Source organism: Ochrobactrum sp. A-1 (assembly GCF_022488005.1).
Taxonomy (GTDB): Bacteria; Pseudomonadota; Alphaproteobacteria; order Rhizobiales; family Rhizobiaceae; genus Brucella.
In genome coordinates this window covers 517,216-747,901 of record NZ_JAKVQC010000007.1, presented here as the reverse complement: position 1 = coordinate 747,901, position 230,686 = coordinate 517,216, and the positions used below count along the sequence as shown (strand labels likewise).

Genomic DNA, 230,686 nt, shown 5'->3' with positions numbered 1-230,686 from the left:
TGCGGTGGCAGATGATGGAATCAAATCACCAGTGCTGCTTCTTTCCTATGGTTAATCAATTGCTGCACGGAAATTAACCCTGATTTTACAGTCGCTACCAATGAGTAAACTCTCAACGAAGAATTTAAGGCGTCGTTAACCGGCTTCACGCGATAAGGGATGCAACACTGAGTGATGATCGAGCTGCCGTTTCCGGTGCTCCACTGCGAATTGCTTTTGTGTCCTTTGTCTCTGAGATTCTGATAGCGCCGGTTCGTCCGGCGCTTTTTTTTATGCTTGAGAAAAGGCATGAAAAAACCTCCCGCGAGGGGAGGTTCGTTAGCTTCTTGAAAGTGAAATCAGTCGGCCAGAACGCGGGTTGGCGGGAAGGCGACCTCGACGACCGTGCCGTGGCCAGGCGTAGAATCGATCGCAAACTGCGCCCGGTTGGCTTCCACCATGGCTTTTGTCAAAGGCAGGCCTAGCCCGGTGCCTTCGCTGCGCCAGTCTTTTGCACTTTCTGCCTTGCGACGCTCCAGTGCATGGACCTGCCGGAATGGCTTCAGCGCCTGCTCGACCTCGGATTTGGTCATGCCGATGCCGGTATCGCGCACTCGCATCACGACATCGCCGTTCATTTCATAGCTTGTTGATACGATCACTTGGCCGCCCGGCGCGGTGAAACGCACTGCGTTGGACAGAAGGTTCAGTGCCACCTGCTTGATCGAACGCGTATCGGCAACGATGTCGGGCAGGTTAGACTGGAAGCTCGAACGGATGATGACGCGTTCGCGATTGGCCTGCGGCTGCATCAGCGCGATGGCTTCGGCAATGGCATCATTGAGCGAGACCGCTTCAAACTGCATGTCGAGAGCGCCCGCTTCGATCTTCGAAATGTCGAGCAGGTCATTGACGAGCGCCAGCACGTGATTGCCGGAACGATTGATGTCGCGCAGGTAATCCCGATAGCGATCATTGCCGATGGGGCCGAATTTCTCGTCGGCCATCAGCTCGGAGAAGCCGATGATCGCATTGAGCGGTGTGCGGATTTCGTGGCTTATACGAGCCAGAAACTCGGTCTTCTGGCTCGAAGCGCGTTCGGCTTCCTTGCGTGCGTTGGTCAGTTCTTCCTCGGTGCGCTTCCACTGCGTGATGTCGCGCAGAACAGCACAGTACCCACCTGCATGCGGCAGTTTGCCGATGGTCATGAACAGAGGAATGAACCCGCCCTTGGCTTCACGGCCAATGACTTCGCGCCCATCATTGAGGACACTCAGAACGCCGTTGCCGGAAAGACCATGCAGATAGTCCATCGCGGCGCGCTGGCTTTCGATGGCAAACAGCATCGAGAAGAATTTGCCTTCCGTCTCGTCGCGTTCATAGCCGAAGAGCGCCGAGGCCGAATGGTTCATGGAGCGGATGCGGCCTTCAGGATCAATAAGGACAACACCATCGGTCGCCGTGTCGAGAATGGTCTTCAGTTCCTCGACATGATCCGCAAGCGCCTGCTTCTCGTCATCGGTATTGATGGCGACTGGCGCTTGAGCCGGGGCGGCAACGGCCTCAACAGACGCTGGTGTTGCAGCTACCGGCATCAGGCTCAACATAAGTGCGCGGCCATCGCGCCAGGAAATGGCATTGAGATGCGCATCGACAGGCTCTTCGCTGCCATTGGCACGGCGCAGCACCATGCCCTGTCGTGTTTCGCCATCGTCGCTTTCGCTGTTGAACAGCACGTCGACACCACCTGCATCGCGGATATCATCAAGCGATTCATAGCCGGTGAGATCAAGCAAAGCCTGATTGACGTAGTGAATCTTATCGCCGGAATGAATGATCACCGGCACAGGAAGATTGGCCAGCAGAGCGGTTTCATCTGCGGAGGCCGGAAGCGAGACTTCTTCGGCGGCCATTTCGCTGATGAACGGTGCTTTCGCGTCAGTCTTTTCGACCGGCTGAAGGCTGTCAGAAACGGTGTCTTCCGATGGGGCAGTCGTTTCGGTTTCGGCGCGTGAATTGGCAAGACCCTGCTTGCGCAGACGGTCGGCAATTTCGCGGAATGCGTTGCGTTCGGTCTTGGTCAGCCCGCCTTCGGGGCGCTCTTCGCGCTCCTGTTCCTTCAGCATCTTCGCCTGATCCGCAGCCACTTTCTCCTGTGCGCAGGCATTCAGCAGGCTGATGACCTTGTCGGATTCGCGACGTCCCGGTGTCGGCGCGATGTCCAGTGGCGGCTTGGGCAACGTTGCAACGGGGCTGTCGTCATTGGCGACTTCTTCGGAGAGCGCCAGAACGTCGTCGTCGATAGATATTGCCGTTTCGACCGGCTCGTTGACAGGCTTGCGCGTCTGCGGAATGCCACCCGCAAGCACCAGTCCGATTTCTTCCGGGTCCTTCTCGGCCTCTGCCGGGCGCACCACACCAAAGCCACGGAAACCGGTAAACTTCCGATCACGAGAATAGACGGGCAGGGCGGCAAGCTCGACCGGCACGCGCAAGTCCGTGCCCTCTACCGGCCACATCAACCGTTTTCCCGACCATGTGTCGCGCTTGTCGAGCAGGGCCGCAATGCTGCCATCCGGGTCGAATCCGAAGACATTTGCAACATCAGCAAAGCGCCGTCCAACGACGTCGGCCGCATTCGGCCCGATTGTTCCGGAAAGGTCCGGCGATACTTCGCTGAATACGCCATCCGGTCCTACTTTCCAGATGAAGCGGGCTGGCGGAGCATCCTTATCGAACACAAAGCTGCGGGGCTTCGGCTGATCGGCAGAAGCATCTTCAGTGTTTGCGCTCGCTACAGGCTCTGGAAGCATTTCTTCCAGTATCTCTTCGGCTTCCCCCTGCAGAGCGACAGGTGCTTCCAGCGTCTCGACGGGAGCATCGCCGATAATGCAGAGAAGATGCATGGGCGGCGTGTCGGTCAGTCGCGCAATCGCTCCCGGCACGGAATGTTTTCCAGCACGGATGCGGCGTTTGACGATACGGTCGGTCGCGTCTGCGGCTTCGATGACCAGATCTTCCAGCGTAGTGGAGGAAATGTCGAGCGCAGCAAAACGCGGGCTTGCGGCAATCACCCGGCTGTTCGCATCGATCAGTGCGATATGCGTGCTGTCGTCGCTGAGACCGGAAATGACGGCTTCAGCCTTGGCGTCCTTGCCATCGGCAGTCAGCAGCAGCCCGGACACGCCGTCGGGCAGTGTAATGTGCGAAACGCTGAAACGGGTAAGGTCGGAACGCAATCCGCCACCAAGACGAACGGAAACGGTTCGGGTTTCACCGTCGGCATTGCTGTTCGATGAGGCGATCTGCCGGCGTGTGGCTATGGGCAGATCGAGGCCGCCGCCGATCATGTCTTCCACGCGATCGAAGCCGAAAAGCTTCGCGCCGGGGCCATTGACCCAAAGCACTGCCGAAAGGTCGTGCGTCAGCACGAGCTGCACATCGCCCTTTGCAAAGCCTTCGCGGATAGAATCCAGCGCGGCAATATCGATGAAGGGGTATGATCCTGACATACCTGTCCTTACCTGTTCTTTCGACCGCCCGCAGTGCTTGTTAACACCCTGTTAATAAGCCTCTTGTGGGCGCGGGTCCACATTGCCATTGGGTATGGGCTGCATTTTCTGTTTCATTAGTTAATGCGGGAAAGGCAATTTTACAGGCTCGACCCAATATCCAAGTTGTGCACAGCCGGTCATCTATAATGGTTACCAGCGCGTGACCTTTATGAGCAAGATTTGATATAGAATCCTGCAATTGGGAATTTCTCAAAAAAGAGAGCTATAATCACTTGCAATATGGATCGATTCTCCGTATGTGACCCCCTGTCGGCGACGCCAAAGCGTCACGCAGCCGACACAAAGGTACGCGGTCGTAGCTCAGTTGGTTAGAGCGCAGGATTGTGGCTCCTGAGGTCGTTGGTTCAACTCCAACCGACCGTACCATTGCCCCTCATACATTTGTTGCGAGTGTGAGCCAGCGCTGAAGCGCTCGCTCACCAATCTTTGGCAAACTCAATGAAACCAATCGATTAGCGGCAAAGCGATACAAGGCCTCTCGCACTGATTGGAACAAAAGCCCTATCCTTCCATTAGGTTTATAGCGGCAAGTTTCATGCCGCTGAAACGAACAGGAGGATTTGATCCATGAAACAGGTCAACCCGACTGAAGCAAGACAAGGCCGTGAAGGTAAGCCCGTTCTCATAGTGTTGCTGGTCAGTATCGCGGCGGCGCTCGTCGTGTGGGTACTGGTAGAGATCTACGGCGCTGTTATTTCTCCCGACGAGAACACCCCCAATGGCGAGAATTCCTTGCCGCCTGCCACGACAGAAACGGTTCCACCAGCATCGGCAAAATGACTGTAGGTCATCGCTGTTGTTAGCATTTGGCCATAGCGGAACCAAACCCCACCATGCCCGTTATCGGGCATGGAACAATTCTGGGCTGAATTTATGCACGACAATGTAATCAGTTTGCCGGTGGTTCTGGCGCGGATGCTGCTGGCCACACTGCTCGGTTCCATCATCGGCCTTGAGCGGGAATGGCGGAGGCGCCCCGCCGGGCTGAAGACCCACATGCTGGTCTGTCTCGCCTCGGCTACCTTTACAATTGTCTCGCTAGAACTGGTCAATGTACCGGTATTTAATGATCAGAATATCCGGATGGACCCCTCGCGGCTCGTGGAAGCGATTACAAGCGGCGTCGCCTTTCTGGCGGCGGGTTTTATCATCTTCGCACGCGGAAAAATAACCGGCATTACGACCGGTGCTGGTATGTGGCTTGCGGCATCCGTCGGCCTCGCCAGTGGCCTCGGCCTCTGGCATATCGCGATCATGGCGACGTTCATCGCCGTAACGGTTCTGATCGTGGTGGGCAGGATGGAAAACTCGGTTGGCCCTGACAACAGCAAAGTCAACGACAAGATCGAGGGCAAAGCCTCCTGAGCCGTTGTCGGGGCAACGATTTGTCCTGATGACGGATTAGGCTTCGGCAAGCGCCTCGGCGATGCTGTCCTTCAAGGTGAGGCGCTGTTTGCGCAGGTTCGTTTCTTCTTCCTGGCTCACGGGCGCGATCTTCGTTTCGGCGCGGTGGATGCGGTCATTGACGGAATCATACTCTTCCAGGATGCGGGCAAAATGCGCATCCTTCGCCTTCAGTGCATGAATGGCATCGAGCTGACCGGGAAACTCTTCTCCAAGTGTGTGGGGGGTATTCGACATTCTGTAGCTCCTTCCTTTGGTTGAAAAGAGCTTCGCAAGCCAACGAGCGGACGGCATTGATCGCAATCAAGACGGGCTGAAAGGAGCATGCCGAAACTGCATGGCTGGCATGCAAATGCCGATCTTCTAAGTCGTTGGAGCGATCCCCATTTGATAGTCGCGGACTAACGAAGTGTCCGTGATGGAGAGAAAAATGTTTACCCGCTTCAATAACCGTTTCGGTCGTGCATTCGCGCAATTCGGTAGCGCTGTTCGTGCTTCTGCTGCTGTGCGCGCTGGTCAGAAGCCAACTGCCCAGGACCTTGAGACGCTTGGCATCGACGTTGACCAGTTCAGTCGTATTCAGGGTTGAGCAGTTAAGTAAGCGTACGCGTATCTGAGTAAAAAAGCCCGGCTTTGCCGGGCTTTTGTTTTTTTAATCTTCGTCTGTCGCCATCTGGCTCAGCAATTCGCCCTTGCCGCGCTGGCGCATGATCATGGGGACGACGACTGCGGCAATCGCCAGTGCGATCAGCACAACCGATACCCAGGAATGCACCAGAGTCATCGGGTTGCCCTGGCTGATCTGCAGTGCCTGACGCAAGCTTTTCTCGGCCATCGGTCCGAGGATCAGGCCCACGACAACCGGCGCGATAGGATATGAGAAGCGCCGCAGCACATAGCCCAGGACACCGAACGCCAGAAGCAGGCCGAGTTCGAACGAAACCGGCAGGCCGAAGAGCATCGAGGTTGAGGCATTCGCGCCGATTGTTCCAAGCGTGGCAAAAACCAGAATGCCGGCATAGAGCCAATGACGCGGAATGGTGAGCATCTTCACCCACAGGCCGATCAGCGGCAGATTGAGAACCAGCAGCATCAGATTGGCAACGAGAAGGCTCGCCACCAGCCCCCAGACCAGCGTGGCATTGGTCACGAACAGCAGAGGGCCGGGCTGCAGGCCGAATTGCTGGAAACCCGCCAGCATGATTGCTGCCGTCGCCGTGGTGGGCAGGCCAAGCGTCAGAAGCGGCACGAGTGTTCCGGCAGCGGAAGCATTGTTGGCAGCCTCCGGCCCCGCAACGCCTTCGATAGCGCCTTTGCCGAATTCTTCCGGATGTTTCGAGAACTGCCGTTCCGCCGAATAGGAAAGGAAGCTTGATACATCGGCGCCGCCCGCAGGCATGGCCCCGATCGGAAAGCCGATGGCGGTGCCGCGCAGCCACGGCATCCACGAGCGTTTCCAGTCGTTTTTGGTCATCCAGACGGAACCCTTGACGGCAATGACTTCATCTTCTGGCCGAAGCTTCTTCGACACGACCGCAAGGGTTTCACCGATAGCGAACAACGCCACTGCCAATGTGGTGACATTGATGCCATCGAGCAGGTTCGGCGTTCCCATGACAAGGCGTGCCTGACCGGTCAATTGGTCGATGCCGATCAGGCCCAGCGCCAGTCCGATGAACAGGGATGTCAGGCCGCGCAGCGTGGAATCGCCAAATGCGGCCGAGACCGTCATGAAAGCCAGAAGCATGAGCGCGAAATATTCGGAAGGCCCGAAGGACAAGGCGAATTTCACGACCCATGGCGCGACGAAGGCGAGCGCCAGAGTGGCGATCAGGCCCGCAATGAACGAGCCGATGGCCGCCGTTGCAAGTGCTGGCCCGCCACGTCCGGCGCGGGCCATCTTGTTACCCTCCAACGCGGTGACGATGGAGGCGCTTTCTCCCGGCGTATTCAGCAGGATCGATGTGGTTGAGCCGCCATACATGCCGCCGTAATAAATGCCGGCGAACATGATGAGGGAGCCGGACGGGTCCAGCTTGTAGGTAACGGGCAGAAGGAGCGCGACGGTGAGCGCTGGGCCAATGCCAGGCAGCACGCCGACGGCGGTGCCGAGCGTGACACCGATCAGCGCATAAAGAAGATTCGATGGTTCAAGCGCCACCAGAAGTCCGTTGGCGAGAAGTGCGACAGTATCCATGAAAGCGCTCCGTCCCTAAACGAATTGTTCGAGCCAGCCGGACGGCAGCGATAGCTGCAGGCCGCGCGCAAAGATGAACCAGATCACGAAGGCGAAGACGATGCCGACGGGAACGCTGATCCAGAATTTGCGATAGCCGAAGCCGCGCGCGGTCGCCGCAAAAAGCAGGCCGGTGGACAGAGAAAAGCCAACGGTTTTCATCGTCAGCATCTGGATGACCAGACCGCCGATGATCCACGCCATCGGAGCAATTTCCTGATGCTCACGCTCGGGAAAATCGCCGCGAAGGGCTTCGAACACGGTCCAAATGGCAAGGCCGAACAATCCGGCTGCGACGACATAGGGAACGGTTTTCGGGCCGACTGGCGAGTAGCTCGTCACGTCGTTGCCGTAGGTCGTCGACCAGGCAATGGCAATGGCGACAGCTGCAAGAATAAGGGCGATGACAAGAGCGGCGAAATCTGGCGCCGCCCCTTCCGGGCGGCGCTTTTCCTGCGGTTCTGATCCTGTCATTTGACGAGGCCGATTTCCTTGAGGATGGTTTCCGTCGCGGCAACGTCCTTGGCGAGCTGTTCCTTGAACGCCGGGCCGGCGAGATAGGTATCTGCCCAGCCCTTGTCTTTAAGGGCCTTCTGCCAGGACTCAGACTTCACCATTTTCTCGATATCGGCATTGATGGCAGCTTCCTGTTCGGCTGTGATGCCGGGAGCTGCACCCACCATGCGCCAGTTCTGGATCGAAACGTCGACGCCGCCTTCCTTGAAGGTTGGTGCGTCGATGCCTTCCACGCGCTCATCGCTCGAAATGCCAATGATGCGCAGCGTACCCGCCTTGATCTGGGCTTCGAATTCGCCATAGCCGGAAATGCCAACGGTCACCTGATTGCCGAGAATGGCCGCCAGTGCTTCACCGCCGCCAGAGAAGGCGATGTAATTGACCTTTGTCGGATCGACCCCTGCCGCCTTGGCAAAGAGGCCAGCGGTGATATGGTCGGTACCGCCAGCAGAACCGCCGCCCCACGAAACGGAGCCCGGATCTGCCTTCAGTTTCGCGGCGAGATCGCCGAGGTTCTGGATATCGGAAGATGCCGGTACGACGATAGCTTCGTATTCCCCTGTGAGGCGTGCAATCGGCGTGATGGCGTCGAGTGTCACCGGCGACTTGTTGGTCAGGATAGCGCCGACCATGACATAGCCGCCAACGATGAGCTGGCTTGGATCGCCCTTGTTTTGGTTCACAAACTGTGCGAGGCCGATGGTGCCGCCAGCGCCTGGAACGTTGATGACCTGTACGCTGCCGGAAATCTTTTCATCCTGAAGCGCGCTCTGCATCGTGCGTGCCGTCTGGTCCCAGCCGCCGCCCGGAGCCGCAGGCGCGAGCACCTTGTAGTCTTCTGCAGAAGCAGAGCCTGCCATAGCCAACGCCGCTACTGACGTCAGGGCCAGAATAAATCTACGCATATGTCCTCCCAGATAGAATGTATGCCGCCTTGCGGCGGACCTCCCCAAAGTCCCGCTCCTCTAGCGGGAGAAAACTACATGGAGATTAGCGAAAACAAATTCAATAGGCCAGCGCATGCGACGATAGTTTGGCCGCAATTTAAGTAACGGGCTTTCGAATCACTTGAAAACCGCAAGCTGGAAATAGCGGACGAGACCTGCTTGACGACGGCAGCGGACCAACGTAATAGTGTAACAACGGTTCCCCGACCGAGAGCGAAGGGGATTAATAGGGAACACGGTGAGGACGACCCGAAAAGGGGCCAAGACCGTGGCTGCCCCCGCAACTGTAAGCGGATTGCCGTTCATCCTCGTGACGTTCAAAGCGTCATGCCACTGTGCCGGAGAAGCGCGGGAAGGCAGATGAACAGCAGATATTCGTGAGCCAGGAGACCTGCCGTTTAGTGTTGTCCATTGTCACGGGCGGGGATGCCCGGAGCAGGAGCCGGTTATGACAGATTTCTGCGTCGCAGGACGCTTCCTCCCATCGTCATCGCATGATTTCGATATGTTCCCGGATATGCCTGTCCGTCTTCCGCGCCGGAATTTATCCGCCGCCTGACAGGGCGTCTTTCTCTCATCATTTCGGGGACTTTCATGAATATTCTCGGCAAGATGCCGTTTCGCGCCGCCTTTTGCGCGGCTGCATTTTTTCTCGCAGGCGGGGTATCCGCACAGGCAGCGGAAACGCAATATCCGCTGACGCTGAAAAACTGCGGTCGTGACGTTACCTTCAAGCAGGCACCCGCCCGCGCGGTTGCAGTTGGCCAGAGCAGCACAGAAATTCTTTACAGCCTGGGTCTCGGCGACAAGGTTGTCGGCACGGCAGTGTGGTTCGGCCCCGTTCTCAAAGGCTTTGAACAGGTGAATGCCAAGGTCAAGCGGCTTGCCGATAATGATCCGAGCTTTGAAAGCGTTCTGGCGCAGAAGCCGGATATCGTGACGGCGGATTTCCAGTGGCATGTCGGCCCGACAGGCATCGTGGCAAAGCCTGAACAGTTCGAGGAACTGGGCATCGCTGCCTATACCTCGCCTTCCGATTGCGTTGGCAAGGACAATTCCGGCGGTGGCGACGGCGTTCGTACGGCGGCGTTCAAGATGGATATCGTCTATCAGGAAATTACCGAACTGGCGGAAATCTTCAATGTGCAGGACCGTGGCGAGAAACTCGTCGCCGACCTGAGGGCGCGCGAAGCGGCTGCGCGTGAAAAAATTGGGTCTACTGACGGCAAGCTTTCGGCTGTTGTCTGGTTCTCCAGCACGCAGGTCGATGCCGATCCTTACGTTGCAGGCAAATTTGGCGCGCCCGCCAATATTCTTTCGGCACTGGGCATCAAGAATGTGATCGACAGCGAGGAAGAATGGCCGACGGTCGGATGGGAAACGATTGCGAAATCGAACCCTTCGATGATCGTTGCTGCAAAACTGGATCGCCGTCGCTATCCGGCTGACGACATTGCCGTCAAACACCAGTTCCTTGAGAACGATGCGGTGACGAAGCTGATGCCAGCGGTCAAGGGCAAGCATGTCTTCGACATGGATGCACAGTCGATGAGCACGTCGCTTCGCGTGATCGAAGGCATTGAAACGCTTGCCTCCGACATTGCCGCCTCGGACCTGAACAAGTGACGGCGCGGGCAGCGACAGCAGGCTTCAAACAGAAGGGAAGGGCACGCTCCGGCGTGTTCTTCTTGGCCTTTTCGCTTGTCCTGCTTCTTCTTGCTCTTTGGCTCGGAGCGGCGATAGGCGAAACGGCAATACCGCTCGAGGTGGTTGCGAAGACCGTGGCCAATCGGGTGTGGAATGCCGGGTATCCGCTCGAACCCATAGATGAAGGGATCGTCTGGAGCTATCGCCTCAGCCGTGCGGTTATCGCGGCATGTTGCGGCGCGTCGCTTGCAATATCCGGTGTCATTCTGCAGTCGTTGCTTCGAAACTCGCTCGCTGATCCTTATATTCTGGGCATTTCCGCTGGTGCTTCGACAGGGGCTGTCAGCGTTGCCATTCTTGGCATAGGCGCTGGCGTGTTGACGCTATCGCTGGGTGCGTTCATTGGCGCTATTGTTGCTTTTTGCCTTGTGTCCCTGCTGGCGTTGCGGGCCGGACGCGGCAGCAGCGCGATCATCCTCGCAGGCATTGCCGGTTCGCAACTTTTCAATGCGCTGACATCATTCATCGTCACAAAGGCCGCAAATGCCGAACAGGCGCGCGGTATCATGTTTTGGCTTTTGGGCAATCTTTCCGGGGTGCGCTGGCCCGATGTTACTCTCGCTTTGCCTGCCTGCCTGATCGGGCTTGCAATCTGCCTGTGGCATGCGCGTGCGCTTGATGCTTTCACCTTCGGAACGGAATCCGCCGCTTCGCTCGGCATACCGGTACGTCGCGTCTATGCGGTGCTGATCGGTGTCAGCGCCATGATGACGGCGGTGATGGTTTCCATTGTCGGCTCGGTTGGCTTTATCGGCCTTGTTATTCCCCATGCGGCGCGCATGGTGGTCGGGGTCCGCCATGGCAGGCTGTTGCCTGCCGCAGCACTCATAGGCGCGATATTCATGATCGTCGCCGATATTCTGTCGCGTATCATCATTCCGGGGCAGGTTCTGCCGATCGGCGTCATCACGGCCTTGTTCGGTGCGCCGGCCTTCGCCTTGTTGCTTGGACAAAGGAGGGCTTCGTCATGATCCTCTCAGCACGCAATGTCGGCTGGTCGGTGGGCAATGTCGAGATTTTGCATGATGTTTCGCTGGAAGTGGCGGAAGGTGAGTTTCTTGGCATCATAGGGCCGAACGGGTCGGGAAAGACCAGTTTTCTCTCCCTGCTGTCCGGCGTTCGCAGGTGCCGCGTCGGTGAAATCAATCTGTGTGGCGCGCTCATCGATAGTTTCAGCCGCCGCGAGATCGCCCGGAAAATGGCGCTGGTCGAGCAGCAGGCAGGAACGACGGAACGCATTACGGCGCGTCAGGCGGTCGAACTTGGGCGGACGCCCTATCTCGGCGCGCTGTCGCCGTGGTCGGAGGAGGATGATGCAATCATTGACCAGGCGCTGGTCAATGTCGATATGGCGCATCTGGCTGACCGCTTTTGGCACACGCTTTCCGGTGGCGAGCGGCAGCGTTTGCATATAGCCCGCGCTTTGGCGCAGGAACCGCAGATACTGCTTCTGGACGAGCCGACCAATCATCTCGATATCGGGCACCAGATCGGGCTGCTCGATCTTGTCAGCCGCCAGAAACTGACGGTGGTGGCTGCGTTGCATGACCTGAACCATGCCGCAATGTTCTGCGACCGTATTGCGGTGATGGACAAGGGCAATCTCGTTGCGCTTGGCACGCCACGCGATGTTTTGCGGGCAGAGCGTATTGCCGAGGTTTTTGGCGTCGAGGTCGATGTCGAATATCAGGGTATCAGCGGCTGTCACATCCGTTATCGGACGCCGAGCCGTCGCTCTCTGGAGCTCAGACATTCGGCGTGACCGATTATCCGCGAGTCTTTGTTATGCGTGATGCCATCCTTTCAATAAATGGGAAATAAATAGGAATCTATAAAAGGTATCGCTAATATATTTACTATGAAATTACGGGTAACATCATGAAAATCTGTAGTTCTTTCAAATTTTACTCACAGTAATTTGAGCCGATTTGTTGACAAACTGTTTCCATAGTGTTGACGGTTGGATTATATAACCTCAGCGCATCAGGGCAATGTACTCATCAGCAAGGCTGTGGCCTTGCTTGTTGAGTGCAGGCTGAAGGACAGAAGAGATCATAGTCTGATTTGTTCCGTCATTCACGGTCCTGATATGCGGGTCGTTCCGGTTTTGGGTCGGAAAGATCCGTTTTAAATAAAGAAACATTATTGGCATGTTCGCATGAACGCGGCATGTGGCGAATGCAGTTTTTTCAATGAATTACTATACTTATAGAGAGCGGCGGCTTTTCGTTTTGGAAAGCCGCCGTTGTTTTATCAGGGGTACTGCGTGCCGGTTACTGTGAGATAGACCGCATAGAGCGACTTCGTCGCTGCAATGAATAGCCGGTTGCGGCGGGGACCGCCGAAGGTCACATTGGCGACCGTCTGCGGCGTCTTGATCTTGCCGAGCAGCGTGCCTTCCGGCGAGAAGCAGTGCACGCCATCGCCTGCGCTGGTCCACAGATTGCCATCCGTATCGAAGCGGAAGCCGTCCGGCAGGCCATCGTCTATGGTGCAGAACACACTGCCGCCCGTCAGGCGCTTGCCGCCATCCACAACGTCGAAAACGCGGATGTGGCGCGGTGCATTCTCATCGTGGCTATAAGCGCTGTCGGCGACATAGAGCTTGGTTTCGTCTGGCGAGAAGGCAAGTCCGTTCGGCTGGTGGAAGTCGGTTACGACGGCATTGATCTCGCCAGTCTTCGGGTCGAGGCGATAGACATTGCGTGTCGGCTGCTCTGGGGCGGCCTTGTAGCCTTCATAATCGGCCATGATGCCGTAGGTCGGATCGGTAAACCACACGGTGCCGTCCGAGCGCACGATGACGTCGTTGGGCGCATTGAGTTTTTTGCCCTGATAGCTGTCGGCGAGCACGGTGATGCTGCCATCCGCTTCCGTGCGGGTGACGCGACGACCTCCATGCTCGCAGGTGACGAGGCGTCCTTCGCGGTCACGCGTATTGCCGTTGGAAAAATTGGACGGGTTGCGGAACACCGAAACGCCGCCGCCGATCTCACCTTCAATTTCGCTGCCCGGCACCCAGCGCAGGATGCGCTGGTTCGGAATGTCGCTCCACAGAAGGCAGTTCTGGTCACCGAACCACACTGGGCCTTCTGCCCAGCGGCAGTCGCTATAAAGTTCGTCCAGATCGGCGCTCGGCACGATCATCTGCTTGAAGCGTTCGTCGTGGATTTCGTAAATCGAAACAGTTTTTGACAAGGAAAGTTACTCCGAAGGAATTTAACGCTCGGCGCGTCGGCCACTGGCGAGGATAATCACCGCAATGATGGTGAGCCCGGTCAGGACAAGACGGACACCGGCGCCGAAGCCGTAGGTGTTGAGCATCGAAACTATGAGGAACATGAAGAGGGCGGCTCCCCAAATGCCGGGGATGTTGGAATCGCCGCCAGCAACCGCCGTGCCGCCGATGATGACGACGGCAATCGACATCAAAAGATATTCCGCACCCATGTTCAGCGCCGCACCGCCCGAAAAGCAGGCAAGCAGGAATCCGCAGAGCGAAGCGAGCACTGCACAGAGGAGATAGGTGGCGAAGCGCGTGCCATCGACCGGAACGCCCGCCATACGCGCAGCGAAAGGGTTCTGGCCTATTGCCGAAATCCAGCGTCCATAGATGCTCCTTTTCAGGAGCACCCAGCCGATGACCGACAGGATCAGCGCTATGATGGCGACGTTGGGTATGCCGAGCGTGGAGAATGTGGTGAACTGCGCGAGGCTTTCCGGCGGCTTCACGCGCAGGCCGCGATTGCTCCAGATGGCGGTGGACTGGATCAGGAAGCTCATCGACAAGGTGGCGATGATGGGCGGAATGCGTAGAAGCTTGATCAGCGCATAATTGCAGATGCCGATGGCAACACCAACCAGAATGGCAACGCCTAGCCCCGCCAGCACCATGCCGTCCTGCGTATCCATGAGCTTGAGCGCCAGTGTCGCGGCAAGCGTCATATTGGCTGGGACAGACAGATCGATGTTACCGGGGCCGAGCGTAATGACGAACATCTGCCCGAGGCCGACGATAACCGAGAAGGAGGCGAAAGTGAAAGCCGCGTGGGAGAGCCCGTGTGCGCCCGCGCCACCGGTAAAGAGGATGGTGATGATCCAGACGACGGCAGTGGCGATGAACGACCATATCCACGGGCGGTTGGTAAGGACAGCGAGACCGCTCATTGCTTTTTCTCCCTCTTTTCGAGGCGATTAAGGAAGAGGCGCAAAGCCAGCACCACGATGAGAATGCCGCCCTGTGCGCCGATCTGCCAGTCCGGCGAAATGCGCATGAAGGAGAGGAAGGACCCGGCAAGCGTCAGCGTCAGGGCACCGATGACGGCACCGATGGGCGATACACGTCCGCCGACAAACTCACCACCGCCGAGAATAACGCCTGCGATGGACAGAAGCGTATAACGTAACGCGATATTGGCATCTGCCGATGTGGTGAGACCGACCAGTGCAATTCCTGCCAGCACCGCGAAGAAGGCAGCCAGCGCATAGGTTCCGGCACGGATCATCGTCACAGACCAGCCAGCACGCTCGATGGAGCGGCTGTTACCACCCGCGCCACGCATCAGCACGCCCAAGGTGGAGCGCATGACGATGAAATGCGTGACAACCGCGATCAGGATACTGGCCACAATGGCCATGGGCATGAAAGGCGGCTTGGCGGTCATGATCCAGCGTGCCCAGTCCGGCGCCTGTCCGCCGGGCGAGGGCAGCAGCAGAACGGCAAATCCGCCCCAGACGAAGCTCATGCCAAGTGTGACGACGATGGAAGGCAAATTGCGCAGGTGGATCAGTGCGCCAAGCGCTGCATAAGCTGCAATGGCTGCCACAAGGATCAATACCCCGATGACGGGTGTGGTGTTGAGATAGGTTGCGGCAACACAGACCACGAAACTCACGAAGGTGCCCATCGAGAGATCGAGATCGTTGACGGCCATGATCAGCATCTGGGCGATGGTTGCCAGAGCGATAGGCACTGCCAGATTGAACAGCAGGTTCAGCCCCGTATAGCTCATGGCGCGCGGCTGCATATAGAAGACGGCGGCAAGCAGCAGGACCAGCGAGAATACCGGTGTCAGCAGGCGGATGGAGGAAGAGGAAAGGCGCATTATTCGTGACCTCCCTCAAAGGATGCTGCAAGCACGTTCTTTTCCGTAATGTCTTCGCCGGTTAGTTCCGCAACGATAGCGCCGTCACGGAAAACATAGACGCGGTCACAAAGTTCGATTTCATCCATCTCGGTGGAGTACCAGACAAAGGTGCGTCCGTTTTCGGCTTCATGACGCAGGATTTCATAGACTTCCTGCTTGGTGCCGACATCGACGCCACGCATCGGATCGTCCATCAAAATAGTGTTGGCGCTGGTTGCCAGTGCGCGGGCGAAAAGCACTTTTTGCTGGTTGCCACCCGACAGCGACAGGATGCGGTTGCCCATATCCGGCGTGCGTATCTGGATGCGATCTTTCCAGTCACTGCCAAGGGCATCTTCCCGCTTCTGGTCAACGAGTTTCAGCGACGACAGCCGGTCCAGCGAGCCGATGGTGAGATTGTGCAGGATGCTCCACAGCGGGAAAGTGCCGTTGAGGCTGCGATCGCCCGCAACGAAGGCGATTTCGCAATTGCGGGCCGGAACCCAGTTCGGCCGCCGTGCATAGTAGAGATCGAGCAGCATCCTGGTCTGTCCGTGTCCGGCCAGTCCTGCGAGACCGATGACTTCGCCCTTGAAAGCCTGAAATGGTTTTATGTCAGTGGCACGCTTGGTGAAGGACAGAACGGGCGTGCCGCTCGCATCGGTTTTTGCGGTGCGGCGCGCGGCCTTTTCGCGCTCAACGCTGCCCATGGCTTCGACGAGGCTGCGATTGGTGAAATCTTTTGCCGCGCGATTGGCGACCACCTTTCCGTCCTTCATCACCACGATGCGGTCGGAGGTTGAGAGAATTTCACCCAACATATGCGAAATCAGGATAACGGCACCGCCGGTGCCGACGAAACGGCGCACATACGCCATCAGTTGCGCGGCAATGCCTGCATCAAGCGATGACGTCGGTTCATCGAGAATAACCAGTTTTGGCGCAGTGCCGGGCGCGGTGAAGTTGATGGCGATTTCCACCATCTGGCGCTCGGCGATGGAAAGCTCATCGACAGTAACGCTGCTGTCGATCTTGTGGCCCGGAAAAATCTCGTCGAGCTTTTTGGAAATCAGTTCGATGGCGTTGCCGCGCCAGCCAGCTCCGGTCAGATCGCGCTGCATGATGCGAACATTTTCGGCAATGGTCAGGTTCGGAAACAGCGACAATTCCTGAAAAACGCAACGCACGCCGTGCTTGCGTGCCATCGCCACGCCGTATCCTGTTTCCTCGTGATAGGAAATACTGCCTTCATGCGGCGACAACCCGCCATTGATGACATTGACGATAGTGGATTTGCCGGCGCCATTGTGGCCGACAAGCCCGACGCATTCACCTTCGCGGATCACGAGTTCGGCGCCATCCAGTGCTTTTACCGCACCGAACTGCACGCGGATATTGCGCGCGGCGACGACCTCCTGTTTCTCTGCTGTTTCTGTCATACGCTCAACTGATTGCTGGAAATGTGGAAGAACAAACGATGGAAAAGGGCGGGAGCGAAGCCCGCCCTTGTCATTTGATTATGTGAACGGCCTGCTTATTTGGCGGCGTCGATGACTTTCTGGGCGTCTTCCAGCGAATATTCGACATTGGCGACGCCACCCTTCTGGGTGTTGGCGAGGTCCTTGTCGAGCGATTCCTGACTGACGCTGAGAAACGGAACCACGAGGTCCTTCTTCACGTCCTTGCCGTCGAGAATCTGCTGGGCAACCCAGAAAGCAAGTGTGGAAACGCCGGGTGCAATCGAAACCGACATGGTTTCATAGCCGTTGGCGTCCTTTTGGCTCTTCCACCACTGCAGTTCGTCTTCACGGTTGCCCATGATGATGATCGGCGTTTCGCGCTTGGCAGCGGCGAAGGCCTGCGCCGCGCCATAGCCATCGCCGCCCTGCGTCACGACTGCGTCGATTTTCGGCAGGCTTGGGAGGATGCCAGCGACGGCACGCTGTGCGACATCTGCGGCCCAGTCGCCATTGACGGAGCCGACGACCTTGAACTTCGGATGCTTCTTCACGCCTTCTTCGATACCGGCATGGATATTGTCGTCGACCGAAACACCGGCAAGGCCGCGGATTTCAAGCAGATTGCCACCATCGGGGAAGCGCTTTGCCAGATAGTCGATCTGGCCTTCGCCCATTGCCTTGAAATCGACCGCGATGCGCCATGCGCAAGGCTCCGTGACCGTGCCGTCAAATGAAACGACCGTGATGCCCGCATCGCAGGCTTCCTTGATTGCGCCGTTCAAAGCGGTTGGCGAAGCGGCATTGATGACGATAGCGTCATAGCCCTGCAGGATCATGTTCTGGATCTGTGCGGCCTGTTCTGTGGCCTGATTTTCAGCCGTCGTGAACGGATCAGCCGCAGCGACCACGCCGGCCTTTACGGCTTCCTTGGTGATCTTGTCCCAGCTCTCCAGCATGGCCTGGCGCCATGAGTTGCCAGCATAATTGTTGGAGAATGCAATCTTCTTCGACGATGTGTCGGCCAATGCGCTGCCAGCGGCGAGAACGCCTGCCAGTGCTGCGGATGCGAAAAGGATTTTTGCGAGTTTCATTCATTCCTCCCGGTTGCCAGTATACGACCCGCAGCGCCCCGGCACTTCGGATCGTCTGAATTGATTGTGATGCGAGCCTCCCGCACCGCCGCTCCTCAACGGCACCAGTCTGCGCCTGACGCGATTTTACGCTCTTGTCTTGCGGGCAATTTTCTGGTGAAGCGAGGATGAAAGAAGAGAAGCCTTCTGTGAAGGCCGAATGAAGCAACTGTCTTGCGGGTTTCCGCAGCAAAATTGCGGGAACCCGCAAGACGCGCCAAGCATGTCACGGCGTATTATAGAGCTTCATGAGCAATTTGCGTTCTGGAGGAGAAACGCTTGGCCGAACTCGCGCCCCAAAGGTTGCTCGACCACTATCTGAATATTTCCAGATTGCTGGCGGGACAGCTCGACTTCGATTCCATCATTCAGGCGGTGGCGGCGGAGATCACGCATATCGTGCCCTATGACCATCTGGACGTCTGCATCAAGATGCTGGATGGCAAGTTCCACATCGCCTATGAGGCTGGTATCGCCACCGCCTGGAGCCGCAATCCGCCAGCGCTTCTGTCCGGCAGTCCTATCCGTACTCTGTTGTCGGGCGAGGCTGGTTACCTTCTGACCGATGACGCACGCGCGGATCCGCGCTTTCACTTTGAAGGTTCATTCTCCAGTCCGATTATCGACCATGATCTGAAAGGCCGCCTGCACGTGCCCCTGAAAGCGCAGGGCGATATTATCGGCGCGCTCAGTTGTTCCAGTCTCATGCCCGCCTGCTACAAGCTGAGGGATGTGGAAAACGCTCAATCAATCGCTGATCTGCTTGCACCATACTTCTTTGCAATCCGCGCTGCGGAGCAGGCCAAGCGCTCCGCCATCGTGGAAACGGAAGCACGAGCCCGCGAGGAAGGCTTGCGATTTGGTGCGCTGAAACTGACTGAAGCCCTGGAGACCGAGCGCCATCGCATCGGTATGGATTTGCACGACCAGACGCTGGCCGACCTGACACGTCTTGCGCGCCATGTGGAACGGCTGACCCACGCCCCGGACCTTTCAGGCGAACAGCTTGAGCCGTTGTTTCGCGGGCTCCAGCATTGCATGCACGATCTCAGGCAAATCATTGAAGAAGCCAAGCCTTCGATCCTTCAGTTGTTCGGTTTTGTGCAAGCGACGGAAAATCACCTTGATCGCTCGGTGCGTGATAGCGGCTCATCCATCGAATGGACGCTGGATGATCACAGTGAGGGCATGGCTGACCGGCTGGAGGAAACGGTTGCGACTTCGCTGTTCCGCATCGTGCAGGAAGCGATCAACAATACGATCCGTCACGCCCATGCCAGCCGGTTGCGCGTAATGTTCCGCGACAAGGGCGGTCGCCTGCACGTTGAAGTCGCGGACGATGGCATCGGGATGGATCGCCAGATGCAAAGGCCGGGTGGCGGGCTTGGTGGCGGGCATGGAATCGACAATATGCGCACGCGCGCGCGGTTGATTTCTGCAAGTTTCGCTATCAGGAAGAACGCGGAAGGTGGCGGCACCAGCGTGACGATCCATCTGCCTGCAGAGATGTGCCGGGAGGCCGGAGAGTAAAATGCATGTTCTGATCGTGGAAGATGATCCATTGCACCGCGCTTATCTTGGCGAGGCGGTGCGCGCAGCATTGCCTGAGTGCAGCGATGTTCTGGAAGCCGACAACGGCTCAGCAGGTGAGAAGCTGGCCCGTCAGCATCGCGCAGCCCATATCGTCATGGACCTGCAGATGAGCGGGCGCAACGGCATCGAGGCCGCGCGCACCATCTGGAAGGAAAATCCAGAAACCCGCATCCTGTTCTGGTCGAACTATGCTGACGAAGCCTATGTGCGGGGTGTATCGCGCATCGTGCCGGAAGGTGCTGCTTATGGCTATGTGTTGAAATCAGCATCCGACGATAAGCTGCGGCTGGCATTGCGCAGCATCTTTGTCGAAGCACAATGCGTCATCGACCGCGAGGTGCGCGGCCTGCAGCAAAAGAGCCTCGGTCATGCCAGCGGTTTCAGCGAAAGTGAGTATGAAATTCTGGTCGATATCGCGCTGGGGCTTACGGATCGCGTTATTGCGCGCCGCCGCAATCTTTCGCTGAGAAGCGTCCAGAACAGATTGCAGCAACTCTATGAAAAACTTGGCGTTTATCAGGAGAAAGGCGAGCCGGAGGAAGGGCGTTTCAACCTCCGGGCTCGTGCCGTGACGGTAGCGCTTTTGCGCAAACTACTGAATTACAGTGCGCTGGAACGCGCAGAAATCGAACTGAACGAATGGCTTAGCCGACAGCTGCCTTCAAACGGCTCTGTGCGAGATTGAGGCCGAGTTCCGACGCACGGGCGATGACCGGAGCGAAGCGACGCCGCTTCTTTTCGTCATGGTTGGAAGCAATGTCTGCGATGCGATGCTTGAGGAAAGGGTTGAGAAACCGCTCCCGCACCGAAGCCACGTAAGCTTCGGCCTGTTCGCCAAGGCCGTCCGCAGCAAATACCGGTAGGACTTCCTCGCGCCAGACCGCTTCCAGTTCAATCCGGATCGTCTCGTCCTGCATGGCTTCCAGCACGATTTCGTCTTTAGGGCGGCTGCCCTTGAGCCATTGTTCCGCGATGAACGTATGGCCAAGGTTGAGCAGGTAGAGCTTCAGATGCTCATAGCGCTCAAGATCGTCGGTAACGACGATATCGTCGTGTTCGCAAGGGAGCGTCAGGCCTTCGGCCTTCTCGATTGCCCAAAGCGCGTAGGGCTCGGCAATGGCGCCGATTGGCTCGATGGGCTCGGAAACGATGCGGTCGACAAGGCTGTTGGCGAAGATGCACCGGGCTTGGAGCCATTGCACGAAACCGTCCGGCAGTTTCCAGTCATTGGCCAGATCGATAAGGATCGAGCGCAGCTTGTCGCCATTGCGTGAGATCAGCTCGCAGGGAAAGAGCGACAATGGCGTATCGGGATTGTGCTGCCAGCGATGATGCAGAAGCACCAGAAGTTTGGCCGGAAAACTCTTCGGTAAAGCATCCGGATTGGCAAGAAGCGAGCTGTCATCGCTTCTGTCGAGTTCGTAGCCCTTGTCGCCGGTATTGGAGAGGATCACATCGACGCTGGCGCCAAGGTCGAGAATCGTCGTCCAGTCGTGATGTGCGGAATAGGCGGCGGTAACGCCTTTCGCCTGATGTTCGTTCTCGGACGGTTTGCCGTCGATAAGCCCACGGATCATTATGGGATAGCTGCCGCTCTCGTTCAAAGCCGCGATGCGCTGGCTACTCTGCGGATTTGAAGTCGTCTGCACGACGGCAATTGTCCCGATGGCTTTCCCCTTCGAAAGTGCCTCCGAAACAAAGAAATCGGCATGAGCCAACAGAAAACGGCTGGTGCCGAACTGCAGGATCGCTGGCTTCTCGTGCATGACCTTCTCCCATAAATCGTTGGTTTTAACTAAGCGATGCACGGTAAATTGGTCAAGCCAGTAGGAATCTTTATCGAGAGACTGGTTCGGTTTCAGATGTGGAAATGTGCATTTTGCCGCAATTCTTCGGGCTTTTAAGCATATTGCGCTTCTTTCCGGTTGGAAATATGGTAAGGCCAATTCGAGGAGAGGCGAATTTGGGAGCACAATGAGCGACTTTACGGCAACCGCGGAACCCCGCAGGCTTTATCAGCAGATTGCAGACCGGGTGAGAAGCCTTATCCAGGAAGGCCAGTTTCCTGCCGGTAGCAGGCTGCCGGCTGAACGCGAGCTGGCGCAGCAACTTGGCGTGTCGCGGCCTTCGCTACGCGAGGCGCTGATTGCGCTCGAAATCGCTGGTAATGTCGAAATCCGCATGGGTTCCGGCATCTACGTCACGGCGGAGTCAGAAAAGCGCTCACTGTCCCATGGCGCTTCCATTGGCGAGAGCCCACTTGAAATCATGCAGGCGCGCGAAATGGTCGAAGGCAGCGTGGTCGTCACGGCCTGTGCGCGCATGACGCCTGAAACGCTGGCTGAACTGCGCGCAACGATTGATGCAATGAAGATCAATGTCGATGCCGGGCGCAAGGCCATTGAGCTCGACAGGCAGTTTCATCTGCTCATTGCCGAGCAATCGGGAAATTCCGTGCTGGTGCGCATCGTGCGCGACCTTTTTGACGAGCGGCATAGTCCGCTGACGTCGCATATCAGGACGCGCTTCGAGGATAACGATACATGGGCTCTGGCTCTGGCCGAGCACGAAGCCATTTATGCGGCGCTGGAAGCGAGGGATCCGCTTCAGGCGCAGGCAGCCATGCGAACGCATCTGGATCGATCCAAGCAGCGTTGGATGGATAACGAACCCAGCGAGTGATTAGCCGGGACGATTTGGGAGTGAGGTCAGACACATGAATGAATCCGTTGATACAGCCGTTGCGCCGGTTATTCTGCTGCATCCGTCTGATGATGTTGCGGTTGCGCGCATTTCGGTTCGCGCCGGTGATCCGATCGGCCTTAACGGGATCAATGCCAGCGAGCTGATCGGACGCGGGCACAAGGTTGCTATTCGCGATATTCCGGAAGGCAAGGAAGTCCTGAAATACGGTCAGGTGATCGGCGTTGCGACCAAGGACATTGCCCAGGGCGAGCATGTGCATCTGCAGAACCTCGCCATGCTGCCCTCCGAACACGAGCATCAGTTCTCCATCGATATCGAAGAAAACGGCATGCTACCCGAGGCAGAGCGTCGTCATTTCATGGGCTATGACCGGGGCGCTGGCGGTGTTGGCACGCGCAATTTCATCGGCGTGATTTCCTCGGTCAATTGCTCGGCTACGGTGTCGCGTTACATCGCGGATTATTTCAACCGTATGGGCGGTCTCGACGGTTTCGACAATGTCGATGGCGTCGTGGCGCTGACCCATGGCAGCGGTTGCGCGCTCAACACCAAGTCGGAAGGCTATCGTCTTTTGACACGCACTATTCAGGGTTATGCCAAGCATCCGAATTTCGGCGGCATATTGCTGATCGGACTTGGTTGCGAAACCAATCAGATTGCGCCGATCCTGGAACATTACCGCATGGAGGAAGGCTCACGCCTGCGCACCATGACGATCCAGCAGCATGGAGGCACGCGCAAAACCATCGATCATGCGATTGCCGAGATCAAGGAAATGCTGCCGCTGGTCAATTCGGCGGTACGCACCAAACAGCCTCTGTCGAAGTTGAAAGTGGCGCTGGAATGCGGCGGGTCGGATGGCTATTCCGGCATTTCGGCCAATCCGGCGCTCGGCTATGCCTCAGACCTTATCGTACGCAATGGCGGTACGACCGTTCTGTCGGAAACACCGGAAATCTACGGCGCTGAGCATCTTTTGACCCGTCGTGCAGTAACGCCTGCGGTCGCCGAAAAGCTGTTGCAGCGCATCGACTGGTGGCGTGATTACACGGCGCGTAATGGCGACGAGCTGAACAACAATCCATCGCATGGTAACAAGCTCGGCGGGCTAACCACCATTCTGGAAAAGTCGCTCGGCGCCGTTGCCAAGGGTGGCTCTATGCCGCTCAAGGCCGTCTATGAATTCGCTGAAACTGTGACTGAACCCGGATTCGTGTTCATGGACACGCCGGGTTACGATCCCGTCGCAGTAACCGGACAGGTGGCTGGCGGCTGCAACGTGATTTGTTTCACGACCGGACGCGGCTCGGTTTCCGGCTTCAAGCCTTCGCCTTGCATCAAGATCGCCACGAATTCCGAAATGTACGAGCACATGAAGGAAGACATGGACATCAATTGTGGTGGTATCGTCACTGGCGATGAGACCATTGAGCAGTCCGGCACCCGCATTTTCGAACATATCATCGCGGTCGCATCCGGCGAGAAGACGTTGAGCGAAGCCTACGACTATGGCGACAACGAATTCGTGCCTTGGCAGGTCGGCGCCGTAACCTGATCCCCTTTCTCTAATGACGACTGACAGGAATAATTCGATGGTCAAAGCTCTGCGTATCGAGAGCGAAAACGTCACACGTTTTGCAGAAATCGACGAAACGCCATTGCTGGCCGGTCAAGTCCGTGTGCGGGTTCGGCATGTGGGTCTGTGCGGCAGCGATCTGAACACCTTCAAGGGGCTTAATCCGCTGGTGCAACTGCCACGTATTCCGGGGCATGAAATCGGCGGCGAGATCATGGAAGCCGGAGAGGGCGTTAGTGATGCCTACGCCAAAGGCAAGCGGGTCATCGTGCTACCCTATACGAATTGCGGCGAGTGTTCGTCCTGTCGCAAAGGTCGGCTTAATGCGTGCCGTTATAACAAAACGCTTGGCGTCCAGCAAAACGGCGGCTTGGCTGACCAGATCGTGCTGCCTGCCGAAAAGCTGATCCTGAACGATACGCTGGCACCTCGTCATCTGGCGCTGGTCGAGCCGCTCTCGGTTGGCTTCCATGCTGTCGAGCGCGGACGCGTTCAGGCAGGCGATACGGTTGCTGTTCTGGGTTGCGGCATGATTGGCATGGGCGTTCTCATCGGCGCGCTTGCGCGCGGTGCGAAGGTTATCGCCATTGACCCAAGCGCTGAAAAGCGCGAACTGGCGCTGCAATTCGGAGCAACGCACGCTCTGCCGGGCGGTGAGGATGTCGTCGCGAGGGTTCAGGAACTGACCAATGACGACGGTGTGGACGTTGCTTTTGAAGCGGTCGGTCTGCCGATCACCTTCACGCAGGCTGTCGATCTGGCAGGCTTTGCGGGCCGGGTGGTTTATGTCGGCTATTCCAAGGCCCCCGTCACCTATCAGACGCAGTTCTTCAACCTGAAGGAACTCGACATCATGGGATCGCGCAATGCGACACTCACGGATTTCGAGGCCGTTATCGCGCATCTGGAAAAGCTTGGGGCGGATGCCGACAAGCTGATCTCGAAGGTATTTCCGTTCGATGAAGCTGAAGCGGCGCTTCCCTATTGGGACGGCGATCGCAACGTTTTGAAGATCATCATCGAGCACGACTGAAATCGAAGCAAATGTTCGGTGCCAGGAAGGATGGCATCGGACGCTAGTGGAGGAAACCGGCCTCAAGGCCAATTGTTTAATGACCCCGTACGGGAGGACAAAGATGAAGAAACTCGTTACCGGCATGATCGCCGCCAGCATGTTGCTGGCAGGAAGCATGGCTGCATACGCCGGCAATGTGTCGATCAAGGTTGCCTATGAAAACAACCCCGGCGAGCCTTTCGATGAAGTAATGCATTACTGGAAAGATGATCTTGCCAAGCGCAGCAACGGTGAAATCACGCTCGAACTCTACCCAAGCTCGCAGCTTGGCTCGAAGAAGGACGTGACCGAGCAGGCCATGATGGGCCTTAACGTCGTGACCATTTCCGACGTTGGCTTTCTGGCTGAATATGATCCGGACCTCGGCGTGCTTTATGGTCCGTTCCTGACCGATGATCCGGCGCAGCTGTTCAAGGTTTATGACGGTCCCTGGTTCAAGGAAAAAAGCGAAGAGCTGAAGAAGAAGGGCATTCACATCGTAATGCCGAACTATCTCTACGGCATTCGTCAGATCATTTCCAAGAAGCCGATCCGTACACCTGAAGACCTGAAGGGAATGAAGATCCGCGTGCCGAACAACGTCATGCAGATCAAGACCTTTGAGGCCATGGGCGCGACCCCAACCCCGATGCCGCTGGGCGAGACCTTCCCGGCATTGGCGCAGGGCGTGATCGACGGCGTCGAGAACCCGATTTCGGTTCTTTACGGCCAGAAGTTCCAGGAAGAAGCCAAATATCTGAGCAAGGTTGGCTATCTGACCAACGTGGCGCTCATCGTCGGCGGCGAAGCCTTCTTCTCCACGCTGCCGGAAGATCAGCTCAAGATGATCCATGAGTCTGCCTATGATGCGGGCCTCTACAGCCAGAAGCTGACGATCGAAAAAGACAATGAAATGATCGAGAAAATGAAGGAAGCCGGTGTCGAGATCATCGAAGTCGACCGCGCTCCTTTCAAGGCGCTCGCTGAAAAGGTCTACACCCAGTTCCCGGAATGGTCGCCTGGTCTTTACGACAAGATCAAAGCCGAACTGAACTGATCCATCCTTATTCGGATATCACCATGTCGCGGCGTTGCTGCGGCATGGTTCGCTCATGGAATTCAATCCGATGAAACTGTTTGAAAAACTGATCGAATGGCTGGCTGCAGTGCCACTGTTCATCCTGCTTGCGATGTTCAACATCGCTGTCGTCATGCGCTATTGGATGCATCAGCCATTGCAATGGACCGAGGAAATGGCCGGTCTGTTGATGATCTGGATCGTGATGCTCGGCAGTGTCGCTGCGGAACGCAGCAACCAGCATCTTGCCATTCCGATGCTCGTGGATATGTTTTCGGAAAAGGTGCGCGATGTCGTCAACGCCATCGTCGCCATCCTGTCGGGACTGTTCCTGCTTTACGTATCCTATGCCGGTTACAAGCTTTCGGTTGCCGCTCAGTTCAAAGTGACTGACGTGTTGCGGGTCTCCTATTACTGGATCGATATCGCCGTGCCCGTCGGCTTCGTCATTATCGCTCTTTATATGTTTGCAGGCGCATTCAAATCCTTGCGTGCCGCTTTTGCGGGAGGCAAGGCATGAACCTGACCACCATCGTTCTCATCATGTTAGCGCTGATCGCGCTCAATATGCGCCTTTATGTGGCCATTCTGATCGCGGTCTTCACCTATTTTACGTTTTTCAACCAGATGCCGATAGCGATTGCCGTGCAGCGCTTCATCAGCCCGGCACAGAATACGTCGCTGCTTGCCATTCCGTTCTTCATCATGCTTGGCACGGTGATGTCGCATACCGGTATTGCAGAACGTCTCATCAAGGTTGCGGAAATTTTGGTCGGTCGTATGCGTGGCGGTATGGCGCTCACCAACATCATGGTTTCGACCCTGATGGGCGGCGTCAGCGCTTCCAACCTGGCCGACAGCGCCATGCTCACCCGCATGATGGTGCCGGAAATGGTCAAGCGTGGCTATGACAAGGCGTTTTCCTGCGCGGTGACGGCTGCAGGCTCGCTGATTACGCCGATCATTCCTCCGGGTATCGCGCTCATCATCTACGGTCTGATTGCGGATGTTTCCATCGGCAAAATGTTCATGGCCGGTGTCATTCCGGGTATTCTCGGCGCCATTATCCTGATGATTGCAGCTTATGTCACATCGGTAAAGCGCGGCTACAAGCCAAGCCGTGAAAAGCGGATGAGCGGAGCCGAAGTTATTTCGACGCTCGCTTCGGCATGGCCAGCGGTCCTGCTGCTGTTCGCGATCATCGGCGGCATCCGTATGAACATCTTCACGCCGACGGAAGCGGGTGCAGTTGCTGTCACGCTGGTTCTGATCATTGGTTTCGTGATCTATCGCGAAATGCGCGTCTCGCATGTGGTGGATTCGCTGATCGAAACAGCAAAATCGACTGCGTCTGTCATGCTGGTCATCATGGCATCGTCGGCGCTTGCATGGGTGTTCTCGCTTGAACAGGCAGGTCAGTCGCTGATGCAGCTGATCTCGTCCTTTACCAGCAATCCTTATGCGTTCCTGCTGGCAGTCAACGTGATCCTGCTGATCCTTGGCGCGCTGATCGAGGGCACGGCCCTGATGATCGTTCTGGTTCCGCTTCTGATGCCGACGGTAAAGGCTCTGGGCATTGATCCGGTGCATTTCGGCATCATCGTGATTATCAACCTGTCGATTGGCACGCTGACACCGCCTGTCGGAACGGTCATGCTGATGGTCTGCAATATTGCGAAGGTAAGGGTTGGAGATTTCACCCGTCAGGCTTTCAGCATGTATATGGCGCTGTTTATTCTTCTGGCGCTGGTTACTTACGTGCCGATTATTTCAACCTATCTGGCGCACTAGACTTGGCAGGTTGATCAAGGAGAAAAGCGCGGGAAGTTCCCGCGCTTTTTCATTTACTCACCAAGGGTTTTCGACACGCGGCCAGATGGCGCGGCTGAGCTTGCGGTAATTGGTCGTGCGCGGATTGCTCGGATAGGAGCTGGGCGCTGCGACATAGATGATCTCGGCAGCAATCGGCACAAAGCCTGCATGAAAATGATTGGTGGATTTGACCACCAACATCTCCTTCTTCATCGGGTCGATGCCGATATTCGAGAAGATATCCGGCTCGAATGTCTGCGTCCGGTTGGTGTTGAGAATGATGTCGATCTCGGTGCCTTCAATTCGTATCACCGCCGAGGCTCCAAGCGTCACGCGGCTTGGGCCAAAACTCTGCCAGCCTTCGGCAAAGGTTTTCATGACTGTCACACGCGCATCGATGGGTTCGCCGCCAAGCGGACCGGACTTGCCGCCGAAACGCAGGTCGATCACCGCACCTTCGCCTGCCGCATGACAGAAGGTCACTGCGATGGGGTCCCAGATCGTGGCAATGCCGATATTGTCGATACCGCGTTCGATCAGGCGGCGAAGAACATAGGTTCCATCTCCTGCAACGCCGCCGCCGGGATTGTCCCACACATCGGCGATCACTGCAGGCTTTGCGGGATTGGCCGCATGGGCGGCCAGCGCCCGGTCGATGCCCTGATCGGTGTCGAACATGGTCATCAGCGTTTGCTCGCGCATGGCGATCAGTTCACGCCCGAGTTTTTCAGCAAGTGCTGCACCCTTGGCCGGATCATTATTGGTAACGACGAGGATACGGGTTCCCATTTCCGGCACATCGGCAGCCATGAAGCCATGAATGACGGAAATGGACAGGATACCATCCTTACCGTGCATTGCCTTGATGCGGTCGACGAAGGAGCGCATTGGCTCTTTGCTTGTGGGAAACACACTGATCATATGACAGTCGAAAGTGGAAATGACCGGCTTGATACGACCTTTCAGGGCATCAAGTGCAAGGTCAACCACATGCTCGCCGCGTTCGTAAAAATCCGTGTGAGGAAATTCCAGGAACGACGCAAAAATATTGAGGTTTTCGACACGCTTCGGCGTCAGATGGCTATGCGGATCGAATTCGCTGGCAACCAGAATATCCGGCCCGACAATGGCGCGCACGCGCCCCAGAAGATCACCCTCGCAATCGTCATAGCCTTGGGCGACCATGGCGCCATGCAGGCCGAGAACGACTGCATCAACGGGCATTGCCGCCTTGAGCTGATCGAGAATTTCATCGCGCAATTCCTCGAAAGCCTGCCGCTGCAACAGCCCGCCGGGTTCCGCCCAGGTGGCGGTGCCTTCGATGACGGTCAATCCTTCCGCCGCCGCGCGTTTGCGCAATGCAACTATAGGTGAAGAGCAAAGCGTCGGCGTTTCCGGATGCTTGCCCGGTGCAGCATAGAAGGCCATTTCGAACGAGGCCCTGTCGGTTGGAACCGGTGAAAACGTATTGGTTTCTGTCGCAAGCGATGCGGTGAAAATGCGCATGGAGATACTCTGTGCGGGGAGGTGACGTGCTTATTTCTGCGGTGCGTAGGCGATGGCCTCGACTTCGATCTTGATGTCGATCATCAGGCGGGATTCGACGGTGGTGCGCGCTGGAGGCTCTTTTGGAAAATAGCTGCCGTAAACGGCGTTCATTCGCCCGAAATCCCGCGCGTCTTCTAGCCAGATGGTTGTTTTGACCACGTCTTCCATTGTGGCGCCTGCAAGTGCCAGTGCGGCTTTGACGTTCTCGAGCGCCTGTCTTGTCTGCGCTTCAATGCCGCCCTCAACGATCTGGCCGTTTGGTCCGACTGGCACCTGACCCGAAATATAGACTGTGTCGCCTGCGCGAACGGCGGGGGAAAGTGGCACATGCGATGCGCCGAAGACCTGTTTTCTGGACATGATTTCTCCGGTTATTTGACGGCCCCAAGCGCCAGTCCCTTGATGAGATAACGCTGAAGCCAGATGAAAAGGACGGCGACCGGCAGCGTGGCGAGGAAGGTCGCCGCCATGACATAATGCCATTCGACGGTGTAACGCCCGGCTACCAGCGAAAAGACCTGAATGGGCAGGGTGTAGCTCTCCTGCCTGCGCAGCATGGTCAGTGCGACGACGAATTCATTCCATGCATTGATGAAGGTGAAGATGGCGGTCACGGCGATTGCAGGCAGGCAAAGCGGCAGGAACACTTTTATCAGTGTCTTGCCGCGCCCGGCGCCTTCCATCCACGAGGCTTCTTCCAGATCACGCGGTATGGTGTCGAAATAGCTTTGCAGCATCCACACGGTGAAGGCGATGTTGAAAGCCATATAGACCGCACCGACTGCGGAGACACTTTCGATCAGCCCATAGGCGGCGAGCAGCCGGAAAAGACCGAGCACCAGAACGATGGGCGAGATCATCTGCGAAATGAGCAGGAATTGCCGGAATGCATCGTGGCCAGCAAAGCGGAAGCGCGACATGGCATAGGCAGCAGGAATGGAGACGATGATGGCACCGACGGAAGCAATGACCGAAACGTAAAGCGAGTTCAGAAGTGCTTGCCCGAATTTGGTCTGAACCCACATTTCCGAAAAATTCTGCCAACGGAAGCTGCTCGGCCACCATGTTGGCGACAAGACTTCCTGTGGCGGTTTGACGGCGGTGAGAAACATCACCGCAAAGGGAAACAGTGTTAGTAGGATGAGCGGGGACAGGATGGCCCAGGCGATGATCGTGCGTTTCAGCTTTGAGCTTGTCATGCGCGTTCTCCCCGCATCGCAAGGCGGATATAGATTGCCGTAAAGGCAAGGAGGATTGCCAGCATGATGAGCGATACTGCGGATGCTTCCCCCAGCTTTCCCAGGCGGAAAGCGAGCTTGTAGAGATGTGTCACCAGAATATCGGTGGAGTTGGCCGGTCCGCCCTGTGTCATGACCCAGATGATCGGGAATGAATTGAAGACATAGATCGTATTGAGCACGATGGCGATATTCACGAAGGGCTTGAGCAGCGGAAATGTGATTTCGCGAAACTGCTGCCACAGGCTGGCGCCTTCCAGAGACGACGCTTCGTAGAGATCCTCCGGGATGGATGATAGTCCGCCGAGAAAGATCGTGGTGGTGAAGGGCACTGTCACCAGAATACCGACCAGTATCTGCATGGGAAAGGCGGTAGCTGCGCTCGCCAGCCATTGAATGTTGCTGTCGATGATGCCGAGATTACGCAGTGCGGAATTGAGCATTCCGCTTTCACCATTGAGCGCCCAACGCCAGACAATGGCAGTCATGGTGAGCGAAACCGCCCAGGGTAGCATGACGATGACGCGCGCTACCGAGCGGCCATAGAAATCCATGTTGAGGATGATGGCGACTGGAATGGAAACGATCAACGCGCCGCCAACCACGGCGACGGTCCAAAGTGCGGTGCGCCAGAGTGCATTGAGGAAATCGGGCGTTGCGAAAAGCGCAGTGAAATTTGCGCCGTCGTTGAAATCGCGTAGCTGCCCGAAGCGGTTCGCGTCATGGCTGGCAATTTCGACGAGATGCACCACGGGCCAGAAGATCACCACCGCAGCCAGAAGCAGGCTCGGCAGGATCAGGAGATAGGGCAGGGTGCGGCTTTGCATAGGCAATCAAAATCCCGAAAAGGAAAAAAGCCCGGCGGCGCGAGGGCACTGCCGGGCAGGCGGGGAGTGCTACTTCTTCAGGATCGCGTCCGCCTTGGCGGCGGCGTCCTTCAGCACGGCATCAGGTTCGCCCTTGCCGAGATAAATGCTCTGCATGGCATTGGACGTGATGTCGGCAATTTCTTCCCAACCCGGAATGATCGGTGCAAAGCGGGCATCCGGCAGCAGCGCGGTGAAGGCGGCGAGATCGGCATTATTAACGTAATAATCCATCTTCGCTTCTTCCTTGTTGACCGGAAGGAAGCCTTCGCCCTGCGTGAACTTGGCGCGCCATTCGGTCTGGAACAGGAAGTCGAGCACCTTCCAGGCTTCCTCCTTGTTCTTGGAATTCTGGAACATGATGACGGAATCGGTCACGCCATAGGTGCCACGCGCGCCTGTCGGTCCGGCAGGAATGGCTGCAACGCCATATTTGAGGTTTGGCGCTTCTTCCTTGATCTGGTTGGAAAGGAAAGGTGCGGTAATCATCATGCCGACCTTGCCCTGCTTGAACAGGTTCTGCACGTCCTCACGTGCATAGGACGTGACGCCAGGTTGGGTCAGGCCATCGTCGATCAGCGACTTGTAAAGCTTAGCGGCTTCCAGTGCTCCGGGTGTACTGAGGCCTGACGTGCCGTCCTTGTTCAGGATTTCCGTGCCGTAGGACCACATGCCGTAATAGTAATAAACGTCGGTCTCGATTTCTTTGCCCTGCAGGCCGAAACCGTAATTCTCTCCGCCGAGCGCCTTGATCTTGGTGGCGGCGGCTCTCAGTTCGTCCCAGGTTGCGGGCGGATTTTCAACGCCTGCCTTGGCCAGCAGATCCTTGTTGTAATACATGGCGCGGGCAGATGCCGCGATCGGCAGGCCGTAGGTCTTGCCTTCAAGAACGGACGGTGACAGGAAAGTCTCGATGAAGCGGCCCTTGAATGCGTCGTCCATGTAGCTGTCGAGCGGTTCGGCGATGCCCTGCTGTACGAAATCGATCAGCCAGCGCGTGCCGATGATCGAAAGATCCGCATTGGTGCCGGCCGAAATATCAGTTGTCAGTTTCTGCAGAAGCACATCCCACGGCACTACTTCGAAATTGAGGGTTATGCCGGGATTAGCGGCTTCAAACGCCTTCTTGACCTCTTCGAAATAGGGGCCGGTCTTGGAGCTGTACTCCGCCACGGTCATGCGTACTTCGCCAGCATTTGCGACCGACGACAGCGCTAGAATACTCAATCCGGCCAGCAGGCCAGCCTTCCATTTGTTGATAGACATCTTCCCGTTCCCTTGTTTTGCCCCGCATTGGTGCGATGACGATCTATTTTTGTTATTTTCTTACATTATCGGCTTAATCGGCACTTTCAAGTGAAAAGTTTTGTTGCAAACTTACATTTTGACTTTTACGCTGGTGGGAATAAACAGGTGCAGAAAGCTGCCACATAAAAGGGGAACAGCGTGGAGCAAGCAGGCGAATTTGCCGGGAAGTCGGTGCTGGTTACCGGGGTCGGTGGCGGTGTTGGAAGCGCGCTGGTCAAACTGTTCTCTGAACGCGGCGCCCGCGTGATCGGTTGCGATGCGGCATTGGAAACGATGACGGGCGACGCTCTTCATGCTCGCTACGCCTTCGATCTTCTTGATCGCGATGGACTTGAACTGGCTGCAAAGCGGATCATAGCGGAATCCGAATTGCCCGATATTGTCATCAATAATGCGGGCTGGACCCGCGCCGAGACCTTCGATGGGCTGGATCAGGGCAAGATCGAGGTTGAGATCGACCTCAACCTGACCGCTGTTGCAGGATTTTCCAATGTGATGGCGCAGGCGATGGCGGCGCGGGGCAGCGGTGTTTTCGTCTTCATTTCCTCGGTCAATGGGCTCCTGCATTTCGGAAACCCGGCTTATGCGGCGGCCAAAGCCGGAATCAATGCTTTTGCGCGCGGTATTGCGGTTGAGTTTGGAAGGAAGGGCGTACGCGCCAACGTCGTCTGTCCGGGGTCGATAAGAACGCCTGCATGGGACCATCGTATCGCACAGGATGCAAGCGTGCTGGACCGCCTGCAGCGCTTTTATCCGTTGGGGCGTATCGTTGACACCCGTGAAGTGGCGGAAACGGTAGCATTTCTGGCCTCTGACCGCGCATCGGGGATTACCGGCGCGATCCTTCCTGTCGATGCCGGGCTGACTGCGGGCAATCTCCGCTTCTTCGATGATATTCTCGGAGGGAACTGAGCGATGAAAGAGGTTTCGCTGCGCGGTATCACCAAGACTTTCGGGCAATTGACCGTTCTCGACCGTGTCGACCTCGATATTCAAAGCGGGGAATTCCTTGTGCTGGTCGGCCCTTCCGGTTGCGGAAAATCCACGCTTTTACGGATGGTGGCCGGGCTTGAGCCCATTTCCGGTGGCGACCTTTTGATTGGTGGAGAACGGGCTAATGAGCTACCACCGCAAAAGCGCAATATCGCGATGGTGTTTCAATCCTATGCGCTGTTCCCGCATATGACGGCGCGTGAAAATATCGGTTTTGGCCCACGTATTCGCGGCGAGAAATCGGAAGAAACGGCCGCGAAGGTGGACAGCGCGGCTTCTATCCTCAATCTCCACTCCTATCTTGACCGCTATCCGCGCCAGCTTTCAGGCGGCCAGCGCCAGCGCGTTGCCATGGGGCGCGCCATTGTGCGCGAACCGTCGGTGTTTCTGTTCGATGAGCCGCTTTCCAATCTCGACGCCCAGTTGCGCGTGCAGATGCGCACGGAGATCAAGGCCCTGCATCAGCGGCTGAAATCGACAGTGATCTATGTCACCCATGACCAGATCGAGGCCATGACAATGGCCGACAGGATCGTGGTTATGAATCAGGGCAAAATTCAACAGATCGGCGCGCCATTGGATCTTTATGATCGCCCGGCCAACAAGTTCGTTGCGAGCTTTATCGGTTCACCGTCCATGAGCTTCATTCCGGGCACGGTGACGGGCGGAATATTCCGTACCGGAGAGGGTGAGGAAATCGCCGTTTCAGCAGGGCCGTCAGATGTCCGGCAGGCGGAAGCGGGCATTCGGCCAGAAAACTTCACGGTCACGTCGGATGGCAAGGGGCTGACGCTCACTGTGGAGGTGATCGAGCCGACAGGTCCCGAAACGCATATTTATGGCCGGATCGCGGGACAGCCCATACGAGCTGTGTTTCGCGAGCGCATACGTCTTGCGCCGGGCGAGCAAGTGCCTGTAACTGCAAAGAGCGAACACATACACCTTTTCGACAAGGATAGCGGTCTCCCGCTTTGAACTTCCGATGAGCAAGGTTGCCGACATCATCACGCGGCTGCATGTCGTGGCGCAGGACGGATCGAAATCCGACCGGCGGCTGGCTGCGCTCGTGCTGGCAGATCCCGATTACGCCTCCAAGGCGGCAATCTCGGAAATTGCGACCAGAGCCGGTGTCAGCGAACCTACGGTGACACGCTTTTGCCGCGCGCTCGGCTGTGACGGCGTTCGCGATTTCAAGTTCTTTCTGGCGCAGGCGCTGGCCATTGGCGGCCAGTATCTGACGGCGGAAATTCCCGCTCGTGACGTTCGTGAGAGTCGTATAGCCACGGCTGTAACCGACGCGGCGATTGCCGCTATCCAGCGGGCCAGCGATGGGCTTGATATGAGCGTGTTGATGAAAGTGGCGGAACGGCTTGCCGCCGGTGGCCCTGTGCTATGTCTGGGGTCTGGCGGCATCTCGTCCATGCTGGCAACAGAAATGCAGAACAGATTGTTCCGCTTGGGGCTTCCTGTCAGCGCGCAAGTGGATGGGCAGTTGCAGCGCATGTATGCCGCCGTCACTACACATGAAACGACGGTGATCGCTTTCTCAGTCTCCGGTTTTGCGCGTTCGGTGGTAGAGGCCGTGCTGGTCGCGCGGCAATATGGAGCGCAGACGGTGGCGATCACGCCTGCCGGTTCCGATCTCGCCAAGGCGGCGGACGTGCTCATCCCTTATCAGGCCAATGAAGACGGCAATATCTACAAGCCGACATCATCACGCTTCGCGCTGCTAGCCATTCTCGATATGATCGCCACGGCGACAGCAGAAGCGCGTGGCCCAAAGGTGCTGGAAAGCCTGCGCCGCATCAAGCATAGCCTCAATACGCTCACCATAGACGATCCGCGCTTGCCGCTGGGAGACTGATACATGACCAGACCGAAAACCGTTCACGAGGTGGATACACCCGCTATCCTCATCGACATTGATCGTGTGAAAGCGAATATCGCCAAGGCGCAAGCTCATGCGGATTCAGTGGGTGTTAAACTGCGCCCGCACATCAAGACGCATAAACTGCCGCTCTTTGCCAGAATGCAGGTGGAGGCGGGCGCGACCGGGATTACCTGCCAGAAGCTCGGCGAGGCAGAAGTCATGGCCGATGCTGGAATGACGGATATTTTCCTGCCCTATAATATTCTGGGTCAGGAAAAGCTCGACCGCCTGCACGCCCTGCATCAACGCATCACGCTGTCGGTGACGGTTGATAATTCAACCTCCCTTGCGGGGTTGGCGGCACGTTTTACCGATGAAAAACACCCGTTGAAAGTGCTGGTCGAGTGCGACACCGGTATGGGGCGCTGTGGCGTGCAGACGCCAGCCGAAGCATTGGAACTGGCGCGGATCATTGATCAAAGTGCAGGTCTTCGTTTCGGCGGTCTGATGACCTATCCCGCAGCGGGCAAGCCGGACGAGGCTGAACAATGGCTTTATTCGGCGCGTGAGCTGCTGGAAGCAAACGGTCTTCCTTGTGAGACAATTTCGAGCGGCGGCACGCCGGATATGTGGCGCAAATCCAGTGACAGTGTTGTCACCGAATATCGTCCCGGCACCTATATCTATTTCGACCGTTATCAGGTCGAGAAGGGGGCTGCGACAGTGGATGATTGCGCCTTGACGGTGCTTTCAACGGTCGTCAGTCACCCAACATCTGAGCGCGCAATCATTGATGCTGGTTCCAAGGCGCTATCCAGCGATACGTTGGGACTGAGCGATTTTGGTGAAGTGATGGGCCGCCCCGATGCACGTGTTATCGGTCTGAGTGAGGAGCACGGCAAGCTGACCGGTGACGTCGCCAACTTGAAGGTTGGCGAACGGGTGCGGATTATTCCGGATCACGTCTGCGTCGTATCCAATCTCTTTGACGAGGTTCATCTTGTTTTGGGTGAAGATGTCGTTGACATACTGCCGGTCGCCGCACGTGGAAAATTAGGATAATCAGGAGGATGGCATGAAAGGCGCGGTCAATCCGTTTGCTGGCGACAAGGATCGCGAACAGATTTGGGAAATGCTCGTGCGGCGCGATATCGAAGCTTTCGTGTCGCAAGACTGGTCCCTGGTGGCCGATGATTTCGACGAATTGCGCTTCCTTGGCATTCATGCGCACAATGATCGCGATCCCGACAAATGGGATGCCGGATTTCCGACGCTCGCAAGCTATCGCGACGAATGGCTGCGACAGGCGGCGGAAAGTGCGGCGGTTGAGTATGCCGAATCCTTGGCAGGCGGCATCTTCCGTGCGACGAATCTGAGCGTGATCGATATTACGGGCGATGTTGCCGTCGCGCGGAAAAAATTTGATGGAACGATAACCAGGAAGGACGGAACAGCTGATCGTCTCAACTGGCAAACGCTTTATTTTTGCCGTCGCGACGGCGCTCGCTGGAAGATCACCGGCTTTGTCGGATACATGGCGTATCGCTGAAATATCTGACTTTTGAGGCATTAATCACGGCGCGGATTCATCAGTCTGCGCCTCATTCAGCAGGGAAAAGTGGTCTGCAATAATGTAGATATAGTAAAGTATAATATAGATATGATTTTAAATTGGTATTATTTATGAATAATAAGGTATATATATTTATAGAATCAGTATACTTATAAAAATAATAACAAAATAATATAATTCAAAATTTGAAATATAATAAATATGTAATATATTCTTACTTAATTTTCCAAAATTCTAAGCTATAGTTCTCATCCATGCGAGGAGAGATACTATGGCAAAGATAGTCGGCACAAATAATTCAGACAATATCGTCGGTTCTGACGAGAATGACCGTATATGGGGTCTAACTGGAAATGATTTTATCGATGGAGGCCGCGGCAGCGACATTCTCGATGGGGGCGCGGGCGATGACGTTCTGACAACCACCGGCGGAGAAGCATCTGGATTTGATGAACTTACAGGAGGGGCCGGCAATGACCGTCTTGTCTTCAATTTTGTCGGCGGCGCAGCACGCGGCGGGGAAGGAATTGATACGCTTGTAGCCGATCTGTCGAACCAGCAAGACGCCGTTGTGTTCAGTGCGGCGCAAGGGCACGCTTACTGGGGAGATCCAACGGTTAGTGACAATCACCTCTATTTCACAGATGTCGAACGTCTGAATCTTCAGACGGGTGCAGGCAATGATGTCATCGATGCGTCAGGTTTTGCCTTTGCAAACATTCACGCGGGTGCCGGCAACGATAAGATTGTGGCTGGAGCTGGGAATGATCAGATTTCCGGCGGTGCCGGACATGATCATATCTGGGGTGGAGGCGGTGCCGATGAAATCCGCGGTGGCAGCGGCAATGACATTATCGACGGTGGCAATGGCGACGACAATATCTCCGGGGATGAAGGCAATGATACGCTGCTGGGAGGCCGGGGTAACGATATCCTGAATGGTGGTGACGGCGACGACACTCTCAACGGCGGCGACGGTAATGACATTCTCTACGGAGGACCAGGCACGGACACCTTGATCGGTGGCGCGGGTAATGACACGTTCATCAGTTACAACGCAGATGGCGACGTCATGATTGGTGGCGATGGCAATGACAGTTTTTCGGCCGGTGTGCAGGATAGCTACTATGCCGGATACTGGTTTCAGATGTCTGGCGGCGCCGGTGACGACACGTTCTCGATTTATAGTGACGGCAACCTCGGCAGTATTGATGGCGGTGAAGGAACCGACACGCTCTCGGTGAATTTTGACGACGTTGCCCGTGGCTTTACTTTCGATGCCGCATCTTACACCACGATAGAGAAATTCAACCTCGATGTTCGCTCGGCGACCACGGGGGCTCAAATTTTCGGCGGCGACGGCGATGACCGTATCACTAGCTCGGAGACGTTTCGGGAAGGGTTTAGCGGGAATGACACCTATGATGGCCGTGGGGGCAATGACTATATCTACGGCGCAAGCGGTTCCGACAATCTCCTTGGTGGGGATGGTGACGACGAACTGAACGGTGGTGAGGGTTCGGACCGGTTGTTGGGCGGGGCAGGTTCCGACATTCTGACCGGTGGCAGTGGTGCCGATACATTTATCTGGGACGATGAATCTGTTCAGTCCGGAGGTCTCGATCGCGTAACCGATTTCAACGTAGATGGCGGAGATGTCCTCCTGTTCCGAGGCGTAGATACCATCACAAACTTTGACAGCTTTGTTGCCGCATCTGTCGATACGTCCGAAGGCGTTTTTGTGAGCATTGATGGTAGTGCAAACGGAATCATTATCGAAAATGTTACGCTTGCCGAATTGTCGGAAAATGATGTCACTTTTGCCTGAGCCTAGGCGATCATTATAAAGCGATCCGATAATGCACCTTGTCTCTCCCGGTGAATTCCGGGAGAGTATGCTCTAGGGTCAAAACCCAATCAGACTGTTGATCATATTGGTTCTCCGTGGTTCACTGCCTTCTACAGCAGGAGTTTTGGACCATGGCAGGAGAATTCTGGCTTGATGAGCAGCAGTGGGCAGTGATTGCGCCACTGCTTCCGACCAACCAGCCTGGTGCTCATCGCACCGACGATCGCCGGGTCATCAGTGGAATCATCCACGTCCTGCGATCGGGTTGCCGATGGCAGGATTGTCCAGCCTGCTACGGACCTCCAACAACCGTCTACAATCGCTTCCATCGCTGGTCAGCCAAAGGAATATGGCGGCGGCTGTTTGAAGCTTTGGTGCAATCGAGCGATCGGGACATCCATATGATCGACAGCACCACCGCAAAAGCACACCGCTCTGCCGCTGGCGGAAAAGGGGGGGCGATGCCGAAGCAATCGGTCGCTCGCGAGGCGGCAGAGCGACAAAAATCCATGCTGTTGTCGATGGTTGTGGCCATCCAGTCGCGTTGCGAATAACGCCAGGGCAACGCGGCGACGCCCCTGTTGCCATTCCACTGCTCGAGCCTTTGCCTTGGACACGCCTCTGTGCAGCAGACACTGCTTACGACAGCGACGCTTTGCGAGACTTCCTTGCAATGCGAGGCACGCAACCGGTCATTCCCAACAATCCAACCCGAAAGCGGATCAGGCCGTTCGACCCCATCGCCTATCGACGGCGAAATATCATCGAACGCACCTTCTGCCGCCTCAAGGATTGGAGGCGCGTCGCGACACGATATGACAAGCTCATGATTAACTTCGCCGCGACCTGCTACATCGCCGCCATCGTCACATGGTGGATCAATTGAGTCTGGAGCCTAGGGCGCGCGCAAATCCACTCAGGTTGGGGGAATGTTTCCGAAAGCCGAATGGGCACTGTTGCGTGCTGTTTCAGGTGTTTTTTATCCTTGGTTGGATAATCCTGACTTACAGTATAATCATACTATTTTTCTGTAATTATGGTCATTTTTATTCCGAATTATACTAATTCGGATGATGTCGCAGCTGATTGCATATTTGTCGCAGCCCGTTCCTGTAATTGACTGGAACGGGACTACTATTGTCTTCAGGCTGGTCGATTGTCTCCTTCTTCAAGCAGTGTCGGACAGCTTTCCGAGTTTGTCGTGCAGCCCTTCAAAAAAATCATTCAGGGGGACGGTTGCTGGACGGACGATTGAGATGAATTCACGGCTGTGGGTGGACATGTCGGGAAATGACCTATATAGAATCAAGAAATCTATCGATAATCATTCCATGCGGACCGTTTGCGGAACGCAGATCGCGTGCGAGCACTTTGCGCTGGAATGAAGTTCTGTCAATGTTAAAAAGGAGATTAAGTCCGCCAGCACAGCGGGGTTAAACTTAATGCATGGTATTTTATACAAGGAAGAAAGTATGAAGTCGCCGGCTGAGACGAAAATAAGCTTGAAGAGCGTTTTTAAAGTCTTCGGCGATGATCCGGAGCGTGCAATGCAGGAATTGCGCGCAGGTAAATCAAAAACCCAGATTCACAGCGAACTCGGCGCAACAATCGGCGTCGATGATGCGACCTTCGACATCTATGAAGGCGAAGTATTCGTTATTATGGGCCTCTCCGGCTCAGGAAAATCTACGCTTCTGCGTCTGCTCAATCGCTTGATCGAACCAACTTCGGGTTCCATCGAAGTGGATGGCCGCGATATCGTCAAAATGACGAAGCGTGAGCTGATCGATCTTCGCCGTCGCGACATGAGCATGGTATTCCAGTCTTTCGCGCTCCTGCCCAATCGTTCGGTCCTGAATAATGCATCCTTCGGTCTTGAAGTGGCCGGAATGGGTGAGGCGGAACGTCACCAGAAGGCGCTGAAGGCACTCGCTGCCGTCGGGCTCGAGCCTTATGCCAACAGCATGCCGGATCAGCTTTCCGGCGGCATGAAACAGCGTGTCGGACTGGCGCGTGCTCTAGCGAGCGAGCCGACCATTCTCTTGATGGACGAGGCTTTTTCCGCCCTCGATCCGCTGATCCGCACCGAAATGCAGGACGAATTGAAGCGGCTTCAGGCAGAACACAGCCGGACGATTATTTTCGTCAGCCATGATCTGGACGAAGCGATGCGGATCGGTGACCGTATCTGCATCATGCAGCACGGCAAGGTTGTGCAGGTGGGGACACCGAATGAAATCGTGTCCGCACCGGCCAATGATTATGTCCGTTCCTTCTTCCGCAATGTCGATGTGTCCCGCGTTTTCAAGGCCGCCGATGTGGCGCGCGAGGACGAGCTGATCGTCTTCGAACCCGAACAGCTGGCAACAGCGCTCGAACGTTTTGATGCGAGCGGGAAGACATTCGGTGTGTTGATCGATGCAGACCGCACATATCGCGGCATGGTCAGTCGTGACGCCCTGGCAAAGGGTATCGCAGTGCAGGGCGGCGAGAGACTGGATAATGTCTCTGCTATCGAAGCCGAAGCGCCGCTTTCCGGATTGCTGACGCAGGTGGCGGAAAGCCCCTGGCCGGTTCCGGTCACTGATCGCCAGAACCGTTATGTCGGTGCTATCAGCAAATCGGCCTTGCTTGAAACGCTTGGTCGCGCGGGTTGAGACCTGCGCGCCAACGGCCTTTTGCCTGATGAAGGCAGAATTGGTCCAATCCAGAAGAAATACGGAAATGGACGGTAAAACATGGATTTGAATTTCAGTGTCGGCGGATGGGCGGATGTTGTGGTCAACTACATTCTCGACCACTTTACGCCCGCGCTTGATATGATCGCGGCCGCTATCGGTTTTGTGACCGACGGTATTCAGAATGCTCTTCTCGCTGTCCCGCCGTTAGGCGGGGTTGCAATTCTCACGCTGCTCGCGCTTTGGCGTGTGGGGTGGAAGTTCGCGATATTCACGGCTCTCGCGTTGGGACTCATCATCCACATGGAATTGTGGACGGGCACGATGGAAAGCCTCTCTCTGGTGCTTGCATCAACGGTTATTGCTGTGGTGATCGGTATTCCGCTCGGCATCGCCATGGCCCGTAGTGATACAGTCGCTTCGATCGTGCGTCCTGTGCTCGATCTCATGCAAACGATGCCTGCGTTCGTCTATCTCATTCCGGCAGCAATGTTTTTTGGCCTCGGTGCCGTGCCCGGAACGATTGCGACGGTGATTTTTGCGATGCCCCCAGTCGTGCGTCTGACCAATCTCGGTATCCGGCAGGTGCATGCGGAGTTCGTTGAAGCGGGGCTCGCCTTCGGCTGCACATCCCGGCAGCTTCTGTTCAAGGTGCAGCTTCCAAACGCCATGCCATCGATCATGGCTGGCATCAACCAGACGATCATGCTGTCGCTTTCTATGGTGGTGATCGCGTCGATGATCGGTGCAGGTGGCCTCGGCAATACTGTGTTGACCGGCATCCAGCGCCTCAATGTGGGCCTCGGCTTTGAGGGTGGTCTCGCAGTAGTCATTCTGGCGGTCATTCTCGACCGCATTACCCAGAGCTTCGGCAAAAGCGGGGCAGGATTTTTCAAGCGGCTCGCATCTCTAAGGAAGGCGGCGGACGCTCAGTCCGCCTCATCCTTTCGCAAGCAGGAAGCATGAAGAAAGCAGAAACAATAACCAAGAATAACAATGGGAACTGATACCAATCGAAAAGGAGAAGCTATGTTAGGCAAACTAACCAAATTCGGTCTGGCGGCAGTTGTGGCGGGAACGATGACCATGGGCGCAGCATTTGCGCAGGACGGCAAGCCGGTGAAAATCGGCTGGGCACCCTGGTCGGATGCCGAATTCGTCACCAAACTCGCCAAGAAGCTGATCGAAGACAATCTCGGCCAGAAGGTTGAGCTGGTTCAGACGGACGTGGCCCCACTTTATCAAGGCGTGAGCCGTGGCGATATCGACGCCATGATGATGGCCTGGCTGCCGGAAACGCATGCCGACTATTACAAGCGCATTGAAGGCAAAGTCGAGAACCTTGGCCCGCTCTATGAAGGGGCCAAGCTTGGCTGGATCGTTCCGGCTTACATTCCGGAGAGCGAAATCAGCTCTATCGAAGATCTGAAGAAGCCGGAAGTTCGCGAGAAGCTGAAGGGTGAAATTCAGGGGATCGATCCGGGTGCAGGCCTCACTCGTCTATCGCAGGAAGCGATCAAGAAATACGGGCTGGACTACAAGCTCAACATTTCGAGTGAAGCGGCCATGTTGACGACGGTTGATCGTGCCACGCGCTCTGATGGCTGGTTCGTGGCAACGTCGTGGAGCCCACATTGGATGTTCGGCAAGTACAAGCTGCGTTACATTGCCGATCCTGAAGGCGCACTCGGCGGTGCCGAACATATCGACGCCATCGCGCGCAAGGGCTTCAAGGAAGACAATCCGAAGGTTGCTTCGCTGCTGACCAAGATGAGCATTCCGATCAGCGAGCTTGAAGCTGCGATGTTCGATGCGCAGGAAACGTCCTATGAGAAGGCCGTCGATAAATATATCGCGGATCATCCGGACCGCATCAAGGAATGGCTGGCTGAGTAACCAGCTTAGTAAGAAAGCCCCGGTTCTCCGGGGCTTTTTCATATCCTATCCTCTTCGAGCAATCAGAATCCCCGATATTACGGTGATACCACCCAGAGCCTGCAACATACCGATGGGTTCCGACAGGATAGTCCAGGCAAGAAATGCCGCGACGACGGGTTGTAGAAGCAGGGTGAGTGACGAAAACGATGCCGGAAGATAGGCGAGGGCATAAGCAATCATGCTCTGGCCTGCGGCATGGGTTACCCATGCGAGGCCGGCAAGAATAAGCCAGCCATAGAGCGTGGCAGGCAGTATCTGACCTTCCATAAAATACGCAACCGGCAGCGAAAAGACGGCGGCAGTTGCGCTGCTCCACAGCATGATGCGCATGGTGGAAAAGCGGCTGCGCAAGCGGCCAACCGAAAGGATGTAACCGGCATAGAAGACTGCGGCCAGAAGCGCCATCGCATCGCCGGATGATTGGGACTGGAGAAGCTCGCCCGGTCCACCCTTTAGCACGACGACGCCAATGACAGCGACGGCAAGGCCGATCATGAAGGACGTGCTCACGCGCGATTTGAAAAGCAGCCATGCGCCCAAGGTCACGAAAATCGGCGCTATATTGGCAAGCAGCGTGGCATTTGCAACGGATGTCATGTGCAGCGACAAGTGCCAGGCACCCAGATCGAAAGCGATGAACAGGCCGGGCAGGGCGAGGCGTAGGCAGTCTGACAAAGTGAGTGGCGCTGCATCTTTCTCGTCGCGCCGCTCGCGGCCATCCATGAGCACCAGCGGTAAAACTGCCAGTGCAAGACGCCAGAAGCCTGTTGCCAGCGGACCTAACTCGGAAAGTCGGACGAAGATCGGCGAACTGCCGATAGCGATGCCGCCAACGATCAGGGCAGTCATCGCCAGACGTTGCGCATTGGTGGGGGCGGGGCTTGCGGCGGTGGTATGCGACATTTTCAAACTCAAAGTTACGCCGAAATTGTTCCGCTGCCCGCGCAATGCACGCAGCTAAGGAACGACTGTCGGCTTTGGACTGAACTGGTCATGGAGAAAGGCGAGTACATTTCTTCCACTATCCACGTTCTGAATATTGTCGTTCATGTCGCAAAAGAATGGGAATGGAGAAAATTTTGCCCGCGACATTGATATGACGCGGGCTTGCTTATTCCTCTTTGAGGGAGGCGTCCAGCATTGGGTTATGGCAGAAACCGGAAATTTCATCACGTTTCTGTTCAATAGATCGCAAATTCCATGAAAAAGCGCCCTCGACGGACGCTCTTTCAATTATCATCGAGAATAGGGCGAATAGCACTGTCTGCGCGGCCCATTATAGGGCTGGAATGTATTGTCGGAGGAGCGATATGACCGGTAACGGTTATAGCACCACTGTACATGCGCGTTTGACATCCGCGGCGCGCGGTAAACAGGGCGAGGCTGGCTTATTGCGCCGCCAATGATCGCACCTGCACCGAACGCTGCCAATGGATACCACCACCCATCGCTATGGCGACGATAGCCGTGGCGATAATGCCGATAGCCACGATGTCCGTTCCAACGTCCCGGCCGGTTGGGTCTGTGGCCATCATAGTGACGCGGCGGGCGGCGATGGTCGCGCACCTGTTCGACATTCTGGTTGATGGCCGGGCGGTCCAGATTCATAGGGGCAGCCATCGTCGGCGCGATGGACGTTGCTCCAAAGATCACGGCGAACGCCCCGACACAGCCCTGTTTGAAGATATTCACGTGCAACCCTCCGTCTTAGATGATGAGGGTAAACGCTTGAAATATCGATTTGTTCCCGCTTTTCTATGAGCCCAAAAGCCGGGCTTGCACAGTTCCGGGCGGATTAGACAATTCGCAAAATGAAAGGGAGCAGGCTCCTCCCCAAGAACCTGCTCCCCAATGCATCGCCCCCCGCCATAGGTGGTGCGATGCTTACCTCTCGTGGCTTTTGCCATGTCTGAATTCAGCGTGTCAGACCTTATCTTCGAGTGCAGCATTTAGCAACTTCAACGCGCGTTCTTTTGTCAATTCAATCGGGTTGCCGCCAGCAGTTGGATCGACGATGGCCATCTCGGCAATCAGGTCCTTCCGGGCGTCGTCCATTTCGAGACCCTTGATGAATTCAGGGAGTGTGTTGGGGACCCCCAGATCGCTCCGTAATTTCATGATGGCGGCCAAAAACCCATCAAAACCGCCCTTGATGTCGAGATAATCGGCAAGCCGTTCTATACGCTTTTCGATGGCAGATCGGTTCTGAAGCAGGACATAGGGCATGAAAACCGCATTCGTCATGCCATGATGGGTATCGTAGAGAGCGCCGATGGGATGCGACAGCGAATGAATCGCGCCGAGCCCTTTTTGGAAGGCTGTTGCACCCATCGCGGCCGCCGCCATCATGTTTGCCCGCGCTTCAATATTCTTGCCATCGGCATAGGCGGTGGGAAGGTTTTCAAAAACCAGACGGATACCTTCCACCGCGATGCCATCAGCCATCGGATGAAATCCCGGAGCGCAATAGGCTTCAAGGCAGTGCGCCAGCGCATCCATGCCTGTACCTGCGGTGATGAAGGGCGGCATTCCGGTGGAAAGCTCGGGATCGGCAATGACTGTGACCGGCAGCATCTTCGGGTGGAAAATGACCTTCTTGGTATGGGTCGCTTCGTTGGTCAAAACGCCTGCGCGGCCAACTTCCGATCCGGTGCCAGCAGTGGTGGGCACGGCAATGATCGGTGCAATTGCTTTGCTGTCGGCGCGGGTCCACCAGTCACCAATGTCTTCGAAATCCCAGACCTGTCGCGTCTGTCCTGCCTGGAAGGCGATCAGCTTGCCAAGATCCAGCGCCGAGCCGCCGCCGAAGGCGATGACGCCGTCATGCTTGCCGCTTTTGAAGACCTCAACGCCCGCATAGAGATTGCTTTCGACCGGGTTCGGCTTCACGTCGGAGAAAACCCCATGTTTCACACCGGCTTCGTTCAGAATAGCAAGCGTGGACGCCACCACAGGAAGTTTCGCCAAGCCGGGGTCAGTCACAAAGAGCGGGTTCTGAATGCCGGCGGCCTTGAGGACAGCAGGCAATTCCTTGATGCGGCCTGGGCCAAAAAGCACGGTGGTGGGGAAATTCCATTTGGCAGTCAAAGTGGTCATGTCGATTGCTTTCCAGAAATTCAATTCAGATCAGATTTTCTCACGCAGGTGGAAGGATTTCGGCCGCGTGAGATTGCCGTAGCCGATGGATGACAGGGCAGCGCCCTTGCCAGTGTCTTTCACCCCGGTCCAAACAAGTGCGGGATCGAGATAATCACAACGGTTCATGAAAACCGTGCCCGTTTCGATACGGTCGCCGAGAGTAGCGGCGTGGTCCGTGTCTGCCGTCCAGAGCGAAGCTGTCAGGCCATAGATACTGTCGTTCATCAGCGCGAGGGCTTCCTCGTCGTTGCGCACTTTCATGATACCGACGATGGGGCCAAAGCTTTCTTCACGCATGACACTCATCTGGTGATCGACATTGGTGAGCACTTCCGGCGCGACATAGGGAGAACCTGCGCGATCATCCTCGACACTCATACTGACGTGAGCTTTCGCACCCTTGCGCAAGGCTTCCGCTTTCTGCTCGCGGATAAGATCGGCAAAGCGCGCCTGTGCCATTGGGCCGAGCGTCGTTGAACTATCCAGCGGATTGCCGACCACATATTGCTTCGTCAGGTCGATGAATCCGTCGACGAAGCGGTCATAGACTGCTTCATGAACATAGATGCGCTCGATCCCGCAGCAGCACTGGCCGGAATTGAAAAAAGCACCATCGACCAGATTGGCGACGGCATGGTCCAGATTGACATCAGGAAGCACAAAGGCTGGGTCCTTGCCGCCGAGCTCCAGCCCGAGTGTCATGAAGGTGCCTGCAGCTGCCTTTTCGATGGCGCGACCCCCGCCGACCGAGCCAGTGAAATTCACGTGGTCGATCGTGCCGGATGCGAGCAGCTTTTCCGTCGATGCGTGATCGAGAACGATGTTCTGGAAAACACCCCTTGGCAGCCCGGCCTTCTCGAACGCTTTTGCAAAGCGTTCACCGGCCAGAAGCGTCTGGGTTGCGTGCTTGAGGATCACGGTGTTCCCGGCCATAAGTGCGGGAATGATCGTGTTCACCGCCGTGAGATAAGGATAATTCCACGGCGCAATCACCAAAACAACGCCGAGCGGCACGTGCTTCACATACCGACGGAAACCATCCTTCTGTGTGGGCACATAAGGTTTCAGCGCCTCTTCGGCGATGTCGATCATATATTGACCGCGTTCCTGCACGCCGCCGTTCTCGCCGCCATAACGCGTTGGTCGTCCCATCTGCCATGCGATTTCGGGGATAATTTCGTCCTGCATTCCGGCGAGCGCATCCAGCGCGGCCCGGCAATAGCTTGCGCGCTCATTGATACTCAGCTGAGCCCAGCCGATTTGCGCGTCGCGTGCAGCCGCCACCACTGAGGCGATTGCAGCCTCGCTTAAAAAAGGACGCTCGGCATAAACCGAGCCGTCTATCGGAGAGATGATCTTGGCCGTGCCGCTCATCTGCAATTTCCTTTGAAGTCTGGCATTGCGTTATTCATTTCGGGATCGGTCGCGCGGGTCAATAGCGCTCGAACCCGCGATGCAGCTCCCAGTCGGTTACGCGCCGATCATATTCGATCTGTTCCCAATGGGCGGTGTGGACGTAGTGGTTGACGACCGCTTCCCCGAGAGCCTCCTTGAGGAACGCGGAGTTTTTGAGCGCCTGTGCGGCTTCGCGCAGCGTATACGGAATTTCCTTCAGTTTTACCGCACTATAGGCATCGCCGACGAAGGGCTCGTCGAGTTCCAGTTGTTCATCGATGCCCTGCAGGCCCGATGCGATGAGCGCTGCAAAAGCCAGATATGGATTGAGGTCAGCGCCGCCGATGCGGCATTCGATGCGAATGCCTTTCGTGCCTTCTCCACACAGGCGAAAGCCCGCTGTGCGATTATCCTGACTCCACATGATTTTCGTCGGTGCAAAGGTGCCTGCCTGAAAGCGCTTGTAGGAATTAATATAGGGCGCCAGGAAATAGGTATAGTCGGTGGCGTATTTGAGCTGTCCGGCCACCCAGGAACGCATAAGCGGCGTCATGGTATAGGGCGCTTTCGGATCGAAAAAGAGCGGCTCCTTGCCGTCGGCGCTCCAGATGGAATTGTGCACATGGCTGGAGCTTCCAGCCTTGCCGTAATCGTATTTTGCCATGAAGGTGATGCACTTTCCATGTGCCTCGGCGATTTCCTTCATTGCGTTCTTCATGATGACATGGCGATCCGCCATTTCGAGCGCTTCGGCATAGCGCACATTCAGCTCTTCCTGTCCCGGACCCCATTCGCCCTTGGAGTTTTCTACCGGAATGCCTGCTGCCGCGAGCTGGTTGCGCATTGCACGCAGGACCGGCTCCTCCTTGGTGGTCAGGTGGATGACATAATCCTGCACATAAGGCGAAGCCGTTTCCATATCCTGCCAGTGCTTGGCGCGGGCCGTCTTGTAAGTCTCGTCGAAGAGGTAGAATTCAAGCTCGGACGCGAAATAAGCGCGGTAGCCGCGCTCGTGCAGGCGTGCGAGCTGCTTCTTGAGGATAGCACGCGGGGAATGCGCCAGATCCTGATGATCGTGGTGATCGAGCACGTCGCAAAGCACGATGGCGGTCTTTTCCAGCCATGTGGCGACGCGCAGGGTCGAAAGGTCTGGTTTGATGACAAAATCACCATAACCCTTGTCCCATCCGGCGGCCTCATAGCCCGGCACCGGCTCCATATCGATATCGTCGGCAAGGAGATAGTTGCAGCCATGGGTCTCGTCGTAACCAGATTCCACGAAGAACTGTCCGTAGAAGCGTTTGCCGATCAGGCGTCCCTGCATGTCCACAAAACATGCGAGCACCGTATCGATTTCATCGTTTGCAACGGCTCGTTTCAATGCATCGAAAGTCAACTGTTCGGCCATTTATGCTCGCTCCAGAACGGAAAAAAGTGATGGACGCGGCACAGTGTGCCGCGTCCAAAATTCTCATGCGTAGCGGTAAGGTGCGCCCGCACCTCGCATGGTTTCTTGATATTTTTTCAGGATCGCGACGACTTTGGCGTTGCGTTCGCTCTTCTGCGCGATGTCGTCCCAGAATTCCTGTGCAGCATCTTCAATCTGCTTCCATTCCGATTCCGGAATAGTCGTCAGTTCCAGCTTTCCGCCGGTGGTGCGATAATGAGCCTCGCCCCACCAGTACCAGTGTTGGCGGTAATAGTGCGACGAATCCATCGCCAGCTTGAACAGGGTCTTCAGGTGATCCGGCACGGCTTCCCATTTCTCGGTATTCGCGAAGTAGGAACCAGCCCATGCACCGTTGATGTTGTTGGTCAGATAGTACTTGTTGATGTCTGCCCAGCCGACCGTATAGGCCTCGGTCGCGCCACACCACGCAACGCCGTCGAGCTCGCCGGTCTGGATTGCGACTTCGATATCCTCCCATGGCAGCGTGACTGGCACGACGCCGAATTTGGTCAGGAAGCGCCCGCCGGTCGGGAAGGTGAAGACCCGAAGCCCCTGCAGGTCAGCAACGCTGCGGATCGGTTTGGTGGTCACGAAATTGCAGGGGTCCCAGGAACCGGCGCTGAGCCAGGTAACCCCCGGAATTTCCTTGTAGGCTTCTTCCCAGATTTCATTGAGCCCATACCAGTTGAACAAGGCTGGTACATCGAGGCTGTAGCGTGATGCGAAGGGGAAGTAAGCCCCGAACACTGCGACATCGACGGGAGACGCCATGGAGTCGTCGTCGCTTTGCGCAGCGTCGATTGTGCCGGACTGAACAGCACGGAACAGCTCGCCCTGCGGCACGAGCTGGTCGGCAGTATAAAGTTCAATCACCATATCGCCATTGGCAGCCTTGTTGAAGGCGTCGATAGACGGCTTGATGACGTGCTCTGCAAGTGCCGGACCTGCATAGGTCTGGAGCCGCCATTTGATCGGGCTTTGTGCCCTGACATACGGCGTTGCAAGTGTGCTTGCACCCAGCGCGCCGACGGTCGTCAGCCCGGTCTTCTTGAGAAAATCGCGTTTGTTAAGCTTGCTATTCTCACTCATGCCCATTCTCCCACTCTTGTTTGAGTTCACCCTTTATATGTCCGGCCTGGCCCTTCGGGCTCTTGTCACCGGCTTATGCGTATTCTCCCGTAATTATCGTCATCGTCCGGTGTACCAGTTGGGCAACCACATCGCGATCTGTGGAAAGATCATCAAGATGATGATGGTCAGCACCATGAGGAAGAAGAACGGCACGATTGAACGATAGATATCTATCAATGTGACTTCCTTTGGTGCCAAGGCTCGCATCATGAACAGATTGTACCCGAAAGGCGGCGTGATATATGCGATCTGGCAGGTGATCGTGTAGAGCACGCCGAACCAGATGGCGTTAAAGCCAAGGCTCTTGACCAGCGGTATGTAAAGCGGCGCCACAATGACTAGCATTGCTGTGTCATCAAGGAACATGCCCAAGATGATGAACGAAAACAGCATCAACACGAGGATCGTCCATGGCGACAGATCGAAAGTATGGAGCAATATGCTTTCGATGGCTTTCACCGCCCCGAGACCGTCATAGACCGACGAGAAGCAAAGCGCGGCCAGAATGATCCAGAGGAACATGCAAGTGACCGTGAGGCTGTTCCGTGTCGTGGTTTCCCAGACAGTCTTGTTGAGGCGCCCGGTGAAAAGTGCGGCAAGTGTCGCGAGCAACGCGCCGACGGCGGAGCTTTCCACAAGGCTGGTAACGCCCGAGAGGAACAAGCCCATCATTGCGCCAAACACGACGAGCGGCAGAATGCCTGCGCGCAGCGTGACAAAACGATCGTGCCAAGTGATTTTGTCCAGTTCTTCTTTCGGCAGTGTCGGCCCGAGTTCAGGCTGGAAACGGCAGCGTATATAGATATAAATCGCAAAGAGTGCGGCCATGAGAAGACCGGGGCCTATGCCCGCGAGCCAGAGCTGCAAGACCGGCTGCCGGGCAATCATCGCATAGAGAACGAGCACCACGCTTGGCGGAATGAGAATGCCGAGCGAGCTGCCAGCCTGAATGACGCCCGTTACCATAACCTTGTTGTAGCCACGCTTGAGAAGCTCCGGCAGGGCTACGGTCGCGCCGATGGCCATGCCCGCAACACTCAGGCCGTTCATGCAGGAAATGATGACCATCAGGCCGATCGTACCCAGTGCCAGACCGCCGCGAATGCCGCCGAACCACACGTGGAACATGCGATAGAGATTGCTGGCAATGCCCGATTCCGAGAGCATGTAACCCATGAAGACGAAGAAGGGTACCGTGATAAGCGGATACCAGTTCAATACCGCAAAAGTGGCATTATACGGCATCTCGAACGAGCCTTTGCCCCAAAGCAGGAGAGCGGCGAGCGAGCCGACAAAACCGATCACGCCAAATACGCGCTGCCCGGTCATGAGCAGCACCATCATGGTTGCAAACATGAAGAGCGTTATGAATTCCGAACTCATATGTGATGCCCTTCCTCAATGGCAGGACCCGCGATGGTGCTGATCGGCTTTCCACGCAGGGAGGCCCAATCCTTGAAGAAATTGGAGACGCATTGCAGCAACAGCAGGAAAATACCGACAGTCATGATGAGCTTGATCGGCCATAGAAGCGGAGCCCAAGCGGTATAGTTTTTCTGGTTGTAAACGATGGCGTAGTTGGTCGATGAAATTCCGCCCGCGACCATCACGCCGAGATAGAAGATGATGAACAGGATGGTGATCATGTCGGTGATCATTTTCCTGCGCGGTGAAAGACGGTCGAAGAACAAGTCCATACGTACATGCGCGCCTTGCTGCATGGCGTAGGCGCCGCCGAGCAGATAATAGGCGGAGAGCAGAAACTGGGACATTTCCAGGACCCAGTTGACCGGCACGCCGAGAACTACGCGTGAAAAAGTCGAATATAGAAGGCAGGCGCCGAGCACGAAGAAGAGATACATCGCAAAGCGCCCGACATAGTAATTCACTGCATCAACATATTTGACGAACAGTCTGATCGGCTTCGGCATTTCCGGCTCCTTCAGGCTTTCTGTTCCGTGTTGTGGGGGCCAATTGCTTTCGCAATGTCCTTCAATATCGTCGCAAGTTTTTCGGCCCAGCCTGCCTGCGCCGGACTATCGGCAATCTCATTGTTGCGAAGTTCGATCATCACGCAGGGCGCATTGCGCGGGCGGGCGTGCCGCTCCAGTGTGTAATAGACGCGGTCGGCTGGCGAGTAGGGTTCGTTCACGCCGACATTGAGGTTCAGGTCTTTCTGCAGCGCGGCAACAAGCGGTTTGCCAATCCGGTCATCTTCATCGTGAATGATACCGATCTGCCAGGGGCGGGGGACGTCGCGATAAATGGGCGTAAATGAATGGATCGTCACGATCCACGATGGCAATCCACTTCGCGCGCGCTCTGCAATTACGTGTTCGACAGCAGTGTGGAATGGACGATGTGAAAGATCGATGCGCGCCAGGCGTTCCATGGAACCGAGAGCGTGGTTTCCGGGAACCACGGTTGTCTCGCTGATTTCCGGAATGAGATCGTGAGCGTCGAGAGGACGATTGCAATCGATCAACAGTCGCGAAAGCTGGCTTTCGACGAGAGGCGCGTTAAGAGACGTAGCGAGATGCCTTGCGACTTCCACCGCGCCGGGGTCCCAGGCGATATGTGCCCGCAATGCATCGGCGTTCAGTCCGAGCCCGTCGAAAGTCTCGGGAATGAAATTGGATGCGTGTTCGCAGACAAAGAGATAGGGACTTTCCCCATCCTTGTTAAAGACAGAAACAGGCTCGCACGAAGCCGTGCGATGTTCTCGCTCGTCCGTCATTCTGTTTGTTCCCCGCGCTGTAACTTATGTTACGTTTTTTCCAATTATGCGCTATTGCGGATTATTTGATACGTCCTATGATTATTTGTCAAACACAATTTCGCCCAAATTCAAAACGGGCGTTCGGGAACGGAAAGTGCTGTGCCGGTGCATGCAAGCGTTGCGGAGCTGATTAATGAGCGGATCGATACAATGCCGGCGGGCGAACGCAGTGCCGCACAGACGCTGATCGCCAATTACCCGATGCTAGGGCTAAAGACCGTCGCGGAGTTTTCTGCTTTGGCCGGTGTCAGCTCCCCGACGATCTTGCGCTTTGTCAACAGGCTCGGGTTTCAGAGCTATCCTGATTTTCAGGCGCGATTACAGGATGAGCTCGCAGCCCAGCTGCAATCGCCGCACCATCGCAACGAACAGCCGGGAACAGGGCCAGATACGGCCTATCCGGCGGTGGAGCATACGCTGGAGAATATCCGTGAAAGCTTTCGGCATCTCGGTGCAAAGCAGCTGCGGCAGGCCGTGTCGGCTTTGAGCGACGCCAAGGGTAATGTCTATCTGATTGGCGGGCGCTTCACTGATCCCATTGCGCAGTATATGGCGGCGCATATGACCGTCATTCGTCCGCATGTCTTTCATCTGGGTGGACAGGAGAGCGTGTGGCGTGACCGTCTCCTCGATATGGGAAAGCGCGACGTTCTGGTGGTTTTCGATATTCGTCGTTATCAGGACAGCCTTTTGAAACTCTCTGAGAAGGCGCGGGCGCGAGGGGTGGAAGTCATCCTTGTGACCGACCAGTGGCTTTCGCCGATTGCACGTGTGGCCAGGCATGTTCTGGCCGGGCGTACAGCCGTGCCGTCAGCCTGGGATTCGTCGGCGGCGCTTTTTGTGCTGGCAGAAACGGTCATTCGCGAAATGACCAGAATGCTGGAAAAGGACAGCGCGGCCCGCATTGCGGAACTTGAAGGGCTACGTTGACACGAGGTTTCAGTGCGCAGTTTATTCCAGTCCACAGGCACGCAAGAACAGCGTTGAAACTTCCTTCTCGATCCGCTCAATGTCGAGCGGTTCGTCCTTGTCGAGTTCCATCATGCTGCGGACCTGTGCTTCAAAGTCAGCATAATGCTGGGTAACAGCCCATATATGCATTTGAAACAGTAGGGGATCGACAGGCTTGATGCGGCCGTCATCCACCCATGACTGAATAAGTTTCACCGCATTATGAGTCGCAGAGACATGTTTTTTCCAATGGCGGCTCAGATATGGAGCGCCATTGGCAATTTCGGTGGTGAAAAGGCGTGAAGCCTTGGGGCTCTTCTGGCTATATTCGAGCTTCGCACGGATATATTGGCGGATCACCTTGGCAGGGTCGTCCTCGGTATTGGCCCCGAGGAATATGTCTTCCCATTCTTCGAGGATATAGACGATGATATCCTCATAAAGCTCTTCCTTGCTCGAAATATAGTAGTGCAGTTGCGGCTTGGTGAGGCCAGCGCGGTGCGCAATGCCCTGCGTTGATGCCCCCGCAAGGCCTTTTTCGGCAAATTCGTCAATCGCAGCAGCTCGTATCGCGCCGAGAATGCGCCGCCTGCGTCCGAGAACCTTGTCCCGTCCGGTCAGTTCGGTGTCGTCATTCTCGTCGCCGTTGCTCATCTATACCTGCTGCGATTGAGGAGGGGTTATTGGCCCAGCTTCTTCTTGATGTCGAGCCCTGCACCCTTGTTTACGAAGGCATCGGTCGCGACCTTGCTCATGTCGAGTTCGTCGCCGCTGACGATCCCAGCCTTGCGGGCGAGTTCGTAGAACGCCTTGACGCGATCCATCGAGATTGCGCCAATTCCCTTTTCAAGTGTGTCGCCGCTATCGATGAGCTGAAGGTTCTTGATCCGCTCCAGTTCCGCATCGAGCGTTTCCTTGCTCATGTCCGGGTTATCTTTCAGGATCAATTCGTAGGCTTTGCTGCGGTCACCGTAGAGGAAATTGGTCCAGCCCTCGACGGAAGCGCTGACGAAGCGCTGTACCAGATCGGGGTTCTTTTCGATCAGATCCTGGCGGGTTTCGATCGTGTTGCCGTAAGTGCTGTAGCCGTAGTCGGCGAGGAGATAGGTCGTAACCTTAGCGCCTTCCTTTTCAGCATAGATCGGCTCGGCGGTCGCATAGGCCTGCTGCACGACTTTCTTGTCGTTGAGGAACTGGGCGAGGCTATAGCCATAAGGGCGCAGCTGTTCGTCCTTGAAGCCAAAGTCCTTGACGAGCCATGGCCAGAACGAGAACTGGCCATCCTTCGAAATCAGGATCGTTTCGGCATTGGTCAGATCCTTGAAATCCTTGTACGCACCTTCGTGTGCCATCAATGCCTGCGGGTCTTTCTGGTAGAACGCGGCAACAACCGTCGTCGGCACACCGTTGGCGACGTTGTTGAACGACAGAAGCAGGTTTCCGGTCAGCAGGAAGTCGAGGCGGCCTGCCGCAAGCATTGGGCGATTGTTGACCTGGGGTCCGCCCATTTCGATTTGCACGTCGAGGCCGTATTTCTCATAGGTGCCGTCGGCAAGGGCTTGATAGAATCCGCCGTGACCTGCTTGAGCGAGCCAGTTGGTGCCGAGCGTCACCTTGTCGAGTGCATAGGCCATCTGTGCGGAAAGGCCCATGGAAAGTGCGGCTAGCGCCGCAACCAGTGTCTTTTTCATTTGGTTCCCCTTGTTTTAATCAGTCAAAGCCATATCAGCGGTCCAGCCGCGCGTTTTGCCCGGATTGAGCAAGCCGTACGGGTCGGCTTGCTTCTTGAATTCTATCTGCACGCTATCGATCTCCTTCATCCCGCCGTCCTCAATGGTGTAGGCATGCGGATCGTAGATATCGCAACCGTCAACCTGCTCCAGTTGCTTGATCAGGCGGTACATCTCGTCACGGCCCTCAAAGCGAACAAGCGGAAGCGCGAAAATCTGCACTTCGCCTTCAAGACGGGCCATTTCGTGATGCATATATTGTGTTTCGCCGTAGCGCTCGATCTGGCGTGTCACGACATCGACGTCGAAAGGACGCGGATAGGCGACCTGAAGATAGGTCCAGCCTTCCTCGGCTTTCAGCGCCTGCAAGGTTGTATGGTTCCAGCCACATTCATAGGCGGGTTGCAGCCCGTTCTTGTGTAACTCATCCAGCGTCATGGCGAAGGAAACCTTGCCGCCAAATTCAGTGGCGAGCGCTTCGAAACGAGCCATTTCTTCCGGGGCAATCATGGCAAAAACCGCATCCTTGTCGGATGGGAACAGATCGCCGAACTTGGTGTAAAAGCGCGAGAAACGGCGATCAACCGTGGTCAGAAGATAGCAGTCGAGATTGTCTTCCAATGCCTTGAGACAAAAGTAGAGCGTGGCCTCGTAACTATCGAAAAGCGCTGCGGTATGTATCCAGTCGGTCGCCTTGGTAAGACCGATTTCCAGCTCCAGAATGATGCCGTTGGTGCCATAGGCATGCTGGACTTTATGAATGTCGCGTCCGCTCAATTCGATAATTTTCGGCTCCGGTTCGACAGTCAGAACCTTGACCGAATAGACATTGCCATCGTCGCGCAACATGCCGTGACGCAGCGAGCCGATGCCGCCTGAACCGCCTGAGAAAAAGCCACCAATCGTGGCGATGCGGCGGGTCGACGGATACATCAACAGTTCCTGACCGGTTTCGCGCACGGCATCGTCAAGGCGTGAAATGCGAGCACCGCCTTCGACACGAACCTTGCCGGGTTCAATGGAAATGATGCGATCAATCTTGGTCATGTCGAGAATGACGCCGCCTTCAAGCGGAACGCATTGACCGTAATTGCCTGTGCCGCCGCCGCGAACGGTGATCGGGATACGCAATTTTGCGGCGGCTGCCGCCACGCGACGCACCTCATCCTGATCTTTCGGGATGACGACGAGATCACCGACGTAATGGCCGATATCTTCGGTTAGGATCGGGCTGTACCAGAAATAATCGCGCGAGCGCAGTTCTATCTGCTTTGGGTCGTCATAAATGCGGATTCCATCGATTTCGGCGCGGAATGCGGCCCAGTCGTAGATGCGCTGTGGAGCGGCAGAATTCATGTGGCTCTCCAGGTGATTTGGCCCGTTGAGTTGGGTTCGGCAACGCCATTGCGCCAGACGACGCGGCGGGACTGCGGGCGACTGATGAGATCGTTCAGGTCTATTGCATCGTGCCAGACAAAACTGGCCACGCCACCTGCCTGCGGTTGCTGCACGCATTCGCTGCCAATAAGGCGAGCGGGCAGGGTGGTGATGCTGTCGAGCCAGTCCTGCGGCTCGACATGGCAAACCGGCGCTGCGAGACGAAGAATGGCGAGCGGGTCGTAATCGCCATAGGGATAGAATGCATCGCGGACATTGTCGGAACCGAGCATCACATCCATGCCTGCTGCGCGCGCTTCCTTCAATGGTGCAACACCGCGCAGGCGCGGAGACTTTCCGCCGATCCGGTCTTGCAGATAGAGGTTTGTCGAGGGTAGCGAAACGAGTGCCGTGCCTGCTTCTGCGGCAGCGTCCAGGATGCGCTGCAGTTCGTCCGGCTTGCGCAGTGACAACGAGCAGGCATGACCGCACAGCACCCGACCAGCCATGCCGTGGCGTTTGGTTGCCGATACTATCATCGAAAACCCGTCTGCTTCGACATCCAGACCTTCATCGACATGGAAGTCGAGATTGAGATCATGCTGCACGGCGAGGCGGAACATCTCTTCGATTTTGGCTTCAAGATCGGCGTTGCGATAGAAGAACGCGCCGAAGACGCCGCCGTCTTTTGCAACGCGGACCGCTATTTGCCTGCCTGCTTCGAGCACAAGATCACCGTGGACAAGCGCTGCAAGCTGAAGGTCGATCCGGCCTTTCCATTCCTCGCGCAATTCATTGAGAACGGGCCAGGCAGTCGGCACTTCCGGCGCTGTCCAGTCGACATGGCTGCGCATAGCGCCGACGCCCTGTTCGAATGCAGCCTCAAGCCCGTTGCTTGCGCGGGTGCGGATATCTTCCGCACCCCAGTTCTTCCGGTCCGTGCCCATCAAGTCTATGGCGTCGAACAAGCAATCCACTCTGGCGCTGCCATTTTCTGCAATGCGCTGGATCGTGAACGTCTTGTCGAGGTGGACGTGGACATCCGCGAAAAGCGGGGTGACCAGCCCGCCGCCCACTGTCTGCGACGGCACAAGCGATGCGATGCGATCACCTTCGATCTTGATGTCGTAGTGTCCGGAAAGTCCGGCTATGGCGACGCCAGTCAGCATTTTAGCGCTCACGACGGATTTCGCTTTCGTGCCAGCGTCCGAGGACGAGGCGCGACAGCCAGCTCGTGATGAGGAAGATCACAATGCCGAGCAGCGAGACGAGGAAAAGTGCCGCAAACATGCGCGGAATTTCATTGCGGAAGCTCGATTCCAGAATACGCGAGGCAAGACCTGTGCTCTGGCCTGCCGTACCGGCAACGAACTCAGCCACGACTGCACCGATCAGTGACAGGCCACCGGCGATTTTCAGCGCGGCCATGAAATAGGGTAGTGCGCTCGGTGTCAACAGATAGCGCAGGCGTTGCCATGGAGAAGCGCGGTAGAGCTTGAACAGGTCGCGCAGATTGTGGTCGGCGCTGCGCAATCCAATTACCGTGTTGGAGAGGATCGGGAAGAATGCCACGATCCACGCACAGATGAGCAGGGCCGAGAAAGTATCGCGCACATAGATCAGGATGAGCGGTGCGATAGCGATTACCGGCGTGACCTGAAGAATAACGGCGAAGGGAAAGAACGCCATTTCTATCGGGCGTGACAAGGCGAAGACCATGCCGAGCAGAACGCCGCCAATAATGGCACAGGCGAGCGAGATCAGGGTCAGCTTTACCGTAAACCACATGGACGCCATCAGGGACGGGCCATCTTTGAAAAGCGTTTCGGCAATGAGCGATGGCGCGGGGATCAGGTAGTGCGGCACCTGATAGTAACGGACGAAACCTTCCCATATGCCGAGCGCGATGATGATTGCCAGTGTCGGCATGACGATGCGCAAGGTGCGCTCGCGCCGGGCGAGGCGGTCCTGTTCGGAATTGAGAACGGGCAGTTCGTTTTGCATCTGGTTCATTTGCATGTCCTCAGTGATCTATATCTTCAGAGGAAAGCGTCGCGGTCAGTGCATCGGAAACCTTGGCGCAATATTTCGCGTAAGCATCCGTCGTGCGGTAGTTTTCAGCACGGGGATATGAGCCGATGATCGGTATATCGGCAACGACGCGCCCCGGTCTTGCCGCCATGACGATGACACGGTTCGATAGATAGACCGACTCGTACACGCTGTGGGTGACGAAGATCACCGTCAGGCCATGTTCCTGCCAAAGACGCAGAACGTCATTGTTGAGCTTGAAGCGCGTCATCTCGTCGAGCGCTGCAAAAGGTTCATCCATCAAGAGAAGACGTGGACGTGTAACCAGCGCGCGAGCGATGGAAACGCGCATTTTCATCCCGCCAGACAGCTCGCGTGGAAATGCCTTGGCAAAACGTGACAGGCCGACCTGTGCCAGAGCTTCTTCAACACGCGGGGTTGCTTCCTTGCGGGAAATTCCAGAAAGCCGCAGCGGCAGATAGACATTGTCGAAAACGCTGGCCCACGGCATCAGCGTCGGTTCCTGAAAAACGAAACCGATATCCTGTGCGCCGACCGGACCCTTGCCAGGAGCATGGCCGTTGACGCGGATATCACCGGCGGAAATCGATTCCAGACCGGCGATCATGCGTAGCGCCGTACTCTTGCCGCAGCCCGAAGGGCCGAGAAAACTGACGAACTGGCCTTGTTCGATCTTGAGCGACATGTCGCTCACAGCCATCACACCAGTGCCATATTGCTTGTAGACGCCGTCGATCGCGATCAGAGAGGACGGAACTTGCGAGTTGGGGGCCACGCTCATTGTCCTTATCAGGCTGGTTGCCAAGCGGGTTGCCAAGCAGGTTGATTGTCGAGCCAGGAAAGCGGGGCTCGTTCGATCTCCGCCAGCACTTCGACCAAGCGCTCGGCGGCAAAATCGATGGTCGCTCGACCTTTTTCGGCCGTCGCGAGCGTGGCGTCGCCAGCGGCGCCATAAGGATTGATATCCTGAATCTGCCAGGCAGGCTTTGCGCCGCCGCTCAGTGAAAGATGCTTGAAATCACTTGCAAAAGTTTCCGTAAGGGTACGGAAATCCTGTGCTTTCGACATGTCGACAAGATCGGGATGCATTTCCAGCATCACCGAGGTTTCCATGTCACCGGCGTGAATGCCGTGCTTGGCGTCGTGGTCGCTGTAGACGCCCTCCGGCATTCCAAGGCCGAACCAGTTGATACTCACCACCATCATATTGTGACGAATGCGAAGTTCGCGCGCCACGATATCCATGACGCTGATCTGGCCGCCATGGCTGTTGAGAAGCGCCATCTTGCGAACGCCGCTTGCTGCCACGCATGCGCCGATTTCGCACCACACGCGTATGATCGTCTCTGCCGAGAACGTCAGCGTGCCCGGATAAAGACTGTGCTCGTTGCTCTTGCCGATGGCCTGCGTCGGCAGGAAAAGCGCGTGGCTTGTTTCAGGCAGGCGGGCGATTGTTTCCTTGACCATGCCGTCGACAATAGCAGCATCGACCGCCAGCGGCAGGTGAGGTCCGTGCTGTTCAATTGCGCCGACGGGCAGAACCGCCACGAGCTTTTCACGCTTGAGGCGGGAGAATGCCTCGCTCGTATAATCGGACCAATATCGTTTCAAGATTGCAACTCCTACACGCTCGGGCCAAGGGCGTTAGAGCGCATCCCGAAAAGTGTGAAACGGTTTTCGGAACAAGATGCGCGTCACCAGATTTGATGCATCCTACTAAACAATCTGACCGATCGGTCAAACTAAATGTTTTAAATATTCAAATTGCGTGCAATTAAGGTGTGAATCCGTGGCTATTTGGTCACGTGATGGGCCGCGACAGGTTTATGATGTGCGGAAATTTCCGGAGGTCCTATGGACGACAGATGCATTATCATTGGGGCTGGCCATGCCGGTTCGCAGGCCGCTATCAGTCTTCGGCAGGAAGGCTATGCAGGCGAAATCGTTCTCATCAACGACGAAACCGACATTCCCTATCATAAGCCGCCGCTCTCCAAATCTTATCTGAAAGCTCCAGAAGGCGGCGGTCTGGTGCTGCGCCCGGAAGCGACCTATCGCGATAACAATATCGAGATGCTGTTTGGCCCTCATGTTGATGCCGTATCGATTGCCGACAAGACAGTTGCGCTTGATGGCGGACGCATCTTGAACTGGTCTGAACTGATTTTCGCGACCGGCGCACGTGCCCGCATTCCCAATGTGCCGGGTGTCGAGCTTGACGGTGTCTTTACGCTGCGCCGGATGGAAGATGCACGCCGCATCGCAGCAGCAATGCCGAATGTCGAGAACGTCGTCATTATCGGCGGCGGTTTCATTGGCCTTGAGATGGCCCATAGCGCAATCGCACTCGGCAAAAAGACGGTTTTGATAGAAGCCGCGCCGCGTGTGCTGGGTCGTTCGGTTGCAACGCATATCTCCGCGCATGTAGAAGCGCGGAGCCGTGCCGCCAATATCACACTTTTAACCGGTCTCGGTGTAGCGGCAATCGAGGGTGAGAATGGCCGTGTGACGAGCGTGAAAGCAGCGGACGGAACGATATTCCCGGCGGATATGGTCGTGATCGGCACTGGTGCGGTGCCAAACGTGGAGCTTGCAGTCGCAGCGGGGCTTGCGATCGACAACGGGATTGTTGTGAACGAGCATCTGCGCACGTCTGCCAGCCATGTCTACGCCATTGGCGATTGCGTGAGCTATGATCATTTTCACGCCGGTCGCCGGGTGCGGCTGGAATCGGTGCAAAACGCGACCGATCAGGCAAAGCATGTGGCGCGCACCATTGTCGGCCGCGAAGCACCGTTTCGGGAGGTCGCCTGGTTCTGGTCCGATCAGGGCGATATGAAGTTGCAGACGGCAGGCCTTTCCTTCGATGCTGATCGGCATATCCTTTCGGGGAACCCGGAAGAAAACGCATTCTCCATCTTCCACTTTGCCGGTAACAGGCTTTTGGCTGTCGATTCCATCAATCGTCCAGCGGATCATATGATCGCGCGCCGTCTGCTGGCCGCAGGTATTAATCCGACCGAAGCCGATATTGCAGCCGGAGCCGCACGACTGAAAGAAATGCTGGCTGCAGCGCCGAAATCTTGAGGAATCACTATGAACAGTTTGAAACATCTGCTGCCCGCTGACATGGCGGCGCCGTTTGCTACCTACAGTCATGGCGTCAAGATAGAAGCCGATGCTGAAATGATTTTCTGCTCCGGTCAGCTTGGCATCGCGTCTGATGCCAGCGTGCCGGAAGATGCAGGCGCTCAGGCCGAACTCTGCTTCGAGAATATTCGCCGTATCCTGCGCGATGGCGGCATGGAGCTTTCTGATGTCGTGCGCATCAATGCCTATGTCACGGACCGGGCATATATGCGTCCTTATATGGATGTCCGCGACAGGCTGTTCCCGCAGCCAGCGCCAGCCTCGACGCTGATGATCGTTTCGGGTTTCACGCGTGAGGAATTCAAGGTCGAGATCGAGGTGGTTGCGGCCAAGTAATCTGTTATCGCCGCGCCGTCAAAGCGCCGCAACAATGCGTATCGCCATTGCCTGAAAGGAATGGTAGGGTTGTCCGACATCCTCCATTCTCTTCAGGCTCATTCATGTCAGCAATTCAGCCTTCGGCTTCATCGCCGGAAACTTCGCCACGTTCGTCTATACGACTGGCGGAATTAGCGCTTGCCATCGGTGGCTTTGGTATCGGCACCGGTGAATTCGCCATTATGGCGCTGCTGCCCGATATCGCTCGCGACCTCAATGTGACTATACCGCAAGGTGGGCACCTCATCAGTTCCTATGCGCTTGGTGTTCTGATTGGTGCGCCGGTGCTGGCCGTGATCGGTGCAAGACTGGACCGTCGTAAGCTTCTCTTTCTGCTTATGGGTCTGTTCGCCTTTGGCAATCTCGCAAGCGCATTCATGCAGAACTATGCCGGTCTTTATATGATGCGGTTCGTCGCTGGTTTTCCTCACGGAGCCTATTTCGGCGTGGCTTCGCTTGTCGCTGCATCATTGGCGGAGCCGGGCAAACGTGCGCAGGCAGTGGGGCGGGTGATGATGGGACTGACCGTCGCCACATTGTGTGGGACGCCGCTCGCGACTTCTCTCGGCCAGATTTTCGGCTGGCGTGCAATGTTTACGTCAGTGGGCCTGATTGCAATCCTGACTATGGTGCTGGTCGCGATCTATGTACCTAGACAGCCAGCGGAGGAGGGGGCATCACCCTTGCGCGAACTGGGAGCATTCCGTCGCAAGCAGGTCTGGCTGACGCTCGGGATTGGTGCCATTGGCACTGGTGGCCTATTTTCGGTCTTTACCTATGTTGCGGCGACAGTCACCGAGGTTTCGCATGTCGATGTGAAATGGATGCCTTTCGTGTTCGCCATGTTCGGTCTGGGCATGGTGCTTGGCAATATAGTGGGGTCGCGACTAACGGATCGCTCGGTCATGGGAACGGTTGGCTTGGTGCTGCTCTATGATATGGCAGTCATGCTGGTATTCCCCATCCTCATGCAGCATCCGGTGACAGCATTTTTGAACGTGCTTCTGGTCGGAGGTGGATTTGCGCTCGTCCCTGCCTTGCAGACGCGCCTGATGGATGTGGCGGCGGACGCACAGACGTTGGCCGCAGCCCTCAACCATTCCGCCCTTAATCTTGCCAATGCGTTGGGAGCATGGCTCGGCGGGCTGGCGGTTGCATGGGGTTATGGCTGGACATCGACGGGTACGGTCGGTGCGTTGCTCGCATTGTCCGGCCTGGTCGTCTTCGCAATCTCGGCTGCGTTCGACAGGCGCGGTGCGGCGAGGCTCGCCTCGCAAGAAGTTTAAACACTCCACAAACGAAAACACCCGTCGCGGGAGGAGGCGACGGGTGTTTTATGGGGAAGACCGGACTTGGGAGGAGGATATCCGGTCTTGAATCACCGAGGGAATGGGAGGAGGAGAAAACACCCCGGTGATATTGGGAAAACTGTAGGACCGCGCGGTTATGGGGACTCGCGATCCTTGAAGAAGGCTGATGCCTTCCGGAGGCGCTATTAGCGAGCAGCGGCCTTGCGTGCAACGAACGGGATTTCCGAAGGCAGGATGCCAAGGTCGTTCAGTTCACGTGGGCTCAGGCGGCTCAGTTCGTTTACGGTGTTACGGTAACGGCGCCAGTTGTTGTACGAGCGGATCAGGTTCATTTCTCTCACCTAGTAAAATCTTATCTCTTTGTTGCAAACAGCATATAGGCTTGAAGCATTTCGAATTGGAGAGACAGATTTGCATAGCTGCAATGCGTTAAAGCTTGTCAGTTGCACGGCTTTTGCGCAGCTTGGTCATCATGCGATCACAATCATCTGTCCAAGTGGGGAAATCGCCAGAATTCAGTTGCTTGGGCGGCTAACTGGTTAAATCTTCCTTAAAAATTTGCCGGTCGGAAAAATGCTCCACAAAATGTGGTGGAGAGCGGTACGGCCAACGGTTTTGGTTACCGGTTAAATGTACGGTCTCGTCTATGCTGCAATATGCTTGTATAATAGAGTATAAATCTGAACCTCCCGTTTGCTTTGAATTTTGTCGCAAAAGTCCGGGAAATCGTCGGTTAGAGACAACAATTCCACATGACTTGCGCGCCGGATTGGGTTAAGGGAGTTTCGTCGGGTGCCGGGACGTCATGCTAAATGATGTTCTTGCACTGTCTGTCTGCGGGAGAGCGCCAACTGGCCGCCGAAGGGGAAATCGCCCGAAATCTCTCAGGTACAAGGAACCGCAGACGGGTAAGACAACTCTGGAAAGTCGGGGGAAACCCTGCGCCGAAGGTGTAAGTGTAGCTTTCAGCTATGCGAGTCTCTCAGGCCTGAGACAGAGGGGCACGAAGCAACCGCATTTTGCGGAGGCATACGTGCGACTCTGGAGTTGTTATGGGCGATACCGCACACTTGAATACCCTGCCATTGCAGGATCTGCATGAAGAAGCTGGCGCGCGCTTCGGTGGCTTTGCTGGCTGGAACATGCCGATCACCTATCCGCTGGGCGTGATGAAGGAACATCTTCACACGCGCGAGCATGTTGGCCTCTTCGATATTTCACATATGAAGCTGATCGACGTTTCGGGCGCAGATGCTATCGCACTTCTGGCTGAAACCTGTCCGCTTGATCCATCGTCTCTGAAAACCGGCCAGTCGAAATACACTTTCTTCCTCAATGACAAGGGCGGTGTTCTTGACGATCTTATCGTCACGCGTCTTGGCGAAGACCGTTTCATGGTTGTTGCCAACGCGGGCAACGCCGATGCCGATATTGAGCATCTTAATGAAGCTGCATCCGGCAAGGATGTAACCGTCAATCCGCTGGATCGCGTTTTTCTGGCCATTCAGGGACCTGAAGCCGAAAGCGTCATTAATGATGCAGGTTTGGCTGGCGCAGAACTCAGTTTTATGAGCGGCTTTGAGCCCAAAGCTGGTTGGTTCATGACCCGTTCGGGCTATACCGGCGAAGACGGTTTTGAAATCGGCCTGCCTGCTGATGAAGCTCGTGTACTTGCAACGAAACTGCTTGCCGACGAGCGCGTCGAATGGATTGGTCTTGCCGCTCGCGACAGTCTGCGCCTTGAAGCCGGTCTCTGCCTGCACGGTCAGGACATAACGCCGGAAACCGATCCTGTTTCGGCGGGTCTCACTTGGGCAATTGCCAAGCCTGTGCGCGAAAAGGCTGCGTTCAACGGCGCAAAGGCTGTGCTGGACGCGATCGCCAAGGGCGCATCTGCCAAGCGCGTCGGCCTGAAGCCTGAAGGCCGCCAACCAGTGCGCGGCGGCGCAGACTTGTTCGATGAAACCGGCCGCCAGATCGGCACTGTCACTTCCGGTGGGTTCGGTCCATCGGCAGGATTCCCAGTCGCCATGGGCTATGTCGAGGCAAGCCTCGCTACCCCCGGCACACGTGTTTTCGCTGACGTTCGCGGCAACAAGGTTCCCGTTGACGTTTCGGCACTTCCCTTCACACCGCATCGCTATCGCAAAGGATGATTTCCATGGCCAATATCCTGTTCACCGAAGATCACGAGTGGATCAGCGTCGAAAACGGCGTTGCCACTGTCGGCATTACGATCCACGCACAGGAACAACTGGGTGACCTCGTTTTCGTCGAGCTGCCGGACGTCGGCCGCACGGCCACGAAAGGCGAAGGCATCGTGGTTGTGGAATCGGTCAAGGCCGCTTCCGATGTTTACGCGCCGGTCGATGGCGAAGTGGTCGAAGTCAACGAAGCCGTTGCAAGCGATCCGGCTCTTATCAATCAGGCCGCAGAGGGCGAAGGCTGGCTTTTCAAGCTGAAGCTGTCCGATGAAGGTCAGCTCTCCGGCCTGCTCGACAAAGCCGGTTACGACAAATTGGTAGGATAAACAAATGACGCAGCAGGTTCTTCCCTTTGTTGCCCGTCATATCGGGCCAAGATTGGAAGACGAACGCGCAATGCTTGCAGCGCTCGGTCTTCCTTCCATGGAAACCCTTATCACCCAGGCGGTTCCCGCATCTATTCGTTTGAATCGCGCGCTCGATTTGCCCGCTGCTTTGAGCGAACATGCAGCGCTTGCGGAGCTCAATGAAATCATGGGCCGCAATGTGGTGAAGAAGAGCTTCATCGGTGCGGGCTATCATGGTGTGGAAACACCGCCTGTCATTCAGCGCAACCTGTTTGAAAATCCGGCCTGGTACACGGCCTACACGCCGTACCAGTCGGAAATCAGCCAGGGCCGCCTCGAGCTTCTTTTCCACTTCCAGACGCTGGTTGCTGAACTGACCGGCCTGCCGGTTGCTTGCGCCTCGCTTCTCGATGAAGCGACCGCAGTTGCCGAAGCTATAGGCGTTGCCTGCCGTCATCACCGCGACAAGCGCAGCCGTATCTTGCTTGCTGGCGAACTGCATCCGCAGAGTGTTGACGTGATCAACACCCGCGCCGAACCGCTTGGCTGGGAGATCGAAACTGGCAGCACTGTCGATGACAATACCGCTGCCATCGTCGTGCCGTGGCCGGATACGCGTGGCGTCTATGGCGATTTCAGCAAGGTCATCGCCGATGCGAAGGCTAAAGGCACACTGGTTATCGCAGTTGCTGATCCGTTGGCACTGACCATCATGGAAGCGCCAGCCAATTGGGGTGCCGACATGGCTGTAGGCTCCATGCAGCGTTACGGCGTGCCGATGGGCTTCGGTGGACCACATGCCGCATATCTGGCGGTCTCCGAACCTCTGACCCGCATCATTCCGGGCCGCATCGTCGGTCAGTCGGTCGATGCGCATGGCCGGGCAGCCTATCGTCTGGCGCTCCAGACCCGCGAACAGCATATCCGTCGCGACAAGGCGACCTCGAACATCTGTACCGCGCAGGCACTGCTCGCCAATATGGCCGCATCCTTTGCGATCTGGCACGGTCCTGCTGGTTTGCAGGCTATTGCAACGCGTGTTGCTGGTCTTGCTGCGCGCTTTGCGGCTGGCCTCAAGGCTGCTGGTGTCGAGATCGCAGGCGATAGCCTGTTCGATACGGTGACGATTAAAGTTGCCGGTAAGGCTGCGGAGATTGCCGATGAAGCCGACAAGGGTGGTCGTCTGCTCCGCATCATCGATGCGGACACGGTTGGCGTAACCTTTGACGAAACCTCGACCGAGGAGGACCTTGCAGCACTCGCCGTTTTGTTCGGTGCCAAGCTGGTCGATGGCGACAGGGCTCTTGTTCCCGGCAAGGGGCGCGGTGAAGGTTTCCTCACGCAGGACGTGTTCCACTCGCATCGTTCCGAAACCGAGATGATGCGCTTCCTGCGTCGTCTGGCCGACAAGGATCTGGCGCTTGACCGTGCAATGATCCCGCTCGGTTCCTGCACGATGAAGCTCAATGCGGCAGCAGAAATGATGCCGGTGAGCTGGAATACGGTTGCAAACCTGCATCCGTTCGCGCCTGCGGCACAGACCGAAGGCTATGCGAAGATGACAGCTGACGTCGAAGCATGGCTTTGCGAAGTCACTGGCTTTGCTGGCGTTTCGTTGCAGCCAAATGCAGGCAGCCAGGGCGAATATGCCGGTCTTCTGGCAATCCGCCACTATCACCAGTCGCGTGGCGAAGGTCATCGCAACATCTGCCTTATTCCATCGTCCGCACATGGCACCAATCCTGCCAGCGCTTCGATGGCTGGTATGAGCGTTGTCGTCGTCAATTGCCGTCCAGACGGCGATATCGACATTGATGATCTGAAAGCCAAGGCTGAAAAGCACCGCGATAATCTTGCGGCGTTCATGATCACCTATCCATCGACCTATGGCGTATTTGAAGAAGGCATCAAGGCATTCTGCGAAATCGTCCATGACAATGGCGGTCAGGTCTATTTCGACGGTGCGAACCTCAATGCGCTCGTTGGTCTTGCTCGTCCTTGCGATATTGGCGCGGACGTTTGCCACATGAACTTGCACAAGACCTTCTGCATCCCGCATGGCGGCGGTGGTCCGGGTGTTGGTCCGATTGGCGTTGCCAAGCATCTGGTGCCTTACCTACCGGGCCATGTGGACATCGGTTCCAAACATGCCGTTTCGGCAGCACCGTTTGGCAGTGCATCCATTCTGGTCATTACGTGGATGTATATCCGCATGATGGGCGGCGCGGGTCTCAAGAAGGCAACCGAGGCTGCAATCCTCAACGCCAACTATATCGCGCATCGTTTGAACGACGCTTATCCGATCCTTTACACGGGCGCGCATGATCGTGTGGCGCATGAGTGCATCGTGGATACACGTGTTCTCAAGGATAGCGCAGGCATCACCGTGGAAGACGTAGCCAAGCGCCTCATCGACTATGGTTTCCATGCGCCGACCATGTCGTGGCCTGTTGCCGGAACTCTGATGATCGAGCCAACCGAGTCCGAGCCGAAGTCGGAGATCGACCGTCTTTGCGATGCGATGATTGCCATTGCAGGCGAAGCGAAGAAGGTTGCCGACGGCGTCTGGCCTGCTGATGATAATCCGCTTGCCAATGCGCCCCACACGGCGGGCGATACGCTGGCCAATGAATGGACGCATCCTTACACGCGTGAGGAAGCGGTTTTCCCGGCGATTAGCCTCGGCGGTGAATTCGATACGACGGCAAAATATTGGCCGCCGGTCAGTCGTGTCGACAATGTCGGCGGTGACAGAAACCTCATCTGCTCTTGCCCGCCAGTAGCAGCCTACGGCTGAAATAAAATGTAGGTCAGTCGATGGAAAGCGCCGCGGAAACGCGGCGCTTTTTTGTGTCGTACCCAAGTGTATTTTGCTGATTAACTGAAAATAAGTTAATACGCAGAAATACGATTTTGAAAAAGCTGAGTTTTGTGAATTAGTGTTTTTAAAACAGCGATTTGTACAAGTTGCGCATTTTAGGTGAAAAGAGGAGGGAGCCGGAAACTTAGGCAAAAAAAGAGCCGGACTGGGAAGTCCGGCTAAGTTATGAAGGTGCCACATTGGGCAAACCTCCAGAGGGGAACACTTACCGCGCGCAATGGGAGGAGGCACAGCGGTAAGTGACTGTGATATGTATCACCTTGCTCCAATCTTCAACCCCTGAAACACGAAATTTTTGACCATTTCGGAAAATTCTGAAACTTTTCGGGTTCTGGCTGCGTTCTCCGGCTTATTGGTCAGCATTTGTATCCTGTGGTGCCTGTGGCGTGCTCCAAATCGAAACAATCTCCCGTTGCAAATGGCAAGTCGGTGCGACTCGCAAATCAGCCCGCAAAGTTTTGGGATGTATTCGCACTGGCTGATGGCTAGGATGTCTTCGGGAACTACTGGCATCGCTGCGAATGGGAGATTTCATGGATTTGTGGCTGCTTCTGCTTATGGTTGTCACCGGCATAGGCCTTGGCGTTCTGTTAATTCATTTTCTGGGTGGGGGGCTGAAATGCAGCATTCTTCCCGACGACGAAAGTGTCAAAACGCGCTTTCATCTTGACTATCCCGAGATCGAAATCAGTGAGATTTGTTATACTGATGATCGTCGCACCGCATTTTTCCCGTTATGTGGCGCATCTGCAGGGCTCGTCCATAGTGTCGGGGACCGCTTTCTGACGCGATGCATGACCGCCGCAGATATCCTTGCTCTTGAGGATAAGGGCAATACCGAACTGATATTGCATATGAAGGATTTTACTTGGCCCAAAGCACGATTCCTTTTCAGAAACGCTGCGGATCGGGAAAGAGTGATAGTCTGGCTTTCAGGTTCGTCTAGGGAGGTGAGCCCGCATGGATAGCAATCCGGTATTTTTCGATGTGACGCGTGTTGCGATCCCGCTTTATGTGCTGGGAATTCTGATTGAGCTCGTGGCTATCCGCTATTGGCAGCGCAAGGGCGAATTTGAAACGAAAGACGCCTTTACAAGCCTGCTCATGGGGGCGGGCAATGTTGCGGCAGGCTTGTTGCTCGGCTTCGTGTCCGTGACAGCTTTGTTGTGGGTCTGGCAGTTCCGCTTTTTTGATCTCGGCCTGTATTGGTGGGTGTTCGTGATTGCCTTCATCTTCGATGATTTGCGCTATTACTGCTATCACCGGATTGCGCATCGTGTGCGCTGGGTCTGGGCGGAACACGTCAACCACCACTCCAGTCAGCACTATAATCTGACGACGGCGCTGCGTCAGTCGTGGACCGGACAGATGACGGGCATGTTCGTGTTGCAGGTGCCGATGGTATTGCTCGGATTTCACCCTGCAGTGATCGCTTTCGTCTATGGGTTCAATCTTATCTATCAATTCTGGATTCACACGGAAGCCATCGGCAAACTGCCGAAGCCTATCGAGTTCATCTTCAACACCCCGTCGCATCACCGCGTACACCATGCGACCAATCCGCGTTATCTTGACGCGAATTACGCAGGCACGCTGATTGTCTGGGATCGTATGTTCGGCACCTTCGTGGAGGAATTGCCGGAAGATATGCCGCGCTATGGTATCGTGAAAAATGTTGGCACATTCAATCCTGTGCGTGTCGCGTTTCACGAATGGGTCGGTATGTTCAAGGACGTATTCTCGTCAGGTCTCACCTTGCGGCAGCGCCTGATGTATATAATCGCGCCTCCCGGCTGGAGCCATGATGGCAGTCGTAAGACATCTGAAGATTTGAAGGCTGATTATGTCAGGCGAAATCCGTCGCAAGCCGGGAAAGCAGGTTTGCCCGAGGGATTTGAAACCTAGACCGGTTTAATTTCAGCATGCAGTCAACCGATGTTTAATCGTGTTATGACCATGGCTTCAGTGCATTTTCAATGACTTATGCAATCACCTCTGAACTTGGCAGACTATCATTCCTTACTAACTAACGGACCCATAAGTTCCTGAAATAGTTAGAATAATTCTAAAACATTCCCGTGCTGGTCAACTTCATTTAACTTGCAGCGCCGGCTCCGCAGATATAAAAGATGACCAAATGGCGAAGGCTTCGTGCCGGGTTTGAAGAGAAGCGACCAAGGGACAGGCCGATTTCTCTGTCTTTTGGATAGTTGGAATGCTCGTACCTTTTCTCATCATGTTCCGCGAAGGCGTTGAAGCAGCGCTGATCGTCGGTATTATAGCCAGTTATCTTCACCAGACCGGGCGTAGCGCATGGATGCCCGTAGTCTGGATCGGCATTTTGCTTGCTCTGGCTATGTCGCTTACCGTTGGCGCTATCCTGCAGCTTCTGAGTGCGGAATTCCCGCAGAAAGCGCAGGAGCTCTTCGAAGCCATTATTGGTCTTATTGCCGTTGTTGTACTGACCTCAATGGTGTTCTGGATGCGCAAGGCTGCACGCTCCATCAAGTCGGAACTGCATCACTCCATCGATGCAGCCTTTCAGACATCAACGCACAAAGGCCTCGGTCTCATTCTGATGGTGTTCTTCGCCGTCGCACGTGAGGGACTGGAATCGGTCTTCTTTCTGTTAGCGGCTTTTCAGCAGAGCGAAGGGGCCGCAGCACCGCTTGGCGCGCTTCTCGGTGTGTTGCTGGCCGCCGCTGTTGGCTACGGCATCTTTAAAGGTGGCTTGAAGCTGAACCTTCGTCGCTTCTTCCGCTGGACCGGTGTTTTCATTTTGATCATCGCGGCGGGCATTTTCGCCAATTCTGTCATGGCGCTGCACGAAGCTGGTATCTGGAACCATTTCCAGACGGTTGTTTTCGATATGAGCGATGTTCTGCCACTCGACAGCACGCTTGGCTCGGTTCTGGCGGGTGTGTTCGGTTACATCGCAACGCCGACCGTCAGTGAAGTGGTCGCCTATGTCGCCTTCCTCGTTCCGGCGCTCATCCTGTTCCTGATGCCAGCCAGTGCACCGGCAACCGCAAGCCAGGCCAAAACAAGCGCACAGTAAAAGAGATTTCAATGACGAATCCGAAACCCGCTGAACCCATGTCGCGCAATCTGGTCCGCATAGGACTTGCTCTCGCCGTGCTGTTGCTGCTCGCCGCTGGTGCTGCGTTTTATTATGCATCCCGAGTGTCGGACAAAGCCCGCCATGCAGAAGCCGGTGACAAAATACAGGTCGCGATCAACGCAAAAAGCTGCGAGCCGAACGAACTGACGGTTCCGGCCGGGCGCTCGGTATTTGAAGTCGTCAATAAGTCGGACCGGACGGTCGAGTGGGAAATCCTTGACGGTGTGATGGTTCTGGAAGAGCGCGAAAATATTGCGCCTGGCTTCAAGCAGACCATAACCGCCAAGCTGACACCCGGCGAATACCAGATTACCTGTGGGCTCCTTTCCAATCCGCGCGGCAAGCTGACCGTAACTGCGACTGCTGCCAGCGAAGCGGAAAAGGGCAAGCTTCCGCTTACCGCTTTCATTGGTGCGCTAGCCGAATATCAGATTTATCTGACCACAGAGGTCGCTGAATTCCAAAAAGCTGTTGTGGCACTTTCCACGGCAATAGCGAGTGGTGACCTTGAGGCTGCACAAGCGGCTTACGGTCCGGCGCGTGAAGCCTATGCGCGCATTGCTCCTGTCTCGGAGGCGTTCTCCGATCTTGATACAGCTATCAATGCTCGCGCCGATTATTTTGAAAAGCGTGAGCAGGACCCTGCGTTCGGTGGTTTGCACCGTATCGAATACGGTTTGTTCGAACAGAAATCCGTCGATGGACTGGCGTCTGTTGCTGGCAAGCTCGAGCAGGATGCTACTGCATTGAAAGAGCGCATTCGCGGGCTTCGCATTTCACCCGATCGCATGATGGCGGGCACTGCTTCCGCGTTGAACCGTTTTGCTTCGACCGCGTCTGATGCCGGTGAAGACCGTTATGCGCACACCGATCTGCAGGCTTTGTCTGGCCTCCTGGAAGGTTCCGGAAAGACTGCCGATGTCCTGCGCCCCATCGTTTCAAAGGCTGATCCGAAAGCCTTTGAAGGCATCGACAAGGATGCGGCTTCGATCAAGGCGCTGCTTGATACAGGGGCCGAAGGCAACAGCTACAAAGCGTACGATGCTCTGTCGTCTGATGAAAAGGCGAAAATGAAGGAAGGTGCGGCTCAACTCGCCGCACAGTTTACGAAACTCCGCGATCAGCTTGGGGTAGATTGATGACCAGAAAATTTTTCAAAACTGATAAGATTACCACTGAAGAACCTGTTTCAGCTGGCCGCCGTGCACTGCTCCTCGGGGCTGGTGCAACCGGGGTTGCCGGAGCCGTCGCAGGCGTGCTTACCCCGCAGGCGGCCCATGCTCTTTCTTCGGAAAGCGTGACCAATGCGCCGGAAAGCGAAAAGCTTCACGAAAGCCAGCCTTTTTACGGAAAGCACCAGCCGGGTATTGTTACGCCGCGACCCGCTGCCGGTCTGGTCGCCTCCTTCGATGTGCTGGCGCGTGACCGTGCTGAACTCGAGCGCATGTTCAAGCTGCTGACCGAGCGGACCGAATTCTTGATGAAGGGTGGGGAGCCGCCGGAACTCGATGCGAAGTTTCCGCCATCGGATTCTGGCATCCTCGGACCTGTCGTCACGCCGGACAATCTCACGGTTACGATCGCGCTTGGCTCATCCCTGTTCGATGATCGTTTCGGTTTGAAGCCGTTGAAGCCGAAACTTCTGCAACGCATGACCGGCTTCCCCAACGACGCCTTGCAGAAGGACATCTGCCACGGGGATATCGTTATTCAGTTTTGTTCGAATACGCCGGACACGAACATCCATGCGCTGCGCGACATCATGAAGAATATGCCTGATCTTCTGATGGTTCGGTGGAAACAGGAAGGCACGGTTCCGGTGCAGCCGCCACATTCGCCTCGAGCTAAGGAAAGCGCCCGAAACTTCCTCGGCTTCCGCGACGGGTCCGCCAATCCGGATTCCGCCGACGATGCACTAATGAATCGCATCGTCTGGGTGCAGAAGCAAAATGAAGAGCCGGACTGGGCGATGAATGGCAGCTATATGGCTGTACGCATTATTCGCAATTTCGTCGAACGCTGGGATCGCACGCCACTTCAGGAGCAGGAAGCCATTTTCGGACGTCGCAAGGATAGCGGCGCGCCGTTCGACGGCAAGACCGAAGCCGATGTTCCCGATTATGCGAAGGATGCGGATGGCAAGGTGACGCCGCTCGACTCGCATATTCGTTTGGCGAATCCGCGCGATGCCAATGCCGAGCAGCACCTCATTCTGCGTCGGCCATTCAACTATTCCAACGGCGTCAGCAAGTCTGGCCAGCTTGATATGGGGCTCCTCTTCATCGCCTATCAGGCTGATTTGGAAAAGGGCTTCATCACGGTTCAGAACCGGCTCAACGGCGAGCCATTGGAAGAATACCTGAAACCGATTGGAGGCGGGTATTTCTTCGCGTTGCCGGGTGTTCAGGATAATAAGGACTATTACGCGCGCGCACTTTTGGAGGCAAGCGGTCCGCAAAATGCACGCGGGTGAGGATCGCATCTCAAGTTTTTGATTTAACGCGCATTTCCCGCGATGCGCTTTATCTGGAGAGGCTAAATATGAAGTATCGTCTGCCATTGTATGTATCTGGGCTCGCATCGGCATGTGCCGTTGCCCTCGCGCTCAGCTTCGGCGCAGCCAAGGCCGAAGTTTCACCGCTGGACCTCGTTCAGCCGATCGCTGACTACAAAGTCTATGTGCAGGAAAACCTCGACGTTCTGGTAAAGGACACCAAGGCTTTCACCGACGCGGTCAAGGCAGGTGATCTCGAAAAGGCCAAAGGGCTTTATCCTTCTACGCGCGTTTCGTATGAAAAGATCGAGCCTATTGCCGAGCTTTTCGCTGATCTTGACGCTTCGATCGACAGCCGTGCCGATGACCATGAAAATGGTGAGAAGTCGGAAGATTTCACCGGGTTTCACCGCATCGAATATGGCCTGTTTGCGCAGAATTCGACTGAAGGACTCGCTCCGATTGCCGACAAGCTCTATGCAGATGTGCTGGAACTCCAGAAGCGCGTAAAAGACCTGACTGTTCCGCCGGAAAAGGTCGTCGGTGGTGCCGCTGCCTTGCTGGAAGAAGTAGCTGCAACCAAGATTTCCGGCGAGGAAGACCGTTACAGTCACACCGATCTTTGGGATTTCAAGGCCAATGTCGATGGTGCCCAGAAGATTGTTGAGCTCTTCAAGCCTTTGCTGGAAAAGGAAAATCCAGACCTCGTGAAGAAGGTGGAAGCCAATTTCAAGACTGTCGATGATATTCTCGTAAAGTACAAGAAGGGTGACGGTTACGAATCCTACGACAAGCTGTCGGATGATGATCGCAAGGCACTTGCTGGTCCTGTGACCACGCTTGCCGAAGATCTTTCTACCCTGCGCGGCACGCTCGGCCTGAACTAAATTACGGAAATAAAATGGCGGGTTAACCCGCCATTTTTATGCGCTCATACGCAGCTTGATTTCGGCATTAAGCAAAATGCGCTGTGTTTCCGGCAGTTCCAGTCGGTCATCCGTTGTTTCGCCCAATGTTCGAAACAAGAGCTCAATCGCCAGCCGCCCGATTTCATTATAATCCTGCGCCACTGTGGTGAGTGGCGGGCACGTATATTCCGATAGCGGATTATTGTCGTGACCGGCGACACGAACGTCGCAATCCTTGAGTCTGCCGATTTTCAGACCAGCCTGCCAGAGTGCGCTGGTTACGCCAAAGGCGATGCGATCATTGGAGCACAGAACAGTGCTTGTCGGAAGACGTCCCTTTTCGCGCAAAATTCGCGCGGTCTGCTCGAAGGCATAACGTTCGAAATCCCAGCTTCGGCTTTGTTCGAGCTCAATGATGCGCGGCTCATAACCCAGCTTTTCCATGGCCTGTCGATAGGCATCTTGTCGTTTGATAGCGTTGTTATTGACCATCGGCATGGAAAAATAGCAGGGCTCGCTGCCCGAGCGGCACAGATAGTCGACAATCAGATGAAAGGACTTGAGATTGTCGGTGCCGACAAAGGGCGAGGTGTTGTCGAGTGGAGAGTCGACATAGACAATTGGAACGTCATCGGCGAGGCGCGCCAGTGTCGAATGTTGCGACTCTTCCCCAAGCGGCGCGATGATGGCGCCTGCGACATTGAGCGAACGCAGGGTTTCAATTGCCTGCTTTTCCAGCTCAGGCTTGCCATCGGATGACAGAACAATCGCAAGATAGCCGCGTTGCTCTGCGAGCGACTGCAATCGCTTCGTCATCGCCATGTAGAAATGATCGAGCTGATTGGGAATAATTATACCCAGAATTGTCGTGCGACGTCGATTGAGGTTCACCGCGAAAAGATTGGGTCTAAAGCCGGATTGCTTGATCGCTGCTTCGATCAGTTCGCGGGTCTTGGGGCGGACGGATGATGGATCGCTGAAATATTTCGAAACCGTCGGACGTGAAAGCCCAACAAACTCCGAAAAATCCTCCATGGTGCGTATTGTCTTGCGCACGTCTTTACGTCCTGTTCGTCAGTTGTCGCGGGCAAGATGCACACGACGATGCTGTTTTTTGCGAAGCCGCCGCATAAACTGGAATGTGCTGATTTCTCAGGACAAAATCTGGCCCCGGTTGCCGCTTCTTCAACGATTTCAGGATGTTCCTCCAGCTCCGCTCGCCTTTATTTTCCTCCAGGCGAAGTTCAGCCAAACTGTCAAAGGCGGGGCAAAACGTCAAGCAGACAAATGTGTTCGCAGAGAATGATGCGGTGAATATCCATATGTGCTAAAACATCGGTCCGTGAATTTGGCAGGTAGAAATGTCCGCGATTTCAGCCTTCAGAACTGTTCACAATGGCGGTCGTTTCTCCTCGCAACGCAAAATTGAAAACCGTCCTTGACAAGCTACGGACGCTCGCGCCATAAATTTTACATATGTAAGAATTTTGCTATGCATTCGTAAAGGAGGAGACGAAATGCGGACCAAGTCTTATGTTGCAGGGCTTATTGCGTCTGCTGCAGGTGTTGCAGTTATGGCCGGGGCTGCGTGGGCGGAAGAGCTCACTATCGCGACGGTCAATAATGGTGACATGATCATCATGCAGAAACTGTCGCCGGAATGGGAAAAAGCCACCGGCAATAAAATCAACTGGGTTGTACTTGAAGAAAACGTGCTGCGTCAGCGCGTCACGACCGATATTGCCACCAAGAGCGGCCAGTTCGATATCCTGACCATTGGCGGTTACGAGACACCAATCTGGGGCAAGGCCGGCTGGCTTCTGTCGGTCGATGATCTCGGTGATGATTACGGTTATGACGATCTCATCAAGCCGGTTCGCGCCGGTCTGACGGTCGATGGCAAGCTCTACGCCGTGCCATTCTATGCCGAAAGCTCGTTTACACTTTATCGCAAGGACTTGTTTGACGCGGCGGGCCTTAAAATGCCCGATGCGCCAACCTATGCGGAAATCAAGGATTTCGCGACCAAGCTGACCGACAAGTCCAAAGAACAATATGGCCTCTGCCTGCGCGGAAAGCCGGGCTGGGGCGAAAACATGGCTTACCTCGGTACGCTGATCAATACGTTCGGTGGCAGGTGGTTCGATGAAAACTGGAAGCCTCAGATCAATTCGGACGAATGGAAGAAGGCGATCAACTTCTACGTCGATCTAATGAAGGAAGCAGGCCCTCCCGGAATTACCTCGAACGGCTTCAACGAAAATCAGGCCCTGTTCTCGACCGGCCATTGCGCCATGTGGATCGACGCTACGTCTGCTGCCGGACGCATCTATGATCCAAAGCAGAGCCAGGTTGCCGACAAGGTTGCCTTTACCAAGGCTCCGGTCGAGGTGACGCCAAACGGTTCCTCATGGGCGTGGTCATGGAATCTCGCAATTCCGGCATCGAGCAAGAAGGCGGAAGCCGCGAAGTCTTTCCTGAAATGGGCGACCTCGAAGGAATATGTCGAGCTCGTCGGCAAGTCGGAGGGTTGGGTCGCCGTTCCTCCGGGTACACGCCAGTCCACCTATGCCAATGAGGAATATAAGAAGGCAGCTCCCTTCGCGAATACGGTACTGAAAGCCATCGAATCTGCCGATCCAACAAAGCCGACCAAGGACCCGGTCCCTTATACTGGCATCCAGTTTGTGGCCATTCCTGAATTCCAGGCCATAGGCACGCTGGTTGGACAGGCAATCTCATCGGCTGTCGCAGGTCAGCAGAGCGTCGATGCGGCGCTCGACGGCGCGCAGCGTCAGGTCGAGCAGATCATGACGCAGGCCGGTTACATCAAGTAACCGTAAAATAAAGGTCTGCCGCCTTCGGTAGGAGGAAGGCGGCAGACCTGATTTTCGTAGAGGTTCGCCGCAGCGAATCCGAAACGGGAAGGGGAGGATAAGTCCGAATGCCAGCAAACCATGCGTTGGCCGCAGGCACAAAATCACGCTTTGCAGCAAAGTCGCGTCGTAGTGTCCGCACTGGACCGCTGCTCGCTCCAGCAGTCATTCTGCTTCTGCTATGGATGATCGTTCCGCTGGCGATGACCTTGTGGTTCTCGTTTCAGTATTACAATCTCATCAATCCATTCATTACTGGTTTTGCCGGTTTCTCGAACTATTCCTTCCTGTTATCCGATCCGACTTTATGGTCAGCAATCGCCAAAACGCTGATCCTTGTCGTGTCGGTTCTTGTAATATCAGTTGTCTTTGGCGTGCTTTTCGCAGTCATCTTTGATCAGGATTTCTGGGGTAAGAACATAGCGCGGCTTCTGGTCATTGCGCCGTTCTTCGTCATGCCGACCGTTTCCGCGCTGATCTGGAAAAACCTGCTGATGCATCCGGTGAACGGGCTGTTCGCCTTCATTTCACGCAGTTTCGGCCTGCCGGTAATCGACTGGTTCTCGCAGTTCCCAATGGCTTCCGTCATCATAATTGTATCCTGGCAATGGGTGCCGTTTGCGACACTGATCCTGATGACGGCGATGCAGTCACTGGATCGGGAACAGATGGAGGCGGCGCGCCTGGACGGGGCCAAAGGCCCGGTAATGTTCTATTATATCGTGCTGCCGCATCTGCTGCGCCCGATCTCGGTCGTCATCATGATCGAGACGATCTTCCTTCTGTCGGTATTTGCTGAAATTCTTGTCACCACTTCGGGTGGACCAGGTATCGCCACGACAACGCTTACCTATTTCATCTATCTGAAAGCGCTCCTGCAATGGGATATAGGCGGCGCTTCCGCAGCTGGTGTTATCGCCATCATCCTCGCCAACATCGTTGCCGCGTTCCTGATCCGGACTGTCGCACGAAATCTGGATAATTAGGAGGGCTGACCGATGGCTGCAAAACGCAAGATCAACAAGGCTGCCGTCTCGGCTGGGATCATTGGCTGGATCGTGGCACTGCTAATGTTCTTCCCGATCCTCTGGATGCTGCTCGCAGCATTCAAGACCGAAATCGACGCCGTAGCGCCCCCAAAACTGTTCTTTGAGCCAACGCTGGAGAATTTTGTCGCGGTCAATCAGCGTGCTGATTATTTCCGCTATGCCATGAACAGCATCGTCGAAAGTTTGGGCGCGACTATTCTCTCACTCATTATCGCGGTGCCCGCGGCTTATGCAGCGGCGTTCTTCCCTGGCAAGCGCACCAAAGACCTTCTTCTATGGATGCTGTCCACCAAGATGCTACCTGCAGTCGGTGTGCTGGTGCCGATCTATCTTCTGGCACGTGACACCGGACTTCTTGATACACGCACCGGCCTGATCATCATCTTCACCCTGTCCAACCTGCCGATTGTGGTCTGGATGCTCTACTCCTTCTTCAAGGAAGTCCCTGGTGAAATCCTCGAAGCAAGCCGTATGGACGGTGCGAAAGTTGGCCAGCAGATACGCTACCTACTGTTACCGTTGAGTCTTCCGGGTATTGCATCGACGGCGCTACTGTCCATCATCCTGTGCTGGAACGAAGCGTTCTGGAGCTTGAACCTGACGGCTTCGCAGGCCGGTCCGCTCACTGCATTCATAGCATCCTTCTCGTCACCGGAAGGGCTGTTTTGGGCGAAACTTTCGGCGGCCTCGACGCTCGCAATCGCGCCAATTCTTGTCTTTGGATGGGTCACGCAGCGCCAGTTGGTGCGCGGGCTTACCTTTGGCGCAGTGAAATAAAGGGAACGAAATGGCTACACTGTCACTGAAAAACGCCACCAAGTCCTTCGGCAATATTGATGTTATCAAGGGCGTCGATCTCGACATTGCAGATCGCGAATTCGTGGTTTTCGTCGGGCCATCCGGTTCAGGCAAGTCAACGCTTCTGCGCATGATTGCCGGGCTTGAGGAAATTACCGGCGGTGACCTCACGATTGATGGCGAACGTATCAATGATACGCCGCCGGACGAGCGTGGTCTTGCCATGGTTTTCCAGACCTATGCGCTCTATCCGCATATGAATGTGCGCGACAATATGGGTTTTGCGCTGAAACTAGCAGGCGTTGCCAAAGCCGAACGCGATCGCAAGGTGGAAGAGGTTGCAAAAACGCTGCAGCTTGACCGTTTGCTTGACCGCAAGCCGAAACAGCTTTCCGGCGGTCAGCGTCAACGTGTTGCCATTGGGCGCGCCATGGTGCGCGAACCGAAGATTTTCCTGTTCGATGAGCCGCTTTCCAATCTCGATGCTGCTCTACGTGTGCAGATGCGTATCGAACTGGCGCGTCTGCACGACCGGCTCAATGCTACAATGATTTATGTCACGCATGATCAGGTGGAAGCGATGACGCTTGCACATAAGATCGTGGTTCTCCGCGACGGGAAGGTGGAGCAGGTGGGATCGCCGCTGGAGCTTTATCACCATCCGGTCAACCGTTTTGTGGCTGGGTTTATCGGTTCACCGACCATGAACTTCATCGAGGTCAAAGTCAGTGCCGTCGATGCCGATGGGGTGACGGTTCAGCTTGCAAATGGAGGTTTCGTCAAAGCGCCTGTCAAAAGCGAGGGCGTAAGCGCTGGGGCGCCGCTGGTTCTCGGCATTCGTCCGGAACATCTTCATCCGGCAGCCGATGGTATCCTCGAAGGCGAGATCATGGTCGTCGAGCGTCTTGGCGGTGAGACCTATCTCTATGTGCAAAATGAAAGTGCAACCGGACTGATCGTGGCAGAGGCAGGCGGCGGAAGCGCGGCGCGTGCACACGAAGCGGCTAAGCTAGGTTTTGATCCGACTGACGCGCATTTGTTTACACCCGATGGCAAGGCTTTGGAGCGCTTTGAACGGCATCCACTGTTGCTGACGGAAAAGAAAACGCAACTGTGAGTGCAGGCTGCAATATCCCGGAGTATCCCCATGCGACTTAAAGACAAGGTGGCCCTCATCACTGGTGCTGCGCGCGGTATCGGACTTGGCTTCGCTGAAGCCTATGCGCGCGAGGGCGCGAGGGTTATTATTGCCGATATTAATATTGAGCGGGCAGAGGAGGCCGCACGCGGCATCGGTTCATCGGTCAAGGCGGTAAAGCTTGACGTGACCGACCTCAGTCAGATTGACAAGGTCGTTGCAGAGATCGACGCGGAATATGGCGGCATCGATATTCTGGTCAACAATGCCGCGATCTTCGATATGGCCCCTATCAACGAATTGACCGAGGAGAGCTATGAGCGTGTGCTTGGCATCAACTTGAAGGGGCCGCTTTTCATGATGAAGGCGGTTTCGAACGTGATGATTAAGCGCGGACGCGGCGGCAAGATCATCAATATGGCGAGCCAGGCGGGCCGTCGCGGCGAGGCGCTGGTGACCCTCTATTGCGCGTCCAAGGCTGCCATCATTTCTGCTACGCAGTCGGCAGCTCTCGCGCTCGTCAAGCACGGGATTAATGTCAATGCGATTGCGCCGGGTGTGGTCGATGGCGAACATTGGGACGTCGTGGATGCGAATTTCGCCAAATGGGAAGGCCTGAAGCCAGGTGAGAAAAAAGCGGCGGTGGCTAAGTCCGTGCCGATTGGTCGCTTTGCGACACCAGAAGATATCACCGGCATGGCTGTTTTTCTTGCCTCATCTGATAGTGACTACATCCTCGCTCAGACTTTCGGCGTTGACGGTGGCAACTGGATGGCGTGAGTAGAGGCCGGGACATTTGCAATGAAAGCGATTTATTTTACCGGCCATGGGGAAGCAGGTCTGGCTGACTTGCCGGAACCGGCATTGCAGCCGGGACACGCGCTGATCGACGTCAAGGCATCAGGTCTCTGTCACACCGACATTGATGTCCTGCATGGCCGCTACGGTTCCAGTGCGTTTCCGCTGGTGCCTGGGCATGAATATGCGGGCATTGTGGTCGCCTTGGCGGAAGACGTGACCAATATGAAGGTGGGGGACCGTGTTGCGGTCGATCCGAATATTCCCTGCGGTCATTGCCGTGCCTGCCTCAAGGGACTGACCAATCTCTGCTCCGATCTGAAAGCCTATGGTGTGACCCATAATGGTGGCTTTGCAGGCATGAGCCTTGTCGATGCCAGTCATCTCCACACCATCGGCGATCTGCCTTTTGATGTAGCAGCACTCGCGGAACCGCTTGCCTGTGTGTTGAACGGGCTTGGTGCGGCGGAGTTGAAGACCGGTCCGCGCGGCACCGAGAACGCGCTTGTCTTCGGTGCGGGGCCGATTGGCTTGTTGCTGGCTTTGTCTTTAAAGGCGCAAGGTGTGCGGCAGGTTTCTGTGGCGGATATCAATGAACATCGTCTGGCCTTTGTCGAGAGTCTCGGCCTCGAGCCAGTCGTATCGGGCTCGGAGATGCTGGATAAGCGTAAGCGCAGTTTCGATTTTGTTGCCGATGCGACCGGTATAGCCAAGGTCGTTGAAAGCATGATTGGCTTCACGGCTGACGGTGGTACGGTGCTGGTGTTTGGCGTTTGCGCACCCGACGCGCGGATTTCGACTGCGCCTTTCGACATTTTCCGTCGTCAGATCCGTATTGCCGGATCGCATTCATTGAACCGCAACATTCCGCAGGCCCTGGAAACACTCAAACAGGACAAGGGCGAAATGACACGCCTCGTTTCGCACCGGTTGCCGCTCAGCGAAATGCTGCCGTTCTTCACCAAGCACGGTGGGGATCCAGCCACGATGAAAGTCCAGTTCGTACCCGATTGAATTGAAGGAAATCGTCATGACCAAGCTGTCGCGTGCAACGCTCCAGAGCTTCGACAAGGTACACAAACCCGGCTACGATCCAACCGGTTTGAAACCGGGTATCGTGCATTTCGGTGTCGGCAATTTTCATCGTGCCCATCAGGCTGTATATCTGGACGATTTGTTCGGAATGGGTGAGGGGCACGACTGGGCGCTGGTTGGCGCCGGTGTGCGTGGCAGCGACGATGCCATGCGCGACACGCTCAAGGCGCAAGACTGGCTCACCACAGTTGTGGAACAAGAGGCCGGTTATACGGGAGCGAGGATCACCGCTTCCATGGTCGATTATGTAACCATATCGATAGAGGAAGGGCGAAAGGCTTTGATGGCCTATCTCGCATCGCCCGATACCCGCATTGTTTCCATGACGATTACCGAAGGCGGTTATTACATCGATCCGGCCAGCCAGACTTTCGATCCTGCTCATCCCGATATTGTGGCAGATGCCACCCATCCGGATCAGCCAAAGACTGTGTTCGGCCTGATCGTGCAGGCGCTGAAACTGCGCAAGGCGGCGAGCATTCAGCCTTTTACCGTCATGTCCTGTGATAACATTCCGGGTAACGGGCATGTGACGGAAGATGCCGTGACGGGATTGGCCAAGTTGAGCGACCCGACCTTTGCCGACTGGATTTCCGCCAATGTTGCTTTTCCAAATTCCATGGTGGATCGCATCACGCCAGCCACCGGTGCACGCGAGCGTCAAATCGCTGCGAAGGATTTCGGCGTCGATGATGGCTGGCCGGTGTTCTGCGAAGTTTTCAAGCAATGGGTGATGGAGGATAATTTCCCGACTGGACGCCCGGCTCTGGAAAAAGTCGGTGTCACATTCACCGATCAGGTTGCCGCTTATGAACTGATGAAAATCCGTATCTTGAACGGCGGTCATGCGGCCATCGCCTATCCTGGCGGATTGCTCGACATACATTTCGTGCATGAAGCGATGGAGCATCCACTGATCCGGCGCTATCTGGAAAAGCTGACCAAGGATGAAATCATCCCGGAAGTGCCGCCTGTTCCAGATACCAATCTCGAAGACTATCGCATCCTCATAGATGAACGCTTCGCAAATCCAAGCATAGGCGACACGATCCACCGCCTGTGCCTCGATGGCTCCAACCGTCAGCCGAAATTCATTCTGCCCACTGCTTCTGATCGGGTGGCCGAAGGCAAATCTGTGACAGGACTGGCGCTTGTTTCCGCATTCTGGTGTCGTTACTGCTATGGCACGACCGATAGCGGCACGGTTATTGAGCCGAACGATCCGTCATGGGATCGCCTGACCAAGCAGGCGGCCCTTGCAAAAAACAATCCCGCGGCGTGGCTTGCGATGGATGATATCTTCGGCTCGCTCGCGTCAAATCCAGCTTATGTGGCGGCTTTTTCATCCGCACTGCTGCGCATCTGGCAGGATGGGACTGTCAAAACGCTCGAGCGTTATCTGGCAGGTGAGCCACTATAACTGAAAATTACAAGGCGCCCGGATAGACCCTTACCGGGCGGTTGTCCTTGACTGACTCCATCACCACAAAAGTGGATGTGCTTGCGACATTGGGCAGGCTCGATATCTTTTCGCCCAGCACCTCGCGGTAACGCCGGATGTTGGGCGTTCGCACCTTCAGAAGATAGTCGAAAGAGCTTGCGATCATATGGCACTCCTCGACTTCACGTATCTTGCGCACGGCTGTGTTGAATGCCTCAAGCGCGGCTTCTCGTGTGTCAGATAGCTTGACCGTCGTAAAGGCGATATGGTCGAGGCCAAGTTTTTCAGGATCAATGGCGGCGCGAAAGCCGACAATATAACCTTCATCGACCAGCCTCTTCAGCCTCGCTTGGCATGGAGTCTTGGAAAGACCGACTTTTTTCGAGAGTTCCGTTACGGGGATGCGCCCGTCTTCGCTCAAGACTTCCAGAATGCGCCTGTCGAATTGATCCAGATCGTCTACAGAATCTATCTTTCGCATCCGTTTAGCCTTTTAATGAACATATAATAAGATCGATATTCCTTCATATGGAGCAAATGAAGGCAGAATGCAATTTGCACAAATGATAGTGTGCGCCCACTTAAAGCAGAGCTAAACTGGGCAGAGACGCTCGGGGCTGTTTTCATTTGCGAGCATTGCACCATGACCGATACCATACCCGCTCCTACCAATCCGGTTTTCCAGAATTTTGCGCCGCCGATCCGCGAACAAAGCGCACTGAGGCAGGCGATTACCGCCGCTTATCGCCGTCCGGAGGCCGAATGTGTTTCGGCGTTGGCGGCGCAGGCCGCTTTGCCGGAAGAAACGGCGAAGCAGGTCCGCTCCACTGCTCGCAAGCTGATTGAAGCGCTGCGCGCCAAGCACAAGGGTACAGGCGTCGAAGGCCTGGTTCATGAATATTCGCTGTCGAGCCAGGAAGGTGTGGCGCTCATGTGCCTTGCCGAAGCGCTGCTGCGTATTCCGGACATGGCGACGCGTGATGCGTTGATCCGTGACAAGATTTCGAATGGCGACTGGAAATCTCATATCGGTGGGGGTCGTTCGCTCTTCGTCAATGCTGCAACCTGGGGACTTGTCGTTACCGGCAAGCTGACCAACACGGTCAATGATCGCGGCCTGTCAGCTGCCCTGACACGTTTGATCGCTCGTTGCGGCGAGCCTGTCATTCGTCGCGGTGTAGACATGGCCATGCGGATGATGGGCGAACAGTTTGTCACCGGCGAAACCATCGACGAAGCTTTGAAGCGCGCCAAGCCGCTGGAAGAACGCGGCTTCCGCTATTCCTACGATATGCTGGGTGAGGCTGCGACCACCGCTGCCGACGCCGAGCGTTACTACCAGGATTACGAAACCGCCATTCATGCCATTGGTCGCGCGTCCGCCGGTCGCGGCATCTACGACGGCCCCGGCATTTCCATCAAGTTGTCCGCTTTGCATCCGCGCTATGTCCGTGCGCAAAGCGAACGCGTCATGGGGGAATTGCTACCGAAGGTAAAGGCGCTGGCCGCTATCGCGAAGTCCTACAATATCGGTCTCAACATTGATGCCGAGGAAGCCGATCGTCTGGAACTGTCGCTTGATCTGCTGCAAAGCCTGATCGAAGATCCGGATCTGGCAGATTGGGAAGGCATCGGCTTCGTGGTGCAGGCCTATGGCAAGCGTTGCCCGTTCGTACTTGATTTCATCATCGACCTGGCCCGTCAGAACAAGCGCCGCGTCATGGTTCGTCTGGTGAAGGGGGCTTATTGGGACGCCGAGATCAAGCGCGCACAGGTTGACGGTCTGGCAGACTTTCCGGTTTATACCCGCAAGGTACATACCGACGTTTCCTACATTGCATGTGCACGCAAGCTCCTTGCGGCAACAGATGCCGTTTTCCCGCAATTCGCAACGCACAATGCTCAGACGCTGGCCACCATCTATCATTTGGCTGGTCCGAATTTCAAAACCGGAAAGTTCGAGTTCCAGTGCCTGCATGGCATGGGTGAGCCGCTTTATGATGAAGTTGTCGGTGCTGAAAAGCTTGGCCGTCCAGCTCGTATTTATGCGCCGGTCGGCACACATGAAACGCTTCTCGCCTACCTTGTTCGCCGACTTCTCGAAAATGGCGCGAACTCGTCCTTCGTCAATCGCATCGGCGACGAAAGTGTTTCCGTCGATGAACTGATCGCCGATCCGGTAGAAGTCGTTCGCTCGATGGCTGTCGTTGGTGCGCGCCATGACCAGATTGCCCTTCCGGAAAATCTCTATGGCGCTCGCAAGAACTCTGACGGTTTTGACCTGTCAAACGAAGTCACGCTTGCTGAACTCAGCACGATTTTGAAGGACAGTGCTGGCCGCGTGTGGACGTCGGAACCTCAGGTTGCCGGAGCCAAGGTCAAGGGAACCAGTCGCTCTGTTTTCAACCCTGGAGACCGGAACGATGTTGTCGGTACAGTGACGGAGATCGCCGAAGCAGACGTAGCGAAAGCCATGAAGGCGGCACAGAAGGCCACGGCAAGCTGGTCTGCGGTTGCGCCAGCCCAACGTGCGGCTTGTCTTGAGCGCGCAGCGAATATCATGCAGCGCGATATGCCGGTTCTGCTGGGCCTCATCATGCGCGAAGCTGGCAAATCCATGCCGAACGCAATTGCTGAAGTTCGCGAAGCCATCGATTTCCTGCGTTATTATGCAGAGCAGACCCGTCGTACACTGGGCGTCGGCCACAAGGCGCTTGGACCTATCGTCTGCATCAGTCCGTGGAACTTCCCGCTGGCGATCTTTACCGGCCAGATTGCAGCAGCACTTGTCGCAGGCAATCCGGTCTTGGCGAAGCCTGCCGAAGAGACCCCGCTTATTGCAGCACAGGGTGTTCGTATCCTGCACGAGGCTGGCATTCCAGCCGATGCGCTTCAGCTTCTGCCCGGCGACGGTCGTATCGGGGCCGCGCTTGTGGCTGCAGAAGAGACATGCGGTGTAATGTTCACCGGTTCCACCGAAGTAGCGCGCCTCATACAGGCTCAGCTTGCCTCACGTCTGCTGCCAAACGGAAAGCCGATCCCGCTGATTGCTGAAACCGGTGGTCAGAATGCAATGATTGTGGATTCATCAGCGCTGGCGGAGCAAGTCGTGTTCGACGTTATTGCATCGGCTTTTGACAGTGCCGGTCAGCGTTGTTCGGCGCTCCGCGTTCTTTGCCTGCAGGAAGATGTCGCGGACCGCATCCTGACAATGCTCAAGGGCGCGCTCAGGGAACTTTCCATCGGCCGCACCGACAAGCTGAAGGTGGACATTGGGCCGGTTATCACCGATGAAGCCAAGACCATCATAGAAAAGCACGTTCAGGGTATGCGCGATCTCGGTCGCAAGGTTGAGCAGCTTCCGCTAGGTCCTGAAACACAGAATGGAACTTTCGTTGCACCGACCATTGTCGAGATCAATTCGCTTCGCGATCTGAAGCGGGAAGTCTTCGGCCCAGTTCTGCATGTCGTGCGCTACAAGCGCGATGATATGGAGCGCCTGATCGATGATATCAACGCAACCGGTTACGGGCTTACTTTCGGCCTGCATACGCGCCTTGATGAGACGATCGCCAATGTTGCGGATCGTATCTGCGTCGGCAATATCTATATCAATCGCAACGTTATCGGCGCGGTTGTCGGCGTACAACCTTTCGGTGGACGCGGCCTTTCCGGCACGGGTCCCAAGGCAGGCGGTCCGCTCTACCTTGGACGTCTCGTAGAGACAGCGCCGATCCCACCGCGTCACAGCTCGGTTCACACTGATCCGGCGCTCAAGGATTTTGCGAAATGGCTTGGCCAGCGCGGCATGAACGATCTGGCACAGGCTGCACGCGATACTGGCAGCGCTTCGGCCCTTGGTCTTGATCTTGAATTGCCGGGCCCGGTCGGCGAGCGCAATCTTTATGCGTTGCATCCACGTGGAAACATCCTGCTGGTTCCGCAGACTGAAACGGGCCTTTATCGACAGATGACTGCGGCACTCGCTACGGGCAACACTGTGTATGTCGATGAGGCTTCGGGTTTGCGGAATGTGCTGAAAGATATTCCGGCTTCGGTTGCGGCACGCACGATCTGGACGAATAACTGGGAATCCGACGCACCGTTCGCTGGAGCGTTGGTTGAAGGGGATGCTGAACGCATCGTTGAGATTAACAAGAAGCTTGCAACGCTTCCCGGACCGTTGGTTCTGACTCAGGCTGCTTCCGCGGAAGAGCTGGCAATCAACCCGGACGTCTATTGCCTCAACTGGTTGCTGGAAGAGGTTTCGACGTCGATTAACACCACAGCAGCGGGTGGTAATGCGAGCTTGATGGCAATCGGCTGATCCCGTTCGGGACAGGAAAGGACAAAAAAAGGCGGCTTCAGCCGCCTTTTTAATATGTCGGTACAGATTTGCATGGCTGTGCAAATGATATTCGAAAACAGAATGATTGGATTATTTTTTTTAATTTCAGAATAAAATTTACAAAGGCATTGACAGGCTTTCATAAAAGGCAAACACTATGCACACGCTTGCAAAAGCGTCGGCGTGGAGGCGCCGTCTAAAGGGAGGAAAACAATGCGTTCAGCATTTCTGGTTGCGGCGCTGGCCGCAGGTGTATCTTCATTCGCTTTTTCTGCGCAGGCCGCAGGCAATCTCAATCTTATCTGTTCCGCGGACGTGGTCATCTGTGAGCAGATGAAGAACATGTTCGAGAAGGATACTGGCATCAAGGTCAACATGGTGCGGCTTTCTTCCGGGGAAACCTATGCCAAGGTGCGTGCCGAAGCGCGCAATCCGAAGACGGATATCTGGTGGGCCGGTACAGGTGATCCGCACCTGCAGGCTGCATCTGAAGGGCTGACGCTCGAATACAAATCGCCAATGCTTGACCAACTGAATGATTGGGCCCAAAAGCAGGCTGAAAGCTCCGGCTTCCGTACGGTCGGGGTTTATGCCGGTGCGCTCGGTTGGGGTTACAACACCGATATACTTGCCAAGAAGAACCTGAAAGAGCCGAAATGCTGGGCCGATCTGCTTGATGCGTCCTATAAGGGCGAAATCCAGATGGCCAATCCGAATTCTTCCGGTACCGCCTACACGGCACTGGCAACGCTTGTTCAGATCATGGGTGAAGACAAAGCCTATGATTATCTGAAGAAGCTCAACGAAAATGTATCGCAGTACACCAAGTCTGGCTCGGCTCCCGTCAAGTCGGCTGCGCGTGGTGAAACTGGCATCGGCATCGTCTTCATGCATGATGCAGTATCGATGACGGCAGAAGGTTTCCCGATCAAGTCGGTCGCACCGTGTGAAGGCACAGGCTACGAAATTGGTTCCATGTCGATCATCAAAGGCGCCAAGAATCTCGAAAATGCGAAGAAGTGGTACGACTGGGCGCTGACCGCCGAAGTGCAGTCGCACATGAAGGATGCGAAGTCCTTCCAGTTGCCGTCCAACAAATCAGCCGAGGTTCCAAAGGAATCCCCGCGCTTCGAGGACATCAAGCTCATCGATTATGACTTCAAGACCTATGGCGAACCGGCCAAGCGCAAGGAGTTGCTCGAGCGCTGGGATAAAGAAATCGGTGCTCACGCCAACTGATTTTTCATTGGCTTGAAATCCGGGTGCGCCGCTCTTGTTGTGCGACGCACCTGTCCCGAATGACGGAGCAAGGTAGCGGTTTTCCTGAAATATGCAGGAACCGATGCCCCTCGTCATTCCTTGGAAATCCCCGATATGGAGGGATGCGGACATCCATGAAACAGCATAATCGCAGACTGGATATTGTTCTGGCGTTGGCGCTGGCGGCATTTGTTTTACTGCCGTGGTATCGCGTAGAAGACGGCTTTCTGAGTTTCGGCTGGCTGGCTGGAATGTTCGGGGATGGTGCAACTGCACCCGGCCTTTGGCAGATAGCCTTTTTCGGGCGGCCTTGGCTTGGCGCTGTTGCTGTATTCATGCTGCTTTGTGCTGGTGCCCGCTTCCTATTGCCTGTCGAGCGTCGTAGCGGGCTTATGATCTGGGGAAGCTTCCTCGGTGTGATTTTCCTGGCCCTGCAAGGATTGGCTATCGGTTTTTCCGGCTGGAACTGGACGATCAGTGAAAACCTGTTCGGTGCACTTTCTGACGGTCAGCCGGCCTTCGGTGCCGGAGCTATCCTGACGGGCTTCTGCTTTCTGCTGATTTTCTCGTTTAGTCTCGCTGAACGCGGCGTAATGAAGGGGGACGCATTCGTCGTCTCTTCCATTACCCTGCTTGTCGCATTGGTTGCCGTATTCGTCTTCTATCCTGTTATCAGCATGTTTGCGGGATCGGTTCAGGACTTCGATGGTTCATTCAAACCTGAGGGTTTCATCAGCAACATCCAGGATTCCTCAATCTGGAGTTTGGCCTGCGTTATAGGTGACGGGCGATGTGGTGTCGCGTGGCGCACATTGTGGCTGGCGCTGATGACGGCAACCGGATCCACAGTGCTGGGGCTGGCATTTGCACTGGTTGCGACCCGCACAGGTTTCCCTTTCAAGAAGGGCTTACGGCTTCTCACCATATTACCGATCATCACGCCGCCCTTCGTTGTCGGTCTTGCCTTGACACTGCTTTTTGGCCGCGCAGGCGTGGTGACGGAACAGATATCCAATATGTTCGGGGTGGAGCCGGGCCGATGGCTTTATGGCCTCACTGGCATATGGATCGCGCAGGTCCTGTCTTTCACACCGATTTCTTTCCTCGTGCTTATCGGCGTTGTAGAAGGCGTGTCACCGTCGATGGAAGAGGCATCGCAAACTTTGCGCGCTGATCGCTGGCGCACATTTCGCAGGGTTTCTCTGCCTCTGATGGCGCCGGGGCTTGCCAATGCATTTCTCATAGCTTTCATCGAAAGCATGGCGGATTTCGGCAATCCGATGGTGCTTGGAGGCAGCAATGGCGTACTTTCGACTGAAATATTCTTTGCCGTGGTGGGCGCGCAGAACGATCCATCACGTGCAGCCGTTCTCGCTATCGTCCTGCTCTGCTTTACACTGACCGCATTTCTTATCCAGCGTGTATGGCTCTCGGGCAAGAACTTCGCGACCGTGACCGGCAAGGGTGATTCCGGCATGCATGCCGGGTTGCCACGCGGGCTGAAGATCGGCGTTTATGCCCTTGTCATTCCGTGGATGATTTTCACCATTGTCGTTTATGCGATGATCCTTATCGGCGGCTTTGTGCGGCAGTGGGGGCTCGACAATACACTGACGGTTGAACACTACGCGCGCGCGTTTTCCATCAACTGGACCGAAAGCGGCATTGCGTGGACCGGCGTGGCATGGAACTCGTTCTGGACGACTATGGAAATTTCGCTGCTCTCGGCACCGCTGACTGCGGCAGTCGGTTTGCTGACGGCTTATCTAATCGTTCGTCAGCGTTTCGTCGGGCGGAATGTCTTCGAGTTTGCCCTGATGTTGAGTTTCGCCATTCCGGGAACGGTCATTGGCGTCAGCTACATCATGGCCTTCAATTTACCACCACTCGAAATGACCGGTACTGCGCTGATCCTGATCGCATGTTTCGTGTTCCGCAATATGCCAGTGGGTGTGCGGGGCGGGATTGCAGCCATGAGTCAGCTCGACAAGAGTCTCGACGAAGCTTCCCTGACGTTGCGGGCGAACAGTTTCCGCACGATCCGCAAGGTCATTCTACCATTACTGCGTCCGGCAATCACGGCAGCGCTGGTCTATTCCTTCGTACGCGCCATCACTTCCATCAGCGCGGTCATTTTTCTCGTTTCGGCGCAATACAACATGGCGACATCCTACATCGTCGGTCTGGTCGAAAACGGTGAATTCGGCGTGGCCATTGCATATTCATCGATGCTGATTGTCGTGATGATCGTAGTGATTACAGGCTTCCAGCTTCTCGTGGGTGAACGCAAGCTCAGGCGCGAGAACCGCGTTGCCGCTGTCACCCCCGTCAAAACTATTCGTCAGGAGAAAACCGCATGACTGCGATCCGTCCCGGCTCCGTTACATTTGAAAATGTCACCAAGAAATTTGGTAACTTCACCGCCTTGCCCGATCTATCCCTGACTGTCGAGCCGGGAACTCTGGTGACGCTCCTTGGACCATCCGGTTGTGGCAAGACGACGACATTGCGGCTGCTGGCTGGGCTCGAACATCCTACCTCTGGCCGTATTCTGATCGGCGGCAAGGATGTGACCAATCTGCCAGCCAATGAGCGGGATGTATCGATGGTTTTCCAGTCCTATGCGCTCTTTCCGCATATGAACTCGCTCGACAATGTGGCCTACGGCCTGGAGTCCTCGGGCTTGAAAAAAGCGGAAGCGCGGGAACGTGCTGAAGAGGGTTTGAAGCTTGTCGGTCTTGCCGGAATGGGGCATCGCCTTCCGGCTGAACTTTCAGGTGGCCAGCAACAACGCGTGGCAGTGGCCCGTGCTCTAGTACTGGAGCCCCAGGTTTTACTTCTGGATGAACCGCTTTCGAACCTCGACGCTCGTTTGCGCCGCCGGGTGCGCACTGAAATTCGCGAGCTTCAGCAGCGGCTCGGTTTTACCGCCGTCTATGTCACGCACGACCAGGACGAGGCGCTCGCTGTCTCCGACACAATCATCGTCATGAAGGAGGGTAATATCGCACAGAAGGGAAGCCCTCGTGATCTCTATGAAACACCGGCCTCAGCCTTTATAGCGGATTTCATGGGAGAGGCGAATGTTGTGCCGTGTGAGGTGATGACGGCAGAGGGGGGCGAAGCTGTCATTCGTGTGGGCAGCCTGACCCACCGGGTTACCGCACGCAACGCCCGACCGGGACCGGCACAACTTGCGATTCGTCCGAATGCAGTGACGTTGCAGCCAAAGGCAGATGGCGGTTTTCCTGGACGTATCGCGCATTCAGCCTATCTAGGCGATCATATCGAGTATGAAATCGAGACCGAACACGGCAAACTTTTCATTGTTGACCCGGCGGTCGAAGAGGCGCTGCCACCACAAACCGATGTCTCTATCGAGTTCAAAACGCGCGGACTTGCCATCATCAATCAATAGGCGCAGAAAAGTCGTGCCTTTATTTACCTCTCATCGGAAAATCATCATGACTTCCCATCCCCGACAGGAACTAGAAGCGCGGCTTGCGCTTGCTGAAAAGATCGCGCGTGAAGCGGGCGCCAAAGCTCTCGACTATTTCAAGCGGCGTGAAACGCTGGTTATCGAAACCAAGCGTGATCCGCAGGATGTGGTTTCCATTGCCGACCGCGATGTTGAGCAACTTATTCGATCCCGTGTGTCGGAAACCTTTTCTCAAGACGGATTTCTGGGAGAGGAGTACGGGCTGAATGAAGGCACTTCAGGCTACACATGGGTTGTAGATCCGATCGATGGTACCAGTCCTTTCGTCAATGGCATGCCGAACTGGTGTGTTTCCATCGCGGTTCTGAAAAACGATGAGCCTGTCATCGGCGTAATTCAGGCCCCGTGCTTCGATGAACTCTATGCCTCGGCAAAAGGCCTGGGCGCAACGCTTGATGGCAAGACGCTGGTGCTCGATTCGAGCCGCACGATCCGTAATTCTGTGACGGGCATTGGTGCCAACAACTACGTTACGCCGCAGGTCGTGGCGAAAATCGTGGAAGATCTGCTTGAAGCAGGCGGAACGTTTATTCGCAATGGTTCCGGTGCGCTCATGATTGCTTATGTAGCCGCTGGCAGGCTGGTCGGCTATTATGAGCCTTATATGCATGCCTGGGATTGCATGGCGGGCTTTTGCCTCGTGCGTGAGGCGGGCGGTTATGCGCATCCTTTCCCTGTCGATGGAGAGAAGCTGACCAAAGGCAACAAGGTTTTCGTGGCGGCGCCCGGTGCAATCGATGATCTCAAGAAGGTTGCTCGCCTATAGAATTGGATATGATCTTTCCGGGATTTCAGTTCCAGCCATATTCTGAATAGGGTTCGTTGCCAGCCGCGCAGAGGAGTGCCTGCCGGACGTAGGGAATTGTATGATCCGGCAGATTGTCCAGCCTTCTCCATTGCAGAGCGGCATGCTTATCTGGCTCACATAGGGCAGGTGTGCCGGTCCATTCATCGGCGCGGAAGAAATGACCCAGCCATTGATTGCCAGCCGTCAAGCTGTGCAAGGTGTGGACTGGCTTTAAAGCTTCCGGCGCTATGACTACGCCAGTCTCTTCGAAGGCTTCACGTGCCGCTGCTGCCCGGATTGTTTCGCCCGCCTCCAGCCCTCCGGCTGGAATGCTGAGCCAGCCGTCCATCCATCCGGTTGCCTTCCGCTGCAACATGCAGATTTCTGGTCCTCGTGCCAGCATGACAAAGACTGCGGACGAAAGCTGGAAGCGTACACGCTCGTTCAATTGATTCTCCCAAAAAGCAAATAGGCCAGTCTTTCACAGACTTACCGGTAGTTTACACGAGTCGATTTTGCTCAGAAGTGAGATCAGAGACGGGTCAGTGATTGTCGCGCTTGAAAATCCAGTCGTGATCGGGATGGTTTTTGAACCGCCATTTGCGCAAAGGACCAGCCATCACATTGAGATAATACATCTCGTACCCATAAGGTGCGCCACATGGATGATGCCCCTTTGGTACGAGCACGACATCTCCGTCAGAGACCGCCATGGTTTCATCAAGGCTTCCATCTTCGGTGAAAACACGCTGGAAGCCGAAGCCCTGCGCCGGATTGAGGCGGTGATAATATGTCTCTTCCAGATAGGTCATGCCCGGAAAATTGTCTTCGTCGTGCCTATGGGGTGGATAGGACGACCAGTTTCCCTGCGGTGTAAATACTTCGGTAACAAGAAGGCTATCGGCCACATCGCGGCCTTCCATTGCGATATTATGGATGAAGCGGGTGTTGGCACCTTTTCCACGTTGTTCCAGCGTCAGGCTTTCTGGCCCAAGCTTCTGTGCCTTGCGGCCCGGCTTGCCCGGCGCGGTGCAAACGGCCAGAACACAATCTGTCGTGGCAGTCGCGCGCCAGTCGCTTTCAGCTGGCACATAGAGACAGTGCGGCGGCAGTTTCTCGAACACGTTCATGCGTTCGCCCATCTCGCCAAAATCCTCGCCAGAGGCAGAAATGTTTGCCTTACCTTCCACGAGAACGAGGATCACCTCGGTCGATCCGGTTCTTTCGGAAACACTCTCGCCGGACTTGAGACGATAGAGCCCGAACCCGACATAGCCCCAATTGGCACTTTCCGGGGTGATGTCGTGTACCTTGCCATGCGGGCCGTCGGGCTTGCGCAACAAATTGGCCATGTCTCAGTCTCCTTTGTCGAGTCCTGCTTCGCGTGCGAATGATTTCAGCGATTTCAGTCCAAGCGACTGATACTCATAGGGATTACGAATATCCGGGTCCTGTTCGGCTTCGATCACCAACCAGCCTTGATAGGCTTTGTCAGCGGCAACTTTTAGCACAGGTACGAAGTCGACACCGCCATCTATATCGCCCGGAACAGTGAATACACCGCGGCGGACACCCTCCAGAAACGACAGGCTCTGGTCACGTACTTCAGTGGCTATCGCCGGGCGAACGTTCTTGGCGTGGATATGCCCGACTCGGCCCATATGCTTTTTCGCAACCCGTTCAGGATCGCCGCCACCAAACAGGCAGTGACCTGTATCAAGAAGAAGTTTCGTATGCGGTCCGGTATGCTGCATCAGAAGATCTATCTCGTCCTCGCTCTGCACTACCGTTCCCATGTGATGATGGTAGACAAGCGCAATACCTTGGGCCGCCGCATATTCTGCGAGTGCTTCTACGTCCGCGCCGAATTCTTCCCAGCGCGCTTTTTCCATCACCGGACGCTCGGATAGCGGCTTGTCGTTGTCGCCGTGAATGGCATTAGACGTTTCGCAAACAATAATGACCTTCGAACCCATCGCCTTCAGGAGGTCGAGCGCAGGCTGCATTGCTTTCTTTTCTTCTTCGACCGGATTCACCAGCAGGTTGAGCGAATGCCAGCCCGATACATAGCGAAGCTTGCGGGGCTCGAGCACGGCTTTAAGAGTGGCGGCCTCCTGCGGGAATTTATGACCTTTTTCGATCCCGTTGAACCCGATCTCGGCGGTTTCATCGAGACATTGATCCAGCGTGATATGTGCGCCGAGGCTGCGATCATCGTCGTTCGACCAGGCAATAGGATTGGTGCCATAGAGGATCATCGGTCAGTTTCTTTCTTTGAGCTTGGCTTCATAATCTTTACGCGCGGCACGTACCTGTTCGCGTTCCGAGACTTCCGGCACAGCGACATCCCACCACCAACCGCCAGTTTCAGGGGTAGGATAAGGATCGGTGTCGATAATGACGACAGTGGTGCGTGGGCTGTTGCGGGTTTCCGCCAGTGCTTCTTCCAGCTCGCGGATTGAGCCCACTTTCTTCGTATCTGCGCCCATGGCACCGGCGTGGGCAGCGAAATCGATATGCGACGGGTTCACGTGGCTCGAATGGTCGAGCAGATTGTTGAACTCGGCGCCGCCGGTTGCCATCTGCAGCCGGTTGATACAGCCAAAACCGCGATTGTCGGTAACAACAACTGTGATCTTCTGCCCCATCATGACGGCAGTGGCGAGCTCGGAATTGGCCATCATGTAGGAACCGTCGCCAACCATCACGATGACGTCCCGATCCGGTTCGGCCATCTTGATGCCAAGGCCACCGGCGATTTCATAACCCATGCACGAAAAGCCATATTCCATGTGATAGGACATGGGACGACCAGCCTTCCAGAGTTGGTGCAACTCTCCCGGCATCGTGCCTGCCGCGCACATGACAACGGTGTTTTCTCGTGCTTGACGCTGCGCTGCGCCGATCACCTGCATGTCAGTCGGCAAGGTATTGCTATCGCGGGGGGCTGCGGTAAACCGGTCAGCCGCCGCAAACCATTTCTCTTTCAATGCTGCGTCTACGGGTTGGCGTTTATAGCTGCCAACCGCTTTCGAGAGCGCTTCAAGGCCAATCTTTGCATCGGCAACCAATGGCAGCGAACCGTGCTTTGAGCCGTCGTAGGGTTGGATGTTTAGCGAGAGAAGCTTGCGTCCCGGGTGTTTGAACAGGGCCCATGATCCGGTCGTGAAGTCCTGAAAGCGCGTGCCAACACCGATCACAAGATCGGCTTCCGCCGCGATGGCATTGGCGCTGTCTGCCCCAGTTACGCCAACCGGGCCAAAATTGAGTGGGTGATCCCACGGTAGAGCCGATTTACCGGCCTGCGTTTCAATGACCGGAACGCCATGCACTTCGGCAAAATTGCGTAACGCGTCGTGGGCGCTGGAGTAGTGCACTCCACCGCCTGCAACGATAATGGGTTTAAGCGCTGCCTTGATTGCTGCCGCTGCGGTATTCAGTTCATTCTCATCCGGCGGTGGGCGGCGCCAGTACCAGACTTTCTGCTCAAAGAATTCTTCCGGCCAGTCATATGCTTCCGTTTGCACATCCTGACAGAAAGCCAGCGTAACCGGCCCGCAATCTGCAGGATCGGTCATGGTGCGGAAGGCTCGGGGAAGGGCAGTGAGAAGCTGTTCAGGCCGGGTAATCCTGTCGAAATAGCGGCTGACCGGACGAAAACAGTCATTTACGGTCATAGTGCCGTCATTGAAATCTTCGATCTGCTGCAAGACGGGATCAGGTCCACGATTGGCAAAGACATCGCCTGGAATGAGAAGGACGGGTAGACGGTTGACATGGGCAAGGGCTGCTGCCGTGACCATATTTGTTGCACCGGGGCCGATGGAGGAGGTGACGGCGCAAACGCGCTTGCGCCCAAGTTGTTTGGTATAAGCAATGGCTGCATGGGCCATGGTCTGTTCATTATGGCCGCGCCATGTAGGCAGTTCTTCGCGAATGCCATGGAGGGCCTCGCCAAGTCCGGCCACATTCCCGTGGCCGAAAATAGCCCAGACACCTGCGATAAAGGTCTCACCATTTGGTGTCATCTGATTGGCAAGGTAGCGTACCAATGCCTGCGCAGCGGTCAATCGAACGGTTTTCATAGCTCCTCCAGCTTCCTCCCGGCAGAACGAATTCAAAATGTACGCACGCCATCCCAGACATTGCAAAGGCCACGATAGCGCGTCACCATGTCGGCGATTGCTTCGTCGTCGCTGATCAGGCCGTTCAGCCATTTGCGTGCCGCGTCACCAAAGATTGTACGCCCCACTGCAAAGCCTTTGACGAGGTCGAATTCGGCAGCAATTGCAAGGCTGGCTTCCAGTTCTTCGGCAGGTGCGTCCAGCCCCAGAACAACGATGCCGCGTGTGTGTGCATCGTTGCGTATGATCGCGTCACAGGCATTGGCCCAGGCTGCTTTGGTTTTCATGGGCTCGAGCTTCCACCAGTCGGGATAAACGCCGATTTCATAAAACCGTTCGATCACGCGTGCTGTGGTGTCATCGTCGATGGGCCCCGCTTTGGAAGGAATGATTTCTAAAAGGAATTCCAGTCGATTGCGCCGAGCGGCTGCAAAAAGACGTGAAACTGTTTCTTCCTGTTCTGCCTTGAACTCGGCTGTGTCATCCGGGTGGTAGAAGCATAGCAACTTCACGACATTCTCTACAGGCCACTCGACCAGTCCACCGCAGTCTGGTCCGAGTTCCGGTTCCAGCTTGAGCGGACGTGAACCAGGCCACTCGGTCGGACGTCCAATCCACAAGCCCGTGCCGGCAGCCCGGTAAAGAGCATCGCGGCCCAGTCGCCCATCACATAATATGCCGTAACCTTCAGCGCCGTTCGCCACTTGCAAGGCTGCTTTCAGGCAAAGTTGCTTGAATTCACCGATCTTGTCGGTCGAAACGCCCGCCTCAGCGACCATTTCTTCCAACTGGACGCGGTGGTCAAAGGCGAAAACGCGCATATGTGGCCAGTGACCGTTGCGATTGGTGGACCAATGAATCTGCTCCAGAGCAGTGTCCATGCGCAAAGCCCTGTTGCGAATGCCGCGCTGCAGGAAGAATTGCAGTTCCTCCCAGCTTGGATAGGCAGGTGTGCAGCCATGACGCGACACTGCAAAAGCGCCGCAGGCATTGGCGAACTTCAGGCAGGTCGGCCAGTCTTCATCCTTCAGCCAGCCTCGCAAAAGCCCGGACATGAATCCGTCGCCTGCGCCGAGTACGTTGAAAACGTCAATCGGGAAGCCTTCGCCGGTCTGTCCTTCGTCGAGGCTTTCAGGAATTGGGCCTTCGAAAACCACTGCCCCCATGGGGCCACGTTTGCAAACCAGTGCAGCGCCTGTTACGGCCCGCACAGCTTTCAGTGCCTGAAGCGTATCTGTTGAGCCGCCTGCAATATGAAACTCTTCTTCTGTTCCGACGACAAGATCAAATAGGTGGAGCGTCGATTGCAGTTTTGTCGTGACATCTGCGGATTCGATAAAACGGTTTTCGCCATCGCCGTGTCCGGAAAGCCCCCAGAGATTGGGGCGATAATCTATATCGAGCGCCGTTCGGCTGCCATTGTCGCGCGCAAGACGGATTGCTTTCAGGACAGCTGCTTCCGTCTTTGGATGGGATAAGTGTGTGCCAGTAGCCAGAACACAGCCCGCTTCGGCGATGAAGGCCGGATTAATGTCGTCCTCGCACAATGCCATGTCGGCACAATTCTCGCGATAGAATATCAGCGGAAAATGCTGCTGGTCACGAATGCCGAGAATGACGAGGGCGGTCAGGCGCTCCGGGTCGGTGACGATGCCGCGCGTGTCAACGCCTTCGCGTTCCAGTTCGCGCAGGAGGAACCGCCCCATATGCTCGTCGCCGACGCGCGTAATCAACGCCGATTTGAGGCCAAGGCGCGCAGTCCCGGTTGCGATATTGGTGGGAGAGCCGCCCACATATTTGTTGAAAGATGCCATGTCTTCCAGAAGGCCGCCAACCTGCGCGCCATACAGGTCAACCGAAGATCGGCCAATCGTGATCAAGTCCAGCCGCTTCACTACAATCCTCCCTCGCTACTTTCTTATTGCTGCAAGGCTGTGCATGATTCATGCGCACATAGCAGTTATTCCATTTTTGATTAAAATGGATTTATTATTCTATTTCAACTGAAAAATGGAATATGCACGGGAAGGGTCAATCGCTTTGACGCGCGGTGCCAACGGCGACAGCGAGCGCTATGGCGAGACAAAGCGTTGCGGAGAGTGAACGGAAGGCACCGAAATCCACCTCGGAAACAAGCAATATCTGCTTCGCGGATTTGCTCATCGGGCTGACAAACGTGTCGGTTATGCCGACGACATCGATACCGCGTGCGGCGACAGTTTCGGCCATGGCGACCGTTTCCGGTGAGTAGGGCGAAAACGTAATCGCCAGAAGTACGTCGCCTTCTCGGATAGCATGCAGGTTCTCCAGTTTGCCGACAGCACTGTGCAGCATGGCAGGCACTTGCATCTTCTCCAGCGCGTAAGCCAGGTAGCTAGCGACGGGAAAAGCACGGCGGATGCCGACAATGTGGATTGTCTGTGCACCGGCCAAAAGTTGAACTGCCTTTTCGAGCGCTTCCGGATCAATGGTTTTGAGCAAGCCTTCAAGAGACGTGCGCCCTGCTTCAGCAAATTCGGCAAGGAGGGCCGGCGCGCTGCCCGTTGCGGTCTCGCGTAAATGCTGCAGTCTGGTTGAATAGTCAGGCCAACCTCCCGCATAGGAATCCCGGAACAGCTTTTGCATTTCCGAAAAGCCTGAGAAACCCATGATCTGGCAGAAGCGCATGAAGGCGGAACTCTGCACCCCAGCGCCTTCAGCCATCTCGGCGACGGTCGACACTGCGATACGATCCTGGTTGGCAGCAACGAAATCGGCGCACTGTTTCAGTCTCTTCGGCAAACGGTCGGAAACCTCTAGCAGCTTCGCCTCGAATTCCTTGATATTCGTTGGAACGCTGATTGATGACGGTGTAGGGGAATCCATCATTGGCCTCTCCATATGATCTCTTGACAAACTTTATGTCACATTCTAGCAAAATAGAATAAATATTCTATAACATATCTTCGGCTGACTGAAGGTGACCAGTTTCCTGGGAGGATGAGGCAATGGTGACACGTTTGGCACTGCTCGGCGCGGGCCGTATCGGCAAGGTTCATGCCGGCGCAATCGCGGCGGACAAGCGGGCTCAACTAATCGCCGTTGCGGACGCCAACGAGGCGGCGGCAAGGGCAATCGCCGATTCTGCCGGGGCGGATGTTCGCAGCATTGATGCTATCGAGAAATCAGATGACATCGACGCAGTGCTCATATGCACACCGACCAATACACACGCCGATCTTATCGAACGGTTTTCGCACGCCGGCAAGGCTGTTTTCTGTGAGAAGCCGATCGATCTTGATATTGCACGTGTTCGAGCTTGTCTCGCTGTCATTCGTGATACCGGCGCGAAGGTGATGCTGGGTTTCAATCGCCGTTTCGATCCGCATTTTGCGGCAGTCCACAAGGCCATCGAAGATGGACGCATCGGCAATGTTGAAATGGTAACGATTACCAGCCGCGATCCGGGTGCGCCGCCTGCAGAATATATCAAGGTATCCGGCGGCATTTTCCGTGACATGACGATCCATGATTTTGACATGGCACGTTTCCTTCTCGGTGAGGAAGTCGAGAGTGTATCGGCCTCGGCCTCAGTGCTTGTCGATCCAAAGATCGGAGAACTCGGGGATTACGATAGTGCGAGCGTCATCCTGACGACCCCTTCCGGTCGACAGTGCGTTATTTCCAATTCACGTCGCGCTTCCTATGGTTATGACCAACGGATCGAAGTCCATGGATCTTTCGGCGCCGTTTCGGCGGAGAACCAGCGTCCAGTCTCGATAGAAATAGCTTCCAGAGATGGCTATAACCGCCCGCCGCTGCACGATTTTTTCATGACGCGCTATACCGCTGCTTACGCAGCGGAAATAGCCTCGTTTATCGATGCACTTGATACAGGCAAAGCACCGCACCCTTCGGCAGAGGATGGGTTGCAAGCTTTGGCTCTGGCTGAGGCGGCTCTTCGTTCGGTCAAGGAAGGCCGCACTGTCAAAGTTGCGGAAGTTCTCGGATAAGGCGGCAATTTTGTTTGCCTTTTTCCGCAATCGGCTGCGATATGCGGGGCATGGCCTATAAGATCGATGATTTGCCTTTTGAAGAGTTTTTCGTACCCGTGAACAAGGCTACGGCGGCTCTGGTGCGGCTGGACGAGCGGCTTTCGCGCTCGCCCATTCGCGAAGGTATGGTCGAGCGGATGCATATGCACGATGCCGTCGCTTCGATGTGGCTCGAAGCTGAGCTTGTGCATATGGAAGACTTGGTCTTGCACGACGCCTTGATGGACAGCCGAATGCCAAGCCATGCGCTGACCATCGCACATGCCGTATTACGCATGCGCCGACAGATTGCTGGAAGGTCCGCTGATTGGGCTCTTGGCCCGATCGGCATTCAACAATTGCTCGGTCGAACGGTTGATACGACACCTCCAGAAATTGAGCCGTCAGAGGGAACGGACGACGAAGTCAATCCGTTGTTTGATGATATTGACAATTTGCTTGCACGGACTGACGCACTTTTGAAAGGCGGAGTTCCAGGCAAATCCAAACCAGAAACGACTGCGCGGGATACGCTACTTTACGACGATGACTGGGATGAGGATGCGCGTTTGCAGGAATGGCGGGATTGTGTTGTTGGGACTAGGCATCTGCCGCCACTTATGCGCGCCGCATTGATCCACGACGCATGGTTTTCTCTGGAGGTTGTACAGCGATCGTCATGGATTGGCCGATTGCTGACTGCCGCCTTCTTGCGTCAAAGTGGTCTTGCAATGGGGCATCTGCCGGCGATTAGTCTCGGCCTTCGCACAAAGCGACCGGATGAACGGCGTTCGGCCAACCGTCTGATCCGTCTCAAGGCGTTTTGCGAAAGCATCGAAGATGCAGCCGATACGACCATGAAGGAGCACGACCGACTGCTTCTGGCGCGCGAACAGATGCAGCGTAAGCTCAAGGGGCGCAGGTCCAATTCGCGATTGCCACAATTGATGGAGATGGTTCTGCGCAGTCCCGTTATTTCCAGCCAGATGGTGGAGAAGGAACTGCAGGTTACACAACAAGGGGCGCTGAAGCTGATTTCGGAACTCAATTTGCGGGAAATCACAGGGCGGGGGCGGTTTCGCGCGTGGGGAGTTCTTTAAATCGGCTTCATGCACTTGCTGCGAAGATGGTCAGCGAAGAGCTGAAATTCGTTGCGGCGAGCGGCGTTGGAGCGCCAGACGAGAACCAGTGAACGGTAATTGTTCCTGCCCTCATAAGGAACGATACTCAGCTCTGTTCCGCGGGTAACTCCGGCTTTGACCGCGACTTCCGGCAATAGTGTAACCCCCATCCCGAAATCGACGAGTTGTACCAAGGTCATGATGGATGTGGCGTGAACGTCGCCACTCGCTTGAGCTGGGGTAGAACCTATAGCAGCCATGACGTGTTCACGAAGGCAATGCCCGGTTTCCAGCAAAAGAAACGGCTGGTCCTGCAAGTCGTCTGCGTCGACCCGGTCGCGATTGGCTAGGGCATGATCGCGTCGCACTGCCAGATAGAAGATGTCCCGACCAAGCTCTGCTACCTCAAATTCATCAAGGTCGTAGGGATGGGCTACGAGTGCGACATCTAGCGAACCCGAACGCAAACTGTCGAGCAACGATCGCGTAAGGCCCTCGCGAATGGTCAACTGCAGTTCGGGAAAGGCTTTGGCGGTGGCTGGCAGGACTTTAGGTAGCAGAAAAGGTGCTATCGACGGAATGACGCCCATTCGCAATCTGGTCGTCAGCGGTCGCTCGGCCTGCCGCGCATGTTCGGGTAGTTCTTCAATGAGGGCTATGATCGTACGAGCGCGCGCCAAAAAATCTTCACCGGCAGGCAGAAGCTGCATTCTTCGGCCCGAGCGATCGATCAGTATTACACCAAGTTCTGTCTCGAGCGTCTGGATCGCCGCACTCAGCGTCGATTGGGTAACGCCCACGACCTCGGCTGCACGCGAAAAGGACCCCGCTTTGACAAGGGCCATAAAGTAATGGAGCTGACGGATGCTTATGTTGAGCATTGAATCTTTCGATTTTTCTCCATCGTTAAAATCGATGGATTTGATCGTTATAATCGTTTTGACCGATTTAACAAGAATCCTTATATATGAATCGCAGACGGAAAATTCTGAAAATTCAGAAATTTCCGCATAACAATTGAATTTACAGGCAGGTATAAAATGCTCGGTATCGGTGACAAGCTTCCCTCCTTCAAGGTCACCGGCGTAAAGCCCGGTTTCAACCATCACGAAGAAAATGGCGTTTCGGCATTTGAAGAAATCACCGAAGCAAGCTTCGCGGGCAAGTGGAAGGTTATCTTCTTTTACCCGAAGGATTTTACCTTTGTGTGCCCGACCGAAATCGCTGAATTTGCGCGTCTTGCTTCTGATTTCGAAGATCGCGATGCAGTCGTTCTGGGCGGTTCGACCGACAATGAATTCGTGAAGCTTGCGTGGCGTCGCGATCACAAGGACCTCGACAAGCTGCCGATCTGGTCGTTTGCCGATACCAATGGTTCGCTGGTCGATGGCCTCGGTGTTCGTTCGCCGGACGGCGTCGCATACCGCTACACCTTTGTTGTCGATCCGGACAACACGATCCAGCACGTTTACGCAACCAACCTCAATGTTGGTCGCGCTCCAAAAGATACGCTGCGCGTTCTCGATGCGCTGCAGACCGATGAGCTTTGCCCATGCAACCGCGAAGTCGGCGGCGAGACGCTCAAGGCTGCCTGATAGGCCCTGATTGGTTTGCAGAAAGGCGGGTCAAGGCCCGCCTTTCTTTTATCTAATATCCAAATGACAGATAAAGAGGGTTCCATGTCCATTGATGATCTGAAGTCAAAGATCCCGGATTTCGCCAAGGACGTTCGTCTCAATCTTTCGTCGATGGCAAGCGACGAAACTCTGACATCGCAACAGAAATACGGTCTGTTTGTCGCCTGCGGCATTGCCTCCCGAAATGCCGATGTGCGCAAGGCGCTTGTTGCCGAAGCAGCTGCCAAGGTCGATGCTTCCGTCATTCAGGCGGCAAAGTCTGCTACGTCGATCATGGGCATGAACAATGTCTATTACCGTTTCGTGCATCTTGCGACCAACAAGGATTACCGCACCATGCCAGCGAAGCTGCGCATGAATGTAATCGGTAATCCTGGAGTAGATAAGGTTGACTTCGAACTCTGGTCGCTGGCTGTGTCTGCGATCAACGGTTGCGGCATGTGCATCGATGCGCATGAGGATGTCCTGCGCAAGGCCAATGTGACGTCGGAAACGATCCAGACCGCCGTACGTTTTGCATCGATTATCGAGTCAGTGGCTATCGCACTGGAAGCTGCTGACACCGAATAAGAGTAGCAAGTTCCTTTAAAGAAAAGCCCGCTTGGATTAATCCGAGCGGGCTTTTTGTTTCGTAGGGTTTATTACTCGTCGCGCTTGAACGAGATGAAGGCAAAACCGATCAGCGATATAACCGCGGCAACAGACATGTAATAGCCGACATAGTTGAAGCTATAATGCGTTGCGAGCCAGGTTGCGATATAGGGTGCAACCGAAGCACCGAGGATACCCGCCAGATTGAAGGTCAATGAAGCGCCAGTGTAGCGCACGGAAGTTGGGAACGGCTCGGCCAGAGCAGCACCAATTGGACCGTAGGTCAGGCCCATCAAGCCGAAGCCAATGATGAGGAATGCGAGAACACCAGCCGTACCAGCCATGAACAACGGCGCCATGATGAAGCCGTAGAGGCCGATCAGGACAGTGACGATGATCATGACTGGGCGCATGCCGAAGCGGTCGGACAATAGGGCTGCCACCGGAATCATGAGCCCGAAGAAGATTACGCCGACCATCTGAAGGATAAGAAACTCCTCACGGCTGTAACCAAGTGCGCGTGTGCCCCAACCAAGTGAGAAGACAGTCATAAGATAAAACAGGACGAAGGTTGCAACCGCACCGATGGTGCCGAGGAGAAGGCTCATCTTGTGCTGCTTGAACAGGGTTGCGACCGGTACCTCGACGCGTTCAGCCTTGTCGATTGCCTTTTGGAATTCTGGCGTTTCAGCGATTTTCAGTCGGATGAACAACCCGACACCGACCAGAAGGGCGCTGGCGATGAAAGGAATGCGCCAGCCGAAAGCAAAAAACTGTTCTTCAGTGAGAGCTTCAGCCAGGACAAGGAAGATGCCGGTTGCTAGAATGAAGCCAACCGGCGCGCCGAGCTGCGGGAACATGCCGTACCACGTACGCTTGCCTTCCGGCGCATTTTCAGTTGCGAGCAGGACTGCACCGCCCCATTCACCACCAAGGCCAAGCCCCTGACCCAGACGGCAGAGAGCCAGCAGAAGTGCCGCCCAGACGCCGATGGAGTCGTAGGTTGGCAGGAAACCAATGGCGACCGTGGAAATGCCCATGGTCATGAGCGCGGCAACCAACGTCGCCTTGCGTCCAACTTTATCGCCGAAGTGACCAAACAGGGCGCCGCCGATAGGGCGGGCAAAGAAGGCAATCGCGAAGGTCGCGAGTGACTGTAGAAGCGCAGAATTGCCATCACTCGCAGGGAAGAACAGATGCGGGAATACGATCACCGCAGCGGTGGCATAAATATAGAAATCGAAGAATTCGATCGTTGTGCCGATCATGCTTGCGGCCAGAACGCGGCGTGCGGAATTTTTCTGCGGAGAAACCGCTACAGCGACAGTCATTGTTTCAAATCCAATACTTGCGGGCGTCTAGATTGGGGGAGGAGCCCGAGATGTGGTTTCTTTAAAACCGCAGAGTATGGAATCGCAAGCAGAAAACGGCTTTTGAGCAACTTTATAAGTTCGGATGCGCTGTTTTGGAAAGAAAAGCGAAAATGGATAAAATTCCCGTCATCACTCGGCTCGGTCTTTCAATTGTCGTGACTGATGACTAGATTTCCGGTGTCGTCCGTTTGGAAATAAAGATGTATCGAGCAAAGTACGATATCGGAGTAAGGAGTACAGCGCGAGGCCATGCGGTCTTGCGTTTGCCTTCCCGTGTATTCGTGACATTGCTTTCGTTTCTGTTTCTCGTTTCCGCGCAACTTTGTTATGCGATGTCGCATGATACACCATCTGTGCAGACAGTTTCCGAATGTCATGTGAACATTTCGGATCATATGGACGACTCGGCTATGTTGGCGGACAAAGGCAAGGCTGCACCGATGGATCACGGTGCCAAAACGCCAGATGCTTGTGTCATGATGACATGTGGCTGTGTTGTCCAGTTGGCGACGGACTTGCGCGCGTTTGTTCCAGCACAGGATTTTGGCTTGCCGCCGCTGGTCGCGGCGCTGAACGGCAAGTCTCCAAATAGAGATCTGCGACCTCCAATATCGCCTCAGGCTTGATCTGGAAATCGCCGTCAAAGGTTTGGCGGCTATTATGATTATTGTCTGGAGAATAACCATGACTGGAATTACACGTCGCCGCCTGCTGACCCTTGGGGCAGGGGCTGCCTTTATTACAGCAATTCGCCCCTTTGACAGCCGGGCACAAGATGCACATCAGCATATGGGGCACGGCGCATCTGCCCAGTCAACCGCTCGAGCCGGTCGTCCTTTGCCCTTACCGGCTCTGCTCGAACCCGATGCATCAGGTGTTGTTAAACTGAAAGTACAGAAGGGGCGACACAGTTTTGAAGAAGGAAGCGAAGCGGCATCTGCTGGCATCAATGGTGCTTACCTTGGCCCACTCGTCCGCTTGAAGAACGGGGAAACGGTTACCCTTTCCGTCAAAAATGACATGGATGAAGAAACCACGCTTCATTGGCATGGGCTGTTTGTTCCGTCTGTCCTCGACGGTGGACCACATAATCTGATAGCAGAGGGCACAGTGTGGAAGCCGAAAGTTACGGTTAACCAGCCGGCTTCGTTCAACTGGTTCCATCCGCATCTGCATGGAAACACCGCTCGGCAGGCGCATATGGGTATCGCTGGTTTGATGGTGGTTACGGATGGCAAGGATGCTGAACGCGGGCTGCCTGAAGATTACGGCGTGGATGATATTCCGCTGGTGCTTCAGGATCGCCGGGTGATTGAGGGCGATAAGGTTTATCAACCCGATATAATGGACTTGATGCATGGATTCCGTGGTGACAAGCTTATCGTGAACGGTGTCGTTTCACCCGAAGCGCGTGTCCCTGCATCCATCGTTCGCCTGCGTATCCTGAACGGTGCCAATGCGCGAAATTTTCATGTTCGTCTGAGTGATGATCGGCCTTTACTCGTCATTGCATCGGATGGCGGATTTATCGGAAAACCTGAGCCAGTCGAAAGGCTGACCATCAGCCCCGGTGAACGTTATGAGATTCTGGTTGATTTCTCCAACGGCGAGGCGGCTGACCTGCTGACCTATGGCGATGATAGCGGCGGCGATGATCTGCAATTGATGCGGTTTGTCGTAGACGCTGCATTGCAAGGGAAAATCACGACCCTTCCAGATCGCCTTGATGGTCCTGATACGCCTGATGAAAAACTTTCTGTAAAACGCCGTTCGTTCTTCTTCGACGAGCGGATGGCGGAGAATATGAGGCTGATGATGGCGAAGCCGTCAGCCGATCCTCATGCCGGTCATGACATGGGTAACATGGATATGGGCTCGATGCAGTCCGACGCCACCGATCACGATATGCATGGAGTTAGGAGTTCCGCCGATACAGGACCAGCGCTTGAAGCTTTGACCTCGGGCGTGGAAATGGCAATTGCGGGTAAGCCGTTTGATATGGACCGCATCGATGTCGAGGCTAAATTTGGCTCCTGGGAGATTTGGGATCTTGCAACAAAAGAGATGCCGCATCCGTTCCATATCCATGGAGCATCATTTCGCATTCTTTCCCTGAACGGTAAGGCCCCTCCAGCCCATCAATCGGGGTGGAAGGATACAGCATTGATCGACGGAAAGGCCGAAATACTCGTTCATTTCGATCGCGAAGCGGCGAAAAGCCATCCATTCATGTTTCATTGCCACGTTCTGGAACATGAAGATGTGGGTATGATGGCGCAGTTCGTAACGGTCTAGCCTGTAACGGGCCGTGTGACAGGCGGTTGTCACACGGCCCTCACTTTGACGATTTTATTTTCGAACAATTTCAGACAGTGTGCGTTGTCTTTTGGTCACGAAACAATGTGATCAGGAGAAAGAGATGCAACCGTTATTGATTGCTTCAGCAATGATGCTTTTGACAGTTCCCGCTGTCGCTGCAGATATGAGTGTCAAACTCTACGAAGCTTTGCCGATTGGTCAGGGGAAGGAGATCGGCACCGTGACGATCTCGCAAACTGCAGAAGGACTGCAATTCAAACCGGATTTGCGCGGCCTTCCCGCGGGTGAGCACGGTTTTCATGTTCATGAGAAAGGAAGCTGCGCGCCTGCCGAGCAAGATGGAAAAACTGTTCCGGCGCAAGCCGCCGGTGGGCATTACGATCCCTCACATTCCAAGCATCACATGGGGCCGGAAGGCGAAGGACATCTTGGTGATTTGCCTTTGCTCAAAACTGATGCCGAGGGCAATGTGACCCAAAGCGTTACGGCTCCGCGTCTCAAGTCGCTAGATGAAATCAAAGGCAGGGCTTTGATGGTTCATGTTGGTGGCGACAATTATTCCGATGAACCCAAGCCACTTGGCGGCGGCGGAGCGCGTTTTGCCTGCGGTGTGATCGAGTAGTCCGGAGCGAAGACCTATCCCCAGTTCTCGATGCGGATTTTGGAACCATCGGAGAAGCGCGATATATGAAACGCCGAAGGATCGACGATCGGCGCTTCTCCCGTGACCATATCGGCTACAAGTTTACCCGCGCCTGGGCCGATCCCGAAGCCATGTCCTGAAAAGCCTGTTGCCACGATCAATCCTTCAACGCCAGGAAGAGGTGAAATGACAGGAATGACATCGGGCATCGTATCGATGAGACCTGCCCATTCCTGTGCTATTGTGGCAGATGCGAAAGAAGGGATTGCCTGCTTCAGTTTCGCAAGCACTTGAGCATTGGCTGCCTTGTGCGGAGCAGGGTCGAGTGTACGAATTTTCTCGAAGACCGAGACCTGATCTGCAGGTCGGAGCTTCCACTGGAATGCTTCTTCGAAAAACCGTTCGCCAAACCGGAATCGCAATGAGCGCCATTCGGTCGAAAGCGACGGTATGAAATCGCGGAAAAACCGGAAACTATCGGGTACGATATCCGCAATGGATCCACCAAGGCTCGCTACCGTATAACCACCATCCAGCCGTTTGCGCAGGGCGAAGTCTGAAAATGCAATCGCAGGTTCCACACTGGCCTCGAGAGGTGTCGTACGGAAGACGGAAGAACGGACTTTCAGCTGCGGCAGGTGGGCATTGAATTCAGAAACAATAAGCTTGGACCATGCCCCTCCCGCGACAACCACCGCCTCACAGCGCAAGCGACCTTTTTCAGTCAGGACAGCGGTGGTTCGGCCATTGGTCGTCTCGATACCGCGCACGGCACAATTTTGTAGAATAACGGCACCATCCTCTTGTGCTTTTGCCGCACATGCCGGAACGGCCTTTTGCGGTTCTGCGCGGCCGTCGAGCGGTGTAATCATACCACCTGCGAGATGCCGAGTGACGCCCGGTGCGAGTGCCGTAACTTGTTTGCCATTGAGAAGTTCCGTCTTTATACCGTGTTCGTGAGCGATCTTGATCCATTCGGCATAAAGAGCCATTTGCTCTTCTTTTTCAGCCGTGTAAGCAATTCCAGTAACGTGGAAGCCGGTTTCGCGGCCCGTGCGTTTATTCATGCCTTCCCATAGTCGCATACTTTCAACGATGAGCGGCATTTCGCGGCTGTCGCGACCCGTACGACGACACCAGCCCCAATTGCGGCTCGATTGTTCGCCAGCGATTTCGCCTTTTTCAAGGAGGGTAACAGGGACGCCTCGCTCAGCCAGAAAGAGAGCCGTGGAAACACCGATGACGCCGCCGCCGATGATGGCGATTTTGGTTTCCTGCGGCAAGCTTTCGGCTGTCGCCACCTTATCCGTGACCGGCCCCATTTCAGTATTCTCCTGCGATGCGATTTGGTGATTTGAGCATGTGGAAGCACGGTAAACATGGCCCGCTTTCTGTTCACAATCAACCAGATACCCATTCGAGAAATACTTAATCACGATATTCCTGAGATATTCTATCCTGTTTCGGTAGCTTTCTGGAGAATGTATCTCTATATCCGCATCAACTGTAATTTGGATACGCGATCTGGCTCATGGACGCACGCAACCCGTACGACGACAGACAGGTTTCCGGTCATTCCGGTCCGGCGCTAACTTTGTCCGGTATCAGCCGTCAGTTTGGCCCGGTGCGTGCTCTCAATGGTATCTCTATGGACGTTCATGCGGGCGAGATTATCTGTCTGGTTGGTCATTCTGGCTGTGGCAAGACTTCTCTATTGCGCATCATTGCCGGCATTGATGCCCCAGACAGTGGAACGCTCACGATGGGAGGCAAGACGCTAGTCGGATCGGCGATATTTATTGAGCCGGAAAAGCGCAATGTTGGTGTCGTCTTCCAAGACTACGCCTTGTTTCCGCATTTGACAGTCAAAGAAAACATCCAGTTCGGCTTGCGGAGAATGCCTCGCGAAAAAGCGAATGTTCGGACAAGAGAGCTTCTAGAACTGGTGTCGCTCTCTCATATGGCGGATCGCTATCCGCATATGCTTTCAGGTGGTGAGCAGCAGCGTGTTGCTCTCGTTCGGGCTCTTGCGCCTAAGCCGCATCTTCTGCTGATGGACGAGCCGTTCTCAAATCTTGATCGAGGTTTGCGTGCCCGGGTTCGTCGTGAGACGGTAGCTTTGTTGAGGGAGCTCGGGACAACCGCGATTATCGTGACTCATGAAGCTGAAGAGGCACTGTCTACGGGGGACAGAGTTGTGCTGATGCGATCCGGCGAGATCGTTCAGAGTGGCAATGCGCGCGAACTCCATGATCAGCCAGCGAACCGTTATGCGGCAGATTTTTTCTGTGACTTCAACATGATACCGGGAAAAGTTGAAGGCGATAACTTGGTCACTCCCTTTGGGATTCTCGCCGCGGCTGAAAAGCTTGAACCAGATGTCGAGGCGTTCGTTTATCTGCGTCCGCGTGATTTTTCCATCCTGACTGACGGCGAGACTGGCGAAGATTCATTGCGAGGTCGCATTGAATCACGCACGTTTCTCGGTGAAATCGAAGAATTGGTCGTACTGGTGACAGACACAGCTTTTCGTTTGCGAGTACGCACAGAACTGCGGCTTCCCGCATCGACTACCAATATTGTTCTGTGCCCGCACTGGGATAAGGCGCTTATTTTCCCCAAATGACCGAAAATATATGTGTCAGAGTTGCATGGGTAATTGACCGTTAGCGAGCCTCACCGTATAACTTGATTACTTCGCTCATAATTCAAAATGAAATAGGTCCATCCGGAGGTAAAATGTCCAAATTTGCGCGTTCTGGTCTCGCTCTCGTCGCAATAGCGCTGTTCGCAGGAGCCGCCCACGCAGATGAAGTGAACATTTACACGACACGTGAGCCGGGCCTCATTCAGCCCTTGCTTGACGCTTTCAAGTCGTCCACGGGTATTACCGTCAATACCGTGTTCTTGAAGGATGGTCTGGCAGAACGTGTAGCCTCCGAGGGGACGAATTCGCCAGCGGACATTCTTATGACAGTCGATGCCGGTAATCTGGTTGATCTCGTCGATAAAGGGCTCACCCAGCCTGTCGATTCCAAGCTACTGAAAGAGGCCGTCCCAGAGCAGCTTCGCGATGCAAAGGATAACTGGTTCGCGCTCTCCATGCGGGCTCGCGTTGTTTATGCAGCCAAGGACCTTGAGCTCGACAAGATCAATTATGAAGATCTATCTGATCCGAAATGGAAGGGTAAGGTTTGTATCCGTGCAGGCCAGCATCCTTACAATACCGCGCTCTTCGCAGATTTCATCGCGCATTATGGTCCGGAAAAGACCGAAGAATGGTTGAAGGGGCTGAAAGATAATCTCGCACGCAAGGCTGCGGGCGGGGATCGCGATGGCGCCAAGGATATCGTCGGTGGTATCTGCGATATTGCAGTCGCAAATTCCTATTATGTCGGCCTGATGCGTTCGGGCAAGGGCGGTGATGAACAGAAGGCCTGGGGCGAAGGCATCAAGGTTCTGTTGCCTACCTTCAAGGATGGTGGAACCCAGGTCAACATCAGCGGTGCAGCTATTGCCAAGAATGCGCCGAACAAGGATGCCGCGGTCAAGCTGCTTGAATATCTGGTGTCTGATGAGGCCCAACAGATCTACGCCAAGGCCAATTTTGAATATCCGGTCAAGCCGGGTGCGCCCCTTGATCCAATCGTGGAATCGTTCGGGGAGCTGAAAATCGACAGCATTCCGCTGTCCGAAATCGTCAGCCATCGCAAGCAAGCAAGTGAACTGGTCGACAAAGTCGGTTTTGATAACTAAAAGCCGAATGACCTAAGCAGACTAACGCCGGTGCAGTTCATGCGCCGGCGTTGCACTATAGAGAGCCCAATGGAAACTTTTCCAGTTATGCGGAAACGATTTTTGCAGCCCGCAAGGGCAGGGCGCAGTTGGCTGTGGTTCTCCATTGTTGTCGCAGTTCTGGTTTTGCTGCCGATCCTCGCCCTTACGTTGGAAGCTATACAAGGCTCAACCCGACTATGGGCACATCTGTTCGCGACCAATCTGCCATCTGCTTTTCTCGAAACGGTAGTTCTGCTCACCGGGGTCGGCATTATTGCTGCGATTCTTGGTACATCGACGGCGTGGCTGGTTACTGCCTATGACTTTCGCGGGCGGGCTGTGTTGGAATGGGCGCTTTTGCTGCCATTGGCTGTGCCAACCTATATTATTGCTTACGCCTATCTTGATATCCTGCATCCTATTGGTCCGGTCCAAGGCGCGGTTCGTTTCGTGCTGGGATATGATAGCCCGCGCCAGTTGCGGTTACCCGATATCCGTTCGATGGCTGGATGTATTCTTCTTCTGGGTTTCGTTCTCTATCCTTATGTTTATATTCCCACGCGGGCTATGTTTCTCACTCAGTCTGCCAGTCTCATTGAGGCGGCAAGAACACTGGGTGTAAGCCGCAAGGGTATCTTCTGGCGAGTCGCCTTACCGCTAGCCCGGCCCGCTGTGGCGGTCGGAGTTAGCTTGGCCTTGATGGAAACGCTGAATGATGTGGGCGCCGCAGAGTTTTTGGGTGTTCGTACATTGACCGTATCGATTTACACGACCTGGATAACGCGTTCTGATTTGCCAGGCGCGGCCCAATTAGCGCTCGCTCTCTTGCTTCTGGTTGTTGCTCTGGTTTCGATTGAGCGTTGGGCCCGGCGCAAACAGCGCTTTGCTTCCAATATTCGTCACTCACGCGGCTTTGAGCCGTTGAAAGTTAAGCGAGGGCAGGCTGCCTGGTTGTTCTGTCTCTGCTCACTGCCCATCGTCATAGGATTCGTCATGCCTGCGATCTATCTGGTCGTGGAGGCCATAAAGCGCGTTCGCTTTGCCGGTGTATCCCCCCGATTGGTCGGCGAAGCTTTCAACACAGTCACTCTGGCTTCAATCGCAACAGTTCTGGTACTGATCTGCGGAATGCTTGTTGCATATGCGGTTCGGCTTTTCCCCAGTGCGATTTCACGCTGGTCTTATCGCTTTTCGACGATGGGTTATGCTGCGCCTGGAACCGTAATCGCTATCGGCATTCTTGTCGTTGCGAGTGGCTTCGATAGCCTCATCAATCAGTTTACATCACATATATTCGGGTTCTCGGCAGGACTGGTGCTGATTGGAACAGGCGCAGCGGTGATCTATGCCTACGTCGTCCGATTTCTCGCCATTTCTGCGGGTGGTATCGATTCCGGTCTTGAGCGCATTCCCTTGTCACTGGATCAAGCATCGCGCACCTTGGGACGTGGTGTGACGCAGACATTTTGCGCAGTTCATTTACCGCTTTCCAAAACGGCTATTGTTGCGGCTGGGCTACTCGTATTCGTTGATTGCGTGAAAGAACTGCCAGCTACACTCTTGCTGCGTCCGCTCAACGTTGAAACCTTTGCGACGCATCTTTATGGCGAAGCCGCACGCGGGACTTATGAAGAAGCGGCCATTGCCGCGCTCGCCATTGTGGTAGTTGGAATTTTGCCGGTGATATTGCTTGCCCGTGTCGGGAAACGTTATGGAAAGCGTGCCTGATCATCAATTCGGCGCGATATTCGCACCGTGTCCCTCTTTAATGGGTAGAAAACACAGATTTGTATATTACGGAATTCAGATTTGCTTAAATAGTTATTGGTAGTTTTGTCCAGGGAACAAAGCACAGTCTGAGTGATGCCTCTTGTTGTATTTTCATAAGAAGTGCACTTCGGACTAAAGCGGGGCGGTATGTTTAAAGTCCTGGAATGCGTGGCTGTACAGCACGATCAGCCTTTTGTTGTCTTGGCTGCATCTATTTCATTTGCAAGTATGTTTGCCTTTTTCCTATTGCTAGCACGTGCGCGAGAATGCACAAAAAGCCGCCGTGACAATTGGCTGGCAACGAGTGCGTTTGCGGGTGGGTTGGGTGTGTGGGCGACCCATTTCGTAGCCATGCTCGCTTATCGCGGCACGGTGGCTATCGAGTTTGACTTCACAATCACTGTTCTTTCGGCGGTGATAGCTGTACTTGGCTTTTGGCTAAGTCTGCGATTTCTCAAGGGGCCGACTTTCAGCAATATTCTGATCGCTGCCGTTTCTGCGACGTTATCGATTGCGGCAATGCATTTTACCGGCATGAGTGCGATCAAAGCTGCAGCTAATGTGCGCTATGATCTTCCACCGGTCCTCGTCGGCGGCATTATATCGACTCTATTGCTCATAGCCGCTTTTTGGTTTGTGACAAATGCATCGGGTTGGATGCGTATTGCACTTCCGACTGTTGGAGGGATACTCGCGGTTTGTACGCTTCATTTTACAACGGTTGCGTCAACCGAGTTGGTTCCGAATCCCACTCTTCCAGCGGCTGATCCGCTTGGCATAGGTCGCCTCTGGTTGACTGGTGCCATAGCTGCAGTTGTTTGTGTCGTCGCACTAACGACGATTGTTGCCGTATTCGTAGACCGCTACATGACAGACCTTAAGGGATTTGCGAACGCTACGCTGGATGGTTTGGCGGTGATCCGAGAAGGTGGAATCGTTGAAATGAACGCTCGGTTTTCTGAACTTATGCGACGTAGTGAAAAGGCGCTCGCTGGCGTTGCGCCGGATACCCTGTTATTGGCGGCTGATGGACTTCCCGTCTGTGCCCCCCGTTCGGAAGCAATTGAGGCCGCGCCGCGATTCCCAAATGACGAGCGCATTTTTGAACTTGCAGTTCACACGATCGAGTATCAGGGGCGTCCTTGTGAGGTTCTGGCGGTTCGCGACCTCACCGAAAAACGCGCGGCCCAGCGCCAAATCGAACATATGGCGCGGCATGACGCACTCACCGATTTACCTAACCGCATGTTTTTTGAGGAGCGTCTTTCGAATGCTGTAGCGCGCCGTAACCGTGAACCTTTCGCTGTACTGGCGCTCGATCTGGACCGCTTCAAGGCCGTGAACGATATTTTCGGTCATGCGGAAGGCGACCGCGTATTGAAAACGGTCTCCAACATTCTGAAGCGATCCATCAACGGCATAGATACAGCTGCGCGTATCGGTGGTGACGAGTTTATCATTCTACAGGTGGGGGTGCCACAACCCAAAGGTGCGCGAAAACTATCTGAGAAGATTCTGGAGACCTTCCGATCAGAACTGAATACCGTGCTCGATCCGACTGCTGTCGGTGTCAGCATTGGTGTCTCTGTATATCCGAATGACGGCAAGGACGTTGAAGCAATTCGGCATGCGGCAGATATTGCCCTTTATCGGGCTAAGACGGAAGGGCGGGGTACGGTTGCATTCTACTCACCGGAAATGGACCGTGAGATAAGCGAACGTCGCCAGATGGAGGCCGATTTGCGCCACGCGATGGTTCGCGGGCAGATCAGTATTGCCTATCAGCCATTGTTCGCGACGGTTGACGGAAGCTGCACAGGTTATGAAGCTTTGGTTCGCTGGAACCATCCAGAGCGTGGCCAGATACCGCCGGAAGTTTTTATCCCAATCGCTGAGGAAACGGGAACAATAATAGCTTTGGGCGAGTGGGTTCTGCGTGAGGCTTGTCGCACGGCTGCCGGATGGGACAAGCACCTGAACATAGCGGTAAATCTTTCGCCGGTGCAGTTTCGACTGGTTAATCTACCCGATACGGTCGGTTCGGCCCTCAAAGAAACTGGTCTGAATCCAGAAAGATTGGAACTGGAGGTCACGGAATCTGCGCTGATGAAGGATCGGTTGACGACACTTGAGCTGTTGCGTCGCATGAAAAAGCTGGGTGTTCGTATCGTTATGGACGATTTCGGCACCGGTTATTCCTCGCTCAGCAATCTTCAAAGTTTCCCGTTCGATAAGATTAAAATAGACCGTAGCTTTATCACCAGTATGGAAACTGATGTTAGCGCGCGGGCCATCGTACGAGCCATCGTCGGATTGGGGCGTAGTCTGGATTTGCCTGTGGTAGCCGAAGGTATAGAAACCTTCGATCAGCATCGCATGGTGACCGAAGAGGGCTGTGAACAGGTTCAGGGTTTTCTTTTCGGGCGTCCCGCCAACGCGCCAGCTGCCGTGGACCCATCATTGATGCTTCCCAGCAAGAAGGGCGGGGGGCAAGTAAAAGCCAGCTGATAAACTGCAGACATGTGAATAACTGTACCGCCTCGGTGTTGCTGAGGCCATTTTGTTGTGCCGAATTGTTACACCGCTGTCATATGATGCGATTGTGAATGAAATAGTCCAGTGGAACCTTTTGAGCAGGAAATGCAAATTTCTTTGTTCCTGGAATGGGTTACATGGGGTGAACCCGATCCTGCTCCGCGAATAGATTAATGTTTTCAACACGATATTTCGCGTTATCGCAATAATAAGTGAATTTATCCGAAGGAGCTTTCCGTGCTTCTAACACGTTGCGGCCACAAAGCGAAAGCTGAATAGGACGAACAGTAACAGTACTTTGGATCGTAGCGAAAATCTCGTAACAGAATTTCTCGATGCGCATCTTGGTGAAGTGGATGATGGAAACTATGCTTACTTCGCAACAATGGCTGCCAGTCGAGTTGCTCAATATCGGGTTGGCCGCTGCCCTTTTCTTCGCCTGCCTTGTACACTCACTGTGGAAGGCTGTCTTTGATGAGCTCAACCCGGTATTCTGGCGGCGCACGGCGTCGTTGCTCTGGGCGGGTATCTTCATTGTTGCACTGAGCGGCGGGATTGAAAGCTTCAACTGGCCACAGGCTATTGGCTGGCTTCTCGTTCTGGGCGGTGTGGTTGCGACCGTCACGCGTACTGGGATGAGCTATTATCGTCAGTATTCCGCTCATACATCGCGCGTTGTCCATTCGGGTCGCACCCGGCTCTCGGGACGATGATCGCCATGTTTGCAAAGACCGTAGAAATGCCTTTGCGGCTTCACCGCCCTCATAGTTTGCGCTCGTTTTTTATCCGCGCTTTTGCTGCTGCACGATCCCGTAAATATTCGTAGAGCGTGCACCTGATCGGCAGTAGCCAAGAATGGGTCCTTCGGCTTCATCCAACGCTGCTGCCATCGCATCCACATCTTCCTGCGTCAACTGCCCGCCAATGACCGGAATGTAATAGGTTGCAAGTCCAGCCTTCTCTGCCACACGTGCAATTTCGCTGAATTGAGGTTGCTCGGGGCCACCTTCGCCATCAGGCCGGTTGCAGATGATCGTGCGAAATCCCTCCGCAGCAATATCGCGCACATCGTCGGGTTCGATCTGGCCCGAAACCGAGTAATTGTCGTCTACTTGGCGAATATCCATCTTTTCCTCACTTGCCATCCAAATTGCGACGGCTTGTCCGGTGGCACCTTACATAAAAGTTGTTTTCATGCCACATGAAACTGTTGGGAGGATTGATGCGATGGCAGGTAAGCAAGTAAGATGACGATCCACAAGATAAGTCAGAGTGCTGCGCGCCTCGCGCATCGTGCGTCCAGCTTCCATGAGGGTATACGCATTGTACCGGAAGAAGTACCGGTGGCAGTAAGCTATAACGGCTCAACGCAAGCCGTGATGATGGCTACTCCTGACAATCTTGAGGACTTCGCGATCGGTTTCACTCTTACCGAGAATATCGTCGATCATGTTTCGGAGATAGAAGCGGTTGAGGTGGTAGCCTTTGAGAAAGGCATTGACGTTCAGATCAGACTGTCCGAACGCCCTGAGCAGAGACTTGCAGCGCGACGCAGATTTATGGCCGGTCCAGTCGGATGTGGTCTCTGCGGGATAGATTCCATCGAACACGCTCTGCGGCCGCTTGGGGCGCTCAGCGAGAATAGCCGAAAATTTGCCCCGCGCGATATCTCAATGGCTATCTCGTCGCTTGCGGAAGGACAACTGCTGAATGCGCAAACCCATGCGGTTCATGCTGCGGGTTTCTATGTTCCACGTGGGGGCCTCATAGCTGTGCGTGAGGACGTTGGGCGTCACAATGCTTTGGATAAACTCGTCGGTGCCGTCTCGCGTATCGGTTCCTCGCCGGAAAGCGGGATCGTTGCAATCACCAGCCGTGTATCGGTCGAAATGGTGCAGAAGGCAGTCATGTTTGGAGCGCCGGTTCTGGCGGCGATCTCTGCTCCGACGGCACTTGCCATTCGGACAGCTCTGGAATCGAATCTGACACTTGTTGCGTTGGTGCGAGGCGGTGAGTTCGACGTTTATGCTCACGGAGAACGCATCGTCGGAGAATGACCGGCCTCTACAATAAGGCCGGTCTGAACATCTTTATGCGAGGGCCGCTATACGGCTGCGTTCGCTAATGAGTTGTAACGCCGCATTGGCTGCTTCCACGCCTTTCACCTTGAAGTGGGCATGGAAGAAGTCATGGTGCTCCTTGCTTTCATGGAAATGATGCGGCGTCAGGACGACGCTGAGAACCGGAACTTCAGTCTCAAGGCCGACTTGCATCATGCCGTCGATAACGGCAGTTGCCACGAAATCATGCCGATAAATGCCACCGTCTACGACCAACGCCGCGCCGATGATGGCCGCATACTGGCCGGTCTTGGCGAGGGTTTTGGCATGGAGAGGGATTTCATAGGCACCAGGAACGTCGAAGATTTCCACTTCCACGCTAGTGCCAGCTTTCGCTGATAGTTCCGCGACAAAGCTCTTGCGGGCTTCGTCGACAATATCAGCATGCCAGCGGGCTTGAATGAATGCAATCTTGAATGAAGTTTTGTTCGGATAGCTCTGGTTCATAGGTTCCTCGCGAAACTAGAATCAGGGCGCACAAAAGAACGCATAGATAATGCCCAAGGGCATGATCCTGACGCTCAATCGCTCTCTTCCATCCGGACTTTAACCGTCGGCCCCGGCATCTCACCGGATCTGCTGACCCTGAACTGAAGCCGAATCGGCCTCTGTACAGGCGCTCGCGGGCTCGAAACGTTCGTTTCATACCGCCGGTGGGGAGTTTCACCCCGCCCCGAGAACAAGCCCGCACACCATTGTGCAAGCGCCGCGAAACTATGCTCTCGTAACACGCTTGTCCAGTGAATTGAGGAGGATTTCTGTCTCCGATTTTTCAGGTTGAAGAGGGCATATTGAGGGTGCAATGCAACAGGAAGTGCGATGCAGAGCACTTCGTTGAGGCTAAGTGGTTAATTTATAAGATCTTTTCCGATGGAAATTCGTTTTTTGATTCTAATCGATTAAATTTCACCGATTTTATCAATCAAGGGATATTGACACCCTGGCGGGTTATGAGCCTATCCTATGGTCACATCTTGTCTTGCGGATATTTCGCATCCATGAAAGACAACGTTGTCAATTGTGCTGAAGCGGCGTATGAGTGGGATGGAGGATTTCAGGAAAACGTCGTGAAGGATGGCCGAGCACAGGTGAAAGCAGATGCTTTCGCATCGTATTGCGGCATTAAATAGCGGGGTCAGCTGTTTGGAGCAGCCGGTTCTGGGTCCGTGCCGAGGAGGTGCGGATGGGAATGACGAGACGGATTACCATGGAGAAGCAATGGCTTGTCCGGATATCCGATAGTTATGGTTTCGTTTGTTTCTACGGGAGGTAGACATGCATAAACTTTTGAAGCTCGCTGCGATGGGTACGGCCGCCTGTGCTTTGCTCGCCGGAATGGCCCCTGTTGCCAACGCGCAGGACAAGCAGAATGTTGAAGTTCTGCACTGGTGGACCGCTGGCGGTGAAGCTGCGGCTCTCGAGGTTCTCAAGAAAGATCTTGAAAAGAAGGGTATCAGTTGGACCGATATGCCGGTTGCCGGTGGTGGCGGTACGGAAGCTATGACAGTGCTGCGTGCGCGCGTCACAGCGGGCAATGCGCCGACGGCGGTGCAGATGCTTGGCTTCGACATTCGCGACTGGGCGGAGCAGGGTGCCCTTGGCAACCTCGATGAGGTTGCTAACAAGGAAGGTTGGGAAAAGGTCATCCCGGCTCCTTTGCAGGAATTCGCCAAATATGATGGCCACTGGATCGCTGCTCCGGTCAATGTTCACTCCACCAATTGGATGTGGATCAATAAGGCGGCACTCGACAAGGCTGGCGGCAAGGAACCTGCCAACTGGGATGAATTGATCGCTTTGCTCGATAAATTCAAGGAGCAGGGCATCACGCCGATCGCTCATGGTGGACAGCCTTGGCAGGACGCGACCATTTTTGATGCGGTCGTCCTGTCTTATGGCACCGACTTTTATAAGAAAGCTTTCATCGATCTCGACCCTGCAACTCTCGGCAGCGATACGATGAAGGAGGCTTTCGACCGTATGACGAAGTTGCGGTCCTACGTTGATGACAATTTCTCCGGTCGCGATTGGAACCTCGCTTCCGCTATGGTCATTGAAGGCAAAGCTGGTCTTCAGTTCATGGGCGATTGGGCAAAGGGCGAATTCATCAAGGCTGGCAAGAAGCCGGGCGAGGATTTTGTCTGCATGCGCTATCCGGGTACGCAGGGCGCTATCACCTTCAATTCCGATATGTTCGCTATGTTCAAGGTCTCGGAAGACAAGGTTCCAGCGCAGCTTGAAATGGCCTCGGCGATTGAAAGCCCGACATTCCAGTCGGCCTTTAATGTGGTGAAGGGATCTGCTCCGGCGCGCACCGACGTACCGGACACTGACTTCGATGCTTGCGGTAAGAAGGCTATCGCCGACGAAAAGGAAGCGAGTGAAAAGGGCACGATGCTGGGCTCCATGGCCCATGGCTATGCTAATCCGGCTGCAGTCAAGAACGCGATCTATGACGTTGTAACACGCCAGTTTAACGGTCAGCTTTCTTCGGAAGATGCCGTCAAGGAACTCGTGTCGGCTGTCGAAGCTGCCAAGTAACAGCATATGGGCGTCCGGGATATTCTTCCCGGACGCTTTTCATTCCAGGCGTTCTGAATATGGGCGCGCATTTTAAAGTGCTGGCAGCAACGGCCAGAAATCAAAACAACAATTGCATGATTTAGGTCTGCATGTTTCCATCGGAAATTGCAGCAGGCCGAGCTTATTAAGTGCATTCGGTTGCGTGTCATAGAATAGCACCGGATTGCCAATCAAACCGATGTCCGGATCCTTCGCCAGATAATTGGCCTGGTTTCCGGCGGCGTGAACAGGGTGACGCAAATATGCAGCGTAACAGCCGATTACAGGAACTGGTGCCAAAGCTGGTTCTGGGACCGAGCTTTCTGATAGTGCTCGTGTTTGTCTATGGTTTCATCATCTATACAGGTGTTCTTTCGCTAACCAATAGTCGAATGTTACCATCGTATGGTTTCGTCGGTCTCACGAACTACACCAAACTTTGGGCTTTGCCGCACTGGTGGCGTGCGATCACCAATCTGGCAATCTTTGCATCGCTCTACATCATCATCTGTTCGGTTATCGGACTATTTCTCGCAATCCTCCTTGACCAGAAGATTCGCGGTGAAGGCATTCTGCGCCCGATCTATCTCTATCCGATGGCGCTGTCTTTCATCGTCACTGGTACGGCATGGAAGTGGTTTCTCGATCCGGGCATTGGTCTGGAAAATACAATGCATTTATGGGGTTGGGAGAGTTTCTCCTTCAACTGGATCAAGAGCAATACCATGGCAATTTACTGTCTGGTGATTGCTGCCGTATGGCAATCTTCCGGATTTGTGATGGCGATGTTCCTCGCAGGATTGCGCGGCGTGGATAATGAAATCATCAAGGCGGCCCAGATTGATGGAGCATCCACGGGGACCATTTATCGCCGCATCATTATTCCGTTGATGCGTCCGGTTTTCCTGTCCGCTTTCGTGGTTCTCGCTCATCTGGCGATCAAGGCATATGATCTCGTTATCGCGCTGACCGGCGGTGGGCCGGGCCAGGCCACGGAATTGCCTGCGACGTTTATGTATTCTTACACCTTCACACGCAACCAGATGGGCATCGGTGCATCATCTGCAATCATCATGCTTGCAATGATCTTCTCGATCATTATCCCTTATCTTTACTCTGAAATTCGCGGAGGGTCGCGGTCATGAGCGCCCAGTCGCAAGACAATGCCATCAACAGTGGAAAGCTAACGCGTGCGCTGATCTACACTGCGCTACTGCTCTTCGCTTTCTACTATCTGTTGCCGCTCTATGTAATGCTGGTTAACTCCTTCAAACCCCTTGAAGAAATCCGCCAGGGCGGGATGTTGAACCTGCCGCAGCAGTGGACCATTGATCCGTGGCTATCTGCCTGGTCGACAGCTCAGATTGGGGTTCAGCCCACCGGGCTGAAGCCGTTCTTCATCAACTCGATCCTGATGGTCGTTCCAGCCGTTGCAATCTCAACCATTGTCGGCGCGTTGAACGGTTACGTCCTGACCAAATGGCAATTTCGTGGATCGAACATCTTTTTCGGCCTGCTGCTTCTGTCGTGCTTTATTCCGTTCCAGATCGTGCTCATTCCGATGGCGCGTGTTCTTGGTCTTCTGGGGATCGCTGGCACGATCTGGGGACTGATCCTCGTGCATGTGGTTTATGGCATCGGATTTACGACGCTCTATTTCCGCAATTATTATGAAGCCTTCCCAACAGAACTGGTTCGGGCTGCCCAAATAGACGGAGCAAGCTTCTTCCAGATATTCTGGCGTATTTTGCTGCCATCCTCAGGACCGATCATCGTAGTGTCCGTGATCTGGCAGTTCACCAATATCTGGAACGACTTCCTGTTCGGGGCTTCCTTCTCTGGTGCGAATTCCACGCCGATGACGGTTGCGCTCAACAATCTGGTTTCCTCTTCCACCGGCGTCAAAGAATACAATGTCCACTTCGCAGGAGCCATCTTGGCGGCTCTGCCGACGCTGATCGTTTATATCGTTTCTGGCCGCTATTTCGTACGTGGTCTGATGTCCGGTGCCGTTAAGGGATAAGTTGCAAATGTCTTTTCTGAAAATTTCCGGCCTCTACAAGTCCTACGGCAATGTTTCGGTTTTGAAGGATATTAATATCGAGATCGACGAGGGCGGTTTCCTCGTCCTCGTCGGCCCATCTGGTTGTGGTAAATCAACATTGCTGAACACTATCGCCGGGCTCGAACCAATCACGTCTGGTGACATTGCCATCAATGGCAAGACGGTTTCCGGCTTGCACCCGTCGCAGCGCGATATTGCAATGGTCTTTCAGTCCTATGCGCTTTATCCGAACATGACAGTTGCCGGGAATATCGCTTTTGGTATGGAAATTCGTAAGGTTCCGAAGGCTGAACGCGACAAGGCTATTCAGGAAGTTGCCGATATTCTGCAGATCGGTCATCTGCTGGACCGCAAGCCGAGCCAGCTTTCAGGTGGTCAACGTCAGCGTGTAGCCATGGGACGCGCTCTGGTGCGCAATCCTCAGGTCTTCCTGTTCGATGAACCGCTTTCCAATCTCGATGCCAAGCTGCGTGTCGACATGCGCACTGAGATAAAACGGCTGCACAGCCGGATGAAGACCACGATCGTTTATGTAACCCATGATCAGATCGAGGCAATGACCTTGGCAACCAAGATTGCGGTTCTGAAGGATGGAATCTTGCAGCAATTCGGAACTCCAGCCGAGATTTACAACAATCCGGCTAACATGTTCGTTGCTGATTTCATGGGATCACCAGCGATGAATCTGGTGACTGCGCGGGTCGAAAAAAACGGATCGGGTTATGCGATTCATCTTGGGCGCGGTGAGGACGAGCCGCTGAAGCTGCCATTGAAGGCGGCGCCTCACGGATTAGGCGCGTACGAAGGCAAGGATATTGTCTTCGGTATTCGTCCTGAAGCACTCACCGATCTAGATGGAGCTGATCGCAATGCAGACGCTGTCGTGGAAGGGGATTGTCTGATCGATGTTGTTGAGCCAGCGGGATCGGATACATTTGCCGTCACGCGTTTGGGTGGCAAGCATGTCGTGGCGCGGCTGCGTGCGGATGCCCGCATTACTGCAGGACAGTCAGCCCAGCTTGCATTCAACCTGGATAAGTCGGTTTTCTTTGATCCGAGCAGTCAGGAAAGAGTTCTCTAATCATAAGGTACATAGTGCAGCCTCTGCCAAGAGAGCGGAAGCTGCGTGAAACGAAAAGAGCGCTTCCATTTTATTGAAAGCGCTCTTCTTCATGTCTGCCTGGAGGGCAAAAAACTTTGTTTAGGGGCACACTTTAACGCAAGAAATCTAGCCCGAGAAGGCCAACCGCAAGCGCAGTGTTGAGTGAAATGATCATCATCCCATAGATGATGGCGGTTCTTGTAATATCGTTCATTTCCTACCTCCTTGAACCGGAGCGGCCCCCCACCCGGTTCGAAGCCTCGTGAAACTGTAACGAAATGTAACAAGCTGTTACGGGAAGCGCAACCCCGTTTTACGCAAATGTGAACGACTGAAATCTGGCGTGAGATACTGGGCAGATTCTACATCGAGAAGGATATTTGGCTCAAAATGGTGATAAATTACTGATTTTATCGCACATTCACCGCAATGTGACGCCGTTTCGACTAGCAATGTTTAGCTCAGCGCTACATAGGATAGTCGGTTCTTTCATATCCGTTGTTTCGGAACATTACCGTGAATCGCATCATTCCCCTTGTGTTGGCCATAGCTCTGTTCATGGAACAGATGGATTCGAACGTGATCTCGACGTCGCTTCCCGCTATCGCTGCTGACATCGGTACAAGCCCTATTGCGCTCAAGCTGGCGCTGACCGCTTACCTTGTTGCGCTCGCAGTTTTTATTCCCGTCAGCGGCTGGATGGCTGATCGCTTCGGGGCCAAGAATGTCTTCCGGACTGCAATTGCGGTATTCGTGGTTGGTTCTGTAGCCTGCGCTGCATCGAATTCACTGACTGCTTTCGTCGTTGCGCGGTTTTTGCAGGGCATGGGCGGTGCGATGATGACACCGGTTGGCCGTCTCGTACTTATCCGTTCGACTCCGCGCAGTGAACTTGTGTCAGCTATGGCGTGGCTGACGATTCCAGCAATGGTCGGGCCGCTGGTAGGTCCACCAGTCGGTGGTTTTATCACGACTTTCCTTACTTGGCATTGGATTTTCCTGATTAATGTACCGATCGGTTTCGTCGGTATCTGGTTCGCAACGCGGTTCCTGCCAGACACAGACGAGCGCATCGTAAAGCGCCTTGATTGGACGGGCTTCTTTCTGTCAGGGATCGCAATGTCGGGCGTTGTCTTCGGACTGTCGGTCGTCAGCCTGCCAGCCTTGCCGCCTGCGGTCGGTTTTACAACTCTTGCAATCGGTATTGTCTGCACGGTTCTCTATCTTCAGCATGCGAGGAGAACCGATGATCCGCTGCTGAACCTGAAACTTTTCGATAATCAGGTATTTCGTTCCGCAGTCATCGGCGGCAGCATTTTCCGGTTTGGGATCGGGGCTATTCCATTCCTGCTGCCATTGATGTTTCAGCTTGGCTTTGGTCTCACACCGTTTCAGTCGGGTATGATGACTTTCGTTTCGGCGATTGGCGCTATCAGCATGAAATTCGGAGCAAAGCGTATTTTTGTCCGTGTCGGCTTCCGGCGCGCTCTGATGGCAGGGTCTCTAATTTCAGCCTGTTTCATTGCCATTAATGGTTTGTTCACACCGACAACACCCTACTGGGTCATCATCGGCTTTTTGCTGGTGGGAGGTTTTGCGCGCTCATTGTTCTTCACTGGTGTCAATGCGCTGGCTTTTGCCGAAATACCAGATGAAAAGACAAGTCAGGCGACGCCAATCACGGCAGTGGCGCAGCAGGTTTCTATTGCTATCGGGGTGGCACTCGCAGGCTGTATCCTGGAAATCAGTACGTCGCTACGTGGAGCCCATCTTGAACTGGTGGACTTCCACATCGGCTTCTTTGTGGTTGCTGCTGTTTCTGCAATGGCTTTTCTGTGGTTTGCACGACTTGCGCCGGATGCAGGCAAGGAACTTGCTGCTCCGACTGTCGTGAAACATCACAGCAAAGAACGCGCAGCTGTTGAAGCTGCGAGCACCTCCGCCGGAAAATAAACCCTAGCCCTTAAAATCGCGAGCGAGCAGATAAAGCTCGACAGATTCGGCGCGGGATGCCGGCGGCTTTACATGATGCACGGAGCGAAATTTCTGCTTGAGTAGTGCCAGGAGTTCGTTTTCCGTGCCGCCCTGAAATGTCTTGGTAAGAAAATGTCCACCTGGCTTCAGAACCGAAATAGCAAAATCAGCAGCGACTTCGCAGAGATGCACTGTACGCAGGTGGTCAGTACGGCGGTGCCCGGTGGTTGGTGCAGCCATATCTGAAATGACGAGATCTGGCTTGTCGCCGAGTGCGTCCATCAGCTTTTGCGGGGCCTCATCATCAAGGAAATCCATTTCCAGCAGCACAACTCCGGGCAGGGGATCGACATGTAGATAGTCGATGCCCACAACATGCGGGTTCTCGTCGGTTGAACCTACGATCTTGGCGGCGATCTGCGACCAGCCGCCCGGCGCAGCGCCGAGATCAATGATTTTCTGACCCTTCTTGAGCAGATCATAACGATCATTGATTTCAATGAGCTTATAGGCTGCTCGCGAGCGATACCCATCCTGCTTGGATTTATGAACATACGGGTCGTTCAAGTGACGCTGAAGCCAGCGGCGCGATGATTCCTTGATCGTGCCGGCCTTCTTCTTCACGCGCACCTGCAGATTGCTGGAACCCGCACCACCGCGACCGCCAGTTTTTACTCCGCCTTTGTTTCCGCTTGCCTTGCTCATTATCAGTGCCTGTTTCTAGCGCCTGTCGCGCGATTGTGTCGCCATGCGCCATCGCGCGACATCAGTTCGGTCAAAATGCCTTCACGCAGACCACGATCGGCAACAAGTAGTTTCTCACTGGGCCATATTTTGCGTATCGCATCAAGAATAGCACAGCCTGCCAATACCAGATCGGCGCGGTCTGCGCCAATGCATGGGTTCGCTACACGGGCGTCAAAATCCCACGATAGAAGACGGTTGGTCATCTGCGTCACGTCGTCGGCACCCATCCACATACCATCAACCCGACGACGATCGTAACGATCGAGACCAAGGTGAATTCCCGCCAGCGTGGTCACCGTTCCCGATGTGCCCAGCAAGTGGAAACGCGGACTTGCCACAAGATTTCCAAGACACTGACGCTCAGCAAATTGCGCAAGCAGATCGGTTACATGGGAAACCATGGAATCGAAACTTTCCTGCGTGACGTTACGTCCGCCGAACCGTTCCGCCAGTGTCACAACACCGACCGGGAGAGATGTCCAGGCCATTATATGTTCTGCCAGGCGTGGAGAACGGCGACGGGAAACATCAATCAGCGCGATTTCAGAAGAGCCGCCGCCAATATCGAACAGCACGACGGCATCCGTCTCGCGGGTAACCAGCGTGCCGCAGCCTGAGACAGCAAGCCGGGCTTCCGTCTGCCGGTCTACGATCTCCAGTTCAAGTCCGGTTTCAGCCAGAACCCGTTCCAAAAACGCTTCGCCATTCGAGGCTGAGCGGCAGGCTTCGGTGGCTATCAGCCGCGAACGCCGGATTTTTTTGCCTGCAAGTTTGTCACGGCAAATCTTCAGCGCTTCGACGGCACGATCCATCGCATTGTCGCTAAGTCGGCCGGTAGCACTCAAGCCCTCTCCCAATCGTACGATACGTGAAAACGCATCCACAACGCGGAATTGGCCCGGCCTCGTCGGCGACGCAACCAGCAGGCGGCAATTATTTGTGCCAAGATCCAAGGCAGCATAAAGCGGAGCATCGCCCTTTTCGGGGTGCGCGCCGTTAACGGCCCTCAATGTTTGGCCATTGCTATCCTTACGCTTGTTTTGAGCCGAAGCATGCGGGTTATCCCCACGTGCACCGTTGTGCTGAGCCTTTGCTGCTATCTCGACTACCGGAGGCGTCTGTCCACCTTGCTGCCGTGCCTGCTTCTTCTTGCGAGCACGGCGACGGCGATTCGAGATTTTACCGGGAGATCGCTGTTGGTTGTTTTCTGCCTCAGCTGCTGCGGGCTTTTGTGCAGAAGATTCGACGACAGGTACGGACTTGCCACGCCGACGCCGACGCGCCCGTTTACGCTGGCTCTGCGAGTTCGTGCCTTCGGTCTCGTCCTGTGATTTTGAGCGTCCTGAATCGGATGCACTACGGGCATTACCGATATCTGTAACGGCTTTTTTGCGCGGTCTGCGCTTGCCGTTATCGGACGGATTCCGGGCTTGCGAGTTGCCCGATTGTCCGCCGGACGCCCCTTGGTGCACCATTTCGGCGGTGCGCTCGTCGGGGTTCTTCAAGGTTCTTGTCCTTATGGCGCCGCGCGAACCTGTCAGGACGCAAGCAAGGCGCTTCAATTTCTACGTTGTGCATAATGTAACAGTGGTTTTCTGTTTTACCAAGGGGCAGGCTGTGGGGAGCCGCCGGAAATTTTTGAATGCACGTATGAAATTTGAGGCAACGGCGCGCCCGGGGGCTTTCGCTGGTGGCGAAAGCCCTTACTGAGTCGATATATCTAGGCCTAGATGTCGTAAGTATGGGCAGCGTTGATTGTCGCAACGAATTGTTTGGTGCGCTCTTGCTTGGGCTTTGTGAAAATATCGTGTGCAGTTCCGGTTTCGACGATATTGCCCGACTCGAGAAAGACGACATTTTTTGCAATCTTGGATGCAAGCCGTAGGTCATGCGTAGCAATCACCATGGTCGTGCCTTCCTTGGCGAGCTTGCTCAAAACATCAACGACTTCAGATGCAAGCTCGGGATCAAGCGCCGAGGTGGGCTCGTCGCACAAGAGCACACGCGGTGACGGAGCCAGCGCACGTGCAATCGCGATACGCTGTTGCTGTCCGCCAGAGAGCGTTGAAGGCCAAGCATCTGCTTTATGCGCCATGCCCACTTTGGTAAGCAGTTCCATCGCACGTTCTTTTGCTTTGTCTTTTGGCCATTTTAGAACCGTAACAAGGCCTTCCATCACATTCTGGATCGCTGTCTGATGAGGAAAGAGCTGGAAGTTCTGAAACACCATGCCCGTCTGACGGCGGATTGACTGGATCGCTTGCCAGCTCGGCTTGCGGTCAGGTTCGAAGCTCAGGCTCTGGCCACCCAGAACAAGAGTGCCCGATGTCGGAATCTCAAGCAGGTTTATGCACCGCAACAACGTGCTCTTGCCGCCACCGGATGGACCAACCAATGCTGTCACTGTGCCTTCTGCTATCGCAACATTGATATCGTTGAGAATAACAGCGTCGTCAAAGCGCTTTACGATGTGTCGAAGCTCGATCATGCATTTGTCTCCAGTGTGCCGCCATAGCGTCCGAAGCGCCGCTCAAGCCGCACTTGTAGAGCCGAAAGAACGGAACTCATCACCAGATAGATCAGGGCTGCTTCGATATAGAGGATGAGAGGTTCGTAAGTGGTCGCGACGATACGTTGCGCCGACTGGAAAAGTTCAGGCACTGTGATCGCGGCAGCGAGCGATGTGTCCTTTACCAGAGAAATAAAGGAATTAGAGAGCGGCGGCACTGCAGTCCGGGTTGCCTGAGGCAGGACTGTGCGTGCAAGCGCCTGACGCCAGCTCATACCGATGGAGTATGCGGCTTCCCATTGACCTTTCGGAACGGCGGATATGACAGCCCGGATAATCTCAGAACTGTATGCGCCGACGCTGAGAGAGAAACCAATCACGGCTGCTGGAAATGCATCAAGATAGATGCCTGCGCTTGGCAGACCGTAAAAGATCACGAACAACTGTACGAGGAGAGGTGTGCCGCGGAATATCCAGACATAAAAGCGGGCGACGGACGAAAGCCAGAGTGGTGCAAACAATCGCACAAGTGCGGTTAGCAATCCCAATGTCAGGCCGAAAGCAAAGGACAGAAGGGTAAGGGGAATGGTGAAGATCAAACCAGCCCACAGAAGAGTGGGCAGGGATTCCAACATCAGTTGAAGCCAATCGGGCACGTTTTTCGGCTCCTCATAAATACTTGGAAGTCAGACTGAAATGAAGCTGTACGCTCTTATCTTATACAGTCTGGCATTCATGTCTTTGGAATAGTTTTTTTAAATCACAATAAAACGAAGCCGGAAGTAGCTTCCGGCTTCGTGCATGAACCCGTTACAACGCTTACTTGGAGACGTCCTGGCCGAAATATTTCTGCGAAATCTTGTCGTAGGTGCCGTCGGCTTTGATTTCGTCGAGAGCCTTGTTGATGGCTGCTACGAGATCGTCGTCGCCTTTACGGACAATGATGCCCGAAGCGTCTGCATTCTCCTTCTCGGCCACAATTTTTACCGGTGCCTTGGGCTGATGCTTTTTGAAGTCGAGGAAAGAAAGGCTGTCATTGAGCGTCGCGTCGGCGCGGCCCGTCAGAACGAGCTGGATTGACTGGTCGAAGCCATCGGTTGCAACGAGCTCGGCCCCAGCTTCCTTCGCAAGCTTGCCATAGTTGCTGGTCAGCGATTGCGCGGACTTCTTACCCTTGAGGTCGGCAAAATCCTTGATCGTGTCGTCCTTGTCATTGACGATCAGAACGACCTTCGAAACGATATAGGGATTGGAGAAGTTGAACTTCTTCTGGCGTTCTTCGGTAATGCCTACCTGATTGATAACAGCATCATAGCGCTTGGCATCAAGACCTGCGATGAGGCCATCCCATTTGCCTTCCACGAATTCCGGCTTTACGCCGAGCTTGGCGGCAACAGCCTCACCAATTTCCACATCGAAACCGACAAGTTTGTTTTCCTTGTCATGGTAGGTAAACGGCGCATACGTGCCTTCGGTGCCGATCTTCAAAACGCCAGCCGACTTGATGGCGTCGAGATTTTCTCCAGCCATTGCACCAGTGAAGAGGGCTGCCTGAATAATACCTGCGGTAGCGAGAATCTGAGCGAATTTCATTTTGGTATCCGTGATCTGGTTGATGTCCTATTGATCGCAGAAATTTAATTCCAATGATGCGTTGAAACCGGGTCGCAATTCCTCTCAATTGAGAGATTATTTCCAATTTTTGATAATCACATAGGATTATATTCTATCTGAAGCGTTTGTCCAGATCGGGTGTAGAAGATGCTTCCGCATATAACTGAAAGTGGCGGTCTGCGATAACGAGTTTGAAAACGAAAAAGCCGCCCAAGGGGCGGCGTTCTCTTCTCAAAAATGCCGGATTACTCCGGCTTGCCGTACCCACCGCCAGTCGGAGTGATGACGGTGAAGGCTTCGCCTACCTGCAGAACGGTCTGGTCGCAATTGCCTAGCACATCCACTGAACCGTCCTTGCGCCGCACTTCATTGCGGCCGGTCTGGCCAGCTTCGCCGCCTTCCAGACCGAAAGGCGCCACCCGGCGATGACCGGAAAGAATGGCAAATTCCAGCGTTTTCAGCGCGCGGATCGTTCGCTTGGTGCCGTCGCCCGCGTGCCATTTGCCCTTGCCGCCGGAGTCCTTTCGAATATGGAAGTCTTCCAGCAAGACGGGGAACCGGGTTTCCAGAATTTCCGGGTCGGTCAGGCGCGAATTGGTCATGTGGGTGTGCACAGCATCGGCACCGTTGAAACCGGGACCGGCTGGCGCGCCGGAACAGATGGTTTCGTAATACTGATATTCATCATTGCCGAAAGTCAGATTGTTCATCGTGCCCTGCGCTGCGGCCATAGCCTTGGTCGCGCCGAACAGGCAGTTGGTGACAGCCTGACTGACTTCGACATTGCCCGCCACGACCGCCGCTGGATATTGCGGAGAGAGCATCGAGCCTTCCGGCACGATGATCCTGATCGGTCGCAGGCAGCCCGCATTCATCGGAATGTCGCCCTCAACCAGCACGCGGAAGACATAGAGCACAGCCGCACGGGTGACGGGCTCCGGCGCGTTGAAATTGTCGGAACGCTGTTCCGACGTGCCGGTGAAATCGACCGTCGCTTCGCGCTTTTCCTTGTCGATGGTGACGCGCACCTCGATTTGGCAGCCCTGGTCCATCTCATAGGTGAAATGGCCGTCGGGCAGCTTATCGAGTACGCGGCGCACGCTTTCGGCGGCATTGTCCTGAACGTGGCCCATATAGGCTTTCACGACATGCTCGCCGAATAGGCCAATCATCTTTTTCAGCTCGGCCACGCCCTTTTCGTTGGCCGCGATCTGCGCCTTCAGGTCGTTGACGTTCTGCGTCAGGTTACGAACGGGGTAGGTCGCGCCAGTCAGCAGAGCGGCAAGCGCCTCTTCGCGGAAGGTGCCGCGATCCACCAGCTTGAAATTGTCGATATAGACGCCTTCCTGCTCGATATTGACTGCAAGCGGCGACATGGAACCCGGCGCGATGCCGCCAATATCCGCATGGTGTCCACGGCTTGCCACCCAGAAACGGATTTCACGGTTCTCGTCATCGAAAACCGGCGTGCAGACGGTGAGGTCGGGCAGGTGGGTGCCGCCATTATAAGGCGCGTTGATGAGAAACACATCGCCCGGCTTGATATCGTTGTTCTCGCGAATGGCGGTGGCAACCGACGCATCCATGGAGCCAAGATGCACCGGCATATGCGGCGCATTGGCGACGAGATTGCCTACCGCGTCGAAAACCGCGCAGGAAAAGTCGAGACGCTCCTTGATATTCACAGAATAGGCCGTGTTTTGAAGCGTGACGCCCATTTGCTCGGCAATGGACATGAAGAGATTGTTGAAAATCTCCAGCATGACCGGATCGGCTTCGGTGCCGATGGCCGTGCGCGCGGGCAGCGCCTTGATGCGCGTCAGCACCACATGGTCATGCGCAGTCAGGCGGGCCTGCCAGCCATCTTCGATGACGATGGTCTGGTTTTTCTCGATGATGATCGCCGGGCCGGTGACGGTCTGGCCGCGCTGCATCTGCTCGCGCAAGACAACGCCCGCGTCGTGCAACTCGCCTTGCGAGAAGAAGCTGGTCCGCTTGGCGGTTGCAGCTTCCAGATCGCTGTCGAGCGATTGGGCGCTTTCGGTTTCGCCTGCGCCACCACCCACGGCTTCGACTTCCACCGCGTCGATAACGAGAGCCTTGTTTTCAGCAATGAAGCCGAAACGGCGCTTATGGGCTGCCTCGAATTCGGCGCGAAGACGGTTGGCATTGTCCTCAGCCGGGAAGGTGGCTTCAACAGAGAGCACCGTGTCGGTGCCCGCATAGCGGATGTGGGCGCGCAGATGACGCTGCACGGTTGCGGCTTCTATGCCTTGAGCCAGAAGTTCGGCCACGCATTCCTGCGCCAGTTCTTCACCCAGTTCTTTCAGGGCTGAAGGCGCTGCCGGATCGAGCGCGACGCCGAGCGCCTTTTGACGGGTGGCGCGAATATCGGCTAGGCCCATGCCATAGGCAGAAAGCAGGCCGGACATTGGATGGAGGAGAATATTCTTCATGCCAAGCGCATCGGCAACGAGACAGGCGTGCTGGCCACCCGCACCGCCAAAACAGTTGAGCGCATAGCGCGTCACGTCATAGCCGCGCTGGACGGAAATTTTCTTGATAGCCTCGACCATATTGGCAACCGCAATGCGAATGAAGCCGTCGGCAACTGTTTCCGGAGAGCGACCATCGCCAATTTCGGCTGCGAGCACGGTGAAGAGTTCACGCACCCGTTCCACATCGAGCGGCTGGTTCTGTTCGGGACCGAAAATCGCCGGGAAAAATTCCGGCAAAAGCTTACCGAGCATGACATTGGCGTCGGTAACAGCAAGGGGGCCGCCATTGCGATAGCAGGCCGGGCCGGGATTTGCGCCTGCTGAATCCGGGCCGACGCGAAAACGTCCGGCATCGTAATGCAGGATCGAGCCGCCGCCTGCGGCAACGGTGTGGATCAGCATCATGGGCGCGCGCACACGCACTCCGGCAACTTCCGTTTCGAAAGCGCGTTCATATTCGCCGTCAAAATGCGCAACGTCCGTGGAGGTGCCCCCCATGTCGAAGCCGATGACTTTAGGGAAGCCAGCTGTTTCGCCAGTACGGGCGAGGCCGACAACGCCGCCTGCCGGGCCGGAAAGGATCGCATCCTTGCCCTGAAACAGATCGGCTGCCGTGAGACCACCCGACGACATCATGAACATGACGCGCGCGCCGGTGCGCTCGACATCCAGCTCGTTGGATACCTGCGCAACATAACGGCGGAGAACCGGCGACAGATAGGCGTCAACGACCGTGGTATCACCACGGCCGACCAGCTTGATCAGTGGAGAAACCTCATGGCTAACGGAGACCTGTTCAAAGCCAAGGCCGCGCGCAATGCGAGCAATTTCTGCCTCATGAGCGGGAAACTTATAAGCATGCATGAGGGCGATGGCGACGGATTTGTAGCCCTGTTCCTTCAGCACAACCAGTGCGACTTCGGCTTCGGCGGGATCGAGCGCCGTTTCAACCGTGCCGTCAGCCTGAACGCGTTCGTTCAGTTCTACGACCTTTTCATAAAGCGCTTCCGGCTTGATGATTTCGGTCGCGAAGATGTTCTTGCGTTCCTGATAGCCAATGCGCAGCGCATCACGGAACCCCCTGGTGGTGACAAGTGCCAGCCGCTCGCCCTTGCGCTCCAGAAGCGCATTGGTGGCGACCGTCGTGCCCATGCGAACTTCGCCGATGGCACCGGCGGGAACCGGTTCGCCGGTCTGCAAACCGAGATGCAGGCGAATGCCGTGAACGGCGGCATCCTTATAGGCAGACGGGTTTTCGGAAAGAACCTTGCGTGCATGGAGTTGGCCCTGCGGATCGCGCCCGATTACGTCTGTAAACGTACCGCCGCGGTCGATCCAGAAGTCCCATACTCCGCGTCCCGTTCCGCTCATTGCCTGCTCCCTCATACAAAATTCCAGATGCATTGAGTTGTGTATTCTGAAAACACTTCTGAAATTGACAGTCACATTTTATTGACAAAATGTCGATAAGATGATGACATAAAATTCACATAAAAGCGGGAGCGTCAAAATGGGTAAAGATAAGGCTCTTGAGGAAGAGCCTAAGATCGGAGACGAGATGCAGGAGGCTGGCTTCGATGAAGTCACGCTGCCCAAGCATTTGCGCCCGGTTACCTCAATCGGCCCTATTGTCTCGTCTGCGCATCTCGCCGAAGGCGGTTCGCCCGGCATGTCCGAGGTTGAATATGGTCTCATTCTCGCATCACACGCGTTTTCGCGCTGGATGGTTCGCTGCATGGCTGCGGCGGGATTACCTGGGCTTTCCCCCATCGAAGTGCTGATTCTCCATTCGATCCGCCACCGCGATCGCGAGAAGAAGCTTGCCGATATCTGCCTCGTTCTCGACATTGAAGACACGCATATTGCCACCTATGCCATCCGCAAGCTTGAAAATGCCGGCTTGTTGACGACGGGCAAGGCGGCAAAGGAAAAGACGGTGCAGATCACCGCCAAGGGCGCAGATGCCTGCGCGCGCTATGCGCAGATTCGCGAGCGCCTGCTGGTCGTTTCCACGGCCAATGCGCGCCCATCGGAAGAAACGCTTTCCGAAGTGGCTGCCCTTTTGCGCTTCATGTCTGGTGCATTCAATCAGGCCACGCGGTCTGCCATCACACTTTAAGAGGGTTGAAAGTTTGAGCGGAACCGAGTTGAGCGAACCAGTTTCAAAACCTCTGCTGACCGTCGATGGCCTCAGTGTCGAATTTGGCGCGAGCCGTGTCGTTGACGATCTGAGCTTCTCGGTCCATCCCGGTCGTACGCTGGCTGTGGTGGGCGAATCCGGTTCGGGCAAGTCCATCACGTCGCTTTCCATCATGCGGCTTGCCGATATGAGCGGCGCGAAATTCCCGTCCGGCCGCATTCTGTTTGGCGAACGCGATCTGCTCAAGGCCGATCAGAAGACGATGCGCGGCATTCGCGGCAAGGAGATCGCCATGATCTTCCAGGAGCCGATGACGTCGCTCAATCCGGTTTTCACCATCGGCAATCAGCTATCCGAAGTTTTGATGCTGCATGAAGGCATGACCCAGCAGGTGGCGCTTGCCGAGGGGAAGCGGCTTCTGGAAATGGTGCGGCTGCCGGACGCGGAAGGGCTGCTGAAGCGCTATCCGCATCAGCTTTCCGGTGGTATGCGCCAGCGCGTCATGATCGCCATGGCGCTTGCCTGCCGCCCGAAACTGTTGATCGCCGATGAGCCGACGACCGCACTCGATGTGACCATTCAGGCCCAGATACTGCACATTATCAGAGATTTGCAGCAAGAGCTTGAAATGGCGGTAATTTTCATCACGCACGATATGGGCGTGGTGGCGGAGATGGCCGACGATGTGGTCGTCATGTGGAAGGGCAGGAAGGTCGAGGAAGGCTCGGTCGGGCAGATTTTTTCGAAGCCGGAACATGCCTATACCAAGACGCTTCTGTCGGCAGTGCCAAAGCTTGGCAGCATGACGGGCGAAGTCTTCCCCAAGCGAATGCCGGTCATGACCATGCGTGATGGTGTGCCTGTTCTGACCGGCGAGGAACGCATTCAGGATACGGCACGCTATGGTGACAAGCCGTTGCTTTCGGTGGACGATCTCTATGTGCGCTTTCCGATCAAGAAGAACCTGTTCGGCAAGGTCACCCATGTCTGCAACGCGGTGTCGAAGGTCGCATTCGATATTTATCCGGGCGAAACGCTGGCGCTGGTCGGTGAATCCGGTTCGGGCAAATCGACCATTGGGCGCACCATCCAGCAATTGCAGACGCCGCTTTCCGGCGATATTCGCTTCAACGGCAAGGCCTATTCGGCCATGAGCGCTGCCCAGCGTTATGCCATGCGCCGTGAAGTGCAGTATATTTTCCAGGACCCGTTCGCATCGCTCGATCCGCGCAAGACGGTTGGTTTTTCCATTGCAGAACCCATTCGCACGCATGGCCTGCTCGATAATGACAAGGCAATCAATGCACGTGTGGCGGAATTGCTGGAGCGGGTCGGCCTTGGTCCGGAACACGCCATGCGCTATCCGCACGAGTTTTCCGGCGGTCAGCGCCAGCGCGTCTGCATAGCGCGTGCACTTGCCTCCAAGCCGAAGCTCATCATCGCCGATGAAGCCCTGTCGGCGCTTGATGTTTCGATTCAGGCGCAGGTCATCAACCTGTTCATGGACCTGCAGAAAGAGCAGGATCTGGCTTATCTCTTCATCAGCCATGACATGGCGGTGGTCGAAAAGATGAGCCATCGGGTCGCTGTACTTTATCTCGGCCAGATCATGGAACTCGGCTCGCGACAGCAGGTTTTCGAAACACCGTCGCATGACTACACGAAGCGACTTCTTTCGGCTGTGCCGATTGCCGATCCGTCGGCGCGCACCACCCGCCCTGCGCTGGAAGGCGAAATTCCAAGTACGACGCGTCGGATCGATGACAAGCCGCCGATCTATCACCATCGCGAGGTCGCAGCCGGGCATTTTGTGGCCGAAACCACCTGACACAAAGTTCAACAGAAACCCAAAGGGGAAAAAACAATGATAAGGAAAACACTTAAAGCCATTCTCATGGCTTCCGCTCTCTCGGCGGCAGTGTTTGCATCTGCTCCGGCTTTCGCTGCCGGAAAGCTGACCGTTTCGTCGCCGCAGGACCCGGGCAGCTGGGATCCGATCGACACTTTCCTCGTCAACTGGGCTTCTGTCGCCACCAATATTTTCGATGGTCTCGTCTATCGCGGACCGGACCTCAAGATCGTTCCGGCACTGGCAACCTCATGGGAAGAGCTGGATAACGGCAAGCGGATCCGCTTCCATCTGCGTGAGAACGTCAAGTTCCATGACGGCGAGCCGTTCAATGCCGAAGCCGTCAAGTTCACCTTTGATCGCCTGCTCGGTGACGAGGGCGCGAAAGGCCCGCAGCGTTCCAACTATATCGCCATCGAGAAGGTGGAAGTCATCGACGACAAGACCGTCGATTTTCATCTGAAGGCGCCGGATCCTGTTCTAATCACCAAGCTGGCCGGTTATGGCGGCATGATCGTTCCGCCGAAATATATTCAGGAAAAGGGCGACGATTATTTCAACACCCATCCGGTCGGCACCGGACCGTTCAAATTCGTTTCCTATGAGCCGAAGGTTAACATCAAGCTTGAGGCGTTCGCCGATCATTGGGGCGGCGCACCGAAGCTTTCCGAACTGGAATATCGCTTCATCACCGAGCCTTCGACCGCTGTTGCCGAACTTCAGGCCGGTCGCGTCGATCTGGTCATTCCGCCGACCATTCCAATTGGAATGATCCCGACCATTCAGGGCGATCCGAAGCTGGAACTCGTCACCGCCTCGGGGCCAACAGTCTATGCCCTGCGCTTCAACACGGCTGACGGCATCACCAAGGACGAGCGCGTGCGTAAGGCGCTAATTATGGCTGTGGATCGCGACGCGATCATTCAGTCCATTCTGGCAGGTCAAGCAGAGCCGATTGCAAGTTTCCAGGGTTCGCTGTCCTTCGGCTTTGACCCGAACATGAAGCCGCTGCCTTACGACCCGGAAGGCGCAAAGAAGCTGCTCGAAGAAGCGGGTGTTCAGCCCGGCGCAAACGTGCAGATCGACGTGCGTGGTCAGGATGCAAGCTTCAATGAAGTGGCGCAGGCTATCGCAAGCTTCCTGCAAATGGTCGGCGTCAATGCAACCATCAAGCCTTATGACACCAATGTTCTGCTGAACGATATCATCCCGCAGGGCAAGACCGGCGCAATGTTCCAGCAGGCCTGGGGCGGCTGGACTTTCGACTACGATAACACCGCCTATTCCATGTACCATTCCGGTGAGAAGTGGAACCCGTACGACAAGGACGAAAAGCTCGACAAGATGCTGGAAGCGCAGCGCTCGGTTATTGATCGCGGCGAACGTGAAAAGCTCCTGCAGGAAATCGCGCATTACGCTGCCGACCGCGCACTGGAAATGCCGCTCTACAACCTCAAGGCAATCTTCGGCGTCAACAAGCGCGTGAAGAACTTCGTGCCGGTTCCCGACAGCCGCCTGCGCCTGACGGACGTCACTGTCGAGTAAGCAAGAATGACAATACGGCAAGCCGGATATGACCGGCTTGCCGCAGCATTTCGGAGGCGCACTGGTGGCCGGATTTCTGATCAAACGAATTTTGCAGGCGTTGTTCGTGCTTGTCGCGATGACGCTGCTTGTCGCTTTCGCGGTCCGCCTGACAGGCGATCCGGCATTGATGCTGACGCAAGGCGCGGGCAGCATCACCGAAGCCGATCTCGCGCGCATCCGCGAAGGTCTCGGTCTCAACCAGCCCTTCTTCGTTCAATACTGGCAGTTCCTCAAAGGACTGTTCACGATGGATTTGGGGCGTAGTTTCCTCGGTGGCACGCCGGTTTCAACGCTCGTCGCTGGCGCTCTGCCTGCCACGCTGATGCTGGCCTTTGCCTCGCTGTTCGTTTCCATCGTGATTTCCGTTCCACTTGGTATCAAGGCTGCGGTGTCGCGTGGAAAATGGGCCGATCAGCTCATCCGAATCTGTTCGCTGGTTGGCCTGTCCTTTCCGAATTTCTGGCTGGCGACCATGCTGGTGCTACTGTTCGGTATTTCGCTGCAATGGCTGCCCCCAAGCGGCATGAGCGGCATTGCAAGCTTCATCATGCCAGCGCTCACCATGGGCATCATCCTGACTGCGACCAATGTCCGCCTCGTGCGCACGTCGATGCTGGAGACGCTGCAATCGCAATATATCATGGTGGCGCGCGCCAAAGGGCTGAGCGAGAACAAGGTTCTCTACAAGCATGCGCTGCGCAATTGCGCCATCCCGCTGATCACCTATCTCGGCCTTCAGTTTGGCGGACTTCTCGGCGGTATCGTCGTGGTGGAGCGCGTGTTCAACTGGCCGGGCATGGGCACTCTTGCCTTCGACGCCGTCGCCGGGCGCGACTATCCTGTCTTGCAGGCCACCATTGCGATCCTTTCCATGCTGATCATCGGCGTCAATCTTCTCGTGGACATCGCCTATGGCCTTGTCGATCCGCGTATCCGCACGGAGTAGGACCCCATGGCAACCAAGACCTCATCCGTTCTGTTTTCGCGCTTTGCGAGCCTTGAATTCGTCGCCGGCGTTGTGCTGACTGGCTGCATATGTCTGGCCGTGATTTTCTCCGGCTATCTGTTTCCGGGCGGAGCCAACAAGATTGATCTTCTGGCGCGCCTGACGCCGCCTTTCGTCAATCCGGCACATATTTTCGGCACCGATCCACTGGGCCGTGACGTGCTGGCGCGTGTCGTCACCGGCGGCAAGATTTCGCTGTTTGTCGGTTTCGTTTCGGTGATCGGCTCCGTGGTCATCGGCACGATCATGGGTCTCGTCGCCGGCTATTATCGCGGCTTCTGGGATATGGCGCTGATGCGCTTTGTCGATGTACAGCTTGCCATGCCGTTTATCCTGCTCGCCATCACCGTCATGGCCATTCTGGGCGGCGGTTTGTTCAACACCATCATTTTGCTGATCGTCTCGCAATGTGTGCAATATGCGCGACTGGTGCGCGGCTCGGTGCTATCGTTGCGCGAGCGCGAGTTCATCCTGTCGGCCCGTGCTATTGGCGTGAAAGACTGGCGCATCATCTTCCAGCACCTGCTGCCAAACCTGCTTGGTCCGGTCATCGTGCTGATGACGCTCAATGTGGCCAACAATATTTTGCTGGAATCGAGCCTGACCTTCCTCGGCCTTGGTGTTGATCCGACCATTCCAAGCTGGGGCGGCATGCTGGCTGATGGCCGCACCTATCTCCAGACCGCATGGTGGGTGAGCATATTCCCGGGCCTCGCCATTCTCTTCACCGTGCTTGGCCTCAATCTCCTTGGCGACTGGCTGCGTGACAGCCTCGACCCAACCGGCAGGACTTCCCGATGAGCGTGCTTTTTGAGAAAACCTATCCCCGCACCGTTCATGCGCTCGTAGAGCACTTTCTGAAACCGGAAATGCGCGGCGCGCAGGTAGAAGCCTGGCTGTTCGACGACCAGCCGAGCCGCTTTGCTGCAGAAGCGAAGCTGCGCGAGGCAGGTGTCGAGGCACGGCTGCGTTCGGCTTACAAACCGCTCCTGCATTTCTTTCTGGAAGAAGTTGACGGCTCGGCGGTGAAGTCGGCTGCGATCCGATATCCTCGTCATGATGCCTGTGTGCAGAACCGTTTCCTGCTCGAAACCTATCCCTTGTCGGCGTTGCTGCCGGAGGCGGAAGTGACTTTCGCGGCTTCGGGCAAAGACGATTTTCATTATGACGTCGATCTGGTCTTTGTGGATGGCCATAGCGAGGGTCATCGGGTTTTCGCGCCGAACCGCGTGCATGTGGATTTCATCGGCGAAACGCTGGTGTCGCCAACCGGCTGGCTAACCGTCACGCAAAATGGCAAGACCGAAAGCGCGCGCTATGAGACATCCTATGAGAAGCTGTTTCATGACACGGTCTCGACCATCGCGGCCCATGACTGGAAGCGCGGCGAACCCTATTTCGATGAGCTGAACATCGCTGTTAGTCTGCCGATCACCGACCGCCGCCTGCCTTACGATGAAGAAACGCTGAGCCTCACCGAAGCCATACACGAGGATATATATTTCTCGTTGCTCGAGGTTTTTCAGAAAAAGTCCGGTCGGCCGGTTGGCGACCGTGGCTTGCAACCGGGCCAGATTGTACCGGAAGTCCGTTTTCGCGATGCCGAACCGTCAGTCAAAGTGGAAACGCGGCCGCTTTTCACCGATGATGCGCTGACGGCAGAACAGGTCTTGGAGACGGCGCAAGCGCCGCTTTCCGCCGATCAGATACGCCGTGAAATCGCCAGATTGGGCGGTGAGCCATTCGACGCCAAGACCCGCTCTGGCAGAACGGTGCGCGCGACGTATCGCAAGGGCAGCGATGCCGCGATGATGATCAGCGCCGGGCAGCACGCCAATGAAACGACGGGCGTTGTCGGGGCGTTGCGCGCGGCCAACAGGCTTGCTGCGCGCGAAGGCGCGCATTTCACGATTTCCCCGCAGGAAAACCCGGACGGATACGAGATACACAAACGGCTTTGCGCACTTCAGCCGCATCACATGCATCACGCGGCGCGCTATACGGCGTTGGGCGACGATTTGGAATATCGCAATGGCGAGGGACTTTATGAAAAGGCCATTCGCGTTGAGGCGGAAAAGCGGACGGACGCAAAACTGCACGTCAACCTGCACGGTTATCCGTCGCATGAATGGACGCGCCCGCTATCCGGCTATGTCCCCCGTTCCTTTGCCATGTGGACCCTGCCGAAGGGCTTTTTCCTGATCATTCGCCATCATGCTTCCTGGGAAAGCCAAGCGGAAGAACTGATTGACCGTGTGACGAAACACCTGGCTGCGATTGATGGATTGGTCGCTTATAACAACGCTCAGATCAGGCTTTTCGAGCAACATGCAGGCGAAACCGGTTTCCGCATCATCAACGGTTTCCCGTGCCTCGTCGGGGTTGATGACCGGCACACCGTACCGCTGACGCTGATCACCGAATATCCGGACGAGACGGTTTATGGCGATGCGTTCGTCAAAGGGCATACGGCGCAAATGGAAACCGTGCTGGCATCATATGATGCTTTGCAAGCACTGTTTCCTTCGGATGCAGTTGCTTAAAGATAATAGACGCCAATACGTTTGCCACTGATGATTTCGACGGCAATCTCCATCTCATAAATGTCTGTAAGGATTTCCGAATGAATGAGTTCATCCGGACTTCCCTGATGTACCACCTTGCCGTGGCGCATGGCGACTATATGGTCGGAATAGCATGATGCGAAATTGATATCGTGCAGAACCAGAACGACAGTCTTGCCAAGTTCGTCTGCAGCGCGTCGCAACAGCTTCATCATTGAAGCGGAATGCTTCATATCAAGATTGTTAAGCGGTTCGTCCAGCAGTACATAATCCGTGTCCTGGCAGAGCACCATTGCCACGAAGGTACGCTGGCGCTGTCCGCCGGAGAGCTCATCCAGAAAACGTCCACTCAGATCGCCAAGGCCAAGATAGCTGATGGCCTCTTCGACATGTTTTCGATCATCGTTGTTCGGTCGGCCTTTGGAATAGGGATAACGACCGAAGGTTACGAGATCATACACGGTCAAGCGGGAGCTAATCGCGTTTTCCTGCCGCAGTATCGAGAGCCGCTTTGCTAACACATCACCGGATGTCATTGAAACGTCGAGCCCGTCCACGGTCACGCGGCCCGTGTCCATTGGCAGGAGACGGCTCATCATCGAGAGTAGTGTTGATTTCCCCGCTCCGTTCGGTCCTATGATAGAGGTTATGCCGCAAGCTGGCAGTTTCAGGGTTACATCATCGACGACAAGTGTGCCGTTGTAGGATTTGCTTACCTGGCTGATTTCTATCAACGCGCGTGCCCCCTGACGAGAAGGATGATGAAGACAAGGCCGCCCAGAAACTCGATAATGACGCTTAGTGCGGTGTTGAACGAGAAAACACGTTCAAGAATGGTCTGTCCGCCGACTATGCAGAGGATTGCAAGCAAGATGGCTATAGGCAAGATAAACCGGTGTTTTGCCGAACCGGCAAGCATGTAAGCCAGATTAGCGACGAGAAGACCAAAAAAGGTAATAGGGCCGACCAATGCGGTAGACACGGAAACCAGCACGGTGACCACGAACAGGATCTTGCGCACGATGGGCTGATGATCGACACCCAGATTGATTGCCGGATCTCGCCCGAGAGACAGGACATCAAAAACGTATATGAAGCGCAGACCGTACAGCGAAATCGCAGCGACAATGACCACCGATATGATCAGGATGTCGCTATTGATGGTGTTGAAACTGGCGAAGAAGCGGTCTTGAAGGACAGCGAAAAGATTTGGATCAAGCATCCGCTGCATCAAGTTGGAAATGCTGCGGAAAAAGACTCCGCAGACAATACCGACGAGCATCACGAGATGCAGGCTACGCGCCGCTCCCGAGAAGAGCCAGTAATAGAGCGTACCGGCAAAAACCGCCATGATGGCGGTTTCAGCTAGAAACCGAACATTTGGCCCCAGCCAGTCGATCTGAACGGCACCGAAGAAGAAGACCACCAACGTCTGGATCAGAATATAGAGTGCATCGAACCCCATGATTGATGGGGTCAGGATACGGTTGTTTGTGACGGTCTGGAACAATACTGTTGAAACAGCAACCGAATATGCAACCAATATCATGGCTGCAAGCTTGGTGCCGCGGAAGGACAGGATAAACGACCAGCTTCCCTTTGCGCCGATTGTCATGAATGCCGTCACTGCAAGCAAAGTGAGTACGCACAGCAGCGGAAGGATCAGGGTAGGACGTTTAAGCAAGGCGTGAACCTCGCCGCAACAACAGGTAGAGGAAGATTGCACTTCCTACGACCCCCATCATGGTGCCAATAGGAATTTCGTACGGGAAACGAACCAACCGCCCGACGATGTCACATGCAAGAACAAGTCCCGCGCCGAGAACTGCCACCCATGGCACCGCGCGCCGCATATTATCACCTATGAACATGCTGACAACATTCGGGACGATAAGACCGAGAAACGGTATCATTCCGACTGTCACAACGACTGATGCGCTAACCATCGAAACAATAACGAGGCCAAGCGTAACCACGCGCCGGTAATTTAGGCCAAGATTGGTAGTGAAATCCTCACCCAGTCCCGCAACAGTGAAGCGGTCGGCGGCGATATAGGCAACAACGGTCAGGAAGAATGCAAGCCACAAGAGTTCGTAGCGTCCACGGAGAACACCGGAAAAATCTCCGGTCGTCCAGGAATTGAGCGATTGTAGGAGATCGAAGCGGTAAGCGATGAAAGTAGTTATCGCACTGACGACGCCGCCGAGCATAATGCCGACCAATGGCACCACAAGTACGGACCGCAACGGAATTGCCCGGAGAATGCGAAGGAAGAGGGCGGTTCCGGCAAGCGCTGTCAAAGAAGCAACCAGCATTTTTCCGATTACAGGCGTTTCCGGCGCAAACAATATGACCAGAAGAATGCCAAGACTGGCAGATTCCACTGTACCGGCCGTTGATGGTTCAACGAAACGGTTGCGTGTCAGCATTTGCATGATCATGCCCGAAACAGCCATGGACATGCCCGCCAAGATGATTGCAAGGGTGCGTGGAATACGGCTGATGAGCAGAATTTCGGTTGCGCGGTCGGTACTTCCGGTTCCGAAAAGTGTGCCCAGAGACACATCGCTGACACCGATAAACAGGCTGATGACAGCCAGTACGGCAACAACGGCTATGGCTGCTGCAAGTCCCTTCACGCCCATTTCCTGTTCTATTGCCTGATCGCGAATTCGGGCCATCTGTGGATGGCCCGACCGGATTGGGTTTGGAAAGCTGTTACTTCGCTTTGTCGAAAGCCTGTGAAAGCTGATCGATCGTGCCGTGAAGCGCGCCGAGGCCACCGCCGATCAGATACCAGTTCTGAGCGTTCAGATAGACGAGCTGATCTTTTTTCCAGGCATTGGTCTGGTGCACGAGTTCGTTATCGAGAACCTGCTTGGCTGAATTGCCTTCACGACCAATGGCGGCATCGCGGTCAATGACAAACAGCCAGTCGGGATTGGTTTCGAGGATGAATTCCGAACTGATGGGCTGGCCATGATTGCCGATTGAAAGATCGGGTGCTGCAGGCTTGACCCCAAAGCTGTCATGCAGGACGCCGAAGCGCGAACCTGGGCCATAAGCGCTGATCTTGCCGCCGGACGTGAGGATCAGGAGGCCGGCGCCCTTGTTGGCGGCCTTTTCTTTCAACGCAGCAAGTGCGGCATCAAGCTTCTCGGCTTCTGCCTTCGCTTCTGCTTCCTTCCCGAAAATCTGGCCAAGTTTCTCGACGTTGGCTTCCGTATCGGCGATGAAATTCTTCGCGTTGGTCGTCAGATCGATGGTGGGAGCAATTTTTGAAAGCTCACCATATTTTGCGGCCGAACGACCCGCTACGATGATCAGGTCCGGTTCTGCTGCATTGACGGCTTCATAGTCCGGTTCGAACAATGTGCCGATTTTAGCATAATCGTCGCTCTGATATTTCTTCAGATATTCGGGGAAGGATATGCCGCTTGGAACACCCGTTACCTTGACACCAAGACGGTCCAAATTATCGAGAGTGCCGAGATCGAAAACCAATACCTTTGCCGGTGAGGCTGGCACCACTGTCTCACCCTGAGCATGCTTGATGGTTAGATCCGCAGCATTTGCAGTTGCAGCAATGCCCATCGCCATGATGGCGGCACCACACAAGCGTGTAACCTGTTGAGCGATATTCAGCATGGTTTTCGATCCTTTCATCAATCCTGTGCTTTACAGTCAAGTATCTTCTCCGTCAAAGACAGAGAGACAAAATTCAGTTGTTTTTTGCCTCGGGGTTTTGTCCGAGCAGAATGAAATTGAGGCTGTCTCCAACGGTGAGCGGGATCATCGAGCCGTGGCTTTCATCCTCGAAACGATGAAAGGCAGCATCCATCCGCGGTAATTCTGAAAGCTCTTTGAAGACATCTGAACCGGAAGGTCCGCCACGGAGTTTTTTAAGCCGTTCATTGTCCTGCTTCGTCTGACCGGGGCGACTCCCACGCTTGCCGGAAGTTTCTATGAGCAAACGGATCGGACGAGGGGCATCCTTGAAACGCGTGATGAACTGATCTTTATCGTTTAAAATTGAGCGGTCATTCCACCAGATTGACGGGTCTGCCGCACTATAGCTCTGGAAGGAATCCGTGTGGCTGAACAGAGCATAAAGGGTGAACAATCCGCCCAGAGAGTGGCCGAACAGAGCCTGTCGGTCTTTGTCGACGTTGAAACGCTTTTCGATTTTGGGCTTCACCTGATTGTTTATGAAATCGAAGAAGGCATCCCGTCCTCCAGTATTCGGCACATTGAAGTGAACCGGGATCAAGTCGGCAGGCGTCGAAGGTGTAAGGTCAAAATATCTCAGGCGAACAATTTCCTCCTGATCGTCCGTCGGGTAGCCGATACCGACAAATACAGCCTTTAGGGCGGGGTTTTCTGCCATGAGTTTTGCCGCGATCGGCAACATGCGATTGCCGTCGACCATGTATACGACAGGATAACCGCCTTCGGGCGCAGTCTCTTTCGGCGCAGCGGTGAATATACGATAGGCGATGCCGTTAGCTTCCAGATCAAAGGACGAAGTGACAGGCCCGGCAGCCTGCACGCTGGAAGTTGTAAGTATCCCTGCCATTATCAGGCACACCTTTTTTACGATATTCGTCAGTACGCCCATATGAGCATCCATTCAGGGAAAAGGCGCCCGGCATCGCTGGCAGGCGTCTTGTTGTTGCGATCCTAGAAGCGGGAGGTCATACCGACCCAGAGGCGGCGACCGTCGACGACTGTATTGAAGTCGTCTACATCGATCTTCTTGTCGAAGATGTTGTAAACGGCAGCGTTCAGGGTGACATTCTCGCTGAAATCGTATGAACCGCCGATATCGAAGGTCGCATAGGGCTTGTATTTGCGAGCGATCACCTTGCCGTTTCTGTAGACTGGCTCACCGGCTGTTCCGATACGTGCGCCGGCATTGGTTTCTTCGCCGTGGTAATTACCGGCAGCCCATGCACTCAAGCCTTCAACCGGCGTTATCCAATCTGCGCGCAAGCTGGCCATGTGCTTGGGCGTACGCGTTAGCGGCAATCCTTTATAATCACCTGTCTGCTGTTCCGAGTCCGTATAGGTATAATTGCCGCGTACGGTAATTGTGTCAGTTGCTTCCCAGTTGAGGGTCAACTCCACACCTTGCATGACGGCTTCATCGATGTTGAAACTGTACCAGAGACGATAGTTCGGATCTTCGCTCCAGCGAACCGGATTGCCGTTGGCGTCCGTCACTAATGCGTTGCTGATCTTGTCCTTGAAATCTGTGTAGAAATAAGTTGCGCCAAGACGAAGCCCGGACTGGTTGTCCCAGAGGACACTGGCTTCATAGCTTGTGCTTTTTTCGGGCTGCAGGTCCGGATCACCGATGATCACACCGCAGGTGCCGTCCGGTCCGTAGGAGCAACCTGCGCCGCCCGTTGTATAAGCATAGCCCGGAGCGATTGTGCGCAGTTCCGGTGCACGGAAGCCGGTGGAAATACCGCCTTTAAACGTTAGTTGTTCAGTCGCGTGCCAGACGGCATAGCCGCGGGGGCTGAAATGTGAGCCGTAAATTTGATGGTCATCCATACGCAGTCCGCCCGTCAGGGCGAAATCCGGTGTGATCCACCATTCGTCTTCAGCAAAGAGGGCCCACTGGCGAACACTGAACTCCTCGTCCAAGCCGGTACGGCGTCCTGGATTCTGGTCGGTTAGCACCGATTGTGTGAACTGCCCACCGGTTACGAGTGTGTGATTGCCGTAGAATTCGAACGGTGTTGTGAACTTGCCATCGAGCACTGAATTGCGGATATGCGGCGAACGCAGATTCTCGACGTAGCTCTTAGTCTTGTTATCCCAGTTGAAATTGGTGCGTTCGGCCCACTCCTGCTGGAATGAGAATTCCGATGTGGTCGGTCCCCAGCGGCCAGTATGGCTGATCGACCAATGATCGCGGTCATTATAATTGTAGGAGTCCGAGCCTGATGCCGCCGTGTTGCCAACAGTCGCGTCGCGGCGGAGGCGAGTCTTGCCCAATTCGAGCATGATATCATGATCTTCATTAGGCGTAAGGGTGATGCGCCCGGTAATATCGATGTCTTTCTGTTCAGGCGTACCACTGACGATATTATCTTCCTGGCGCTTGAGACCGCGTCCCCAGACCTGAACACCGACAAGGTTCGGGACCAACGGCCCGGTCATGTAATAGGACCCCTGCAACGAATTCCCGAATTTGGAATGCTGCTGAACCGTGCCATCGACAGAGAACGAACCGCTCCACGTATCGGATACTTTTTTGGTGATCACGTTGATGACACCGCCCATAGCGTCCGATCCGTAGAGCGAAGACATAGGGCCGCGAATGACTTCGATCCGTTCTATGGCATTAGCAGGCGGCAAGAAGCTCTGTTCAAAGCCCGAGTTTCCATTGGTACGTGCATCACGCGTGCTTTGGCGCTTCCCGTCAACGAGCAGTAGAGTATAAGAGCCGGGGAGACCGCGAATATAGATGTCGCGTTCGGCAGCAGGGCCGGTAACAGCTACGCCCTGAACATCTTTCAAAGCGTCGGTCAGATCGCGATAGGCGCCTTTTTCCAACTCTTCACCAGGAACCACCGTGATACTCGCCGGAGCGTCAGTGATATTCTGCTCGAACCCGGTTGCAGTGACGACGATCTGGTTGAGCTTGACGGCACCATCGGCGGTTGTTTCGATGCCCGCTTCTGTTGCCGATGACTTTTTCTTCTTAGCGCTGGCTTCGTCTGAAGTTGCCTCTTCTGCGGCGTTGGTTGCCGTTTGCGCGATCGCAATCGTTTCGCCCAGGAGTAGTGCTGTGGAAAGACAGGTCCCGGCAAGAAACGCTCTATAAATGAGCGGTTTGCTGGCCAAACGCCTGTTTTGTGTACCGTCGGCCCACAATCCCCGAAACAAGCTGGTCATTTTCGTCACCGTTTAAAGTTGAGTTTTCAACTCTCCTTATGTATGCCAGTAAGGTGACGTCAATCGTCATGTTTTATAAGCGTTCTAAGTTTCAAAAATCGCAAATGAGCGAGCAAGAAAGCGATGTCAGGCAAGCAAGTGAAAACGCAGCAACAAACGGGGAAGAGCGAGAATGAAAGCCTTCGTTTGGGGCAATTGCGCCTGCTGATCGCGCTTGATGCACTTCTTGTGGAAGGCAGTGTTGGCGGTGCTGCCAAGCAGATGGGTCTAAGCATTGCTGCTATGAGCCGACTGCTTGGCCAGATTCGCGAAAAGTTCAATGATCCCATTCTGGTTCGTTCCGGTCGAAGCATGATAGCGACGCCGAAAGCCGAAGCCTTGCGTGGACGTCTGCGGCGGCTAGCGAATGAAGCCGAAACGCTGTTGAACCTAGACCTGACCGAATTGCCGAAATCGACTTGTACCGGACACCATGGGTGGAAGCGAAGCGCCATTACGGCGCCGCCTCCGCTAGGCATTCGTAAGATCGTAGAGCTCGAAAACCATCCAACACCAGAACAGCTCGCCGCACAATTCGCGAACATTCAGGGTGAGAACGATCCGGTCAGAAGGCTTGCAAAATACATCGCTGTTGTCGGGCGGAAGGTCGGGCATACCCGTCCTCTCGAAATGTCGGAAGCCGAGGATGCATTCACGACAATCTTTACGGGTAACGCCGATCCGATGCAGATCAGCGCATTGCTTCGGCTCATTCATTATCGCGGAGAAACTGCTCCGGAACTTGCAGGCATGGCGCGTGCGGCGAGACGAATTTATTCGGTGGATCCGGGATTGAACATACCGGCACTGGATTGGCCAGCCTATCTGTCACCGAACTCCATGCAGTCGCCCTGGTTCATGCTTTCGGCCTTGCTTGTAGCAAGAGCCGGTTATCCCGTTGTTCTGCATGGCAACTGCGGCACAGGCGAAGTCTCGGGCAAGCTTGAGATGGCGGCTGAAGCCATCAACCTACCGATTGCAACATCGCATTCGCTGGCGGAGAGTGCTTTGAGAGCACACGGTATCTGCTTCATGCCGATGGCTGGTTTTGCGCCCCAGATTCACGCGTTGTTTGCGCTTTATCCATTATTCGAGTCACGCTCATCGATGAATAGCCTTGTCCATCTGCTGAATCCGATGAGTCTCAAAGCATCATTTCTTGGTGTTACGCAACCTACATATCGCGAATTGCACCGCGATGCGGCTGTGCTGCTTGGCACGCCGTCGATTTCGGTTGTTTCAACCAGTCGTGATGTTGCCGAGTTGGTTCCACACAGAACGCATACGATCTACAGGCTTCTCGAGGGACACGAAACGGAAATGTTGCTTCCCACGCTCTCCAGAGAGAGCAGCGACAAGCATTCCAATTTCAGTTCATTCGAATATTGGTATGGTGTCTGGTCCGGTGCAGCCGTGGATAAGCGTGCAGAAAATACAATCGTCGCCACGGCAGCTATGGCGATGATGACGGCGGTCTCTGCCGAAAACGAAAGCCACGCGCAGTTCTTTGAGAGAGCTGAAGAACTTTGGCGCAATCGCCATAACCGAGCAGTGGCATGATGTGCAAGTAGCTGCGACTAAGGAACTCAAAACTGTTTTACGTTTGAAAAATTTGAAAAAGCTTTCCCTGCGATCATCAAGGACGGCAAGTCCATGCTTTGTCCACTAAATTTATAGGCTTTATCTTCTCTCCATAAGTTCGATTGCAACAGGGGAGCTTCGATGGTCAATCAAGTGTTCGGCAACGCGGGAACGTCGATTTTCGAGGCTATGTCACGGCTCGCCGTCGAGTGTGGAGCCATCAATCTGGGGCAGGGGTTTCCAGAAGGCTTTGAACCTGACGAACTTCTTGATGCGGCCGCTCGTGCTCTTCGTGAAACCTCACAACAATATCCACCCATGATGGGCCTGCCGGTTCTTCGTCGGGCTGTCGCAGAAAACACTAGACGGTCTTTCGGTCTCGACGTTGATTGGGAAAAGGAAGTTCTGGTGACCTCCGGAGCGACGGAAGCTCTGGCCGATACGTTTCTGGCACATCTGGATACTGGCGACGAGGTTATTTTGTTCGAGCCGGTTTACGATGCTTATGCAACACTTATCCGGCGTGCTGGCGGGAAAGTGGTGCCGGTGCGATTGAGACCACCTCATTGGGAATTGCCGCGAGGTGAACTGGTAAAAGCAATCTCTCCTCGAACCAAACTCATTGTCGTCAATACGCCGATGAACCCAATCGGCAAGATATTCGATCCAGATGAGCTGGATTTTCTCGCCGAGCTCGCGATCAAGCGTGACCTTTTGATTGTTTCGGATGAGGTCTACGAACATCTCGTGTTCGATGGTCGCCCATTTTATTCTATGTTCGGTGTCGAGAAAGTCCGCGACCGTGTCGTGCGAATTGGCTCCGCCGGAAAGAGCTTTTCATTGACGGGATGGAAGGTCGGCTATGTGACAGCACCCACGAAGCTTCTAGCGCCGATTGCACGTGCCCATCAGTATGTCACTTTCGCCACGCCGCCGGCATTGCAGTCGGCGATTGCCGTTGGGCTTTCGTTACCTGATAGCTACTTCATTGAGCTCAGGGCATCGCTGGCATCGCGGCGGGATCTTCTGGTTGATGGACTGAAATCTGCAGGTTTTGATGTCGTGGCGGTCCCTGCCACCTATTTCGTAGCGGCCGATATAGAGGCGCTCGATCCAGAAGGCGATGATCTCGATTTTTGTCGACGGTTGACGCTTGAAGCAGGTGTAACCCCGGTTCCCATCTCATCTTTTTATGGTGCGCGCGATGTGCGCAGCCATGTCCGTTTCTGTTTCGCCAAGCGCGAAGAAACGCTGCTTGAGGCCGTTTCACGGTTGGTTCGCTGGACCAATAAGCACAATTGGCGCGCCGCATCATAGGCGCGTTCGGAAATCACTACAGGGAAAACAAGATGCATTCAGTTTCATTTTTGCGTGGTGCAGTCACCGCAGCACTCTTTTCAGTGCTCGTCGCTTCACCAGCGCTCGCGGAAAAAATCCGGTTTGGTGTGACGTCGGGACCGCATGCGGAAATCGCCGCAGCACTCGCGCCCGTTGCCAAGGCAAAGGGGCTGGATATCGAGATTGTGGAGTTTTCGGACGGCGCACTGATCGACCCGGCAACAAATGACGGCGATCTCGACGCCAATGGCTTTCAGCATACGCCTTATTTCGATCAGCAGAACAAGGATCGAGGTCTCAACCTTGTGTCCGTTGGTGGACGCACGGTGTTGCTGCCGATGGCTGGTTACTCGCGCAAGTACAAATCTCTTGCTGAATTGCCTGAGGGGGCGCAAATTTCTGTCCCCAACGATCCCAGCAATGCGGGTCGCGCCTTGAAGCTTCTTGAAGCAGGCGGGGTTATCAAGCTGACGCCGGGTGTGACTTTCAATGCAACTGAACTCGATATTGTCGATAATCCGAAGAAGGTCAAAATCATTCCGATGGAAACAGCCCAGCTTCCGCGCTCGCTGGAAGACGTGGATTTTTCCGTTATCACTTCCCATTTTGCACTGAGTGCCGGGTTGGTTCCGACCCGTGATGCGATCCTGATCGAAGACCAGCTATCCGATTATTTCTGCCTGCTCGCTGTTGCAGAAAAGAACAAGGATGCCCACTGGGTCAAGACGTTGGTCGAAGCCTATAAGTCTCCTGATGTCAAAGCCTTCATCGAGAAGAAATTCGATGGCAACATCATAGCGGGTTGGTGAGATGAACGTGCTGGTGCGGAGCGAATCTGTGTCGAAAGTGGTGCCGGACGAAACGGGTTCGGTTCCGCCAATTATCGACATACGCTCGCTGACAAAAACCTATGATGAGAAGGCTGGGGCGGTTATCGATGATGTCTCGCTCAAAATCACGAGGGGAACAATCCATGGCATCATTGGTCGTTCTGGTGCTGGAAAAAGTACGCTCGTGCGCTGCCTGAACGGTCTTGTGCATCCAAGCAAAGGAGAAATCTTTGTTTCAGGACGTGAGATCACAACATTGCGTCAAGACGAATTGCGACAAGTTCGTCGTGAAGTATCAATGGTATTTCAGCACTTTAGTCTCCTGTCTTCACGAACTGCTTTTGGAAATATAGCGCTGCCGTTGGAGCTCGCAGGCATTGGTCGTAGCGCCATAAGAACTCGGGTGAACGATCTGCTCGATCTGGTGGGCCTAAAGGGAAAGGCCGGTGCCTATCCATCGGAATTGTCTGGTGGTCAGAAACAGCGTGTGGGTATCGCGCGGGCATTGGCTCTGGAACCGAGCGTTTTGCTGTCCGATGAGGCGACATCGGCGCTTGATCCCGAAACCACAGAACAAATTCTTTCGTTATTGAAAGATATTAATCAGCGGCTGGGACTGACGATTGTGCTCATTACGCATGAAATGGATGTGGTGCGCCAAATCGCAGACCATGTGACGGTTCTTGATGGCGGCAAAGTCGTTGAAAGCGGAGCAACGTTCGACGTATTCGCCTTTCCGCAATCCCCTATCGCCCGGTCGTTTCTGGCAAGCATCGTCGCCCACGATTTACCGCCGGAAGTATCGCAGCGGTTGCTTCCACAACCTGCTGTCGGGTCAGACCCGGCCCTGCGTATCATATTTTCTGGTGAAGCCGCCCATGAACCGGTCGTTGCGACGCTCGTGAGACGCTTCGGGATAAATCCGAACATACTGCATGGGCGCATAGACTATATCGGTGGCAAACCTCTCGGCATCATGACACTCATTGCTGAGGGCGGTTCGGCCGATCTCGCGGACGTCTGCCATTATCTTTCTTCACTCAATCTTCATGGAGAGGTCATCGGTCATGTTGTCCGATCTGCTTCCACCGGCGCTCGTCGGGCTTTTGCTTGAATCGCTGAAGCAGACGGCCACTATGGTGGTCGCATCTGCCATTTTGTCCACTTTGATCGGCCTGCCGCTCGGTGTTGCACTTGTTGTCACCAGTCCGGGGCAGTTTCTTGAGCGCTCGGTTTTCAATCGCGTTGCAGGCACTATCGTCAATTTGGTTCGATCTACACCGTTTATCATTCTGATGGTGGCTATCATTCCGTTGACGCGTCTGATCGTAGGAACAACCGTTGGTACTTATGCTGCCGTCGTGCCGCTGACAGTGGCCATCACCCCTCTCTATGCACGTCTCGCCGAAACCGCGATGCGCGAAGTAGACCAAAGCCTGATTGAAGCCGCCGAAAGCATGGGCGCTACACCCATTCAGATCATCTTCAAGGTGCTGTTGCCTGAAGCGCTGCCCGGAATCATTGCAGGGCAAACGGTTACACTTGTCAGTCTCGTTGGATATTCTGCGATGGCAGGAACAGTTGGCGGTGGCGGTTTGGGCGATCTCGGAATTCGCTTCGGATATCAGCGCTTTATGCCGGAAGTTATGGTCGCTGTCGTCATCATTCTGGTTGCAATCGTGCAATCCATTCAGATCACGGGCGACCACGCCGCTCGTTTCGTCAATCACCGCGTGGCGCGCAGCCGTCGCTCACGCTGAGAGTTTTTCAGGAGGTTTCAATGACTATACACACCACGCCGATCAATCTGCCCTTGCTTGATTTATCCCGTTTCAACGGAAGTGTGGAAGAGCGCAGCAGTTTCATAGAGGAGCTTCGCCGGACGCTTCACGACCATGGCTTTTTTTACCTGACAGGGCATGGCGTCGATCCGAAACTTGTGAAAGACGTAGTTGCGACTGCAAAGAGATTTTTCGCGCTTCCTGCGGAAGAAAAACTCAAGATCGAAATGGTGAAATCATCCCATTTTCGCGGTTATAATCGTGCTGGTTTTGAACGTACCCGTGGCCAGCAGGATTGGCGCGAGCAGCTCGATATCAACACGGAATCGGAGCCCGCTGAGATTGTTCCCGATAGCCCGGCATGGAAGCGTCTGATCGGCCCGAACCAATGGCCGGAAGCATTGCCCGAACTTAAGCCTTTGCTGCTTGCCTATCAGGCTGAGGTCACGCGCGTTGGCATTGATATTCTGAAGGCCATTGCCGCGGCTTTGGGACAATCGGAAGACTTTTTCGCCCAAATTTATGAGCCGCATCCATCCCAACTCCTGAAGATTATCCGTTATCCGGGGCGCGACGTGGCGGAAAGCGAGCAAGGAGTGGGGGCACATAAGGACGGCGGTTTCGTTACCGTGCTGCTGCAGGATGTCGTCCCCGGCCTGCGTGTTCAGCGGGAAGATGGAGAATGGATTGATGCGCCCCCGGTTCCTGGCACTTTTGTTATCAATACGGGAGAATTGCTTGAACTTGCCACCAATGGGTTCGTGCGGGCGGATGTACACGGCGTTGTTGCACCTCCAGCTGGCGTGGAGCGCTTTTCCGTCGCCTTCTTCCTGGGTGCTCGATACGATGCAACTATTCCGGTTATAGATTTGCCGGATGAGTTGAAGACCAAGGAGCGCGGCGTCACAGTCGATGCGCTGAATCCAATCTTCCGGGAGGTCGGTGCAAATAATCTCAAAAGTCGCCTCCGGTCGCATCCAGATGTTGCGCGCGCTCATCATGCGGATTTACTGACGCCTGAACAATTGGGAGATCGCACAACCGGATCGGCATATTGAGAGATTGATCGTCTTTTCATGGCGCCACGATCGCGTGATCGTGGCGCATTGTTTAACCCATCCCTTGACGATTAAAGTGCGCTGGTCGCATAAGTCGCCAAGGAACGGGCCGGGGGTATGCCATTGATCCGCGTTTTCGTGGATCAAGCGACACTCTAACGAGTGACGCCGCTTATATTTCGCCGGATTGCAGAGATTTAAAAGCTGCGATTACTGGCAGGGCGGCGATGAGAGGGGAGGCAGTTCGGTGTCAGTTTTTGACGATTTGTCAGGAAAACGTTACGTCGTCTTTGCAAAAGTTTCGGCAAATTGATCGTACAGTTGTCATTTTGAACAATTTATCCCCTTTAAATTTAACAAATCCACGGCTTGATCAGTCAAAGCATCGATGGAAATCTCCCTTACCTTATATAAGCGTGACGTAGGGAGGGGATCGCTGAAATGCCTGTAATGCCCGAATTGTGTGCCGATACCATAGTATATAACGGTACGATCTGGTGTGGATATGAAGAGGGCACGGTCGAAGCCCTGGCTATCTGGCAAGGAAAGGTTCTTGCAACGGGTACACGGGACCAGATTTGGTCTTTGAAGGGCGACAATACGCGTTTGATCGATCTCAAAGGGCGCTTTGCGACGCCTGGACTGAACGACGCTCACCTGCATCTCATTTCCGTGGGACTGACACTCAAGTGGATCGACGCGACGCCGCAAGCGGCACCCACATTGCAAAGTTTGCTCGATGCCATTCGCGAACAGGCTGCTTCTGCACCTCCGGGGGCATGGATCAGGGCGCGCGGCTATGACCAGACGAAGCTCGATGTCGGTCGCCATCCGCATAAGTCGGAACTTGATGCTGTTGCTCCAAACAATCCCGTCATGGTGGTACGCGCATGCGGCCATGTTTCGATCTTCAATTCAAAGGCATTTGAACTGGCAGGTATTGACGAAAGTTCACCTGTGCCAGAGGGCGGGCTGATCGAGCAGAAAAATGGCACTCTGACTGGTATGGTTGCCGAGAATGCTCAAGGGGCTGTCCGCAAGGCTATCCCCAAGGCAACGACGGAAGAGATGATCGAGGCCATTGAGGCTGCGGGAAATCTGCTTCTTTCCTATGGCATAACCAGCGTCATGGACGCCGCTGTCGGTCAGGTCGCAGGATTCGATGAAATCCGCGCCTATAATCTCGCCAAGCTGGATAAGCGTTTGCCAGTGCGCACCTGGCTCGTGCTGCTCGGCGATCCGGGGCCTTCCATCGTAGAGGAATGCTATAATGCCGGTTTTGTGTCCGGCGTTGGTGATGACATGCTGACGGTCGGCGCTGTCAAGATTTTCCTCGACGGCTCTGCAGGCGGACGAACTGCATGGATGAGCAAGCCGTATCTCGGCGACGATAACAATATTGGTGTCCAGATATTGCCGGACGCGGAACTGGAAGCGCTGGTGCTGAATACCCATAAAAAGGGCTATCAACTGGCGTGCCATGCTATCGGCGACGCAGCCATCGGCCAGTTGATCACGGCGTATGAAAAGGCGCTCGCTGCTTATCCCGATCCAGATCGCCGCCATCGTATCGAACATTGCGGTTTCTCTACGGCGGAACAGCATGATCGGATGAAAAAGGCTGGCATTTATCCATGCCCACAGCAGGTCTTCATCTACGACTTTGGTGATGCCTACATTTCTGTTCTCGGCGAAGAGCGCGCAATTTCAAGCTACCCGCTGAAAACCTGGAAAGATCTGGGCTTCAAGCCTGCGACTGGCAGTGATTCACCGGTTTGTCATCCGAATCCCTACCCGAACATCTATTCGATGCTGACGCGCGAAACGGGCAAGGGAACAGTGATGGATGCTCGCGAATGCGTGACCATTGAAGAGGCCCTGCAGGTTTACACGGAGTTTGGTGCCTTCTCTCAGAAACTGGAGAATGTGAAGGGTAAGCTTGTACCTGGACAGGTTGCTGATATTGCGGTCTTTTCACGCAATATGCTCACCGCGAAGCCGGAAGAGATTCTCAACGACACGCATTGTGTTCTTACCGTGCGTGACGGTGAGGTCGTATTCGAACGGTCATGAAATACATGCTCCCGGTTTCCGGGGGCGATAAAAAGAATTGAAGCTAAACGCTTCGGGGCAATTTCGGGCAGCGAAGTTTCGGCAGAACTGCCCGAACGAACGGTTCATCTGAATCGAAAGAATGATACTTGAAGGGGAACAATATGAGAAAATTTGCATTGCTGGCGGCGTTTTCTGCAGTTCTATTGGCCGGAACGGCAGCTTATGCTGCGGACGAGCCGCGTTCGGGAGGAGTCATCAATTTTGTCGCACCTTACGGCGACAGCTTCTCGACGCTCGACATTCAGGCTTCGCCTGCCACGCAGGACGAGTTCTACGCCAAGGCTATTCACCGCACGCTCTATGATTGGGATGCCGATCTCAACAAGCCGGTGCTCGGTCTTGCAACTGATGTGACGGTGTCCGACGACAGGCTCGTCTATACCTACAAGCTTCGTCAGGATGCATTTTTCCACAACGGCAAGCCTTTGACAGCCGATGACATCATCTGGAGTTACACCCGGATAATGGACCCGAAAAAGGCGTTCCCACCGGCACGTTACATTGCTGAGATCAAAGGGGCTGAAGAATATACGCAGGGCAAGGCCAAGGAAATTTCCGGTCTGAAGAAGATTGATGACCATACGCTCGAAATTACGCTGAAGCAGCCAATCGATCCGGGCTTCCAGTTCATGCGCAACAACACCGCCATTTACCCGGCGGGTGAGGGCGATAGCGAGGAGTTCCAGCGTCATCCAATCGGTCTCGGGCCATATAAGTTTGCGGAATATGTTCCCGGCTCCCGCCTGACAGTCGAGAAGTGGGATAAGTACTACGAAAAGGGCAAGCCCTACGCCGACAAGATCAACATCATGATCATGGGTGACGCGGCCGCGCGCGACGTTGCGTTCCGCAACAAGGAAATCGACGTAGCAGTGCTCGGGCCCGCACAATATACGGCCTATCTTGCCGATCCCGAACTGGCGAAGAATATGGTCGAGGTGGCTGAGGTATATACGCGTGCTGTCGGCTTTAATCCAGATTTCAAGCCGTTCCAGGACAAGCGTGTTCGTCAGGCAATCAACTACGCCATCGATAGCGATCTCATCATCAAGCGCCTTGTCAAAGATAAGGCTTATCGTGCTGTTGGTTGGCTTCCGAACTCATCGCCAGCCTTCGACAAGGATGCGAAGCCTTATCCGTATGATCCTGAAAAGGCAAAAGCTTTGCTTGCTGAGGCTGGGTATCCTGACGGCTTCGAGTTTGAGCTGACGGCAACGCAGAACGAGAGCTGGGGCCTGACGATCGTTCAGGCGATCATTCCAATGCTCGCCAAAGTCGGTATCAAGGTGAAGGCAAAGCCAGTCGAAGCGTCGGTACTTGCGGATGTGGTTCCGGCTGGTAATTTCCAGGCCTATATGTGGTCGCTCGAAAGCGGACCGGATGCGCTAACTGCCATGCAGTGCTTCTATTCCACGACCCCACAATCTGCGTGTAACTACCAGAAATTCTCCAACCCGGAATTCGACAAGATTGTCGATGAGGCAAAGGTGGCGAAAACCGAAGAAGAGAAGAACGAACTTCTGAAGAAGGCCAACAATCTGTTGCAGGAAGAAGCGCCGGTGTGGTTCTTCAACTACAACAAGGCGGTCATGGCACATCAGCCATGGTTGCATGGTCTGCAGCCGAACTCGGCAGAGCTCGCAGTTCAGTCCTATGAAAAGCTATGGGTTGATGACACGGTTCCGTCCGGTCGCTAGTTCCGGCTGATCTGGATCGGCCCGCTCGTCATCGGGCGGGCCATTGATCCCCTTTGCTCCAGCGTCTTTTGCGCTGATCCGAAAGGAGGACCATGTGCTCTACTTTATTCTTCGGCGCGTCCTGCAGATGATACCGACGGTTGTCGCTGTGTCATTGTTGATCTTCGTCATTTTCAGTGTTGTTCCGGGCAGCATCGCTTCTGGCCTAATTGCCAATGGCAAGGGCATGAACGACCCCAAAATGGTTGAAAAGATCACCCAGGAATTCGGCCTCGACAAGCCAGTCCATGTGCGTTTTGGCAATTATCTGGTTCAACTGGCGCAGTTTGATCTCGGTACGTCCTATCGATCAAGGCAGCCGGTGGTCTCGCTTATTCAGGAGCGCATGTGGCCCACGCTGAAGCTTGCTTTTGCGGCCATGGGGTTTGCAATCCTGATAGGCGTACCGCTCGGATTTCTCGCCGCACTGAAACCTGGAAGCATTCTCGATAGCGTGACCATGATTGGAGCGGTCTCGGGCCTTTCGCTGCCGCAATTTTGGCTGGGACTGCTGGCCATGTATCTATTTGCACTGACACTTGGATGGTTGCCGAGCTTTGGCTATGGTGATGGTGGTATCCGAAACATTATCCTCCCAGCGCTGACCTTGGGTGTTGCGCCTCTGGCATTACTTGCAAGGACAACGCGCGCAGCCGTGCTGGAAGTGATGGGCGCTGACTTCATCCGTACTGCCCGCTCGAAAGGTATGAGCAGCTTTCGATTGGTGAAATGGCACGTCATGCGCAATGCGCTGGTGCTGATTATCACGACCATCGGCCTACAGTTCGGATCGATGATGGGTCAGGCCGTGGTGGTGGAGAAGCTATTCTCGTGGCCGGGTCTTGGCTCCTTGCTGATCGATAGCGTTTCTTTGCGCGACATTCCCGTCGTGCAGGGGGCAATTCTCGTAATCGTATTGTGGTTTTTGGTCATTAATACGATTGTTGACATTCTCTACGCGGTTATCGACCCGCGCATAAGCCACGAGTAAGCCCATGAAGCTGCGTTTCAATCTCGCATTCGGCGGGTTCGTGTGTATTGTCATTGTGGCAGCGGCTGTCTTTGCGCCATTGCTGGCACACTATAATCCGGTTCTTGATGCCGACCTGATGAATGCCGAACTTCCGCCTGATGCACAGTTCTGGTTCGGCACGGATGCACAAGGCCGCGATGTTTATTCGCGCATCCTCTATGGTGCGCAAGTATCTTTGACTGTTGGTGTCGTCTCGCAATGCATCAACACTGTTATCGGTCTGTGTTTTGGTATTTCGGCCGGTTATTTCGGCGGATGGTGGGACGATTTCGTCAATGGCCTCACCAATCTGATGCTGGCAATTCCGTCGCTGATCTTTGCGCTGGCAATCATGGCTGTACTCGGCCCCGGCTTGCCGAGCCTGCTGCTCGCACTTGGTCTGACGAACTGGTCCTGGACTTGCCGCATTGCGCGGAGTTCTACACTGTCGCTCAAAAAGCAGGGCTATATTCAGGCGGCCAAGATGCTCGGTTATAGCGATGTCCGCATCATGATCACGCAGATCGTGCCAAACATGATCGGACCTATTCTTGTGATCGGCACGCTCGGAATGGGCGATGCAATTCTTGCGGAGGCAGCACTTTCCTATCTCGGGCTCGGGATCAGTCCACCTGATCCAAGCTGGGGCAATATGCTCACTGATGCGCGCGAGTTGATCGTAAATGCGCCTTGGGCTGCAGTGTTTCCCGGTCTGGCCATCTTCTTCACTGTACTTGGGCTCAACCTGTTCGGCGACGGTCTTCGCGACTGGCTCGACCCGCATATGAGGACCCGCAAGGTATGAGCGAACAAGCACTTCTTGAGGTAGAAAACCTTCGGATCGATATCGTCTCCGGTTCGAGCAAACATAATGTGGTCGAGGATGTATCGTTCACTATTGGAGCTGGCGAGACATTCGGTCTGGTCGGAGAGTCCGGTTGTGGAAAAAGCATCACCGCGCTGTCGATGATCGGGCTTTTGCGCAAGCCGCTGTCGATAACCGGAGGAACGATCCGCTTTAAAGGGCAAGACCTGCGATCCATTTCGTCGCGCGAAATGCGCAAGCTGCGTGGCAATCGTATAGCGATGATCTTTCAGGAGCCGATGACTGCTCTCAATCCGTTGTCGCCAGTAGGTCGACAGATTGCGGAAATGTTCGTGCTGCATCAAGGTGCCACTTGGCACGAGGCTGAGCGCAAGGCGGTCGAAGCGCTTGCGAGTGTTCAAGTTCCTGCGCCAGAGCAACGTGTGAAGAACTATCCGCATCAGATGTCGGGTGGTATGCGTCAGCGCGTGATGATTGCTATTGCACTTGCATGCAACCCTGATCTGCTGATCGCTGATGAACCCACGACCGCACTCGATGTGACGGTTCAGGCGGAAATTTTGCGTCTGATGCAAGAACTTTGCACAGCGCGAGGGACGTCCGTTCTGATGATCAGTCACGATCTGGGAGTCATTGCGAAAATGTGCCGTCGCGTGGGTGTCATGTACGCAGGACATCTGGTCGAAGAACGCATAACAGCAGGTCTGTTCCACCATCCGGCGCACCCTTATGCGCATGGTCTTCTGGCTTCTCTCCCGCAGCTCGGCTCGCGTCAGAAGGAGGGGCAGTTGCGGCTACAGGAAATCGAAGGTGTTGTGCCGTCGATTTCCGCTTTTCCAAAAGGCTGCAGATTCGAGCCGCGTTGCACGCGCGCGACCGATGTTTGTCGTGCGCAAAAGCCGGGCTGGACGCCACTTGAGGATGCCGGTGTGGTGAGGTGTTTCCATCATGAATGATATGCATTCAACCAAACTAGTAGAACCATTGGTCCGTATTGACGATGTCTGCGTTTACTTCCCTGTGAGCGGCGGCATTTTCAGTCCTTCCAAGCAATTGTTGCGTGCCGTTAACAATCTCAGCCTGACTCTTAACAAGGGTGAGTGCCTTTCGATTGTGGGAGAATCTGGTTGCGGTAAGTCTACACTTGCACTGTCCATCGTCGGCTTGCAGAAGCCGACCAGTGGGCAGATCTATTTCGAAGGACGTCCGATCACCGGAAAGAACGAACCATCCCGGTTGGAACGGGCCAAGATGGCACAAATGGTCTTTCAGGACCCATTCGCTTCACTGAACCCGCGGCAGACAGTCTACACGTCGCTGGCCGCGCCTTTGCGACTTCACGGCGTGACATCGCGCAGCGAGGTTGATGGACGTATTGAAGAAATTTTGTGTCTCGTCGGTTTGAAGCCCGAGCAGGCAAAGCGTTTTCCGCACGAGTTTTCCGGCGGCCAACGTCAGCGTATCGGGATTGCGAGAGCACTGTTACTTAATCCGAAAGTTATCGTTCTTGATGAACCGGTCTCGGCGCTTGATGTTTCAATCCGAGCACAAATCATCAATCTGCTGCTGGAGTTGAAAGAGCGACTTGGCCTTTCCTACATCATGATCAGCCATGATTTGAGCGTCGTTGAGCACATGAGTGATCGTGTAGCCGTGATGTATTTTGGCCAGATTGTCGAAAGCGGTCCGTGGGACCGGATTTTCTCAAATCCGACGCATCCTTATACACGGCGACTGATTTCAGCCATCCCCGATCCGATGACGGAATTGGCGGGCGGTCGTTTGATCGATGATCAAAACCCGCCGCAAGCACCTCAAGGGTATGAATTCTATCCTGAGAGCTTCGGCTCACATGATGTTCACGAAGTGCCGCCACTAACACAATTCATCGATATTGGTGGGGATCAGCGTATCCGTGTTATCGAGAAAGCTTGAACTTCAAGTAGCAAACTAAAAAGCGCCGCTAAGTGGCGCTTTTTAGTTTGTGATCGTGAAAGGATCATCCGCTGATCAGCTTTACTTCCATGAAGTCTTCCAAACCCCACTTGCCGCCTTCGCGACCATTGCCCGATTGCTTGTAGCCGCCGAACGGACTACCAGGTGCGCGCGATGTGCCGTTGATCTGCACCATGCCAGCGCGCAATTTGCGGGCCACGCGTTTTGCGCGTTCTGGACTACCAGTCTGAATATAGGCTGCAAGTCCATATGGCGTGTCGTTGGCAATGGCAATGGCTTCTTCTTCCGTATCGAAAGGGATCATTGCAAGCACCGGCCCGAAGATTTCTTCGCGAGCAATCGTCATGTCATTGTTCACATCGGCAAAGACGGTTGGTTTGACGAAGTCACCTTCGGTGAACCCGTCTGGGCGCCCTGTACCACCTGCCACAAGCCGTGCACCTTCATCAATGCCCTTCTGGATCAGCTGTTGAACTTTCTCGAACTGGATCGAGGAAGAAAGCGGGCCAATGTGATCGCCTTCCGTGGCTGGGTCGCCGACCTTGGTGTCTGCGGTCACCTTCTTGGCGATTTCCACGGCCTTGTCGTAAACGGAGCGCTCCACCAGCATGCGCGTTGGCGCATTACAGGACTGTCCGGTATTCTCAAAGCAATGCGCAAGGCTACGTGCCATGGTCTTTTCCAGATCGGTATCCGCAAAAACGATGTTCGGTGACTTGCCGCCAAGTTCCAGCGAAACGCGCTTTACCGTTGCTGCTGCGGCCCGCGAAACTGCCGTCCCCGCGCGGGTCGAGCCGGTGAAGGACATCATGTCGACGTCTGGGTGTTGCGACAACGCTTCTCCAACAACGGTGCCTTCCCCATTGACGAGATTGAAAACACCTTTCGGGAAGCCCGCCTGATCCACAAATTCAGCAAACAGCATAGCCGACATCGGCGCGATTTCGGACGGCTTCAGGATGACAGTGCAGCCAACAGCAAGCGCAGGAATAACTTTCAGCGCGATCTGGTTCATTGGCCAATTCCATGGCGTAATAAGGCCACAAACACCGATCGGTTCGCGTACGACCATCTGGTTGGGGTGTTTCGGAGAAAGGATCTCTTCGAACTCGAAGTTTTCGAAGGCCGCGATGAAAGCCTTGGTATGAGAGAGGCCTGCAGCAGCCTGCGATTCACGTGCAAGTGTGATTGGTGCACCCATTTCGAGTGAAATTGCCTTGGCCATTTCCTCCAGGCGGGTTTCGTAAATTTCCACTAACCGCCGGATATAGCCGATGCGTTTTTCTGATGGCGTTTCGCTCCAGGACGGAAAAGCCTTGCGTGCGGCTGCGACCGCGAGATCAATGTCCTTTGAAGAACCCGCAGAAATGACGGCATAAGGCTTTTCGTTGGCGGGATTGATGACCTCAATGGTCCTGGCGTCTATTGGAGCGCGCCACGCTCCATCAATATAGAAGTCAGTTTTCTGGTCGAGGTTTTTCTGAAGCATCGTGCTGTCCTCCGTCGCACTTAATGTTCAGGGTCAGTATATGCCAACCCGATTTGAATTCGACACTAATGCGCGGATATGGCGGCGTCAAAACAGAAGGGTGCATGGAAACATCAATTTTTCTTATTCATTATCGTAGGCTTCGACATCGAAGCCCAGCGCGACCAATCCTTCCTCCAGATAATCTCCCAGAAGTGGTGTGCCGATGAGATACTTGGCTTCGCGGCCATTGTCGCGATCGGCGGCGGTTGAGAGGGCTTCGTCCCATTCATCGGCGCTGAAGTCGCCGCGACCTACCCACATAAGCGCAAGCAATTCCTGCCGCTCATCGATATTCAGGGAGCGGATAGCCGCAAAAAGTTCTTTGCGAGTTGGGTTTGCTAGAGAGGCATCGAGAATATCAACTTCATTGTCGTCGCTGGCGTTAGAACCGGATTCTTCATCGGTTGCGGGAACCTGAACATCATATTCTCGAGCTTTCGCAATGATAAATTCCAGATTCTCGATATTGTTAACCAGCTCGACCACGCTTGCCTCCTTCACCTTGGTTATTTGGCAAACAACGCTTTCGCAAAGGCTTGGTTCCGGCTTTCTCAGGGAGCTGGATCAGCTTCGCGCAGCCTGTAGCCGACGCCTGTTTCGGTTAGAATATAATGCGGCTGATCCGGGGATTTTTCAATCTTCTGTCGTAGCTGGCGGACATAGATGCGAAGATATTGAACGTCAGCTGCGGGTCCCCAAACCTGATTTAGAATATGATGATGTGTCAGCACTTTTCCAGAATGCTGTACGAGAAGGCGCAGAATGTCATATTCCTTCGGTGACAATTTAACTTCGTCGCCGTTGAGTTTCACAATGCGGCGAACAAGATCGACCGTAAGGCCGCCGCTCTGGAAAAGCGGCTTTTCTCCCTGCTGTTGCAGTCTGTGGCGTAATGCGACCCGTAAACGCGCGGCAAGTTCTTTCATACCGAAGGGTTTCGGGACGTAATCATCAGCCCCTTCTTCAAGTGCACGGACGATCCCCGCTTCGTCGGTGCGGCTTGAGAGGATGAGAATGGGCAAGGTCACGCCGTTCTCTCTCCAGCGTTGCAGCAAAGCGTGCCCGTCAGTATCGGGAAGCCCCAGATCGAGTAGCACGATATCGGGCTTTTCCGTTGCAATGTGCGCGTCAGCTTCGCCGCCGTTCACCGCCTCGACAACGGTATAGCCTTCGGTCGTCAGTCCAACCCGCAGTAACTTCCGGATGGCCGGTTCATCGTCGACAACAAGAATTTTCAATTTCGGATCGTTCATGAGCTTCTGTCAATTTCATCAGCCGGGACGGGCAATGTGATTGTAAAAATGGCACCAGCGCCTTCATGCCGATTGCTTGCCCGAATAGAACCTCCCATTGCTTCGATGAAACCACGAGCGATGGAAAGCCCCAGTCCGGTTCCGGCCTGCACATGGTCACCTTTACGAACACGATAGAATGTATCGAACACACGTTCCAGATCATTCGGGGGAATACCAGGCCCCCAATCGCTGATTTCGAGTGTCATACGAGACGGTCCAGCATGGGCCTTAATCGTAACCGGTGTGTTTTCAGGGGCGTATTTCGCTGCATTGTCGAACAAATTGAACAGGACCTGCTCGAACAGAACGGCATCAAGCTGAACCATGGGCAAATCAGCTGGGACAGAAATATTGACCTGATGATGGGCCAATATTTTGGCCGCACGATTAAGTGCGGCTCCGATAAGGTCGCCAATGTAGTGAAATGATAGATTAGGCTTCATTGCCCCGGCTTCGATCCGCGTCATATCGAGGAGGTTTGCGATGAAACGGTTTAAGCGCTCCGATTGGTCCACCACGGTTGCGATCAGATCGGACCGATCGGCATCTGGCAATGAGCTGGAATAATCACGCAAGGTTGTAGCGGCACCAAGAATTGCGGCAAGCGGGGTCTTCAGATCGTGGGAGATTGAAGTAAGGAGAGCTGAACGCAGCTTGTCGGCTTCCGCTGCCAGCTTGGCTCGCTCCACATCACCAACAAGCTGAACGCGTTCGATAGCAATTGCGGCCTGATCGGCCAAGGCTTCTAAGAGGCGTTGTTGTTCTGGCGTGAGGATGGGCCCCATGCGGTCATTGTCGAGGCCGATCACGCCCACGGATGTTCGTGCTGTTTTGAGAGGCAGATAGAGCCGCTTGGCACCCGGCAGCGTATTAGCACCACGTCCGGCCGGGAGATCGTGTTCCCATGTCCAGTGTGCGGCAGCGATATCCGCATCATCAAGCGTGTCATCCGGAGGATAACCGCCCCTGACTGCAATTGTGTTTCCTTCAGGAAGAAGGATCACGACGCGGACCCTGAGCATCGACGCGATCTGGAATGCGGTTGCCCAAAGCACGTCATCAAGTGAGCCTGTCCCGGCCAGCTTTTTGCTGAAAAGATACAGGTCTTCCGTCATGCGTGCACGCTGGCGCGCGGCTGCCGCTTGGCGCTGCACTCGGCTTGCCAGATTGCTGGCAATGAAACTCACAAACAGAAAGAAAATTAATGCTACGACGCTTTCGGGATCGGCGACAGACAATGTGTAGAGTGGTGAAAGAAAGAAGAAATTATAGGCAAATGCGCTAAGCACCGATGAAAAAAGTGCTGGCCAGAGGCCGAGGGTAACTGCAACACCAAGGACGCCGACAACAAATACAAGAGCTATGCTGCGCACGTCCAAAAACTGGTCGAGCAGCAACCCAGCGATAAGTGCTACGCCCGTCATGGCAATACCGATCAGATACGGTCGGATATCGAGCGTTGCCTTCTGTCTGGCGGTGCCGACCTTGCGGCTGGTTCCTCCGTATTCGTGCTCGACACCTGCCGTAATATGAATATCGATGGCACCGGAAAGCCGGACGAGCTCGCGCGCAATGGAGCCGTCGATCATCTCACGCCAGCGCGACTTTATGGATTTTCCGGCGACGATCTGAGTGAAGTTGTGGGCTGAAGCGTAGCGAACAATATCTTCAGCGACGGACTGGCCCGGAATGATGATTGTTTCCCCGCCAAGCTGTTCGGCGAGCCTTAGTGCTGTCGCGAGCCTGTCCTTAGCTTCTTCAGTAAGCCCAGCGGAACGTGCGGTTTCGATATGAATGGCCGCCCAAGGTGCGCGAAGACGATCTGCAAGCCGACGCGCGTAACGAACCAGCGATACACTACGGGGACGCTCGTCGATGGCAACCAATATGCGGTCGCCAGCGGCCCACGGCCCTTCGATAGCATGGGCTCGCATATGGCTGACAAGTTGCTCGTCCACACGCTGGGCGGTACGACGGAGCGCCAGTTCTCGTAGTGCTGTCAGATTTCCCGGAGAAAAATAATTGCGGATTGCCCGTTTTGCAGTTTTCGGGAGATAAATCTTGCCTTCATTGAGGCGCTTGATGAGATCATTCGGCGTGAGATCGATCAATTCGATGTCGTCGGCACGGTCGATGATACTGTCGGGCACAGTTTCGCGTACCCGGATGCGGGTGATTTGTGCCACGACGTCGTTAAGGCTTTCGACGTGCTGGATATTGAGCGTCGTATAAACATCAATTCCATGGGCCAGAATTTCCTCGACATCCTGATAACGCTTAGGATGCCTGCTGCCCGATGCGTTTGTGTGCGCCAGTTCGTCCACAAGAACCAGTTGTGGTCTGCGGGCCAACACCGCATCGATATCCATTTCATCAAGTTGATGACCACGGTAGGAGACTTGCGCACGAGGCACGATTTCGAGCCCCTCAGTCAGGGCTTGGGTTTCCGCTCGCCCATGTGTTTCCACAACGCCGATGACGACATCTATTTCGTCGGCTTTGCGCGCGCGGCCCGACATCAGCATTTCATAGGTCTTGCCGACGCCCGGCGCAGCACCGAGAAATATCTTCAGGCGGCCGCGCGTCTCGCGTTCCGCTTGTTCGAGTAGAGCATCGGGTGAGGGTCTGTTCTCGCCGAAGCGAAGCGGATCCGATGTCAAATAAAGCTCCTGGAGGAAAGGGGCGACAAATCATGCCGCCGCCAGTTATTCTACTTGGTGCTGGTCCTGTCCAGAACAAGGTTCAGCTTTAAAACATTGACCACCGGTTCACCGAGGAAACCGAGTTCACGGGCTTCAACCTGTTTCTCGACGATTCCACGCAGTGCGGCTTCATCAATCCCGCGCGCTTTCGCAACACGAGGCACCTGATAAAAAGCTGCTTGCGGTGAAATATGCGGATCGAGACCGCTTGCGGATGTTGTCACCAGGTCAATCGGCAGTGGCGCAGCGCCTTCGCCTTCTGCCAGAGGAGCGGCGTCGGCTTTAACCCGCTCAATCAGTTTTGGATTAGTTGGGCCGAGATTGGAACCGCCGGAACTCGCGGCATCATAACCGTTTTGTCCTGCGGCAGATGGTCGACCGTGAAAGTAGCGATCGCCGGTAAAACCTTGTCCGATCAATTCGGAGCCAATGATCGTACCGTCCTTTTGGATCAGGCTGCCATTGGCATTGGCAGGAAAGATCGCCTGTGCGATACCCGTCATACCAAGCGGATAGAGCAAACCGGTTATGACGGTAAGGGAAACGATCATGACGAGCGCTGGACGAAGTTGTTTCAGCATTTTCGCTAATCCTTATGCGAGGCCAAGGGCAGTAATGGCCATATCGATGGCCTTTATGCCGATGAACGGAACGATGACGCCGCCGAGGCCGTAGATCAGGAGATTGCGCGAGAGGAGCGCACCTGCGCCGACCGGCTTGTAGGTTACGCCTTTCAACGAAAGTGGGATCAGAGCCACAATGATCAAAGCGTTGAAGATTATGGCTGACAGAATGGCGCTCTGTGGCGTAGCCAGACCCATGATATTGAGCGCCCCAAGCTGGGGATAGAAGGCCAGAAACATCGCAGGAATAATTGCAAAATACTTTGCGATATCGTTGGCGATGGAGAAGGTTGTCAACGCTCCGCGCGTCATCAGCAATTGCTTGCCGATTTCAACGATTTCGATGAGCTTGGTGGGATCGCTGTCGAGATCGACCATATTTCCGGCTTCGCGTGCGGCAACCGTACCGGTATTCATGGCCACGCCGACATCGGCCTGCGCAAGAGCGGGGGCGTCGTTGGTGCCGTCGCCGCACATTGCAACAAGTTTGCCCTTGGCCTGTTCCTCGCGGATCAGCGACAATTTGTTTTCTGGTGTTGCCTGCGCAAGAAAGTCGTCCACGCCGGCTTCAGCAGCTATGGCTGCCGCAGTCATTGGGTTATCACCGGTGATCATGACCGTGCGGATTCCCATGCGACGTAACTCTGCAAAACGTTCGCGGATACCGCCTTTGACGATGTCCTTCAGATGCACAACGCCGAGAAGATGGCCGTCTTTAGCGACAGCAAGCGGTGTGCCGCCAGCCTTGGCGATTGTGTCAACGATGGATTGCAGTTCCGAGAGTGTTCTTTCATCCGCGAGGCTGCTCTGTCCTACATAGGCGAGCACAGCATCCACAGCGCCCTTGCGAATGACGGACCCTTCAATGTCGACCCCGCTCATGCGGCTCTGTGCTGTGAATGGTACGAAATGCGCGTGAAGCCCCTGCATGTCGCGCCCGCGCAACCCGTATTTTTCCTTGGCGAGAACGACGATGGAACGACCTTCCGGTGTTTCATCGGCAAGAGAGGCCAGTTGCGCTGCATCGGCAAGTTCTTGCTCGGTTACGCCATTGACCGGCACAAAAGCAGTTGCCTGACGATTGCCAAGAGTGATCGTTCCGGTCTTGTCGAGGAGAAGGGTGTCGACGTCACCTGCTGCTTCCACTGCACGCCCGGACATGGCAAGCACATTGAAGCGTACGAGGCGGTCCATGCCTGCAATGCCAATAGCAGAAAGCAAGGCGCCGATTGTGGTCGGGATCAGGGTGACGAAAAGTGCGACCAGTACCGTGACAGAGATATAGCCGCCTGCATAAGTCGCAAAGCTCGGGATCGTAACAACGGCGAGAACGAAGATCAGCGTCATGCCTGCAAGCAGAATATTGAGCGCGATCTCATTTGGCGTTTTCTGGCGTTCGGCGCCTTCCACGAGACTGATCATCTTGTCGATGAAGGTCGAACCTTGCGCGGCTGTGATACGAACCTTGATCCAATCGGACAGGACCTGCGTTCCGCCTGTAACGGCAGAGCGGTCGCCACCGGATTCTCGGATGACCGGCGCGGATTCGCCAGTGATGGCAGCTTCGTTGACGGACGCCACACCTTCGATGACTTCTCCATCTGAGGGAATAATGTCATTCGCTTCTACTAGAACGATATCGCCAACTTTCAAGCTCGTTCCCGGCACGCTTTTCCAGCTTGGGCCTTCGGGATTGTCCATAAGTTTGGCTTGCGTTTCCGTTCGCGTCCGGCGCAACGAATCCGCCTGTGCTTTGCCGCGGCCTTCTGCGACGGCCTCGGCAAAATTGGCAAACAGGACTGTGAACCACAGCCACAATACGATTTGGAATGAGAAGCCGACATTTGGATTGGCGGTGGCCACGTCTTTCAGAAGCAGCAATGTCGTGAGTAGCGAAACGACAGCAACCACAAACATTACCGGGTTGCGTGCAAGGCTTCTTGGGTTGAGCTTGCGAAAGGCATCGCCGATGGCGGGTAAAAGGATGCGGGCATCGAGAATGCTCGCGGATTTGGACTGGCTCATAACAGAGGCTCCAGTAAAATTACGTTTCCGTTCGGAAAGCTCAGATCAATCCGGCAAGCTGAACCGCGAGAAGAAGGACGGTCGTTGCCAGAAGGATCGAGAGAATGCAGCTTGAGGGTTTCAGCATCAAAACATCTGCCCCTTCACCATAGAGAGGTGTTCGGCAATGGGACCGAGTGCCAGCGCTGGGAAGAAGATCAAACCTCCAACCACAAGGATGACGCCGATCAGCAAGCCTACGAAAAGCGGGCCGGTTGTAGGGAAGGTGCCTGCAGATTGGGGAGCTGCTTTCTTGGCGACAAGTGAACCGGCTATTGCCATTGCAGGAACGATCACCAGAAATCGGCCCATCAGCATGGCGAGACCTATGGTGATATTGTACCAGGGCGTGTTGCCGGAGAGGCCGCCAAAGGCCGAACCGTTGTTCGCTGTGCCTGAAGTATAGGCGTAGAGGATTTCCGAGAAACCATGCGGTCCGGGATTGGCGATGGAGGCCAGACCTGTCGGAAGAACCGAAGCGATGGCCGTAAAACCCAGGATTGACAGTGGAAGGCAGAGCACGGCGAGCATCGCCATTTTTACTTCCTTCGCCTCGATCTTCTTGCCGAGATATTCCGGAGTACGTCCAACCATCAGCCCGGCCACGAAAATGGCAACGACGACGAACAGGACGATACCGTAGAAGCCTGCGCCTACACCGCCGATGATAATCTCTCCCAGCATCATATTGATCATGGGGATCATTCCGCCCAGTGCTGTCATGCTGTCATGCATGGCGATCACCGCACCGCATGATGCGGCGGTTGTGACGACGGCGAAAAGTGCGGACATCGCAATGCCGAAGCGTGTTTCCTTGCCTTCCATATTACCGCCATCAATGCCGAGAGCATGGATGAGGGGATTGCCTGCCGTTTCCGCCCAGTAGCAGATAGCAACGCCTGCGACGAACAATATGCCCATGGCAGCAAAAATCGCCCAACCTTGGCGTTCGTTGCCGACCATTCGCCCGAAGACGTTGGTAAGCGAAGCGCCGATTGCGAAAATCGCAACCATCTGGATCATGTTGGAGATGGCATCCGGGTTTTCAAAAGGATGCGCGGAGTTGGCATTGAAGAAGCCGCCGCCATTGGTGCCGAGCATCTTGATGGCAAGCTGCGAGGCAACCGGGCCAAGTGCGATCACCTGTCTTGCGCCTTCCAGCGTCGTTGCTTCAGCATAAGCCCCAATCGTTTGCGGTACGCCGAGGCTGACGAAAGCTAGTGTGAGAACGATGCACAAGGGCAAAAGGACGTAGAGCGTGCAGCGCGTAAGATCGACCCAGAAACTTCCGAGTGTTTTCATGGATTTGCGCGAGAACGCGCGAATGAGCGCTATGGCGATGGCAACGCCAGTAGCGGCTGAAACGAAGTTCTGCACCGTCAGCCCTGCCATTTGTGTTAGGTAGGACATCGTGCTTTCGCCGCCGTAGTTCTGCCAGTTGGTGTTAGTCACAAAACTGGCAGTGGTGTTGAAGGCGAGATCTGCCGGAACGTTGCTCATACCCATCGGATTGAAGGGCAGGGAGCCCTGAAACCGTTGCAGTATATAAAGCAGCAGAAAGCCGGCCAAATTGAATAGCAAGAGGGAGACGGTGTAGGTTATCCAATGCTGTTCTTCTCGTTCGCTTGTGCCGGCGAGGCGATAAAGCCCTCGCTCGACTGGAACGAGGACAGGTGAAAGGAAAGTCCGTTCACCGCTGAAAACACGCGTCATGTAACCGCCGAGCGGTTTGACGAGCAAAATGATGATCCCGCAAAAAACGAGGATCTGAATCCATCCATTGAGTGTCATGGTCTTTTCCGAGGCCTGAAAGGCTGCCGGGTACGCGGGCTTGGCCGCAGATTGGCCTAGAACCGCTCCGGTCGTATGAGCGCGTAAAGGAGATAAGCGGCTATGAAGGCTGCAACCAGAGCGCCAGCGATGTATTCAATCATCATGGCGATGCCTCAAAGCCGTTCGCAGATGCGCAAATAGCCGAATATCAGTGCGAAAAAGCCAATCCCAATTGCAAGGACGGCGAAATCCATTGTCATGCCTGAACTGCCCCTTAGGGACTCCCTGTTTCTTACAGGGGCATTATGTTGCCGCACCGCATAGGGTTTCGAGAGTAGGCGCAACACCAAAAAATAAAAAAATCATATATGGAATGAGGCCGCTGAAGGCCGATGTTGCGTCTCATATTTTTCAGGAATGGGAGTCATATTGTGGCTGCTGCTGCACGTCCGGCTGTCCGCCCGGAAAAGATGGAGCCACCGAGAAATGTTCCTTCAAGCGCGTTGTAACCATGATAACCGCCGCCGCCAAATCCCGCAGCCTCGCCTGCTGCATATAATCCAGGCACTTTTTCGCCAGCCGCATTAAGTACCTGGGCATCCATATCGGTATGCAAGCCACCAAGCGTCTTGCGCGTCAAAATATGAAGTTTGACAGCAATAAGCGGACCATTGGTTGGGTCGAGCAGAGAATGCAGTGGCACCGCGCGCGTGAGACGGTCTCCGATATAGGCGCGGGCATTGTGAATTGCTATCACCTGCGCATCCTTGGAGTAGCGGTTCGTTATTTCGCGATCCCGCGCTTCGATTTGATCGCGGATATGATCAGGTCTAAGAAGCTTTTCTCCCGTCAAACCATTCATTTTTGCAACGAGTTCGTTCAGATTCCCCGCTGTAATGAAATCTACCCCATTATCCAGAAATGCCTTGACCGGCGGTGGCGGTGCTTTGCCGAGACGGCTTTTGAGCAATAGCTTCCAGTCCTTGCTGGTGAGGTCGGGGTTTTGCTCCGATCCTGACAGAGAGAATTCCTTGTGGATGATCTTCTCGGTCAAAATAAACCAGGAATAGTCGTGGCCGGTCGAAAGAATGTGCTTGAGCGTGCCAAGCGTATCGAACCCTGGAAGATATGGGGCAGGAAGACGATTACCCTTGGCATCGAACCACATGGATGACGGTCCGGGCAGAATGCGAATGCCATGGTTCGGCCAGATCGGGTTCCAGTTTCGCACGCCTTCCGTATAGTGCCACATGCGATCGGCATTGATGACATGCCCGCCCGCAGCAACGGCAATATCGATCCCGCGCCCGTCGACATGAGCCGGAACGCCCAATACCATTTCTTTCGGAGGAATACCGAGTCTGTCGCGTGGCCACGCCCTTCGAACCTTGTCCGGGTCACCGCCTATGCCGCCGGACGTGACGATTACGCAGTCAGCAAAATAGGCAAATTCGCCAATGGTATCGCGTGACGAAGATTGCCCACGCTCGACAGTCGATGGTGCCAGCACCTCTCCATAGACACCACTGACGCGCCCGCCGGTAGTAGCGATGCTGTTGACTCTATGACGGCATTTTAGGGTTATGAGTCCTTTGCTGATTGCTCCGCGGAGCGACCGTTCGAACGGTGCTACGACAGCAGGTCCTGTTCCCCAGGTCACATGAAAGCGCGGCACTGAGTTACCATGTCCATCTGCTTTTGCTCCACCACGCTCTGCCCATCCGACAACAGGAAACCAACGCATGCCGAGACCATGAAGCCAGGGCCGCATTTCTCCGGAGGCAAACTCCAGATAGGATTCAGCCCAGCGTTTTGGCCAATGATCTTCGGGACGGTCAAACTGTGCCGATCCGAACCAGTCCTGTCGCGCGAGATCGATATTGTCTTTGATGCCAAGGCGACGCTGTTCGGGACTGTCGACCATGAAGAGCCCACCGAGAGACCAGAAAGCTTGTCCACCGATGGAATTTTCACCTTCCTGTTCGAAGAGAATGACTTTGCGTCCGGCTGCAGCCAGTTCGTGAGCGGCGACAAGTCCCGCCAGTCCTGCTCCAATGATTATCGCATCAGCATCGGCCATCCCCGCTTCCTCTCTCCCAAAAGGCGCTTGATGAAAGCATCGTGACCGAAGGGGTGAAGTGTTGCAAGCGGTGACCGAATGTATTCAACCGAAGAAATAAGGCGTAATCCAGTCGGCAATCAGCTTGATGGAAAGTCCGAACAATGTCAGCTGCACCAGCAGGAAAAATGGACCGTCAGGCATGATCCGTGTCAGCTTTGCGCCAACAAAGGTTCCAATGACGGCAGCAGGAACAAGCCAAAGGCCGAGGGATGTATCGAGATTGGAAAACTGCTGCAATTGCCAGTAGGGCACAAGCTTTACGGCGTTGACTATGGCAAAGAGTATAGTCGATGTGCCAGCGAAAACCAGTTTTGGAAGGTGCTGCGGGAGCACATACATCTGAAACGGTGGTGCGCCGGAATGAGAGACGAAACTGGTAAGGCCTGTAAGCACACCCCAAAAGACACCGCCGGGGACGTCCGCCTTGCGCGCCTTCTTGCGATAGCGTGCTCCGAACCACGCGTTGAAACAGAAAAGGATGCCGACCAATCCGACAAGCATTCCGATGAATGTCGGAGACAGATGCGCGCTGAACATCCACCCAATGCCTACGCCGAGAATTGCCGCCGGGGTCAGTATCGCCAGATTACGTGCGGAAAAGTGGTGGCGATAAAGATACAAGCCGAACATGTCGCTGATGACATAGATCGGAAGCAAAAGCGCAGCAGCAGTAACTGGTGATATGACCAATGCCATCAACGGAACGGCAAGTGTACCGACCGACGGCAAGCCACCTTTCGAAAGCCCGACAACAAATGCCGCAATAACTGCGATTGCGAGAAAAAGGGGCGGATGTTCGATCATGTGATGATGGGGTCAGCTATTGTGGGAGAAGGAACAAACCTCTTCGGTCCAACGACCGGAGATGTTGTGTTTGGATATCAGGCGTGAGCCCACTCCCAATAAAGAGCACGAGCGCGTTTGGTCAGCGGCCCATATTCCAGTTTGCGATCATCGAAACCGATAATCGGCACGACTTTGCTCATATTGCCGGAGGAGAAGATTTCGTCTGCCTGGCGGAAGTCTTCGATCTTCAGTGTCGTTTCGTGAACGGTGACGCCCGCTGCGCGCAGCAAATTGATGACACGCTGGCGCGTGATGCCGTTAAGGAATGTGCCGTTGGGAACTGGCGTGAAAACTTCGTCGCCACGCACCATGAAAACGTTCGAGGTAGCTGTTTCGGCAACATTGCCAACAACGTCAGTCACCAATGCATTGTTAAAGCCCTTTGCCTTTGCTTCCCGCAGCATTCGCGCATTGTTTGGATAGAGGCAAGCCGCCTTGGCATTGACGGGCATGACTTCCAGATATGGCCGACGGAACGACGTCGTGGTGATGGTGAAACCCTTCGGCTCAACCATAGGGATCGCTTCAAGGCAGAGTGCGAAATCCGTGGATGATGCAAGTGGAGCGACTGTGCTGGCGTCACCTTCTTCTGCCCAGTACATGGGACGGATATAAACATCTGTTCCGGGCGTGAATTTTTTCAGACCCTCGCGCGCAAGAGCTTCGATATCGTTGGCGGAGAGTGTTGGTTCCAGTCCCAGAGCACAGGCTGAGTCGTTTGCACGTGCTGAGTGACGGTCAAGATCCGGTGTAACACCTTCAAACAAGCGCGCGCCGTCAAATACTAGCGAACCAAGCCAAGTCGCTTGTGATGCTGCACCAAGAATGCGAACATCTCCTTCACGCCATTCGCCCTTGTAATAGGTCCACATCGCCCGTTTATCGGTCATTTCCCTAGTCCTTTGACAGTATATTTCGCGTGCTTCTGCCCGCGTCAGAGCACATCCAAACACAGATCGCTATCGGAAAAATGCTTGGTGCGTCTCGATATGATTGAATCAGGTCAATGTCCTAAGCACTTCTGTTTTAAGTGTTATTCCGTCGATCATGGACAGCTGCCACATCGTAGAAGCAGGCAACGTCGGAGACAAGCGCGAACTTGTCGCTGTTGACCTTCAAGATTGTTCTACTTTGTCTTCCAAAAGCGCCGGAGTTGGTTCCGATGTGACAACAGCCGGAGGCCCCTCAACGCCACGTTGTCTCTCGCGGATGAAGGTGAAGAGGCCGGAAATGGTAATGAGAGCAATGCCGATCAGCATTGGCGTGTCTATATGATCGTGGAAAACAAAATATCCGAAAAGGATCGCCCAGATCATCTGGCTATACTGTGGAGAGGCAATAGCGCTCGCTGGAGCGCGTTGGGCCGCAAGCATCAAGAGGATATTGGCGAGGGCTGCAAGCAGGCCGTAGCCCGCGAGATAAACCCATTGCTCGGTATTTGGCGCTTCATAGGACGGGGTCATCAAGGCCCCGCAGATGACAATAGGGCCGATTAGCCCGCTTGTATAAAGCGATATGCGCTTTTCGTGCTTGCCCATAACCCGGAAGATGATGATGCTCATCGCACCACCCATGCCAGCGGCAAGCGCGCCGAGATGACCGATTGAGAGCTCCCTGAATCCGGGGCGAAGCACAATCAGAACGCCGACAAAACCGATGAGAACTGCAGACCATCGCCGCCAGCCAACCTGCTCCTTCAAGAACACCACTGAAAGTATTGTTACATAGGCCGGGAGCAGGAAAATGAGCGCGAAGGCTTCTGCCATGGAGAGATGCGTGAATGCCGTAACGCTCCCTATCGTGCCTATGGCAGCGGTTACGGTCCGCAACAGCCACATCTTGACGTTGGTGGTGCGAAACATATCGATCCATGCATCGTCAGCTTTCTTTGTAAAAGGAATAGCCAGTAGACCCAGCACTGCACCGAAGAATGCGATTTCGTATGGCGAGAGCGTGCCATCAAGAAATTTGACGCAGGCGTCGCTGACAGCGAATGCCGCATAGGATGCAAACGCGAGAAAAATACCATAAAGCATGACGATGTCCGAAAGAAACGGGGGAGGAGTTCGTTCCTTTCGCTCCTTTAATCGATTAGGAGCCTATTGGCAAAAGACATTTCTGAAATTCTGCATTTAAGTCTATAAGCAAGCCATTGCTTGGGAGAGAAGTAAACTCGGCCTTTTCAAGGTGTTGAGCTCAAGCAAAAACGCATGCCTCATTTGCAATCATATCCGTGGTCGAAATTTGGGCAAACGCCTATTTAGCAATCATCCAAACGAGGAGAAAGCAAATGAACATTCGTCAGAAAGTACAGCAGTTCGTATCTCGCCGCCGCGCTATCCGTGAACTCGGTGCGATGGACGACCATCTTCTTGCCGATATCGGTGTTTCGCGTTCGCAGATCCAGAGCGCCGTTTTCGGTAAGTAATAACTTATGGCGTGTCTCATGAAAGATCGCCCCGTAAGTAAAAATCGAATAAAGTGACAAAGCGTCGGTCTCCAGTCCCGGCGCTTTTGTTTTGTGTATAGCTAATACAATCATTTTTTTATCTTGGATTTCAGTTCCCGCCTGCGAAATTTTGCTTAACATGCGAACAGCAGCGTGAAACCTAGCTTACACTGAAAATGAGACGTAAACCGTACCATTTTGGGACAGATCACGATTGTCGTCCCTTTGATTTTCCGCCAGTCTATTTTTGCGGGGGCAGGCGATGAAGATACGGCCTTTCCGTTGTAGCTGCGGATGGTTTGCCTATCTTCATCGCCCTTATTTCATAGCAGAGTCTATTGCCGATACATGTTGTTTATCGTGCGAAGTTCATTGCCAGTAAGTATTACGTGGAATGCAGGAGTGCACGCATATCTATCACTTGCATCATCGGGCGGTCTCAGGCTTATCTGACCGCCCGGTGATGCAGAGGAACAATCAACATGGACATTATTTGGCGTGGAATCCTGGTCGGGATCGGCGCAACGGTCGTAATGGACTTGTGGGCGCTTCTGCTAGCCACAATGCCAGGACAGACGCTTCCGAATTGGGGGCTGGTCGGCCGCTGGTTCTGGCATCTTCGCCATGGGCAAATTTTCCACGATGATATTTCCGATGCTGAACCCTATAAGCATGAAGTAGTGCTTGGCTGGATCGGGCATTATGCGGTTGGCATTCTTTACGGCATCATCTTTGCCATTTATGGTGGCGCCGAGTGGTTTTCCGATCCAATATTTCTGCCAGTTTGGATTTTTGGTGTACTCACTGTGGCGGCAGGGTGGTTCCTGTTGCAGCCCGGCTTGGGAATCGGCTGGGCGGCATCCAAATTGCCGAATGCACGTGACATACGTTTACTCAATTGGTCTGCCCCCTGAAAAGTGGTCCTCCCTGAAGTAGGCTATTGAGCCGTAGGAGGACGTTGGAATGCCCCAGAAGAAGCACAAACCCGAAGAGATCGTGGCGAAGCTGCGCCAAGTCGATGTTCTGTTGTCGCAAGGTCGTTCTGTCGGAGAAGCGGTCCGTTTGATCGGCGTGACGCAGTTTACGTATTACCGGTGGCGCAAGGAGTTCGGTGGCCTGAAGGGTGACCAGGTGAAGCGGCTGAAGGAGCTCGAGAAAGAGAATGACCGGCTGCGCAAGGCGGTCTCGGACCTGACACTCGAGAAGCTGATCCTGAAAGAGGCTGCCTCGGGAAACTTCTGAGCCCCGCTCGCCGTCGCCGTTGCGTCGATCGTGTCATGGCGAAGTTCTCCGTGTCGGAGCGGTTTGCCTGCAAGGTTCTCGGCCAGCATCGTTCGACCCAGCGCAAAAAGCCGCAAGGCCGGCCCGATGAAGAGGCGTTGACCTCCGACATCATCCGGCTCGCTTCCCGCTATGGCCGTTATGGCTATCGCAGGATCACGGCGATGCTGCGGTCTGAAGGCTGGACGGTGAACGCCAAGCGTGTCGAACGGATCTGGCGGCGGGAGGGGCTGAAGGTTCCCCAGAAGCAACCGAAGAAGGGGCGGCTCTGGTTGAATGACGGATCGTGCATCCGGCTTCGACCCGAGCATCCAAACCATGTCTGGTCCTATGACTTCGTCGAGGGTCGGACCCACGATGGCAGGAGATTCCGCATGCTCAACATCATCGACGAGTTCACCAGGGAATGCCTTGCAATCCGCATCGATCGCAAGCTCAACTCGACCGACGTCATCGACGCCCTGTCGGACCTGTTCATCCTGCGTGGTGTGCCCGGCCATGTCCGTTCCGACAACGGCCCGGAGTTCATCGCCAAGGCTGTACGGGAGTGGATCGTAGCCGTCGGCGCAAAGACAGCGTTCATCGAACCTGGAAGCCCTTGGGAGAACGGCTACTGCGAGAGCTTCAACTCGAAGCTCCGCGACGAACTGCTCGACGGTGAGATCTTCTACAGCCTCGCCGAGGCCAAGATCATCATCGAAGCCTGGCGGCGGTACTACAACACCGAGAGGCCACACTCGTCGCTTGGATACAAGCCACCGGCACCCGAGGCCATCATCTGGCCTGCGCCAGCAAGCGGAGCAGCACCGTCATCTGCCCAGGCAATAGCCCCAAGGCCGATCATGAACTAAGATTGAAACCGGACCACCCTATGGGGTCAGGCCACAATCTTGTCGCGCATACGGTTTTCGCTCTTGGCATGTATGGCACGGCTATATTGTTGCAAAGTTCATTGTAAACAATCAGTTAGAACTATCAAAACCGCTCCTGCGAGCTGTCTTTTTTAAATCTGTTTCAAATATTTCCCGACAAATGAGTGACTGGCGCGCGGCGAAATCTCAGTCCACACTAAATCATGTCAACAAACTGGCACTTACACGGCAGAACTGTGCTTTTGTCCGCGATGGGTGTATGGGGAACATGTCCGACTGCAAATCTGCAGCGGCAACTAACATTATGGCAATCGCATAGGTTGCCTCGGTTCGGCATATTACGAAGCGCAACATGTTGCGCGTCGCAATTTCATGCGAACTGAGGAACTGATTGACGGGCGCTTGCCTTGGAGGGACGATGCTCGAAAAGCTGTTCAAATTACAGGAACACGGCACTACGGCGAGAACGGAAATCATTGCCGGCGTGACGACCTTCCTGACGATGTCTTATATCATCTTCGTAAACCCGGACATTCTGTCCACCACGGGTATGGATAAAAACGCCGTTTTCGTTGCCACCTGCCTTGCGGCAGCCCTCGGCTCGATCATCATGGCGCTCGTCGCAAACTGGCCAATCGGTATGGCGCCCGGCATGGGCCTCAATGCTTTCTTCGCTTTCACCGTTGTCGGGGCGATGGGCTTTTCCTGGCAGCAGGCGCTCGGCGCCGTTTTCATTTCCGGCATTATCTTCCTGATTTTGACGGTGACAGGCATACGTCGCTGGTTGGTCGAAGGTATTCCGCATTCTCTGCGTAGCGCGATTGCCGCAGGTATCGGTATGTTTCTCGCGCTGATCGGTTTGAAAAGCGCTGGCGTGGTTGTTGGCAATCAAGCAACCCTGGTCGGTCTTGGGGATCTGACAAAATCAGGTCCGCTGCTGGCAATTGCCGGCTTCTTCATCATCGCTGTATTGGATGCCCTGAAAGTTCGCGGAGCGATCCTCATTGGTATTCTTGTCGTCACTGTGGCATCGATTGCTCTTGGCATCAGTCAATTCGGCGGCATTTTCTCGGCCCCTCCGAGCCTGGCTCCAACCTTCCTTCAGCTTGATGTGATGGGCGCTCTGCATACCGGCATTCTGCACGTGATTCTGGTTTTCGTGCTGGTCGAAGTTTTTGATGCTACCGGCACGCTGATTGGCGTGGCAAAGCGCGGCGGCCTGATCGAACCGGGGAAGCCAAACCGTCTTGGACGCGCCCTTTTTGCCGATAGCACGGCGATTCTTGGTGGTTCGCTTCTCGGTACGTCTTCCACGACGGCTTATGTCGAAAGCGCATCGGGTGTGCAGGCTGGCGGTCGCACAGGTCTGACCGCTCTGGTTGTGGCACTCCTGTTCCTTGCTGCCTTGTTTATTTCGCCGCTCGCTGGTTCGGTTCCAGCCTATGCGACAGCACCGGCCCTGATCTACGTTGCTTGCTTGATGATGCGTGAGCTGACCGAGATCGAGTGGCACGATGTAACGGAAGCGGCACCTGCAGCGCTGACGGCTTTGGCTATCCCGTTCACCTATTCCATCGCAAACGGTTTGGCCTTTGGCTTCATCAGCTACGTCGTGCTCAAAGCCTTCACCGGCAAGGCGCGTGACGTACATCTGGCTACCTGGCTGGTTGCAGCACTCTTCGTCATCCGCTTCGCATTCTTTGCGGAGTGACAATAGATGCGCCGGGCTAAGACAGCCCGGCGCTTTTCTGCAACATCGGGAGGAATAGAACTGTGCAGACAGATGAACTGAAACTGCTTGAAAAGCTGATCGACGTTATCGAGCAGAATGTTATTCCGCTGACCGAACGAGGCGTGGCAGAGGGCAACAAGGTTTTCGGTGCAGCTTTGTTGCGCAAATCGGATCTATCCCTTGTTCTTGCGGAAACTAACAATGAAACTGAAAACCCACTCTGGCACGGTGAAGTGCACACCTTGAAGCGTTTCTACGAAATGCCGGAGAACGGACGTCCGGACACGAAAGACATGGTCTTTCTTTCCACTCATGAGCCTTGTTCCATGTGCCTTTCGGCAATTACATGGAGTGGCTTTGACAATTTCTACTACCTGTTCAGTCACGAGGATTCACGAGATGCTTTCTCGATCCCCCACGATTTGAAGATCCTCAAGGAAGTCTTCACGCTGGAGCCGGGTGGATATAACCGCGATAATGCCTTCTGGCATAGTCACTCGATCCCGAAGATGGTTGCCTCCCTGCCTGATGCCGACCGCCAGCGTCTTGGCAAACGACTTGATGCTATTTTCGCCAAATATGACGAATTGTCCGACACATATCAGGCAAGCAAAGATGGAAACGCTATCCCCCTCAATTGAGGAGAAATCGTTTTTCATAGTCATACGCCTGAAATAGGCGCGTGCCAGAGGGGATGCGCGATGTCGGATATTCGGCTCGCGCATTTTTCATGTCTGACAGGACGAGCATCATGACCTCTGACCACACAATATCAGCGATTGGCTTCTGCACCCCGACGGGTGACGGCAATTTCAGCACGCTTGAGGGCGCAATCCGCAACATCGTCGAACTTGGTTCGGAAGCTGTAGAATTGTCGCTATATGGCGAGGAAATAATCTCGGGCGGTCGTCTCATTCCGCAACGCGTGGATCGTCTTGTCAATATCACCAGACAGTTTGATACGCGCTACAGTGTCCACGGACAGATCGTTTCCAACTTCATGGATCGCGAGCATCTAGAATATCAGAAAGCGGTCGTTCGAGCGATGCTCGAACTTTGCGACCGTGTCGGGGCGGAAATTCTGGTTCATCACTCTGGCCATGCTCCCACGCCAGCGCTTTCTCGTATTCCTGATCTCGATAAGATGGAACGAGATGCGCTCGCTGAAATGGCGGAGCTTGCAAACACCTATGGCGTCCGGATCGCACTGGAGAATATCTTCGCTATGAGCGACGCTGAATATCGGCAGACACCGGCCCAGGTCGCCGAAACGGTTGCCGTGATCAATCATCCGTCCGTATGTGGATTGATCGACTTCAGCCACGCCTATATTGAATGCACACGCTTGGGTCTGGATTGGCGTCCGCAGATTCGCGCTATGGCGCCTGTGACCGGACATCTACATATACACGACAGTTTTGGTCGCCCTTACACGATGAACAAGTTTTATCATGCTGCCGAAGCAACAGCCCTCGGCATTGGCGATCTGCACCTGCCGATCGGATGGGGCGATATTCCGTGGGAAGAAATTTTCGATGAACTGACTTTCTTGCCCGATACGTTCATGATTATGGAAATCGGAGAAGATCGCTTCAGTGCCGAGCAAGCTGATAGTCTTGCACGGGCTCGCAAGCTGGCCGAACGAGTTAACAATCGTTTGAAAGCAGCTTGATCGAAATGAGATAGGCCGCGCAATAAGCGCGGCCTATTCTTTTTGTTCAGGCTTTTACTATTTGCGGATTTCACCAAGCTGCTTTTGTACCGCGTCAATGACATCGTCGCCGATCTGGGACTTGTACTTGGCATAGATCGGCTGGGATTTCTCGAGCATGCGGGCATGCTCTTCCGGCGAGAGTGTGTTTACCTCCAGACCCGCTTCCTTGATCTTCTCGAGCGACTTCTGGTTCAGTTCGCGAATGACCTTGCGTTCAACGTCCCGGCCGACAACTGCACATTCACGCAAGGCAGCTTGTTCTTCCGGTGAATATGTGTCGAAGATCGGCTTGGAATACAGGAACAGAAACGGTGTATAGGCATGTTTCGTTTCTGTGATGTACTTCTGCACTTCGAAGAATTTTGACGTATCGATTGTGACGTAAGGGTTTTCCTGTGCGTCGATAGCTTTTGTTTCCAGCGCCGAGAAAATTTCACCGAAAGCCATTGGCGTCGCGTTGGCACCGAAATTCTGGAATGTGTCGAGGAAGATGTTGTTCTGCATCACGCGGACTTTCATGCCGCTGAAATCTTCCCACTTATTAACTGGATGCTTTGAATTCGAAAGGTTTCGAAAGCCGTTTTCCCAATAAGCAAGATTGACGAGCCCGACAGCAGCAAGCTTTTCGTCCATCATCTTGCCGAAGGGGCCGTCGACGACGGCATCTGCCTCTTCATCGTTGGCAAAGAGAAATGGCAGGTCGAAAACGCCAAGCGCGGGAACGATTCCGACGAGTGGTGATGACGATGTGACGACGCCTTCCTGTACACCGGAACGCAGTGCCTGCGTTGCCTGCAAATCGCCTCCCAATGCTCCACCCCAGAACGCGGTTATCTTCATCTTGCCGCCGGATTTTTCAGCAAGACATTCATTCATGGCCTTGATGCCGTTACCGACAGGATGATCCTCGTTAATGCCGTTCGAAACGCGGATATTGCGATCTTGAAATTCGGCGAATGCAGGTACAGTTAGCGCTCCCGCCATGAGGGCGGTCGTTGCCAGCATAATCAGTTTTTTCATAGAACTCTCCTCCCAGAGTTGATGTTAAACTTAATGAAGCCAGTTCATGGGCACCAGAACAAGATTTGGAAACAGAACCAGCAGGAACAAGACAATGACCTGCGAAATCAGGAACGGATTGACGCCGGCGACCACTTTTCCAAGCGGTACCTTTGATACGCCGCTGACTACATTCAGCACCACGCCAACAGGCGGCGTGATAAGTCCGATACTGTTATTCATGATGAACAAAACACCGAAATAGGCCGGGTCGATACCTGCTTGTTTGACAATCGGCATCAGGACTGGTGTCAGGATCAGGATTGTCGGCGTAAGGTCCAGCGCCGTTCCGACCACGAGCACCAGGATCATGATCGCAAACATCAGCAGTTTGGGGCTGTCAATCAGCGGAGCGATATAGCCGCTGATTTCCGCCGGAATGTTTGCTGCTGTTATCAGCCATGACGAAACCAGCGCCGAGGCAACAAGAAACATAATGACCGAGGTCGTTTTGGCGGCCCGTAGAAAGACGCCGTAAAGATCGACAAATCTGAGTTCGCGATAGATGAACATGCCAACAAAGAGGGCATAGGCTGCGGCTACTACAGCGGCTTCTGTTGGCGTCATGACACCCATTCGAATGCCGCCGAGGATGATGATTGGCATACCGAGCGCCCATAGTGCGCGCGCGGTCGCTTGTAGCCGATCTTTACCGGATTGCTTCGGAAGTACTTTTAGATTGTCTTTTCTGACAACAATCTGCCAGGTGAAGAGAAGGGCAATACCCATCATCAGGCCCGGCACGATGCCTGCCATGAAAAGCTGGGTGATCGATACATTGGCGGCAACACCGAACACGATCATTGCCATGGATGGCGGAATGACCGGTGCGATGATGCCACCGGCTGCCATCAGTCCGGCTGAGCGCGGGATGTTATAGCCTGCTTTCGCCATCATAGGGACGAGGATGGTTGCAAGCGCCGCGGTGTCAGCCGCAGCCGAGCCTGATACGCTGGCCATGATGATGGCCGCAAGAATGGCAACGACCCCGAGGCCGCCGCGAATATGACCGACACAAGCTATGGCGAAATCAATGATGCGGCGGGACAAGCCACCGGAATTCATCAGTTCACCGGCCAGAATGAAGAAAGGGATTGCCAGAAGGGTGAAGGAGTCGACCCCGGCAATCATATTTTGCGCGATGATCTGCGTATTGAACATCCCCATGTACAACATGAGAACGACACCGCAGAACATAAGCGAGAAGGCAATCGGAACACCAATGGCCATAGCGCTGAGGAGCGAGCCGACAAATACCACAAGCGTCATGTCGTCTACTCCATCAGATGGTCGAGCGAATGTTCGCCCGCAAAGGTGGCAATTTCCTCATCGGTCAGACGACCGGTAACGGCACGAAGGAAACGTTCAGCTGCAATGATGAACATTGCGCCGCCGGTAAATAATCCGACGCCGTAGACCCAGATCATCGAGAGCCCGGTGACGGGTGCGACCATGCTGGCGTTGATGTCGAATTGCTTCCATGTGCCCCAGAAGAAAATGCCCGAGCATAACAAGACGATCAGATAGCTGATTGCCATGCATGTAATGCGGCCCTGTCGCCCAAAACGGGCAACCAGTGACTCAATGCCTAGATGGCTGTTCTCTCTAAACGTGAGAACTGCGCCGAGAAATGCTACCCAAACGAAGAAATAACGTGAAAGTTCTTCTGATACGGTCAGTCCGGAATTTGCGGCGTAGCGCAAAATCACGTTGACGAAGACCATGATTGCCATGCCGGCAAGGAGAAAGACGAGAAGTGCACCAAGTATCTTGTAGAAGAAGTCTATGGCTTTCATCATCTGTCCGCCCTCAGACTTTATCGAGCAGATCGCGGGCCTGCAGGTTGTGTACCAAGGCTCTGATGCCGAAAGTCCATTCAGGACATTTGTCGGTCCGGTCGACCCAGTTGACGAGGCGACCGAGCTTGGGAGTTGATATCTCCACACGGTCGCCGACTTCGTGCGTGAAACCTTGTCCGGCTCCGCGACGGTCCTTGACGGGCGCGAACATCGTACCGAGGAACAATACCGCGCCATCCGGATATTGATGATTGCGGTTCATCATCTGCGATGCGAGATTTTCGGGATCTCGGCTAATCGCTTCCATCGGGCTTTCGCCGGTCATCTCTAAGCCGTCAGCTCCATGGACTGTCAGCGACAGCTTCAGCTTACGTAATACATCCATGGTGAATTCGCCATCGAACAGGCGAACGAAGGGACCGATAGCACAGGAAGCATTGTTATCCTTGGCTTTGCCAAGCAGGAGAGCTGAACGTCCTTCGACGTCCCTGAGATTGACATCGTTCCCCAGAGTTGCGCCGACGATGCGTCCGTCTGAAGCGACGACCAGTACGACTTCAGGTTCGGGATTGTTCCATTGTGAAATCGGTAGAATACCAACGGTCGCGCCGCAGCCAACCGCAGACATAGGCTGAGATTTGGTGAAGATTTCCGCATCAGGGCCAATGCCCACCTCAAGATATTGGGACCAGAGCCCCATTTCCTGCAGGAGTGCTTTAACGCCCGCCGCTTTCTCTGACCCCGCCACGACACCCCGCAAATTGTCGCCGATGACGGGGGCGAGACGTTCGCGAATTTCGCGGGCGCGGGAAGGGTCACCTTTTGCCTGTTCTTCGATCACACGTTCAAGCATGCTGTCAGCAAAGGTGACGCCTGCCGCTTTGATGGATTGCAAATCGATAGGAGCAAGTAACTCTCCGCGTTCACCGGAAAGAAAATCGTCCACCGAGCCGAGATTCGGAAAGCTTTCTGTAGCTTTCAATTCGTTTATCAGTGAACTGCGCTCCAGAAGGCCTGAAACTGTAGCGGACAAGCTGGAGAGATCGTACGCATGACCGTTTTTCACCAATACTGGACAGGGGCCGTTTTCGGCGTTTGACCACACACGGCCGATCAAAACCGCTGAATGGCTGTCGTCAGGCAAAATTGTCGTTGCTTTCAATTCAAGCTTGTGTTGCACAGATACCTCCCAATGCATGACCGTTTCCCACAGGTCATATGTTGTCAGGATGTCTGACAACAATAGTTCTATTGTTATTAGCAGTCTGGAGTTGAGTCCAGTCTTCAGTCCGTGCCCATCTCAAGAATTAGATCGATCTGTTTTTCTGCGACTGACCGAGTAGGCTTTGTCCATTTCTGGATTAAGTTCCATACCGAGCCCGGAGCCGGGTGGCACGGTAATCATACCGTTCTTTACTTCGGGCAAAGCCGTGACCAGATCGCGATACCAGGTCTTGTAGAATGCGCGAACGCTTTCTTGAATAAGTGCGTTCGGTGCATTCAGTGACAGGTGCGTCGAAGCACAGAGGACGACTGGCCCGGTACAGTCATGTGGTGCGACCGGTAGATGCCAGGCTTCTGCCATAGCCGCGATCTTACGCGCTTCTGACAGGCCACCGCACCAGCTCAAATCGAGCATGACAACGCCGGCAACACCCGTTTCGAGCAGATCGCGAAACGCCCAGCGGCTTCCTAAAGTCTCCGAGGCACAGATTGGCGCAATGCTTGCTTCCGCATAACGTTTCAGGCTGCCAAGACTGTCCATCTTGATCGGGTCTTCATGCCAGAAGGTCTTGAAAGGCGTGAGTTCACGGGCGATCTGCATAGCGGGCAAGAGCTGCCACATTGAATGGAATTCCACCATAATATCCATGCGGTCACCGACAACCGCACGGATTTTCTCGAAAGGCTGCAATGCGGCCTTCAGATCAGGTTGAGAAATATACTGCCCGCGTGTTTTCTCTGCGGCCATGTCGAACGGCCAGATTTTCATTGCCGTTATGCCTTCGTCCAGCAATGAGAGTGCGAGTTCATCAGCGCGGTGCAGGAAGCCATTAAGATCGTCATAACTGGCACCTGCACCAGCCAGACCATAATTGGCGGATTGCTGGCCGGTTGCCTTCTTGATGTATTCCGTTCCGGCACACGTATTATACGTACGGATGGATTGACGGCTGAAGCCGCCGAGAAGTTGAGCAATCGGGAGGTTGGCAGCCTTGCCATATAGATCCCACAGAGCGATATCGAAGGCAGAGTTACCCCGCACTTCCGCTCCGGTTGAACGGAAACCAAGATATCCCACAAGGTCAGAGGCTAGCAGATCGATCTGCAGCGGATCGCGACCGAGAACGCGCGGCGCAACATATTCGTGCAGATAAGCTTCAACGGTTTCGGACATGAAAAAGGTTTCACCCAGTCCGGTAATTCCTTCGTCCGTATGAACTTCCACCCACAACAGGTTTGGCCGTTCAGCAATGCGAATGGTCTCGATTGCGGTGATCTTCATTGCACCTCCCAAATGCAATTGGATTGCCTGCGTGCTAGCTCTTGTGGCTTTGGTTAAGCTTTTCGAGATGAAGGAGCAGGGCGCTATGATCTTTCTCACCGCCGCCGTCTTCCACAAAAGCGGCGAAGGCTTCGCGTACAGTCTCGGTCAACGGCAAGCTTAACGACAGGTCGCCCGCAGTCTTGAGGATCGAATTGAGGTCTTTTAGCTGAATGCGCGATGTGCCGCCCGGTTCGAAATTACGGTCGATCATCCGCTTGCCGTGCAGTTCGAGAATGCGGCTTTCACAGAAACCGCCGCGGATAGCATCCCGGAATGCAGTGCGCGACCCGCCGCCCTTTTCGACTAAAACCATTGCCTCTGCAATCGCTCCGATGGTAACGGCAACAATCTGCTGATTGGCAAGTTTTGCGAGCTGACCGGCACCTGACGGGCCGACGCGGGTGAGGCGTCCCATTGGTTTGAACACATCGGCTAGGTCGGAGATGATCGTTTCGTCTCCTCCGGCCATGATGGCAAGTGTGCCTTCCTGGGCACCTATCACGCCACCGGAAACTGGGGCATCGATATGATTGACGCCAATTGCTTCCAGACGCTTGGCATGTGCGCGTGCGAACTCTGGTGGAATTGAACTCATGTCAATGACGGCACTGCCTTTTTTCAAGGCGTCAGCAGCTCCTTGGTTGAAAAGAACGTCGCGTACTGCCGGACCATCGGTCAACATCGTGATGACTACATCGGCATTCTTTACCGCTTCGGCGGCGGTTTGAGCGAGTGCGGCACCTTTTTCAGCGAGAGGAGCAGACTTGGCGCTGTTTCGGTTCCAGACTGTTACATCAAAGCCCGCGTCCAGAAGCCGACTGGCCATTGGTGAGCCCATCAGGCCGGTTCCAAGAAAAGCGATCTTGCGTATCAAAGCTTACCTCCCATTTCATCTTCGATGTAAACGCGAATGATCTCATCAAAGGATGTTTCTGCGGTGAAGCCAAGGGCCTGTGCGCGTTTTGCCTCGAAACCAGGCGCCCAGCCTGCAACCATACGCATGATCATTTCATCTGGTTCGCGTCTGATCAAACCGACGGCTTTTTGCCCGGCAACGCGGCGCAAAGCCTCAATTTGTTCGCCTACCGTGGCACTGAGGCCGGGCATGGAAAGATTGCGACGCGCTCCAACCGCTTCCGTATCGATGGTAGCTCCATGGATCAGAAAGCCGACGGCTGAGCGTGGTGAAGCATGCCAATGTCGGACATTTTCTGGAACAGGCAAGACAGCTTCCTGCCCGGACAGTGGTTCGCGCAGGATGTTGGAGAAAAAGCCGGATGCGGCCTTGTTCGGTTTGCCTGGACGTATGCAGATCGTCGGCAGGCGAATGCCGATACCGTCAAAGAAGCCGCGACGGGTGTAGTCTGACAACAAAAGTTCGCTGATTGCCTTCTGCGTACCGTAACTTGTCAACGGGGTCGTGTGAAATTCATCGGGGATCGGGTAGGGGAGAGGGGCGCCAAAAACGGCAATGGACGATGTGAAAACCGCGCGGGGTTTATAGCGATCGGCAATGTGAGCAAGCCTGATTGCATCGAACAGATGCCGGGTGCCGTCCAGATTGATTCGATATCCTTTATCGAAATCGATCTCCGCTTCACCTGACACGATTGCCGCTAGGTGAAAGATGACGTCAGGGCGTCCTGAAACGATCTTCTGAGCGGTTTCCGTGGTGGATATATCTGCGGCCAGAACATCAACCGATCCCGCAAAGCCGATAGGAGGTTCTGCAGCTACGATATCGATAAGGGTAAGCTTTTCAATGGGTTTTCCCCTGATGTGACCATCATTTGAAAGGCGCTGCGTTAGCATGCGCCCGACCATACCCGCCGCGCCGATGATTGCGATATGCATTTGGAAAACTTCCTCCCTGCCTTGCAGCCACCCCTATTCGAAAACCCGGCGTTGGCTGCCATTACGACACTTATCCAGTCTCCCACCAGATTTGTGTTGTAGGGTTGTCTGATAACCTTATATGTAGGCGTTGAAAACAGTTTTCTCCGTCTTGCCACAGGAATGAAACGGAAAAGCCTGTTGCGTTCCCAAAGCTGTCGTACATCCACGGCAGCCGATTGCGCATCAACCGGGTCTATGAACAAGAGGATATTATGTACGGTTTGGGGGACATGACCGGAGACAAGCAGACTGATCTGGTTACCCTTTTGGGTGATGATCTGGTTATGACCGCGCGAAGCGATATGCTCCGCTATTGTCGGGACTGGCCGGGTGATGTGGAGAATATAGCGGTTGCTGTGATCCGCCCGCGCTCGACAGAGGACGTTTCCGCCGTGGTTAAAGCTTGCGCTTCACTGGGATTGTCCATCATTCCGCAGGGCGGAAATACTGGTCTTGTGCAAGGCGGTGTACCGGATGGTCAAGATAATCTTGTTGTTCTAAGCCTTGAGCGGATGAACCGTATTCGAAAGGTTGACCCGGATGATTTTTCAGCGGTTGTTGATGCCGGCTGCATTCTCTCCGAACTGAAAGACAAACTGGCAGCCAAAGGGATGTTTTTTCCATTAGCCCTCGGCGCACAGGGAAGCTGCCGCATCGGGGGAAATGTCAGCACCAATGCCGGCGGCATCAATGTGTTGCGGTACGGCATGACACGCGAGTTGGTCCTGGGGTTGGAGGTCGTCTTGCCTGATGGCACGATATTCAACGGTCTTTCAACGTTGCGGAAAGACAATCGCGGCATTGATCTGAAACAGCTTTTCATCGGTGCTGAAGGCATTATGGGAGTGGTAACCGGCGTCGCAATCAAACTGACGCCTTTGCCGGACAAGGTGGAAATCGCACTGTTGGGACTCAATTCGCTCGCTGACGCTATTGCGCTTTATCGGCGTGCACGCGTGCAGTGCTGTGATCTGATGTCCGCTTTCGAATTCATGCCGCCGGTGGCTTTTACCTTGGCGCAAGAGGCGATGCCGGATCTTGCCATGCCGCTTGGACAATATCCTGCCTACGTCTTGATGGAGATTTCAGGCTCTGGGCTGGTCGATATAGCGTCCTTGATGGAACAGTTTCTTGCCGGCGCAATGGAAGATGGTCTCGTTCTGGATGGAACCATCGCGTCATCTCGTGCGCAAGGTCAAAATCTCTGGATGTTCCGCGAGGCGATGAACGAAGGGCAGGCGTTGCGTGGCAAACACCTCCGCACTGACATATCGGTCCCGCTGTCAAAACTGGCGTCGTTCGTCACTGAAGCTGAAACCGAACTGGCTGAGGTTCTTCCGGATTGTCTTGCTGTTTCTTACGGGCATGTGGGTGACGGTAATGTGCACCTCAACGTTATCCCTGAAAGCGGTCTCGACGTTGCGGCGGTAGACAAGAGGATCAAGCTTGCAAAGGAAACGATCAATGCTGTTCTCGATCGTTATGCTGGCAGCATCAGCGCCGAGCACGGCATCGGTCGCCTGAAGCGGGAAGATTTCGAAAAGCGTATTGACCCCGCACGGCGAAAACTGCTTGAAGGCCTCAAGCTAGTCTTCGATCCGGGCAATATCATGAATCCGGGCTGCCAGCTTTCGCTTGACTCTTCGAGAGGCTGACGACACACCACTTGCACGGGTAATCAGGGAGGCTTTATCATTTTGTTTGGTGAAATCAGGCGTAATGAGCAGCTTCCCGGACGCATCGCTTCCGAAATTACGCGGCAGATCAGTGAAGGTAGCCTTCTGCCGGGACAAAAGCTGCCGACAGAACATAATCTCGCACAAAGCTTCGGTGTCAGTCGCTCAGTTGTACGTGAAGCGATTGCTCAGTTGCGCAATGAAGGCTTGGTTGAAACTCGACAGGGAGTAGGTGCTTTCGTAACGGAGCCCGATAAACGCCATGCCATCCGAATAGAACCTGAAACACTTGCCAATCGCGATAGTTTCCGAAGCCTGTTCCAGTTGCGAATGGCGTTGGAGATAGAAGCTGCAGGGCTCGCCGCAGTGCATCATGACGAACACGACATGATGCAACTTAACGAAGCACTCGCGGAAATGAGCGGTTCGAAAAAATGGACAGATACCGGCATAGCTGCTGATCTCGCATTTCACCGCGCACTCGCTTCTGCAACACATAATGAGTATTTTCCATTGGTTCTCGGTTTCATTGCCGAGAGGATCAATCAGGCAATCAATGCGGCGCGTGCACGAGCAGTGCTTGAGCAAATTGTCGAAATCACAATCGATGAGCACACCGCAATCAGGGATGCCATCCATTCACGTGATCCGTTGCGAGCGCGCGAAGTGATGCGCCACCACATTGTGCAGGCGGCAAGCCGCGTGGGTCTCAAGCTGGAAACTTTCTGATGGCTTCTTCTTTTGAACTTTTCAGTCTGGAGGGGCGCATAGCCCTGATTACCGGTTCCAGCCAGGGCATCGGTTTTGCATTGGCGCGAGGGCTTGCAGAACATGGCGCAACGGTAATCATCAATGGTCGTGATCGGACCAAGGTGGATGCGGCAGTCACGCTATTGGAAAAAGAGGGGCATACGATCTTTGCATCCGCATTTGATGTGACGGATGCCGAAGAAGTTCGCGCGGCCATCGATGGGATTGAAGAGGACGTCGGGGCGCTCGATATTCTGGTCAATAATGCCGGGATGCAGTATCGCGCCCCGCTCGAAGATTATCCGATCGAGAAATGGCAACAGCTTCTGGAAACCAATATTTCCAGCGCTTTTTATGCCGGACAGGCCGCAGCACGCCATATGATCGCGCGAGGACGTGGCAAGATAATCAACATTGCTTCGGTTCAAAGTGAACTAGCGCGGCCTTCCATCGCGCCCTATACAGCGACAAAAGGGGCAATCCGTAACCTGACACGCGGCATGGCCACTGATTGGGCCCGATATGGTTTGCAGATCAATGCGATTGCTCCCGGCTATTTCAAGACGCCACTGAATCAGGCATTGGTTGATAATCCCGAATTTACGGCATGGCTGGAAAAAAGAACGCCGGCGGGCCGTTGGGGCGATGTGGAAGAGTTGGTCGGCGCTGCGGTATTCCTGAGCGGCGATGCCTCCTCTTTCGTAAATGGACAGGTTCTGCACGTCGATGGCGGCATGACCGCTAGTGTATGAGGAACTGATGCTGCGTATTATCGTTATGGGTGTTTCGGGTTCCGGAAAATCGACCGTGGGTGAGAAGATTGCCGACGCGCTGGCTCTCCCGTTTCTTGAAGGCGATTCCCTGCATCCAAAGTCCAATGTCGATAAGATGTCAGCGGGCATACCTTTGCAGGATGAGGATCGCTGGCCCTGGCTCGACAAAATCGGTGAACGTCTAGCGGCCTCAACCGATGGAATTGTCATTTCTTGCTCCGCACTAAAGAAGAGCTATCGTGATCGTCTTCGCTCTGCGGCAGGAGCGCCGGTGCTGTTTGTCTTTCTGGACGGCAGTTTTGAAGTATTGCACGAGCACATGGGACACCGCACCGGCCATTTTATGCCGGTGACAATGCTGGAAAGCCAGATCGCTACGCTCGAAAGCCCAGTTGGGGAACCGCTAGTGTTCCGCGCAGATATTGCCGAAACCGTGGAAAAGATTGTTTCCGACAGTCTCGAATGGATACGCTCAGTTCAGCCCTAGAACTATTTAAGGGGCCAAAAGAACATCAATGTGGGAACCGTCACAATCGCGATAATGATTGATAGCGGTAATCCCAGACGTGGATAATCACTAAATTTATAACCACCTGGCCCCATGACCAGCGTATTGCATTGATGGCCAATCGGCGTGAGGAAGTCACATCCCGCACCGATAGCAACTGCCATCAGAAAGGCCTCCGGCTTAAAACCGAGTCCAGAAGCAAAACTTGTTGCTATGGGAGCCATGACGAGCACAGTTGCGGCATTGTTGAGAAATGGTGTCACCATCATTGCCGCCACAAGGATGAGCGCCAATGCACCTGCTGGCGGCAATTGATGACCGATTGTGGCGAGTCCTTCTGCTATGAGATCCGTGCCGCCGGTTGTTCTCAACGCATCCGAAACAGGGATAAGTGCAGCAAGCATGACCAGAATTGGGCCATCAATTTCATCATAGACCTCGTTGAGAGGGATCACTTTGAATAACAGCATAGCGACGGCAGCGGCAAAGAAAGCGATCGCCACTGGCACAAGACTTAAAGCGGTTGCCCCGATGGCAGCAATCAGAATAGCGAGCGGGATCAATCCGCGTCTAACGCTACCGAGCATCAGTTTGCGACGGGCAAGCGGCAGCAATTCGAACTCCGGCAGGAAGGTAGATAGATTTGCTTGTCTGCCTTGCAACACGATCACATCGCCGAAGCGCAGAATGACCTCACTGAGACGTTCTGTAATGCGTTCACCTGGTCTGCTGACTGCCAGCAAGTTGAGGTCATAGCGCGCGAATAGGGCAAGTCGCTGGGCCGTCAGTCCAATGAGGCGCGAGTTCTTTCCTATAACAGCTTCCACGACCTCGATGTCGGTGGAGCCGCTAGTCTCGGAGGGATTCCGGTTTTCGGATAATGTGAGTTTTCCGGCGCTTATGATCGCATCGAGCGCCTTTGGATCTCCTTCGAGAAGGACGACATCTCCTTCGGTCAGCAGGGTGTCGGGAAGCGGCGTCAATCGCTGATCGTTGCGTATGATGGAAGTCACCATCGCTTCGCCTTCGGCGGCCTTGATGAGATCGGTCACGCGCTTGCCGGTCATCGTAGAAGCTTTGGTGATGCGTGCTTCAGAGGCGTAATTCTTGATCTTGATTGCCTCGTCCAGCGATACGTTTTCGCGAGTGCGTTGTGGAACGAGCCAATAAAAAAGCGTGAGATAGATGAGCCCTACCGCTGACAGCACGGCACCGACGGGGGTGAAGTCAAACATGGTGAATGGTTCGCCGACCATCTCGCCACGTATACGAGAAACGACGATATTCGGCGAAGTACCTACTTGGGTCATCAAACCGCCAAGCAGTGCACCGAATGCCATGGGCATGAGAAAGGTCGATGGTGAAACGTTGGACCGGCGCGCAAACTGAAAAGCGACTGGGATCATGATTGCCAGCGCACCGACGTTCTTCACAAAGGCGGAAAGAACGGTAACGACTGCTACCAGAACGACGAGCTGTAGTCTGACGCTGTTCATTTCTGGCAAGAACCGTTGGACTGCCGCTTGCATGAGACCTGAACGTGCGACGCCTGCGCTCACCACCAAGGCACTGCCAACAATGATGACAATATCATCGCTGAAACCTGAGAAAGCCTGATCGAAGGGGACGACCCCAACAGCTATCGCCAGGAGGAGCGCACAGAGTGCAACGACATCATAGCGGAATTTGCCCCAGATAAACGCCCCCATCATGAGTATGATTACTGCGAAGGAGAGTATCTGCTGATGCGTCATCTATCGGAATTTCCTCACCGGCGGAAAAATATTCCACCTCTGTGTAGCCGATAAATTCTAAAACAGAAATCGATTATTATAGCGGGTTGCGTCCTTTTGAAGGACGCAACCCGCTATAATGTCAATTATTTAAGCGCTGACCGTCACCGCCGAAAACATGCACATTTCCTGCGAGTGCACCAACTCTGACCGTTTCGTCAATATTATGTGTCGATCGTCCAGCAACGCGGAAAATAAGCGGCTTGCCATCCGGCAAGGCAGCATGGATGTAGCTTTCTGCACCGACAAGTTCGACAGCCTCAATACGGACGGTCGTGTTGAAACCGTCAGCATCTGCCTCCCCGTCTTCCAGGATGCGGATATCTTCTGGACGAACGCCGATGGTGAAATTCCCGGCAGGTGCTTTCACAGCGCTACCGGTTTTCCAGCCAGTGGATTCTCCGCTTTGCAGCAGGTTCATCGACGGTGAGCCGATAAATGTTGCAACGAATGTGGATGCTGGCTTTTCATAAAGTTCAATCGGCGTGCCGACCTGTTCGATGTGGCCAGCATTTAGCACGACGAGGCGGTCAGCCATGGTCATGGCCTCCATCTGGTCATGGGTGACATAAACGCTCGTAGTGCCGAGCGAACGCTGCAGACGCTTGATTTCAACACGCATCTGAACGCGTAATTTTGCGTCCAGGTTAGAAAGCGGTTCATCGAAGAGGAACGCTGCTGGTTCACGTACAATGGCGCGCCCCATGGCGACACGTTGGCGTTGGCCACCAGAAAGTTGACGCGGCTTGCGCTCAAGAAATTGTTCAATTTCGAGTGCCTTAGCAGCCTTCGCTATGCGACGTTCAATTTCGTCTTTTGGCGTTTTGCGGTTTTTCAAGCCGTAAGCAAGATTTTCGCGAACCGTCATATGCGGGTAGAGCGCATAATTCTGGAACACCATGGCGATATCGCGTTCAGCAGGTTCAACATCATTGACCACGCGGTCGCCAATAGAGATGGTGCCGGATGTAATACCCTCAAGACCAGCTATCATACGCAGGAGTGTGGATTTACCGCAGCCCGATGGGCCTACCAGTACTACAAATTCGCCGTCGTTGATCTCCAGCGATACGCCTTTGATGACTTCGACATTGCCGCCATAGCTCTTGCGGACGTTATCAAGAACGATTTTGCTCATTACTTTTCCGTTTCAACGAGACCTTTGACGAACCAGCGCTGCATCAGCACCACAACGAGGATCGGTGGGATGATGGCCAGAATGGCTGTTACCATGACGTAATTCCACGGCGTGGACGCATCGGCCCAGTCAACCATGCGGCGCAAGCCGATGATGATCGTGTTCATCTTGGCGTCATTGGTAACAAGCAGCGGCCACAGATACTGGGTCCATCCATAAATGAAGAGAATGACGAAAAGTGCTGCAATATTCGTCTTTGAAAGGGGAAGCAGGATATCCCGCATGAAACGGAATGGCCCAGCGTTGTCGATACGCGCTGCTTCAACCAGTTCACCGGGAATGGTGAGGAAAAACTGACGGAACAGGAAAGTCGCGGTCGCAGACGCCATCAGCGGTAGCGTAAGCCCGGCATAGGTATCGATCAAACCGAGATCCACAATCACCTTGTAGGTCGGCAGGATACGAACCTCTACCGGCAGCATCAAGGTTATGAAGATCATCCAGAAGAAAAACATACGTAGCGGAAAGCGAAAAAACACAATCGCGAAGGCCGACATGAACGAGATGATGATCTTGCCGACGGCGATGGCCATGGCGACCACGAACGAGTTCCAGAGAAGCCGCTCGAGACTGACGCCGACAACGCGTTCCACGCCACCGAAGATGGCCTCGCCGTAGTTTTCTACGAAATGGTCGCCTGGCAACAACGAAATCGGCGGGCGAATGATCTGTGTCGAAGTCATCGTCGAAGCGACGAAGGTATAGTAGATCGGAAAGGCGACGATAATAATGCCTACGATCAGGATGAGGTGGCCGATCAGGTTTGAGACTGGGCGTTTTTCTATCATTGTCGCCTCACTCACGAATAATGTACGCGCTTCTCGACGAAGCGGAACTGGAAGGCGGTCAAGGCAATAACGATTGCCATCAAAATGACGGACTGTGCCGAAGAGGAACCTAGGTTCAAGTTGACGAAGCCATCATTGTAAACTTTGTAGACCAGCGTTTCGGTGGCTCTGGCTGGTCCCCCGCCTGTCACGGCATGGATGATGCCGAATGTGTCGAAGAAGGCGTAGACAGTGTTCACGACCAGCAGGAAGAATGAAGTCGGTGCAAGAAGCGGAAATACAATAGACCAGAATCGTCGCGATCCTCGCGCGCCATCGATGGCGGCTGCTTCGATCAACGATTTAGGAATTGCCTGTAACCCTGCAACAAAGAACAGGAAGTTATAAGAAATTTGCTTCCATGCAGCTGCCACGACGACTAAGCCCATGGCCTGATTATCATCAAGCAGCGGGTCCCATGCGATGCCATTACGGCGCAAAATATAGGCAAAGGTGCCCATCGCCGGGTTGAACATGAAGAGCCACAACATGCCTGCGACGGCGGGAGCCACAGCATAAGGCCAGATCAGGAGCGTACGATAAAACGTCTTGCCGCGGATAACGCGATCTGCCGCCGTTGCAAGTAATAGTGCTGCACCCATCGCAAGCAGTGCGGTCAGGACATTGAAGACAATCGTTACTCTGAACGAGTGTAGATAGTTGGGGTCGGCCAGAACGGTTGTGAAGTTGGCCAGTCCCACAAAGGTAGACTTCAATCCGAATGCGTCTTCACGCATGAAGGACTGATAAATTGCCTGACTGGCTGGCCAGAAGAAAAACACCACTGTCAGAACGATCTGTGGGGCCAGCAGGAAATAGGGCAAGATTTTATTCGGAAAGGTAACTTTCTGCACGGGGAGCGTCCTCGTGGGTAACAAGGCCGCCTGCCACAGAGACAGGCGGCGTTGTGTCAATGTGATCGATTACTGAGCTGCGGCAATCGCGTCGTTAGCGCGCTTGACGCCGTTTTCGAGCGCCGTTTTCGCATCCTGCTTGCCGCCGAGCATGGCTTCGAATTCTTCGTTCAGAATATCGCGAACCTGCGGCAGGTTGATGAGGCGAACACCCTTTGAATTTTCGGTCGGTGCCTTGCCCATCATCTGGAGGATAGGTGTCTCACGGCCCGGATTTTTTTCATAGAAATCCGACTTTTTGGTTTCTTCGTAAGCAGCCAGTGTTACGGGTAGATAGCCGGACTTTTCGTGCAGCTTGACCTGGATTTTGGTCTGCGAAAGGAAGTTGAAGAATTCTGCAACACCCTTGTACTGTTCGTCGCTGAGGCCGGCGAAGACCCAGAGGGCCGCACCGCCAGGGATCGTGTTCTGCGGGCCGTGACCTTCATAATAAGGCAGCTGGCCGATACCGTAATTGATGCCGGACTTTACGACATCTCCGAGGCCGCCGGAGGATTCGGTCAACATTGCGCATTCACCGGAGGTGAAAAGCTGCTTGGCTTCCGATGTGCGGCCGCCATAGCGGAACGTGCCGTCTTTCGCGAGATCGGCAATCGACTGGAAGTGCTGGATGTAAAGCGGTGAATTGATTTCGAGCTTTACATCGGTTCCACCAAGGCCGTTTTCATTGGTGCCATAAGGGACGTTGTTCCAGGCAGCGAAGTTTTCGGTCTGAATCCAGGTCAGCCATGTGGAGGTGAAACCGCAGGGTGCTGCGCCGCTAGACTTGATCTTCTTGGCAGCTTCGAAAACTTCCGGCCAGGTCTTTGGCGGATTGTTTTCATCAAGGCCAGCCTTCTTGAAAGCGTCCTTGTTGTAATAAAGGATTGGCGACGAGGAATTGTACGGGAAAGACAGCATGGTGCCATCCGGCTTCGAATAGTAAGCGACGATGCCGGGCAGATATTGCGACTTGTCGAACTTGAAGCCGCCCTTTTCCAAAACTTCAGCAGCAGGAACCACAGCACCTTCAGCAGCCATCATGACACCGCTGCCAGCATCGAAGACCTGAAGGATTGCAGGCGGCTGCTTGGAACGAAACGCGGCGATGCCGGCATTCAACGTTTCGGGGTAGGTTCCCTTATAGACGGGAACGATTTTGTATTCGCTCTGGCTTTCGTTGAACTCTTTCGAAAGCTCATTGACCATTTCGTTGTTGGCACCGGTCATGCCGTGCCACCATGCCAGTTCCGTCTGGGCGAATGCCTGCGAACCGATGGTGAGGGCGAGGGCGCTCGTCAGCGCCGAAGTCGTAATCAGACGGATAAGCATGTTTCCTCCTCGAGTGTGAGATTGCGTGAACATTCGAGCTCCTTGGTGAGGGTCTCAAAGTTCCGACATCTGCGATATATTCGTTGCACTTATATGAATGCAATTTTTGCCAAAGGATCAACCTTCGATTCTCCCAATGGCAGAATAAATACGAAAACGATAGCATTCGAAATGAAAAAAAACGAAAGGCAAGTGATAATCGTGGGGAGAACGTGCGTATAATTGAGGAGTTGGGAAAGTTGCCCTATGCCATTCTCATATGATGATTGCAGGTTTGCTGGCCGGCGGATTGACCAACGCCGCAGAGTGAATTGATATATGCCTTTCGAATCTGGCCGACGGTTTTATTGAGTTTTGCCTTCAATCGGATCGGACATTACCCAACTTGCTGACAGGTGAACTTATGCCGAGTGACGATCGCAGGAAAAGTCGCGTTACGCTTCTGGATGTGGCACGCCACGCCAGTGTATCACGCGCAACAGCTTCCCTCGTCATCCGCAAAAGCCCGTTGGTGGGAGCGGCGACGCGCGAAAAGGTGGAAAAAGCCCTAAAGGAGTTGGGCTATGTCTACAACATGGGGGCCGCTAGTCTCCGGGTAGAGCGATCGAATACGGTTGGCGTCATCGTGCCTACCCTCGGCAATCCATTTTACGGCGAATTGCTTTCGGGAATAGACAGTGTTGTGGGTGAAGCGGGGCTGGTCGTCCTTCTGGCAAACAGTCACGAGAACTTCGCTAACCAAAGTATTCTCATGCAGCGCATGCGTGAGCACGGCGTTGATGGCGTGATCATGTCGCCGACTGCAGAAACAGCGCCGGAATTCATCGAACAAATCGCTGACTGGGGCTTGCCTGTGGTGCAGGTGCTGCGCCATGTGACTGATCGAATTGACTATGCAGGCGTTGATTACGCAGGCGGTATGCGACAGGCGGTCAATCATCTTGCCAGGCTTGGGCACAGAACAATCGCATTTGCTGTACATGGCCCGATTCATTCAGCATATCGCGAGCGTGTCGAAGGTTTTCGTGATGCTATGCAACGACAAGGTCTTGATGCAGGGATGATTGTTCGTTTTCCGCATACAATGCCGGAAATTGCCAAAGCTGCTCCGATACTCTTTCAGGAAGGCCGCGAGCCGACGGCGGCGATCTGCTTCAATGATGTGATTGCGCTGGGCCTTTCTGCGGGACTTTATGATTGCAGGAGAAAAGTCGGTGAGGACTTCTCACTGATAGGCTTCGATGACGTAAGCGATGCGGAAGCGACGCGTCCGCGCTTGAGTTCTGTATCAACTCGACCTGTTACAGTGGGCCAGAATGCCGCGAGATTGCTTCTGTCCCGTTTGGCAAGCCCAAAAACCGAAGCGCAACGGATTGTTAGTGAAACATATCTGCAGGTAAGGCAGTCCTGCGGACCGGTAAAAGCGTCTGTCATCTAATCCGAATTAATGATTGACGAGTGAGGTCAAACACATTTAGATCGATCTAAATTTATTGCCGTCGGGAGGAAAAGTCGGCATAATTCGTGTACCGGGAGGTTCAGCATTGTATAATTTCAACTTCGCGCCCGTTTTCGCGTCGATGGATAAGCTGCTTGTCGGCGCATGGCAGACAATTGAGCTTTCCTGCGCCGCTATGGTGCTCGGCCTCATAGTCTCGATTGTCTGCGCGGTCGGCAAGACTTCCGGACCAAAGCCGGTGCGCTTCATTATCGATGCTTACATCGAAATTATCCGCAATACGCCGTTTCTGGTGCAGATTTTTTTCATCTTTTTTGGGTTGCCTTCCGCTGGTTTGCGATTGTCGCCCAACAGCGCAGCGCTGCTTGCGCTGGTGGTGAATTTTGGTGCCTACGGCACGGAGATTATTCGCGCAGGTATTGAATCCATTCATAAAGGTCAGGTGGAAGCGGGAACGGCACTTGGCCTCTCCAAACTGCAGGTCTTTCGCTATGTCATCATGAAACCGGCTTTGCGAACGGTTTATCCGTCACTGACCAGCCAATTCATCTATCTGATGCTGACTTCGAGTGTTGTCTCTGTGATCTCCGCCAACGAGCTTGCGGCCGCCGGTAACGATCTCCAGTCGGCAACCTTTGCGAGTTTCGAGGTCTATATCGTTATCACGCTGATGTACCTTGTCATGTCCATCGGTTTCTCGGCCATTTTTGCGCTGATCGAGAAGGTGGCATTCAGATATCCGTTGAGCCGATAGGAGCAGGCTATGATCAGACCTTTCGGTTGGAACGAATTCCTCATTATCGTCTATGCAGCGCAATGGACTATCGCTCTTTCTGCTATTGCTTTTGTCGGTGGCGGAATCGGTGGATTGCTTGTCGCGCTGATGCGCGTCTCTGACGCTCGGGTTCCACGTTACATCGCACTCGGCTTCATACGGCTGTTTCAGGGGACGCCGCTTCTCATGCAGCTATTCCTGGTGTTTTTCGGCCTGAATATTTTTGGTCTGGGCATCAATCCGTGGATTGCAGCGACGATTGCGCTGACATTGCACGCCAGTGCTTTTCTTGGAGAGATTTGGCGCGGTTGTATTGATGCAGTGCCGCCCGGCCAACGTGAAGCGGCTACGGCGCTGGGGCTGCGCTACTATAATCGTATGCGCTACGTAATCCTGCCGCAAGCCGCGCGCATTTCTGTCGCGCCGACAGTGGGCTTTCTCGTGCAGCTCATCAAGGGCACGTCGCTTGCCGCTATCATTGGCTTTACGGAACTGACACGACAGGGGCAGATCATCAACAACGCAACATTCAGCCCATTCATGGTGTTCGGTACTGTGGCGGCTGTTTATTTTGTCCTTTGCTGGCCGCTATCTATTTTGGCGCGCCGTATGGAAATGAGGTTTTCTCGCGCTACAGCTCGGTAATTTGGGGGGCTTGGGAAATACAAACGGCACTTCCGACTGAATGTGGCACGATACTACATCAGCGAATGTGCCGAGAGATAATGAAACGATGCCGGTGAGGAGACCGGCTATTAATAGGGAAGGAATAAGCATGACTATCACCAGACGTTTGGCAATGGCCTTGATTGGTGCGGGCGCTCTCGCAACGGTGTTGGCACCGACAGCGTTTGCGCAGACCGTTGACGGCATCAAGTCTGCTGGCAAAATCAAGATCGGTATGCTGGTCGATTTTCCGCCATTCGGCATCATGAATACCAGCAACGAACCGGATGGCTACGATGCCGATGTTGCGAAGTTGCTGGCTAAGGAACTAGGCGTTGAAGCTCAAATCGTTCCGGTTACCGGTCCAAACCGTATTCCATATCTGCAGAGCGGACAGGTCGATGTTCTGGTTGCTTCACTCGGTATTACTGAGGAACGTGCAAAGAGCGTTGATTTCTCGCAACCCTATGCGGGAATTTCGATCGGAGTGTTTGGACCAAAAGATATTGCTGTTGCAAAGCCGGAGGATCTTTCCGGTAAAACCATCGGCGTCGCGCGCGCGTCCACACAGGACACGGCAGTAACCAAGGTAGCACCGCAGGATGCCAACATCCGTCGCTTCGATGATGATGCGAGCGCTGTGCAGGCTCTGCTTTCGGGCCAGGTTGAGTTGATCGGTCTTTCCAACGTTGTGGCTGCCGAGATCGAAAAGGCTGCGCCGGGTCGTTATGAGCAGAAAATTCAGCTCAGTCAGCAGGTGCAAGGCATCGCAGTTCGCAAAGGTTCGACTGAAATGCTCGATTTCGTCAATAAGTTTATCGAGAAGGCGAAGAGCGACGGCGAACTGAACAAGATCCATGAGAAGTGGCTCGGTACGCCTCTGCCAGATTTTGTTTCTCAGGCAAAGTAAGCTCTCGAATTTTGTCATGCCCGCCGAATGGACGGGCATGACGACCCAGTCCACGAAAGTGAGTTTCTCAACATGAACCAGACGGCTCAGGGAAAAACGAACCGGCTTCCGCAGGGTGTTTCCGATCCTGCAGTACTCATGCAGGGTGTGAATAAGTGGTATGGCACTTACCATGCTCTCAGGGATATTGATCTGAATGTCGCTCGCGGCGAGCGCATTGTGATTTGCGGTCCGTCTGGCTCGGGAAAGTCGACCCTTATCCGCTGCATCAATCAGCTGGAGACCATTCAGGAGGGCCGCATCATTGTTGACGGCCATGATCTGACGGCGGGTGGAAAGAATGTGGATATTGTCCGACAGGAAACCGGCATGGTTTTCCAGCAGTTCAATCTCTTTCCGCATATGACGGTTCTTGAGAATTGCACTTTGGCTCCGATGAAAGTGCGTGGTGTTTCCAAGTCTGAAGCCGAAAAGACAGCACGCAAATATCTGGAGCGTGTTCGCATTCCTGAACAAGCGGATAAATATCCGGCACAGCTATCCGGCGGTCAGCAACAGCGTGTGGCGATTGCACGTGCACTCTGCATGAATCCCAAGATCATGCTTTTCGATGAACCGACTTCGGCACTTGATCCCGAAATGGTCAAGGAAGTTCTCGACACCATGATCGATCTCGCCAAGGAAGGTATGACCATGCTCTGCGTTACCCATGAAATGGGCTTCGCACGACAGGTGGCAGACCGTGTCATCTTCATGGATCAAGGGCAAATTCTCGAGATGGCGGAACCGGAGGAATTCTTTGGTAATCCGAAGCATGAGCGCACGAAGGCATTTATTGGTCAGATTTCCTGATCATCTCCAATAGTTTAGTAATGGAGTTTGAAGTGACGAACGAAGTTCTGCTCATAGAACCGATGATGCCGCTGATCGAAGAACGATTGGATGCGACATACAAGGTTCTCCGCCTGTACAAGCCGGAAGACAAGGCGGCCATTGATACGAGCCTCGGCACAATTCGTGCCGTTGTTGCCGGCGGTGGAACGGGGCTTTCCAACGAATGGATGGAGCGTCTGCCATCGCTTGGCCTGATCGCCATCAACGGTGTCGGGACAGACAAGGTCGATCTTGGCTTCGCGCGGGATCGGAATGTGCATGTCAGCACCACACCGGGTGTCCTGACCGATGATGTTGCCGATACGGGAATTGCCCTCATGCTGGCCGTTATGCGCCATGTTGTTACGGGCGACCAGTTTGTGCGGGAAGGCAAATGGGCGCGTCGTGAAGGATTTCCTCTCGGCGTTAGTCCGAAGGGCAAGCGGGTTGGCGTTCTAGGGCTCGGCCAGATCGGAAAATCCTTTGCGCGACGTGCGGAAGCGTTCGGCATGGAAGTGCATTATTGGAATCGCTCGCCTGTCGCTGGTACAAACTGGATTGCTCATGCGACGCCGATGGAACTTGCGCAGCAGAGCGACGTGCTCGCGGTTTGCGTCGCTGCCAACCCATCGACGGCCAATATCGTCAACGCTGATGTTCTCGCAGCGCTTGGAAGTAAAGGCTTTCTGGTTAATGTGGCCCGGGGCAGTGTGGTCGATGAGGATGCGCTTCTAGCTGCTTTGAATAGCGGAACTATCGCTGGTGCCGGTCTTGATGTTTTCGTCAACGAGCCGACGATCAGGGAGGCCTTTCTGACCGCGCCAAATACGGTGCTGATGCCGCATCAGGGTAGTGCAACGGTAGAAACACGTGTCGGAATGGGCGAACTGGTACTCGCCAATCTTGCCGCGTATTTTTCCGGCGACGTCCCGCCTACCAAGGTAAACTGAGTTACTTCGATGATTGTCAGACAGGCCTTTTTTGAAGGTACTATTCATGCTGGGCGCGAGGATGCGTTCAAAGCTTATGTTGCCGATACTCTCATGCCGATGTGGCTCGCTTTTCCGGGTATCAGGGAAGTTCGTGTTCTTTACGCTGTCGAACGTGACGAAGGGGCGCCAGACTACCCGATGGTGCTTTGGACGATGTATGACAGTAGGGAGGCTTTGACGGAAGCGCTTGCTTCACCTGTTCGATATGAAAGTCGAGAGGCCACGAAGGGCCTCTTGGAAATGTTCGATGGTCATATCCATCATCACGTTTTCGATCTCACCCTTGAGGGGTGAGATCTTTCTTGTTTAAGCGCCCCATGTCCGCTCAAGGACATTGATCCAGTTTCCGTGGGCCAGCTTAACGATGGAAGCATCATCATAGCCATGTTTGCGGAAGGCTTCTATGACGAGCTGGAGATCGCTCACATCGCGAAGTGTCGAAGAAATCGTGGTGCCGTCAAAATCGGAACCCAGAGCCAGATGGTCGATCCCAATGCGATTGACGATATAATCGGCATGGCGAACAAGCTCCGTCAAATCCGTGTTTGGATCGCGTTTTCCGTCTTCACGCAGGAATGAAACGCCGAAGTTAAGTCCGACAAGGCCGCCAGTATCGCGAATGGCATCCAGTTGTTTGTCGGTCAGATTGCGGCTTTGCTGGCAAAGAGCGTGAGCATTGGAATGCGAAGCCACCAGCGGCGCATCGGAAATCGCCGCGATGTCCCAAAACCCTTTCTCATTCATATGGGAAAGATCGACCATGACTTTGAGTTCATTGCAGGCGCGAATGAGTGCTTTGCCATGATCGGTGAGGCCGGGGCCAATGTCCGGCGACGCCGGAAACCGGAACGGGATACCATAAGCAAATATATTCGGACGGCTCCATACCGGTCCGAGCGTTCGAAGGCCGGCCTCATACAAAACATACAGGGCGTCAAGGTCTTCGCTAAAGGCCTCAACACCTTCGATATGGTACACTGAAGCGAAAATGCCCTTGGCAAAAGCATCGCGAATATCGGCAGCCGTGCGGCAGATGCGGACCTTGCCTTCCGATGCCCGTTCGATCTTCAGCAAGATCGCCGACATGGCGAGCGTTGCCTTCATCGCATCCGTCTGGCTTGGCGTTGCCAGATTGCCATTGACATCCAGTTCTCGTGAAGGCGAGGGCACATATACTGCGCAAAGACCGCCGCCCAGCCCACCCTTCTGGGCGCGTGGAAGGTCGATATGTCCGACTTGCTCGCCTTGAAGAAAACGCTTTTCCGGCGCGGAAGCATCAGATGACCATAGGCGCAGCAGCACGTCGTTGTGGCCATCGAAAACGGGGATCTTCTGTTCTGTCGCCATGGGGGAGCCTTCTCAAATCAAATCCAGGATTCAAAAAGGGGTGATGGACCCAAGCGAGAAGAATTGCAAATGCGATTTCGGTCAATCGCTATGACCACGCTGCATGAGCAGCGATTCTTTCAAGCAAAAGGTCTCTTTTAGTTTGTCCTCATGCAAACTCTGCATAGGGAATGCAAAATTCTGCATTGGCCCCTGCCTCCGCCGACGTGATAGCGGGAAGCTGGAAAAATGTATCCAGAGATAGAACGCTGTCGATATGGCTCCCGATAACTGGGAGCCTTTCAGAAAGTGTTGCAAGAGGAGCTCTCAATGATTTCAAGACGCGGTTTTCTGGCGGGCGCAGCCGCCGTTCCTTTCCTGTCCTATGCCAGCATTTTGCCTGCAATAGGAGCCGGGCGTCAGGACATTCTGGTTGTGGCCCAGCAGCTCGACAACATGACCAGTCTTGATCCGCATGAGAGCTTTGAAGCTGTCGGCAGCGAAATCTGCAACAACATGTATCAGCGTCTGGTACATCCAAGTCTTTCCAATCCGGATCAGGTGGAAGGCGGCGTTGCTGTTTCCTGGGCAGCCGACGCTGACGGAAAAGTCTTCACCTTCAAGATCGATCCGAATGCAAAATTTGCAAGCGGCGCACAGATCACAGCTGAGGATGTTGCCTTCTCGCTGCAACGCGCGATCAAGATGAACAAGGGCCCGGCTTTCATCATCGGCCAGTTCGGTTTCACGCCTGAAAATGCGGAGAAGAACATCGTTGCAACTGATCCGTCGACATTGACTCTGACGGTTGAGCAGTCAACGTCGCTGCCTTTCCTGCTGTACTGCCTGTCGGCCAGTGTCGCCAGCATTGTGGAAAAGAACACTGTTCTGGAAAATGCCTCCGGTGACGATCTCGGTAACGGCTGGCTTCAGAAGAACAGCGCCGGTTCGGGTGAATGGGTTCTCGTTTCCTGGAAGCCGAGCGAAAGCATTATGCTGAACGTTAATCCGCATGGCGCATACAAGGGCAATGTGAAGCGCATCCTTTTGCGTCACGTTGCGGACCCGTCTTCGCAGCTTCTCATGCTCCAGAAGGGGGACGTCGATATTGCACGTAACCTCACTACCGAGCAGCTTCGCGTTCTGGATGGCGATGAAAGCTATAATCTGGTGCGCAAGGGTGTCGGCGGTTTGATGCTGATGTCGCTCAACCAGAGCGTGGAAGTTCTTGCCAAGCCGAAAGTCTGGGAAGCAATCAAGTGGGCCGTGGACTATGATGGCATCCAGAAGAATATCGTGCCGCTGAATTACAAGGTTCACCAAAGCCTCGTTCCTGAAGGTTTTCCAGCAGCACTGAATGAGAATCCGTTCAAGAAGGATATTGCCAAGGCGAAGGCTCTGCTTGCCGAAGCTGGTGTTCCCGATGGCTTTTCGATCAAGATGGATCACTATTCGGCACAGCCGAGCCCCGATATCGCACAGGCGATTCAGGCAAGCCTTGCCGAAATCGGCATCAAGGTAGAGCTGCTGGCTGCTGAAAATCGTCAGGTTCTGACGAAGATGCGCGCTCGTGAACACCAGATGGCATTGACTGTATGGGGGTCGGACTATTTCGATCCGAACACCAATGTCGATGTCTTCTGCAACAATCCGGATAATTCTGATGATGCGAAGACGAAGCCTTTTGCATGGCGCTCGCACTTCCAGAATGAGGATTTCTCCAAGAAGTCCCTTGCTGCGCGTGATGAACAGGACCCGGCAAAGCGCGTGAAGATGTATGAAGATCTGCAGCGCGAATTCATGAACAACAGCCCGTTCATCATCATGATGCAGAAGTTCGAGACGGCCTCCTGCCGCAAGGATGTTACCGGAATGCGTCTTGGCGTTCTGTCCGATTCTCATTCCTATGCAGGGATCGCCAAGGCGTGAAGAAAAGCCTCAAGAATCTGACCGGTATCCTGAGCAGCGTGTTGATCACGCTGTTCGGGCTTATGGTTATTACTTTCATGATCGGTCGCGTCATGCCGGTCGATCCTGTTATCGCTGCCGTGGGCGACAACGCACCCGAGGCTGTTATTCAGCGTGTCCGTGCGGAGATGGGCCTTGATCAGCCGCTCGTGGTCCAGTTTGTGCACTATGTTGGACAGGTGCTGCACGGTGATTTCGGCAACTCTATTCTGACCCGAAATCCGGTGACGCAGGATATCGCTCGCTATTTTCCCGCGACATTGGAACTGGCAACGGCGGCACTTCTTGTTGCGGCGCTTGTCGGCATTCCACTGGGTGTTTGGGCTGCTGTTCGACAGGGTTCCATCGTCGATCAAACGATCCGCGTGATCTGTCTTGCTGGGCACTCAGTTCCGGTTTTTATGCTGGCCCTGATTTCACTTCTGGTCTTCTATGCGACGCTCGATATCGCGCCGGGACCTGGACGGCAGGACATCATCTATGAGGGCATGATCCCCCACGTTACCGGTCTGCTCACGATCGACAGTCTCATTGAGGGGGACTGGGATGCGTTCTGGGACGCGGTCTACCATATGGTGCAGCCGGTCCTGATTCTCGCATATTTCAGTATGGCGTATATCACGCGTATGACCCGCGCCTTCATGCTTGATGCGCTCAAGGGTGAGTTCGTGATTACGGCACGTGCGAAAGGTCTGTCTCTCACCTCTGTCATTTGGAAACATGCTTTCCCGACCGTTGCCGTGCAGCTGGTGACAGTTCTAGCGCTCACCTATGCAGGTCTGCTGGAGGGGGCTGTCGTGACCGAGACTGTCTTCAGTTGGCCCGGCCTTGGCCAGTATCTGACCGTGTCGCTGATGAATGCCGATATGAATCCGGTTGTGGGTGCTACGCTGCTCATCGGCATTATCTATGTCGGGCTTAATCTGCTCGCCGATATCCTCTATAAAGTTCTGGATCCGCGTGTCCGATGATTTTTGCCAATTTTCATAACTGGGCGCTGGATGAATCGCCCGCTTCCCGCTCTCAGGCCAATTGGGGCAGGCGCTATCGCATCTGGGTAAACCTGCGTGCTAATCCGCTCGCGATGATTGGTCTTTTTATCATTGTCGCTTTCGTCGTTCTGTCACTGGCCGCGCCGTTGCTGGCGCCGTACGATCCGAGTGTTCAGGATCTCGGTAATCGCCTTTCTGCTCCAACTGCAGCGCATTGGTTCGGAACTGATGAACTTGGTCGCGATATTCTTTCGCGCATTCTTTACGGCGGCCGCGTTACCCTCGGAATGGTTATCGCCGTCGTCATTCTCGTCGCACCCATTGGACTCTTCATCGGTTGTATCGCTGGTTATTTCGGCGGCATTGTGGATACGGCGTTGATGCGTGTCACGGATGTCTTTCTGGCGTTTCCGCGATTGATCCTTGCGCTTGCCTTCGTGGCTGCACTGAAGCCTGGTGTCGAAAGCGCTGTGCTTGCAATCGCTTTAACCGCATGGCCACCCTATGCGCGTCTGGCGCGTGCGGAAACAATGACATTGCGCAAGAGCGATTTCGTTGCAGCCGCCAAGCTGACTGGCGCTTCGCCTTTCCGTATCATTCTGCGCCACATCATGCCGCTTTGCGTACCGAGCGTCATTGTACGCATTACGCTAGACATGAGCTCGATCATCATAACCGCAGCAAGCCTTGGCTTCCTCGGAATGGGCGCGCAGCCGCCATCGCCCGAATGGGGTGCGATGATCGCTACCGCCAAGCGCTTTATCTTCGAACAATGGTGGGTTGCCACCATCCCCGGCATCGCGATTTTCCTCGTATCGCTCGCCTTCAATTTCCTCGGCGACGGTCTGCGCGACGTGCTCGATCCGAAGCAGAATTGAGAGAACAGATGCTGGTTGATATTAAAAATCTGCAGATCAGCTTTGAAACGCGCACCAGCCGTTTCGATGCTGTGCGCGGGATCTCCCTTCAGCTCGGTCGTGAAAAACTGGGCATCGTGGGCGAAAGTGGTTCGGGTAAGTCTTTGACCGCGCGGGCCCTCATGAAACTGCTGCCGCCAATCGCCGAAGTGAAGGCCGACAAGCTTTCATTCGATGGCATCGACATTTTGTCAGCCACCGAACGTGGCATGCGTCAGATACGCGGCAAGCGAGCGGGCTTTATTCTTCAGGACCCCAAATATTCTCTTAATCCGGTAAAGACCATTGGCGTGCAGGTGGCTGAAGCGTGGCGCACCCACAAAGGCGGTAGTAAACGTCAAGCGATGGATGCTGCGGTTGATCTTCTCGATCAAGTTATGATCCGCAATCCGCGTGAAGTGGCAAAGCTTTACCCGCATGAAGTTTCGGGCGGCATGGGCCAGCGTGTCATGATTGCCATGATGCTTGCACCCGATCCGGAACTGCTCATTGCCGACGAACCGACATCTGCGCTCGATGCCACCGTTCAGGCGGAAATTCTTCGCCTGATCGACGATCTGGTTTCCAAGCGCGGAATGGGACTTCTCCTTATCAGCCACGATCTTCCACTCGTGTCGCATTTCTGCGACCGCGTCATGGTCATGTATATGGGCCGGGTCATGGAGGAATTGAAAGCTTCCGAGCTTGTGCGCGCAGAGCACCCCTATACGAAGGGACTTCTCAATTGCATTCCGTCACTCATGCATCCCCGTGATCGATTGCCGGTTCTCAATCGTGAAGAAAGCTGGCTGAACTCATGATAGTTATTGATCAACTGCGCATCAGCTTCAACGAGCGTGAAGTCGTCAAGGGTGTATCCTTCAATGTCGAGAAGGGCGGGAGCTTTGGCATTGTTGGCGAAAGCGGCTCCGGCAAATCCACCATCCTGCGTGCAATGGCTGGTCTCAACGAGCGATGGAGTGGCCGCATCGCGTTTGATGGCAAGGATGTTCCCCCGAAGCGCACACCTGCCTTCTTCCGTCAGGTGCAGATGGTGTTTCAGGATCCCTTTGGATCACTGCATCCTCGCCAGACCATCGACCGTATCCTGAGCGAGCTTCTACTGGTTCATGGTATCGGCGATATCGACAAGCGTATTGAGAAGGTTCTTGACGAAGTCGCGTTGCCGAAAGCTGCGCGGTTCCGTTTTCCGCATCAGCTTTCTGGTGGCCAGCGCCAGCGCGTGGCTATTGCTCGCGCCTTGATTGCCGAACCGGAAGTTCTGCTGCTGGACGAACCGACCTCGGCGCTCGACGTCTCGGTACAAGCTGAAATTCTCAATCTTCTCGCGGACTTGCGCGCGGAAAAGAATCTCACTTATGTGCTGGTGAGCCACAATCTCGCTGTGATAGCGCATCTCTGCCCGCAGGTGGGGGTGATGCAACACGGCGAGATGGTGGAACAGCTTAGCGCCGAAGATTTGCGCGCCGGGCGAACAACACATCCGCATACCACAGAATTGCGCGCGCTAAGCGTCAATCTGGAAGAACCTGCCTGACGGAGTTTTCATGTCAACGCATGCTGACTGGAACGCGGCCTCGCTTGCCGCGAAAGTCTTTTCGAGAACGTGGGCCAAGGATGAGCCGGGCGGCGTTATCATCGGCTTCGGCCCAGACGGTGTTAAGTTTGCCTATGCCAGCGGGCTTGAAAGCCTTTCCACAGGTGTACCGTTTACGGCGAATACTGTTGTTCGCTATGCATCAGTCACGAAACATGCGTTCTGTGCGATGGTTCTCAAGCATAGCGATATCATCAGCCTCGAGGATCGGCTGGGAGACCATCTGCCGGAACTGCAAAGTCCGCTAGCCGATGTCACCGTCGGTCGCGCGCTCGACATGACTGGCGGTCTGCCCGACACGCGGGAATGCCTCACCCTTCTGGGGCTGTCGGTTTACACAGAGACGGAAGCTAGTCAGCTTCTGGATTATCTAGCCTCTCTGAACAGTCTCAATTTCGATGCGGGTTCGGAGATTTCCTATTCCAATACAGGCTACCGTCTGGTGGAAGCCGCGCTGGAGCGGAAGGGGTTTCGCTTCAATGATTTCGTGAAGTCGGATATTGTTGCACCTCTCGATATTTTCATGGAAGCGCCGGACGTGTGGAATGATCCGGTCGCAGGTCTGGTCCCCGGTTACTGGAAGTCCGGCGAGAAATGGCAGCTCAGCTCTGCTGGTCTGCATATTTCGGCTTCTGGCAGCTTGACTGGGAGCGGCATGGCGCTGACCAAATGGGCGCAGGCGCTCGTCAATGGCGAGGGGCCTTTCAAAGGCTTGCTCGATAAGCTGTCAGCCGATCGCCATCTTGCTGACGGACGGGTGACCGGTTACGGGCTTGGATTGCGGTGGAACGAAATGGCTGGCAAGCGCTTTGTTGGACATGGTGGCTCGCATCCTGGCTACAAGAGCTACTTTTTGCTCGATCCAGCCGCGAAAACCGGCATGATTGTTGTTTCAAATCGTGAAGACGCCAACACTTATAAGATGGCGCGCGATTGCATGGCCGCACTCAACGGTTTGTCACTGCCGGAGACCAACTGCACGATCCCAGACGGGCTTTATGTGACGGAGAACGGGCCGTTCTGGCTGGAAATGCGCAATGGCATAGCTAACTGGCTCGATTCCGAAGACACGCTTTACGATATTGGCGATGGCTGGTTCTCATCCCTGTCGCCATCTTCACCAGTTCAGCTCCGCTGGACGGGTACGGATTTGGAAGGCGAGATAGGCTATGTGTCTCGCCGGTTGAAGCCGGTCACAGTAAAACCTATCTGCCGGGAATTCGACGGCCACTGGCAGGCGTCGCCCTATGGCGCCAGTTTCGATATCAAGGATGGCCACCTCATCATGGGCATAGGTCCTGTGCGCCGTGCCATGCCGCTGGAAGATTTCGGCCAGGGGCGCGCGCTTTTCACGTTGCATGACGGTCCGTGGACCAAGCGCGTCTGTTTGCATAAACTTGATGATAATCGTGTTGAACTGGTTTTAAACCGCAGCAGAATGATTGAATACGTCCGTTAAATTTGGACATCCGAACGTTATAAATGCGGCGGAAGGGTGACCTTACCGCCGCGCCTTGCATTGTGATAGCTTTCGACAATTGATTCCGAATGTGAGGTGGCGTGATGCTGGAACGGATGATCGATCAGGGTGTAGGTCGGGAGCCCGCCGACATCGTCTTGAAGAACGGACGTTTCTTCGATCTCGTAACAGGAGAGCTTGTCGAAAGCGATGTAGCGATCTGTGGCGACCGAATTGTTGGCACATTCGGCAATTATCAGGGCAAGCGTGAAATCGACATTTCCGGGCGGATTGCCGTGCCTGGATTTATCGATACGCACCTTCACATAGAATCCTCGCACGTAACGCCACATGAGTTTGACCGGTGTGTATTGCCGCAGGGCGTCACTACGGTGATCTGCGATCCGCACGAAATTGCAAATGTGCTGGGTGCAGAAGGCATAAAGTTTTTCCTCGATAGTGCGTTGGAAACCATCATGGATATTCGCGTGCAACTTTCGAGTTGCGTGCCAGCGACCCATATGGAAACGTCTGGCGCTGAACTCCTGATTGATGATCTGTTGCCTTTTGCTGACCATCCCCAGGTGATTGGACTTGCAGAATTCATGAATTTTCCAGGTGTTCTGGCGAAAGACCCTGAATGCATGGCGAAGCTCAAGGCGTTTCAAGGGCGGCACATCGATGGCCACGCACCGCTTCTGCGCGGGTCAGATCTGAACGGTTACATTTCCGCAGGTATCCGCACCGAACACGAGGCGACCAGTGCGGAAGAAGCGCTCGAAAAGATGCGCAAGGGCATGCATGTGCTGGTGCGTGAAGGGTCAGTTTCCAAGGATCTGAAAGCGCTCATGCCAATCATTACCGAGCGTCATGCGCAGTTTTTGGCACTGTGCACGGATGACCGTAATCCGCTGGATATCGCCGATCAGGGTCATCTCGATTACCTCATCCGCACGGCAATCGCGGGTGGCGTTGAGCCGATTGCCATTTACAGGGCCGCAAGCATTTCTGCGGCACGTGCTTTCGGCCTTTTCGACCGTGGTCTGGTTGCGCCGGGCCAGCGCGCCGACCTCGTTGTAGTGGATAGTCTCGAAGGCTGTCACGCAGAAATCGTGCTGTCTGCAGGTAGGGTAGTTTCAGACGATTTATTTGCCACTCGTCAGCCTGTTGCTCCTGTCGGGCGCAATAGTGTCAAGGCACCCAAAGTCAGCGCATCCAGTTTCCGTTCTCATTCAAACAGCGGGAAAACCCGTGCAATCGGGATCATTCCCGGCAAGATTATTACCGAGAGCCTCGAATTCGACCTCAAGGTCGGACCGAACGGCGTCGAGCCTGATTTCGAAAAAGATGTCGTCAAGATCGCCGTTGTCGAACGTCACGGCAAAAATGGAAATATTGCGACCGGCTTTGTGCATGGATTCGGCTTGAAATCGGGTGCAATCGCCTCAACCGTCAGTCATGACAGCCATAATATCTGTGTGGTGGGCACATCCGACGAAGATATTGCGGCGGCTGCAAACCGTTTGGGTGAAATTGAAGGTGGTTTTGTCGTCGTGCGTGATGGCAAGGTGTTGGCTGAAATGCCTTTGCCCATTGCCGGATTGATGAGCGCCGAGCCATACGAAACCGTTCGCGACCAGCTTCGTGTGCTGCGTCACGCAGCCGAAGAACTGGGCTCGGTTCTGGAAGAGCCATTCTTGCAACTGGCCTTCATCGCCCTGCCAGTGATCCCGCATCTCAAGATTACCGACAGAGGTCTCGTGGATGTCGATAAGTTCGAGTTTGTTGGCAACTGATTAGTGCAGGCCGCCGACACCCAGCAGTTCTTCGACAGTTTGTTGGTTTTCGCCGAGTTCTGCCGATGTACCTGACCACGCGATGCGCCCACGTTCCAGTATGATGACATGATCGGCAAAGTCGAGCGCGCTCTGGATACGTTGCTCGACGAGCAGGATCGTCATGTCGCCCTTTTGCGCCAAGGTTGAAAATGCGGTCATCAGTTCTTCGCAGATGACGGGAGCAAGCCCTTCCAGCGGCTCATCCAACAGAAGCACCGTCGGTCGCCCGAGAATGCTCCGCGCGGTGGAAAGCATCTGTTGTTCGCCGCCGGAAAGTTGTGAGCCAAGATTACTGCGTCGTTCCTTCAGACGCGGAAACATCGCATAGGCTTCTTCTAGCGCATCCTTTGGCCGGTTCTTGAGGCCAACGAAGAGGTTTTCTTCGACGGTGAGGGTTGGAAAAACATCCCGAGTTTGCGGTACATAGCCAAGACCGGCAATTGCGCGCGCTGCCGATGGAAGCGTGGCTATATTCTTCCCACTCAGCAGAATTTCACCGCCATAACGACGGGTTTGACCTGCGATGGTAGCAAAGAGGCTGGTCTTGCCGACGCCGTTGCGGCCCAGAATGGCAAGCCGCGATCCCGGTTCCGCCTTGAATGAGACGTCCTCGATGACGCGTGTCGGGCCGTAACCGGAAGAGAGGTTGCGAACTTCAATTGAGGCGGCACTCATTGTGCATAGCTCCCGAGATAGGCTTCGCGGACGCGAGCGTCCTGCACGACATCTTCTGGCAATCCGTCAAAAATTACAGTTCCGGCGGCGAGCACGACCACGCGCTTTGCAAAGCGAAAAACGAGGTCCATGTCGTGCTCAATCATTAGAACTGCGAGATCTGCCGGCAGACGATCGAGCGCTTCTTCAATGCGACCCGTATCGCTTTGCGGAACACCAGCGGCGGGTTCATCAAGCAGTAGCACTTTGGGACGAAGCGCCAAAGCAAGGGCAATTTCCAGAAGCCGCTGTTGGCCATATGCGATATCGCTCACCCTTAATTGCCTTAGATGCAGAAGCCCGAGCGCTTCAAGAATATCGCGAACCTCATCCATGACTTCCGGCATGTTGCTATAGTTGCCGAGAATGCGTCCCGTCTTGCCTTCGCGTTGCAGGACAGCGAGAGCCACGTGTTCTTCAGGCGTCATGTCAAAAAAGAGACGGGTAACCTGAAATGAGCGCACCAGCCCGCGTCTGACACGTTGCATGGCGTTAAGTTTGGAGACATTCTCGCCGCCCAATGCCACTGTGCCGGAGGTCGCCGCGAGGTTGCCTGTAACAAGATTGACGAAAGTGGTTTTGCCCGCGCCGTTTGGACCAATGAGGGCGACACGGTCGCCTTTCGCCATGCTAAGCGATACATCGTTCGTGACCGCCAGACCGCCGAAATTCTTGCGCAGTTTCGTTACTTCAAACACTGTGCTCATTTGTGATGCGCCTTCTTTTCGAAGTAATAGGCCACGGTTCCATAGAGGCCGCGCGGCGCAAACAGCACGACGGCGATCAGCAGGGCGCCAACCATCGTAAGCCAGTGGAAGGGGTTTGCAGCAGAGACGAGGTCTTCGAACCACATGAATACAACTGTGCCAATCAGCCCGCCGAACAGCGATCCGGTGCCCCCCAGAACCAACATGACAAGGGCTTCCGCTGACATGGTGAAGCTGAGGCTATCGAGGCCAACGACCTGAGTGGAAATTGCGTTGAGCGCGCCGCCAATGCCGGCGACAGCACCCGAAATGACATACATACGAAGCTGCGTGGACTGAACGGAAGCGCCCATCGCATGAATGCGAGTCGGGTCTTCTTTCACTCCCCGACAAAGCATGCCGAAGGGTGAGCGTACAACATAACGCAGGAAAATGAAGGAAACGAGCAGCAGGACGACAGCGTAGATATAGACTGTATGTCCGTAGAGATCGAACTCGAACATGCCGAAAATGGGATCGGGCGAAATGCCGCTTAGCCCATCGCTCCCGCCAGTCCAATTTGATGCTTTATTGGCGGCTTCGTGGAACAGATGAACAACGGCGATCGACAGAACGAGTTGTGCCAGTCCATGAGCGCGCAGGATGATCGTACCGGAAATAAGCCCGGTGATGGCGCCTGCAACAAGACCGATAAGTGTCATTAGTATCGGGTCGGTAATACCGAAATGGGCAGCAGCGATGCCAGCACCATAGGCACCAGCTCCAAACAACGCAGCGTGACCAAGCGTTGCTATACCGCAATAGCCTGTCACGAGGTCGAGAGACAAGACAAGTAGGGCAATGGCAATAATGCGGGTCAACAATGCCAGATTGTCGGGGAACAGAAACCAGCCAACCACGCTGGCCGCAGTAATGGCCACGACGCCAATGAGACCTGCATAGGAATGACGAGGTTGGGAAAGATTTTGCGTCATATCGGTCATTTCCGGGCCAGCCTTCCTGCAAGACCGCGCGGGAACAAGGTCACAATGACGATCACCGCCAGATAAAAGAAGAACTCGCCATATTCCGGTGCCAGATAACGACCGGTTGTATCGATTGCACCGAGCAGAAGACAGGCAATCAACGCTCCCGGTATGGAGCCTGCACCGCCAACGGAGACGACAACCAGAAATGTCACCATGTAGCGGAGTGCATAATAGGGTTCGACGGGCAAAAGTTCGGCACCAACAACGCCGCCGAAAGCTGCGAGCCCGATGGCAAGCGCAAAGCTGATCGCGTAAACAATTTCAGTCCGCACGCCGAGGGCTGCCGCCATGTTGGCATTGTCGACGGCAGCTCGCAGTTTCACGCCGAAGGCTGTTCGTTCGATGATGTACCAAAGGCCGAGAGCCACGGCGAATCCGCATCCGATTGCAAAGACGCGATGTTTCGCAATGGAGCGAAAACCAAGGTCAACCGATCCACGCAACATTTCAGGCAAAGGAATGGTCTTCAGTGTCGGTCCGAATATATAATTGGTGAGACCGATGATGCAGAAAGTGATGCCGATGGTCATCAGCACCTGTGTCAGTTCAGGCGCCCCATAAATGCGCCGATAGAGCAGTCTCTCCACCGGAACGGCGATTATCATCGTGCCGACAACGGCGATGATGATCGCAAAGCCGTAATTGAGGCCAAGCTGCTGGGCAGCATAGGATGCGAAGTAGCCGCCGATCATTGCAAATGCGCCGTGAGCGAGATTGACGACGCGCATCAAGCCCATGGTGACTGAAAGGCCGATGGAAATGACGAAAAGCACCATGCCATAGGCGAGGGCATCGACAGCAATGCTGAGCACAGTCTGCATTGAGTGGTCCTGTTGGGCGTACCCCCAAAAGCGGAAAAGGGCTTTCGGGGTACGTGTTAAAATACGCAGTTATGAGCCACGAGCATGCATGCTTTAAGGCTGTTCAGCCATCAAGACGTTGACTATTGAATGCCAGAGCTACTGAGCTTTTAGGCCGGGGTCGCCCTGCTTCTCGAAGGTCTGGATTTCTTTGTTATAGTACGTGCCGTCATCAGCTTTGGCGACTTCACGCAGATAGATGTTCTGCGTCATATGACGGCTTTCAGGGTCGATGGATACAGGGCCGCGGGGGCTAATCCATTCCATGCCTTTCACGGCCTCGACTGCTTTTTCAGCATCTTTTTCACCGCCAGTCGCTTCGATCATCTTGTAGATGACATGCATGCCGTCATAAGCGCCGACTGAAGGGAAAGACAACTCCACAGGATTGCCGATAGCCTTTCGGGCTTCCTCGACAAACTTCTTATTCTCCGGCGAGTCGTGCGAGACTGCGTAGTGGAAAGTCGTAAGAACACCGAGAGCATTCTCTCCCAGTGCCGGAAGATCAGATTCCTGTGTTAGATCGCCAGGAGCGAAAAGCTGGATGCCGGAACCCTTCAACCCGTTGTCGACATAGGACTTCATAAAGCCAAGCGTCGTTGGGCCGGATGGCAGAAAAGCAAAAACGCCTTGCGCGCCGGAATCCTTGATGCGCTGCATGATCGGACTGAAATCGTTCGTAGCGAGCGGCATGCGAATAGCTTCAACCACTTCGCCGCCAGCCTCCGTGAACGCTGCCTTGAAGGCGTTTTCCGCATCCACGCCCGGCCCATAATCGCTCACAACCGAGATGACTTTCTTTACACCCTTATCGAGTGCGACCTTCGCAATCGGGGTTGATGTTTGCCATGTGGTGAACGATGTACGCACCACATAAGGGCTCTTCGTTACGATGGATGAGGTGGCGGCATTCATGACCACCATTGGCACATTGCCCTGTTTGAGAATGGGCGTAACCGCCATGGCGTCAGGGGTGAAGTAAAAGCCGGCGAGATATTGCACGCCTTCCTTGACCACGAGTTCCTGCGCAAGCGCCTTGGACTGCGCTGGATCAGCCTGCGGCACATCACGATAAACGATCTCGACAGTGTCATCGCCGATCTTGTTGCCGTGCTCGGTCATATAAGCGTCGATGCCAGCCTTGAAGTTCTTCCCCTGAAGAGCAAACGGGCCTGAAAATGGACCGATGACACCGACCTTCACCACATCGGCATAAGCTGCTGATGTTGCAAGTGAAAAGACCGCAAGCGCGGTTAATGTGATTTTCTTCATGTTCTCCTCCCTATCGCCCACCATTCCCGAGCGTGACCGTCTTGTCGCAACAGAGAATGTCCTGATTTCAGCATGCCTATCTAATTGGTCATGTAAAATGAAAAATTCCTTATAAACGATATCCAAATGGTTATGTGTTCGAGGATTGCTCGCTTCCGATCCGAACGACCTTATCGATCAGGGTTGATGCAATTTTGAGAGCACTGCCTGTCGACGCAACGATTTGTGGCAGGATCATCCATTCGATCATCCAGGCCGAGCCGGAGCGCTCCTGCTCGTGCACCATTGCCTGATGAAGACCACCCATTTGGGCTGCATTGAAACGGGCAAGGCTGATCAGTATCTCTGCCGACACCGGATTTTGCTTGTGGGGCATGGCGGATGAACCGCCGCCGCCTGTCAAGGACAGTTCTGTACCCAGTTCAGCCATGAGCGCAATATCTTGTCCAAATTTACCAAGAGTACCCGTAATCAGCGAAAGCAGATTGCCGAACTCGACAATGAAAGCCCGCTGGCTATGCCATTGTGGGCTATGGTGCAATCCAAGTTTATCAGCCAGCAAAGCACGTAGAGCTGGTGCCCGATCGCCGAATTTTTCAAGCGTTCCAGCGGCTCCTCCGAACTGCACAGGAAAGGCGATGGTATTCAGTTTGGTCTCATAAGCACCAAGCGGAATTTTCCAGCTTGAGATGCGGTCGGATACGTTGATAGGGATAGCGGGCTGCATACGCGTATAGCCGGTCAAGATATTCTTTCCGAACGCCGTTTCAAGCAAATCGAAACGTATCGTGAGCTGCTGAATTCGCCTATGGAGAATTGTACCGACGCGCTTCAACCGCAAAATCAAGCTCGTATCGATGACATCCTGGCTCGTCGCGCCGAAATGTACGTATTCTCCGTGATTGTTGCCCACGGCTTTACGCAGTTCCTTCACCAAAGAAGGAACGATCACCCCATCACGCGCTGTCGCTTTTGCTAAGTCGGACAGATTGGGCTCAAATGTTTCTACGGCTTGCGCGATTGCGCGTCCGGCTTCTACTGGTATGAGATCCAAGGCAGCTTGAGCGTCTGCTAGAGTCGCTTCGAAGCGAAGCATCTGCATAATGTCAGCTGCCGCCGTAAAAAGGCTTAGTATCTCTTCGTCGTCGCCGAAAAGCTGCGCCAGAAATGGATGTTCGAAGACCGAGATGCTCATGCGTTAAATATCGAAAAAGACGGTTTCTTTATCGCCCTGCAAGTGAATATCGAAATGATAGACGCTATCCTCACGCTGACCGATCAGGGTTTGCACGCGACTGCGATGTTCGATGCGTGCAAGAACAGGGTCCTCTGCATTGGCATCGGTTTCATCGGAAAAATACATCCGCGTTTGCAAGCCGAGATTAATGCCGCGGGCTACAATCCACAAGGTGACGTGTGGCGCCATGAGGCGGCCATCTTTGAAAGAGACGCGGCCAGGCTTGATCGTCTCGAAAGTAAATTCGCCTGTATCCATATGGCTCGGGCAACGGCCCCAACCACGAAAACCAGCGTCGGCCTTCCCTGTAGTTTCGGAAGGGCTGTTATAAAGGCCTTTCGCATCCGCTTGCCATATTTCGACAAGCGCATCGCGGAGTGGCGCGCCCATGCCATCAATCACATGGCCCTTGATAGTGATGCGCTCGCCAGCGGTCTTCTCACCATAGAGAGGACCGGAGCCGAGATCTTGCTCAAATACACCGTTGATGCCGACAAAGTTGGGGGTCAGTCCGATATGGACGTAAGGCCCAGCTGTCTGGGAGGCGGTTTCTTTCAGATAGCCGAGAGGTTGAACCATATTAGTTGCCCTCCGGGCGATTTTCAAAGAAGGTCGAACGGCGTCCACGCAACACGATGTCGAATTTGTAAGCGAGCATATCCATCGGCAGATTAGCGTTCATGTCCAGAGGTGCTACCAGCCGTTCGATAGCGGATTTATCCGGAATGGTTTTGACGATCGGGCAAATCCAGATCAGCGGATCACCTTCGAAATACATCTGTGTGATGAGGCGCTGCGCAAAACCACGGCCGAACACCGAGAAATGAATGTGAGCAGGACGCCAGTCGTTCACGCCATTCGGCCAGGGATATGGGCCGGGCTTGATGGTCTTGAACCAGTAATAGCCGTTCTCGTCGGTAATCGTGCGACCGACGCCACCGAAGTTGGGGTCGATGGCTGCGAGATAGGTTTCTTTCTTATGGCGATAGCGCCCACCCGCATTGGCCTGCCAGAACTCCAGCAAGGCGCCAGGAACAGGACGGTTACTTTCGTCCAGAACACGGCCGTGAACAAGGATGCGTGGACCTATCGGCATTTCGCCAGGGCGCGCATAGTTGAGGATAAGGTCGTTATCCAGTTCATGCAGCATACTGTGCCCGAATACCGGGCCGGTAATTTCACTTTTGGTGCCTTCTAGCGAAAGCAGAGCACGGGTAGGTGAGCGGAGTACAGAGGTTTTGTACCACGGGGTATAAGCCGGTGGATGCATGGACAGATCGCGAGCAAAGAATGGAGTCGTCTCCGGCAGACTGTTCTTCATTTTTCAGCTTCCTCCGCTTCCATCTGCGCATAGGTCTGCTTGGCGATCTTGAATGCGTGGTTCGATGCTGGAACCCCCGCATAGATTGCGACATGCATCAATGCTTCGCAGATGTCCTCCTTTGTGGCGCCTGTATTTTTTGTGGCACGTATATGCATGGCGACTTCGTCGTCTTGCCCTAATGCCGCAAGGAGCGCTATCGTCACAATGGAACGTTCCCTTTTGGTCCAGCCAGGCCGCGACCAGACCGTTCCCCATGCGGCTTCCGTTATAAGCTCCTGAAATGGGGCATCAAGGTCGGTTGCACTGTTCGAAGCGCGATCCACATGCGTATCGCCCAAAACCGAACGGCGCACATCCATGCCGATCTTGTAACGTTCTGACAGCACGGCATTATCAGCCATGGTTGTTCTCCATGCTAGAATCTGTTTGAAATAAAGTTACGCAACAGCGAGACATAAGCATCGGGCTGTTCAACGCAGGGAATATGGCCGCTGGCAGCGATATCTGCGAAGTCGGCTTCAGGAATAAGGCTTGCCAGTTCACGCACCAGAGTAGGCGGCGTGGAGCCGTCCTGATCGCCGACCAGACAGAGTGTCGGCACTGAAATACTCTTGGCTACTTCGGTTAAATCCACATCACGCAGCGCAGCGCAGGTGGCCGCATAGCCGTCGAGCGGTTGTCGAATGAACATATTGCAATAGGCCCGATAAGCGGGATTATCAGAGCGCCGATAGACCGGCGTGAACCAGCGCGGCATCGTTGCATCAAGGATGCTTGCCAGACCGTCCTGCTGAATAGCTGCTATACGAGCATCCCACATCTCTGCAGTGCCGATTTTATGCGCGGTATTTGACAGGACGAGCCCTGTCACCAGATCTGGTCGCGCTGCATAAACACCCTGTGCAATCAGTCCGCCGACAGAAAGGCCGCAAATGATTGTCCGCTTTATCGATAACCTGTCGAGTAGCCCAACGAGATCGGCAGCGAGCAGTTCAATAGTGCAGGGAGTGTTTCCGATATCTGAAAGGCCGTGACCGCGCTTGTCATAAACGAGTGTCGATATGTCGTTGTGCAGGCGTGTGCGAACTTCATCCCAGATGCGGAAATCAGTTCCGAGTGAATTTATGAAAACCAGAACGGGCTTTTCGTCTGCTACCCGTTGAAAATCATAATGAACAACGATGTCGTTTATGTACGCAAACTGCACGGCTTTCTCCTCTTATGCAGTACTGTCACGCTTTAAACTGGTTAAGTAAAATGATATTATTGCCAAAAATCATAACTGCAGGGTTATAGTTAAGTGATTGGGAACAGGGTCAAGTTTCGTCATCTTCATACGTTTGTTGAGGTTGCGCGACAGAAAAGTGTGGTCAAGGCCTCCGAAATCCTGAGCATCAGCCAGCCTGCCGTTACAAAGACAATGCGTGAGCTGGAGGAGATTCTTGGCGTTCCTGTGATAGAACGTGATGGTCGCGGCATAAGGATAACGCGGTTCGGCGAAGTATTCTTGCGCCATGCGGGGACGGCGCTGACGGCCTTGCGGCAAGGACTGGATTCCGTCTCCCAAGAATTGGATGGATCAGGACCACCCATCCGTATCGGTGCATTGCCGACGGTGTCGACCCGCATCATGCCGAAAGCAATGAGCTTGTTTCTTGCTGAGAGAACATCCAGTCGGGTTAAAATCGTGACGGGTGAAAATGCGGTTCTTTTGGAGCAGCTGCGGGTGGGCGATCTAGATCTGGTCGTTGGGCGCCTCGCTGCGCCTGAAAAGATGACAGGGTTTTCATTCGAACACCTTTATTCTGAGCAGGTTCGGTTTCTTGTGCGGTCCGGGCATCCCCTGACTGATGGACGTGCCGTTTTTGAAAACCTGGCCAACTATCCGGTTTTGATGCCGACACGCAATTCGATCATTCGCCCGTTTGTGGATCGATTGCTGATTACAAACGGCATCGGTGCCTTGCCTGTTCAGATTGAGACGGTGTCTGATGCTTTCGGACGTACATTCGTCCGTGACAGTGATGCTGTATGGATTATTTCGGAGGGTGTTGCGGCAAGAGACGTGTCTGAAGGCAAGCTTGTTGCGCTCCCAATTGATACAAGCGAGACAACTGGGCCGGTAGGGCTAACCATGCGTACAGACATGGTGCAGACAGCGGCGATGCAAATTCTAATCCAGACATTGCGTGAGGCTGCCGGTTTTAAGTCGTAGAAATCAACACGGTCAGCTACCTCAAAAAGTAGCTGACCGCGCTAGAAGCGAGAAGTTCTGGCCGGAACTTCTCGCCGGGGGTGACGATAATCAGAATTCTATATCAATGCCAAAATAAAACATCAGTTTTTTATGTTACTCTTAAGCAATAATAGATGGATTTTGATAGTATTAGCTTTATCTGAATTGTAGTGTTCATCCTTAAAACGGTAGTCCTACATAGTTTTCAGCAAGTGCCGTCGAAGCAGCTTCCGACGTGCAAAAATAATCGAGCTCTGCTTCTTGTACTTTCTGATCGAATAGAACCATATCTGGAAACCGGTGCAGCATCTTGGTCATGGACCATGAAAAGCGCTCGGCTTTCCAGATACGCGCGAGCGCCTTGGCAGAATAAACGCCGATGCCCGCTTCCGAACTATCCAAATAAAACTCTCT

204 protein-coding genes, 1 tRNA gene, 1 pseudogene and 3 riboswitches (1 of these 209 cut by a window edge) are annotated in these 230,686 nt (G+C 54.7%); of the genes and pseudogenes, 111 read left to right on the top strand and 95 right to left on the bottom strand.

What is annotated here, in order from left to right:
• Positions 1 to 20: 20 nt before the first annotated feature.
• Positions 21 to 290, bottom strand: a complete 270-nt coding sequence (locus tag MKS82_RS21405; protein WP_146206465.1) for a hypothetical protein — start codon at positions 288 to 290, stop codon at positions 21 to 23.
• A 48-nt stretch (positions 291 to 338) separates the two neighbouring features.
• The gene (pdhS, locus tag MKS82_RS21400) at positions 339 to 3,491 is read right to left on the bottom strand and encodes a cell-division control histidine kinase PdhS (protein ID WP_109986294.1); all 3,153 of its coding nucleotides are present in this window, start codon (positions 3,489 to 3,491) and stop codon (positions 339 to 341) included.
• A 352-nt stretch (positions 3,492 to 3,843) separates the two neighbouring features.
• Here pdhS and MKS82_RS21395 point away from each other — a divergent pair.
• The 3 genes from MKS82_RS21395 to MKS82_RS21385 all read left to right on the top strand — a co-directional run bounded on the left by MKS82_RS21395 (position 3,844) and on the right by MKS82_RS21385 (position 4,919).
• Positions 3,844 to 3,920: transfer RNA gene (locus MKS82_RS21395), tRNA-His, on the top strand.
• A gap of 201 nt (positions 3,921 to 4,121) precedes the next feature.
• Complete coding sequence (locus MKS82_RS21390) at positions 4,122 to 4,334, top strand: hypothetical protein (protein ID WP_109986365.1); 213 nt, start codon at positions 4,122 to 4,124, stop codon at positions 4,332 to 4,334.
• Between the two features lie 69 nt (positions 4,335 to 4,403).
• Positions 4,404 to 4,919 (top strand): MgtC/SapB family protein, encoded by a 516-nt coding sequence (locus MKS82_RS21385; protein WP_109986366.1) that lies wholly within the window; start codon positions 4,404 to 4,406, stop codon positions 4,917 to 4,919.
• Between the two features lie 36 nt (positions 4,920 to 4,955).
• Here MKS82_RS21385 and MKS82_RS21380 read toward each other — a convergent pair whose 3' ends face one another.
• Positions 4,956 to 5,195, bottom strand: a complete 240-nt coding sequence (locus MKS82_RS21380; RefSeq protein ID WP_109986367.1) for a YdcH family protein — start codon at positions 5,193 to 5,195, stop codon at positions 4,956 to 4,958.
• Between the two features lie 193 nt (positions 5,196 to 5,388).
• On the opposite strand from MKS82_RS21380, the gene MKS82_RS21375 reads away from it, so the two are divergent.
• Complete coding sequence (locus MKS82_RS21375; RefSeq protein ID WP_181394228.1) at positions 5,389 to 5,547, top strand: hypothetical protein; 159 nt, start codon at positions 5,389 to 5,391, stop codon at positions 5,545 to 5,547.
• Between the two features lie 63 nt (positions 5,548 to 5,610).
• Here the strand turns inward: MKS82_RS21375 and MKS82_RS21370 are convergent, their stop codons facing one another.
• From MKS82_RS21370 to MKS82_RS21360, 3 genes are read right to left on the bottom strand one after another with little or no spacing between them, the layout of a single operon-like run.
• Positions 5,611 to 7,155 (bottom strand): tripartite tricarboxylate transporter permease, encoded by a 1,545-nt coding sequence (locus MKS82_RS21370; protein WP_109986368.1) that lies wholly within the window; start codon positions 7,153 to 7,155, stop codon positions 5,611 to 5,613.
• A gap of 15 nt (positions 7,156 to 7,170) precedes the next feature.
• On the bottom strand, positions 7,171 to 7,668 hold the full coding sequence (locus MKS82_RS21365) for a tripartite tricarboxylate transporter TctB family protein (RefSeq protein ID WP_109986369.1): 498 nt from the start codon (positions 7,666 to 7,668) through the stop codon (positions 7,171 to 7,173).
• On the bottom strand, positions 7,665 to 8,615 hold the full coding sequence (locus MKS82_RS21360) for a Bug family tripartite tricarboxylate transporter substrate binding protein (RefSeq protein WP_061346962.1): 951 nt from the start codon (positions 8,613 to 8,615) through the stop codon (positions 7,665 to 7,667). The genes MKS82_RS21365 and MKS82_RS21360 overlap by 4 nt, the downstream gene beginning before the upstream one ends.
• 221 nt (positions 8,616 to 8,836) lie before the next feature.
• Positions 8,837 to 9,070: riboswitch (cobalamin riboswitch) on the top strand.
• 181 nt (positions 9,071 to 9,251) lie between these two features.
• Between MKS82_RS21360 and MKS82_RS21355 the strand changes: the two genes are divergently transcribed.
• Genes MKS82_RS21355 through MKS82_RS21345 form a run of 3 tightly spaced genes read left to right on the top strand, consistent with a single transcriptional unit; the run spans position 9,252 to position 12,126 of the window.
• The gene (locus MKS82_RS21355) at positions 9,252 to 10,283 is read left to right on the top strand and encodes an ABC transporter substrate-binding protein (protein WP_109986370.1); all 1,032 of its coding nucleotides are present in this window, start codon (positions 9,252 to 9,254) and stop codon (positions 10,281 to 10,283) included.
• Positions 10,280 to 11,335 carry a FecCD family ABC transporter permease gene (locus MKS82_RS21350; protein ID WP_109986371.1) on the top strand — a complete coding sequence of 352 codons (1,056 nt, stop codon included), beginning with the start codon at positions 10,280 to 10,282 and terminating at the stop codon, positions 11,333 to 11,335. Before MKS82_RS21355 ends, MKS82_RS21350 begins: the two co-directional genes overlap by 4 nt.
• Positions 11,332 to 12,126, top strand: coding sequence for an ABC transporter ATP-binding protein (locus MKS82_RS21345; RefSeq protein WP_109986372.1), 795 nt, complete (start codon positions 11,332 to 11,334; stop codon positions 12,124 to 12,126). The genes MKS82_RS21350 and MKS82_RS21345 overlap by 4 nt, the downstream gene beginning before the upstream one ends.
• Positions 12,127 to 12,617: 491 nt before the next feature.
• Here the strand turns inward: MKS82_RS21345 and MKS82_RS21340 are convergent, their stop codons facing one another.
• The 5 genes from MKS82_RS21340 to MKS82_RS21320 all read right to left on the bottom strand — a co-directional run bounded on the left by MKS82_RS21340 (position 12,618) and on the right by MKS82_RS21320 (position 18,041).
• Positions 12,618 to 13,511, bottom strand: a complete 894-nt coding sequence (locus MKS82_RS21340; protein ID WP_109986630.1) for an SMP-30/gluconolactonase/LRE family protein — start codon at positions 13,509 to 13,511, stop codon at positions 12,618 to 12,620.
• A gap of 72 nt (positions 13,512 to 13,583) precedes the next feature.
• The gene (locus MKS82_RS21335) at positions 13,584 to 14,531 is read right to left on the bottom strand and encodes an ABC transporter permease (protein WP_109986373.1); all 948 of its coding nucleotides are present in this window, start codon (positions 14,529 to 14,531) and stop codon (positions 13,584 to 13,586) included.
• Complete coding sequence (locus tag MKS82_RS21330) at positions 14,528 to 15,469, bottom strand: ABC transporter permease (RefSeq protein ID WP_109986374.1); 942 nt, start codon at positions 15,467 to 15,469, stop codon at positions 14,528 to 14,530. Before MKS82_RS21330 ends, MKS82_RS21335 begins: the two co-directional genes overlap by 4 nt.
• Entirely contained in the window at positions 15,469 to 16,929 is a 1,461-nt protein-coding gene (locus tag MKS82_RS21325; RefSeq protein WP_109986375.1) for a sugar ABC transporter ATP-binding protein, read from the bottom strand. The genes MKS82_RS21330 and MKS82_RS21325 overlap by 1 nt, the downstream gene beginning before the upstream one ends.
• Positions 16,930 to 17,024: 95 nt before the next feature.
• Complete coding sequence (locus tag MKS82_RS21320) at positions 17,025 to 18,041, bottom strand: ABC transporter substrate-binding protein (protein ID WP_109986376.1); 1,017 nt, start codon at positions 18,039 to 18,041, stop codon at positions 17,025 to 17,027.
• 318 nt (positions 18,042 to 18,359) lie between these two features.
• Here MKS82_RS21320 and MKS82_RS21315 point away from each other — a divergent pair, with 318 nt between their 5' ends.
• Complete coding sequence (locus MKS82_RS21315) at positions 18,360 to 19,610, top strand: GAF domain-containing sensor histidine kinase (protein ID WP_109986377.1); 1,251 nt, start codon at positions 18,360 to 18,362, stop codon at positions 19,608 to 19,610.
• Position 19,611: 1 nt separating this feature from the next.
• Positions 19,612 to 20,358: a response regulator transcription factor gene (locus tag MKS82_RS21310; protein ID WP_010659092.1), complete on the top strand. Its 747-nt coding sequence runs from the start codon at positions 19,612 to 19,614 to the stop codon at positions 20,356 to 20,358.
• Here the strand turns inward: MKS82_RS21310 and MKS82_RS21305 are convergent.
• A complete protein-coding gene (locus tag MKS82_RS21305; RefSeq protein ID WP_109986378.1) occupies positions 20,318 to 21,439 on the bottom strand; it encodes a D-mannonate oxidoreductase in 1,122 nt (373 codons plus the stop codon). The genes MKS82_RS21310 and MKS82_RS21305 overlap by 41 nt on opposite strands.
• 208 nt (positions 21,440 to 21,647) lie before the next feature.
• Between MKS82_RS21305 and MKS82_RS21300 the strand changes: the two genes are divergently transcribed.
• From MKS82_RS21300 to MKS82_RS21275, 6 genes are all read left to right on the top strand, one after another.
• Positions 21,648 to 22,355, top strand: a complete 708-nt coding sequence (locus tag MKS82_RS21300) for a FadR/GntR family transcriptional regulator (RefSeq protein ID WP_109986379.1) — start codon at positions 21,648 to 21,650, stop codon at positions 22,353 to 22,355.
• A 34-nt stretch (positions 22,356 to 22,389) separates the two neighbouring features.
• The gene (locus MKS82_RS21295) at positions 22,390 to 23,934 is read left to right on the top strand and encodes a UxaA family hydrolase (protein ID WP_109986380.1); all 1,545 of its coding nucleotides are present in this window, start codon (positions 22,390 to 22,392) and stop codon (positions 23,932 to 23,934) included.
• Positions 23,935 to 23,971: 37 nt separating this feature from the next.
• Positions 23,972 to 24,988: a zinc-binding alcohol dehydrogenase family protein gene (locus MKS82_RS21290; protein WP_109986381.1), complete on the top strand. Its 1,017-nt coding sequence runs from the start codon at positions 23,972 to 23,974 to the stop codon at positions 24,986 to 24,988.
• A gap of 103 nt (positions 24,989 to 25,091) precedes the next feature.
• Positions 25,092 to 26,066 (top strand): C4-dicarboxylate TRAP transporter substrate-binding protein, encoded by a 975-nt coding sequence (locus MKS82_RS21285; protein WP_109986382.1) that lies wholly within the window; start codon positions 25,092 to 25,094, stop codon positions 26,064 to 26,066.
• A gap of 70 nt (positions 26,067 to 26,136) precedes the next feature.
• Entirely contained in the window at positions 26,137 to 26,607 is a 471-nt protein-coding gene (locus tag MKS82_RS21280) for a TRAP transporter small permease (RefSeq protein WP_176038351.1), read from the top strand.
• Complete coding sequence (locus MKS82_RS21275) at positions 26,604 to 27,878, top strand: TRAP transporter large permease (RefSeq protein ID WP_109986384.1); 1,275 nt, start codon at positions 26,604 to 26,606, stop codon at positions 27,876 to 27,878. The genes MKS82_RS21280 and MKS82_RS21275 overlap by 4 nt, the downstream gene beginning before the upstream one ends.
• A gap of 57 nt (positions 27,879 to 27,935) precedes the next feature.
• Here MKS82_RS21275 and MKS82_RS21270 read toward each other — a convergent pair whose 3' ends face one another.
• The 5 genes from MKS82_RS21270 to MKS82_RS21250 form a co-directional block, all read right to left on the bottom strand.
• On the bottom strand, positions 27,936 to 29,405 hold the full coding sequence (locus MKS82_RS21270) for a M81 family metallopeptidase (protein WP_109986385.1): 1,470 nt from the start codon (positions 29,403 to 29,405) through the stop codon (positions 27,936 to 27,938).
• A 30-nt stretch (positions 29,406 to 29,435) separates the two neighbouring features.
• Positions 29,436 to 29,807 (bottom strand): RidA family protein, encoded by a 372-nt coding sequence (locus MKS82_RS21265; RefSeq protein ID WP_109986386.1) that lies wholly within the window; start codon positions 29,805 to 29,807, stop codon positions 29,436 to 29,438.
• An 11-nt stretch (positions 29,808 to 29,818) separates the two neighbouring features.
• On the bottom strand, positions 29,819 to 30,646 hold the full coding sequence (locus MKS82_RS21260) for a carbohydrate ABC transporter permease (RefSeq protein WP_109986387.1): 828 nt from the start codon (positions 30,644 to 30,646) through the stop codon (positions 29,819 to 29,821).
• Entirely contained in the window at positions 30,643 to 31,512 is an 870-nt protein-coding gene (locus MKS82_RS21255) for a carbohydrate ABC transporter permease (RefSeq protein WP_109986388.1), read from the bottom strand. Before MKS82_RS21255 ends, MKS82_RS21260 begins: the two co-directional genes overlap by 4 nt.
• Positions 31,513 to 31,581: 69 nt before the next feature.
• Positions 31,582 to 32,817, bottom strand: a complete 1,236-nt coding sequence (locus MKS82_RS21250; RefSeq protein WP_109986389.1) for an ABC transporter substrate-binding protein — start codon at positions 32,815 to 32,817, stop codon at positions 31,582 to 31,584.
• Between the two features lie 180 nt (positions 32,818 to 32,997).
• Here MKS82_RS21250 and MKS82_RS21245 point away from each other — a divergent pair, with 180 nt between their 5' ends.
• The 10 genes from MKS82_RS21245 to MKS82_RS21195 all read left to right on the top strand — a co-directional run bounded on the left by MKS82_RS21245 (position 32,998) and on the right by MKS82_RS21195 (position 43,718).
• Positions 32,998 to 33,771, top strand: coding sequence for an SDR family oxidoreductase (locus MKS82_RS21245; RefSeq protein ID WP_109986390.1), 774 nt, complete (start codon positions 32,998 to 33,000; stop codon positions 33,769 to 33,771).
• 3 nt (positions 33,772 to 33,774) lie between these two features.
• Positions 33,775 to 34,827 (top strand): ABC transporter ATP-binding protein, encoded by a 1,053-nt coding sequence (locus tag MKS82_RS21240; RefSeq protein ID WP_109986391.1) that lies wholly within the window; start codon positions 33,775 to 33,777, stop codon positions 34,825 to 34,827.
• Between the two features lie 7 nt (positions 34,828 to 34,834).
• Positions 34,835 to 35,716 (top strand): MurR/RpiR family transcriptional regulator, encoded by an 882-nt coding sequence (locus MKS82_RS21235; RefSeq protein WP_109986392.1) that lies wholly within the window; start codon positions 34,835 to 34,837, stop codon positions 35,714 to 35,716.
• Positions 35,717 to 35,719: 3 nt separating this feature from the next.
• Positions 35,720 to 36,784, top strand: a complete 1,065-nt coding sequence (locus tag MKS82_RS21230; protein WP_109986393.1) for a D-TA family PLP-dependent enzyme — start codon at positions 35,720 to 35,722, stop codon at positions 36,782 to 36,784.
• A gap of 13 nt (positions 36,785 to 36,797) precedes the next feature.
• On the top strand, positions 36,798 to 37,271 hold the full coding sequence (locus tag MKS82_RS21225; protein WP_109986394.1) for a hypothetical protein: 474 nt from the start codon (positions 36,798 to 36,800) through the stop codon (positions 37,269 to 37,271).
• Positions 37,272 to 37,566: 295 nt separating this feature from the next.
• Complete coding sequence (locus MKS82_RS29555) at positions 37,567 to 39,123, top strand: calcium-binding protein (protein WP_109986395.1); 1,557 nt, start codon at positions 37,567 to 37,569, stop codon at positions 39,121 to 39,123.
• A 152-nt stretch (positions 39,124 to 39,275) separates the two neighbouring features.
• Positions 39,276 to 40,030, top strand: a protein-coding gene (locus tag MKS82_RS21210) for an IS5 family transposase (protein ID WP_240579213.1) whose coding sequence is annotated in 2 segments (ribosomal slippage) — positions 39,276 to 39,606 and positions 39,606 to 40,030 — 756 coding nt in all. Because the reading frame shifts where the segments join, the coding sequence is not laid out codon by codon here.
• A 586-nt stretch (positions 40,031 to 40,616) separates the two neighbouring features.
• Positions 40,617 to 41,801 carry a glycine betaine/L-proline ABC transporter ATP-binding protein ProV gene (gene proV / locus MKS82_RS21205; RefSeq protein WP_109986397.1) on the top strand — a complete coding sequence of 395 codons (1,185 nt, stop codon included), beginning with the start codon at positions 40,617 to 40,619 and terminating at the stop codon, positions 41,799 to 41,801.
• Positions 41,802 to 41,882: 81 nt separating this feature from the next.
• Positions 41,883 to 42,788, top strand: a complete 906-nt coding sequence (locus MKS82_RS21200) for an ABC transporter permease (protein WP_109986398.1) — start codon at positions 41,883 to 41,885, stop codon at positions 42,786 to 42,788.
• Positions 42,789 to 42,851: 63 nt separating this feature from the next.
• Complete coding sequence (locus MKS82_RS21195) at positions 42,852 to 43,718, top strand: glycine betaine ABC transporter substrate-binding protein (protein ID WP_109986399.1); 867 nt, start codon at positions 42,852 to 42,854, stop codon at positions 43,716 to 43,718.
• A 45-nt stretch (positions 43,719 to 43,763) separates the two neighbouring features.
• On the opposite strand, the gene MKS82_RS21190 is transcribed toward MKS82_RS21195, so the two are convergent.
• From MKS82_RS21190 to MKS82_RS21150, 9 genes are all read right to left on the bottom strand, one after another.
• On the bottom strand, positions 43,764 to 44,663 hold the full coding sequence (locus MKS82_RS21190; RefSeq protein ID WP_109986400.1) for a DMT family transporter: 900 nt from the start codon (positions 44,661 to 44,663) through the stop codon (positions 43,764 to 43,766).
• Between the two features lie 333 nt (positions 44,664 to 44,996).
• On the bottom strand, positions 44,997 to 45,380 hold the full coding sequence (locus MKS82_RS21185) for a BA14K family protein (RefSeq protein WP_445558101.1): 384 nt from the start codon (positions 45,378 to 45,380) through the stop codon (positions 44,997 to 44,999).
• Between the two features lie 303 nt (positions 45,381 to 45,683).
• Complete coding sequence (locus MKS82_RS21180; RefSeq protein WP_109986631.1) at positions 45,684 to 46,856, bottom strand: iron-containing alcohol dehydrogenase; 1,173 nt, start codon at positions 46,854 to 46,856, stop codon at positions 45,684 to 45,686.
• Positions 46,857 to 46,886: 30 nt separating this feature from the next.
• Positions 46,887 to 48,272, bottom strand: a complete 1,386-nt coding sequence (locus MKS82_RS21175) for an aldehyde dehydrogenase family protein (protein ID WP_109986403.1) — start codon at positions 48,270 to 48,272, stop codon at positions 46,887 to 46,889.
• Between the two features lie 58 nt (positions 48,273 to 48,330).
• On the bottom strand, positions 48,331 to 49,701 hold the full coding sequence (locus MKS82_RS21170) for a glutamine synthetase family protein (RefSeq protein ID WP_109986404.1): 1,371 nt from the start codon (positions 49,699 to 49,701) through the stop codon (positions 48,331 to 48,333).
• Positions 49,702 to 49,764: 63 nt separating this feature from the next.
• Positions 49,765 to 50,832 (bottom strand): TRAP transporter substrate-binding protein, encoded by a 1,068-nt coding sequence (locus MKS82_RS21165; protein ID WP_240579212.1) that lies wholly within the window; start codon positions 50,830 to 50,832, stop codon positions 49,765 to 49,767.
• Between the two features lie 99 nt (positions 50,833 to 50,931).
• On the bottom strand, positions 50,932 to 52,257 hold the full coding sequence (locus MKS82_RS21160) for a TRAP transporter large permease (RefSeq protein WP_109986406.1): 1,326 nt from the start codon (positions 52,255 to 52,257) through the stop codon (positions 50,932 to 50,934).
• The gene (locus tag MKS82_RS21155; RefSeq protein WP_109986407.1) at positions 52,254 to 52,805 is read right to left on the bottom strand and encodes a TRAP transporter small permease subunit; all 552 of its coding nucleotides are present in this window, start codon (positions 52,803 to 52,805) and stop codon (positions 52,254 to 52,256) included. Before MKS82_RS21155 ends, MKS82_RS21160 begins: the two co-directional genes overlap by 4 nt.
• Positions 52,806 to 52,816: 11 nt before the next feature.
• Positions 52,817 to 53,611, bottom strand: coding sequence for an N-formylglutamate amidohydrolase (locus tag MKS82_RS21150; protein ID WP_109986408.1), 795 nt, complete (start codon positions 53,609 to 53,611; stop codon positions 52,817 to 52,819).
• A gap of 192 nt (positions 53,612 to 53,803) precedes the next feature.
• Here MKS82_RS21150 and MKS82_RS21145 point away from each other — a divergent pair, with 192 nt between their 5' ends.
• On the top strand, positions 53,804 to 54,583 hold the full coding sequence (locus tag MKS82_RS21145) for a MurR/RpiR family transcriptional regulator (protein WP_240579498.1): 780 nt from the start codon (positions 53,804 to 53,806) through the stop codon (positions 54,581 to 54,583).
• A gap of 21 nt (positions 54,584 to 54,604) precedes the next feature.
• Here the strand turns inward: MKS82_RS21145 and MKS82_RS21140 are convergent, their stop codons facing one another.
• Genes MKS82_RS21140 through MKS82_RS21110 form a run of 7 tightly spaced genes read right to left on the bottom strand, consistent with a single transcriptional unit; the run spans position 54,605 to position 61,374 of the window.
• Positions 54,605 to 55,258, bottom strand: coding sequence for a TetR family transcriptional regulator C-terminal domain-containing protein (locus MKS82_RS21140; RefSeq protein ID WP_109986409.1), 654 nt, complete (start codon positions 55,256 to 55,258; stop codon positions 54,605 to 54,607).
• Between the two features lie 26 nt (positions 55,259 to 55,284).
• Positions 55,285 to 56,295 (bottom strand): ABC transporter substrate-binding protein, encoded by a 1,011-nt coding sequence (locus tag MKS82_RS21135; protein WP_109986410.1) that lies wholly within the window; start codon positions 56,293 to 56,295, stop codon positions 55,285 to 55,287.
• 15 nt (positions 56,296 to 56,310) lie between these two features.
• Entirely contained in the window at positions 56,311 to 57,690 is a 1,380-nt protein-coding gene (locus MKS82_RS21130) for an FAD-binding oxidoreductase (RefSeq protein ID WP_109986411.1), read from the bottom strand.
• Positions 57,687 to 58,892 (bottom strand): amidohydrolase family protein, encoded by a 1,206-nt coding sequence (locus tag MKS82_RS21125; protein ID WP_240579211.1) that lies wholly within the window; start codon positions 58,890 to 58,892, stop codon positions 57,687 to 57,689. The genes MKS82_RS21130 and MKS82_RS21125 overlap by 4 nt, the downstream gene beginning before the upstream one ends.
• Entirely contained in the window at positions 58,882 to 59,724 is an 843-nt protein-coding gene (locus MKS82_RS21120) for an ABC transporter permease (protein WP_181394229.1), read from the bottom strand. Before MKS82_RS21120 ends, MKS82_RS21125 begins: the two co-directional genes overlap by 11 nt.
• Before the next feature lie 10 nt (positions 59,725 to 59,734).
• Positions 59,735 to 60,544, bottom strand: coding sequence for an ABC transporter ATP-binding protein (locus MKS82_RS21115; RefSeq protein ID WP_109986413.1), 810 nt, complete (start codon positions 60,542 to 60,544; stop codon positions 59,735 to 59,737).
• 8 nt (positions 60,545 to 60,552) lie between these two features.
• A complete protein-coding gene (locus MKS82_RS21110; RefSeq protein ID WP_109986414.1) occupies positions 60,553 to 61,374 on the bottom strand; it encodes a creatininase family protein in 822 nt (273 codons plus the stop codon).
• Between the two features lie 243 nt (positions 61,375 to 61,617).
• On the opposite strand from MKS82_RS21110, the gene MKS82_RS21105 reads away from it, so the two are divergent.
• The 3 genes from MKS82_RS21105 (at position 61,618) to MKS82_RS21095 (ending at position 64,577) form a co-directional block, all read left to right on the top strand.
• Positions 61,618 to 62,850: an NAD(P)/FAD-dependent oxidoreductase gene (locus tag MKS82_RS21105; RefSeq protein WP_109986415.1), complete on the top strand. Its 1,233-nt coding sequence runs from the start codon at positions 61,618 to 61,620 to the stop codon at positions 62,848 to 62,850.
• A 9-nt stretch (positions 62,851 to 62,859) separates the two neighbouring features.
• Positions 62,860 to 63,249, top strand: coding sequence for a RidA family protein (locus MKS82_RS21100; RefSeq protein ID WP_109986416.1), 390 nt, complete (start codon positions 62,860 to 62,862; stop codon positions 63,247 to 63,249).
• A gap of 104 nt (positions 63,250 to 63,353) precedes the next feature.
• Positions 63,354 to 64,577 carry an MFS transporter gene (locus MKS82_RS21095; RefSeq protein WP_109986417.1) on the top strand — a complete coding sequence of 408 codons (1,224 nt, stop codon included), beginning with the start codon at positions 63,354 to 63,356 and terminating at the stop codon, positions 64,575 to 64,577.
• Positions 64,578 to 64,786: 209 nt separating this feature from the next.
• On the opposite strand, the gene MKS82_RS21090 is transcribed toward MKS82_RS21095, so the two are convergent.
• Positions 64,787 to 64,933, bottom strand: coding sequence for a DUF1127 domain-containing protein (locus tag MKS82_RS21090; protein ID WP_002965914.1), 147 nt, complete (start codon positions 64,931 to 64,933; stop codon positions 64,787 to 64,789).
• 495 nt (positions 64,934 to 65,428) lie between these two features.
• Positions 65,429 to 65,512: riboswitch (glycine riboswitch) on the top strand.
• 141 nt (positions 65,513 to 65,653) lie between these two features.
• On the opposite strand from MKS82_RS21090, the gene gcvT reads away from it, so the two are divergent.
• The 9 genes from gcvT (at position 65,654) to efeO (MKS82_RS21045) (ending at position 76,535) form a co-directional block, all read left to right on the top strand.
• Positions 65,654 to 66,757 carry a glycine cleavage system aminomethyltransferase GcvT gene (gcvT, locus tag MKS82_RS21085; RefSeq protein WP_109986418.1) on the top strand — a complete coding sequence of 368 codons (1,104 nt, stop codon included), beginning with the start codon at positions 65,654 to 65,656 and terminating at the stop codon, positions 66,755 to 66,757.
• A 5-nt stretch (positions 66,758 to 66,762) separates the two neighbouring features.
• Positions 66,763 to 67,131: a glycine cleavage system protein GcvH gene (gcvH, locus tag MKS82_RS21080; protein ID WP_010659049.1), complete on the top strand. Its 369-nt coding sequence runs from the start codon at positions 66,763 to 66,765 to the stop codon at positions 67,129 to 67,131.
• Positions 67,132 to 67,135: 4 nt separating this feature from the next.
• On the top strand, positions 67,136 to 69,949 hold the full coding sequence (gene gcvP, locus MKS82_RS21075) for an aminomethyl-transferring glycine dehydrogenase (RefSeq protein WP_240579210.1): 2,814 nt from the start codon (positions 67,136 to 67,138) through the stop codon (positions 69,947 to 69,949).
• Between the two features lie 617 nt (positions 69,950 to 70,566).
• Entirely contained in the window at positions 70,567 to 71,001 is a 435-nt protein-coding gene (locus MKS82_RS21070; protein WP_240579209.1) for a hypothetical protein, read from the top strand.
• Positions 70,994 to 71,938 (top strand): sterol desaturase family protein, encoded by a 945-nt coding sequence (locus MKS82_RS21065; RefSeq protein ID WP_109986422.1) that lies wholly within the window; start codon positions 70,994 to 70,996, stop codon positions 71,936 to 71,938. Before MKS82_RS21070 ends, MKS82_RS21065 begins: the two co-directional genes overlap by 8 nt.
• A 310-nt stretch (positions 71,939 to 72,248) precedes the next feature.
• Positions 72,249 to 73,091 carry an iron uptake transporter permease EfeU gene (gene efeU, locus MKS82_RS21060; RefSeq protein ID WP_109986423.1) on the top strand — a complete coding sequence of 281 codons (843 nt, stop codon included), beginning with the start codon at positions 72,249 to 72,251 and terminating at the stop codon, positions 73,089 to 73,091.
• A gap of 11 nt (positions 73,092 to 73,102) precedes the next feature.
• Positions 73,103 to 74,293 carry an iron uptake system protein EfeO gene (efeO, locus tag MKS82_RS21055; protein ID WP_240579208.1) on the top strand — a complete coding sequence of 397 codons (1,191 nt, stop codon included), beginning with the start codon at positions 73,103 to 73,105 and terminating at the stop codon, positions 74,291 to 74,293.
• Positions 74,293 to 75,627 (top strand): iron uptake transporter deferrochelatase/peroxidase subunit, encoded by a 1,335-nt coding sequence (gene efeB / locus MKS82_RS21050; protein ID WP_109986425.1) that lies wholly within the window; start codon positions 74,293 to 74,295, stop codon positions 75,625 to 75,627. Before efeO (MKS82_RS21055) ends, efeB begins: the two co-directional genes overlap by 1 nt.
• 68 nt (positions 75,628 to 75,695) lie before the next feature.
• Positions 75,696 to 76,535, top strand: coding sequence for an iron uptake system protein EfeO (gene efeO, locus MKS82_RS21045; RefSeq protein ID WP_109986426.1), 840 nt, complete (start codon positions 75,696 to 75,698; stop codon positions 76,533 to 76,535).
• A gap of 36 nt (positions 76,536 to 76,571) precedes the next feature.
• Here the strand turns inward: efeO (MKS82_RS21045) and MKS82_RS21040 are convergent, their stop codons facing one another.
• Positions 76,572 to 77,591, bottom strand: coding sequence for a LacI family DNA-binding transcriptional regulator (locus MKS82_RS21040; protein ID WP_109986427.1), 1,020 nt, complete (start codon positions 77,589 to 77,591; stop codon positions 76,572 to 76,574).
• A 482-nt stretch (positions 77,592 to 78,073) separates the two neighbouring features.
• Between MKS82_RS21040 and MKS82_RS21035 the strand changes: the two genes are divergently transcribed.
• The 7 genes from MKS82_RS21035 to MKS82_RS21005 all read left to right on the top strand — a co-directional run bounded on the left by MKS82_RS21035 (position 78,074) and on the right by MKS82_RS21005 (position 85,730).
• On the top strand, positions 78,074 to 79,393 hold the full coding sequence (locus MKS82_RS21035) for an ABC transporter substrate-binding protein (protein ID WP_181394230.1): 1,320 nt from the start codon (positions 78,074 to 78,076) through the stop codon (positions 79,391 to 79,393).
• Between the two features lie 107 nt (positions 79,394 to 79,500).
• On the top strand, positions 79,501 to 80,418 hold the full coding sequence (locus tag MKS82_RS21030; protein WP_061347018.1) for a carbohydrate ABC transporter permease: 918 nt from the start codon (positions 79,501 to 79,503) through the stop codon (positions 80,416 to 80,418).
• A 12-nt stretch (positions 80,419 to 80,430) separates the two neighbouring features.
• Positions 80,431 to 81,258 (top strand): carbohydrate ABC transporter permease, encoded by an 828-nt coding sequence (locus MKS82_RS21025; protein WP_071631356.1) that lies wholly within the window; start codon positions 80,431 to 80,433, stop codon positions 81,256 to 81,258.
• 10 nt (positions 81,259 to 81,268) lie between these two features.
• Positions 81,269 to 82,396: an ABC transporter ATP-binding protein gene (locus MKS82_RS21020; protein WP_109986428.1), complete on the top strand. Its 1,128-nt coding sequence runs from the start codon at positions 81,269 to 81,271 to the stop codon at positions 82,394 to 82,396.
• 30 nt (positions 82,397 to 82,426) lie between these two features.
• Complete coding sequence (locus MKS82_RS21015) at positions 82,427 to 83,197, top strand: L-iditol 2-dehydrogenase (protein ID WP_109986429.1); 771 nt, start codon at positions 82,427 to 82,429, stop codon at positions 83,195 to 83,197.
• Positions 83,198 to 83,218: 21 nt separating this feature from the next.
• Positions 83,219 to 84,229 carry a zinc-dependent alcohol dehydrogenase family protein gene (locus MKS82_RS21010; RefSeq protein WP_109986430.1) on the top strand — a complete coding sequence of 337 codons (1,011 nt, stop codon included), beginning with the start codon at positions 83,219 to 83,221 and terminating at the stop codon, positions 84,227 to 84,229.
• A 16-nt stretch (positions 84,230 to 84,245) separates the two neighbouring features.
• A complete protein-coding gene (locus MKS82_RS21005; protein ID WP_109986635.1) occupies positions 84,246 to 85,730 on the top strand; it encodes a mannitol dehydrogenase family protein in 1,485 nt (494 codons plus the stop codon).
• A gap of 7 nt (positions 85,731 to 85,737) precedes the next feature.
• Here the strand turns inward: MKS82_RS21005 and MKS82_RS21000 are convergent, their stop codons facing one another.
• Complete coding sequence (locus MKS82_RS21000) at positions 85,738 to 86,232, bottom strand: Lrp/AsnC family transcriptional regulator (RefSeq protein ID WP_010659033.1); 495 nt, start codon at positions 86,230 to 86,232, stop codon at positions 85,738 to 85,740.
• 162 nt (positions 86,233 to 86,394) lie between these two features.
• Here MKS82_RS21000 and putA point away from each other — a divergent pair, with 162 nt between their 5' ends.
• From putA to MKS82_RS20975, 5 genes are all read left to right on the top strand, one after another.
• Positions 86,395 to 90,078 carry a trifunctional transcriptional regulator/proline dehydrogenase/L-glutamate gamma-semialdehyde dehydrogenase gene (gene putA / locus MKS82_RS20995; protein ID WP_109986431.1) on the top strand — a complete coding sequence of 1,228 codons (3,684 nt, stop codon included), beginning with the start codon at positions 86,395 to 86,397 and terminating at the stop codon, positions 90,076 to 90,078.
• 234 nt (positions 90,079 to 90,312) lie between these two features.
• Complete coding sequence (locus MKS82_RS20990) at positions 90,313 to 91,338, top strand: ABC transporter substrate-binding protein (protein ID WP_109986432.1); 1,026 nt, start codon at positions 90,313 to 90,315, stop codon at positions 91,336 to 91,338.
• A gap of 155 nt (positions 91,339 to 91,493) precedes the next feature.
• Positions 91,494 to 93,719, top strand: coding sequence for an ABC transporter permease (locus MKS82_RS20985; RefSeq protein WP_109986433.1), 2,226 nt, complete (start codon positions 91,494 to 91,496; stop codon positions 93,717 to 93,719).
• On the top strand, positions 93,716 to 94,777 hold the full coding sequence (locus MKS82_RS20980; RefSeq protein ID WP_109986434.1) for an ABC transporter ATP-binding protein: 1,062 nt from the start codon (positions 93,716 to 93,718) through the stop codon (positions 94,775 to 94,777). The genes MKS82_RS20985 and MKS82_RS20980 overlap by 4 nt, the downstream gene beginning before the upstream one ends.
• A gap of 46 nt (positions 94,778 to 94,823) precedes the next feature.
• Complete coding sequence (locus MKS82_RS20975) at positions 94,824 to 95,624, top strand: inositol monophosphatase family protein (RefSeq protein ID WP_109986435.1); 801 nt, start codon at positions 94,824 to 94,826, stop codon at positions 95,622 to 95,624.
• Between the two features lie 25 nt (positions 95,625 to 95,649).
• On the opposite strand, the gene MKS82_RS20970 is transcribed toward MKS82_RS20975, so the two are convergent.
• From MKS82_RS20970 to MKS82_RS20945, 6 genes are all read right to left on the bottom strand, one after another.
• A complete protein-coding gene (locus tag MKS82_RS20970; RefSeq protein WP_210205205.1) occupies positions 95,650 to 96,093 on the bottom strand; it encodes an NUDIX hydrolase in 444 nt (147 codons plus the stop codon).
• Positions 96,094 to 96,187: 94 nt separating this feature from the next.
• Positions 96,188 to 96,997, bottom strand: a complete 810-nt coding sequence (gene iolB, locus MKS82_RS20965) for a 5-deoxy-glucuronate isomerase (protein ID WP_109986436.1) — start codon at positions 96,995 to 96,997, stop codon at positions 96,188 to 96,190.
• 3 nt (positions 96,998 to 97,000) lie between these two features.
• Positions 97,001 to 97,903, bottom strand: coding sequence for a myo-inosose-2 dehydratase (gene iolE / locus MKS82_RS20960; RefSeq protein ID WP_109986437.1), 903 nt, complete (start codon positions 97,901 to 97,903; stop codon positions 97,001 to 97,003).
• Between the two features lie 3 nt (positions 97,904 to 97,906).
• Positions 97,907 to 99,730, bottom strand: coding sequence for a 3D-(3,5/4)-trihydroxycyclohexane-1,2-dione acylhydrolase (decyclizing) (iolD, locus tag MKS82_RS20955; RefSeq protein WP_109986438.1), 1,824 nt, complete (start codon positions 99,728 to 99,730; stop codon positions 97,907 to 97,909).
• Positions 99,731 to 99,762: 32 nt separating this feature from the next.
• A complete protein-coding gene (locus MKS82_RS20950; RefSeq protein ID WP_109986439.1) occupies positions 99,763 to 101,664 on the bottom strand; it encodes a bifunctional 5-dehydro-2-deoxygluconokinase/5-dehydro-2-deoxyphosphogluconate aldolase in 1,902 nt (633 codons plus the stop codon).
• A 136-nt stretch (positions 101,665 to 101,800) separates the two neighbouring features.
• Complete coding sequence (locus MKS82_RS20945) at positions 101,801 to 102,634, bottom strand: MurR/RpiR family transcriptional regulator (protein ID WP_109986637.1); 834 nt, start codon at positions 102,632 to 102,634, stop codon at positions 101,801 to 101,803.
• Between the two features lie 122 nt (positions 102,635 to 102,756).
• Between MKS82_RS20945 and iolG the strand changes: the two genes are divergently transcribed.
• The gene (gene iolG / locus MKS82_RS20940) at positions 102,757 to 103,761 is read left to right on the top strand and encodes an inositol 2-dehydrogenase (protein ID WP_109986440.1); all 1,005 of its coding nucleotides are present in this window, start codon (positions 102,757 to 102,759) and stop codon (positions 103,759 to 103,761) included.
• 50 nt (positions 103,762 to 103,811) lie between these two features.
• Positions 103,812 to 104,882: an RHE_PE00001 family protein gene (locus MKS82_RS20935; RefSeq protein ID WP_109986638.1), complete on the top strand. Its 1,071-nt coding sequence runs from the start codon at positions 103,812 to 103,814 to the stop codon at positions 104,880 to 104,882.
• Here MKS82_RS20935 and MKS82_RS20930 read toward each other — a convergent pair.
• Positions 104,879 to 105,784: a hydrogen peroxide-inducible genes activator gene (locus MKS82_RS20930; RefSeq protein ID WP_109986441.1), complete on the bottom strand. Its 906-nt coding sequence runs from the start codon at positions 105,782 to 105,784 to the stop codon at positions 104,879 to 104,881. The two genes, MKS82_RS20935 and MKS82_RS20930, sit on opposite strands and share 4 nt — an antisense overlap.
• Before the next feature lie 159 nt (positions 105,785 to 105,943).
• Between MKS82_RS20930 and MKS82_RS20925 the strand changes: the two genes are divergently transcribed.
• Complete coding sequence (locus MKS82_RS20925; protein ID WP_006469087.1) at positions 105,944 to 106,498, top strand: peroxiredoxin; 555 nt, start codon at positions 105,944 to 105,946, stop codon at positions 106,496 to 106,498.
• A gap of 84 nt (positions 106,499 to 106,582) precedes the next feature.
• The gene (locus tag MKS82_RS20920) at positions 106,583 to 107,110 is read left to right on the top strand and encodes a carboxymuconolactone decarboxylase family protein (RefSeq protein WP_109986442.1); all 528 of its coding nucleotides are present in this window, start codon (positions 106,583 to 106,585) and stop codon (positions 107,108 to 107,110) included.
• Positions 107,111 to 107,181: 71 nt separating this feature from the next.
• Here MKS82_RS20920 and MKS82_RS20915 read toward each other — a convergent pair whose 3' ends face one another.
• Positions 107,182 to 108,462: an MFS transporter gene (locus MKS82_RS20915; RefSeq protein ID WP_109986443.1), complete on the bottom strand. Its 1,281-nt coding sequence runs from the start codon at positions 108,460 to 108,462 to the stop codon at positions 107,182 to 107,184.
• Positions 108,463 to 108,704: 242 nt separating this feature from the next.
• Between MKS82_RS20915 and MKS82_RS20910 the strand changes: the two genes are divergently transcribed.
• The 3 genes from MKS82_RS20910 to sodC all read left to right on the top strand — a co-directional run bounded on the left by MKS82_RS20910 (position 108,705) and on the right by sodC (position 111,445).
• Positions 108,705 to 109,130, top strand: coding sequence for a hypothetical protein (locus MKS82_RS20910; RefSeq protein ID WP_109986444.1), 426 nt, complete (start codon positions 108,705 to 108,707; stop codon positions 109,128 to 109,130).
• A gap of 58 nt (positions 109,131 to 109,188) precedes the next feature.
• The gene (gene cueO, locus MKS82_RS20905) at positions 109,189 to 110,799 is read left to right on the top strand and encodes a multicopper oxidase CueO (RefSeq protein ID WP_109986445.1); all 1,611 of its coding nucleotides are present in this window, start codon (positions 109,189 to 109,191) and stop codon (positions 110,797 to 110,799) included.
• Positions 110,800 to 110,923: 124 nt separating this feature from the next.
• Complete coding sequence (gene sodC, locus MKS82_RS20900) at positions 110,924 to 111,445, top strand: superoxide dismutase family protein (RefSeq protein WP_109986446.1); 522 nt, start codon at positions 110,924 to 110,926, stop codon at positions 111,443 to 111,445.
• A 14-nt stretch (positions 111,446 to 111,459) separates the two neighbouring features.
• On the opposite strand, the gene MKS82_RS20895 is transcribed toward sodC, so the two are convergent.
• The gene (locus MKS82_RS20895) at positions 111,460 to 112,788 is read right to left on the bottom strand and encodes an NAD(P)/FAD-dependent oxidoreductase (RefSeq protein ID WP_181394231.1); all 1,329 of its coding nucleotides are present in this window, start codon (positions 112,786 to 112,788) and stop codon (positions 111,460 to 111,462) included.
• Between the two features lie 209 nt (positions 112,789 to 112,997).
• Here MKS82_RS20895 and MKS82_RS20890 point away from each other — a divergent pair, with 209 nt between their 5' ends.
• The 5 genes from MKS82_RS20890 (at position 112,998) to MKS82_RS20870 (ending at position 120,261) form a co-directional block, all read left to right on the top strand.
• Positions 112,998 to 114,092 carry an ABC transporter ATP-binding protein gene (locus MKS82_RS20890; RefSeq protein WP_109986448.1) on the top strand — a complete coding sequence of 365 codons (1,095 nt, stop codon included), beginning with the start codon at positions 112,998 to 113,000 and terminating at the stop codon, positions 114,090 to 114,092.
• A 113-nt stretch (positions 114,093 to 114,205) separates the two neighbouring features.
• Entirely contained in the window at positions 114,206 to 115,222 is a 1,017-nt protein-coding gene (locus tag MKS82_RS20885; RefSeq protein WP_109986449.1) for a Fe(3+) ABC transporter substrate-binding protein, read from the top strand.
• Positions 115,223 to 115,291: 69 nt separating this feature from the next.
• Positions 115,292 to 116,971, top strand: a complete 1,680-nt coding sequence (locus MKS82_RS20880; RefSeq protein WP_109986450.1) for an ABC transporter permease — start codon at positions 115,292 to 115,294, stop codon at positions 116,969 to 116,971.
• 189 nt (positions 116,972 to 117,160) lie between these two features.
• Positions 117,161 to 119,521, top strand: a complete 2,361-nt coding sequence (locus MKS82_RS20875; RefSeq protein ID WP_109986451.1) for a bifunctional diguanylate cyclase/phosphodiesterase — start codon at positions 117,161 to 117,163, stop codon at positions 119,519 to 119,521.
• Positions 119,522 to 119,883: 362 nt separating this feature from the next.
• Entirely contained in the window at positions 119,884 to 120,261 is a 378-nt protein-coding gene (locus MKS82_RS20870) for a hypothetical protein (RefSeq protein WP_181394233.1), read from the top strand.
• Positions 120,262 to 120,330: 69 nt separating this feature from the next.
• On the opposite strand, the gene MKS82_RS20865 is transcribed toward MKS82_RS20870, so the two are convergent.
• The gene (locus MKS82_RS20865; protein WP_109986452.1) at positions 120,331 to 120,675 is read right to left on the bottom strand and encodes a TIGR01244 family sulfur transferase; all 345 of its coding nucleotides are present in this window, start codon (positions 120,673 to 120,675) and stop codon (positions 120,331 to 120,333) included.
• 120 nt (positions 120,676 to 120,795) lie between these two features.
• Between MKS82_RS20865 and fdhD the strand changes: the two genes are divergently transcribed.
• Entirely contained in the window at positions 120,796 to 121,605 is an 810-nt protein-coding gene (fdhD, locus tag MKS82_RS20860; protein WP_109986453.1) for a formate dehydrogenase accessory sulfurtransferase FdhD, read from the top strand.
• A 33-nt stretch (positions 121,606 to 121,638) separates the two neighbouring features.
• On the opposite strand, the gene MKS82_RS20855 is transcribed toward fdhD, so the two are convergent.
• On the bottom strand, positions 121,639 to 122,115 hold the full coding sequence (locus tag MKS82_RS20855) for a 6,7-dimethyl-8-ribityllumazine synthase (protein ID WP_109986454.1): 477 nt from the start codon (positions 122,113 to 122,115) through the stop codon (positions 121,639 to 121,641).
• A gap of 76 nt (positions 122,116 to 122,191) precedes the next feature.
• Positions 122,192 to 122,353, bottom strand: a riboswitch (FMN riboswitch).
• A gap of 590 nt (positions 122,354 to 122,943) precedes the next feature.
• Between MKS82_RS20855 and MKS82_RS20850 the strand changes: the two genes are divergently transcribed.
• The 5 genes from MKS82_RS20850 (at position 122,944) to MKS82_RS20830 (ending at position 129,350) form a co-directional block, all read left to right on the top strand.
• A complete protein-coding gene (locus MKS82_RS20850) occupies positions 122,944 to 124,209 on the top strand; it encodes an ABC transporter substrate-binding protein (protein ID WP_109986456.1) in 1,266 nt (421 codons plus the stop codon).
• A 284-nt stretch (positions 124,210 to 124,493) separates the two neighbouring features.
• Positions 124,494 to 125,375 (top strand): carbohydrate ABC transporter permease, encoded by an 882-nt coding sequence (locus MKS82_RS20845; protein WP_061347050.1) that lies wholly within the window; start codon positions 124,494 to 124,496, stop codon positions 125,373 to 125,375.
• Complete coding sequence (locus tag MKS82_RS20840; protein WP_109986458.1) at positions 125,372 to 126,253, top strand: carbohydrate ABC transporter permease; 882 nt, start codon at positions 125,372 to 125,374, stop codon at positions 126,251 to 126,253. Before MKS82_RS20845 ends, MKS82_RS20840 begins: the two co-directional genes overlap by 4 nt.
• 7 nt (positions 126,254 to 126,260) lie before the next feature.
• Positions 126,261 to 127,376: an ABC transporter ATP-binding protein gene (locus MKS82_RS20835; protein WP_109986459.1), complete on the top strand. Its 1,116-nt coding sequence runs from the start codon at positions 126,261 to 126,263 to the stop codon at positions 127,374 to 127,376.
• Positions 127,377 to 127,913: 537 nt separating this feature from the next.
• Complete coding sequence (locus tag MKS82_RS20830; RefSeq protein WP_109986460.1) at positions 127,914 to 129,350, top strand: DHA2 family efflux MFS transporter permease subunit; 1,437 nt, start codon at positions 127,914 to 127,916, stop codon at positions 129,348 to 129,350.
• A 3-nt stretch (positions 129,351 to 129,353) separates the two neighbouring features.
• Here MKS82_RS20830 and MKS82_RS20825 read toward each other — a convergent pair whose 3' ends face one another.
• The 6 genes from MKS82_RS20825 to MKS82_RS20800 all read right to left on the bottom strand — a co-directional run bounded on the left by MKS82_RS20825 (position 129,354) and on the right by MKS82_RS20800 (position 138,110).
• On the bottom strand, positions 129,354 to 130,076 hold the full coding sequence (locus MKS82_RS20825) for an RlmE family RNA methyltransferase (RefSeq protein ID WP_109986461.1): 723 nt from the start codon (positions 130,074 to 130,076) through the stop codon (positions 129,354 to 129,356).
• 2 nt (positions 130,077 to 130,078) lie between these two features.
• On the bottom strand, positions 130,079 to 131,623 hold the full coding sequence (locus tag MKS82_RS20820; RefSeq protein WP_109986462.1) for a Ppx/GppA phosphatase family protein: 1,545 nt from the start codon (positions 131,621 to 131,623) through the stop codon (positions 130,079 to 130,081).
• A gap of 221 nt (positions 131,624 to 131,844) precedes the next feature.
• Complete coding sequence (locus tag MKS82_RS20815) at positions 131,845 to 132,606, bottom strand: amino acid ABC transporter ATP-binding protein (RefSeq protein ID WP_109986463.1); 762 nt, start codon at positions 132,604 to 132,606, stop codon at positions 131,845 to 131,847.
• Entirely contained in the window at positions 132,603 to 133,283 is a 681-nt protein-coding gene (locus MKS82_RS20810; protein WP_109986464.1) for an ABC transporter permease subunit, read from the bottom strand. Before MKS82_RS20810 ends, MKS82_RS20815 begins: the two co-directional genes overlap by 4 nt.
• Before the next feature lie 163 nt (positions 133,284 to 133,446).
• Positions 133,447 to 134,220: an amino acid ABC transporter substrate-binding protein gene (locus tag MKS82_RS20805; RefSeq protein ID WP_109986465.1), complete on the bottom strand. Its 774-nt coding sequence runs from the start codon at positions 134,218 to 134,220 to the stop codon at positions 133,447 to 133,449.
• A 266-nt stretch (positions 134,221 to 134,486) separates the two neighbouring features.
• Positions 134,487 to 138,110 (bottom strand): hydantoinase B/oxoprolinase family protein, encoded by a 3,624-nt coding sequence (locus tag MKS82_RS20800; RefSeq protein WP_109986466.1) that lies wholly within the window; start codon positions 138,108 to 138,110, stop codon positions 134,487 to 134,489.
• Positions 138,111 to 138,249: 139 nt separating this feature from the next.
• On the opposite strand from MKS82_RS20800, the gene MKS82_RS20795 reads away from it, so the two are divergent.
• The 6 genes from MKS82_RS20795 to MKS82_RS20770 all read left to right on the top strand — a co-directional run bounded on the left by MKS82_RS20795 (position 138,250) and on the right by MKS82_RS20770 (position 145,864).
• Positions 138,250 to 138,858, top strand: coding sequence for a winged helix DNA-binding protein (locus MKS82_RS20795; RefSeq protein WP_181394234.1), 609 nt, complete (start codon positions 138,250 to 138,252; stop codon positions 138,856 to 138,858).
• Positions 138,859 to 138,871: 13 nt separating this feature from the next.
• Positions 138,872 to 140,707: an ABC transporter ATP-binding protein gene (locus MKS82_RS20790; RefSeq protein WP_109986467.1), complete on the top strand. Its 1,836-nt coding sequence runs from the start codon at positions 138,872 to 138,874 to the stop codon at positions 140,705 to 140,707.
• A gap of 36 nt (positions 140,708 to 140,743) precedes the next feature.
• Positions 140,744 to 142,273: an ABC transporter substrate-binding protein gene (locus MKS82_RS20785; RefSeq protein ID WP_109986468.1), complete on the top strand. Its 1,530-nt coding sequence runs from the start codon at positions 140,744 to 140,746 to the stop codon at positions 142,271 to 142,273.
• Positions 142,274 to 142,337: 64 nt separating this feature from the next.
• Positions 142,338 to 143,261, top strand: a complete 924-nt coding sequence (locus MKS82_RS20780; protein ID WP_109986641.1) for an ABC transporter permease — start codon at positions 142,338 to 142,340, stop codon at positions 143,259 to 143,261.
• A 6-nt stretch (positions 143,262 to 143,267) separates the two neighbouring features.
• The gene (locus tag MKS82_RS20775) at positions 143,268 to 144,122 is read left to right on the top strand and encodes an ABC transporter permease (RefSeq protein WP_109986469.1); all 855 of its coding nucleotides are present in this window, start codon (positions 143,268 to 143,270) and stop codon (positions 144,120 to 144,122) included.
• Complete coding sequence (locus MKS82_RS20770) at positions 144,119 to 145,864, top strand: peptidase M14 (RefSeq protein WP_109986470.1); 1,746 nt, start codon at positions 144,119 to 144,121, stop codon at positions 145,862 to 145,864. Before MKS82_RS20775 ends, MKS82_RS20770 begins: the two co-directional genes overlap by 4 nt.
• Here MKS82_RS20770 and MKS82_RS20765 read toward each other — a convergent pair.
• From MKS82_RS20765 to MKS82_RS20740, 6 genes are all read right to left on the bottom strand, one after another.
• Positions 145,861 to 146,619, bottom strand: coding sequence for an iron ABC transporter ATP-binding protein (locus MKS82_RS20765; RefSeq protein WP_109986471.1), 759 nt, complete (start codon positions 146,617 to 146,619; stop codon positions 145,861 to 145,863). The two genes, MKS82_RS20770 and MKS82_RS20765, sit on opposite strands and share 4 nt — an antisense overlap.
• Positions 146,616 to 147,569 (bottom strand): iron chelate uptake ABC transporter family permease subunit, encoded by a 954-nt coding sequence (locus MKS82_RS20760; RefSeq protein WP_109986472.1) that lies wholly within the window; start codon positions 147,567 to 147,569, stop codon positions 146,616 to 146,618. The genes MKS82_RS20765 and MKS82_RS20760 overlap by 4 nt, the downstream gene beginning before the upstream one ends.
• On the bottom strand, positions 147,562 to 148,524 hold the full coding sequence (locus MKS82_RS20755) for an ABC transporter permease (RefSeq protein WP_109986642.1): 963 nt from the start codon (positions 148,522 to 148,524) through the stop codon (positions 147,562 to 147,564). The genes MKS82_RS20760 and MKS82_RS20755 overlap by 8 nt, the downstream gene beginning before the upstream one ends.
• A 79-nt stretch (positions 148,525 to 148,603) precedes the next feature.
• Entirely contained in the window at positions 148,604 to 149,551 is a 948-nt protein-coding gene (locus tag MKS82_RS20750) for a siderophore ABC transporter substrate-binding protein (protein ID WP_419190967.1), read from the bottom strand.
• Positions 149,552 to 149,606: 55 nt separating this feature from the next.
• Complete coding sequence (locus tag MKS82_RS20745; RefSeq protein WP_109986474.1) at positions 149,607 to 150,503, bottom strand: alpha/beta hydrolase; 897 nt, start codon at positions 150,501 to 150,503, stop codon at positions 149,607 to 149,609.
• Between the two features lie 62 nt (positions 150,504 to 150,565).
• Positions 150,566 to 152,794, bottom strand: coding sequence for a TonB-dependent receptor domain-containing protein (locus tag MKS82_RS20740; RefSeq protein WP_109986475.1), 2,229 nt, complete (start codon positions 152,792 to 152,794; stop codon positions 150,566 to 150,568).
• Positions 152,795 to 152,917: 123 nt separating this feature from the next.
• On the opposite strand from MKS82_RS20740, the gene MKS82_RS20735 reads away from it, so the two are divergent.
• The 12 genes from MKS82_RS20735 (at position 152,918) to MKS82_RS20680 (ending at position 167,045) form a co-directional block, all read left to right on the top strand.
• Entirely contained in the window at positions 152,918 to 154,393 is a 1,476-nt protein-coding gene (locus MKS82_RS20735) for a glycosyl transferase family protein (RefSeq protein ID WP_109986476.1), read from the top strand.
• Positions 154,394 to 154,555: 162 nt separating this feature from the next.
• On the top strand, positions 154,556 to 155,731 hold the full coding sequence (locus MKS82_RS20730; RefSeq protein ID WP_109986477.1) for an aminotransferase: 1,176 nt from the start codon (positions 154,556 to 154,558) through the stop codon (positions 155,729 to 155,731).
• 32 nt (positions 155,732 to 155,763) lie between these two features.
• The gene (locus MKS82_RS20725) at positions 155,764 to 156,561 is read left to right on the top strand and encodes a MetQ/NlpA family ABC transporter substrate-binding protein (protein ID WP_109986478.1); all 798 of its coding nucleotides are present in this window, start codon (positions 155,764 to 155,766) and stop codon (positions 156,559 to 156,561) included.
• Between the two features lies 1 nt (position 156,562).
• Positions 156,563 to 157,696, top strand: a complete 1,134-nt coding sequence (locus MKS82_RS20720) for a methionine ABC transporter ATP-binding protein (RefSeq protein ID WP_109986479.1) — start codon at positions 156,563 to 156,565, stop codon at positions 157,694 to 157,696.
• Positions 157,650 to 158,342 (top strand): methionine ABC transporter permease, encoded by a 693-nt coding sequence (locus tag MKS82_RS20715; RefSeq protein WP_109986480.1) that lies wholly within the window; start codon positions 157,650 to 157,652, stop codon positions 158,340 to 158,342. Before MKS82_RS20720 ends, MKS82_RS20715 begins: the two co-directional genes overlap by 47 nt.
• 20 nt (positions 158,343 to 158,362) lie before the next feature.
• A complete protein-coding gene (locus tag MKS82_RS20710; protein WP_109986481.1) occupies positions 158,363 to 159,421 on the top strand; it encodes an isopenicillin N synthase family dioxygenase in 1,059 nt (352 codons plus the stop codon).
• A gap of 450 nt (positions 159,422 to 159,871) precedes the next feature.
• A complete protein-coding gene (locus tag MKS82_RS20705) occupies positions 159,872 to 161,494 on the top strand; it encodes an amidohydrolase (protein ID WP_445558100.1) in 1,623 nt (540 codons plus the stop codon).
• A gap of 143 nt (positions 161,495 to 161,637) precedes the next feature.
• Complete coding sequence (locus tag MKS82_RS20700; RefSeq protein ID WP_109986483.1) at positions 161,638 to 163,233, top strand: ABC transporter substrate-binding protein; 1,596 nt, start codon at positions 161,638 to 161,640, stop codon at positions 163,231 to 163,233.
• Positions 163,234 to 163,327: 94 nt separating this feature from the next.
• Positions 163,328 to 164,263, top strand: a complete 936-nt coding sequence (locus MKS82_RS20695; protein ID WP_061347076.1) for an ABC transporter permease — start codon at positions 163,328 to 163,330, stop codon at positions 164,261 to 164,263.
• A gap of 4 nt (positions 164,264 to 164,267) precedes the next feature.
• Positions 164,268 to 165,089 (top strand): ABC transporter permease, encoded by an 822-nt coding sequence (locus MKS82_RS20690; protein WP_109986484.1) that lies wholly within the window; start codon positions 164,268 to 164,270, stop codon positions 165,087 to 165,089.
• A complete protein-coding gene (locus tag MKS82_RS20685) occupies positions 165,086 to 166,066 on the top strand; it encodes an ABC transporter ATP-binding protein (protein ID WP_109986485.1) in 981 nt (326 codons plus the stop codon). The genes MKS82_RS20690 and MKS82_RS20685 overlap by 4 nt, the downstream gene beginning before the upstream one ends.
• The gene (locus MKS82_RS20680; protein WP_109986486.1) at positions 166,059 to 167,045 is read left to right on the top strand and encodes an ABC transporter ATP-binding protein; all 987 of its coding nucleotides are present in this window, start codon (positions 166,059 to 166,061) and stop codon (positions 167,043 to 167,045) included. The genes MKS82_RS20685 and MKS82_RS20680 overlap by 8 nt, the downstream gene beginning before the upstream one ends.
• Before the next feature lie 64 nt (positions 167,046 to 167,109).
• Here MKS82_RS20680 and MKS82_RS20675 read toward each other — a convergent pair whose 3' ends face one another.
• From MKS82_RS20675 to MKS82_RS20620, 12 genes are all read right to left on the bottom strand, one after another.
• Positions 167,110 to 168,555 carry an aldehyde dehydrogenase family protein gene (locus MKS82_RS20675; protein ID WP_109986487.1) on the bottom strand — a complete coding sequence of 482 codons (1,446 nt, stop codon included), beginning with the start codon at positions 168,553 to 168,555 and terminating at the stop codon, positions 167,110 to 167,112.
• Positions 168,556 to 168,678: 123 nt separating this feature from the next.
• Positions 168,679 to 169,083, bottom strand: coding sequence for a DUF3775 domain-containing protein (locus tag MKS82_RS20670; protein WP_109986488.1), 405 nt, complete (start codon positions 169,081 to 169,083; stop codon positions 168,679 to 168,681).
• 65 nt (positions 169,084 to 169,148) lie between these two features.
• Positions 169,149 to 169,850, bottom strand: a complete 702-nt coding sequence (locus MKS82_RS20665; RefSeq protein ID WP_109986489.1) for a response regulator transcription factor — start codon at positions 169,848 to 169,850, stop codon at positions 169,149 to 169,151.
• Complete coding sequence (locus MKS82_RS20660) at positions 169,847 to 172,552, bottom strand: sensor histidine kinase (RefSeq protein WP_109986490.1); 2,706 nt, start codon at positions 172,550 to 172,552, stop codon at positions 169,847 to 169,849. The genes MKS82_RS20665 and MKS82_RS20660 overlap by 4 nt, the downstream gene beginning before the upstream one ends.
• A 50-nt stretch (positions 172,553 to 172,602) precedes the next feature.
• A complete protein-coding gene (gene kdpC, locus MKS82_RS20655) occupies positions 172,603 to 173,175 on the bottom strand; it encodes a potassium-transporting ATPase subunit KdpC (protein ID WP_109986491.1) in 573 nt (190 codons plus the stop codon).
• A gap of 12 nt (positions 173,176 to 173,187) precedes the next feature.
• Positions 173,188 to 175,242 carry a potassium-transporting ATPase subunit KdpB gene (kdpB, locus tag MKS82_RS20650; RefSeq protein WP_109986492.1) on the bottom strand — a complete coding sequence of 685 codons (2,055 nt, stop codon included), beginning with the start codon at positions 175,240 to 175,242 and terminating at the stop codon, positions 173,188 to 173,190.
• 126 nt (positions 175,243 to 175,368) lie between these two features.
• Positions 175,369 to 177,072 (bottom strand): potassium-transporting ATPase subunit KdpA, encoded by a 1,704-nt coding sequence (kdpA, locus tag MKS82_RS20645; protein ID WP_109986493.1) that lies wholly within the window; start codon positions 177,070 to 177,072, stop codon positions 175,369 to 175,371.
• A gap of 56 nt (positions 177,073 to 177,128) precedes the next feature.
• Positions 177,129 to 177,218: a K(+)-transporting ATPase subunit F gene (gene kdpF, locus MKS82_RS20640; RefSeq protein WP_081104515.1), complete on the bottom strand. Its 90-nt coding sequence runs from the start codon at positions 177,216 to 177,218 to the stop codon at positions 177,129 to 177,131.
• A gap of 260 nt (positions 177,219 to 177,478) precedes the next feature.
• Complete coding sequence (locus MKS82_RS20635; RefSeq protein ID WP_109986494.1) at positions 177,479 to 179,134, bottom strand: FAD-binding dehydrogenase; 1,656 nt, start codon at positions 179,132 to 179,134, stop codon at positions 177,479 to 177,481.
• Between the two features lie 84 nt (positions 179,135 to 179,218).
• A complete protein-coding gene (locus MKS82_RS20630) occupies positions 179,219 to 179,980 on the bottom strand; it encodes a sulfite exporter TauE/SafE family protein (RefSeq protein WP_109986495.1) in 762 nt (253 codons plus the stop codon).
• Between the two features lie 77 nt (positions 179,981 to 180,057).
• The gene (locus MKS82_RS20625; RefSeq protein ID WP_109986496.1) at positions 180,058 to 180,912 is read right to left on the bottom strand and encodes a branched-chain amino acid aminotransferase; all 855 of its coding nucleotides are present in this window, start codon (positions 180,910 to 180,912) and stop codon (positions 180,058 to 180,060) included.
• A 225-nt stretch (positions 180,913 to 181,137) separates the two neighbouring features.
• Entirely contained in the window at positions 181,138 to 182,058 is a 921-nt protein-coding gene (locus MKS82_RS20620) for a DMT family transporter (protein ID WP_109986497.1), read from the bottom strand.
• Between the two features lie 254 nt (positions 182,059 to 182,312).
• On the opposite strand from MKS82_RS20620, the gene MKS82_RS20615 reads away from it, so the two are divergent.
• From MKS82_RS20615 to MKS82_RS20590, 6 genes are all read left to right on the top strand, one after another.
• Positions 182,313 to 182,450: a DUF1127 domain-containing protein gene (locus tag MKS82_RS20615; RefSeq protein WP_006471330.1), complete on the top strand. Its 138-nt coding sequence runs from the start codon at positions 182,313 to 182,315 to the stop codon at positions 182,448 to 182,450.
• Between the two features lie 503 nt (positions 182,451 to 182,953).
• On the top strand, positions 182,954 to 183,385 hold the full coding sequence (locus MKS82_RS20610; protein ID WP_240579205.1) for a DUF2938 domain-containing protein: 432 nt from the start codon (positions 182,954 to 182,956) through the stop codon (positions 183,383 to 183,385).
• A gap of 49 nt (positions 183,386 to 183,434) precedes the next feature.
• Positions 183,435 to 184,603 (top strand): IS3 family transposase gene (locus MKS82_RS20605; RefSeq protein WP_102770881.1). Its coding sequence is split into 2 segments (ribosomal slippage): positions 183,435 to 183,699 and positions 183,699 to 184,603, totalling 1,170 coding nucleotides; the frame shifts between segments, so codons are not numbered across the junction.
• A 439-nt stretch (positions 184,604 to 185,042) separates the two neighbouring features.
• Positions 185,043 to 186,335 carry an NCS2 family permease gene (locus MKS82_RS20600; RefSeq protein WP_109986499.1) on the top strand — a complete coding sequence of 431 codons (1,293 nt, stop codon included), beginning with the start codon at positions 185,043 to 185,045 and terminating at the stop codon, positions 186,333 to 186,335.
• 62 nt (positions 186,336 to 186,397) lie between these two features.
• Entirely contained in the window at positions 186,398 to 186,997 is a 600-nt protein-coding gene (locus MKS82_RS20595; RefSeq protein ID WP_109986500.1) for a nucleoside deaminase, read from the top strand.
• A 110-nt stretch (positions 186,998 to 187,107) separates the two neighbouring features.
• Positions 187,108 to 188,028: a sugar phosphate isomerase/epimerase family protein gene (locus MKS82_RS20590; protein WP_109986643.1), complete on the top strand. Its 921-nt coding sequence runs from the start codon at positions 187,108 to 187,110 to the stop codon at positions 188,026 to 188,028.
• Between the two features lie 57 nt (positions 188,029 to 188,085).
• On the opposite strand, the gene MKS82_RS20585 is transcribed toward MKS82_RS20590, so the two are convergent.
• The 7 genes from MKS82_RS20585 to denD all read right to left on the bottom strand — a co-directional run bounded on the left by MKS82_RS20585 (position 188,086) and on the right by denD (position 195,330).
• Positions 188,086 to 189,090, bottom strand: coding sequence for a TRAP transporter substrate-binding protein (locus tag MKS82_RS20585; RefSeq protein WP_109986501.1), 1,005 nt, complete (start codon positions 189,088 to 189,090; stop codon positions 188,086 to 188,088).
• Positions 189,091 to 189,120: 30 nt separating this feature from the next.
• The gene (locus MKS82_RS20580) at positions 189,121 to 190,398 is read right to left on the bottom strand and encodes a TRAP transporter large permease (protein ID WP_109986502.1); all 1,278 of its coding nucleotides are present in this window, start codon (positions 190,396 to 190,398) and stop codon (positions 189,121 to 189,123) included.
• 5 nt (positions 190,399 to 190,403) lie between these two features.
• Positions 190,404 to 190,928: a TRAP transporter small permease gene (locus MKS82_RS20575; protein ID WP_109986503.1), complete on the bottom strand. Its 525-nt coding sequence runs from the start codon at positions 190,926 to 190,928 to the stop codon at positions 190,404 to 190,406.
• A gap of 10 nt (positions 190,929 to 190,938) precedes the next feature.
• Entirely contained in the window at positions 190,939 to 192,126 is a 1,188-nt protein-coding gene (locus MKS82_RS20570) for a fumarylacetoacetate hydrolase family protein (protein ID WP_181394236.1), read from the bottom strand.
• Positions 192,127 to 192,228: 102 nt separating this feature from the next.
• Positions 192,229 to 193,434 carry a mandelate racemase/muconate lactonizing enzyme family protein gene (locus tag MKS82_RS20565; RefSeq protein ID WP_109986504.1) on the bottom strand — a complete coding sequence of 402 codons (1,206 nt, stop codon included), beginning with the start codon at positions 193,432 to 193,434 and terminating at the stop codon, positions 192,229 to 192,231.
• A 34-nt stretch (positions 193,435 to 193,468) separates the two neighbouring features.
• Positions 193,469 to 194,350, bottom strand: coding sequence for an NAD(P)-dependent oxidoreductase (locus MKS82_RS20560; protein ID WP_109986505.1), 882 nt, complete (start codon positions 194,348 to 194,350; stop codon positions 193,469 to 193,471).
• Positions 194,347 to 195,330, bottom strand: a complete 984-nt coding sequence (gene denD / locus MKS82_RS20555) for a D-erythronate dehydrogenase (RefSeq protein WP_109986506.1) — start codon at positions 195,328 to 195,330, stop codon at positions 194,347 to 194,349. The genes MKS82_RS20560 and denD overlap by 4 nt, the downstream gene beginning before the upstream one ends.
• A 254-nt stretch (positions 195,331 to 195,584) precedes the next feature.
• Between denD and MKS82_RS20550 the strand changes: the two genes are divergently transcribed.
• From MKS82_RS20550 to MKS82_RS20535, 4 genes are read left to right on the top strand one after another with little or no spacing between them, the layout of a single operon-like run.
• Complete coding sequence (locus tag MKS82_RS20550; RefSeq protein WP_109986507.1) at positions 195,585 to 197,027, top strand: FAD-binding oxidoreductase; 1,443 nt, start codon at positions 195,585 to 195,587, stop codon at positions 197,025 to 197,027.
• A 42-nt stretch (positions 197,028 to 197,069) separates the two neighbouring features.
• Positions 197,070 to 197,777 carry a FadR/GntR family transcriptional regulator gene (locus tag MKS82_RS20545; protein WP_109986508.1) on the top strand — a complete coding sequence of 236 codons (708 nt, stop codon included), beginning with the start codon at positions 197,070 to 197,072 and terminating at the stop codon, positions 197,775 to 197,777.
• A complete protein-coding gene (locus MKS82_RS20540; protein ID WP_109986509.1) occupies positions 197,777 to 198,550 on the top strand; it encodes an SDR family oxidoreductase in 774 nt (257 codons plus the stop codon). The genes MKS82_RS20545 and MKS82_RS20540 overlap by 1 nt, the downstream gene beginning before the upstream one ends.
• A gap of 7 nt (positions 198,551 to 198,557) precedes the next feature.
• The gene (locus MKS82_RS20535; RefSeq protein WP_109986510.1) at positions 198,558 to 199,058 is read left to right on the top strand and encodes a gluconokinase; all 501 of its coding nucleotides are present in this window, start codon (positions 198,558 to 198,560) and stop codon (positions 199,056 to 199,058) included.
• 2 nt (positions 199,059 to 199,060) lie between these two features.
• Here MKS82_RS20535 and MKS82_RS20530 read toward each other — a convergent pair whose 3' ends face one another.
• The 5 genes from MKS82_RS20530 to ugpB all read right to left on the bottom strand — a co-directional run bounded on the left by MKS82_RS20530 (position 199,061) and on the right by ugpB (position 205,122).
• Positions 199,061 to 200,833, bottom strand: a complete 1,773-nt coding sequence (locus MKS82_RS20530; RefSeq protein WP_109986511.1) for an SLC13 family permease — start codon at positions 200,831 to 200,833, stop codon at positions 199,061 to 199,063.
• Between the two features lie 121 nt (positions 200,834 to 200,954).
• Complete coding sequence (locus MKS82_RS20525; protein WP_109986512.1) at positions 200,955 to 202,010, bottom strand: sn-glycerol-3-phosphate import ATP-binding protein UgpC; 1,056 nt, start codon at positions 202,008 to 202,010, stop codon at positions 200,955 to 200,957.
• Positions 202,010 to 202,858 carry a sn-glycerol-3-phosphate ABC transporter permease UgpE gene (gene ugpE / locus MKS82_RS20520; protein ID WP_061347105.1) on the bottom strand — a complete coding sequence of 283 codons (849 nt, stop codon included), beginning with the start codon at positions 202,856 to 202,858 and terminating at the stop codon, positions 202,010 to 202,012. Before ugpE ends, MKS82_RS20525 begins: the two co-directional genes overlap by 1 nt.
• Before the next feature lie 11 nt (positions 202,859 to 202,869).
• A complete protein-coding gene (ugpA, locus tag MKS82_RS20515; protein WP_109986513.1) occupies positions 202,870 to 203,751 on the bottom strand; it encodes a sn-glycerol-3-phosphate ABC transporter permease UgpA in 882 nt (293 codons plus the stop codon).
• Between the two features lie 69 nt (positions 203,752 to 203,820).
• A complete protein-coding gene (gene ugpB / locus MKS82_RS20510; RefSeq protein ID WP_181394237.1) occupies positions 203,821 to 205,122 on the bottom strand; it encodes a sn-glycerol-3-phosphate ABC transporter substrate-binding protein UgpB in 1,302 nt (433 codons plus the stop codon).
• A gap of 403 nt (positions 205,123 to 205,525) precedes the next feature.
• On the opposite strand from ugpB, the gene MKS82_RS20505 reads away from it, so the two are divergent.
• From MKS82_RS20505 to MKS82_RS20475, 7 genes are all read left to right on the top strand, one after another.
• Complete coding sequence (locus tag MKS82_RS20505; protein ID WP_109986514.1) at positions 205,526 to 206,560, top strand: LacI family DNA-binding transcriptional regulator; 1,035 nt, start codon at positions 205,526 to 205,528, stop codon at positions 206,558 to 206,560.
• Positions 206,561 to 206,666: 106 nt separating this feature from the next.
• Positions 206,667 to 207,335, top strand: coding sequence for an amino acid ABC transporter permease (locus MKS82_RS20500; protein WP_109986515.1), 669 nt, complete (start codon positions 206,667 to 206,669; stop codon positions 207,333 to 207,335).
• 9 nt (positions 207,336 to 207,344) lie between these two features.
• The gene (locus MKS82_RS20495) at positions 207,345 to 208,001 is read left to right on the top strand and encodes an amino acid ABC transporter permease (protein ID WP_109986516.1); all 657 of its coding nucleotides are present in this window, start codon (positions 207,345 to 207,347) and stop codon (positions 207,999 to 208,001) included.
• Between the two features lie 130 nt (positions 208,002 to 208,131).
• Positions 208,132 to 208,932: a transporter substrate-binding domain-containing protein gene (locus MKS82_RS20490; RefSeq protein ID WP_176037821.1), complete on the top strand. Its 801-nt coding sequence runs from the start codon at positions 208,132 to 208,134 to the stop codon at positions 208,930 to 208,932.
• Positions 208,933 to 209,004: 72 nt separating this feature from the next.
• Positions 209,005 to 209,784, top strand: a complete 780-nt coding sequence (locus MKS82_RS20485; protein WP_109986647.1) for an amino acid ABC transporter ATP-binding protein — start codon at positions 209,005 to 209,007, stop codon at positions 209,782 to 209,784.
• Positions 209,785 to 209,804: 20 nt separating this feature from the next.
• Positions 209,805 to 210,755: a 2-hydroxyacid dehydrogenase gene (locus MKS82_RS20480; RefSeq protein WP_109986517.1), complete on the top strand. Its 951-nt coding sequence runs from the start codon at positions 209,805 to 209,807 to the stop codon at positions 210,753 to 210,755.
• 9 nt (positions 210,756 to 210,764) lie between these two features.
• Positions 210,765 to 211,091, top strand: a complete 327-nt coding sequence (locus MKS82_RS20475; RefSeq protein ID WP_109986518.1) for a hypothetical protein — start codon at positions 210,765 to 210,767, stop codon at positions 211,089 to 211,091.
• A gap of 12 nt (positions 211,092 to 211,103) precedes the next feature.
• Here MKS82_RS20475 and MKS82_RS20470 read toward each other — a convergent pair whose 3' ends face one another.
• Positions 211,104 to 212,144 (bottom strand): dipeptidase, encoded by a 1,041-nt coding sequence (locus MKS82_RS20470; RefSeq protein WP_109986519.1) that lies wholly within the window; start codon positions 212,142 to 212,144, stop codon positions 211,104 to 211,106.
• Between the two features lie 309 nt (positions 212,145 to 212,453).
• On the opposite strand from MKS82_RS20470, the gene MKS82_RS20465 reads away from it, so the two are divergent.
• From MKS82_RS20465 to ade, 7 genes and pseudogenes are all read left to right on the top strand, one after another.
• Positions 212,454 to 214,052: an ABC transporter substrate-binding protein gene (locus MKS82_RS20465; RefSeq protein ID WP_240579204.1), complete on the top strand. Its 1,599-nt coding sequence runs from the start codon at positions 212,454 to 212,456 to the stop codon at positions 214,050 to 214,052.
• Complete coding sequence (locus tag MKS82_RS20460; protein ID WP_176037788.1) at positions 214,049 to 215,062, top strand: ABC transporter permease; 1,014 nt, start codon at positions 214,049 to 214,051, stop codon at positions 215,060 to 215,062. Before MKS82_RS20465 ends, MKS82_RS20460 begins: the two co-directional genes overlap by 4 nt.
• Positions 215,059 to 215,961, top strand: coding sequence for a nickel transporter permease (nikC, locus tag MKS82_RS20455; RefSeq protein WP_109986523.1), 903 nt, complete (start codon positions 215,059 to 215,061; stop codon positions 215,959 to 215,961). The genes MKS82_RS20460 and nikC overlap by 4 nt, the downstream gene beginning before the upstream one ends.
• An 8-nt stretch (positions 215,962 to 215,969) precedes the next feature.
• On the top strand, positions 215,970 to 216,800 hold the full coding sequence (locus MKS82_RS20450; RefSeq protein WP_176037789.1) for an ABC transporter ATP-binding protein: 831 nt from the start codon (positions 215,970 to 215,972) through the stop codon (positions 216,798 to 216,800).
• Positions 216,797 to 217,537 carry an ABC transporter ATP-binding protein gene (locus tag MKS82_RS20445; protein WP_109986525.1) on the top strand — a complete coding sequence of 247 codons (741 nt, stop codon included), beginning with the start codon at positions 216,797 to 216,799 and terminating at the stop codon, positions 217,535 to 217,537. The genes MKS82_RS20450 and MKS82_RS20445 overlap by 4 nt, the downstream gene beginning before the upstream one ends.
• Before the next feature lie 10 nt (positions 217,538 to 217,547).
• Positions 217,548 to 219,056: a serine hydrolase domain-containing protein gene (locus MKS82_RS20440; RefSeq protein ID WP_109986526.1), complete on the top strand. Its 1,509-nt coding sequence runs from the start codon at positions 217,548 to 217,550 to the stop codon at positions 219,054 to 219,056.
• A gap of 55 nt (positions 219,057 to 219,111) precedes the next feature.
• Positions 219,112 to 220,852: pseudogene (gene ade, locus MKS82_RS20435) on the top strand (adenine deaminase).
• Here ade and MKS82_RS20430 read toward each other — a convergent pair.
• The 10 genes from MKS82_RS20430 to pcaD form a co-directional block, all read right to left on the bottom strand.
• A complete protein-coding gene (locus MKS82_RS20430; RefSeq protein ID WP_109986528.1) occupies positions 220,853 to 221,569 on the bottom strand; it encodes an ABC transporter ATP-binding protein in 717 nt (238 codons plus the stop codon).
• Positions 221,566 to 222,315 (bottom strand): ABC transporter ATP-binding protein, encoded by a 750-nt coding sequence (locus MKS82_RS20425; protein WP_109986529.1) that lies wholly within the window; start codon positions 222,313 to 222,315, stop codon positions 221,566 to 221,568. The genes MKS82_RS20430 and MKS82_RS20425 overlap by 4 nt, the downstream gene beginning before the upstream one ends.
• Positions 222,312 to 223,298 (bottom strand): branched-chain amino acid ABC transporter permease, encoded by a 987-nt coding sequence (locus MKS82_RS20420; RefSeq protein WP_109986530.1) that lies wholly within the window; start codon positions 223,296 to 223,298, stop codon positions 222,312 to 222,314. Before MKS82_RS20420 ends, MKS82_RS20425 begins: the two co-directional genes overlap by 4 nt.
• A complete protein-coding gene (locus MKS82_RS20415) occupies positions 223,295 to 224,164 on the bottom strand; it encodes a branched-chain amino acid ABC transporter permease (RefSeq protein ID WP_109986531.1) in 870 nt (289 codons plus the stop codon). The genes MKS82_RS20420 and MKS82_RS20415 overlap by 4 nt, the downstream gene beginning before the upstream one ends.
• Before the next feature lie 138 nt (positions 224,165 to 224,302).
• Complete coding sequence (locus tag MKS82_RS20410; RefSeq protein WP_109986532.1) at positions 224,303 to 225,475, bottom strand: ABC transporter substrate-binding protein; 1,173 nt, start codon at positions 225,473 to 225,475, stop codon at positions 224,303 to 224,305.
• Between the two features lie 130 nt (positions 225,476 to 225,605).
• Entirely contained in the window at positions 225,606 to 226,670 is a 1,065-nt protein-coding gene (locus MKS82_RS20405; protein WP_109986533.1) for a 3-carboxy-cis,cis-muconate cycloisomerase, read from the bottom strand.
• Positions 226,671 to 226,673: 3 nt separating this feature from the next.
• Positions 226,674 to 227,291 carry a protocatechuate 3,4-dioxygenase subunit alpha gene (gene pcaG / locus MKS82_RS20400; RefSeq protein WP_109986534.1) on the bottom strand — a complete coding sequence of 206 codons (618 nt, stop codon included), beginning with the start codon at positions 227,289 to 227,291 and terminating at the stop codon, positions 226,674 to 226,676.
• Position 227,292: 1 nt separating this feature from the next.
• Positions 227,293 to 228,033, bottom strand: coding sequence for a protocatechuate 3,4-dioxygenase subunit beta (gene pcaH, locus MKS82_RS20395; RefSeq protein ID WP_109986535.1), 741 nt, complete (start codon positions 228,031 to 228,033; stop codon positions 227,293 to 227,295).
• On the bottom strand, positions 228,030 to 228,437 hold the full coding sequence (pcaC, locus tag MKS82_RS20390) for a 4-carboxymuconolactone decarboxylase (RefSeq protein ID WP_109986536.1): 408 nt from the start codon (positions 228,435 to 228,437) through the stop codon (positions 228,030 to 228,032). Before pcaC ends, pcaH begins: the two co-directional genes overlap by 4 nt.
• A 14-nt stretch (positions 228,438 to 228,451) precedes the next feature.
• Positions 228,452 to 229,243, bottom strand: coding sequence for a 3-oxoadipate enol-lactonase (pcaD, locus tag MKS82_RS20385; protein ID WP_109986537.1), 792 nt, complete (start codon positions 229,241 to 229,243; stop codon positions 228,452 to 228,454).
• Positions 229,244 to 229,336: 93 nt separating this feature from the next.
• Between pcaD and pcaQ the strand changes: the two genes are divergently transcribed.
• A complete protein-coding gene (gene pcaQ, locus MKS82_RS20380; protein WP_109986538.1) occupies positions 229,337 to 230,251 on the top strand; it encodes a pca operon transcription factor PcaQ in 915 nt (304 codons plus the stop codon).
• Positions 230,252 to 230,452: 201 nt separating this feature from the next.
• Here pcaQ and pobA read toward each other — a convergent pair whose 3' ends face one another.
• A protein-coding gene (pobA, locus tag MKS82_RS20375; RefSeq protein ID WP_109986539.1) for a 4-hydroxybenzoate 3-monooxygenase crosses the window boundary here: on the bottom strand, positions 230,453 to 230,686 show its final stretch. 936 nt of this gene lie beyond the right edge of the window; only the last 234 of its 1,170 coding nucleotides appear in the window; its start codon lies beyond the right edge, outside the window; its stop codon occupies positions 230,453 to 230,455.

Bases quoted from the DNA above. Each gene is read 5' to 3' on its own strand.
- MKS82_RS21405 (WP_146206465.1), bottom strand. From the start codon at position 290: ATGCCTTTTCTCAAGCATAAAAAAAAGCGCCGGACGAACCGGCGCTAT.
- pdhS (WP_109986294.1), bottom strand. From the start codon at position 3,491: ATGTCAGGATCATACCCCTTCATCGATATTGCCGCGCTGGATTCTATC.
- MKS82_RS21390 (WP_109986365.1), top strand. From the start codon at position 4,122: ATGAAACAGGTCAACCCGACTGAAGCAAGACAAGGCCGTGAAGGTAAG.
- MKS82_RS21385 (WP_109986366.1), top strand. From the start codon at position 4,404: ATGGAACAATTCTGGGCTGAATTTATGCACGACAATGTAATCAGTTTG.
- MKS82_RS21380 (WP_109986367.1), bottom strand. From the start codon at position 5,195: ATGTCGAATACCCCCCACACACTTGGAGAAGAGTTTCCCGGTCAGCTC.
- MKS82_RS21375 (WP_181394228.1), top strand. From the start codon at position 5,389: ATGTTTACCCGCTTCAATAACCGTTTCGGTCGTGCATTCGCGCAATTC.
- MKS82_RS21370 (WP_109986368.1), bottom strand. From the start codon at position 7,155: ATGGATACTGTCGCACTTCTCGCCAACGGACTTCTGGTGGCGCTTGAA.
- MKS82_RS21365 (WP_109986369.1), bottom strand. From the start codon at position 7,668: ATGACAGGATCAGAACCGCAGGAAAAGCGCCGCCCGGAAGGGGCGGCG.
- MKS82_RS21360 (WP_061346962.1), bottom strand. From the start codon at position 8,615: ATGCGTAGATTTATTCTGGCCCTGACGTCAGTAGCGGCGTTGGCTATG.
- MKS82_RS21355 (WP_109986370.1), top strand. From the start codon at position 9,252: ATGAATATTCTCGGCAAGATGCCGTTTCGCGCCGCCTTTTGCGCGGCT.
- MKS82_RS21345 (WP_109986372.1), top strand. From the start codon at position 11,332: ATGATCCTCTCAGCACGCAATGTCGGCTGGTCGGTGGGCAATGTCGAG.
- MKS82_RS21340 (WP_109986630.1), bottom strand. From the start codon at position 13,511: ATGATCGTGCCGAGCGCCGATCTGGACGAACTTTATAGCGACTGCCGC.
- MKS82_RS21335 (WP_109986373.1), bottom strand. From the start codon at position 14,531: ATGAGCGGTCTCGCTGTCCTTACCAACCGCCCGTGGATATGGTCGTTC.
- MKS82_RS21330 (WP_109986374.1), bottom strand. From the start codon at position 15,469: ATGCGCCTTTCCTCTTCCTCCATCCGCCTGCTGACACCGGTATTCTCG.
- MKS82_RS21325 (WP_109986375.1), bottom strand. From the start codon at position 16,929: ATGACAGAAACAGCAGAGAAACAGGAGGTCGTCGCCGCGCGCAATATC.
- MKS82_RS21320 (WP_109986376.1), bottom strand. From the start codon at position 18,041: ATGAAACTCGCAAAAATCCTTTTCGCATCCGCAGCACTGGCAGGCGTT.
- MKS82_RS21310 (WP_010659092.1), top strand. From the start codon at position 19,612: ATGCATGTTCTGATCGTGGAAGATGATCCATTGCACCGCGCTTATCTT.
- MKS82_RS21305 (WP_109986378.1), bottom strand. From the start codon at position 21,439: ATGCACGAGAAGCCAGCGATCCTGCAGTTCGGCACCAGCCGTTTTCTG.
- MKS82_RS21300 (WP_109986379.1), top strand. From the start codon at position 21,648: ATGAGCGACTTTACGGCAACCGCGGAACCCCGCAGGCTTTATCAGCAG.
- MKS82_RS21295 (WP_109986380.1), top strand. From the start codon at position 22,390: ATGAATGAATCCGTTGATACAGCCGTTGCGCCGGTTATTCTGCTGCAT.
- MKS82_RS21290 (WP_109986381.1), top strand. From the start codon at position 23,972: ATGGTCAAAGCTCTGCGTATCGAGAGCGAAAACGTCACACGTTTTGCA.
- MKS82_RS21285 (WP_109986382.1), top strand. From the start codon at position 25,092: ATGAAGAAACTCGTTACCGGCATGATCGCCGCCAGCATGTTGCTGGCA.
- MKS82_RS21280 (WP_176038351.1), top strand. From the start codon at position 26,137: ATGAAACTGTTTGAAAAACTGATCGAATGGCTGGCTGCAGTGCCACTG.
- MKS82_RS21275 (WP_109986384.1), top strand. From the start codon at position 26,604: ATGAACCTGACCACCATCGTTCTCATCATGTTAGCGCTGATCGCGCTC.
- MKS82_RS21270 (WP_109986385.1), bottom strand. From the start codon at position 29,405: ATGCGCATTTTCACCGCATCGCTTGCGACAGAAACCAATACGTTTTCA.
- MKS82_RS21265 (WP_109986386.1), bottom strand. From the start codon at position 29,807: ATGTCCAGAAAACAGGTCTTCGGCGCATCGCATGTGCCACTTTCCCCC.
- MKS82_RS21260 (WP_109986387.1), bottom strand. From the start codon at position 30,646: ATGACAAGCTCAAAGCTGAAACGCACGATCATCGCCTGGGCCATCCTG.
- MKS82_RS21255 (WP_109986388.1), bottom strand. From the start codon at position 31,512: ATGCAAAGCCGCACCCTGCCCTATCTCCTGATCCTGCCGAGCCTGCTT.
- MKS82_RS21250 (WP_109986389.1), bottom strand. From the start codon at position 32,817: ATGTCTATCAACAAATGGAAGGCTGGCCTGCTGGCCGGATTGAGTATT.
- MKS82_RS21240 (WP_109986391.1), top strand. From the start codon at position 33,775: ATGAAAGAGGTTTCGCTGCGCGGTATCACCAAGACTTTCGGGCAATTG.
- MKS82_RS21235 (WP_109986392.1), top strand. From the start codon at position 34,835: ATGAGCAAGGTTGCCGACATCATCACGCGGCTGCATGTCGTGGCGCAG.
- MKS82_RS21230 (WP_109986393.1), top strand. From the start codon at position 35,720: ATGACCAGACCGAAAACCGTTCACGAGGTGGATACACCCGCTATCCTC.
- MKS82_RS21225 (WP_109986394.1), top strand. From the start codon at position 36,798: ATGAAAGGCGCGGTCAATCCGTTTGCTGGCGACAAGGATCGCGAACAG.
- MKS82_RS29555 (WP_109986395.1), top strand. From the start codon at position 37,567: ATGGCAAAGATAGTCGGCACAAATAATTCAGACAATATCGTCGGTTCT.
- proV (WP_109986397.1), top strand. From the start codon at position 40,617: ATGAAGTCGCCGGCTGAGACGAAAATAAGCTTGAAGAGCGTTTTTAAA.
- MKS82_RS21200 (WP_109986398.1), top strand. From the start codon at position 41,883: ATGGATTTGAATTTCAGTGTCGGCGGATGGGCGGATGTTGTGGTCAAC.
- MKS82_RS21195 (WP_109986399.1), top strand. From the start codon at position 42,852: ATGTTAGGCAAACTAACCAAATTCGGTCTGGCGGCAGTTGTGGCGGGA.
- MKS82_RS21190 (WP_109986400.1), bottom strand. From the start codon at position 44,663: ATGTCGCATACCACCGCCGCAAGCCCCGCCCCCACCAATGCGCAACGT.
- MKS82_RS21185 (WP_445558101.1), bottom strand. From the start codon at position 45,380: ATGGCTGCCCCTATGAATCTGGACCGCCCGGCCATCAACCAGAATGTC.
- MKS82_RS21180 (WP_109986631.1), bottom strand. From the start codon at position 46,856: ATGACCACTTTGACTGCCAAATGGAATTTCCCCACCACCGTGCTTTTT.
- MKS82_RS21175 (WP_109986403.1), bottom strand. From the start codon at position 48,272: ATGAGCGGCACGGCCAAGATCATCTCTCCGATAGACGGCTCGGTTTAT.
- MKS82_RS21170 (WP_109986404.1), bottom strand. From the start codon at position 49,701: ATGGCCGAACAGTTGACTTTCGATGCATTGAAACGAGCCGTTGCAAAC.
- MKS82_RS21165 (WP_240579212.1), bottom strand. From the start codon at position 50,832: ATGAGTGAGAATAGCAAGCTTAACAAACGCGATTTTCTCAAGAAGACC.
- MKS82_RS21160 (WP_109986406.1), bottom strand. From the start codon at position 52,257: ATGAGTTCGGAATTCATAACGCTCTTCATGTTTGCAACCATGATGGTG.
- MKS82_RS21155 (WP_109986407.1), bottom strand. From the start codon at position 52,805: ATGCCGAAGCCGATCAGACTGTTCGTCAAATATGTTGATGCAGTGAAT.
- MKS82_RS21150 (WP_109986408.1), bottom strand. From the start codon at position 53,611: ATGACGGACGAGCGAGAACATCGCACGGCTTCGTGCGAGCCTGTTTCT.
- MKS82_RS21145 (WP_240579498.1), top strand. From the start codon at position 53,804: ATGCCGGCGGGCGAACGCAGTGCCGCACAGACGCTGATCGCCAATTAC.
- MKS82_RS21140 (WP_109986409.1), bottom strand. From the start codon at position 55,258: ATGAGCAACGGCGACGAGAATGACGACACCGAACTGACCGGACGGGAC.
- MKS82_RS21135 (WP_109986410.1), bottom strand. From the start codon at position 56,295: ATGAAAAAGACACTGGTTGCGGCGCTAGCCGCACTTTCCATGGGCCTT.
- MKS82_RS21130 (WP_109986411.1), bottom strand. From the start codon at position 57,690: ATGAATTCTGCCGCTCCACAGCGCATCTACGACTGGGCCGCATTCCGC.
- MKS82_RS21120 (WP_181394229.1), bottom strand. From the start codon at position 59,724: ATGAACCAGATGCAAAACGAACTGCCCGTTCTCAATTCCGAACAGGAC.
- MKS82_RS21115 (WP_109986413.1), bottom strand. From the start codon at position 60,544: ATGAGCGTGGCCCCCAACTCGCAAGTTCCGTCCTCTCTGATCGCGATC.
- MKS82_RS21105 (WP_109986415.1), top strand. From the start codon at position 61,618: ATGGACGACAGATGCATTATCATTGGGGCTGGCCATGCCGGTTCGCAG.
- MKS82_RS21100 (WP_109986416.1), top strand. From the start codon at position 62,860: ATGAACAGTTTGAAACATCTGCTGCCCGCTGACATGGCGGCGCCGTTT.
- MKS82_RS21095 (WP_109986417.1), top strand. From the start codon at position 63,354: ATGTCAGCAATTCAGCCTTCGGCTTCATCGCCGGAAACTTCGCCACGT.
- MKS82_RS21090 (WP_002965914.1), bottom strand. From the start codon at position 64,933: ATGAACCTGATCCGCTCGTACAACAACTGGCGCCGTTACCGTAACACC.
- gcvT (WP_109986418.1), top strand. From the start codon at position 65,654: ATGGGCGATACCGCACACTTGAATACCCTGCCATTGCAGGATCTGCAT.
- gcvH (WP_010659049.1), top strand. From the start codon at position 66,763: ATGGCCAATATCCTGTTCACCGAAGATCACGAGTGGATCAGCGTCGAA.
- gcvP (WP_240579210.1), top strand. From the start codon at position 67,136: ATGACGCAGCAGGTTCTTCCCTTTGTTGCCCGTCATATCGGGCCAAGA.
- MKS82_RS21070 (WP_240579209.1), top strand. From the start codon at position 70,567: ATGGATTTGTGGCTGCTTCTGCTTATGGTTGTCACCGGCATAGGCCTT.
- MKS82_RS21065 (WP_109986422.1), top strand. From the start codon at position 70,994: ATGGATAGCAATCCGGTATTTTTCGATGTGACGCGTGTTGCGATCCCG.
- efeU (WP_109986423.1), top strand. From the start codon at position 72,249: ATGCTCGTACCTTTTCTCATCATGTTCCGCGAAGGCGTTGAAGCAGCG.
- efeO (WP_240579208.1), top strand. From the start codon at position 73,103: ATGACGAATCCGAAACCCGCTGAACCCATGTCGCGCAATCTGGTCCGC.
- efeB (WP_109986425.1), top strand. From the start codon at position 74,293: ATGACCAGAAAATTTTTCAAAACTGATAAGATTACCACTGAAGAACCT.
- efeO (WP_109986426.1), top strand. From the start codon at position 75,696: ATGAAGTATCGTCTGCCATTGTATGTATCTGGGCTCGCATCGGCATGT.
- MKS82_RS21040 (WP_109986427.1), bottom strand. From the start codon at position 77,591: ATGGAGGATTTTTCGGAGTTTGTTGGGCTTTCACGTCCGACGGTTTCG.
- MKS82_RS21035 (WP_181394230.1), top strand. From the start codon at position 78,074: ATGCGGACCAAGTCTTATGTTGCAGGGCTTATTGCGTCTGCTGCAGGT.
- MKS82_RS21030 (WP_061347018.1), top strand. From the start codon at position 79,501: ATGCCAGCAAACCATGCGTTGGCCGCAGGCACAAAATCACGCTTTGCA.
- MKS82_RS21025 (WP_071631356.1), top strand. From the start codon at position 80,431: ATGGCTGCAAAACGCAAGATCAACAAGGCTGCCGTCTCGGCTGGGATC.
- MKS82_RS21020 (WP_109986428.1), top strand. From the start codon at position 81,269: ATGGCTACACTGTCACTGAAAAACGCCACCAAGTCCTTCGGCAATATT.
- MKS82_RS21015 (WP_109986429.1), top strand. From the start codon at position 82,427: ATGCGACTTAAAGACAAGGTGGCCCTCATCACTGGTGCTGCGCGCGGT.
- MKS82_RS21010 (WP_109986430.1), top strand. From the start codon at position 83,219: ATGAAAGCGATTTATTTTACCGGCCATGGGGAAGCAGGTCTGGCTGAC.
- MKS82_RS21005 (WP_109986635.1), top strand. From the start codon at position 84,246: ATGACCAAGCTGTCGCGTGCAACGCTCCAGAGCTTCGACAAGGTACAC.
- MKS82_RS21000 (WP_010659033.1), bottom strand. From the start codon at position 86,232: ATGCGAAAGATAGATTCTGTAGACGATCTGGATCAATTCGACAGGCGC.
- putA (WP_109986431.1), top strand. From the start codon at position 86,395: ATGACCGATACCATACCCGCTCCTACCAATCCGGTTTTCCAGAATTTT.
- MKS82_RS20990 (WP_109986432.1), top strand. From the start codon at position 90,313: ATGCGTTCAGCATTTCTGGTTGCGGCGCTGGCCGCAGGTGTATCTTCA.
- MKS82_RS20985 (WP_109986433.1), top strand. From the start codon at position 91,494: ATGAAACAGCATAATCGCAGACTGGATATTGTTCTGGCGTTGGCGCTG.
- MKS82_RS20980 (WP_109986434.1), top strand. From the start codon at position 93,716: ATGACTGCGATCCGTCCCGGCTCCGTTACATTTGAAAATGTCACCAAG.
- MKS82_RS20975 (WP_109986435.1), top strand. From the start codon at position 94,824: ATGACTTCCCATCCCCGACAGGAACTAGAAGCGCGGCTTGCGCTTGCT.
- iolB (WP_109986436.1), bottom strand. From the start codon at position 96,997: ATGGCCAATTTGTTGCGCAAGCCCGACGGCCCGCATGGCAAGGTACAC.
- iolE (WP_109986437.1), bottom strand. From the start codon at position 97,903: ATGATCCTCTATGGCACCAATCCTATTGCCTGGTCGAACGACGATGAT.
- iolD (WP_109986438.1), bottom strand. From the start codon at position 99,730: ATGAAAACCGTTCGATTGACCGCTGCGCAGGCATTGGTACGCTACCTT.
- MKS82_RS20945 (WP_109986637.1), bottom strand. From the start codon at position 102,634: ATGGATTCCCCTACACCGTCATCAATCAGCGTTCCAACGAATATCAAG.
- iolG (WP_109986440.1), top strand. From the start codon at position 102,757: ATGGTGACACGTTTGGCACTGCTCGGCGCGGGCCGTATCGGCAAGGTT.
- MKS82_RS20935 (WP_109986638.1), top strand. From the start codon at position 103,812: ATGGCCTATAAGATCGATGATTTGCCTTTTGAAGAGTTTTTCGTACCC.
- MKS82_RS20930 (WP_109986441.1), bottom strand. From the start codon at position 105,784: ATGCTCAACATAAGCATCCGTCAGCTCCATTACTTTATGGCCCTTGTC.
- MKS82_RS20925 (WP_006469087.1), top strand. From the start codon at position 105,944: ATGCTCGGTATCGGTGACAAGCTTCCCTCCTTCAAGGTCACCGGCGTA.
- MKS82_RS20920 (WP_109986442.1), top strand. From the start codon at position 106,583: ATGTCCATTGATGATCTGAAGTCAAAGATCCCGGATTTCGCCAAGGAC.
- MKS82_RS20915 (WP_109986443.1), bottom strand. From the start codon at position 108,462: ATGACTGTCGCTGTAGCGGTTTCTCCGCAGAAAAATTCCGCACGCCGC.
- MKS82_RS20910 (WP_109986444.1), top strand. From the start codon at position 108,705: ATGTATCGAGCAAAGTACGATATCGGAGTAAGGAGTACAGCGCGAGGC.
- cueO (WP_109986445.1), top strand. From the start codon at position 109,189: ATGACTGGAATTACACGTCGCCGCCTGCTGACCCTTGGGGCAGGGGCT.
- sodC (WP_109986446.1), top strand. From the start codon at position 110,924: ATGCAACCGTTATTGATTGCTTCAGCAATGATGCTTTTGACAGTTCCC.
- MKS82_RS20895 (WP_181394231.1), bottom strand. From the start codon at position 112,788: ATGGGGCCGGTCACGGATAAGGTGGCGACAGCCGAAAGCTTGCCGCAG.
- MKS82_RS20890 (WP_109986448.1), top strand. From the start codon at position 112,998: ATGGACGCACGCAACCCGTACGACGACAGACAGGTTTCCGGTCATTCC.
- MKS82_RS20885 (WP_109986449.1), top strand. From the start codon at position 114,206: ATGTCCAAATTTGCGCGTTCTGGTCTCGCTCTCGTCGCAATAGCGCTG.
- MKS82_RS20880 (WP_109986450.1), top strand. From the start codon at position 115,292: ATGGAAACTTTTCCAGTTATGCGGAAACGATTTTTGCAGCCCGCAAGG.
- MKS82_RS20875 (WP_109986451.1), top strand. From the start codon at position 117,161: ATGTTTAAAGTCCTGGAATGCGTGGCTGTACAGCACGATCAGCCTTTT.
- MKS82_RS20870 (WP_181394233.1), top strand. From the start codon at position 119,884: ATGCGCATCTTGGTGAAGTGGATGATGGAAACTATGCTTACTTCGCAA.
- MKS82_RS20865 (WP_109986452.1), bottom strand. From the start codon at position 120,675: ATGGATATTCGCCAAGTAGACGACAATTACTCGGTTTCGGGCCAGATC.
- fdhD (WP_109986453.1), top strand. From the start codon at position 120,796: ATGACGATCCACAAGATAAGTCAGAGTGCTGCGCGCCTCGCGCATCGT.
- MKS82_RS20855 (WP_109986454.1), bottom strand. From the start codon at position 122,115: ATGAACCAGAGCTATCCGAACAAAACTTCATTCAAGATTGCATTCATT.
- MKS82_RS20850 (WP_109986456.1), top strand. From the start codon at position 122,944: ATGCATAAACTTTTGAAGCTCGCTGCGATGGGTACGGCCGCCTGTGCT.
- MKS82_RS20845 (WP_061347050.1), top strand. From the start codon at position 124,494: ATGCAGCGTAACAGCCGATTACAGGAACTGGTGCCAAAGCTGGTTCTG.
- MKS82_RS20840 (WP_109986458.1), top strand. From the start codon at position 125,372: ATGAGCGCCCAGTCGCAAGACAATGCCATCAACAGTGGAAAGCTAACG.
- MKS82_RS20835 (WP_109986459.1), top strand. From the start codon at position 126,261: ATGTCTTTTCTGAAAATTTCCGGCCTCTACAAGTCCTACGGCAATGTT.
- MKS82_RS20825 (WP_109986461.1), bottom strand. From the start codon at position 130,076: ATGAGCAAGGCAAGCGGAAACAAAGGCGGAGTAAAAACTGGCGGTCGC.
- MKS82_RS20815 (WP_109986463.1), bottom strand. From the start codon at position 132,606: ATGATCGAGCTTCGACACATCGTAAAGCGCTTTGACGACGCTGTTATT.
- MKS82_RS20805 (WP_109986465.1), bottom strand. From the start codon at position 134,220: ATGAAATTCGCTCAGATTCTCGCTACCGCAGGTATTATTCAGGCAGCC.
- MKS82_RS20800 (WP_109986466.1), bottom strand. From the start codon at position 138,110: ATGAGCGGAACGGGACGCGGAGTATGGGACTTCTGGATCGACCGCGGC.
- MKS82_RS20795 (WP_181394234.1), top strand. From the start codon at position 138,250: ATGGGTAAAGATAAGGCTCTTGAGGAAGAGCCTAAGATCGGAGACGAG.
- MKS82_RS20785 (WP_109986468.1), top strand. From the start codon at position 140,744: ATGATAAGGAAAACACTTAAAGCCATTCTCATGGCTTCCGCTCTCTCG.
- MKS82_RS20775 (WP_109986469.1), top strand. From the start codon at position 143,268: ATGGCAACCAAGACCTCATCCGTTCTGTTTTCGCGCTTTGCGAGCCTT.
- MKS82_RS20770 (WP_109986470.1), top strand. From the start codon at position 144,119: ATGAGCGTGCTTTTTGAGAAAACCTATCCCCGCACCGTTCATGCGCTC.
- MKS82_RS20750 (WP_419190967.1), bottom strand. From the start codon at position 149,551: ATGAAAGGATCGAAAACCATGCTGAATATCGCTCAACAGGTTACACGC.
- MKS82_RS20745 (WP_109986474.1), bottom strand. From the start codon at position 150,503: ATGGGCGTACTGACGAATATCGTAAAAAAGGTGTGCCTGATAATGGCA.
- MKS82_RS20740 (WP_109986475.1), bottom strand. From the start codon at position 152,794: ATGACCAGCTTGTTTCGGGGATTGTGGGCCGACGGTACACAAAACAGG.
- MKS82_RS20735 (WP_109986476.1), top strand. From the start codon at position 152,918: ATGTCAGGCAAGCAAGTGAAAACGCAGCAACAAACGGGGAAGAGCGAG.
- MKS82_RS20730 (WP_109986477.1), top strand. From the start codon at position 154,556: ATGGTCAATCAAGTGTTCGGCAACGCGGGAACGTCGATTTTCGAGGCT.
- MKS82_RS20725 (WP_109986478.1), top strand. From the start codon at position 155,764: ATGCATTCAGTTTCATTTTTGCGTGGTGCAGTCACCGCAGCACTCTTT.
- MKS82_RS20720 (WP_109986479.1), top strand. From the start codon at position 156,563: ATGAACGTGCTGGTGCGGAGCGAATCTGTGTCGAAAGTGGTGCCGGAC.
- MKS82_RS20715 (WP_109986480.1), top strand. From the start codon at position 157,650: ATGTTGTCCGATCTGCTTCCACCGGCGCTCGTCGGGCTTTTGCTTGAA.
- MKS82_RS20710 (WP_109986481.1), top strand. From the start codon at position 158,363: ATGACTATACACACCACGCCGATCAATCTGCCCTTGCTTGATTTATCC.
- MKS82_RS20705 (WP_445558100.1), top strand. From the start codon at position 159,872: ATGCCCGAATTGTGTGCCGATACCATAGTATATAACGGTACGATCTGG.
- MKS82_RS20700 (WP_109986483.1), top strand. From the start codon at position 161,638: ATGAGAAAATTTGCATTGCTGGCGGCGTTTTCTGCAGTTCTATTGGCC.
- MKS82_RS20690 (WP_109986484.1), top strand. From the start codon at position 164,268: ATGAAGCTGCGTTTCAATCTCGCATTCGGCGGGTTCGTGTGTATTGTC.
- MKS82_RS20685 (WP_109986485.1), top strand. From the start codon at position 165,086: ATGAGCGAACAAGCACTTCTTGAGGTAGAAAACCTTCGGATCGATATC.
- MKS82_RS20680 (WP_109986486.1), top strand. From the start codon at position 166,059: ATGAATGATATGCATTCAACCAAACTAGTAGAACCATTGGTCCGTATT.
- MKS82_RS20675 (WP_109986487.1), bottom strand. From the start codon at position 168,555: ATGCTTCAGAAAAACCTCGACCAGAAAACTGACTTCTATATTGATGGA.
- MKS82_RS20665 (WP_109986489.1), bottom strand. From the start codon at position 169,850: ATGAACGATCCGAAATTGAAAATTCTTGTTGTCGACGATGAACCGGCC.
- kdpC (WP_109986491.1), bottom strand. From the start codon at position 173,175: ATGCTGAAACAACTTCGTCCAGCGCTCGTCATGATCGTTTCCCTTACC.
- kdpB (WP_109986492.1), bottom strand. From the start codon at position 175,242: ATGAGCCAGTCCAAATCCGCGAGCATTCTCGATGCCCGCATCCTTTTA.
- kdpA (WP_109986493.1), bottom strand. From the start codon at position 177,072: ATGACACTCAATGGATGGATTCAGATCCTCGTTTTTTGCGGGATCATC.
- kdpF (WP_081104515.1), bottom strand. From the start codon at position 177,218: ATGATGATTGAATACATCGCTGGCGCTCTGGTTGCAGCCTTCATAGCC.
- MKS82_RS20635 (WP_109986494.1), bottom strand. From the start codon at position 179,134: ATGGCCGATGCTGATGCGATAATCATTGGAGCAGGACTGGCGGGACTT.
- MKS82_RS20630 (WP_109986495.1), bottom strand. From the start codon at position 179,980: ATGATCGAACATCCGCCCCTTTTTCTCGCAATCGCAGTTATTGCGGCA.
- MKS82_RS20625 (WP_109986496.1), bottom strand. From the start codon at position 180,912: ATGACCGATAAACGGGCGATGTGGACCTATTACAAGGGCGAATGGCGT.
- MKS82_RS20620 (WP_109986497.1), bottom strand. From the start codon at position 182,058: ATGCTTTATGGTATTTTTCTCGCGTTTGCATCCTATGCGGCATTCGCT.
- MKS82_RS20615 (WP_006471330.1), top strand. From the start codon at position 182,313: ATGAACATTCGTCAGAAAGTACAGCAGTTCGTATCTCGCCGCCGCGCT.
- MKS82_RS20610 (WP_240579205.1), top strand. From the start codon at position 182,954: ATGGACATTATTTGGCGTGGAATCCTGGTCGGGATCGGCGCAACGGTC.
- MKS82_RS20600 (WP_109986499.1), top strand. From the start codon at position 185,043: ATGCTCGAAAAGCTGTTCAAATTACAGGAACACGGCACTACGGCGAGA.
- MKS82_RS20590 (WP_109986643.1), top strand. From the start codon at position 187,108: ATGACCTCTGACCACACAATATCAGCGATTGGCTTCTGCACCCCGACG.
- MKS82_RS20585 (WP_109986501.1), bottom strand. From the start codon at position 189,090: ATGAAAAAACTGATTATGCTGGCAACGACCGCCCTCATGGCGGGAGCG.
- MKS82_RS20580 (WP_109986502.1), bottom strand. From the start codon at position 190,398: ATGACGCTTGTGGTATTTGTCGGCTCGCTCCTCAGCGCTATGGCCATT.
- MKS82_RS20575 (WP_109986503.1), bottom strand. From the start codon at position 190,928: ATGATGAAAGCCATAGACTTCTTCTACAAGATACTTGGTGCACTTCTC.
- MKS82_RS20570 (WP_181394236.1), bottom strand. From the start codon at position 192,126: ATGCATTGGGAGGTATCTGTGCAACACAAGCTTGAATTGAAAGCAACG.
- MKS82_RS20565 (WP_109986504.1), bottom strand. From the start codon at position 193,434: ATGAAGATCACCGCAATCGAGACCATTCGCATTGCTGAACGGCCAAAC.
- denD (WP_109986506.1), bottom strand. From the start codon at position 195,330: ATGCATATCGCAATCATCGGCGCGGCGGGTATGGTCGGGCGCATGCTA.
- MKS82_RS20550 (WP_109986507.1), top strand. From the start codon at position 195,585: ATGTACGGTTTGGGGGACATGACCGGAGACAAGCAGACTGATCTGGTT.
- MKS82_RS20540 (WP_109986509.1), top strand. From the start codon at position 197,777: ATGGCTTCTTCTTTTGAACTTTTCAGTCTGGAGGGGCGCATAGCCCTG.
- MKS82_RS20535 (WP_109986510.1), top strand. From the start codon at position 198,558: ATGCTGCGTATTATCGTTATGGGTGTTTCGGGTTCCGGAAAATCGACC.
- MKS82_RS20530 (WP_109986511.1), bottom strand. From the start codon at position 200,833: ATGACGCATCAGCAGATACTCTCCTTCGCAGTAATCATACTCATGATG.
- MKS82_RS20525 (WP_109986512.1), bottom strand. From the start codon at position 202,010: ATGAGCAAAATCGTTCTTGATAACGTCCGCAAGAGCTATGGCGGCAAT.
- ugpE (WP_061347105.1), bottom strand. From the start codon at position 202,858: ATGATAGAAAAACGCCCAGTCTCAAACCTGATCGGCCACCTCATCCTG.
- ugpB (WP_181394237.1), bottom strand. From the start codon at position 205,122: ATGCTTATCCGTCTGATTACGACTTCGGCGCTGACGAGCGCCCTCGCC.
- MKS82_RS20505 (WP_109986514.1), top strand. From the start codon at position 205,526: ATGCCGAGTGACGATCGCAGGAAAAGTCGCGTTACGCTTCTGGATGTG.
- MKS82_RS20495 (WP_109986516.1), top strand. From the start codon at position 207,345: ATGATCAGACCTTTCGGTTGGAACGAATTCCTCATTATCGTCTATGCA.
- MKS82_RS20490 (WP_176037821.1), top strand. From the start codon at position 208,132: ATGACTATCACCAGACGTTTGGCAATGGCCTTGATTGGTGCGGGCGCT.
- MKS82_RS20485 (WP_109986647.1), top strand. From the start codon at position 209,005: ATGAACCAGACGGCTCAGGGAAAAACGAACCGGCTTCCGCAGGGTGTT.
- MKS82_RS20480 (WP_109986517.1), top strand. From the start codon at position 209,805: ATGGAGTTTGAAGTGACGAACGAAGTTCTGCTCATAGAACCGATGATG.
- MKS82_RS20475 (WP_109986518.1), top strand. From the start codon at position 210,765: ATGATTGTCAGACAGGCCTTTTTTGAAGGTACTATTCATGCTGGGCGC.
- MKS82_RS20470 (WP_109986519.1), bottom strand. From the start codon at position 212,144: ATGGCGACAGAACAGAAGATCCCCGTTTTCGATGGCCACAACGACGTG.
- MKS82_RS20465 (WP_240579204.1), top strand. From the start codon at position 212,454: ATGATTTCAAGACGCGGTTTTCTGGCGGGCGCAGCCGCCGTTCCTTTC.
- nikC (WP_109986523.1), top strand. From the start codon at position 215,059: ATGATTTTTGCCAATTTTCATAACTGGGCGCTGGATGAATCGCCCGCT.
- MKS82_RS20450 (WP_176037789.1), top strand. From the start codon at position 215,970: ATGCTGGTTGATATTAAAAATCTGCAGATCAGCTTTGAAACGCGCACC.
- MKS82_RS20445 (WP_109986525.1), top strand. From the start codon at position 216,797: ATGATAGTTATTGATCAACTGCGCATCAGCTTCAACGAGCGTGAAGTC.
- MKS82_RS20440 (WP_109986526.1), top strand. From the start codon at position 217,548: ATGTCAACGCATGCTGACTGGAACGCGGCCTCGCTTGCCGCGAAAGTC.
- MKS82_RS20430 (WP_109986528.1), bottom strand. From the start codon at position 221,569: ATGAGTGCCGCCTCAATTGAAGTTCGCAACCTCTCTTCCGGTTACGGC.
- MKS82_RS20425 (WP_109986529.1), bottom strand. From the start codon at position 222,315: ATGAGCACAGTGTTTGAAGTAACGAAACTGCGCAAGAATTTCGGCGGT.
- MKS82_RS20420 (WP_109986530.1), bottom strand. From the start codon at position 223,298: ATGACCGATATGACGCAAAATCTTTCCCAACCTCGTCATTCCTATGCA.
- MKS82_RS20415 (WP_109986531.1), bottom strand. From the start codon at position 224,164: ATGCAGACTGTGCTCAGCATTGCTGTCGATGCCCTCGCCTATGGCATG.
- MKS82_RS20410 (WP_109986532.1), bottom strand. From the start codon at position 225,475: ATGAAGAAAATCACATTAACCGCGCTTGCGGTCTTTTCACTTGCAACA.
- MKS82_RS20405 (WP_109986533.1), bottom strand. From the start codon at position 226,670: ATGAGCATCTCGGTCTTCGAACATCCATTTCTGGCGCAGCTTTTCGGC.
- pcaG (WP_109986534.1), bottom strand. From the start codon at position 227,291: ATGGTTCAACCTCTCGGCTATCTGAAAGAAACCGCCTCCCAGACAGCT.
- pcaH (WP_109986535.1), bottom strand. From the start codon at position 228,033: ATGAAGAACAGTCTGCCGGAGACGACTCCATTCTTTGCTCGCGATCTG.
- pcaC (WP_109986536.1), bottom strand. From the start codon at position 228,437: ATGGCTGATAATGCCGTGCTGTCAGAACGTTACAAGATCGGCATGGAT.